Source organism: Nocardia sp. NPDC020380, from assembly GCF_044386975.1.
In the GTDB taxonomy this organism is placed as follows: Bacteria; Actinomycetota; Actinomycetes; order Mycobacteriales; family Mycobacteriaceae; genus Nocardia.
In genome coordinates this window covers 454,694-660,523 of sequence record NZ_JBIRVQ010000005.1, presented here as the reverse complement: position 1 = coordinate 660,523, position 205,830 = coordinate 454,694, and the positions used below count along the sequence as shown (strand labels likewise).

General features: G+C 67.1%; 151 protein-coding genes, 5 tRNA genes, 1 other RNA gene, 5 pseudogenes and 1 riboswitch (1 of these 163 running past the window's edge). Of the genes and pseudogenes, 94 read left to right on the top strand and 68 right to left on the bottom strand.

Translation table 11 applies throughout. The features are described 5' to 3' along the window. Positions 1 to 975 precede the first annotated feature (975 nt). The 13 genes from ACH438_RS16885 to ACH438_RS16825 all read left to right on the top strand — a co-directional run bounded on the left by ACH438_RS16885 (position 976) and on the right by ACH438_RS16825 (position 12,382). The gene (locus ACH438_RS16885; RefSeq protein ID WP_397005971.1) at positions 976 to 1,896 is read left to right on the top strand and encodes a hypothetical protein; all 921 of its coding nucleotides are present in this window, start codon (positions 976 to 978) and stop codon (positions 1,894 to 1,896) included. Next, positions 1,893 to 2,513, top strand: a complete 621-nt coding sequence (locus ACH438_RS16880; protein ID WP_397005969.1) for a hypothetical protein — start codon at positions 1,893 to 1,895, stop codon at positions 2,511 to 2,513. The genes ACH438_RS16885 and ACH438_RS16880 overlap by 4 nt, the downstream gene beginning before the upstream one ends. A gap of 26 nt (positions 2,514 to 2,539) precedes the next feature. Then, positions 2,540 to 2,899 (top strand): hypothetical protein, encoded by a 360-nt coding sequence (locus ACH438_RS16875; RefSeq protein WP_397005967.1) that lies wholly within the window; start codon positions 2,540 to 2,542, stop codon positions 2,897 to 2,899. A 158-nt stretch (positions 2,900 to 3,057) separates the two neighbouring features. Then, entirely contained in the window at positions 3,058 to 3,822 is a 765-nt protein-coding gene (locus ACH438_RS16870; RefSeq protein WP_397005965.1) for a phage tail protein, read from the top strand. After that, entirely contained in the window at positions 3,822 to 5,444 is a 1,623-nt protein-coding gene (locus ACH438_RS16865; RefSeq protein ID WP_397005963.1) for a phage tail protein, read from the top strand. The genes ACH438_RS16870 and ACH438_RS16865 overlap by 1 nt, the downstream gene beginning before the upstream one ends. A 24-nt stretch (positions 5,445 to 5,468) precedes the next feature. Next, on the top strand, positions 5,469 to 6,512 hold the full coding sequence (locus tag ACH438_RS16860; RefSeq protein WP_397005961.1) for a hypothetical protein: 1,044 nt from the start codon (positions 5,469 to 5,471) through the stop codon (positions 6,510 to 6,512). Positions 6,513 to 6,522: 10 nt separating this feature from the next. Next, positions 6,523 to 7,599, top strand: a complete 1,077-nt coding sequence (locus ACH438_RS16855) for a hypothetical protein (RefSeq protein ID WP_397005959.1) — start codon at positions 6,523 to 6,525, stop codon at positions 7,597 to 7,599. A gap of 31 nt (positions 7,600 to 7,630) precedes the next feature. Continuing rightward, on the top strand, positions 7,631 to 8,671 hold the full coding sequence (locus tag ACH438_RS16850) for a hypothetical protein (protein ID WP_397005957.1): 1,041 nt from the start codon (positions 7,631 to 7,633) through the stop codon (positions 8,669 to 8,671). 37 nt (positions 8,672 to 8,708) lie between these two features. Further along, on the top strand, positions 8,709 to 10,010 hold the full coding sequence (locus tag ACH438_RS16845; protein ID WP_397005955.1) for a hypothetical protein: 1,302 nt from the start codon (positions 8,709 to 8,711) through the stop codon (positions 10,008 to 10,010). Further along, positions 10,007 to 10,447, top strand: a complete 441-nt coding sequence (locus tag ACH438_RS16840; RefSeq protein ID WP_397005953.1) for a hypothetical protein — start codon at positions 10,007 to 10,009, stop codon at positions 10,445 to 10,447. The genes ACH438_RS16845 and ACH438_RS16840 overlap by 4 nt, the downstream gene beginning before the upstream one ends. A gap of 73 nt (positions 10,448 to 10,520) precedes the next feature. Then, the gene (locus ACH438_RS16835; RefSeq protein ID WP_397005951.1) at positions 10,521 to 10,979 is read left to right on the top strand and encodes a hypothetical protein; all 459 of its coding nucleotides are present in this window, start codon (positions 10,521 to 10,523) and stop codon (positions 10,977 to 10,979) included. A 51-nt stretch (positions 10,980 to 11,030) separates the two neighbouring features. Then, positions 11,031 to 11,804, top strand: coding sequence for an N-acetylmuramoyl-L-alanine amidase (locus tag ACH438_RS16830; RefSeq protein ID WP_397005949.1), 774 nt, complete (start codon positions 11,031 to 11,033; stop codon positions 11,802 to 11,804). 62 nt (positions 11,805 to 11,866) lie between these two features. Beyond that, positions 11,867 to 12,382, top strand: a complete 516-nt coding sequence (locus ACH438_RS16825) for a hypothetical protein (protein ID WP_397005947.1) — start codon at positions 11,867 to 11,869, stop codon at positions 12,380 to 12,382. Positions 12,383 to 13,141: 759 nt separating this feature from the next. On the opposite strand, the gene ACH438_RS16820 is transcribed toward ACH438_RS16825, so the two are convergent. Further along, positions 13,142 to 13,642 (bottom strand): MarR family winged helix-turn-helix transcriptional regulator, encoded by a 501-nt coding sequence (locus ACH438_RS16820; protein WP_397005945.1) that lies wholly within the window; start codon positions 13,640 to 13,642, stop codon positions 13,142 to 13,144. Between the two features lie 104 nt (positions 13,643 to 13,746). Here ACH438_RS16820 and ACH438_RS16815 point away from each other — a divergent pair, with 104 nt between their 5' ends. Continuing rightward, entirely contained in the window at positions 13,747 to 14,700 is a 954-nt protein-coding gene (locus ACH438_RS16815) for an EamA family transporter (RefSeq protein ID WP_397005943.1), read from the top strand. Positions 14,701 to 14,722: 22 nt separating this feature from the next. Then, a complete protein-coding gene (locus tag ACH438_RS16810) occupies positions 14,723 to 15,364 on the top strand; it encodes an NAD(P)-dependent oxidoreductase (RefSeq protein WP_397005941.1) in 642 nt (213 codons plus the stop codon). An 85-nt stretch (positions 15,365 to 15,449) separates the two neighbouring features. On the opposite strand, the gene ACH438_RS16805 is transcribed toward ACH438_RS16810, so the two are convergent. Continuing rightward, on the bottom strand, positions 15,450 to 16,184 hold the full coding sequence (locus ACH438_RS16805; RefSeq protein WP_397005939.1) for a S1 family peptidase: 735 nt from the start codon (positions 16,182 to 16,184) through the stop codon (positions 15,450 to 15,452). Positions 16,185 to 16,421: 237 nt separating this feature from the next. On the opposite strand from ACH438_RS16805, the gene ACH438_RS16800 reads away from it, so the two are divergent. Then, positions 16,422 to 17,177, top strand: a complete 756-nt coding sequence (locus ACH438_RS16800) for a MerR family transcriptional regulator (RefSeq protein ID WP_397005937.1) — start codon at positions 16,422 to 16,424, stop codon at positions 17,175 to 17,177. A 64-nt stretch (positions 17,178 to 17,241) separates the two neighbouring features. Next, positions 17,242 to 17,895: a hypothetical protein gene (locus ACH438_RS16795; RefSeq protein ID WP_397005935.1), complete on the top strand. Its 654-nt coding sequence runs from the start codon at positions 17,242 to 17,244 to the stop codon at positions 17,893 to 17,895. An 83-nt stretch (positions 17,896 to 17,978) separates the two neighbouring features. On the opposite strand, the gene ACH438_RS16790 is transcribed toward ACH438_RS16795, so the two are convergent. Both ACH438_RS16790 and ACH438_RS16785 read right to left on the bottom strand, forming a co-directional pair. Beyond that, complete coding sequence (locus ACH438_RS16790; RefSeq protein WP_397005933.1) at positions 17,979 to 18,545, bottom strand: Uma2 family endonuclease; 567 nt, start codon at positions 18,543 to 18,545, stop codon at positions 17,979 to 17,981. A 100-nt stretch (positions 18,546 to 18,645) separates the two neighbouring features. Next, positions 18,646 to 19,821, bottom strand: a complete 1,176-nt coding sequence (locus ACH438_RS16785) for a hypothetical protein (protein WP_397005931.1) — start codon at positions 19,819 to 19,821, stop codon at positions 18,646 to 18,648. 391 nt (positions 19,822 to 20,212) lie between these two features. Between ACH438_RS16785 and glf the strand changes: the two genes are divergently transcribed. The 8 genes from glf (at position 20,213) to ACH438_RS16745 (ending at position 31,069) form a co-directional block, all read left to right on the top strand. Continuing rightward, positions 20,213 to 21,409: a UDP-galactopyranose mutase gene (gene glf / locus ACH438_RS16780; protein ID WP_397005929.1), complete on the top strand. Its 1,197-nt coding sequence runs from the start codon at positions 20,213 to 20,215 to the stop codon at positions 21,407 to 21,409. Continuing rightward, complete coding sequence (locus ACH438_RS16775) at positions 21,409 to 23,352, top strand: glycosyltransferase (protein WP_397005926.1); 1,944 nt, start codon at positions 21,409 to 21,411, stop codon at positions 23,350 to 23,352. Before glf ends, ACH438_RS16775 begins: the two co-directional genes overlap by 1 nt. Then, positions 23,349 to 23,927, top strand: coding sequence for a phosphatase PAP2 family protein (locus ACH438_RS16770; protein WP_397005924.1), 579 nt, complete (start codon positions 23,349 to 23,351; stop codon positions 23,925 to 23,927). Before ACH438_RS16775 ends, ACH438_RS16770 begins: the two co-directional genes overlap by 4 nt. Positions 23,928 to 23,956: 29 nt before the next feature. Beyond that, positions 23,957 to 24,913, top strand: coding sequence for a decaprenyl-phosphate phosphoribosyltransferase (locus tag ACH438_RS16765; protein ID WP_397006053.1), 957 nt, complete (start codon positions 23,957 to 23,959; stop codon positions 24,911 to 24,913). Then, the gene (gene zomB, locus ACH438_RS16760) at positions 24,891 to 26,960 is read left to right on the top strand and encodes a flagellar motor control protein ZomB (protein ID WP_397005922.1); all 2,070 of its coding nucleotides are present in this window, start codon (positions 24,891 to 24,893) and stop codon (positions 26,958 to 26,960) included. The genes ACH438_RS16765 and zomB overlap by 23 nt, the downstream gene beginning before the upstream one ends. Before the next feature lie 314 nt (positions 26,961 to 27,274). Continuing rightward, a complete protein-coding gene (locus tag ACH438_RS16755; protein ID WP_397005920.1) occupies positions 27,275 to 28,363 on the top strand; it encodes an alpha/beta hydrolase in 1,089 nt (362 codons plus the stop codon). A 308-nt stretch (positions 28,364 to 28,671) separates the two neighbouring features. Then, the gene (locus ACH438_RS16750) at positions 28,672 to 29,745 is read left to right on the top strand and encodes an alpha/beta hydrolase (RefSeq protein WP_397005918.1); all 1,074 of its coding nucleotides are present in this window, start codon (positions 28,672 to 28,674) and stop codon (positions 29,743 to 29,745) included. Positions 29,746 to 30,022: 277 nt separating this feature from the next. Continuing rightward, positions 30,023 to 31,069: an alpha/beta hydrolase gene (locus ACH438_RS16745; protein WP_397005916.1), complete on the top strand. Its 1,047-nt coding sequence runs from the start codon at positions 30,023 to 30,025 to the stop codon at positions 31,067 to 31,069. Between the two features lie 83 nt (positions 31,070 to 31,152). On the opposite strand, the gene ACH438_RS16740 is transcribed toward ACH438_RS16745, so the two are convergent. The 5 genes from ACH438_RS16740 to ACH438_RS16720 form a co-directional block, all read right to left on the bottom strand. Continuing rightward, a complete protein-coding gene (locus ACH438_RS16740) occupies positions 31,153 to 32,301 on the bottom strand; it encodes a pyridoxal-phosphate dependent enzyme (RefSeq protein ID WP_397005914.1) in 1,149 nt (382 codons plus the stop codon). A gap of 68 nt (positions 32,302 to 32,369) precedes the next feature. Continuing rightward, entirely contained in the window at positions 32,370 to 42,671 is a 10,302-nt protein-coding gene (locus ACH438_RS16735) for an amino acid adenylation domain-containing protein (protein WP_397005912.1), read from the bottom strand. Beyond that, positions 42,671 to 52,144: an amino acid adenylation domain-containing protein gene (locus ACH438_RS16730; protein ID WP_397005910.1), complete on the bottom strand. Its 9,474-nt coding sequence runs from the start codon at positions 52,142 to 52,144 to the stop codon at positions 42,671 to 42,673. The genes ACH438_RS16735 and ACH438_RS16730 overlap by 1 nt, the downstream gene beginning before the upstream one ends. Positions 52,145 to 52,175: 31 nt before the next feature. Further along, positions 52,176 to 53,402, bottom strand: coding sequence for a cytochrome P450 (locus ACH438_RS16725; protein ID WP_397005908.1), 1,227 nt, complete (start codon positions 53,400 to 53,402; stop codon positions 52,176 to 52,178). A gap of 21 nt (positions 53,403 to 53,423) precedes the next feature. Beyond that, positions 53,424 to 61,214, bottom strand: coding sequence for an amino acid adenylation domain-containing protein (locus ACH438_RS16720; RefSeq protein WP_397005906.1), 7,791 nt, complete (start codon positions 61,212 to 61,214; stop codon positions 53,424 to 53,426). Between the two features lie 395 nt (positions 61,215 to 61,609). Here ACH438_RS16720 and ACH438_RS16715 point away from each other — a divergent pair, with 395 nt between their 5' ends. The 15 genes and pseudogenes from ACH438_RS16715 (at position 61,610) to ACH438_RS16645 (ending at position 86,310) form a co-directional block, all read left to right on the top strand. Next, positions 61,610 to 63,271, top strand: coding sequence for a fatty acyl-AMP ligase (locus ACH438_RS16715; protein WP_397005904.1), 1,662 nt, complete (start codon positions 61,610 to 61,612; stop codon positions 63,269 to 63,271). Continuing rightward, positions 63,268 to 64,680, top strand: coding sequence for a MupA/Atu3671 family FMN-dependent luciferase-like monooxygenase (locus ACH438_RS16710; RefSeq protein WP_397005902.1), 1,413 nt, complete (start codon positions 63,268 to 63,270; stop codon positions 64,678 to 64,680). Before ACH438_RS16715 ends, ACH438_RS16710 begins: the two co-directional genes overlap by 4 nt. Then, on the top strand, positions 64,677 to 65,999 hold the full coding sequence (locus ACH438_RS16705) for an aspartate aminotransferase family protein (protein WP_397005900.1): 1,323 nt from the start codon (positions 64,677 to 64,679) through the stop codon (positions 65,997 to 65,999). Before ACH438_RS16710 ends, ACH438_RS16705 begins: the two co-directional genes overlap by 4 nt. Next, entirely contained in the window at positions 65,996 to 67,435 is a 1,440-nt protein-coding gene (locus tag ACH438_RS16700; protein WP_397005898.1) for an aldehyde dehydrogenase family protein, read from the top strand. Before ACH438_RS16705 ends, ACH438_RS16700 begins: the two co-directional genes overlap by 4 nt. Before the next feature lie 190 nt (positions 67,436 to 67,625). Continuing rightward, positions 67,626 to 68,627: an alpha/beta hydrolase gene (locus tag ACH438_RS16695; RefSeq protein WP_397005896.1), complete on the top strand. Its 1,002-nt coding sequence runs from the start codon at positions 67,626 to 67,628 to the stop codon at positions 68,625 to 68,627. 353 nt (positions 68,628 to 68,980) lie between these two features. Next, positions 68,981 to 70,027 carry an alpha/beta hydrolase gene (locus ACH438_RS16690; RefSeq protein ID WP_397005894.1) on the top strand — a complete coding sequence of 349 codons (1,047 nt, stop codon included), beginning with the start codon at positions 68,981 to 68,983 and terminating at the stop codon, positions 70,025 to 70,027. 123 nt (positions 70,028 to 70,150) lie between these two features. Beyond that, positions 70,151 to 71,473, top strand: a pseudogene (locus ACH438_RS16685) (alpha/beta hydrolase-fold protein); the annotation flags it as partial. 144 nt (positions 71,474 to 71,617) lie between these two features. Further along, positions 71,618 to 72,646, top strand: a complete 1,029-nt coding sequence (locus tag ACH438_RS16680) for an alpha/beta hydrolase (RefSeq protein ID WP_397005892.1) — start codon at positions 71,618 to 71,620, stop codon at positions 72,644 to 72,646. Positions 72,647 to 72,784: 138 nt separating this feature from the next. Beyond that, positions 72,785 to 74,584, top strand: a pseudogene (locus ACH438_RS16675) (alpha/beta hydrolase-fold protein); the annotation flags it as partial. Between the two features lie 454 nt (positions 74,585 to 75,038). Further along, positions 75,039 to 75,587 carry a DUF732 domain-containing protein gene (locus ACH438_RS16670; RefSeq protein ID WP_397005890.1) on the top strand — a complete coding sequence of 183 codons (549 nt, stop codon included), beginning with the start codon at positions 75,039 to 75,041 and terminating at the stop codon, positions 75,585 to 75,587. Then, positions 75,584 to 76,564: a cutinase family protein gene (locus ACH438_RS16665; protein ID WP_397005888.1), complete on the top strand. Its 981-nt coding sequence runs from the start codon at positions 75,584 to 75,586 to the stop codon at positions 76,562 to 76,564. Before ACH438_RS16670 ends, ACH438_RS16665 begins: the two co-directional genes overlap by 4 nt. Positions 76,565 to 77,165: 601 nt before the next feature. Beyond that, positions 77,166 to 79,088: a long-chain-fatty-acid--AMP ligase FadD32 gene (gene fadD32, locus ACH438_RS16660; protein WP_397005886.1), complete on the top strand. Its 1,923-nt coding sequence runs from the start codon at positions 77,166 to 77,168 to the stop codon at positions 79,086 to 79,088. Positions 79,089 to 79,224: 136 nt separating this feature from the next. Beyond that, positions 79,225 to 84,429, top strand: coding sequence for a polyketide synthase Pks13 (gene pks13 / locus ACH438_RS16655; RefSeq protein WP_397005884.1), 5,205 nt, complete (start codon positions 79,225 to 79,227; stop codon positions 84,427 to 84,429). A gap of 52 nt (positions 84,430 to 84,481) precedes the next feature. Next, positions 84,482 to 86,026, top strand: a complete 1,545-nt coding sequence (locus ACH438_RS16650; RefSeq protein ID WP_397005882.1) for an acyl-CoA carboxylase subunit beta — start codon at positions 84,482 to 84,484, stop codon at positions 86,024 to 86,026. Between the two features lie 77 nt (positions 86,027 to 86,103). Next, positions 86,104 to 86,310 (top strand): DUF5988 family protein, encoded by a 207-nt coding sequence (locus tag ACH438_RS16645; protein ID WP_397005880.1) that lies wholly within the window; start codon positions 86,104 to 86,106, stop codon positions 86,308 to 86,310. 67 nt (positions 86,311 to 86,377) lie between these two features. On the opposite strand, the gene ACH438_RS16640 is transcribed toward ACH438_RS16645, so the two are convergent. Then, positions 86,378 to 89,689 carry an arabinosyltransferase domain-containing protein gene (locus ACH438_RS16640; RefSeq protein WP_397005878.1) on the bottom strand — a complete coding sequence of 1,104 codons (3,312 nt, stop codon included), beginning with the start codon at positions 89,687 to 89,689 and terminating at the stop codon, positions 86,378 to 86,380. Between the two features lie 124 nt (positions 89,690 to 89,813). Next, positions 89,814 to 93,065, bottom strand: a complete 3,252-nt coding sequence (locus tag ACH438_RS16635; protein WP_397005876.1) for an arabinosyltransferase domain-containing protein — start codon at positions 93,063 to 93,065, stop codon at positions 89,814 to 89,816. 255 nt (positions 93,066 to 93,320) lie between these two features. Between ACH438_RS16635 and ACH438_RS16630 the strand changes: the two genes are divergently transcribed. Next, complete coding sequence (locus tag ACH438_RS16630; protein WP_397005874.1) at positions 93,321 to 95,210, top strand: serine/threonine-protein kinase; 1,890 nt, start codon at positions 93,321 to 93,323, stop codon at positions 95,208 to 95,210. Between the two features lie 16 nt (positions 95,211 to 95,226). After that, positions 95,227 to 96,942, top strand: coding sequence for a serine/threonine-protein kinase (locus tag ACH438_RS16625; RefSeq protein ID WP_397005872.1), 1,716 nt, complete (start codon positions 95,227 to 95,229; stop codon positions 96,940 to 96,942). A 3-nt stretch (positions 96,943 to 96,945) separates the two neighbouring features. Here the strand turns inward: ACH438_RS16625 and ACH438_RS16620 are convergent, their stop codons facing one another. The 6 genes from ACH438_RS16620 to ACH438_RS16595 all read right to left on the bottom strand — a co-directional run bounded on the left by ACH438_RS16620 (position 96,946) and on the right by ACH438_RS16595 (position 104,497). Continuing rightward, positions 96,946 to 98,799, bottom strand: a complete 1,854-nt coding sequence (locus ACH438_RS16620; protein WP_397005870.1) for a glycosyl transferase — start codon at positions 98,797 to 98,799, stop codon at positions 96,946 to 96,948. 277 nt (positions 98,800 to 99,076) lie between these two features. Further along, positions 99,077 to 101,017 carry a galactan 5-O-arabinofuranosyltransferase gene (locus ACH438_RS16615; protein WP_397005868.1) on the bottom strand — a complete coding sequence of 647 codons (1,941 nt, stop codon included), beginning with the start codon at positions 101,015 to 101,017 and terminating at the stop codon, positions 99,077 to 99,079. Positions 101,018 to 101,297: 280 nt separating this feature from the next. Next, on the bottom strand, positions 101,298 to 101,624 hold the full coding sequence (locus ACH438_RS16610) for a hypothetical protein (protein WP_397005866.1): 327 nt from the start codon (positions 101,622 to 101,624) through the stop codon (positions 101,298 to 101,300). Then, complete coding sequence (locus tag ACH438_RS16605) at positions 101,621 to 101,821, bottom strand: hypothetical protein (protein ID WP_397005864.1); 201 nt, start codon at positions 101,819 to 101,821, stop codon at positions 101,621 to 101,623. Before ACH438_RS16605 ends, ACH438_RS16610 begins: the two co-directional genes overlap by 4 nt. Before the next feature lie 421 nt (positions 101,822 to 102,242). Further along, positions 102,243 to 103,004: a decaprenylphospho-beta-D-erythro-pentofuranosid-2-ulose 2-reductase gene (locus ACH438_RS16600; protein ID WP_397005862.1), complete on the bottom strand. Its 762-nt coding sequence runs from the start codon at positions 103,002 to 103,004 to the stop codon at positions 102,243 to 102,245. After that, a complete protein-coding gene (locus ACH438_RS16595) occupies positions 103,001 to 104,497 on the bottom strand; it encodes an FAD-binding protein (protein ID WP_397005860.1) in 1,497 nt (498 codons plus the stop codon). The genes ACH438_RS16600 and ACH438_RS16595 overlap by 4 nt, the downstream gene beginning before the upstream one ends. A gap of 99 nt (positions 104,498 to 104,596) precedes the next feature. Here ACH438_RS16595 and ACH438_RS16590 point away from each other — a divergent pair, with 99 nt between their 5' ends. Then, positions 104,597 to 105,052: a GtrA family protein gene (locus ACH438_RS16590; protein WP_397005858.1), complete on the top strand. Its 456-nt coding sequence runs from the start codon at positions 104,597 to 104,599 to the stop codon at positions 105,050 to 105,052. 37 nt (positions 105,053 to 105,089) lie between these two features. On the opposite strand, the gene ACH438_RS16585 is transcribed toward ACH438_RS16590, so the two are convergent. From ACH438_RS16585 to ACH438_RS16575, 3 genes are all read right to left on the bottom strand, one after another. Then, complete coding sequence (locus ACH438_RS16585; RefSeq protein ID WP_397005856.1) at positions 105,090 to 105,707, bottom strand: pyridoxamine 5'-phosphate oxidase family protein; 618 nt, start codon at positions 105,705 to 105,707, stop codon at positions 105,090 to 105,092. Between the two features lie 248 nt (positions 105,708 to 105,955). Continuing rightward, positions 105,956 to 108,139 carry a molybdopterin oxidoreductase family protein gene (locus ACH438_RS16580; protein WP_397005854.1) on the bottom strand — a complete coding sequence of 728 codons (2,184 nt, stop codon included), beginning with the start codon at positions 108,137 to 108,139 and terminating at the stop codon, positions 105,956 to 105,958. 230 nt (positions 108,140 to 108,369) lie between these two features. Then, positions 108,370 to 108,849 (bottom strand): hypothetical protein, encoded by a 480-nt coding sequence (locus tag ACH438_RS16575; RefSeq protein WP_397005852.1) that lies wholly within the window; start codon positions 108,847 to 108,849, stop codon positions 108,370 to 108,372. Between the two features lie 349 nt (positions 108,850 to 109,198). Here ACH438_RS16575 and ACH438_RS16570 point away from each other — a divergent pair, with 349 nt between their 5' ends. Together ACH438_RS16570 and ACH438_RS16565 are read left to right on the top strand one after the other, a co-directional pair. Then, positions 109,199 to 109,783, top strand: a complete 585-nt coding sequence (locus tag ACH438_RS16570; protein ID WP_397005850.1) for a DUF4282 domain-containing protein — start codon at positions 109,199 to 109,201, stop codon at positions 109,781 to 109,783. Positions 109,784 to 109,856: 73 nt separating this feature from the next. Then, positions 109,857 to 110,729, top strand: coding sequence for a helix-turn-helix domain-containing protein (locus tag ACH438_RS16565; protein ID WP_397005848.1), 873 nt, complete (start codon positions 109,857 to 109,859; stop codon positions 110,727 to 110,729). Positions 110,730 to 110,735: 6 nt separating this feature from the next. Here the strand turns inward: ACH438_RS16565 and ACH438_RS16560 are convergent, their stop codons facing one another. Next, positions 110,736 to 111,137 (bottom strand): MarR family transcriptional regulator, encoded by a 402-nt coding sequence (locus ACH438_RS16560; RefSeq protein WP_397005846.1) that lies wholly within the window; start codon positions 111,135 to 111,137, stop codon positions 110,736 to 110,738. Positions 111,138 to 111,299: 162 nt separating this feature from the next. Between ACH438_RS16560 and ACH438_RS16555 the strand changes: the two genes are divergently transcribed. Continuing rightward, positions 111,300 to 112,691, top strand: coding sequence for an MFS transporter (locus ACH438_RS16555; protein ID WP_397006051.1), 1,392 nt, complete (start codon positions 111,300 to 111,302; stop codon positions 112,689 to 112,691). 197 nt (positions 112,692 to 112,888) lie between these two features. Here ACH438_RS16555 and ACH438_RS16550 read toward each other — a convergent pair whose 3' ends face one another. Together ACH438_RS16550 and rfbA are read right to left on the bottom strand one after the other, a co-directional pair. Then, entirely contained in the window at positions 112,889 to 113,449 is a 561-nt protein-coding gene (locus tag ACH438_RS16550; RefSeq protein WP_397005844.1) for a dTDP-4-dehydrorhamnose 3,5-epimerase family protein, read from the bottom strand. Between the two features lie 5 nt (positions 113,450 to 113,454). Continuing rightward, positions 113,455 to 114,330 carry a glucose-1-phosphate thymidylyltransferase RfbA gene (gene rfbA / locus ACH438_RS16545; RefSeq protein ID WP_397005842.1) on the bottom strand — a complete coding sequence of 292 codons (876 nt, stop codon included), beginning with the start codon at positions 114,328 to 114,330 and terminating at the stop codon, positions 113,455 to 113,457. Positions 114,331 to 114,575: 245 nt separating this feature from the next. Here rfbA and ACH438_RS16540 point away from each other — a divergent pair, with 245 nt between their 5' ends. Beyond that, positions 114,576 to 115,583 (top strand): alpha/beta hydrolase, encoded by a 1,008-nt coding sequence (locus tag ACH438_RS16540; protein ID WP_397005840.1) that lies wholly within the window; start codon positions 114,576 to 114,578, stop codon positions 115,581 to 115,583. A 148-nt stretch (positions 115,584 to 115,731) separates the two neighbouring features. Here ACH438_RS16540 and ACH438_RS16535 read toward each other — a convergent pair whose 3' ends face one another. Beyond that, positions 115,732 to 116,424 (bottom strand): hypothetical protein, encoded by a 693-nt coding sequence (locus tag ACH438_RS16535; RefSeq protein WP_397005838.1) that lies wholly within the window; start codon positions 116,422 to 116,424, stop codon positions 115,732 to 115,734. A gap of 453 nt (positions 116,425 to 116,877) precedes the next feature. On the opposite strand from ACH438_RS16535, the gene rfbB reads away from it, so the two are divergent. Continuing rightward, a complete protein-coding gene (gene rfbB / locus ACH438_RS16530; protein WP_397005836.1) occupies positions 116,878 to 117,882 on the top strand; it encodes a dTDP-glucose 4,6-dehydratase in 1,005 nt (334 codons plus the stop codon). Between the two features lie 56 nt (positions 117,883 to 117,938). Here the strand turns inward: rfbB and ACH438_RS16525 are convergent, their stop codons facing one another. Further along, complete coding sequence (locus ACH438_RS16525) at positions 117,939 to 119,534, bottom strand: DUF2142 domain-containing protein (protein WP_397005834.1); 1,596 nt, start codon at positions 119,532 to 119,534, stop codon at positions 117,939 to 117,941. Between the two features lie 53 nt (positions 119,535 to 119,587). Then, positions 119,588 to 120,559 carry a glycosyltransferase gene (locus ACH438_RS16520; protein WP_397005832.1) on the bottom strand — a complete coding sequence of 324 codons (972 nt, stop codon included), beginning with the start codon at positions 120,557 to 120,559 and terminating at the stop codon, positions 119,588 to 119,590. Between the two features lie 98 nt (positions 120,560 to 120,657). Between ACH438_RS16520 and ACH438_RS16515 the strand changes: the two genes are divergently transcribed. Further along, entirely contained in the window at positions 120,658 to 121,173 is a 516-nt protein-coding gene (locus tag ACH438_RS16515; RefSeq protein WP_397005830.1) for a GtrA family protein, read from the top strand. A 131-nt stretch (positions 121,174 to 121,304) separates the two neighbouring features. Then, complete coding sequence (locus tag ACH438_RS16510; protein ID WP_397005828.1) at positions 121,305 to 123,191, top strand: glycosyltransferase; 1,887 nt, start codon at positions 121,305 to 121,307, stop codon at positions 123,189 to 123,191. 18 nt (positions 123,192 to 123,209) lie between these two features. On the opposite strand, the gene ACH438_RS16505 is transcribed toward ACH438_RS16510, so the two are convergent. The 3 genes from ACH438_RS16505 to ACH438_RS16495 all read right to left on the bottom strand — a co-directional run bounded on the left by ACH438_RS16505 (position 123,210) and on the right by ACH438_RS16495 (position 125,633). Continuing rightward, complete coding sequence (locus ACH438_RS16505) at positions 123,210 to 124,058, bottom strand: SDR family NAD(P)-dependent oxidoreductase (RefSeq protein ID WP_397005826.1); 849 nt, start codon at positions 124,056 to 124,058, stop codon at positions 123,210 to 123,212. Between the two features lie 84 nt (positions 124,059 to 124,142). Next, positions 124,143 to 124,736: a TetR/AcrR family transcriptional regulator gene (locus tag ACH438_RS16500; RefSeq protein WP_397005824.1), complete on the bottom strand. Its 594-nt coding sequence runs from the start codon at positions 124,734 to 124,736 to the stop codon at positions 124,143 to 124,145. 48 nt (positions 124,737 to 124,784) lie between these two features. Next, a complete protein-coding gene (locus tag ACH438_RS16495; RefSeq protein ID WP_397005822.1) occupies positions 124,785 to 125,633 on the bottom strand; it encodes an SDR family oxidoreductase in 849 nt (282 codons plus the stop codon). Positions 125,634 to 125,834: 201 nt separating this feature from the next. Between ACH438_RS16495 and ACH438_RS16490 the strand changes: the two genes are divergently transcribed. Then, positions 125,835 to 127,355 (top strand): alpha/beta hydrolase, encoded by a 1,521-nt coding sequence (locus ACH438_RS16490; RefSeq protein ID WP_397005820.1) that lies wholly within the window; start codon positions 125,835 to 125,837, stop codon positions 127,353 to 127,355. 118 nt (positions 127,356 to 127,473) lie between these two features. On the opposite strand, the gene ACH438_RS16485 is transcribed toward ACH438_RS16490, so the two are convergent. The 5 genes from ACH438_RS16485 to ACH438_RS16465 all read right to left on the bottom strand — a co-directional run bounded on the left by ACH438_RS16485 (position 127,474) and on the right by ACH438_RS16465 (position 131,284). After that, on the bottom strand, positions 127,474 to 127,707 hold the full coding sequence (locus ACH438_RS16485) for a hypothetical protein (RefSeq protein WP_397005819.1): 234 nt from the start codon (positions 127,705 to 127,707) through the stop codon (positions 127,474 to 127,476). Positions 127,708 to 127,982: 275 nt separating this feature from the next. Next, the gene (locus tag ACH438_RS16480) at positions 127,983 to 128,906 is read right to left on the bottom strand and encodes a glycosyltransferase (protein ID WP_397005817.1); all 924 of its coding nucleotides are present in this window, start codon (positions 128,904 to 128,906) and stop codon (positions 127,983 to 127,985) included. Continuing rightward, positions 128,903 to 129,724 (bottom strand): ABC transporter ATP-binding protein, encoded by an 822-nt coding sequence (locus ACH438_RS16475; protein ID WP_397005815.1) that lies wholly within the window; start codon positions 129,722 to 129,724, stop codon positions 128,903 to 128,905. The genes ACH438_RS16480 and ACH438_RS16475 overlap by 4 nt, the downstream gene beginning before the upstream one ends. 7 nt (positions 129,725 to 129,731) lie before the next feature. Continuing rightward, positions 129,732 to 130,559 carry an ABC transporter permease gene (locus ACH438_RS16470; RefSeq protein ID WP_397006049.1) on the bottom strand — a complete coding sequence of 276 codons (828 nt, stop codon included), beginning with the start codon at positions 130,557 to 130,559 and terminating at the stop codon, positions 129,732 to 129,734. Between the two features lie 134 nt (positions 130,560 to 130,693). Then, complete coding sequence (locus tag ACH438_RS16465) at positions 130,694 to 131,284, bottom strand: bacterial proteasome activator family protein (RefSeq protein WP_397005813.1); 591 nt, start codon at positions 131,282 to 131,284, stop codon at positions 130,694 to 130,696. 251 nt (positions 131,285 to 131,535) lie between these two features. Here ACH438_RS16465 and ACH438_RS16460 point away from each other — a divergent pair, with 251 nt between their 5' ends. Next, positions 131,536 to 132,741 carry a cysteine desulfurase-like protein gene (locus tag ACH438_RS16460; protein ID WP_397005811.1) on the top strand — a complete coding sequence of 402 codons (1,206 nt, stop codon included), beginning with the start codon at positions 131,536 to 131,538 and terminating at the stop codon, positions 132,739 to 132,741. Here ACH438_RS16460 and ACH438_RS16455 read toward each other — a convergent pair. Then, positions 132,738 to 133,730 (bottom strand): NAD(P)H-quinone oxidoreductase, encoded by a 993-nt coding sequence (locus tag ACH438_RS16455; RefSeq protein ID WP_397005809.1) that lies wholly within the window; start codon positions 133,728 to 133,730, stop codon positions 132,738 to 132,740. The genes ACH438_RS16460 and ACH438_RS16455 overlap by 4 nt on opposite strands. Before the next feature lie 393 nt (positions 133,731 to 134,123). Between ACH438_RS16455 and ACH438_RS16450 the strand changes: the two genes are divergently transcribed. From ACH438_RS16450 to ACH438_RS16435, 4 genes are all read left to right on the top strand, one after another. Further along, a complete protein-coding gene (locus ACH438_RS16450; RefSeq protein ID WP_397005807.1) occupies positions 134,124 to 135,299 on the top strand; it encodes an alpha-hydroxy-acid oxidizing protein in 1,176 nt (391 codons plus the stop codon). Between the two features lie 180 nt (positions 135,300 to 135,479). Then, entirely contained in the window at positions 135,480 to 135,914 is a 435-nt protein-coding gene (locus tag ACH438_RS16445) for a MarR family winged helix-turn-helix transcriptional regulator (RefSeq protein WP_397006047.1), read from the top strand. Positions 135,915 to 135,981: 67 nt separating this feature from the next. After that, positions 135,982 to 136,066: transfer RNA gene (locus tag ACH438_RS16440), tRNA-Ser, on the top strand. A gap of 159 nt (positions 136,067 to 136,225) precedes the next feature. Further along, entirely contained in the window at positions 136,226 to 136,597 is a 372-nt protein-coding gene (locus ACH438_RS16435) for a hypothetical protein (protein ID WP_397005805.1), read from the top strand. 78 nt (positions 136,598 to 136,675) lie between these two features. Here the strand turns inward: ACH438_RS16435 and ACH438_RS16430 are convergent, their stop codons facing one another. The 5 genes from ACH438_RS16430 to ACH438_RS16410 all read right to left on the bottom strand — a co-directional run bounded on the left by ACH438_RS16430 (position 136,676) and on the right by ACH438_RS16410 (position 141,046). Next, complete coding sequence (locus ACH438_RS16430) at positions 136,676 to 138,199, bottom strand: S10 family peptidase (protein ID WP_397005803.1); 1,524 nt, start codon at positions 138,197 to 138,199, stop codon at positions 136,676 to 136,678. Positions 138,200 to 138,230: 31 nt separating this feature from the next. Further along, positions 138,231 to 139,115: a GH25 family lysozyme gene (locus tag ACH438_RS16425; protein WP_397005801.1), complete on the bottom strand. Its 885-nt coding sequence runs from the start codon at positions 139,113 to 139,115 to the stop codon at positions 138,231 to 138,233. 142 nt (positions 139,116 to 139,257) lie between these two features. Beyond that, on the bottom strand, positions 139,258 to 140,031 hold the full coding sequence (locus tag ACH438_RS16420; protein WP_397005799.1) for a hypothetical protein: 774 nt from the start codon (positions 140,029 to 140,031) through the stop codon (positions 139,258 to 139,260). After that, positions 140,024 to 140,788, bottom strand: coding sequence for a hypothetical protein (locus tag ACH438_RS16415; protein WP_397005797.1), 765 nt, complete (start codon positions 140,786 to 140,788; stop codon positions 140,024 to 140,026). Before ACH438_RS16415 ends, ACH438_RS16420 begins: the two co-directional genes overlap by 8 nt. A 24-nt stretch (positions 140,789 to 140,812) precedes the next feature. After that, entirely contained in the window at positions 140,813 to 141,046 is a 234-nt protein-coding gene (locus tag ACH438_RS16410) for a hypothetical protein (RefSeq protein WP_397005795.1), read from the bottom strand. A gap of 92 nt (positions 141,047 to 141,138) precedes the next feature. Here ACH438_RS16410 and ACH438_RS16405 point away from each other — a divergent pair, with 92 nt between their 5' ends. Continuing rightward, complete coding sequence (locus tag ACH438_RS16405; RefSeq protein ID WP_397005793.1) at positions 141,139 to 141,483, top strand: helix-turn-helix domain-containing protein; 345 nt, start codon at positions 141,139 to 141,141, stop codon at positions 141,481 to 141,483. Here the strand turns inward: ACH438_RS16405 and ACH438_RS16400 are convergent. Beyond that, on the bottom strand, positions 141,441 to 141,842 hold the full coding sequence (locus ACH438_RS16400; RefSeq protein ID WP_397005791.1) for a hypothetical protein: 402 nt from the start codon (positions 141,840 to 141,842) through the stop codon (positions 141,441 to 141,443). The two genes, ACH438_RS16405 and ACH438_RS16400, sit on opposite strands and share 43 nt — an antisense overlap. 211 nt (positions 141,843 to 142,053) lie before the next feature. On the opposite strand from ACH438_RS16400, the gene ACH438_RS16395 reads away from it, so the two are divergent. Beyond that, complete coding sequence (locus ACH438_RS16395) at positions 142,054 to 142,821, top strand: helix-turn-helix domain-containing protein (RefSeq protein WP_397005789.1); 768 nt, start codon at positions 142,054 to 142,056, stop codon at positions 142,819 to 142,821. Here ACH438_RS16395 and ACH438_RS16390 read toward each other — a convergent pair. The 3 genes from ACH438_RS16390 to hisC all read right to left on the bottom strand — a co-directional run bounded on the left by ACH438_RS16390 (position 142,792) and on the right by hisC (position 145,581). Beyond that, complete coding sequence (locus tag ACH438_RS16390) at positions 142,792 to 143,412, bottom strand: alpha/beta fold hydrolase (protein WP_397005787.1); 621 nt, start codon at positions 143,410 to 143,412, stop codon at positions 142,792 to 142,794. The two genes, ACH438_RS16395 and ACH438_RS16390, sit on opposite strands and share 30 nt — an antisense overlap. Positions 143,413 to 143,529: 117 nt before the next feature. Beyond that, a complete protein-coding gene (locus ACH438_RS16385; RefSeq protein ID WP_397005785.1) occupies positions 143,530 to 144,342 on the bottom strand; it encodes an alpha/beta fold hydrolase in 813 nt (270 codons plus the stop codon). A gap of 126 nt (positions 144,343 to 144,468) precedes the next feature. Then, positions 144,469 to 145,581 (bottom strand): histidinol-phosphate transaminase, encoded by a 1,113-nt coding sequence (hisC, locus tag ACH438_RS16380; protein ID WP_397005783.1) that lies wholly within the window; start codon positions 145,579 to 145,581, stop codon positions 144,469 to 144,471. Positions 145,582 to 145,720: 139 nt separating this feature from the next. On the opposite strand from hisC, the gene ACH438_RS16375 reads away from it, so the two are divergent. From ACH438_RS16375 to ACH438_RS16360, 4 genes are all read left to right on the top strand, one after another. After that, positions 145,721 to 146,410 carry a dienelactone hydrolase family protein gene (locus tag ACH438_RS16375; protein WP_397005781.1) on the top strand — a complete coding sequence of 230 codons (690 nt, stop codon included), beginning with the start codon at positions 145,721 to 145,723 and terminating at the stop codon, positions 146,408 to 146,410. Between the two features lie 108 nt (positions 146,411 to 146,518). Continuing rightward, positions 146,519 to 146,608: transfer RNA gene (locus ACH438_RS16370), tRNA-Ser, on the top strand. 37 nt (positions 146,609 to 146,645) lie between these two features. Further along, positions 146,646 to 146,718: transfer RNA gene (locus ACH438_RS16365), tRNA-Arg, on the top strand. A gap of 275 nt (positions 146,719 to 146,993) precedes the next feature. Continuing rightward, entirely contained in the window at positions 146,994 to 147,722 is a 729-nt protein-coding gene (locus tag ACH438_RS16360) for a helix-turn-helix domain-containing protein (protein WP_397005779.1), read from the top strand. 28 nt (positions 147,723 to 147,750) lie between these two features. Here the strand turns inward: ACH438_RS16360 and ACH438_RS16355 are convergent, their stop codons facing one another. The 4 genes from ACH438_RS16355 to ACH438_RS16340 all read right to left on the bottom strand — a co-directional run bounded on the left by ACH438_RS16355 (position 147,751) and on the right by ACH438_RS16340 (position 150,982). Then, on the bottom strand, positions 147,751 to 148,470 hold the full coding sequence (locus tag ACH438_RS16355; protein ID WP_397005777.1) for a maleylpyruvate isomerase family mycothiol-dependent enzyme: 720 nt from the start codon (positions 148,468 to 148,470) through the stop codon (positions 147,751 to 147,753). 9 nt (positions 148,471 to 148,479) lie between these two features. Then, positions 148,480 to 149,214: a DUF998 domain-containing protein gene (locus ACH438_RS16350; RefSeq protein WP_397005775.1), complete on the bottom strand. Its 735-nt coding sequence runs from the start codon at positions 149,212 to 149,214 to the stop codon at positions 148,480 to 148,482. Between the two features lie 123 nt (positions 149,215 to 149,337). Continuing rightward, entirely contained in the window at positions 149,338 to 149,754 is a 417-nt protein-coding gene (locus ACH438_RS16345; RefSeq protein ID WP_397005773.1) for a very short patch repair endonuclease, read from the bottom strand. Positions 149,755 to 149,839: 85 nt separating this feature from the next. Next, positions 149,840 to 150,982 (bottom strand): DNA cytosine methyltransferase, encoded by a 1,143-nt coding sequence (locus ACH438_RS16340; RefSeq protein ID WP_397006045.1) that lies wholly within the window; start codon positions 150,980 to 150,982, stop codon positions 149,840 to 149,842. A gap of 327 nt (positions 150,983 to 151,309) precedes the next feature. On the opposite strand from ACH438_RS16340, the gene ACH438_RS16335 reads away from it, so the two are divergent. After that, a complete protein-coding gene (locus ACH438_RS16335; protein WP_397005772.1) occupies positions 151,310 to 151,912 on the top strand; it encodes a putative glycolipid-binding domain-containing protein in 603 nt (200 codons plus the stop codon). 7 nt (positions 151,913 to 151,919) lie between these two features. Here the strand turns inward: ACH438_RS16335 and ACH438_RS16330 are convergent, their stop codons facing one another. Next, complete coding sequence (locus ACH438_RS16330) at positions 151,920 to 152,867, bottom strand: prephenate dehydrogenase (RefSeq protein WP_397005771.1); 948 nt, start codon at positions 152,865 to 152,867, stop codon at positions 151,920 to 151,922. A 58-nt stretch (positions 152,868 to 152,925) separates the two neighbouring features. Here ACH438_RS16330 and ACH438_RS16325 point away from each other — a divergent pair, with 58 nt between their 5' ends. The 3 genes from ACH438_RS16325 (at position 152,926) to ACH438_RS16315 (ending at position 154,080) form a co-directional block, all read left to right on the top strand. Further along, a complete protein-coding gene (locus ACH438_RS16325; protein WP_397005770.1) occupies positions 152,926 to 153,465 on the top strand; it encodes a tRNA adenosine deaminase-associated protein in 540 nt (179 codons plus the stop codon). A gap of 2 nt (positions 153,466 to 153,467) precedes the next feature. Next, on the top strand, positions 153,468 to 153,938 hold the full coding sequence (locus ACH438_RS16320) for a nucleoside deaminase (RefSeq protein WP_397005768.1): 471 nt from the start codon (positions 153,468 to 153,470) through the stop codon (positions 153,936 to 153,938). A gap of 54 nt (positions 153,939 to 153,992) precedes the next feature. Next, positions 153,993 to 154,080: transfer RNA gene (locus ACH438_RS16315), tRNA-Ser, on the top strand. Positions 154,081 to 154,215: 135 nt separating this feature from the next. Here ACH438_RS16315 and ACH438_RS16310 read toward each other — a convergent pair. Then, positions 154,216 to 156,546, bottom strand: a complete 2,331-nt coding sequence (locus ACH438_RS16310; RefSeq protein ID WP_397005766.1) for an MMPL family transporter — start codon at positions 156,544 to 156,546, stop codon at positions 154,216 to 154,218. A 226-nt stretch (positions 156,547 to 156,772) separates the two neighbouring features. On the opposite strand from ACH438_RS16310, the gene ACH438_RS16305 reads away from it, so the two are divergent. From ACH438_RS16305 to tgt, 5 genes are all read left to right on the top strand, one after another. Beyond that, entirely contained in the window at positions 156,773 to 157,360 is a 588-nt protein-coding gene (locus tag ACH438_RS16305) for a TetR/AcrR family transcriptional regulator (RefSeq protein ID WP_397005764.1), read from the top strand. Between the two features lie 36 nt (positions 157,361 to 157,396). After that, the gene (locus ACH438_RS16300) at positions 157,397 to 157,954 is read left to right on the top strand and encodes an RrF2 family transcriptional regulator (protein ID WP_397005762.1); all 558 of its coding nucleotides are present in this window, start codon (positions 157,397 to 157,399) and stop codon (positions 157,952 to 157,954) included. 72 nt (positions 157,955 to 158,026) lie between these two features. Further along, complete coding sequence (locus ACH438_RS16295) at positions 158,027 to 159,760, top strand: ABC transporter ATP-binding protein (protein WP_397005760.1); 1,734 nt, start codon at positions 158,027 to 158,029, stop codon at positions 159,758 to 159,760. Then, on the top strand, positions 159,757 to 161,721 hold the full coding sequence (locus ACH438_RS16290) for an ABC transporter ATP-binding protein (protein ID WP_397005758.1): 1,965 nt from the start codon (positions 159,757 to 159,759) through the stop codon (positions 161,719 to 161,721). Before ACH438_RS16295 ends, ACH438_RS16290 begins: the two co-directional genes overlap by 4 nt. 77 nt (positions 161,722 to 161,798) lie before the next feature. Beyond that, on the top strand, positions 161,799 to 163,049 hold the full coding sequence (gene tgt / locus ACH438_RS16285; protein ID WP_397005756.1) for a tRNA guanosine(34) transglycosylase Tgt: 1,251 nt from the start codon (positions 161,799 to 161,801) through the stop codon (positions 163,047 to 163,049). A gap of 48 nt (positions 163,050 to 163,097) precedes the next feature. On the opposite strand, the gene ACH438_RS16280 is transcribed toward tgt, so the two are convergent. Beyond that, on the bottom strand, positions 163,098 to 163,868 hold the full coding sequence (locus ACH438_RS16280) for a queuosine precursor transporter (protein WP_397005754.1): 771 nt from the start codon (positions 163,866 to 163,868) through the stop codon (positions 163,098 to 163,100). Positions 163,869 to 163,931: 63 nt separating this feature from the next. Between ACH438_RS16280 and ACH438_RS16275 the strand changes: the two genes are divergently transcribed. Beyond that, complete coding sequence (locus ACH438_RS16275) at positions 163,932 to 164,510, top strand: DUF4190 domain-containing protein (RefSeq protein WP_397005752.1); 579 nt, start codon at positions 163,932 to 163,934, stop codon at positions 164,508 to 164,510. 147 nt (positions 164,511 to 164,657) lie between these two features. Here ACH438_RS16275 and ACH438_RS16270 read toward each other — a convergent pair whose 3' ends face one another. The 3 genes from ACH438_RS16270 to ACH438_RS16260 all read right to left on the bottom strand — a co-directional run bounded on the left by ACH438_RS16270 (position 164,658) and on the right by ACH438_RS16260 (position 167,025). Then, complete coding sequence (locus ACH438_RS16270; RefSeq protein ID WP_397005750.1) at positions 164,658 to 165,467, bottom strand: RDD family protein; 810 nt, start codon at positions 165,465 to 165,467, stop codon at positions 164,658 to 164,660. 51 nt (positions 165,468 to 165,518) lie between these two features. Then, positions 165,519 to 166,427: a tRNA glutamyl-Q(34) synthetase GluQRS gene (gene gluQRS / locus ACH438_RS16265; protein ID WP_397005748.1), complete on the bottom strand. Its 909-nt coding sequence runs from the start codon at positions 166,425 to 166,427 to the stop codon at positions 165,519 to 165,521. A gap of 100 nt (positions 166,428 to 166,527) precedes the next feature. After that, positions 166,528 to 167,025 carry a DUF309 domain-containing protein gene (locus ACH438_RS16260; RefSeq protein ID WP_397005746.1) on the bottom strand — a complete coding sequence of 166 codons (498 nt, stop codon included), beginning with the start codon at positions 167,023 to 167,025 and terminating at the stop codon, positions 166,528 to 166,530. A gap of 391 nt (positions 167,026 to 167,416) precedes the next feature. On the opposite strand from ACH438_RS16260, the gene ACH438_RS16255 reads away from it, so the two are divergent. Then, entirely contained in the window at positions 167,417 to 167,626 is a 210-nt protein-coding gene (locus ACH438_RS16255; RefSeq protein ID WP_397005744.1) for a DUF397 domain-containing protein, read from the top strand. Positions 167,627 to 167,824: 198 nt separating this feature from the next. On the opposite strand, the gene ACH438_RS16250 is transcribed toward ACH438_RS16255, so the two are convergent. Further along, positions 167,825 to 169,462 carry a cytochrome bc complex cytochrome b subunit gene (locus ACH438_RS16250; RefSeq protein WP_397005742.1) on the bottom strand — a complete coding sequence of 546 codons (1,638 nt, stop codon included), beginning with the start codon at positions 169,460 to 169,462 and terminating at the stop codon, positions 167,825 to 167,827. A 98-nt stretch (positions 169,463 to 169,560) separates the two neighbouring features. Here ACH438_RS16250 and ACH438_RS16245 point away from each other — a divergent pair, with 98 nt between their 5' ends. Next, positions 169,561 to 170,949, top strand: a complete 1,389-nt coding sequence (locus ACH438_RS16245) for a wax ester/triacylglycerol synthase domain-containing protein (protein WP_397005740.1) — start codon at positions 169,561 to 169,563, stop codon at positions 170,947 to 170,949. A gap of 277 nt (positions 170,950 to 171,226) precedes the next feature. Here ACH438_RS16245 and ACH438_RS16240 read toward each other — a convergent pair whose 3' ends face one another. The 4 genes from ACH438_RS16240 to ACH438_RS16225 are packed head-to-tail and all read right to left on the bottom strand — an operon-like array spanning position 171,227 to position 173,721. Next, positions 171,227 to 171,781 carry a hypothetical protein gene (locus ACH438_RS16240; RefSeq protein WP_397005738.1) on the bottom strand — a complete coding sequence of 185 codons (555 nt, stop codon included), beginning with the start codon at positions 171,779 to 171,781 and terminating at the stop codon, positions 171,227 to 171,229. After that, positions 171,781 to 173,085 carry a hypothetical protein gene (locus ACH438_RS16235; RefSeq protein WP_397005736.1) on the bottom strand — a complete coding sequence of 435 codons (1,305 nt, stop codon included), beginning with the start codon at positions 173,083 to 173,085 and terminating at the stop codon, positions 171,781 to 171,783. The genes ACH438_RS16240 and ACH438_RS16235 overlap by 1 nt, the downstream gene beginning before the upstream one ends. Position 173,086: 1 nt before the next feature. After that, positions 173,087 to 173,392 carry a DUF6317 family protein gene (locus ACH438_RS16230; RefSeq protein ID WP_397005734.1) on the bottom strand — a complete coding sequence of 102 codons (306 nt, stop codon included), beginning with the start codon at positions 173,390 to 173,392 and terminating at the stop codon, positions 173,087 to 173,089. After that, positions 173,389 to 173,721 (bottom strand): hypothetical protein, encoded by a 333-nt coding sequence (locus tag ACH438_RS16225; RefSeq protein WP_397005732.1) that lies wholly within the window; start codon positions 173,719 to 173,721, stop codon positions 173,389 to 173,391. Before ACH438_RS16225 ends, ACH438_RS16230 begins: the two co-directional genes overlap by 4 nt. Positions 173,722 to 174,427: 706 nt before the next feature. Here ACH438_RS16225 and ACH438_RS16220 point away from each other — a divergent pair. Next, positions 174,428 to 175,531, top strand: coding sequence for a beta family protein (locus tag ACH438_RS16220; protein WP_397005730.1), 1,104 nt, complete (start codon positions 174,428 to 174,430; stop codon positions 175,529 to 175,531). On the opposite strand, the gene ACH438_RS16215 is transcribed toward ACH438_RS16220, so the two are convergent. The 3 genes from ACH438_RS16215 to ACH438_RS16205 form a co-directional block, all read right to left on the bottom strand. After that, positions 175,497 to 176,066 (bottom strand): sce7726 family protein, encoded by a 570-nt coding sequence (locus ACH438_RS16215; RefSeq protein WP_397005728.1) that lies wholly within the window; start codon positions 176,064 to 176,066, stop codon positions 175,497 to 175,499. The two genes, ACH438_RS16220 and ACH438_RS16215, sit on opposite strands and share 35 nt — an antisense overlap. A 534-nt stretch (positions 176,067 to 176,600) precedes the next feature. After that, positions 176,601 to 176,685: transfer RNA gene (locus ACH438_RS16210), tRNA-Ser, on the bottom strand. Positions 176,686 to 176,739: 54 nt separating this feature from the next. Continuing rightward, positions 176,740 to 177,837 carry a hypothetical protein gene (locus ACH438_RS16205; RefSeq protein WP_397005726.1) on the bottom strand — a complete coding sequence of 366 codons (1,098 nt, stop codon included), beginning with the start codon at positions 177,835 to 177,837 and terminating at the stop codon, positions 176,740 to 176,742. Between the two features lie 98 nt (positions 177,838 to 177,935). On the opposite strand from ACH438_RS16205, the gene ffs reads away from it, so the two are divergent. Together ffs and ACH438_RS16195 are read left to right on the top strand one after the other, a co-directional pair. Beyond that, an RNA gene (gene ffs, locus ACH438_RS16200) (signal recognition particle sRNA small type) lies at positions 177,936 to 178,030 on the top strand. Positions 178,031 to 178,176: 146 nt separating this feature from the next. After that, on the top strand, positions 178,177 to 179,484 hold the full coding sequence (locus ACH438_RS16195; protein WP_397005724.1) for an aminotransferase class I/II-fold pyridoxal phosphate-dependent enzyme: 1,308 nt from the start codon (positions 178,177 to 178,179) through the stop codon (positions 179,482 to 179,484). Positions 179,485 to 179,655: 171 nt separating this feature from the next. Here the strand turns inward: ACH438_RS16195 and ACH438_RS16190 are convergent, their stop codons facing one another. Then, positions 179,656 to 180,498, bottom strand: a complete 843-nt coding sequence (locus ACH438_RS16190) for a methyltransferase domain-containing protein (protein WP_397006043.1) — start codon at positions 180,496 to 180,498, stop codon at positions 179,656 to 179,658. A gap of 73 nt (positions 180,499 to 180,571) precedes the next feature. Between ACH438_RS16190 and ACH438_RS16185 the strand changes: the two genes are divergently transcribed. From ACH438_RS16185 to ACH438_RS16130, 12 genes and pseudogenes are all read left to right on the top strand, one after another. After that, the gene (locus ACH438_RS16185; protein WP_397005722.1) at positions 180,572 to 181,150 is read left to right on the top strand and encodes an HhH-GPD-type base excision DNA repair protein; all 579 of its coding nucleotides are present in this window, start codon (positions 180,572 to 180,574) and stop codon (positions 181,148 to 181,150) included. Between the two features lie 107 nt (positions 181,151 to 181,257). Further along, positions 181,258 to 181,806: a flavin reductase family protein gene (locus tag ACH438_RS16180; protein WP_397005720.1), complete on the top strand. Its 549-nt coding sequence runs from the start codon at positions 181,258 to 181,260 to the stop codon at positions 181,804 to 181,806. Positions 181,807 to 181,880: 74 nt separating this feature from the next. Further along, positions 181,881 to 181,976: riboswitch (SAM riboswitch) on the top strand. A gap of 9 nt (positions 181,977 to 181,985) precedes the next feature. Then, a complete protein-coding gene (locus ACH438_RS16175; protein WP_397005718.1) occupies positions 181,986 to 182,861 on the top strand; it encodes an amino acid ABC transporter permease in 876 nt (291 codons plus the stop codon). After that, positions 182,858 to 183,622 carry an amino acid ABC transporter ATP-binding protein gene (locus tag ACH438_RS16170; protein ID WP_397005716.1) on the top strand — a complete coding sequence of 255 codons (765 nt, stop codon included), beginning with the start codon at positions 182,858 to 182,860 and terminating at the stop codon, positions 183,620 to 183,622. Before ACH438_RS16175 ends, ACH438_RS16170 begins: the two co-directional genes overlap by 4 nt. 48 nt (positions 183,623 to 183,670) lie before the next feature. Continuing rightward, on the top strand, positions 183,671 to 184,648 hold the full coding sequence (locus tag ACH438_RS16165) for an ABC transporter substrate-binding protein (protein ID WP_397005714.1): 978 nt from the start codon (positions 183,671 to 183,673) through the stop codon (positions 184,646 to 184,648). Beyond that, the gene (locus ACH438_RS16160; protein WP_397005712.1) at positions 184,645 to 185,166 is read left to right on the top strand and encodes a GNAT family N-acetyltransferase; all 522 of its coding nucleotides are present in this window, start codon (positions 184,645 to 184,647) and stop codon (positions 185,164 to 185,166) included. Before ACH438_RS16165 ends, ACH438_RS16160 begins: the two co-directional genes overlap by 4 nt. Then, positions 185,163 to 186,233 carry an LLM class flavin-dependent oxidoreductase gene (locus ACH438_RS16155; RefSeq protein ID WP_397005710.1) on the top strand — a complete coding sequence of 357 codons (1,071 nt, stop codon included), beginning with the start codon at positions 185,163 to 185,165 and terminating at the stop codon, positions 186,231 to 186,233. The genes ACH438_RS16160 and ACH438_RS16155 overlap by 4 nt, the downstream gene beginning before the upstream one ends. Then, positions 186,230 to 186,505, top strand: a complete 276-nt coding sequence (locus ACH438_RS16150) for a hypothetical protein (RefSeq protein WP_397005708.1) — start codon at positions 186,230 to 186,232, stop codon at positions 186,503 to 186,505. The genes ACH438_RS16155 and ACH438_RS16150 overlap by 4 nt, the downstream gene beginning before the upstream one ends. Next, positions 186,505 to 187,581 (top strand): LLM class flavin-dependent oxidoreductase, encoded by a 1,077-nt coding sequence (locus ACH438_RS16145; protein ID WP_397005706.1) that lies wholly within the window; start codon positions 186,505 to 186,507, stop codon positions 187,579 to 187,581. Before ACH438_RS16150 ends, ACH438_RS16145 begins: the two co-directional genes overlap by 1 nt. A gap of 8 nt (positions 187,582 to 187,589) precedes the next feature. Continuing rightward, a complete protein-coding gene (locus ACH438_RS16140) occupies positions 187,590 to 188,954 on the top strand; it encodes an NtaA/DmoA family FMN-dependent monooxygenase (RefSeq protein ID WP_397005704.1) in 1,365 nt (454 codons plus the stop codon). Further along, positions 188,951 to 189,753 (top strand): annotated as a pseudogene (locus ACH438_RS16135) (DUF1684 domain-containing protein). The gene ACH438_RS16140 and the pseudogene ACH438_RS16135 overlap by 4 nt, the downstream one beginning before the upstream one ends. Continuing rightward, positions 189,750 to 190,889, top strand: coding sequence for an LLM class flavin-dependent oxidoreductase (locus ACH438_RS16130; protein ID WP_397005702.1), 1,140 nt, complete (start codon positions 189,750 to 189,752; stop codon positions 190,887 to 190,889). Before ACH438_RS16135 ends, ACH438_RS16130 begins: the two are co-directional and overlap by 4 nt. A gap of 421 nt (positions 190,890 to 191,310) precedes the next feature. Here the strand turns inward: ACH438_RS16130 and ACH438_RS16125 are convergent, their stop codons facing one another. Further along, positions 191,311 to 192,585: an ROK family protein gene (locus ACH438_RS16125; RefSeq protein WP_397005699.1), complete on the bottom strand. Its 1,275-nt coding sequence runs from the start codon at positions 192,583 to 192,585 to the stop codon at positions 191,311 to 191,313. 683 nt (positions 192,586 to 193,268) lie between these two features. Between ACH438_RS16125 and ACH438_RS16120 the strand changes: the two are divergent. Continuing rightward, positions 193,269 to 193,592: pseudogene (locus tag ACH438_RS16120) on the top strand (GntR family transcriptional regulator); the annotation flags it as partial. Between the two features lie 117 nt (positions 193,593 to 193,709). Here the strand turns inward: ACH438_RS16120 and ACH438_RS16115 are convergent. Beyond that, the gene (locus ACH438_RS16115) at positions 193,710 to 194,243 is read right to left on the bottom strand and encodes a DUF4333 domain-containing protein (RefSeq protein ID WP_397005697.1); all 534 of its coding nucleotides are present in this window, start codon (positions 194,241 to 194,243) and stop codon (positions 193,710 to 193,712) included. Positions 194,244 to 194,307: 64 nt separating this feature from the next. Further along, positions 194,308 to 195,912, bottom strand: coding sequence for a DUF2207 family protein (locus ACH438_RS16110; RefSeq protein ID WP_397005695.1), 1,605 nt, complete (start codon positions 195,910 to 195,912; stop codon positions 194,308 to 194,310). Between the two features lie 604 nt (positions 195,913 to 196,516). On the opposite strand from ACH438_RS16110, the gene ACH438_RS16105 reads away from it, so the two are divergent. Continuing rightward, complete coding sequence (locus ACH438_RS16105; RefSeq protein WP_397005694.1) at positions 196,517 to 197,494, top strand: neutral zinc metallopeptidase; 978 nt, start codon at positions 196,517 to 196,519, stop codon at positions 197,492 to 197,494. Here ACH438_RS16105 and ACH438_RS16100 read toward each other — a convergent pair. Both ACH438_RS16100 and ACH438_RS16095 read right to left on the bottom strand, forming a co-directional pair. Continuing rightward, entirely contained in the window at positions 197,487 to 198,794 is a 1,308-nt protein-coding gene (locus tag ACH438_RS16100) for an ammonium transporter (protein ID WP_397005692.1), read from the bottom strand. The genes ACH438_RS16105 and ACH438_RS16100 overlap by 8 nt on opposite strands. A 228-nt stretch (positions 198,795 to 199,022) precedes the next feature. Beyond that, positions 199,023 to 199,859: a hypothetical protein gene (locus ACH438_RS16095; protein ID WP_397005690.1), complete on the bottom strand. Its 837-nt coding sequence runs from the start codon at positions 199,857 to 199,859 to the stop codon at positions 199,023 to 199,025. Between the two features lie 398 nt (positions 199,860 to 200,257). On the opposite strand from ACH438_RS16095, the pseudogene ACH438_RS16090 reads away from it, so the two are divergent. From ACH438_RS16090 to ACH438_RS16080, 3 genes and pseudogenes are all read left to right on the top strand, one after another. Then, a pseudogene (locus ACH438_RS16090) lies at positions 200,258 to 201,829 on the top strand (DNA polymerase III subunit gamma and tau); the annotation flags it as partial. A 2,103-nt stretch (positions 201,830 to 203,932) separates the two neighbouring features. Next, the gene (locus tag ACH438_RS16085; protein ID WP_397005688.1) at positions 203,933 to 205,144 is read left to right on the top strand and encodes an acetyl-CoA C-acetyltransferase; all 1,212 of its coding nucleotides are present in this window, start codon (positions 203,933 to 203,935) and stop codon (positions 205,142 to 205,144) included. A 62-nt stretch (positions 205,145 to 205,206) separates the two neighbouring features. Beyond that, a protein-coding gene (locus ACH438_RS16080) for a 3-hydroxyacyl-CoA dehydrogenase NAD-binding domain-containing protein (protein ID WP_397005686.1) crosses the window boundary here: on the top strand, positions 205,207 to 205,830 show its 5' end (the start). The gene runs 1,530 nt beyond the window's last position; 624 of the gene's 2,154 nt are visible here — the first part of the coding sequence; it begins with the start codon at positions 205,207 to 205,209; its stop codon lies off the right edge, out of view.

Sequence of the window (205,830 nt, the reverse complement as noted above, 5' to 3'; positions counted from 1 at the left end):
CGCTAGTCAGGTGGTCCCATCAGTGGCAAACGAGGTGGTCCCATCCTGCTGGCAAAAACAGCTCCGAAACGGTCCCTTCCCCCTGGCAGCCGACACCTGGCGGGGATGTTGCCAGGGTTTGCTTCCGGTGGACTGGTCGGTGGCGGTGAGTCGGTCGCGGATCCCCGTCGCTGGAGTGATCTGCTCGGGTCGGGCGTCGTCTCGGATGTGCTGGGCTCCATCGCCAATACGGCGGTGGACGCCGCTGGATTCGCCGGAGCGGCAGTGGGTTCGGCGATCGCGCCGGTGTTCGGCCCACGCGGACTGTTCGGGCAACCCGCCGGGAATTCGTCCGCTCAGAGAGGTGGGGGAACTGCTTCCCGCCGCGATGCCACGTCGAGTCCCACCAGCGCATCGATGCAGGTCACCCCGCGGGGTGCTGTCGCCGCATTGGGCGGTCTTCCTTCATCCGCAGGCGCGGGTGACCCAGCAAATGACGGTGTCGCGCAACTGGGTTCGCTGACCCAAGCATTGAGCAGCGGTCTGGTGACAGCTGCTACCGAGGCTGGTGGGCGTGTCGGTACGGCATTGGGAGCGGCGATCGCGCCGGCACTCGGCCCCGCCGGTCAGCTGGCGCCCGAGATCGGTGATCAGCTCGGCCGATTGATCGGATCGCGGTTCGGCGGTGAACTTACCGCCTCGATGAGCCTGAGCACCGCAGTCGGCGCACAGCCCGGGGCAGGCATGTCATCGTCGACGGGCAGCGCGATGTCCGTCGGAGGTGGCGGCGTACCCGGGGGAGCTGGTCCGGCTGCCGACACGGGTTCCGGTGCCGCACCGGAACCTTCGACCGGTTCGGGTGGCGGCGGGAACGTTGTCGGCGGCGCGGGACCTGCCGCTTCGACGGGTGGCCGGGGTGGAAAGAACTCGTCGGGCGGCAGGTGGGAATACCTGCCCGGTGACGCCGACGCCGGCCTTGCCTCGGGTTGGGCATATGTGACACCGAAGGACCAGGAATCGGGAGTCCGGGTAGCCCCGCCGGAGGGCACCAACGTACAGACCTTCGTCCAGGACGATGGCACTCCTCCGATCATGTTGCGATCCTCTGCCGGGTCGGGCTGGCTGGGCTCGCTGCTCGGCAATCCGGCTTCCTCGGATGCGAAACCGCTGGTGGACGAGTACCACCGGTATAACCCGAACGAGGGTAATCTCGGCGAGTTGATACAGGCCTCGGCTCAGAAGTTGGGCAGGGACGCGGGGACAGCGCTCGTCCCGATCCTGGGTGACCAGGCCCCGGAAGCAGTGGCGGGCATGGCTGAAGCCCTCTCCGGTCCGATCGGCCAGGCCTACGCCAACGCTGACCCCAACGGTGACTGGACAGGCACGGTCGGCCCGCTGATCAGCCAGTTGACCGGCATCCCCTGGCACCCGACCGGGCAATTGAAGCCCGCACCACAAATGGGCATAGACCAGCAAATCGGGCTCAACGCCGTGACTTCCGGCATCAGTGGGCTTCAGCAACATGGCCTGCTCGGCGGAGTCACCGGAGCCATCTCCGGTGCAGCATCCACCGCTGGCGGCATTGTCGGCGGTATGGCGGGCACTCTGGCAGCACCGTTCCTCGGGCCTCTGGGCGCGGCGGCTCCGGCGATCGGATCGTTCATCGGCTCGATGGTCGCCTCCTCCGCATCCGAAATGATCACGCGGCCGATCGAGTTGGCGGGCAAAGCAATCAAGGAGGACGTCGGTAGCGGCTTCGGCCTGCTGGATCTGGCCAACGGCCCCGGCGGCCACACCTCGCGGGGTGACATTTTCAATTTCAACGGGATGGACCCGAAGTCCGCGTCGATCGCGGTGGAACGGGTTCGTCGCCGCCAAGCGCTTGCACAGCAGCGTGGCGGCGGATTCGGGAGATGACCATGGCAGAGAAAGAAATCGTCGAATCCATCAATTTCGGCAACCACGTCGCACCGGAGTACATGAAAACCGAAAGCGGCCAGATGGTTACGCCAGAATTCCTGGCTTTCCTCCAGCACGCGCTTTCCGGAAAGTTCGCCGAATCGAAGGAGACTGCAGAGCTGGATCCGGAGGTCCGAGCGCTGGCTGAGGAACTATCGGTCATCCACCTGCCCGAGTGGCTCAGTCCGGTCGGGCGCAAGCTCGCCGAGCCGACGGTGACCAGTATCCGGCAGGCCAACCGCGTCGCCGAATACCTCGTAAAGCGCGGTGTGCGAATGCATCCCGAGCTGGAGGAGATCCGCTGGGCCGGCACCCCCGAAGGTCCGCCGGGCGCGTTCGACACCGGCATTCACATCACCAAGGACGAGCACGGCCAGTGGCCCGCACCGGATCCCGAGGACTTCTACGACCTCGACGACATCGAGGTGCGTCAAGCCGATGACGGTATCTGGCACGCCACTCATCCTCGCGGTCTCGCATTCGAGGCGACTACCAAGACCGAAGCCTATGCAGGGCTCGTGGAGCTCTTGCGGCAGCGGATCGCTCGAGCCCGTGAGGCAGAAGAACAGCCGTAACCGCTGACGGAAAGAGGAGTAACACCATGACGAGAATCGTCACGTCCATCATCACTCCCAAGGATGACTGGACGACGATCCAGATTCCGACCGGATCCGAGTTCGTTGCGGCGCACCGCTACAGCATCGGCATCGGGGGTCCGGGCTCGGAGCTGTACATCAAGCTCTACTGGAGCATCCGGAACAACATCACCGGTGAGGAAGCGCCCGTCACCACGAAGGAACCGTGGCTGGTTCGCACGGGATCGGATGACCACGGTCAGCCCGACCCGACCGCCGGCACCTCACGCCTGCCGGGTGCGTTCCCCTTCATCACCAAAGAACTCTTCCTCTGGCTGAAGAAGAAGACATTCGCCGATCCGGAGTTTCCGCCGAATCAGCCTTAGTAACTGCAGCTCGGAGGAGGGCTCGGAAGGTGACTCACCAACTACTGGAAGTCCACGACACCAAGGTTGTCGTGTGGGATATCAACGGCCGGGTGTGGCATCTGTCCGGCCCGAATTCGGGGCGGGAAGGGGTCCGGCTGTCGAAGCAGGCCGGGTTCATGTTCGCCCCCGTGCAGCTGCTCGTCACGGAAGGGGCGCGTCAGGATGGCGCGACCTTTCAGCGCTCCGTCAGGATGAAGAAGGAGTGGGACTTCATCGCCCTGGTCTCCGGTTCCGGGAAAAGCACTGCCGGAGAATCAGTCCGGGAGTTTCATGCCGTGCACGACGCATGGTTCCGCGGCTGGTCCACGGACAAGCCGGTCACGGTCGGCTACTACACCCGTCATCAGGGCTGGCGCTATCAGCAGGTGCATCTCGATGCCGCGCCGGAACCGATCGGCGATGTCGATCCGGCGCGCAATGCCTTTCAGGCGTACAAGATGTCGGCCACCGCGATGGATCCGCTGGAACGGCACTTCGAAGAAACTGCCGTGTGGACGAACACCGCCGGTTCAGGGGAGGGCATCGTGCGTGTGCGCAATGCCGCCGATCAACCGGCGTGGCCGCGATACACGATGAACGGCCCCGGTCGTTGGTCCATTCTGGACCCGACCGGTGGTGACGTGCTTCGGCTCGTACAGACGCCGATGCTGAAGAGCGGTGAGACGCTTCGCATCGATACGCATCCGCGCCATCGCACCGCGCGCTTGTATTCGAAGGAATGGACGGAGCCACGCAATGTGTGGGCGCAGCTGAACGGCCGCCGCTGGATCGCCTCGTTGCCGGCCTGGAGCTCCACCGATATCACTGTGAGGATCGAGGGTGGAAATACGCAGTCGAGTCTCATCGCCTCGACCACTCCGCGATCCTCGAGGCCGTTCTGATGAGCGCGCCGACCTGGGATCCATACGACGCAACGCGCCGGATGGACGAGATCGTCCGCGTCGAGCGCCAGGAGCAGAGCAATCCCGAAGTGCTGGTGCGCTATTGGGACAAGTTCATGCGAGAGGTGGGCGAGGAGCACAGCTACTTGTCCCTGGAGTTCAGCTACAAACGCAATGCCGCCGGTGGTCTGAAGATGATCTGTCCGCGCGACATGGTCCATTTCGACCACTTGTTCAACAATGCCGATGGTGAAGACGCCACGATCCCGATCACCGTGAACACCAAGGGGTTCCGGTGGGACGGTTACATCACCAAGGCCTCGATCGTTCGTGACGATAATGGCGTCGAGACGGTCGATATCGAGGCCATCCATGCCTGGAACCACGTCGCCACGATCTGTTGCTGGGCTTCACCCTTCTCGTCGATCCTGGCCCAGTTCCCCAGGCACATGATCGGTTTCGGTCCGGTGAGGACCTTGGTCACGACGTATCTGACGGCCAATCTTATGCGTCTGCAGGCGCCTGGCTGGCAGCCATCGGGTGAAGTCGGCAACCCGGATTGGAATGGGGCCGGTAATACACTGTTCCCCATCGCTGTGGTCCCGGTCGATCCGATGACGGACACCAGTCGATGGAGCGCCGCGTCGGCGCGATTCGACATGGCGGACAAGCTGTTCGCGCCGATGCTCGAGGACTCGGGAGTCATGCTTACCGCCCGGTTCTTCCTGCCCGGAGAGGATGAGCAGCCCGCACCACAGTGGTTCCAGCTCGAGAAGCCGACTGTGGTCCTCGAGACTGTCGACAAATCCGGCCTCACCGGCAAGACCGGAACACTGCTCGACGGACTGTGGACGTGGGTCGAAGAGTTCGCCGATGACGGTACGACTCCGATGCGCTACCCACAACGTGACACCGCGACAACGGAGTACGAGGCGGTGTACGGGCAAGAGAGCAAATTCGGCACCTTCAAAGCCTTCCCCTGGGTTTGGTACTTCGAGGGCGAATACACCGGTATCGGCAGCTCTGAGGTAGCGCTGCACAAACCGACCGCGACCGACGTCATCGTGGGTGGCCGTTCGCCGGGCTGGGTGAACGCCGGTGTCGAGATAGCTATCAAGGGTCTGCTGTCCTTGATCGGCCTCGGCTGGCTGTATCGGGGCCAGCTCAACGATGTCTTCCTAGCCTGGATGACCTATCGCGATATGGGGCGCGTGCGGCGCGCCGGCCCGTATGCCTTCCGCGAGCTGTACATCTCCGGCAGCGACAAGGCGTTCACCCTCGATGGGCTGGTAGCCGGACGTCAGGGATTGCACCTGACCCGCGGCTACACAAGCCACAAGGTCACCGTCGAAGATCATGCGCCCTACACCCTTGGCCGGGACTTCGGACTGGGCGACCAGATCGGTTTCGCTTTGAGCGGGCAGATTTTCACCGATTACGTGACCGAACTGACGTTCCACGACGATCGCCAGACCTCTGCGACATGGCAGATCACCGTCGGTGACGGCTCCGATGAGGAGGACTCCATCGTCAAGGCCTGGCAGCGGATGGGCCGATTCGCCAGTGCCATCAAGGATCTGTCCACCGATGTCGGCGCCGACCTCGACCTGCTCATCTTCTGACCTCGTTCACGGAGGAGAAATCCCATGGCGGACACCAGTTTTCCCGCCCGAATCACCATGACCCGGGAACCCGATGTCGACGGGTTGCCGATCCTGACCGCACAGGTCGAACTGGCCCACGACGTGGCGGGCTGGGATCTGCCGCCCGGCCCGGCGGGCCCGCAGGGACTGCGTGGCCGCCCCCGCACGACCTTCCGAAAGATTGGCGAGATTCCCAATGCCGGCGCACGCCCGGCGGGGCTCGGCGACGAGGATCGAGGCAAATGGTGGCACCGCCTCGACGACAACGGCATGGATGTATGGACCGGCACAGGATGGCAGCACTCGCCGCAGGCGGTCGGTCCGCAAGGACCCATGGCGAAGGCCAACACCATTACTGCTGTAACTCAGGACCACAAAGAGAATCTGACTGTCCCCGCAGTCGAATTCACCGGCAAGAGTGCGGATCAGCAGTTGAAAGTCACGGTACCCGCCGGATTGCCGGGGCCCAGGGGACCGGCCGGTGCGTCCGGCGAGCTGCTCAAGGCAGACGATTTCGATGCGACAACCGGACCGGTCGGCGGTGGAGTCTTCGCTTATAACCGGGCCGCCCGGAAGTTCCGTCCGACCCCGCCGCCCATGGGTTCGGGGCCGTGGTCGTGGTACTCCACGGATTTCGCTGACGATCAGGAATCCACGACAGCGGCCGAATTGATCGCCGGCACCTTCACTGTTCCGGCGCAGACGTTCACGTGGCGCCCGCGGGTGAACGGGCATATTTACACGTACGCCCAGGTCGCGAACAACAGCGGGGCGGACGCGGTGGTACGTCTGAACAGCTCCGAGGGCGAGGTACTGGCCGCCACTACGCCGGCAGTGGGCGGTTACCTGTATCTGCCACTGATCTCGACCTATCGCGACGATCAGGCAACCAAGGCGCTGTCCCCGTCGTCGACCTTCGCCACCATCCCGCCAGGCCAACCGGCCACGTTCGTGGTGAGCGTTCGGCGCCGCGGCAGCAATTCCAGCTCGAAGATCGGATTCAACCGCTCCAGGGCGTCGCTGGTCATCTATGCAGAGCCCTTCTGAGTGAGGTGAAATGTCCACAGTAGGTGAGTATTTCGAGTCCGCCCTGATCCGCGGCATCGACGAAGGCCTCGGCCGGCCGGGTCTCGTGCAGGCGATGCATGGGACTCCGCGCGATGGTTCGCTCGAATTGATGTCGGGCACGGCGGGTGGAGCCGGGCCGGCGGGGGATCCTTGCCCGCCGTTCCGCTGGGAAGGCGATATCAAGGATCAAGCGGCGCTGAATGCGCTGGCGGTCAAGCTCGGACCGGGTCAGGCGGGCAGAGCGTGGCGAGTGTCCGATGGCGACACCCTGATGTACTGGAATGGAAAGAGTTTCGACAGCTTCGTCGAGGCCTTCGGTGCGATGGGACCGGACGGACAACCGTGTGCGGTCAGCATAGGCACCGTGAACACCGGACCCGCAGGATCCGATCTGCAAGTCACGGTCACCGGTACGCCGCCGAACCTGGTGCTGAATCTGACTGTGCCACAGGGCATCAAAGGTCGTAAGGGTGAGCCCGGGGGCCCGGGACCGATTCGTAGCGCGGCAGACTACACCGACGGCGCACACAATGATAGAACGGTCCCGGCGTGGAGCTCCGCGACGTCTAAATGGGTACCGCGCCCGCATCCCGGGCTGCGTGGGCCGTGGTCGATTGTCGACGGCCAGGCGTGGGACGGCGGGCCCGGGTTCGTACCCTCGCAATCCAATATCTCGGCGGCAACGATCACCGTTGCGCAGCTGAAGGTTCCGGCTCAGGACGTCGATTGGCGCCCCCACATCTCCGGCGGCGTAATGGCTTCGACCACTGAAAGTATCGGCATCTGGGACACCCGGGTCGATGCTGAGGTGCACATCGGTGCGCCCGATGGCCAGATCGTGGCGATGTCTTCGGGATTTGTGTTCGGCCTGGACAGTGCCGGCAGTTTCCAGCCGCATTTCGCCACCTCGGCCATGACACCGGACAGCACCGTGGGAGTCGTTCCCGCCGGTCAGGCGGTGACGCTCTATGTCGTGCTGTCGCGGAACCGCGGCAACTCCAACTACAACTTCACGCGGACCGGCTCGCAGATCATCTGCTGGGCTCGCCCCGTCCCGCCACGGTGACGCGGCGGACGCTGTGAGTACGGAGAACGAAATGACCAACCAGCAGAACGTTGTATACCGCGAAGACGTACTGGTCACCATGCGCGGTGTATCCGATTCCGTCGGCCTGCCGTACACGGTGAATCCGATCGAACTCGTCGACCGCGAAGTGCTGATCGAACTGCGCGAGGGCCCGACCGGTTCGCAGGGTCGTGACGGTGATCCGGCCTGGCCATGGCTGTGGCAAGGCGACATCGCCGACCGTCCCGCGTTGCAAGCTCTGAGGCTGACCACGGCCGATGCTCGCAAGGCTTGGCGAGTTGTCGCAGAGAACGCGATCTACTTCTGGACCGGACTCGAATTTGTCCGCTTTACAGAAGCTTTCGCCCGAAAGGGACGACAGGGCGCGCCGAATATTCTGACTGGATCGGGTCTCGCGGGGCCCGCGGGCTCGTCGGCATCGGCGCAGATCACCGGTACCGCACCGGGACAGCAACTGACTATCACCTTTCCTCGGGGAGTTACCGGCGATATCGGAGACCCGGGAAAAGCGGGCCGGATCCAGGACGCCGCCGATGTGCTGATCGACGATGACCATCCGCTGGGCCAGGACTATGTGCTCGGCTGGAATGCAGCTCTGGGCAAGTTCACACCGATCCCGAGCCCACGTGTGGCCGGACCGTGGGCCATCGGCAAGGGCCAGCTCAATGGCGGAAACAACCTCAACGCCGACACCAAGGTCGTCGGGTCGATAACTATTCCCGGGCAACCGACGACATGGCGGCCGTACGTCAACGGTCTCCTCATCGTCGGAACGACCAATAACGGCACCCGATGCGACGTCCAAATCCGGATGGGTGCACCCGACGGCGACATCGTCGCGGCCGGCAATGGATACAACGTGGTCAATTGGGCCCAAGTGCAGATCTCGCCCCGGTTCCCATATCCGATGACCCCGCAATCTACCTACGGCGTCGTCCAGCCGAACCAGACCACCACCCTCTACGTCGTGGTCACCAGGGCTCAAGGCACCGGAACCTACTACGTCGACACCGAAGGCGCCCAGCTCGTTGTGAACGCTCAACCGGTGTAGACGTTTTCACTCTTCATTCCCTGAAAGGCACTGATCCATGGCCGATCTGCCCCCGCTGAAGTACGGAAAGGTCGTCGGGCGGTTCCTCGCCAATGTCATCGACGGCTCCGATATCGATGACCTGCCCGAGTTCCTCGGCCTGAGTGGAACTGTCACCTTCACCGCCGAAGCACCCAAGATTCTGGTGGCCGGCGCGCACCCGCCGGTGACCTACGTGCAGCTGCCCAAGTACTACGAATGCCAGCTGGACCAGTTCGGAAATCTGACCTGGCGCGGCAACCTCGGCGTACGACTGGTCGCGCCGACCAGTGCGACGAACCCGTCCAACTGGACATGGCGGGCATCGTTCGACCTGTACTACGAAGGCGAACGAGTTCCGATGGATTCGTTCAGTTTCCTTGTCCCGGAATATATTCCGGGACCCGATCCACTGAATCCGGATGCGAACTCGACCGGCCTGGTGGACCTCACCCTGGCCGCGCCGGTGCCCGCGTCGCCGGGCAATGCCGTGGTGACAGGCCCGCGAGGAGAAGGCATCAAGGTCGACGGCCAGGTCGCCACCTACGCCGACCTCCCCGCCAAGCCCGCCGAGGGCGCGCAGTTCGTGGTGAAAGCTGATGGGCTGCTGTACGTCTTCCACGCCGCTGGCGGCTGGCCGGCCAGCGGTCAGGGCGTCATCATCCGTGGTCCGGCTGGTGCCTCGGATTGGGCCGGTATCAGCGGCAAGCCCACGACCTTCCCACCGATTATCGGCACGACGTCGACGACGGCTGTCGCGGGCGACGATCCACGACTGACCGACGCTCGTATGCCCACCGCGCATACTCACACGTCGGGCCAGATCACCGATTCATCTGCGCTCGGCAGGCAGCTGCTGACCGTGGCCGACGCTGCCACCGCTCGCACCGCCCTCGGCACGATTGCTGACAGCGACTCGCGTCTCATCGATTCGCGCACGCCCACGGCAGCAGGCCAGATTTACGACATCGCCTTCAAGTCGCACAGCGGAAATCGAGCTCTCGGGGCGGGCAATGTAATGCCGGAGGGACTCCGGATCGAGCGGAAGATCGCGGTCTCGTCGCTGACCTACCGTGGTGAGACGGCCGGCACCGGCAATCTGGCCGTCGAACTGCGGGTGGCGAACGCGAGCGGGAACTCAGCGGTGGCGGGCTCGTCGGCAACTATCGCGGTCGCGAATCATGCTGCGGACACGACGATTACGCCGTCCGTTCCGTGGATCTTCAACCCGGGCGATCGGATCATCGTGAACGTCACCGCGGCCGACAATCCGGTGGGCAAGGGCCTGCAGGTGAGCATGAAGGGAACGACTGCGTCATGACCTTCATCGTCGCCGCAGGCGTGCTCGAATCCGCGGTGCCGATGGGCATGAACAAGTCCGGTTCGCAGCAGATCGCGGGCGGTGCCGTGGACGAAAGAGTGACGAACTGGGTCGTGCGCAGCGGCTTCGGAGACACGGTCATCAACGCCAAGCACGAGCTGGTCTCCAGCGGTCCGGGCGCCGTGACTGTCCGTTGCCGCCTGGAAGTGTCGGGGAACCTGTCGTTCAACGAGACGCGCAGCTTCACCGTGATGCAGAACGACACCCCCGCATACACGTTCACCAGTATCGCCAATTCGGTCGTCCTGCCGGACAAGGTGCTGACACTGGCGCGTGGCGATCGGGTGTGGGTTCGAATGACCGGCTCGGCCGTCAGTCTCTATCCCACCGCCATCGCGCCTGGTGAGAACACTTACCTCTACTTCGTCCCTGTCTGAATCGTCGAGAAAGCGGGAAAACCATGTTCTGGAACGACCATTCGCAGTCGCACGCGCGGGCGCGTGGTATCTGATGCCCTTGGTCGTTGTCGCGGGCGTGGACCCCACCGCGGGCTTCGCGCCTTCTGCCATGACGAAGACCGCGTCTCATCAGATGGCCACCGAGTTCGGTCAGGTCAACGGCTGGAGCGCGGATACGAAGAAATACCCGGGCTCCACCGTGGTCAACAATGCGCTCCGCGCGCAGAGCACCAAATCCCGCGCGACCGTGAGCGCAGTCCTGCCGTTCTCGGGCGGCGTGCCCGGCTTCATGGGCAAGCTCACGCAGCGGGCACGGTTGGTGGTCAACGGTCGCGAGGTCGAAACCAGCTCCGAAGTGGCCGGACCCGCAGGCACGTTGGAGATCACCGCCATCGTGGATATCAAGGCCGGTGATCTGGTGTCGGTACAGGCATTCAGCACCGGATTCACCTTCGGCGGCTCGTCATCCATCATTTCGCCGGGCGAAACCACCTATGTGCGAATCGCGTGACCGCGCCGCACCTCAGTACCGAATTCACCTCGCGCGGAAGGCGGCAAACCCATGTCTTGGACCGGTGACCCCGTGTGGCTGGCGGACGTTCTCCGTGCGGAGGGTCTTCGCGTTGTCGAATATCCAGGCTGGCGCGACCGCGGCCACGGCGACTTCGGCGAAGTCTGGGGCATCATCGCCCACCACACCGGCGGCACAAACACCCCACCCTCCGAAATCGCCTACGGCTTCCCCTCTTTGGCAGGCCCACTCTCGCAAATCCACCTGGCCCAGGACGGCACCGTAACCGTGATAGCGGCCGGCGTCGCCTGGCACGCCGGCGTGGGCTCCTGGCCGGGCCTTCCCGAGGACAACGCCAATTTCCACACCATCGGCATCGAGGCCGCCAACAACGGCACCGAAGGCTGGTCCCCGGCGCAATACGACGCCTATGTGGGCTGCTGTGCAGCAATCCTCCGCAAACTCGGCCACGGTCCCGACCGCGTAATCGGCCACAAGGAATGGGCCGGCCGCAAGCAAGGCAAGTGGGACCCCGGCGCAATGGACATGGCCAAGTTCCGCACCGATATCGCGATCAGACTGAAAGGCAACGCCCTGATGGCACTCTCGGACTCCGAACAACGCGAACTCCTCGACAAACTCCGCAAGGTCCACTCCGAACTCACGTACGGCTTCCAGTCCAGAGTCGCCGACTCCACATACCGCGACACCCTCGTCGGCTACATCCTCAACTCCGACGCCGCCGACTACCGCAACGAACAGCGCCTGCGCGCAGTGGAACTCAAGCTCGACCGCCTGCTTGCCACGGCAGAGGAGCGCCGATAATCCACTCGCCCGCCTCCAGAACGGACTGTACTGTCCGGTGATCGGACGCGGGAGGAAACGGAATGGAGTTCTTCGTACAGGCTGGTAGTCCCGAGATTCGGGCGTGTGGAGCTGTCGATGACTTCGCCGAGGCAGTATCCCAGATCTATTGGGATGCAGAAGAGTACGCGGTGCTGGTCTGGAACTGGGTGCCGATTCTGCTCTCGTACTCCGATGACATCTCGGTGATGCTTCATGATCTCGTTCCGCTGCTGGAGGAGGTGCAGCGACCGGGGTTTGTCGGATGCCGGGTCCAGTGGGGGTCCAATACTTTCCTCGCTCAGTGGGACTTTTCCCGGGATCGCGAACTGCTCGTGATAGATGCGAGCTGGCAGAGTACGAACGGGAGTTACGAGCACTTACTGTCGAATCGCCCCCGGGTATCGATGCCGATCCGAGTGTTCGTCGATGAGTGGAGCAAGATCCTGCGGCAGATCCTGGCCGACTTCGACAGCATGGCGGTCGTCATAGCGGACCACGATATTCTCCAGCGGACCAGGGGATTGCTGTTTTCTGTGCAGTACGAGGGCCTCAGTTAGTCGAGGATTCAAGGGGCGGTGCACCTTCGGGTGCGCCGCCCCTATTTGGGGATGGTATGGGAGATAGTCAGGTCCGTGCGATCCCGGATGCGATATCGGAGAGGGCACTCGATGTTTGTCGACAATGTTGTGATCGACGTCGCTCGGAATGCGACTTGACTCCTATGCGAATGCTGCTGTGGCTCTTGTGCTTCCGGAGTCCTTCGCGGCCTATCCGGTGGAAGATGCGGCGCCTGATCCGGCGAGTACCGACGTCTTCTGGCTCTATCAGGGCCGTTATCGCACCCTGCGGACGGATGCGCACGGCGTACTTGGGATACCTTCTGAGCTGGAGAGGCTCTTGTTGGATCTGCCGCCTATGGATTGATCCCGGCTGCTCATGCCGTGTCCGTTGTGACCAAATACCAACCTTTATGGGCGCTCAGGAAGGCGTGAACCGTTGTGGTGGAGGCGGTTTGGAAGGTGGGGTCTTCGGGGTGGGGGGTTAGGGCGGTGTGGAGGGGGGTGTCGAGGTGGGGGAGGCGGTAGGTCGGGGTTGTGCCTTGGAGGAAGAGTAGGGCTGCTACTCGGGCGGCGGGGCCGCCCTTGTGGGGGTGGTTTTGGAGGAGGACGTCGGTTTGGCCTAGCCATAGGTGGGGGGAGTGGGTGATGACGTCGTCGAAGGGGGATTCCTTTGAGTTCCACCAGAGGCGGGCTGCCGGCTCGGGGGCTGGGGCGCGGAGAGCTATGAGGGTTATGTCGATGAGGAGCATGGCGGGGTCAGGTCAGGGAGGTGTCGCCGAGGGATTCGGAGAGGGTGCGGAGTAGGGGGATGAGGGATTCTCGGTCGGTGGGGGTGAGGGCGGCTAGTAGGCGCTGCTCGTTGGCCATGTGGAGGGGGAGGAGGTCGTCTACCAAACCGCGGCCCTTCGCGGTCAGGTGGACTCGGATGGCTCGGCGGTCCTTGGTGTCGGGGATGCGTTCTACCAGGCCCTTGGCTGTCAGGCGGTCTATGCGGTTGGTGATGGCGCCGGAGGTGACCATGGCTGCTTTGTTGAGTTCGCCTGCGGTGAGGCCGGATTCGGGGGTGGAGCGGCGGAGGGTGGCCAGGACGTCGAACTCCCAGCGTTCGAGGTTGTGGGTGTGGAAGAAGTCGGTGAGGGCGCGGTCGAGGAGGCGGTGGAGTCGGGTTATGCGGCCGACTATTTCCATGGGGGAGGTGTCTACGTCGGGGCGGTGGGTGCGCCAGGCGGCGGTGATCTGGTCTACGGCGTCGGGCATGGGGCCTCCTTGGGGGCGGGAATAATTTCAACGTTGAGATACTTAGTGTTGAGGTATCTAATGGTTGTTATCTCAACATTGAGATTATCAATGAGGAGCTGGTCATGATCGGCGTGCGGGCTGGGGGTGTGGGGACGTTGGCGCTGACCGCGCTGGCGCCACTGGTGTGGGGGTCTACCTATGCGGTGACCACGGAGTTTCTGCCGGCTGAGCGGCCTATGTTCACGGCGTTTGTCAGGGCGTTGCCGGCTGGGTTGTTGTTGCTGGCCATCACTCGGAAGCTGCCGCATGGGCGGTGGGTGTGGCGGGCCGGCGTTCTCGGGTTGCTCAATATCGGGATCTTTCTGGCGGTGTTGTTCCTGGCGGCTTACCGGCTGCCGGGCGGGGTGGCGTCGGTGCTCAGTGCCAGTTCGCCGCTCTTCGCGGTGGGATTCGCGGCGGTCGCGTTGAATCAGCGGCCTACCGTGCGGAAAGTGCTGGCGGCCTTGATCGGGTTGGGCGGGGTGGCGCTGGTCGTGCTGCGGGCTACCGCCACTTTGGACACTGTCGGCGTGATTGCCGGTCTGGTGGCGGCGGTTTCGATGGCCGCCGGGACTGTGATGACCAAGCGGTGGGGGCTGCCCGAAGGCGTGGGGCCGTTGACCATGGCGGGGTGGCAGCTCACCGCGGGTGGGCTGATGCTGCTGCCGGTCGCGTTGATCACCGAGGGGGCTCCGCCGGCATTGGATGCGAAGGCCATCGGGGGTTACCTCTACCTGGGGCTGATCGGGGCGGCGGTGGCTTACGCGCTGTGGTTCCGGGGGATCGCGAGGGCGAATGTCACGTCGGTGGCGTTCCTTTCGCTGCTCAGCCCGGTGTCGGCGACCGTCATCGGATGGGCTGCTCTCGGGCAGTCGCTGGCGCCGCTGCAGATTCTCGGGATGGTGGTCGCCCTGGGCGGCACGCTGCTCGGGCAGACCGGGGCCGCGCCACGACCCGCGCCTGTCATCGAAGACGAGGACGAGACCTCCCCTCCCGGCGCGCTGACCACGCCCGCCATTTCTACCTCAGCTGCTTAATTCTCGAAGGAGTCGAAAAATCATGCGTATCACTGTGTTCGGAGCATCGGGCGATGTCGGTAGCCGAGTGGTTGATGAGGCGTTGCGGCGCGGTCACCGGGTCGTGGCGGTCGCCCGGAATGCGGAACGGCTGAACACGCTCCCGTCCGAAGTCGAAGTGCACCTGGGCAATGCGGCCCGGCCCGAGGATGTGGCAGCGGCCAGCGCGGGAAGCGACCTCGTCATCAGCGCGACCCGCCCCGTCCCGGGACGCGAGCACGAGCTACCCGAAGTCGCGCAATCACTGCTGGAAGGTCTGGCGCACAGCGGGACTCGGCTGCTGGTGGTCGGCGGAGCGGGCAGCCTCACCCCGCCCGGCGCGGAGCTGACCCTGACCCAGCAGCCGGACTTCCCGGCGGAACTGCTGCCGATCGCCGAAGCCTGCGACAAGCAGCTCGCCGTCTTCCGAGCGGCGGAATCGGGCCCGGTGGCATGGACCTACCTCAGCCCCTCCGCACTGCTCGAGCCCGGCGAACGGACCGGCGTCTTCCGTATCGGCAAGGATGAACTCCTGACCGATGACGAAGGGAACTCCTCGATCTCGATGGAGGACCTGGCGGTCGCCTTGCTCGACGAGGCCGAGACGCCGCGCCACCACCGCACCAGATTCACCGCCGGATACTGACTCACCGAAATATCTAGGCACGCAAAGAAATACGGCCCGCGGGAGGGAATCCCGCGGGCCGTATTCGTCGTTCAGATCAGAGCCGTCAGAACGGGCGGAATCCCGCGCCCGCGCCACCCTGCGCATTGATGTCGTCCAGCACGGTCGTGATGTTGGAGGCCAGCTCCGGCTCGTGGATCAGATCCCCCGCGCCGGTGCACAGCGGCAGTTCGACGTCGATCGGCCCGGCCTTGAAGTCGGTCCCGGCCACCACCATGCCGACCAGTCGGTCGCCCAGCAGCACCGGTGCGCCGGAGTCGCCGTGGTTGGCGCAGACCTGGCTGCGGAAGTAGTAGCTCTTGGTCTCCCACACGGGCCCGCAGGTGTAGCCGGTGGTGCGGCCGTTCTTGCAGACCATATTGCCGATCGCGGGCGGGTTGCCGATGCCGTTGATGGTGGTCTGCGCGACCTGGCGGGTCGGGATGACGCGCGCCGGGTCGAAAACGATGACGGCCCAGTCCATATCGGCGTCGTTCGCGGCGACCACGCCGATGCCGCCGCTGCGGGTGTACTCGGAGGCGACGCGCGCGCCGACCTCGCCGCAGTGGCCGGCGGTCAGGCCGACCAGCTTGTTGTCGCGGTCGTAGCCGATCGCGGTGAGGGTGCAGTTGTTCACGCTGTCGGAGTCGGTGAGGTCCTCGATATAGACGCCGGAGCCGCCGCCCAGGGTCACCACCGGCGCCGCGTCTGCGGCCGTCCCAGTGAGCAGAGCAGTGGAACCGACCGCCACGACGGCCGCGGCCGCCCAGCGCAGAACCCGGGCGCGACCCGCAGTCAACATGTGTTTCCTCATCCCCCAACGCATCAAAAAAGGAGCTGCGCGCCGAAATCCGCTGTCGGGCAACGCGCTGCAGAATCCTTTCACAACGCCGCGAAGCCGGGCAAGCGGGGTATCCCGGACAACCGATCCGGTGACCGATTCCGGGACCGGCGCATACTGGTAATGGCTTGACCTTGACGCTACGTCAACTTGCATCCTGAATTCGTCGAGGAGAACGAGTGCGGAAAGGACGGAGTAATGGATACCGAATGGTCCATCCAGGAATTGGCCAAGGCCGCCGGCACCACCAGCCGCACCCTGCGGCATTACGGTGAGATCGGCCTGCTGCCGCCGGTCCGGATCGGATCCAACGGATACCGCTACTACGGCCAGGAATCACTCGTTCGCCTGCAGCGCATCCTTTTGCTGCGGGAACTGGGACTCGGCCTGCCGGCCATCGCCCAGGTCCTCGACGGACAACGAGACGCCGCGGCCGCGTTGCGCACGCATCTGGAATTGCTGAAACAGGAGCAGGGCCGGATCGCGCGCCAAATCGCCTCGGTGCGAACCACATTGCGCAAAACGGAAGCAGGTGAGCCACTTATGGCTGACGAAGTGTTCGACGGATTCGACCACACTCAATACAAGGACGAGGTCATCGAGAAGTGGGGCAAGGACGCCTACGAGAAGAGTGACCGCTGGTGGCGTTCGCAGAGCAAGGCCGAACAACAGGCCTTCATGCAGACCCACCGCGACATCGCCGCCGACTACGGCCGGGCGCACGCCGCCGGGCTCCCCGTCGACGGCGACGAGGTCCAGGCCATCGTGCAACGCCACTTCGACTGGATCGGCGCCTCGCCCACGGGCGGCCCCGTGACCGCCCAGTACTTCACCGGACTCGGTGAAATGTACGTGGCCGACCCACGATTCGGGCAGAACTACGACAAGCACGGCGAAGGCACCGCGGAGTACGTCCGCGACGCCATGAAGGCCTACGCCGACGCCCGGCTGTAAACCGGATCGCCCCCGTCACCGCCACGCGGTAGAGTCCGCGCGAACGTGAGAGGGGGAGGTCCTGATGAGTTATCCATACGGTCAACAACAGCCCGGCTACCAGAATCCCGAATATCCCGGTGGCGCCGGATATCCCGGACAGCAGTATCCGCCCGCCGGATATCCGCAGCCCGGTTACCAAGCGCCACCGGGATATCCGCAGCAGGGATATCCGGCGCCGGGATATCCGGCCGGTTACCCGCAGCAGCCCGCGACCGGCGGCACCGCCATCACCGCGGGCGTGCTGGGGATAATCATCGGAATTCTCGCCATGATCGGCGGCGTCGCCGCCATGATCGCGGCATCCACCTTGAAGAACGAGGACGACTACAGCTCCCCGTACAGCACGCACACCCACACCTCGGATACCGCCACGACGGTGGCGACCGTGGTGGGCGTGGTCATCATCGTGGTGGGGCTGCTGTGGATCGTGGCCTCGGGACTGCTGCTGGCCCGCAAGACCTTCGGCCGAGTGATGCTGATCATCCTGTCCGGCATCGGCGTGGCCGGCGGTCTCGTCGACGCCGCGCGGACTCCGGGCGCGGGTCTCCTCGGACTCCTGGTGGCGGCGGCCATCCTGATCCTCGCCGCGGTACCGGCCACCGGCCGCTGGATCGCCGCCGGCAAGAACCGGCAGCCGACCTACGCGCAGCCCGCCTACTCACCGTACGGCTACTGACGCACCGTCGAAACGGCAAGAGCCGCCCGGTCTTTCGATACCCGGCGGCTCTTGTGCTGAGCTCCCTTGGGTTCCAAGAGGTTTCAGCTACCCAGGCCCATCAGTTCGATATCCATCTCGAACGGCGCGTCCGTCCGCAGCGATTTCCGATGCACATCGATCGGTGAGTACTGGCCCGTGGTCTCGTCCAGTCGATAGGTGTAGACGACCGGCTCGAAGTCTTCGGCCTCGATCCGCCAGAAGAACGGAATCCCGGCCCGCGCGTAGTCCATCGGGCGAATCATCCGATCCTTCCGCCGGGTGCCGGGGGATACGATCTCGACGGCCAGATGGACTGCCGACTTCGGGAAGACATTGGCCTCCGGTCGTGCGGCAGCGATATCGATAACCAGAATGTCGGGCACCGGAGCGAAGTCGTCGGAAATCTCGATGGCCTGCTCCATCTCGACCGACATATCCGGCGGGCAGACCGCCTCCATCGCGACGGCGAGATGCCGCAGGACGCGATTGTGCCAGCGGGTGGCCGAAGCCATCATCACGGCCACACCGTCCTCGAGTTCGAACCGGAATCCCGGGTCATAGCCCGCCCGTAGATCTGCCACGGTCAGCCCGCCAGGCGCGGTCTCGATGCGATGCGGCTCGGCTGTCACGACACCTCCTAGGTTCTACCCCAGCCTAGACCTGCACGATGGCGCATTTCGCGTCATCGTGCAGGTCGCGCGGCATGTCATGGCCGTTGCGCGGTTGTGTCTAAGCGGCGCACATGGATTGGAGGACGCCCTTGAGAATCGGGAGGCCGTAGGTGGTTGGCGCGAAGGCGAGGGTCTGCGCGATCGACAGTGGGGTCAGGATCGTGTTGGCCACGCCCGTCCAGCCGGCCACGTAGTTGGCGCCCGTCATCAGGAGGCTGGCGGTGTCGAGGGCCACCGTGATCAGCATGAAGACGTTCTCCACCTTCACGTCCGAGAGCGGCACGGTGTTGAGGCCGCGGCCCTCGTAGATGTCGAAGCCGAGGTTGGCCAGGAAGGTGAGCGGGCCGTAGTCGAGGGCGTCGACGATGGGGCCGAGCTCCTCGGTGCGGCGGATCATCATGACGTCGGCGACGCGGGTGTCGCGCAGGAAGCCTTGCAGGGCAGTCGCACTCGCGTTCACCGCGTTCGGGTCCACCGGCAGGCCGGGAGTCGAGGCGAGGTAGTTGCGGGTGCGCTCGACCAGGTCCGAGGTCTGCAGCTGACCCAGCGGGGTGCAGCTGCCATTGGCCAGGGTCAGCTGATTGGCGAGATCCATGAGCGGCTGCGGGATCTGGACATGCTCTTCGGGCAGGTCCAGCTGCAGCTTCTGGTACATCCCCGCGGCCCGGGTCTGGCAGCCCACCGTCGACAACTGCCCCTGCACCGCACGCGCCAGCGACTTCACGCCGTTGAAGAGCGCGCCCACGATCGGCTTCAGCAGGAACCCGACGGTCGGCACCAGGCTGAAGGCCAGCTGGGTCGGGATCTTCACGATGCGCGTGGCGAGGATGAACACCTCGATCACATCGTTGACGTTCAGCGAGGACGCCGACACGGTCTTGTCGATGCGCCCGGTCTTGATGGCGTCCAGCGCGTTCACGATATTGCTGACGATGGGATCGTCCAGGAACTGCGTGCGGTCATTGGGACCGGCCACCGGCAGCATGTCGCGGTGCACGCGCACCGAGGCGATCTGCGCCCGGAAGTCGTTCACCTGCTGGTCGTAGGCGGACTGTTCGGCGGCGGGGACGACCGTGCGGATGGCCGTGGCCGCCGCATTGACGATGTCGTCGAAGGTCGGCGCGGTATTGCCGCAGACCGGGCCCGCATCGGCGACGGCAGTCGCGGCGAGAGTGTCCCCCTCGTCCGCGTACGCCGGGGCGGCGGCCGGGACGAGGGCGGCAGTGCTCAGCACGGCCGAAATCGTTAGCGCACCCATGAGGGGTGCGAAGCGGGCGAATCGCAATGTAGGGGTCGTCTTCCGGGTAGGGCGCGGCAGCCCGCGCACCAGCACAAACAATCCGAACTGGTCGTACGGTCAGTTCGGGTGCCTATGTAATACAGCCCGTATGTCCGCCCTGTCCCCGTTTCGGTAAACACGGAGCAAAATTTTCGCCAAAGTCAACCCCCGCACGGGGGATACGCGGACACCGCGCGGGGGATGCCGGACACCGGTCACGCCCGCATCGTTCGCACCCGGCGGTACCGGCGATTCGCACCCGGCGACCCCGCCGATTCGCATGCGGCGAACCCCACGAATGAGAGCCAGCGCACCGCAACACCCGATGCCGGTACGCTGGGCCACCGTGACCGTCGCATCCCCCTTCGATCTCATCGTCGTCGGCTCCGGCTTCTTCGGGCTGACCATCGCCGAACGCACCGCCAACCTGCTGGGCAAGCGGGTATTGGTGGTCGAACGCCGCTACCACCTGGGCGGCAACGCGTACTCGGAGGCGGAGCCCGAAACAGGCATCGAGATCCACAAGTACGGCGCCCACCTCTTCCATACCTCCAACAAGCGGGTGTGGGACTACTGCAATCAGTTCACCGAATTCACGAACTACCAGCACCGCGTCTTCGGCCTGCACAAGGGCCAGGCCTACCCGCTGCCCATGGGGCTGGCCATGATCTCCCAGTTCTTCGGCCGCTACTACACCCCGGACGAGGCCCGCGCGCTCATCGCCGAGCAGTCCGCGGAGATCGACAGCACGGCTGTCACCAACCTCGAGGAGAAGGGCATCTCGCTGATCGGGCGCCCGCTCTACGAGGCGTTCATCCGCGACTACACGGCCAAGCAGTGGCAGACCGATCCCAAGGAACTGCCGTCGAGCATCATCACCCGGCTGCCGGTCCGCTACACCTTCGACAGCCGCTACTTCAACGACACCTATGAGGGCCTGCCCAAGGACGGGTACTCCGCATGGCTGTCGAAGATGGCCGACAACGACCTCATCGAGGTCCGCCTCGACACCGACTGGTTCGACGTGCGCGACGAGATCCGCGCCCAGAACCCGGACGCCCCCGTCGTCTACACCGGCCCGCTGGACCACTACTTCGACTACAGCGAGGGCGAACTCGGCTGGCGCACCATCGATTTCGAGACCGAGGTGCTGGAAACCGGTGACTTCCAGGGCATTCCGGTCATGAACTACAACGACGCCGACGCCCCCTGGACCCGCATCATCGAACCGCGCCACTTCCACCCCGAGCGCGACTACTACCCCAGCGACAAGACGGTCATCATGCGCGAGTTCTCACGCTTCGCCCAGACCGGCGACGAACCGTACTACCCCATCAACACCCCCGAGGACCGCGCCAAGGTGCTCGCCTACCGCGAGCGCGCCAAGGCCGAAACCGCCTCCGCCAAGGTGCTTTTCGGCGGCCGCCTGGGCACCTACCAGTACCTCGACATGCACATGGCCATCGGCGCCGCGCTCAGCATGTTCGACAATGTGCTGCGCCCGCACCTGGAGACCGGCGCCACCCTCGTGGACGAGGCCTGATGACCGCCCAACTCACTCGGGAAGACATGAGCACCGAGACCCGCGCCGTATCCCTGCTCCAGCGCATCATCCTGCCGCGGCCGGGTGAACCCCTGGACGTGCGCAAGCTGTACCTCGAGGAATCCGACACCAATGCCCGCCGCGCGCACGCCATCACGCGCACCGCGCTGGCCATCGGCGCGGAATCCGAGGTGTCGTTCTGCACCTACTTCAACGCGGTCCCGGCCAGCTACTGGCGGCGCTGGTCCGTGCTGAAGTCCGTGGTGCTGAAGCTGGAGATGTCCGGCCACGGCCGCGTCGACGTCTACCGCTCCAAGGCCGACGGCTCCCGCATCCACGTGCAGGGCGACGAGTTCAGCACGCCCGGCGACGGCGCGGCCGCCGCCGACTACGTCGAATTCGAAGTGGACCTGGGCCCGTTCGAGGACGGCGGCTGGATCTGGTTCGACATCACCACCGACTCGCACGTCGAAATGCGCAGCGGCGGTTGGTACGCGCCCGTCGAGGCGCCCGGCGAGGGCAGCATCGCGGTCGGCATGCCGACCTTCAACCGCCCCGCCGACGCCGTGAAAACCATTGCGGCGCTGGGCTCCGACCCGCTGGTGCTGGAGAAGATCAAGGCCGTCATCATCCCCGACCAGGGCACCAAGAAGGTCGTGGACCAGCCCGGGTTCGCCGAAGCCGCACGCGCGCTGGGTGATCGGCTGGCATTCCACGATCAGCCGAATCTCGGCGGCTCCGGTGGGTACAGCCGAGTCATGTACGAAGCGCTGAAGACCACCGATGCCGAATACATCGTCTACATGGACGACGACATCGAGATCGAGCCCGACTGCATCCTGCGCGCGCTCGCCTTCTCGCGTTTCGCCAAGTCGCCCATCCTGACCGGCGGCCAGATGCTGAACCTGCAGGAGCGCTCGCACCTGCACAGCATGGGCGAGGTCGTGGACCGCGGCATCTTCATGTGGACCTCGGCGCCGAACGTCGAATACGACCACGATTTCTCGAAGTACCCGCTGCGCGACCGCGACAACTCCAAGCTGCTGCACCGCCGCATCGACGTCGACTTCAACGGCTGGTGGACCTGCGTCATCCCGCGTCAGGTGGCCGAGGAGATCGGGCAGCCGCTGCCGCTGTTCCTCAAGTGGGACGACGTCGAATACGGTTTGCGCGCACGGGAACACGGCTACCCGACCGTCACCCTGCCGGGTGCCGCCGTCTGGCACATGGCCTGGTCCGACAAGGACGACGCCATCGACTGGCAGGCCTACTTCCACCTGCGCAACCGCCTCGTGGTGGCCTCCCTGCACCTGCCCAACGACGGGCGGCCGATGGTGGTCAACACCATCAAGGCGACGCTGAAACACCTGCTCTGCCTGGAGTATTCGACCGTCGCCATCCAGAACGAGGCGATCCGCGACTACCTCGCCGGCCCCGAGAAACTGTTCGGCCTGCTGCCCACCGCACTGGGCAAGGTGCACGCCATGCGCAAGGAATTCCCGGACGCGGTCATCGTGCCGTCCTCCACCGAACTGCCGCTGGCCTCCCACGCCGGCGTCGGCGCGGTCGGCGAACCGGGCAATCCGCTGGCGAAGGTGGTCCGGCTCGGCAAGGGTGTGCTGCACAACTTCCGCAAGGCCGACACCAAGCATCACGAGACCCCGCAGCTGAACGTCCCCACCCTGGACGCACGCTGGTTCCTGCTCTCCCAGGTGGACGGCGTCACCGTCACCACCGCCGACGGACGCGGCGTCGTCTACCGCAAACGAGATCCGCGGCAGGCCCTCGAACTGTTCAAGGAAGCCCTGCGGCTGCGCAAGGAGCTGGCCGAGCGATTCCCCGAAGTACGCGAGCAGTATCGTCGCGCGCACGCTCATCTCACGAGCAAAGCGGCTTGGGAGAACGTCTTCGGCATCGACACAGAAGGAAAGACGACGGAATGACCGCTGCACAGCCTGCTTCCGGCACCGACCGGAACCTGCATGTGGTCCCGGACGCCCCGGCCGCGCCCGCACCCGCCGAGGTGAAGATCCTCAACGCTGTCCAGGGCACTATCGGCCGCAATCCCGCGGTCCTCGAGGCCGCGCGCGGCATGTCCCACTTCGGTGAGCATTCGCTGGGCTGGCTGGGCATTTCCGCGGTCGGCGCGCTCGTCGACAAGCCGCGCCGGCGGGAGTGGATCGGCGTCGGCGTGGGCGCGTTCGGTGCGCACGCGGCCTCGGTCGTCATCAAGCGGATCGTCCGACGGCCCCGGCCGAACGACCCGTCCGTGCAGGTCAACGTGTCGACGCCGAGCAAACTGAGCTTCCCGTCCTCACACGCGACATCCACCACGGCGGCGGCTGTGTTGCTCGGGAGGCTCACCGGGCTACCCTTGCCAGCGGTGCTCGTCCCGCCGATGTTGCTCTCCCGAGTCGTTCTCGGAGTGCACTATCCCTCCGACGTGCTCGCCGGTTCCGCGCTGGGCGCCGCATCAGCTGCCATAGTGCTCAGTGCCGAAAAGAGACTCGCGAAGTGACCACAGCCAAGGAAAGAGCCGTTGGGGATATGAGCGAAGAGCCGACCAGTACCGACCTAGCCGAGGCGGTCATCAAGGGCCCGCCGAAGTCGCTGGGCGCCGGCCTCGTCAAGGCGATCCGCCCGCGTCAGTGGGTCAAGAACGTCCTGGTGCTGGCCGCACCGGCGGTCGCGGGCAAGACCGCCGCCGGCCATATCGTGCTCTCCGATCCGAAGGTGCTCGGCCACGTCGGCATCGCGTTCGTGGTGTTCTGCCTCGCGGCCTCCGGCATCTACCTGATCAACGACGCCCTCGACGTCGAGGCCGACCGGGCCCACCCGACCAAGCGCTTCCGGCCCATCGCGGCCGGCGTGGTGCCGGTCAATCTGGCCTTCGCGCTGTCGGTCGTGTTCCTGGCCGCCTCGATTCTCGGCTCGTTCCTGGCCAATTGGCATCTCGCCGTGGTCATGGCCGTCTACATCGGCATCCAGCTCGGCTACTGCTTCGGCCTGAAGCATCAAGCGGTACTGGACATCTGCATCGTCTCGTCCGGCTTCCTGCTCCGCGCCATCGCGGGTGGCGCGGCGGCCGACATCAAGCTCTCCAAGTGGTTCCTGCTGCTCATGGCGTTCGGCTCGCTGTTCATGGCGGCGGGAAAGCGCTACGCCGAGTTGAAGATCGCGCTCGACACCGGTGCCAAGATCCGCAAGTCGCTGGAGTACTACACCCCCACCTACCTGCGGTTCGTCTGGACACTGTCGGCCACCACCGTGGTGGTCTGCTACGGCCTGTGGGCGTTCGACAACGACCCCTCGGTCCGGCACGCCGACAATGTCTGGTTCGCCATCTCGATGATCCCGTTCACCATCGCGATCCTGCGCTACGCGGTGGACGTCGACGGCGGCGAAGCCGGTGAACCCGAAGAGATCGCCCTGGGGGACCGGATCCTCCAGTTCCTCGCAATCGCCTGGATCGGAGCGGTAGGTGTCGCTGTCTATCTCACCTGACGTGGTAGAGGGAGAAGAGCGAGGGGAGGGCGAACCGACCGCACAATTGGCGGTCGGTCGCGCCCGACGGCGCGCGGACGGTGCCGCGCGCCGCTTCACGCGACTATCCCGAGCCACGTTCATCGGTGGGATCGTGCTGACCGCGACCCTTTTCGCCACCGGCGCCTGGCAGCGCCGATGGATCGCCGATGACGGCCTGATCGTGCTGCGTACGGTGCGCAACCTGCTCGCGGGCAACGGACCCGTGTTCAACGCGGGCGAGCGCGTCGAAACCAATACCAGTGCGGCCTGGACCTACGTCGTCTGGTTCTTCAGCTGGCTGACCCAGGCGCGACTCGAATACGTGGTGCTCACCATCGCCCTCACCATGTCGGTGGCGGCCATCGTGTTCGCCATGGTCGGCGCGGGAAGGCTGTGGGGCGGAACGTCTTCCGCACTGCTGGTGCCCGCGGGCGCCATCGTCTACATCGCGCTGCCGCCGGCCCGCGACTACGCCACCTCCGGACTGGAGAACTGCCTGGTCATCTTCTGGCTGGGCGTGCTCTGGTGGTGGATGTTGCGCTGGGCGCAGGCCGATCGGGTGCGACTGGCGAGCTACTTCGGGCTGGTGTTCTGGGCCGGACTGGCGCCGGTGATCCGGCCGGAGATGACGGTCATCGGCGGGCTGGCGCTGCTCATGGTGTTCTGCGCGCCGGTGCCCCCGACGCGGTTGCGGCCGTGGATGTTCCGGGCGCTGGTCGTGGTGGTCGCCGGGCTGCTGCCGCTCGGGTATCAGATCTGGCGGATGGGCTACTACGGTCTGCCCTATCCGAATACGGCCGTCGCCAAGGAAGCGGGCGGGGCCAAATGGCATCAGGGCTTCATCTATCTGTGGAACATGGTCGGGCCGTACTGGCTGTGGGTGCCGCTGCTGGTGCTGGCTGTCGCGGCCGCCGTGGTGGTGCGGGCCCGGCGGGTGGCCGAAGGTAAGCCGACCGGTCGCCACGCATTCCGGGTGGGCGATGACGCGGACTCCGCGCCCGCCGGCCGGAAAGCCCAGCTGCTGGACCGCATTCACCGCTTCAGCGTGTGGCTGCACAGCCCCGCCGCCGTCGTGACCCTGTTCCTGGCCGGCGGTCTGCTGCTGGTCGTGTTCGAACTGCGCGTCGGCGGCGACTTCATGCACGGGCGCATGCTGCTGCCGCAGCTGTTCTGCCTGCTGCTGCCCGTCGCGGTGCTGCCGCTGCCCAAGAGCCTCTTCCACGGCGGCGAGAACCGGCGACTGGACTGGGTTTTCGTCATCGTGCTCGCGGCGTTCGTCGGCTCGGCCGCCTGGGCGGCCGTCGCGGCCAACACCACCGCCGTCAAGCTGCGCGGCACCATCGCCGCCAACGGCATCGTGGACGAACGCATCTACTACGTGCTCAACAGCGGGCACGCGCACCCGATCCGGGCCGAGGACTACCTCGACTATCCGCGCATGCGCGCCATGGTCCGCGATATCGCCAACTCACCCGACGGCGCGCTGCTGCTCAACTCGCCGTCGTTCATGAACTGGTATCTGGATCCGCAGCCGGCCGCCGAACCGGGCAGCGACAGCAAGCCGGAACACACCGTGTTCTTCCTCAACCTGGGTATGACCAGCATGAACGTGCCGCTGGACGTACGCGTCATCGACCAGGAGGGGCTGGCGTATCCGCTTGCCGCGCACACCGATCGGCTCGAAGGCGGGCGCATCGGGCACGACAAGAGCATCTACCCGGACTGGGTGGTCGTCGACGCGGGCATGGTGGACCGGCATCCGTGGATGCCCTGGTACCTGGACGAGAAGTGGGTGGACCAGGCGCGCGTCGCCCTGACCTGCCCGCGCACCCAGGACCTGCTGGCCTCCTCCCGCTCCCCGCTGACCTTCAACCGCTGGCGGCACAACCTGGTGCAGTCGCTCGGCTTCGCCAAGTACCGCATCGACCGCGTACCCAAGTACGAGATCGAACGCTGCGGCCTGGTGGACCCGCACCCCTCGGCCCCGGCCATGCCGGTGCCCCCGCCCCCGGCGCCACCGAAGTAGCAGAACAACTGAAGTAGTAGAACAACTCTCGTAACTCGCGGCTCCACCTCTCTGCGCCGGGGCAAGCCCCTGAAACCCCGAGGGACAGCGAGACACAAGACCCCGCATCCTGAAAACAGGGTGTGGGGTTTCTTGTTCTTGGGCGATAACGGGTTTGGGGAGGTTTGTAACGTTTATGCTGTGGGATTCCTGTCGGGATCTCGGTTCGGTAACACGTAGGCGACGGTTACGCGATACGCTCCACGAGGACGCCACTGCGACCCACATGCTATGTGCCGCAACGGTTGTCGCAATACGATCGGGAGGCCGGACGAATGCGGGGCGAGGCTGTGAATGGTGGGGCGCAGACTGGACATGCGCAGGGCAAAAATCCCAGGTCACGGAGTTGGCTGCGGAAGTCGGTGCTGAGTCTGGCACTGGCCGCCACTGTCCCGCTGGGGATCTCGGCGACCGTCTGCGCGGCCCCCGCGCACGCGGCCTTCGACAATACGGGGCTGGACTTCTACGTCGACTCGTCGATGGGTCCCATCAAGTCCCGCGTTTTCCGTGCGGCAGACGGCAATACGAACCGCGTGGTCTACGCACTGGACGGGGAACGCGCCCGCGAGGACGACAGCGGCTGGGAACTCGAGACCTCGGTCTCGCGCGCCCTGACCGCCGCGAACATCAATGTGGTCATGCCCGTCGGCGGGCAATCCAGCTGGTATGCCGACTGGGCCTCGCCGAGCACCTTCCTCGGCCTGCCCGCCGGCACCGCCAGCGGCACCGACACCACCGGTTCCGGCGCCACCCAGGTGCTCGCCGGCGGCCCCGGCAAGTCCTACACCTATAAATGGGAGACCTTCCTCAGCCAGGACCTGCCCGCCGCCCTGCACGACCGGCTCGGCTTCAGCTCCACCCGCAACGGCGTGTTCGGCCTGTCCATGAGCGGTGGTTCCGCCCTCATGCTGGCCGCCTTCCATCCGAACCAATTCGCTTATGCCGGTTCGTTCTCCGGCGCGCTGGATCTGTCCCTGCCCGGAATGAAGGACGCCGTCCGACTGGCCATGATCAGCGCGGGCGGTTACAACATCAATGCGCTCGCGCCCGCGAAGGGCCTCGCGTGGCAGCACCTGGATCCCTTCGAGTTCGCCCCCAAGCTGAAGGCCAACGGCACGCGCCTCTACATCTCGGCGGGCAGCGGGTTACCGGCGTCGACCGACGCCATCAATGCCTCCACCATCCAGGCGATGGGCATCGAGGCCGTCGCGCTCGTCGGGACCAAGGCCTTCCAATCGAGGTACGCGGCGCTCGGCGGCGGCAATGTGACGTATGACTACCCGGCCGTCGGCGTCCACAACTGGAGCAACTGGGAGTCGGAGTTGAACCACATGCTGCCGGATCTCTCGGCGCATATCGGATGAGTTGATCTTGATATCCCAAGCGCGCCTTCGGCATTCACCCGGAGTGATGGTGGATGCTGAAGGGGCGCAATATAGTTCGAGGTAATGGGGTGATAGCTGATGTGCATGAGTCTGCGGGGGCAGAATTCGACTCTCGAGTCATATTCAGGCACTGTGCTGCGCCACATTCCGGGCCGTCAGTGGCCCTCGTCACTTTTGTCACAAACCGATAACGCCCCGTTAGCCCAAACACGATATGGTCGCCGAGACCTCAGCCGTGGTCACGAGCACGCGGTGAGACAGAACGACAGGAAAGGCCGGACAAAATAATGCGAGGCGAGAGACGTCAGAAGTCCCGCGGTTGGCTCCACAGATCCGTGATCGGACTTGCACTGGCGCTACTGCTGCCGTTCGGGGTGTCGGCGGCAATCGCCGCACCGGCCGCCCACGCGGCGCTGGATCCCGACGGGTTCGACTTCTGGGTCGACTCGGCCTCCATGGGCCCGGTCAAGTCGCGCGTCTTCCGCGCGGCCGACGGCAATACGGATCGCGTCGTCTATGCCCTCGACGGCATGCGCGCTCAGCAGGATCTGAGCGGCTGGGAGATCAACACCGACATCGCCCACGCGCTGACCGCCGCGAACATCAACGTGGTCATGCCGATCGGCGGCCAGTCCAGCTTCTACGCCGACTGGAACGCGCCGAGCCAGATCCTCGACCTGCCCGCGGGTTCCGCTGCCGGGTCATCCGGTTCGTCCTCGGGCTCTGCCTCGGGTTCGGGTGCCCTGCAACTGTTCTCCGGTGGCCCGGGTAAGAGCTACCGCTACACCTGGGAAACCTTCATCTCCCAGGATCTGCGCAATGCGCTGCAGCAGCGGCTGGGCTTCAACCCGAACCGCAATGGCATCTTCGGTCTGTCCATGGGTGGTTCGGGAGCGATCACGCTGGCGGCCTACCATCCGGACCAGTTCTCCTACGCCGGTTCGTTCTCCGGCTACCTGAACATCTCCGCGCCCGGCATGCGTGAGGCGATTCGCGCGGCCATGATCGAAGCCGGCGGCTACAACGTGGACTCCATGGCTCCGCCGTGGGGCGCGCAGTGGCTGCACATGGACCCGTTCGTCTTCGCGCCGCGCTTGAAGGCCAATAACACTCGTCTGTGGATCGCGGCCGCGAGTGCTCTTCCCGGCCCGGGTGACGTCACCGATGCGATGTCGATCATCCAGGGCATGCCGCTCGAGGCGCTCGCACTGGTGAACACCCGTGCGTTCCAGGCTCGAATGATGTCCCTCGGCGCCGGGAACGTGACCTACGACTTCCCCGCGACCGGCGTCCACAACTGGAACAACTGGAACGCCGAGGTCTACCGCATGCTCCCGGACCTCTCGAACAACATCGGTTAGCCCGAACTCTCCGGAGCTCGCGACTCCACCTCCCTGCGCCGGGGCAAGCCCCTGAAGCCCCACATCCGGGGCCTCGCCCCGACCCGGCTGAACCTCAGGCCCCCCGCCCTTTCCAGGGCGGGGGGCCTGCTTTATTGACCGTTGAGGTCAAAAATCGGGACTCGCCAGGCGGAACCTGCTCAACACGCGGAGTCGGACGTCCGATACTCGGTGTCTATCGAAGAAGATCAGTTCTGCGAGATCAGCGTTCTACTCATTGACGAGAAGGGCTAGGTCGATGCGGGGTCGAGGCTTCACACGCACATTGTTGAGCGTCGCTACGACGCTGCTGTTGCCGCTGAGTATCGCGGGAATCCAGGCTCCGCCCGCCGCGGCGGCATTCAATCCCACCGCCCAGGACTTCTGGGTCGTCTCACCCAGCATGGGCCCGATCAAGACCCGGGTGTTCCGCGCCGCGGACGGCAATACCAGCCGGGTGGTCTACGTGCTCGACGGCGAGCGCGCCCAGCAGGATCTGAACGGCTGGGAGATCAACACCAATGTCGCCGAGGTGCTGCAGAGCTGGAACATCAATGTCGTGATGCCGGTGGGCGGCGAATCCAGCTTCTACGCGGACTGGGATCAGCCGAGCTCGTGGTTCGGGATTCCGCCGGGCGCCGGACCTTCGGCGGCGAACACGGGTTCGGGCGCGACCGAGGCGCTCGGCGGCGGACCGGGCAAGAGCTACCGGTACACCTGGGAGACCTTCCTGACCAATGACCTGCGCTGGGCCATGCGAGACCAGTTGGGCTTCAACCCGTATCGCAACGGCGTCTTCGGCCTGTCCATGGGCGGCTCGGCGGCACTCACCCTGGCCGCCTACCATCCGGACCAGTTCTCCTACGCCGGTTCGTTCTCCGGCTATCTGAACATCTCCGCACCCGGCATGCGAGAAGCCATCCGCACGGCCATGATCGACGCCGGTGGCTACAACGTGGACTGCATGGCCCCGCCGTGGGGCCCGAACTGGCTGCGGATGGATCCCTTCGTCTTCGCACCGACGTTGATCGCCAACGGAACCCGGGTCTGGGTCTCGGCAGGCAGTGGCGCTCCCATGCCGGACGATCTGAACATCCCGATCGGCGCCGCCGCGGACCGGCTCATCAGGGGTGCGCCGCTGGAAGCGCTGGCCCTGGCCAACAGCCGCGCCTTCCAGGTCCGCATGCTCACCCTGGGTGCGCAGAACGTGGTCTGGGACTTCCCGGCCGACGGGTTGCACGCCTGGACGAACTGGCAGGCCGACGCCTACCGCATGATCCCGGACCTCTCGGCGAACATCGGCTGACACGGCGCGACACCACGGCCGCCGCCCGACTCGGGCGGCGGCCCGGGTAGCCCGACTCTCCGTATTCCGCTTCGACGCAGAGATCAGGTCGTGTGGCCGCTCACGATCGAATGGCGCACCCGTCCCACGTGGTCCGGTCCCTTCATCCGGTGTTTGCGGCCGCCGCCCGTGATGTTCAACAGGATCAGTGCGTCGGGCTCGACGGCCTTCCGGTCGACCGCATTCTTGAGCCCGGCCAACGCGATGGCGGCCGGCGGCTCGATGTCGATGCCATAGGTCTGCTCGAAAACCGCTGCGGCGACGAATCTTTCCGATTCGGAGGCGACTTCCACACTGCCGCGTGACCGACGCAGAACCTCCGCGATGCCGCCGGCTTGGCTGTATGGCGGCGTGATGGTGGTCAATTCCGGTGTGGAGATGTTCGGCGGACACAGCGTGTCGGTCCACGTGTCGGTCCAATGACGGTGCACCGGTGCGAAATCGGCGTGCTGGCACAAAACCAGGCGCGGCGCCGGCTCGCCGGGCAAGCGCAGCGCCGCCTCGTACGCGGCCAGTGCGCCGGAGGCGCTACCCACCGCCTGGACGTAATAGTCCGGCAGCCGGCCGAGCGCCTCGAACGCCGAATAGACGACCGTGGCCATGCCATCGCGGCGGGCGACGTTGCGCACCCCGCCCTCGGCCGGTACGCCATAGCGGGTACGCAACGTCTCGGCATGGACCAGGGCGTCCGAATACCGGGGCGAGTCCAAGCCGATGATCTCCACGCTGGGTCCGAAGGGCGTCGCCAAGGCGAGCCGTTCCAGCTGACGGGCCGGTACGACGAGGATGCACGGCACCGACATGTTGGTGCACCACAAGGCAAGTGCCGAGGCGGTGTTGCCGGCCGATCCGACGATCAGGGGGGTATCGCCGGCCGGTCTGCGCCCGAGGACGGTGATCGCTTCCAGCTCCTTGAAAGAGAAGCTTTCGGCGTAGCAGTCGCGCTCGGGCCAGTACCCGGTGAAGGCGATCCACAAGTTCGACAGTCCCAGCGCCCGCCCGAGTTCGTGACCGGGGAACACCGTGGTGACATTCGGTGAGGGAACCGAACGAATGATCGGCAGCCAGTTACGGTATCGCGTCGGTCCGGCACCCGGCAGCGGGCGGAATTCCCCGAGGTCGTATCGAGATCGCAGGAGCGAATTCTCTGTGCAATTCCCGCATTCGAGCACGACGCCGTCATCGGCGAACAAGGCACCACAGCCGGCGCACTCGAGTCGATACGACCGAACTGGTTCGGTTGCCCGCGCGCTGCTCTCGCTCATGCGCTCATCCCGTCATCGTGCGTGCGCGGTGCGAGCCGCATGGTCAACGCCCGCGCCACCGTCTCGACGTGTGGACTGTCGACGACTTCCTTGTGCCGGCAGTCGACCTCGACCACGTCGATGGCGCCCGCGACATGCCGCTGCCATGCGGCCGGCACCTGATATCGGCGGGTCTCCGCCGGTTTGCCGACGGCTTCGAACAGCACCATGTCGCCGTGGAATACTCCGGGTTCATGCCGGGCGTAGTTGTCGATGTTGGTGACATAGACGTCCCGGAGGGCACCCAGCAGCGGCTCGTCGATGTCGCGGTACGGGCCGTCGGAACTGCGCACGGCGACAAGAACATCCGTCCACTCGGATCCCGGATCGCCCGGGACACCGAGAATTTCGAGCAGACTGGCGTGATATTGCGCCACCGTCCGCGGTAGTGAGACGAAGGACCGCTCGCTTGCCGGCGGGAAGGTGTCCAACAGGGCCAGCATCTCGATCGCGCGGCCCCGCGTCTGCAGTTCCACCGCGACGGCATGCGCCACGAGTCCACCGAACGACCATGCGACGATGCTGATCGGCCCGTCCGGATGGAACCGCGTGATCGCATCGCAATAGTCCGCGGCCATGGCCTCGACGCTCTCGAAGCGTGCTCGGGGATCGGTCAGACGCCGTGCCTGGACTCCGATTACCGTGCGGTCCGTCATCAGCCCTGCCAGGGTGAAGTACGGCCACGCCGTCCCGCCCATCGGGTGGATCAGGAACACCGGTTCCCGGCCCGCCGGCGACATTCTGTACAACACCCCGAACGGATCGCTCAGCTCATCGGGCTGCGACTCCGCGAAGTAATCCGAGTCGGCCAACCCGGCCACGGTCGGGTTGCGGAACAGCTCGGCCACATCGGTGGCGGTACCGAAATGAGCGGCGATGCGGGATGCCAGTTTGACCGCGAGCAGCGAATTGCCGCCGAGATCGAAGAACGAGTCGTCGATGCCGACCCGGGAGACGGACAGCACGTCGGCGAACATGGCGCACAACAACTCTTCCCGGCGGTCGCGAGGCTCGCGGAACGTCACCGCCAGGCCGGTCAGGTCGGGCCGCGGAAGTGCACTGCGGTCCAGCTTGCCATTGGATGTGATCGGCAAGGCATCCAGGAAGACGAAGGCCGAGGGCACCATGTATTCGGGCAGCCGCTCGGCTGCGTGTCTGCGCAGACCGGCCGAGGACAGTTCCGAATCTTCGGCGGGCACCACGTATCCCACCAATCGCTTGTCGCCCGCCGTGTCCTCGCGAACGACGATGGCCGATGATGCGACTCCGGGGATCTCGCCGATAACGGACTGGATCTCGCCGATTTCGATCCGGAAGCCGCGGATCTTCACCTGATCGTCGACGCGCCCGAGGAACTCCAGTCGTCCCGGGGAATTCCAGCGAACCAGATCACCGGTCCGGTACATGCGGTCGCCCGCGCCCGCGAACGGGCAGGCCACGAATCTCGCAGCGGTGAGTCCCGGTCGGCGGAGGTATCCCCGCGCCAGCTGAGTGCCCGATACATACAGTTCGCCGACGACACCCGGCACCACCGGCCGGAGCGCCGAATCCAGTACCCACAGTGCGGTTCCCGCGAGCGGCCCGCCGATCGGCACGACGGCTGTACCGGGCGTCAAAGGGCCGGACATCGATGCGGCCACGGTGGTCTCGGTCGGGCCGTATTCGTTGACCAGTGTGTGCGCACCGGCGTACCGGCCCACCAGCGCGTCCGGGCACGCCTCGCCCGCGACCAGGATCGTCGTCGGGTGGTCGAGGACCGGCGACAGGGTGTCCAGGGCGGACGGTGTGATGACGATGTGGGAAACCGCATGGCGTGCGATCAGTTTCGACAACCGCTCGCTGGAGAGGACCTCGGCTTCGGTGGGAATCACAGCGGCCGCACCGGTCAGCAGCGCCAGCCACATGTTCTCGACCGACGCGTCGAAATGCAGGGGCGCGAACTGGAGCACCCTGCTGCGGACCGTGATTGCCAAGGAATCGATGTGCCCTGCAACGAGATTGGCGATCCCCGTGTGCGCAACGGTGACACCTTTGGGCACGCCGGTCGTACCGGACGTGTAGATCACGTAGGCGGCGGCGCTGGGGGGATGACACGGCCACGCACCCGTGGCCGCGGACTCGTGATCGTCGGGAAGCTGGTCGATCAGCACCAGGTCGCGGTCGCGCAGCCGGTCGGCGAGGCGACCGGTGGTGATGCAGAGCACCGGGTCCGCCTCGTCCAGGATGAACGCCAGTCTGCCGTCTGGCTGAGCCGGGTCCAGCGGGACATAGGCGGCGCCGGTCTTGACGACAGCCAATACCGCTACGAAGGCGTCCATCGATCGCGGCAGCAACAGGCCGATCCGATCCTCCGGACCGACACCCTGTCGTGCGAGCCGGCGCGCCAGGCGATTCGACGCCGAGTCGAGTTCCCGGTAGGTGAGTTCCCGGTCGCCGTGCAGCAGAGCGACGGCATCGGGGGTGGTGGCGGCCTGAGCCGCGAAGAGCTCGGGAATCGTTTTCGGCGCCACGCCCGCCGGGCCGATTGCCCACGCGCGGAGCTGCTCGCGTTCGGCGGCGGTGGTGACGTCCACGGCGTGCAGTGGCGTCGCGGGATCGGCCGAAACCTGCTCGAGCAGCGCGACATATCGTTCGACCAGCGCTCGGGCGGTCGATGCGTCGAACAGGTCGATAGCGAACGCGAGGGCGCCGGCCAGGCCGGCGACGGCGCCGTCCGGGCCGAAATTCTCGGCCAGGTCGAAGGTCAGGTCGAATTTCGTCGGGGTGAAATCGACCGGAAGGGCTTCGATTCCGATGTCCGCCAGGGCCAGGTCGGCGGACGCGTTGTTCTGCAACGAGAGTGAGACCTGGAAGAGCGGGTGCCGCGCGAGCGAACGCTGCGGGTTCAAGGACTCCACGAGGAGCTCGAAGGGCAATTCCTGGTGGTCGAAGGCCGCGACGATGGCCGTCCGGGCACGGTTCAGGATATCGGCGAAGGTGGGATCGCCCGCGAGATCGGTACGAATCACCAAGGTATTGACGAAGAACCCGATCAGGTCGTCGAGCGCTTCGTCGGTGCGACCCGCGATCGGGGTACCGACCATGATGTCGGTGCCGGCGCCCAGGCGGGACAGCAAGGCCGCGAGCGCGGCCTGCAGCACCATGTACACGCTCGCCCCGGCGCGCCGCGCCAACTCGGCTATGCGCGAATGAGTTTCGGCGGGGATCTCGAAGGCCACGGTGCCGCCCCGGTATGACGGGCGGGTCGGCCGTGCACGGTCGACCGGCAGGGCGAGCTCGGCGGGAAGGCCGGCCAGCGCTTCGCGCCAGTAGGCCAGCTGCCGGGAGAGCTCGCTGCCCGGATCGTCGAGGGATCCGAGGGAATCGCGTTGCCACAGGGTGAAATCCCGATACTGCACCGGCAGCGGTTCCCACCGCGGTGCGCGGCCCGCCGACCGTGCCGCGAACGCGATGGCCAGGTCGCGTGCCAACGGCGCCAGCGACCAGCCGTCGGCGGCGATGTGATGGACGACGGCGACGAGGATCGTTTCACCGCTGTCGGCCGGAAATACCTTGACCCGCAAGGGAAGCTGAGCAGCGAGGTCGAAATCCGCGCCGAGGTACTCCGCGACGCGGCCGGCGAGGACGGCCGAGCCGACGGCCTCCACGTCGAAGTCGAACCGGTGGTCCAGGTCGTCCACCGGAATCACGTGCTGGGTCGGCGTGCCGTTCGTATCCGGGAAAACGGTGCGGAGCGTCTCGTGACGTGTGAGAACGTCGAGGAGCGCGGCCCGGAGGGTGCCGGGGTCGACGACACCGGTGAGCCGCAATGCGAGCGGCATGTTGTAGCTGGCCGCCCCGTCGTTGAAGCGGTTGAGGAACCAGAGCCGTGATTGCCCGTAGGACAGCGGCATGAGGTCGGGGTGGTTCGCGGCGCGGGTGAGGGCGGCGCGGTCGGCGGTGGCGGCCAGCCGGGGCGCGAGCCGGGCGATCGTCGGGGCGTCGAAGAGGGTTTTGAAGGACAGGCGGGTACCGAGGGTGGAGCGGACCCGGTTGGCGAGCTTGACCGCCAGCAAGGAGTTGCCGCCGAGGTCGAAGAAGGAGACGTCGATACCGATGTGGTCGATGCCGAGGATCTCGGTGAAGAGGGCGCAGAGAACTTCTTCCCGGGGATTGCGTGGCGCGCGGTATTCGGTGTGACCGGCGAAGTCCGGGACAGGCAGCGCCGCACGGTCGACCTTGCCGTTGGTGTTCAACGGCAGCGCATCGAGCAGAACGACGTGCGCGGGCACCATGTAGCCCGGTACCCGTTCGGCCATCTCGGCGAGGATGGTCTCCTGCGACAGCGTGGCGCCGCCACCGGCGACCGCATAAGCCACCAGTTGCTTCTCGCCGGACGGGTCCTTGCGCACGACGACGACGGATTCACCGACGCCGGGCACGCCCGCGAGGGCCGCGTTGACCTCACCCGGTTCGATGCGGAAACCGCGAACCTTGACCTGATCGTCGGCGCGGCCGACGAACTCCAGTGCGCCGGCCGTCGCGTGCGGCGAATCGGATACCGTGTTCCAGCGCACCAGGTCACCCGTGCGGTACATGCGCCGGCCCGCATCGGTGAACGGGCAGGCCAGGAACCGTGCCGCGGTCAGATCCGGTCGGTCGTGGTAACCCCTGGCCAGTTGCACTCCGGAGAGATAGAGCTCGCCGATCTCACCCGGACCCACCAGCTGCAGTCTGGAATCCAGCACCCACAGCGAGACTCCCGCCAGGGGACTGCCTATCGGCACCCCCGCGGTCGGCGATCGATGCTGCGGCACAAGATAGTTGGTCGCGAACGTCGTCGCCTCGGTGGGACCGTAGCCATTCGACACCCGCAGCGCCGGACAGGCTTGTGCAACGCGTGCGATGTCCTTGCCCATGACCACATCGCCGCCCGCGATCACTTCCGTTATCCCGGAAAGGCATTCGGGATCGTCGGCGAGGGCGGCGAACAGCGCCGCGGTCACGAAGGCGATGTCCACCGATCCGGCCAGCTTGCGCATCGTGTCGGCGTCGGTGGCGTCCGGTCCGGTGATCACCATGCGACCGCCCGTCAGCAACGGGAACCACACCTCGAAGGTGACGGCGTCGAACGCCTGCGCGGAATGCAGCAGCACCCGCGCGGATTCACCGGCGCGCCGCCACCTGTGCTGCAGCGCGAGGTTCGCCACGGCGCGTTGAGAGACCGCGACACCCTTGGGTTTTCCCGTCGAACCCGAGGTGTACATGACGTATGCCAGTTGGTCCGGCGACACCGGCTCGGACAGCGGTCCGTCCGGCCAGGTTTCGTCCACGGCCTCGATATCGAGCAGGTCCACGCCCTGCGGTCGGGAGCCACCCGAGGACCGGTCGGAGATCAGGATGCGCACCCCGGCATCGGCCAGTACGCCCGCTCGTCGGGAAGCCGGATCGGCCGGGTTGACCGGGACATAGGCCGCGCCCGCCTTCAGCACCGCGAGGAACGCCGCGACGAGATACTCCGACCTCCCGAGGCACACGCCTACCAGGGACTCTCGGCCCACGCCACGCGTGATGAGCTGGTGGGCCAGCTGGTTCGACATCACGTCGAGTTCCGCGTAGGTCAGGCAGCGATCCGCACACTCCACCGCCACCTGATCGTGAGCGACCCGCACCTGCGCCGCGAACAATGCCGGGAGGGACGCGCCCGGATCCGGGGCCGCGGCGCCACGGCCCCACCGGCGAACGAGTGCGGCATCGGAATCCGATTCGCGCTTCGTGCCCAGCGATCCGACGGGCGCCGCAGGAGCGGCGACGAAGTCGGAGAGCGTATCCACGAATGCGCGCAGAATCGTATCGACGCCGTCCGCGTCGAAGAGGTCCGTCGCGTAGGTCAGGGAGGCGGGCATCGCCTCGTCCGTCGTGCCGGGATCCGCGATGATGAACTGCAGGTCGAAACGAGCGGTGTGCGTTGGTGATTCCAGCGCGGTGACGGTCAGCCCGTCGAGCATCAGCTCGGTCTGCTCCTGATTCTGCAGCGTGAGCGATACCTGGAACAGCGGGTGCCACGCTTGGGAGCGGACGGGGTTCACCGCGTCGACCACCATCTCGAAGGGGGCGTCGGCGTTGGCGAAGGCGGCGATGTCGCGTGTTCGTATGTCGGCCAGTAGATCCGCGCCGCTCGTGGCTGGATCGATCGCGGTGCGCAACGCCACGGTGTTGACGAACATGCCGACGAGGTCGTCGAGCGCCGCCTGCCCGCGCCCGGCGACCGGGGTGCCGATGACGATGTCCGAGCTGCCGGACAGTCGTGACAAGACCACGGCGAGCGCGGCATGCAGCACCATGAACGGCGTGACCCGGTGCGCGGCCGCGACGGCGTTCAGGCCCGCGTGGAGCTCCGCGTCCAGGGTGAAGGTCCGCACCCGTCCGCGATGTGATTGCACGGCGTCGCGTACTCGACTCTGCGGCAATGTGAGTACGGCCGGCACTCCGGCCAGCGTTGTACGCCAATAATCGAGCTGCCGCGTTATCGGCGACGCGGGATCGTCTGTCGCGCCGAGGATCTCCCGCTGCCACAGGGTGTAGTCGGCGTAATGGACGTCGATCCGACGCCAGGCGGGGGTCAGGCCTCGTGATCGCGCGGCATTGGCCGTCATCAGGTCTCGAATCAGCGGCGCGATGGAGTAGCCGTCGGCCGCGATGTGATGGACGATCAGCGCCAGCACGAATTCGCGTTCCGCTGTCCGGAAGACCCGGATGCGCAGCGGCACCTCGGACGTGAGATCGAACCGCACGGTCATCAGCTCGGTGATGTGCTGTGCGAGAACCGATTCGTCGATGCGTTCCACCGTCGGCAGCGCTGTCGACTCCGCCGCGGGCAGGATCTGCTGATAGCCGACGCCGTCGATATCCGGATAGCGGGTGTGCAGCGGGTCGTGGCGTTCGATCAGGTCGGCGATCGCGGTCCGGAACGCGTCGACGTCGAGTTCGCCGGTCAGACGGACGGCAGCCGAGATGTAGTTCGCCCGATCGGCATCGGGGTCGAAACGGTTGAGGAACCACATCCGCTGCTGAGCGAACGCCAGCGGAATGCGTTCGCCCCGGATGCGTGGAGTCAGCGGCACCCGGGTATCCGGCTCCGCGGCGAGCAGATCCACCCGGCGGGCCAGTGCGACCACGGTCGGTGCCTCGAAGAGCTCGCGGGCGGCGACGGTCGTGTCGGCGCGGGCGCCGATGCGGGCCGCGGCGCGCGTCGCGATCAGCGAGTTGCCGCCCAATCGGAAGAAGTCGTCATCCAGGCCGACCGAGGTCGTGCCGAGCAGTTCGGCGAACACCTCCGCCACCATGGTCTCGGTCCGGCTGCGCGGAGCGCGATACACGGTTCCCGCGAACACGGGCTCGGGCAGGGAACGTCGATCGATCTTCCCCGAAGGCAGCAGCGGGAATTCGTCGAGCAGCACGATCGCATCCGGCAGGAGGTGGCGCGGAAGCCGGCCCGCCAGCGCATCGATCAGCTCGTCGGCGGTTGCCGAATGTCCTTCGCGCAGTCGCACATACGACACCGGAACGATGCCGCCCGACGGTGCCTTCCGGCCCACGGTCAGCGCGAAGTCCACCGCCGGGTGCTCGCCCAGTGCGGCGTCGATCTCGCCCAGCTCGACTCGGAACCCGCGCACCTTGACCTGATGGTCGGTGCGGCCCAGATGATCCAGCGCCATCGTGCCGTCCGGCCGCGCGCGCCAGCGCACGATATCGCCGGTGCGATACATCCGCTGTCCCGGCGCGGCGAACGGGTCGGCTACGAAACGCTCTGCGGTGAGCCCGGTTTGGCGTTGGTATCCGCGGGCCAGGCCCGGTCCGGAGAGGTACAGCTCGCCCGCCACGCCCACCGGCACCGGATTCAGGTGGTCGTCCAGGACGTAGGTGCTGAAGCCGACGACCGGTGTACCGAGCGCGAGCGGGGTCGAAGCGTCGAACGGACCCTCGCAGTGGGTGACGATCGTCGCCTCGGTCGGCCCGTAGCAATGGAAGAGCTCGACCTGGCGCGACCACCGCCGCGCCAATTCGGGCGGACACGCTTCCCCGCCCGTGAGGACGGTCCGCAGGCCGGTCACCGTGCCCGGGTCGAGGGTATCCAGCGCGGCCGGAGTGATGAATGCGTGAGTCACCCGGTGCCGGTCGATGATCTCGGCCAGTTCCGCGCCGCCGTATATCCCCGCCGGGGCCACCACCAGCGCGCAGCCGAATCCGTGCGCCAGTAGTAGTTCGAGCAGCGATGCGTCGAAACCGGGCGAGGCGAAATGCACCACTCGGTCGGCCGCGGTCGGAGCCGGCCGGAATCGCCACTCCGCGAGGAGGTTCGCGATACCCGCGTGCGATACCGCCACTCCCTTGGGCCGGCCCGTCGACCCCGAGGTGAAGATCAGGTACGCCGCGTTGTCGTGGCGCAGCGGTACGGGCCGATCGCCCTGCCGCACCGGATCATCCGAGTAATCGAGCGCGCCCGCCGGATCCGCGATATTCCATCGGACGCCACCGGGCACGGCGTCGAGCAGTTCCTGCGTGGTCACACCGATGACGGCGCCGGAGGCCGCGACCATGTCCCGAATCCGTTCCGCGGGGTAGGCCGGATCCACCGGGACGAACGTCGCCCCCGTCTTGGACACCGCCCAGATCGCCAGCACCGATTCCAGCGAGCGACCCAGGACGACAACGACGCAGCGTTCCGGGCCCGCTCCCTGCGCGATCAGCATGCGGGCCAGCCGATTCGACGCGGAATCGAGTTCCCGATAGCGCAGCATCCGGTCGCCGTCGATCACCGCGATCGAGTCCGGGTGCGCCGCGGCCGTCGCGGCGAACAGCTCCGGCAGCAGATTCGGCGACACGGCGGGGCGGCCGGTGTTCACCGAACGCAGCAGCGCCGCTTCGTGTTCGAAGACCACCGGCACCTGCGCGAGCCGAAGCGACGGATCCGCGCTCACTCGATCGACTATCGTGACCAGCCGCTCCGCCATCGCGCGGACGGTCGCCTCGTCGAACACATCCGCCGCGAACTGAATCGCGCCCCGGAGGCCCTGTGCGGCCCCGTCCGCATCGAAGCGTTCGACCAGGGTGAACGAAAGATCGAACTTGGTGGCATCCAATTCGACCGGCTCGATGTCGACCCCGACGCCGGCGAGTTCGAACCGGTCCACGCCGGTGTTGTTCTGCAGCGCCACCATGACCTGGAACAACGGATGACGGGCCGGTGAGCGCTCGGGGCTCAGTTCGTCGACCAGCAGCTCGAACGGCACGTCCTGATGGTCCAGCGCGTTCAGCGACGCGGATCGCACTCGCGAAAGTACTTCTGCGAACGGAGGATTGCCGGTCAGGTCGGTTCGCAGTACCACCGTGTTGACGAAGAAGCCGACCAGATCGTCGAGGTCGGCGTCGGTGCGTCCGGCGATCGGGGATCCGACCACGATGTCGGTACCCGCGCCCAACCGCGACAGCAGTACCGAGACGGCGGCCTGCGCGACCATGAAGACACTGGCGCCGGCGGACCGGGCCAATGCCGCCACTCGCCGGTGCACCTCGGCCGGTATCTCGAGCGGCACGGTCGCACCGAGGTAGGAAGGCCGGGCGGGACGCGGGCGATCGGTCGGCAGGTTCATCTCCACCGGTAGGCCGGCCAGCGTCGACCGCCAGTAACCGAGTTGCCGGGACAGTTCGCTGTCCGGGTCGTCGGCCGAACCGAGCAGTTCCCGCTGCCACAGCGTGAAGTCGCGATATTGGACGGGCAACGGCTCCCATTCCGGTTCGCGATCGCGGGATCGCGCTTCGAAGGCGATCATCAGGTCGCGCGTCAATGGAGCCATCGACCATCCGTCGGCCGCGATATGGTGCAGCACGACCACCACCACGCCCCCCGGCCGCCCCGGCGATTCCCATATCCGGACCCGGATCGGCAGCTCCTCCGCGATATCGAAACCGCGCGCGGCGAACTCCAGCGTGGCGGCCGAAACATCCTCCGGGAGAATGGCTTCTACGGCGAAGTCGAGCCGTTGCTCGGCATCGGACATGCGCAGCACCTGCTGCATCGGAGTTCCGTCGATCTCCGGGAACACCGTGCGCAGCACCTGATGGCGGCGCAGCACGTCCACCAGCGCGGTACGCACCACCGTCCACTCGACATCGCCGGAGAGGCGCAACACCAGCGGTATGGTGTAGCCCGCCGCACCGTCCGACAGTTTGTTGACGAACCAGAGCCGGGATTGGCCGTACGACAGCGGCACCAACATCAGTCGATCTCCTCAGTGACGCGGCGCAGCGCCGGACGTGTGGTTTTCCTGGCCTGGCCGAGGCGCTGCGCCAGGTCCGCGGGTGTCGGCGCCTCGAAAAACGCCAGCAGGCTGATCTCCAGGCCGAACGCGGCTCGAATGCGCGCGTTGAGCTTCACCGCCGAGAGCGAATTGCCGCCCAACTCGAAGAACGAATCGTCGATTCCGATCTGCGGCAACCCCAAAACCTCGGCGAACATCGCACACAGCGCGGTCTCGCGTGCATCGCGCGGCGCGCGGTAGGAGGACATCCGATCGGACAGGTCCGGGGCGGGCAGAGCTCGCCGGTCCAGCTTGCCGTTCGAGGTCAGCGGCAACGCGTCGAGCAGCACGACCGTGGAGGGCACCATGTACTCGGGCACCCGCGCCCGGGCAGCCGCGCGTACCGACTCCGCCGACGCCGGGGATCCCGCCGCGGCGACGACATAACCCACCAGCCGCTTGTCGCCCGGAAGGTCCTCGCGCACCAGAGCGATCGCCTGCGCCACCCCGGCCACCGCGGCCATCGCGGCCTCGACCTCGGCGAGTTCGATCCGGAAGCCGCGGATCTTCACCTGATCATCGGTGCGGCCGAGGAACTCCAACTGCCCCAGCGCATTCCACCGGACCAGGTCGCCGGTCCGGTACATCCGCGCGCCGTTTGCGAAGGGACAGGCCACGAACCGCTGCGCGGTGAGCGCCGCCCGGCCGTGATAGCCCCGCACCACCTGGGCGCCGGACACATACAACTCCCCGCTCACGCCGACCGGCGCCGGGCGCAGACCCGCATCCAATACCCACGTCTGTACGCCGGGGAAGGGGCGTCCGATCGGGACGGACTCCGCCGCACTGTCGCCGGGAACCCGGAAGTCCGTGCAGCCCACGGTGAGTTCGGTGGGACCGTAGTGGTGCACGACCTCGACCCCCGGGTGCCGGGCCCGCCAGGCGCGCAGGGCCGAACCGGCCAGCAGTTCACCGCCGACCATGAGCTGGTGCGCCGGCGCGAGCGGATCCGCCGCGCTCTCCAGCATGCCCAGATGAGTGGGAGTCACCTTCAGGAAGTCCACCGCCATACCGGCGGGCAGGCCGTACCCGGTCTCCATGAGGTTGCCCAGCACGACGCGGCCACCCATCGTCAACGCGCCGAAGAGCGTGGTCACACTCGAGTCGAAGGTCAACGGCGCATGCAGGAGGGTGGTCTGCCCCAGCGAGGGATAGGCGGCACGGCAGTGCGCGAGGTAGTTGGCCACCGCATCGTGATGCACCACAACACCTTTGGGCCGGCCCGTCGTCCCGGAGGTGTAGATCAGGTAGGCCGGGTGCGAACCCCGCAATGGCCGGCGCCTGTCCGCGTCCCCGAGGGCGGCGTCGGAACAGGCCGCTACCTCGGCCGTCACGGCCGGATCGGTCAACACCAACTGCCCGATCTCCGCCGGTACCGTGGCGGTTGGCAGGACAGACTCCGTGAGCAGCAGCGACGTTCCCGAATCGGCGAGGACGAAGCTGGTGCGCGCCTGCGGATGACCGGGATCGAGAGGCAGATACGCCGCACCGGATTTCAGCACGGCCAGTACCGCGACCACCATCGCCTCCGACCGCGCACAGACACCGACGATCGTTTCCGGCCCGGCGCCCCGAGCGATGAGCGCCCGAGCCAGCCGGTTCGATTCCGCATCCACCTCGCGATAGGTCATGCTCCGGGTCCCGTAGACCACGGCCGCCGCATCCGGAGTCCGGACAACCTGCGCGGCAAGCAATTCCGGGAGCGCCGCGGGTGCGGCCGGGAGGCCGCCGGCACCCCAGGAACGCAGCCTCTCCTGCTCCGCCGCGCCGATCACGGTCACCTCGCTCACCCGCATCAAGGGCTCGGCGACGACCTGACCCAGCACCGACACGAGCCGGTCGGCCAATGCCCGCACCGTCGCTTCGTCGAAGAGATCCAGCGCATACAGCAGTGAACCGGCGATGCCGCTCGCTCCACCCTCTGCGTCGATCCGCTCCGCGAGGTCGAAGGAGAGGTCGAATTTGGTTGCGACGACCTCGATTCCCAGCGCGTCCAGCGAGACGCCCGATGCGGCCAGCTCGGCCTGTTCGGTGTGCTGCAACGCGACCATCACCTGGAACAGCGGATGACGGGTCAGCGACCGCTCCGGCTTCAGCTCGTCCACCAGGATTTCGAACGGAACATCCTGGTGGTCGAGCGCGCCGAGCGCGCCGGTTCGGACCCGCGCCACCGTCTCGGCGAAGGTGGGGTCGCCGGACAGATCGGTTCGCAACACCACGGTATTGACGAAGAAGCCGACCAGATCGGTCAGCGTGCCGTGATTGCGGCCGGCCACCGGCGAACCCACCACCACATCGGTTCCCGCGCCCAGCCGCGACAGCAGCACCGCGATCCCCGCCTGCAACACCATGTACACGCTCGCACCCGACCTGCGGGCCAATTCGCGCAGCTGGGCGTGCACCTGGGCGGGAACGAGGATCGGCACCGATCCACCGCGATAGGACGAGCTCGCCGGACGAGGTCGATCCGCCGGAACCGACATCTCGGTCGGCAGTCCATCCAACGCGGTCCGCCAATAACCCAGCTGACGGGACAGTTCGCTGCCGGGATCGGTGGCAGCGCCCAGCGCCGCCCGCTGCCACACCGCGTAGTCGCGGTACCGCACCGGCAGTGGCGGCCACTCGGGCGCGCGGCCCGCGGCCCGGGCGTCGAACGCGGTCGCGACGTCCCGCGCGAACGGCGCCATCGACGCACCGTCCGCGGCGATGTGATGAACCACCGCGACCAGGACCGTTTCCGAGCCGGCCCGCAGCAACCGCACCCGTAGTGGCAGTTGTGCCGTCAGATCGAAGACCGCCGACGCCAGCGTGTGGACGCGCGTCGTCAACTCTTGTGGCGCAACGGTTTCCACCGCGAAGTCCAGCCACTCGCCCAGGTCGGCGACCTCGATCACGCGCTGGACCGGTTCGCCGTGCTGCTCGGGGAAGACGGTGCGCAGCGCCTCGTGCCGGGCCATCACATCCAGGAGGGCCGAACGCACCGGTGCCGGCGCGACGTCATCGGACAGCCGCACCGCGAGCGGCATGTTGTAGGCGGCGGCCCCGCCGCCCAGCTGGTTGAGCAACCAGAGTCGCGCCTGACCGAAGGACAGCGGTGTGGCGGGCCCGTGCGTCGTGGCCGTCAGTTCGGGAACGTGGCGCGCGGCCGCCGTCACGAGGCGCGCGGCCAGCAGTGCGGGCGTGGGCGCGTCGAAGATATCGCTCACCGCGAGCTGCGCCGACAGCGCGGAGCGGACCTGTGCCACCAAAGCGACTGCGCGCAGGGAGTTTCCGCCGAGTTCGAAGAAGGAGTCGTCGATTCCGGCGCGGGCAATTCCCAGCGCGTCGGCGAACAGCGAGCACAGCACGGCCTCGCGGGCGTCACGCGGCAGGCGCGCCGAGAGCGACCCGGCCGGATCCGGCGCGGGCAGCGCCCGCCGGTCCAGTTTTCCGCTCGGCGTCAACGGCAGGGTCTCCACCGTCACGAAGGCCGACGGCACCAGGTATTCCGGCACCCGCTCGGTCATTGCCGCCCGCAGTCGATCGCCCGACAACACCGCGCCTGCCCGCGCGACGACGTAACCCACCAGTCGCCGATCACCCGGCGTGTCTTCGCGCACGACCGCCGCGGCGTGCGCGACGCCCGCCACGCTTGCCAACGCCGACTCCACCTCGCCGAGCTCGATCCGGAATCCCCGGATCTTCACCTGGTCGTCGCCGCGCCCGAGGAACTCCAACTGCCCCAGCGCATTCCATCGGACCAGGTCCCCGGTCCGATACATCCGGGTGCCGGCCACGAACGGGCAGGCCACGAACCGCTCGGCAGTCGGTGACGGCTGTCCCTGATATCCGCGCGCCACCTGCACGCCGGACACGTACAGCTCGCCGATCACGCCCGAAGGGACGATCCCGAGCCCGCTGTCGAGCACCCATACCGAGACGCCCGGCAGTGGGCCGCCGATCGGGGTGGCCGATCCGTGGATCTCCGACCAGGTCGCCCAGATCGTCGTCTCCGTCGGTCCGTACAGGTTCACCACCGAACCCGTGCGGTCCACGAGCGTCTGTGCCACGCGACCCGGCAACGGTTCGCCGCCCACCAGGGCACGCCGTGAACTCCAGTCACCGGCGTCCAGCGGCATCGCGTCCCACACCGACGGAGTCAGCTGCAGCAGACCGGCATGCACCGCGCCGGCGCGCGCCGCCAGCAATTCGGGGTCCCGGCTGTCGGTATCGTCGGCCACTACGACGTGCGCCCCGGATACCAGCGGATACAGCAACTCCAGCAGCGAGATGTCGAAGGTCACCGTGGTCGCCGCCAGCCACACCTCGCCCGCCGCCAATGGCACGGCGGCGCCGATCGCGGTCAGGAAGCTCGCCAGCGAACGATGCTCCACCACAACGCCCTTCGGGCGCCCGGTCGATCCGGAGGTGTAGAGCAGGTAGGCCGCCTGCTCCGGATGGCATCGCTGCTGCGGAATGCTCGCGGGCGCAACGTCATTCGATTGCGCCATCGGTGCCCGCGCCTCGTCGAGGGTCAGGATCCGGCTCGGGATGTCGCCGAGTACCGCGGCCGTCGCGCTCGCCGCCACCACCAGTTCCGCGCCCGAGTGTGACACCACATAGCCGATTCGCTCGACCGGATGGCGTGGATCGATCGGGAGGTACACACCGCCCGCCTCGAACACCGCCAAAAGCGCCACGGTCACGTCAACCGAACGGGAAACGCACACCCCCACAACAGATTCCGAACTCACTCCGGAGGCGACCAGTGCTCGCGCCAGCCGGTCGACAGCGGCCCCCAGCTCGGCGTAGGTCAGCACCACGTCGCCGCAGGACACGGCGGGCGCCGCCGGCGCGGCCGACACCCACGCCCGGAATCGCTCCACTACGGACCGTGGCTCCCCGAGCGCCGCACCGGTGCTCCAGGAATTCAGCACGGCCTGCTCGTCGGCGTCGAGCACCCGCACCTGCGCCAGCCGCGTCGACGGATCGGCGAGGACCTGCGACAGCACCTCGCCGAGTCGGCGTACCAGGGTCCGCGCCGTCGCGTGGTCGAACAGGTCGGTCGAGTAGTCGAGCCTGCCGACGATGCCCTCGGCACTACGGTCCCGGCCGTAGTTCTCGGCCACATCGAAAGCCAGATCGAACTTGGTGTGCGTCAGGACCGCCTGCTCGACATCCAGGCCGACGCCCGGCAGCGCCGGCGTCGCGCGGGCGTTGTTCTGCAGCGTGAGCGATACCTGGAACAGTGGATGGCGAGCCGGTGAGCGCTGTGGATTCAGCTGGTCGACCAGTGCCTCGAACGGCAGGTCCTGATGGTCGAACGCGGCCAGCGTGGTCGCGCGGACCCGGTTCAGCGTTTCACCGAACGTCGGGTCGCCGGACAGGTCCGTGCGCAGTACCACCATGTTGAGGAAGAACCCGACGAGATCGTCGAGCGCCTCGTCGGCGCGACCGGCGACCGGCGACCCGATGACCAGATCCTCGCCCGCGCCGAGCCGCGACAGCAGGACCGCCACCGCGGCCTGCAGCACCATGAAAACGCTCGTCCCGCTCGCCCGTGACACCTCGACGATCCGCGCGTGCAGCTCCGCCGGAATCTCGATCGGCACACTGTCGCCCGCATGTGTGGGGCGTGCCGGGCGCGAACGGTCCACCGGCAGCGGCAATTCCACCGGCAGTTCCGCCAATTGCCCACGCCAGTACGCCGATTGCGACCCGAGCACACTCTCCGGATCGTCGGCGGAGCCCAGCACTGCCCGCTGCCACAGCGTGAAATCGCGATATTGAACCGGCAGCGGTGCCCAGTCCGGCGCGGCACCGCCGGAGCGGGCCGCGAACGCGCTCGCCACATCCAGGGCCAGCGGCCGCAGCGACCATCCGTCGGCGGCGATGTGATGCACCACCGCCACCATCACCGCGCCACCCGCCGCGGAGGTGAAAACCCGTACCCGGAGCGGGAGCTGACAGGTGAGATCGAATCCGGCGCCGGCGAAGTGTCTCGCCGCCGCCGTCATTTCCTCCGCCGCAACGGTTTCCACACCGAAGTCGAGCAGCTCCCGAGCCGCGGAGCCGGACAGCACCTGCTGCGTCGGCGCCCCACCGACCTCGGGGAAAACGGTCCGCAGTACCTCGTGCCGGCCGATCACATCCAGAATCGCCGCGTGCAGCACCGTCCAATCGACGGTGTCGGTGAGCCGCAGCACCAGGGGCATGTTGTACGTCGCGCCGTCCGCTTCGAAGCGGTTCAGGAACCACAGGCGTGACTGTCCGAAGGACAGCGGCATCGGCTCGGGATATGCCGCTGAGGCGGTGACGGCCGCGCGCGCTGCGCCACCGGAGATCCGGTGCGCCAGCTCGGCAGGCGTCGGAGCGTCGAACAAGGCCTTGAAGGCAGGGCGGACACCGAGCACCGTGCGGATCCGGCTCGCCAATTTGACTGCGAGCAAAGAGTTTCCGCCGAGTTCGAAGAAGGAGTCGTCGATTCCGACCCGCTCGACTCCCAATACCTCGGCGAACACCGAACAGAGCACATCTTCGCGAGGATCGCGGGGCGCCCGCCATCCGGCGTCGAGCGTCACGGCCGGATCGGGCAGCGCGCGCCGGTCGAGTTTTCCGTTCGTGGTCAGCGGCAACTCGTCGAGCATCATGACCACCGTGGGCACCAGGTACTCCGGCAGGTGGGATCGCAGCCGTGCACGCAGCTCGTCCGCCGAGACCGTCGCTCCCGCTTCAGGGACGACGTACCCGGCCAGCATGGCGTCGCCCGCCGCGTCCGCGCGCACCACGACCGCCGCCCGGGCGACACCGGGGAGTGCGGCGAGTGCGGCCTGTGCCTCACCCGGTTCGACCCGGAATCCGCGGATCTTCGCTTGATCGTCACGCCGGCCGACGAACTCGAGCTCGCCGTCCGGACTCCAGCGCACCAGGTCACCGGTGCGGTACATGCGCTGCCCGGTCGCGCCGAACGGCCACGCGACGAATCGTGCGGCGGTCGCGCTCGCCTGCCCGTGGTACCCGCGGGCCAGCTGCACGCCGGCTACATAGAGTTCACCCACCACGCCCGGACCGACCGGGTCGAGCCCGCCGTCGAGCACCCAGGTGGACAGCCCGGCCAATGGCCGTCCGATAGGTACGAGATCCGTATCGGACTCGGCCACCAGGTGATTGGTGGCGAACGTCGTCACCTCGGTCGGCCCGTAGCCGTTGGACAGCCGCAGGCCGGGGCAGGCTGCGCGCACCCGGGCCACATCGCGGGCGGACACCACATCGCCGCCCACGATGACCTCCGAGAAACCGGACAGACACTCGGGGTCCTCGGCGATGACGGCGAACAGCGCCGCGGTCAGCCACAGCACCTGTACCGAGGCGCCGAGTTCCCGAATCATCGTGGCGTCCACCGGATTCGAGCCGGCGACCACCACCCGGCCCCCGGTCAGCAGCGGCAGCCAGATTTCGAAGGTCACGGCGTCGAAGGCCTGCGCCGAGTGCAGCAGCATCGCCGGCGCGGCGGGGAAACGACCCCACCGCGGCTGATGGACCAGATTGACCACGCCGCGATGGGTGATCGTCACGCCTTTGGGCGTGCCGGTGGAACCCGAGGTCGACATGACGTACGCCGCCCGATCCGCGGTGATCCGGTCCAGCACCGGATCCGAGACCGGCGCGGACGGCCGATCCGCCGCCGCAGCGTCTCCGGCGGGAATCATCGTCCCGGGGAACTCGCCCTCCCACGATCGGTCCGCGACCAGCACCTCGGCCCCGGCGGCGGCAAGGGCCGCGGACCTCCGCGATACCGGATCGCCGGGATTGACCGGCAGATAGGCCGCTCCCGCTTTCAGCACTCCCAGCAGCGTCACCACGAACCACAGCGACCGCTCGACACACACGCCGACCACCGACTCCGCGCCCACGCCGTGTGAGCGGAGGACCTCGGCGAGGCGATCCGAGATGGCATCCAGCTCGCCATAGGTCACGGCCTGCTCGCCGTGTTCCACGGCGATCGCGTCACGATCACCCGCGACGCGGTCGCGGAACACATCGGGGATCGACCGGTCGCCCATCCGTGCTGCACCACCGTTGCTCCATCGGTGCACCGCCTCGGAGAGCGCCCTGTCAGGCACGCCCGCGCGGCGCAATGGGAGGTCCGCGTCGCGGGCGAAGTCGTCGAGCAGCCGGGCGAGGTCGTCCAGCATCTGCTCCACGGTCGGGGCGTCGTACAGATCGCGCCGATAGCCCAGCCGCAGCACGGTACGGTCGCCCGGCAGCACCGTCAGATGCAGCGGATAGTGATTGCTGTCGCGCCCGGTGACGCCGTCGACCCGGATCCCGGTTCCCGGGATCTCACCGAGCCCGGCCAGGTCCACCGGATAGTTCTCGAAGGCGACCTGCGTGTCGAACAGGTCTCCGAGACCCGTCACCCGCTGGATATCGGAGAGCGAAATGTGCTGGTGGACAATCATTTCCGTCTGTTGCCGCTGAACCTGCCCGACGAGCTCGCGCAGGGTCTCGCCGGGCCGGCATCGCACGCGGACGGGAATGGTGTTGATGACCAGGCCGATGATCGACTCGATCCGCGGCACTTCGGCCTGCCGCCCGGAGACGGTCAGCCCGAACAGCACATCGTCGCGTCCGGTGCGCCGCGCTTGCAGCAGCGCCCACATGGCCTGTACCACCGCGCTCACCGTGAGGCCGGCGGTCTGTGCGGCGCCACGCAACATCGCGGTGCGCGGCGCGTCCAGTTCCAGTTCACGGCTGCCGGGCAGCTCCTCGCCCGTTTCGGGGGCGGATGGCATCGGCATCGGCCGGGCATCGGCCAGCAACCGCCGCCACGAGTCGAGACCCGCCTGCCGATCCTGCCGGCTCAGCCATCGCAGATAGTCGGCGTAAGAACCGGCCGGACCGGCAGGCGCCGCGCCGCCACGTCGATAGATCTCGAAGAACTCGGCCATCAGCAGCGGCATCGACCAGCCGTCCAACAGGATGTGATGGAAGGTGACCACCAGCCGGAAGCGGCCGGAACCGAGATCGGCCAGCAGGTAGCGCATCAGCGGCCCCTGCTGCAGATCGAACCGTTTACGGCGTTCTGCCGCGGCGACGGCGTCGAATGCTTCCTCCGGGCAGTCGTCGCCGGACAGATCGAGCACGGAGAAGGGCGGTTCGCCGCCGCGCACCACTACCTGGACGGTGTCGCCGTTGGCGCGTTGCCGGAACACCGCGCGCAGATTCGGGTGCCGTTCCAGCAGGCGCGCGACGCAGGTGCGAGCCAGCTCCGCGTCGACCGCGCCCGACAGCGACACGATCGACTGCACCGTATAGGCGTCGGCGCCGTCCGAGTCGAGCATCGCGTGGAAGAGCAGTCCTTCCTGCAGCGGCGACAAGGGCAGCACCGACTCGACACGAGAACGCGACATCCCGATCAATCCTGTTCTGTGGGTGTGAGATTCACGCGCTCAGCGCGACCGGAAGCGACGCGTAGCCGCTGAGGAAGTTGGAGTAGATCCGCTGCGGTCGCCCGCAGGCCCGCAGTTCTCGCACCTGCTCGCGCATGGCGACCAGCAACGCCTTGATCTCGGCGCGTGCGAGGAAGGCCCCGAGGCAGTAGTGCGGGCCGTAGGCGAAGGTGAGGTGCTTGTTGTCGGCGCGCGCCAGGTCGACCGCGGCGGGATTGCCGAAGGCCCTCGGATCGAAATTCGCCGACGCCGTCCACAGGGTGACCACGTCACCCTCCGCGATCCGGCGGCCGTGCAGCTCGACCGATTCGGCCGCATATCGTCCGGCGTGCAGTGTCGGGGTGGTGACGCGCAGGATCTCCTCGACGGCCAGGTCGAGATCGATCTCGCCATCGCGGAACGAAGCCCACAGGCCGGGCTCGGCCAGGAACATCTGCACCGCGCCCGCCATCGCCAATCGGGTGGTCTCGTCGCCGGCCAGCATCAAGCTGTAGCAGTTCAGCACCACGTCGAACTCGTCGAGCGGTTCGCCATCGATCTCGGCGGCGACCAGACCACTGACAATGTCGCCGCGATCCGGGTCGCGGCGTTCCTCCAGCAGGTCGTAGAAGTACATCAGGATGTCGTTCTTGGCCGCGAACGCGTCCGAACGCTCGGCTGTCGCACCCGTCCCGGCGAGCGACGTGCTGGTCAGTCCGACCAGATAGGCGCGGTCGGCCTGCGGGATGTCGAGCAGATCGCACACCGTGTCGAGCGGGATCTTCTCCGCGACGGCCGCGACGAAATCGACCTCGCCCTGTTGCAGGGCCTCGCCCACGTACTGTCGGGCGGCCAGCTCGACACCCTCGACAAGGGTCGACACGAAACGCGGGGTGAACGACTGCATGACGATCTTGCGCAGCGCCGCGTGGCGCCGGCCATCAGTGACCGCCAGCATGCGCCCACCCGCCGGATCGCCGCCGGCCAGCAGGGTATCGAGGCCGTTACCGCGCTCGGACGGGAATCGGCGTACGTCGCGCAGCAGCGCCTGCACGTCCTCGTGCCGGCTGATCACCCAGAACCCGGTACCGTCCCGGTCCGGGTCGTGCCGGTACACGGGGTGCTCGTCACGCAACGTCGCCCAGTATTCGCTCAGGTCGTATTCCGCGTGCACTGCGGGCAGGCGGAGATCGACGCTGTCGATGTCCCCCGGCGCGCATTCCGACGTCGAGGTCGTCATCCGATGCTGTTTCCTTCCACGCTATTCGAAGGCGAGATCGGTGAATTCCGTCTCCCACTCGTCCAATTCGTCCTGGGACACGCTCACCAGGTCATGATCCGAGGGTGTCGTCCCGGCGACCCGATCCGTCGCCGCGTACCGGATGAACCCTTGCAGTGCGTCGGTCCACAGCCGCAACAGCCGCGCGGCCACCTGGTCGGAGATCGCCTGTGCCGCATAACCGAGTCCGAACCGGAGCACCGTGCCCGCGCCGCCGACCTGTGCGCCGCCCACCGCCTCCAGTAGATGGTCGAGCGGGAATCCGTCCTGCGCGCCACTGTCGAAAGGCCTTGTCGCATCGGCGAATTCCCAGCCCGCGAGGTCGGCGGAAGCACCGAGCCGGCCCAGGTAGTTGAACCCGATCTCGACCGGATCGGCGGCGGCCAGGATCGCCGCCGTGTCCGGGTTCACGAACCGCAGCAGGCCGTACGCCAGGTCGGTGCGACGTTGCGTCCGAACTTGCTCCTTGACCTGCCTGATGAGATCGGCGACGGCATCGCCGCCGGCGACGACGCCGTCCCAGGCCACGGCGGACGCATCCAGCCGGACCGGCACTACCGCGGTGAACCATCCGAGGGTGCGCGACAGATCGGCGCCGGGAACCAGCTCCTCGTCCCGGCCGTGCCGCTCGGTCTCGGTCACAAGTGGGCCGACCGGCCGGCCGTGTTCACGCTGCAGCCGGGTGACCGCCGCGCCCAGCGCCGTGAGCAGCACATCGTCGACGGCCACATTGAACCTCGCGGGCAGGGTCGTGAGCAGCGCCTCCGCGTCCTCGTTCGAGAGTTCTTCCCCGAGGAAGCGAGCGGTGCGCTGGGTATCCACATCGATGTCGAATGCCCGGTCGGCCACCGTCATTCGTGTTCCGCCGACCACCGCGCGCCAATGCTCGAGTTCCGCCGACACGGTCTCGGTCCGGGCCAGTGCGGCCAATTCGGCCGCCCATACCCGTAGCGGTGTGCCGACCGGCTCGAGCACGGCCGCCGACCCGGCAGCGAGGCTGGTGTAAGCGCTGACCAGGTCCGGTAGCAGGATCCGCCACGACACCCCGTCGATGACCAGGTGGTGGGCGAGCAACAGCAACCGGCCGGGCCGGTTCGGACCCGCGTCCAGCCATACGGCGTGCAGGGTGGCGCCTGCGGTGGCGTCGAGCAGATCCATGGTGTCCCGGACCATTTCGGCCAGCTCAGCGGCAGTCGGGTCACCATCGATCGCAACCCGCCGTACCGAACCCTGCGCGGGGGCAGCGTGATCGGCGATCTCGAGGCTGCCACCGTTCACGGCGCGAACCCAGTTGGCCCGGAGTACATCATGGTGCTCGACGATCGCCGCCACGGCCGCGATCAGGGCCGAGAAGTTCAGTGCCGCAGGCACTTTCAGTAGCAGTGACTGATGGAAACCGTCGCGGGGGCAGGATCGGGCGCGCTCGGCATAGCGGGCGACGATCGGAGTGATCGGCACCGGGCCGGTCGGGACGCCGTCCAGCACGGGTGTCGCACGGTCCGCCTCGACTACCGCGACCGCGGCAAGCGCGGCGGGGGTCCGGTGGTCGAACACCTCGGCCGGGCTGAACCGCAGGTGTTCTCGCCGCGCGCGGTTCACCAGCTGGATCGCCGCGATACTGTCGCCGCCGCGATCGAAGAAGGATTCCTCCACCCCGATCTCGGCGACGCCGAGCACCTCGGCGAACAGCCGGCACAACACCTGCTCGGGTCCGTCCTGCGCGGGGCGCGAGGGCTGCGATCCGGCGGTGTCGGGGGCCGGCAGCTGTGCGCGGGCCAATTTGCCGGAGCTGGTGAGCGGCAACGCATCCAGCACGACGAGACTTTGCGGCACCAGCTGCGCGGGCAGGCGCTGCGCGAGATGTGCGCGCACCGCGGCGAGATCCGGTTCGGCGCCCGGAGCCGGCACCAGATAGCCGACCAGGCGCTGACGTCCGTGCGCGTCGGGCATGCCGGCCACCGCGGACCGTTGCACGGCCGGGATGTCGGTCAGCACGGCCTCGATCTCGCCCGGCTCCACCCGGATTCCGCGGATCTTGATCTGGAAATCGGTGCGGCCCAGGTATTCCAGCGCACCTGCGGTGGTGCACCGCACCAGATCGCCGGTGCGATACAGCCGTTCGCCGGCGGCGAAGGGGTCGGCGACGAAGCGGTCCGCGGTGAGGTCCGCGCGACCCACGTATCCCCGTGCCAGCTGGACGCCGGCCAGATACAGCTCACCCGGCACCCCGGCCGCCACCGGTCGCAGCCAGCTGTCCAGCACATAGGTACCGGTGTTGTGGACAGGAGCGCCGATCGGGACCGACGTCAGATCGGCGTCGACGACCTCGTGGAAGGTCACATCCACGGCTGCTTCGGTGGGGCCGTACAGGTTGTGCACCCGGGCGCCGACCGCGGCGCGCGCTCGTCGGGCGAGCCCGGCGGGCAGCGCTTCGCCGGAGGTGATGACGTCGCGCAGCGAACCGCGGGCGGACGTTCCCGCGGCGTCGACGGTGTCGAGGAACGCGGCCAGCATCGACGGCACGAAATGGGCGACGGTGACACTGTCGTCGCGGATGCGCTGCGCGATCCGCAGCGGATCCCGGTGGGCTCCCGGCTCCAGGATGCTCACGGCGGCGCCGGTGTGCAACGGCCAGAACAATTCCCACACCGACACGTCGAACGTCACCGGCGTCTTGTGCAACACCACATCGCCCGTGCCGATGCGGTAGGCCGACTGCATCCATGCCAGCCGGTTCATGATCGCGCGGTGGGTGACGCCCACGCCCTTGGGAGCCCCGGTCGAGCCCGAGGTGAACAGGATGTAGGCGAGGTTGTCGGGGCGCAGCGGTGCGCGGCGCTCCTGCGCGCCGATCGGCACGTCGGCGTACCCCGCTGCGTCGAATTCGTCGATGCGCAGCACCGGAACGGTCAGGCTCCCGGCGAATTTCGCGCTGGTCACCACGCATACCGCGTTCGCGGCGCGGACCATCTGCTCGATTCTGGGCTGTGGGTACTCGGGATCCAACGGCACGTACGCCGCACCCGCAGCGTGCACCGCGTGCACCGCGACCAGCAGGTCCGTGGATCGTTCGAGCAGAATGCCCACCGCGACATCGGGCCCGGCGCCGCGCTCGATCAACGCGCGTGCCGTCCGGTTGACGCGTGCGGCGAATTCGCGATACGACAGCGTCTGCCCCGAGTCGAGGACTGCCGGCAGATCGGGGAAATCCTCGACGCCGGCCGCGAAGGCCGAGGCCAGGGTGGCATCCGAAGCCGCCGGCCACGGTGTGCCGGTGAGCGCCGAACTCGCCGGACCCGACCCGGCGCCGATCGCGCGCACCGGCGCTGCCGGGTTCGCGAGCATCGCATCGAGTATGGTGCCGAGCTCGTCCGCCCGCGCACGAATATCGTTCTCGCCGAACCGATTCGGCAGATAGGACCAGTCGACGCCGATATCGGCGCCGGGATGGACAACCACGGTGAGCGGATAGTGCGTGGCGTCGCGAGCCGACATCTCGAGCACCGACATGCCGTCGACGTCCCCGGCCTCCCGCAGCAGCGCCGTGGTGTCGAGCGGGAACGATTCGAAGACCAGCAGCGTGTCGAACAATGCGCCGGCGCCCGCCGCGGCCTGGATGTGCGCCAGGCCGTCCCACTGATGTTCGCGCAGGTCGGTTTGTTCGCGGTGCACGCGGGCCAGGAACGCGCCGATCGGCTCGTCCGCGCGTGGTGCGATCCATACCGGCGTCGTCGTGAGGAACAGACCCACCATCGACTCGACCCCGGCCAGGTCCGCGGGCCGCCCGGCGGAGGTACTGCCGAGGACGGCGTCCACCCGCCCGGTCGCCCGGGCCAGCAGCAGGCCCAGCGCGACCTGCAACACGGTGTTCGGCGTGGTCCCGCACGCGGCGGCCGCGGCGTTGATCGCCGCGGTGCGGTCGGCGCCGAACGTGGTGGTGAACCGGTGTGGAACGGTGTCTGCCCGGCCGTCGTGGGCGGGACCCGCCAGCAGTGTCGGTTCTGCTCCGGCGAGTGCGGTGGTCCACACCGCGGCGGACGCGATCGGGTCCGAGCGGCGCAGCCACCTCAGGTAGTCGCGGTAGGACGGGCCGCCGGTGAGCACGCCGGCCGACTCCGGTGCGGCATAGTTCGCCAGCAGCTCGCGCAGCAGGATCGGCAGTGACCAGCCGTCGATCAGGATGTGGTGCAGGGTGGCGATGAACGTCCACTGCCCGTTCTCGACCGGCACCAGGGTGAATCGCAGCAGCGGCGGTGTCGACAGATCGAACGGCGCGAGCCGGTCGCGCTCCGCGATCCCGGCGGCGGCGTCGTGGGTCAGCGTCTCCGGATGCTCGGTCCACGGCACGCTCACCGGGTCGACCACGAGCTGAACCGGCTGCCCGAGTTCATCGGTGGTGAAGGCGACGCGCAGATTGTCGTGCCGCGCGACGACCGCCTCGGCCGATCGCCGCAGCCTGGCGGTGTCGACCGAACCGGCGAGCGTGAGGACGAACTGCACGGTGTAGACGTCGACAGCGTCGTGCTGGGCGTGGAACCACATTCCGGCCTGCATGCCGGTCAGCGGCCAGACGTCGGTCACCTGTCGATATCGCCGCTGCCAGCGTTCCAGGTCCGCGGCGGCCGGCGAGGCCAGTGGGTGATGGTCGAGGGCTGCCGAATCAGGCTGGGCCGCAACATCCATCGCGGCCGCGGCCAGTTCCTCCACCGTGTGCTGTCCGAGGATCTGACGAGCGGTCAGCGCGAGTCCCCGTGTCTTGGCCCGTGATACCAGGATGATCGCCAGGATGCTGTCCCCGCCCAGGGACAGGAACGCATCGTCGAGTCCGACCCGTTCGAGCCCGAGTACCTCGGCGAAGACCTCCGCGACGGCGATTTCGATCGCGGTGCGCGGGGCGCGGTAGGCGACCTCGGGCAGCTCCGGTGCGGGGAGCGCGGCGCGATCCAGCTTCCCGGTCGAAGTCAGTGGAACACTGGTCAATTCGACGAACAGCGCCGGAACCATATGCGCGGGTAGCCGTTCGGCGACGTAGCCGGTCAGTTCGGCGTGATCGAGCCGGCCCGGCTGGGCGACGGCGATGTAGCAGATCAGCGAGGTGGTGCCCGCCGCCGTCGTGTGCGTGACGGTCGCCGCGTGCGTCACCGCGTCGAATGCGGTGACCACCGAGTCGATTTCGGCCAGTTCGATGCGGAACCCGCGCACCTTCACCTGTGAATCGGCGCGCGAGACGTATTCCAGGTCGCCGCCGGCCGCCCAGCGCACGATGTCGCCGGTGCGGTACATCCGTTCGCCGTCGCCGTACCGGCACGCGACGAACCGTTCCGCGCTCCGGCCGGGCTGTCCGAGGTATCCGCGCCCGAGATGAACGCCCGCGATGTACAGCTCACCTGCCACGCCCACCGGGACCGGCCGCAGGCGTGCGTCGAGCACCCACGCTCGGGTGCCGCGCATGGGCGGGCCCACATTCAGCGAACCCCCCGGCACGAGTGGCGCGCTCATCGTCGTGAACACCGTGGCTTCGGTGGGACCGTAGCTGTTGACGAAGTCCAGCCCGGGAATCGCGTCGGTCCAGCGGCGTACCACCTCGCCGGAGAACGACTCACCGCCGACGATGACGACGCGGACCGTGCTCACCGTTCCGGGATCGAGGGTGGCCAGCACCGACGGCGTCACCAGCATGTGGGTGACAGCGTTGCCGTCGATCACCTCGGCCAGCTCCCGGCCGCCGTAGACCTCGGCCGGGCACACCACCAGGGCCGAACTCGAGCCGATCGCCATCAAGAGTTCGGCGACGGTGATGTCGAAGGACAGCGAACCCGCGTACAGAATCCGGGAATCGACGGTCGTGCGATATCGCCGCTGCTGTTCGGCGCAGAACCCCGCCAGGCCCACCTGGCTCACGACGACGCCCTTCGGCCGCCCCGTCGAGCCGGAAGTGTAGGTGACATAGGCCGGATGCTCGAGTCGCAGCGGCCGCACGCGGTCGGCGTCGGTGATGTGGTCCGCCGAAGCCGGCCGGGCGATCAGCTCCTCGAGCAGCAGCCATGTCACGCTCTCGGGCAGGTCCGCCGGCCCCGCTTGCACGCGAATGCCGTGCCGGGCACCGGAATCCGCTACCAGCTGACGAACCCGCTCCTCCGGATACCCGGAGTCGATCGGCACGGCGGCCGCGCCGGTCTTCGCGATCGCCCAGGTCGCGATCAACGACGACATGGATCGCGGAATCGCCAGGGCCACCATGTCTTCCGGTCCGATGCCCGCCGCGATCAGCGATCGGCCGACCCGGTTGGAGAGTTCGTCGAGTTCCCGGTAGGTCAGTACGGCCGAGCCGTCGATCACGGCGGGTGACTCGGGGGCCGCCGCGACCGCCGCGGCCATCAGATCCGCGAGGACGGCCGGATGCGCCGCGGTGCTCGCGCGCCCGTATTCGGCGATCAGGTCCCGATCCTGCTCGTCGAGGATGTCGATATCACCCAGCGGCGCCGCGGGATTCCGCGCCAGCCGCTCCAGCACGAGTGCGATACGGCGCACGTGCGCCGCCACATCGGCGTGGCGATGCACGGCCGGGTTCGCCTCGAGGGCCAGCCGCAGCTCGCCGCCGGCGACGCGGTGCAGTGTCAACGCCATGTCGTCGATGGGTCCGGTGCTCAGGAAATGCATGGTCCCGAGGGCGTCGCCGACGACGAATTCCCCGGTGTACATCATGATGTTGAGCATCGGCCCGAAGTACCGCGACGCCGATCGGTCGGCGCCGGACAGCGCCAGGATCTCCGCGGCGGGGAATCGCTGGTGCCGCATGATCTCCCGGGACTGTGCCGAGAACTGCTCGACGACATCCGCTGCGGTGCGGTGGTCCGCGAGATCGAATTCGACTGGAACCAGGTTGGATTGGCAACCGGCCGAGCGCAGCGTGCCGGGTGTCGTCCGCGCCGTCACCGGCAGGGTCACGGTCAACCGCTGGGTGCGGCTGATCCGGGATGCCCACAGCGCGTACGCGACCGCGGTGAGGTCCGAGACCTTCATGCCCGCGCGGCTGATCATGTCGGTCACCGCGTTGTCGAGCGGAACCTCGCAGTAGAGATTCGTCGCACCGGCCACGGCGGCCCTGGCGCCGAGCGCCACCGGGGCCGGCATGCGGGTCATCCGGTCGGCCCAGTGTTCGCGGTCGGCGACGTAGCGCGCGCCGGCCCGGTAGTCCGCTTCGGCGGTCTCGAGGTTGATCAGTCCGCGGCGATCGTCCCGGGTCACCGCGTCGCCTGCGTGCAGGCGCGAATACAGGTCGGCGATCCGCTGCATCGCCGAGAAGGCGGCGAACCCGTCGATCACGATGTGGTGAGCCACCACGAAGAGGAAGTGCCGGTCGGCGGCGATCCGTAGCAGCGAATACCGCAATAGTGTTGTGTCGTATGAGAATTCGCAGTGCTGCGCACGCATCCACGCCAGCGCTTCGGCCTCGGGCCGATCGGCTTCGCCGAAGTCGCGGACGGGGAGCGTCAACTCCACACGGCTGTCGAGGTACTGGACCGGCAGGGTGCCCGCGGTCGGTTCGGCGAACTTGACCTGCAGCGATTCCGTCTCGTCCGCGCAGTGGGCCATCGCGCGTTCGAGTAGATCGTAGGAAACCGGACCGTCGAGTCTGATGTAAGCGGACACCGTCATCGGTGCGCCCGGATTGACCAGATGTGTTATCCAGATGAATTCCTGCGTTTTCGACATTTGCAGTCGACGAAGTCCGGCATCGGCATTGTTCAACGACACATCGATCAGAGACACGACCCCACCCGTAGAGCAAACTGACAGAATTATCAGAGAGATGTGGGCCGCGATCGCCGGGCATGTCGCTTCATGCCGCTACGATGCCCACACGGATTTTCTTCGAATCCCCACTCCCAATCTTCCCCAGATAACTCCCAGCGCCACGTTAGCACCGGACGAGGGGACCGACAAGCCGGTCATCAGCGCGGTGAGCTGCGTCACATGCGAGAGATGCCCCGGTCGGCGGTGCTATAGTTCGGATTCTGTGTGGCGTTTGCCCGAAAAGTGAGGGTTCTTCCGCTGGCGCGGGATTGAATTGGGGAGATTTTTTGTCGTCGAGCTACGCAAATACAGGAATGCTTGATTCCGGGGAAATTCCTAGCAACACAGAATCATCGCTTGTCGATCTCCTATTGCAACGTAGCAAAATCGGTCCGGCAACCGTGGTGTACGAATTCCTCGGCCGCGATGGAAGTATCGCCGACCAATTCACTTATCGGGATCTCGAATCCGAGTCGGCCCGCATTGCGTCCGAACTGGTCGCCGTCACCGATCCGCACGAACCCGTAATTCTGCTGTTCTCCGACAACAAGAGTTTCATCTGCCCATTCCTGGCCTGCCTGCGCACCGGGCGGATCGGTGTGCCGGTCCATATGCCGTCGCGCCGTCGCATCGACGGCTTGGCCGGCATCGTCGCGGACTCCGGGGCGCGGATCGTCGTCTCGACCGCAGCGGTCCAGGCCGGTATGGCCGAGGAATTCGCCAAGTCCGAGGTCTTGCGCGACCTGCGGTGGCTGCTCGCCGAGCAGGCCGTTCGAACCGCTGGGGAGCTGCCCGATCGGGTGTCGCCCGACGATATCGCCTTCCTGCAGTACACCTCCGGTTCCACCGGTTCGCCGAAGGGCGTCGAGGTGAGGCACCGCAATCTCCTGCACAACATCGAGCAGATTCGGCGCGCCGCCGACCATCATTCCGGTCGGCGCGGTGTGACCTGGCTGCCGTACTTCCACGACATGGGCCTGATCGCGGGGCTGCTGCAACCGCTGTATGTCGGCTTTCCGGTCACGGTCATGGAACCACTCGCCTTCGTCCGTGATCCCTTGCTCTGGCTCCGGGCCATCGCCGCCGCCGGCGCCGCGGGCGCTGTCAGTTCCGGCGCGCCCAACTTCGCCTTCGATCTGTGCGTTCAGCGGGTGAGCCGGCAGGACGCGGCGACGCTCGACCTCGGCAACTGGAGAGTCGCGTTCGTCGGAGCCGAGCCGATCAATCCGCAGGTGCTCGCGAGATTCGCCGAGCACTTCGCGGTCAGCGGCTTCCGGCCCGAAACCTTCTTCCCTTGTTACGGTCTCGCCGAGGCGACCTTGTTCGTTGCCGGGGGGCCGGTCGGTGCGGGAATTCGCTCGCGACCGACGCCGGCTCCCGGCCGGCCGGCCGCGGCCGGCGACGCGCTGCACGAAGTGATCAACTGCGGGCCGTGGATCGACACCGACGTTCTGGTGGTAGACCCGCTCACCGGGACTCGCTGCGCCGACGGCGAGGTCGGCGAGATCTGGCTCGCCGGACCGAGCATTCCGGCAGGCTACTGGCGGCGGCCGCAGGACACCGAGGACTGCTTCCGCGCACGACTCGCGTCAAGCTCCGCAACGGACCGAAAGTACCTGCGCACCGGCGATCTCGGGTTTGTGGCGGACAGCGAGCTCTACATCACCGGTCGCCTCAAGGACCTCATCATCGTCAATGGGCGCAATGTCTATCCGCAGGATATCGAGCGCACCGTGGAGGACGGTCTTCCAGCGGTCCGCAGCAACGGCTGCGCGGCCTTTGCCGTGCCCTCCGGTTCCGAGGAGCGCATTGTCGTGATGGCGGAACTCGATCCGCGCGGCGGCCGGGCCGAACCCGGCGCCGTGGAGGATGCCGTCAAGGTGCTCGTCGCGCGAGAACATCAGGTCACGGTGTCGCAGGTGGTGTGCCTGCGCCCCGGGAAGCTTCCTCGGACAACCAGCGGGAAGCTCCAACGGCGCCAGGCCCGCGCCGATTTCCTCGCCCAGTTCGATACCCCGGGAGACCAGTCGTGACCGCAACCGCAACCTCCGATGAGCGAACTGCGTTCGTTGTCAACGAGATTCGGAGTTGGGCGGCGGAACAGTTCCGGATTCCCCTGTCCGACATCGATACCGATCGGCCGATGGCCTTGCTCGGCCTCGATTCTCTCAAGGCCGTCGCCTTGATCCGGTTCGTGGACGAGCAGTACGGCATGGAACTCGAGATCGAGTGGTTGTTCGACGGAATCAGCCTCGCCGAACTGGCCGCCAAGATCGCGACCAGCTCCGAGCCGGCGCCCAGTGCCGTGCCGGAGAGCCGGGATCCGTTACGGGCGGCCGTCCACTCTGCCCCCGCGGCCACTGCGCCCCTGCCGGTCTCGATCCCCGCGGATCCCTCGGCGCTGCAGTTCAGTCTGTTCTTCTTCGCCAGCGATGCGGACCAGGGCCACGGGGACCCGTACCGATTGCTGCTCGACAGCAGCCGTTTCGCCGACGAACACGGATTCACCGGCGTCTGGATTCCGGAGCGGCACTTCCACAAGTTCGGCGGCCCGTTCCCCAATCCGTCGGTGCTGGGTGCGGCGCTGGCGGTGGCCACGCGCCGGCTGCGCATCCGGGCCGGGAGCGTGGTCCTGCCGCTGCACGACCCGATCCGGGTCGCCGAGGAATGGGCGGTCGTCGACGGCCTCTCCGGCGGCCGCGTGGATGTCGCGTTCGCAACCGGTTGGAACGCAGACGATTTCGTCTTCGCACCCGAGAATTACGAAGACCGCCAGGCGGTGACGTTCGAGTCCGTCGAGACGGTACGGCAGCTGTGGCGCGGATCGCCGATCGAACGGCGAAACGGTAAGGGGGACACCGTCGAACTCCGCATCGCGGCGCGCCCGATCCAGCCCGAACTGCCGGTGTGGATCACCTGCAGCGGTGGTGTGGAACGATTCCGGCAGGCCGGCGCGGCCGGGGCGAATGTCATCACCGCGTTGCTCTTCCAGGACATCACCGAGTTGTCCGGCAAGATCGAGGCGTACCGCAGCGCACGCGCCGAGAGCGGCTTCGATCCCGGCACCGGTCACGTCACGCTGATGCTGCACACCTTCCTCGGATCCGACGAGACCACGGTGCGCCGGACGGTCGAGGGACCGTTCAAACGGTATCTGGCGGACTCGGTCGATCTGTGGCGACGAGAAGCGGTCGCTCTGGACCAGCTGGACGAGCAGTCCCGGGAGACTGTGCTGGCGTACGCGTTCGAGCGTTACTACCGCACCGCTGCCCTCTTCGGCACGCCGGACAGTGTGCAGAGCCAGGTCGATGTCCTGCACGAGGCCGGCGTGAACGAAATCGCCTGCCTCATCGACTTCGGCGTCGACGACGACTCCGTCCTGGCGAGCATGCGGAGCCTGGATGCGCTCCGCGGCCGATACGAGCGGAACGTAGCGCGGTGACGCACACGGACCTCGACCTCGACACGCGTGCCCGTCAGCTGGACGGGGAGCATGTCTTCCACTCGTGGTCGGCCCAGACCGCGCTCGAGCTGCCCGTCCTGGCGGGCGGCAGCGGCTGCCGGGTCTGGGATCACGCCGGACGCAGTTGGCTCGATTTCTCCAGCCAGATGATCAATGTCAATGTCGGGCACCAGCATCCGGCCGTCGTGCAAGCGATCGCCGATCAGGCCCGGCAGCTTTCCTTCTGCAGCCCGGCGGTGGCATCGCTGCCGCGTGGCGAGGCCGCACGACGCATCACCGAGCGGGCGCCGGCCGGGTTCCGGAAGGTGTTCTTCACCAACGGTGGCGCCGACGCCGTCGAGAACGCGATCCGGATGGCACGACTGCACACCGGCCGGGACAAGGTGCTCTCGGCGTACCGCTCGTATCACGGCAATACGGGCGCCGCCGTGGCCGCGACCGGCGACTGGCGACGGCTGCCGAACGAATACTCCCGCGGCCATGTGCATTTCTTCGGTCCGTATCTCTACCGCAGCGAGTTCTACTCCACTTCGGCGGAGCAGGAGAGCGAACGCGCGCTGCGGCATCTCGAGCGCATCGTGCAGTGTGAAGGACCCGATACGGTCGCCGCGATCCTGCTCGAGAGCGTGCCGGGCACCGCGGGCGTCCTCGTGCCGCCGCCCGGATATCTGGCGGGTGTGCGTGAGATCGCCGACCGCTACGGCATCGTGCTCGTTCTCGACGAGGTGATGGCCGGATTCGGCCGTACCGGACGATGGTTCGCGTTCACCGGGCACGGTGGCGAACCCGATCTGATCGTGTTCGCCAAGGGTGTCAACTCCGGTTATGTTCCGGTCGGCGGAGTGATCATCGCCGACCACATCGCGGCAACCTTCGAGGATCGGGTGTTTCCCGGTGGACTCACCTACAGCGGCCACCCGCTGGCCGCGGCATCCATCGTCGCCACACTGGACACGATGGCCGCCGAAGGCATTGTCGCGAACGCGGACCGGATCGGCCGCGAAGTGCTCGGTCCCGCGCTCGCCGACCTGGCCGATCGGTTCCCGATGATCGGCGAGGTGCGGGGCGAGGGCGTGTTCTGGGTGGCGGAACTCGTCGCGAATCGCGATACCCGCGAGCCGATTTCCGCGGCCGTCATGGCGCGCTGCAAACGAGAACTCGCCGCGCGCGGCGTGCTGTCGCTGACCGCCGAGAACCGCATCCACGTGGCTCCGCCCTGTGTCGTCACCGACGCCGAGGTCTCCGAGGCGGTCGCCGTGCTGCACGAGGTCCTCGCACTGGCGAAAGGCTGGGTATGACAAGCGGATCGGTCGAGAACGCTGTCCGGGCGGCCATGCAGCGCGCCCGGGCGGCCCAGGCGCAGGCCGCCCGGTGGGACCAGGCCACCGTCGACGACGTCGTCGCCGCGGTCGGCTGGGTGTGCTATCGAACCGACACCGCGCGGCGGATCGCCGATCGGAGTCACGCCGAAACCGGCCTCGGCGATGCGCAGCATCTCTACGAGCTACAACGCGCACGAGTTCTCGGGCTGCTACACGACCTGCACGGTGCGGTCACCGTCGGTGTCGTCGAGGACGATCCGCGATCGGGCATCCGGAAGATCGCCAGACCCATCGGCGTGGTCGCGGTCGCGAGCCCGGCCACCGCGCCCGGGTCCGGCGTGATGTGCAATGCGCTGACGATGTTGAAGACCCGCAATGCGGTCATCTTCACCCCGAACCCCCGCGCGCACGGCGTCGCGATGGAATCGGTGAATCTCATGCGCGACGCCCTGCTGCGGCTGGGTGCTCCACCGGATCTGATCCAATGCCTGGACGTCACCGGCCGAGAAGCCGCCGAGGCGCTCATGGCCGCGGCCGATCTCGTCGTCGCGGTCGGCGGCAGTGGTGCGGTGCGCCGCGCCTACTCCAGCGGTACGCCCGCTTTCGGTGCGGGCGTGGGGAATCCGACCGTCGTCGTCGACGAGTCGGCCGACCTGGCGTATGCCGCCGAACGGATTCTGTTCGGCGCTTCGTACAACAACGGAACGTCCTGCTCCTCCGAGAGCAACGTGCTCGTGGATCGGACGGTCATCCACGAGTTCGCTGCCCAACTCGAGCGTGCCGGCGGCCATCTCTGCACCGCATCCGAGGGCGACCGGCTGGCGACCGCGCTCTGGCCGGACGGTCGGAACCTGAACCGGCAGCTCATCGGACGCCCGGTCCGGCAGCTGGCCGAGGCGGCGGGCATCGCCGTGGACCCGGCCCGCGAAGTCACCACATTGGTTGTCGCACACCCGAGTCCGCACGTCGACAGCGCCATCATGCACGAGAAGCTCGCGCCGGTGCTGACCATGTCGGCATACGATTCGTTCGATCAGGCGGCGCAGCTCGTGCGGCGCATCCTCGACAACTACGGTCGCGGACACAGTTGCGGGCTCTACAGCTCGAGCGCCGTACGAGCCGAACAATTGGCGAACACGGCCGACACGTGCCGCGTGGTCTGGAATCAGTCGACCATGACCAACTCGGGAAGTCTCGGCAGCGGCGTTCCCTACACCCAGGTGATTTCCAGCGGAAGCTGGGGAGGCTGCAGCGTTTCCGGGAACGTCACCTGGCGCGACTTCCTGAACTACACGGTCGTGTCGCGGCCGATCCCCGAGCGCGTTCCCGATCGCGAGCTGCTCTTCGGTCGCCATTTTCGTACCGACGTGGTGCTGCCCAGGCCGGTGAGCGACTCCGCGATGACGGCCTGACCGGCCCATCGGGTGGCTGCCGGACGGGCGTGACGCCGGCGGCAGCCAGCACCGTTCCGATCACGTTTCGGTCGCGGCAGGTGTTTCGGCAGCGGTTCGCTCCGGATACGGGCCTATAGAAGTTCCAGCGGCAACAGCTTCTGCATTTCGGCGGTGGTCGATGCTGACCACACTCGTGAAAGGCGAGTCGATGCGGTCTGTTCGAGTATGCGAGTGGTTGTCGGGCCGGAGCGGGTTGTTGCGGCGCGCGATGGTGAGTCTGGCATTGGCGGCGAGCCTGCCATTCCTGGCCGCCATCGGTGACGCCATGCCCGCGCGGGCGTCTTTCGATCCGTCCGGATACGACTTCTGGGTGGATTCCGCTATGGGCCCGATCAAGTCGCGCATCTTCCGCGCACAGGACGGCAACACCCGGCGGGTGGTGTACGCGCTGGACGGCTTGCGGGCGCGCAACGACCTTTCCGGCTGGGAGATCGACACCGATATCGAGCGCGTGCTGACCGCGTGGAACATCAATGTGGTGATGCCGGTCGGCGGCGAGTCCAGCTTCTATTCCGACTGGGTGGCGCCGAGCAACACCAATGGGCAGGTCACCCCGTATAGCTGGGAAACCTTCCTGACCAGGGATCTGCGTAATGCGCTGAGTGCTCGGCTGGGTTTCGACCCGCACGGCAACGGCGTGTTCGGCCTCTCCATGGGCGGTAGCGCGGCGATGGTGCTGGCAGCGTATCACCCGGATCAGTTCCGTTATGCCGCATCGTATTCCGGCTATCTCAATATTTCCGCGCCGGGCATGCGGGAGGGACTGCGGGCGGCGCTGCTGGATGCCGGCGGCTACAACATCGACTCCATGTGGGGTCCGCCGTGGAGCGAATTGTGGCTCCGCAACGATCCTTTCGTATTCGCGCCACGGTTGCGGGACAACGGTACCCGGCTCTGGATCTCCAGCGGTAATGGCCTTCCCGGTCCGCAGGACGTGGTCCACACCCCGATGGATGCCTTCAATGTCACGAATGCGATGGGGCTGGAGACGATAGCGCTCGCGAATACCCGCGCGTTCGAGGCCCGCATGGACTCGATCGGTGCGCGCAATGCGGTGTTCATCTACACGCCGGACGGTATCCACTCCTGGCGCTACTGGGCGGATGAGGTGTACCGGATGCTTCCGGACCTCAGCGCCAACCTTGGTTGAGCCGTAAGGGATTTCCCGGCGTTGCCGCGACATCACGTGCGATTCGCGATAAGGTCACCGCGACATTACGGTCTACCGTCATGGTGGAAATCGGCCAGCCATTAGCGTGACCTTGCCAACGCCTCGGAAGGTCGAATACTCTCCAGCGAGCGCAAGTGTGACCACACCGTGGAAGCGCTTCGCTCGCATCGAAGTGTCGGGATTCCTTGCGGGTGCTGATCGGGTATGCCGCAGCGGTTTTGCTGTTGCACCGGTGACTCTGTCGCCGGTGACGGCGGCTTCGCCGCGCCTGCCCGTTCGACAACTTAAAACACTGCAGTGGACAGGGCTGCGGTAGAGAAGGAGCAGTTTCCATGCGTTTCGGCAGGTCCGCCGTGCCGGCCGGGGTCTCGTCACGCCCGCGCCGCGCGAACCGCGGTTGGCGTACACGACTACTGATCGCCACGGCCGCCGCACTGGCTGTCCCGACCGCCGCACTGGCCACGCCCTCGATCGCCTCGGCCGCGCCGGCGTTCGGAATCGTGAAGCGGATGAACCCGGGTGGGTTCGACGAGCTGATGGTGCCGTCCAGCATGGGTCCGATCAAGGTGCAGGTGCGCTGGGCCGCCCACGGTGGCAGCGCCGCCATCTACATGCTCGACGGTATGCGCGCACGCGACGACCACAGTGCGTGGAACAACCCGGATGAGGGCAATGCGCCCGGCGTTTTCGCCAATGACGATGTCACCGTGGTGATGCCGGTCGGCGGTCAGTCCAGCTTCTATGCAGACTGGGCCGCGGCGTCGAACACCAACGGGCAGAAGTTCACCTACAAGTGGGAGACCTTCCTGACGAAGGAACTCCCCGCCTTCCTTGCCCAGTACGGTGTCGATCCGCACAACAACGCGATCGCCGGTCTGTCCATGGGCGGTTCGGCCGCGCTGATGATGGCCGCGTTCCACCGCGACCAGTTCAAGCAGGCCACCTCGATGTCCGGCTACCTGAACCTGTCCGCACCCGGTATGCGCGAGGCGATTCGCGCCGCGATGCTGAGCGCGGGCGCGTTCAATGTCGACGCGATGGCCGCGCCGTGGAGCCCGGCTTGGCTGCGCATGGACCCGTTCGTGTTCGCGCCGCAGCTCAAGGGCCTGCCGATGTTCATCTCGTCGGGCAACGGCATTCCGGGGCCCTTCGATCACCCGAACTCCGTCGGCTCCGTGATCGACACCGGCGACGCCATGGCCCTGGAGGCGCTGGCGATGGTCAACACTCGGGCGTTCCAGGCTCGCCTGGGGCAGCTCAAGATCCCGGCCACCTTCGACTTCGAGGGCGCCGGCACCCATTCGTGGCCGTACTGGCACGACGAGCTGACGAAGGCTCGCCCGGGCATCCTGCAGGCTCTCGGTGTGGCGGGCGCCTGACCTGGTATCCGACCGTCCCCGGGTCGTAATTTCATAGCTCCAGAACATGAGCCGGCCATCCATGAGGGTGGCCGGTTCTGTTATGCCTCCCCATGATTCGCGCCGACGGGGTAGAAAAATACTGTGACGCGAGTGGCGAGAGTTGGATGGGGGAGAGGCGGGCGCGGCGCTTGGCTGGCGGTGCTCGCGACGGCCACCACGGTAGTCCTTCTCACAGGGGGAACGGCCGTTGCGGATCCGGGAGCGGCGCAACCGCTGATGACACCCGCGATCCGGAATACGGTGTGGCTCAGCAACAGACGTGTGGCCCTGTGGGTGGACTCCCCCGCAATGGGCACCCGGATCCAGGTGCAGCTGCTGCTCCCCCGGGAATGGAACAGTAAGCCCGCCAGCAGATTTCCCGCGCTGTACATGCTCGACGGGCTGCGCGCCACCGATGATCAGAGCGGCTGGACCAAGGATGCGGGGGCGGAGAGTTTCTACGCCGACAAGAACGTCACAGTGGTGCTGCCGATCGGCGGTGCGGCGAGCTTCTACACCGACTGGAAGCAGCCCGACAATAACAAGTACTACAAATGGGAGACCTTCCTCACCAAGGAATTACCGCCACTGCTGGATCGTGATTGGCGCACCACGAATATGCGCGGGCTAGCCGGAGTATCCATGGGCGGTACCGCCGCCATGACGCTGGCGGCCCGCAACCCCGGCTTCGCCCATTACGCCGCCTCCTTCTCCGGTCTGCTCACGCTGACGACTCTGGGTATGCCCCAGGCGGTTCAGTACGCCATGCGAAGTGCGGGAGGCTACAACTCCGACCATATGTGGGGCACCGTGGACGACGCTGAATGGCGTGCCCACGATCCCTACGAGCTGGCCGAGAAGCTCCAAGGCACAAGCCTGTACGTATCGAGCGGCAGCGGCCTGGCCGGCGTCTATGACATTCCGTCCGGGATTCCCGGGGTGAGCACCAACTGGGCGGGCATGGCGCTGGAGGTGCTGTCCCGGTTCACCTCGCTGCAGTTCGTGGCGAAGCTGAACAAGCTGAGCATCCCGGTGACGGTGAATTACCGTCCCTCCGGCACGCATTCGTGGCCGTACTGGGATTTCGAGATGCGGCAGTCGTGGCCGCAGGCGGCGGCCGCGCTCGGGGTGGAGGCGGCCAAGCCGGAGTGTGCGTCCGCGGGCGCGATTCTGCCTGTGGCGCTGGCGAAGTCGTGGCTGGGCGACTGCCTGACGCCGGAGTATCCGCTGACCGGTGGTGCGGCACAGGATTTCGCGGGCGGCCGGGTGCTGTGGTCGCAGGGCTCGGGCGCGCATCCGGTGGGCGGCATGATCGGTGGCGCCTATGAGGGGGCGGCGGGACCCGGTGGCGCACTGGGCTTTCCGACATCGGACGAAACGCCCATATCTGGCGGGGTGCAGCAGACCTTCCAGCACGGCACCATCGTCTTCCACGACGGCAAGGCCGAGATACACGCCAACGGATAGGGTTACCCGCCGGTTATCTCCGCCCGCCGGTAGAGTGCTCCGAGTCCCGTGACGCCCGTCACGTTCGGTGTGGATTTCCCTGCGGTTCAGGAGCTTGATCTCATGGCAGCACAGGGCTCGTCGTCATGCCCACGGTTCGGTTCGATCGGCAACACCCCCGTCCGGCGGTGGCCGCGCGGTTGGCGGCGTTGGCTCACGGTGGCCGCCGCCGTCCTTGCTCTGCCCGCCCTCGCGGGCCCCGCTCTGGCGATGCCGGTGCACCCGCTGCACCGCGCACCCGCCGGGGGATTCGAGGAGTTGTTCGTCCCGTCCAGTATGGGACCCGTCAAGGTGCAAGTGCAGTGGGCCGGGCGCGGCGGCAGCGCGGCGCTGTATCTGCTCGATGGATTGCGCGCCCGCGACGATTTCAATGCCTGGACGTTCGAGACCGATGCCCTCAAACAGTTCGCCGATGACAACATCACGCTGGTGATGCCCGTCGGCGGCCAGTCCAGCTTCTACACCGACTGGCGGGCGCCCTCCAGCACCAACGGCCAGAAGTACACCTACAAATGGGAGACGTTCCTGACCCAGGAACTTCCGGCCTTTCTGGAGGGATACGGCGTCTCTCGCACCAACAACGCGGTCGCCGGACTGTCCATGGGCGGGTCGGCCGCACTGGCGCTCGCCGCGTATCACCGGGATCAGTTCAAGCACGCGTCCTCGTTCTCGGGCTATCTGAACATTTCGGCGCCGGGCATGCGGGAGGCGATTCGCATCGCCATGCTGTCGGCGGGCCGCTTCAACGTGGATTCGATGGCGTGGCCGTGGAGCCCGCAGTGGTTGCGCATGGACCCATTCGTCTTCGCGCCCCAATTGCGGAATCTGCCGCTGTTCATCTCGGCGTCCTGGGGCGTGCTCGGGCCCCACGATCACCCGGATTCGCCGATCGGCATCTTCGATACCGGCAATGCCGTTGCGCTGGAGGCGCTGTCGATGGTGAACACGCTGTCGTTCATGGGGCGGATGAATCAGCTCGGCATCGGCGCGCACTACAGCCTGCCGGTGCACGGCACCCACTCGTGGGGGTACTGGCAGGACGAGCTCGCCACCGCGCGGCCGGACATCCTGGCCGCCTTGGGGGTTGCCTGAGGCTCACTCGAAGATTGCCCGAAGTGTGCTGAATAGCCGCGATTCCCGCGCGTCGCACCCCTCGATCACCTGATCGAGGGGTACAAAGCTTGTGTGGTCAGAGTTGTTCGTGGGACGAAGAGGGCGCGCCTGCGCTGGATGGCATGCGCCGCCGCGGTCGTGTTCCCCCTGTCCGCGGGCACTTTCGCGGGAACGGTCCCGGCGCAGGCCGCACCGGACGCGCCGGCGAGCGCACCCGCCACCATCCAGAAACTGGTATGGCTCACCGACCGCCGGGTGGCGATGTGGGTGAATTCGCCCGCCGCCGGCGCACCCGTGCAGGTGCAGCTGCTGCTGCCACGCGACTGGGGATCCAAGCCGGACGCCAAGTTTCCTGTGCTGTTCCTACTCGACGGCCTGCGCGCCACCGACGAGGAGAGCGGCTGGACCAAGGACGCCGGCGCGGCTGGCTTCTACGCCGACAAGAACGCCCTGGTGGTACTGCCCATCGGCGGCCAGTCCAGCTTCTACACCGACTGGCTGAAAACCGACAACGGCCGCAACTACCAGTGGGAGACCTTCCTTACCAAGGAACTCCCGCCGCTCCTCGAGAGCCAATGGCGCGCCACCACCACTCGCGCCGTGGCCGGCCTGTCGATGGGCGGCACCGCCGCCATGATGCTGGCGTCCCGCAATCCGGGCTGGGTGAAGAGCGCGGCCTCCTACTCCGGCTTCCTCACCCTGACCACCCTCGGCATGCCTCAGATGGTCAATTTCGCCATGCACAACGCGGGCGGGTACGACTCCAATGACATGTTCGGCCCGCCCAGCAACCCGCTGTGGAAGGAACACGACCCGTACGAGCTGGCCGACAAGCTCAAGGGCATCGCCCTGTACGTCTCCAGCGGCAGCGGAGCCGCGGGCCCGAGCGACGCTCCGACGGACATCCCCGGCGTCACCACCAATTACGCGGGCATGGGCCTGGAGATCTTGTCCCGCTTGAGCACCCAGAACTTCGTGAACAAGCTGAACAAGCTGAACATCCCGGTGTCGGTGCACTTCCGCCCCTCGGGCACGCATTCGTGGCCGTACTGGGATTTCGAGATGAGGCAGGCGTGGGCGCAGACCGCCGCCGCGATAGGCGTGGACGGCACGCCACTGGACTGCACGGTTGGCGGCGCGATAGCCGCTGTCGCACAGGGCAACAACTGGCTCGGCGACTGCCTCAGCGGTGAGTACCAGGTGCCGAACGGCGTCGTGCAGGACTTCCGCGGCGGGCAGGTGTACTTCTCGCCCGCGTCCGGGGCACAGCCGGTGGCCGGCGCGATCGGCGGCACGTACGCCGGACTCGCTGGTGCGGCAAGTGGTTTGGGCTTCCCGACCGGTGACGAACGACCGCTGCCGGACGGTCGCGGCCGCTTCCAGGTCTTCCAGAACGGCTCGATCTACTGGACGCCGCAGACCGGCGCGCAACCGGTGCGCGGCGCCATCCTCGACGCGTGGGGCAAACAGGGCTTCGAGCGCGGGCCCGCCGGTTATCCGAACGGCGCGGAGGCGCGCACCCCCAATAAAGACGGTGTGGTGCAGGGTTTCGAGAACGGCCCCATGTACTTCAGCGCCAAGACCGGCGCGCACATGGTGCAGGGCCTGATCCTCGGCAAGTACGCCCAGCTCGGATTCGAGAACAGCCCTTACGGTTTCCCGACCGCCGACGAGGCGCCGCTCAAGGATCTGGGCCGCTATACCCGCTTCGAGGGCGGCAATATCTATTGGAGCCCGCTCTCCGGCAGCTGGGGCGTCCGTAACGGCCCCATCATGGACGCCTGGGGTGCAACGGGATTCGAGAACGGGCCGCTCGGCTACCCCGTGGCCGACGAGGGCCAGAATCCCAATGGCGACATCCAGCAGAACTTCCAGACCGGCACCGTGGTCGTCCACGACGGCAAGGCCCAGGCCTACGGTCTCGACGGCCGCCCCATCACCCCGGCCGCCCCGGTCGCCCAGCCCGTAGCGCCCGCCACCCCGCCCGCCGCGGGAGCCCGCCCGGAAACCCCGCAGCCCGCGCCCCAGCCCGCCGCGCAATGGCCGCTGGCCCCGCAACCCACTGCACCGCAACCTGTTCCGTCGCCGCCCGTGGCACAGCCCGCACTACAGCAGCCGCTCGCCCCGCCGCCCCCGGCGCCGGCCCCCGCGGTCCCGGCCGCGCCCGTGGCCCCGCCGGAGGCCCCGCCCGCCGATCCTGGCCCGGCGCCGATTCCCGCCCTCGGCCCGGAAGTGCGTCCCAACTGACTCGATTCGCATTCCACAGCATGAGAACTGCATGAGGTTCCGAATTCGGGGGCGGACGCGCGGGCCGGTTGCCAGTAGCCTGGGGGCGACCTTGTGCCCGTAGACAGATATAGGAAGCGAATAAATGCAACGGATGCGTGGAAGGGTTTTCGGCGTGGTGGCCGCCGTCGCGGCCGCCGGACTGCTCGCGGCCTGCGGTAACAACGACTCGACCGCGACCAGCACGCCGACGCTGACCAAGACCACGTCCACGACTTCTGTGGCACCCACCACTACCGCGAGCGGCGATACCGGATCCGGCCAGCCCGCGCCGCAGAGCACCCAGGACGCCGCGCCTTCGGACACCTCGACCTCGACTCCCGAGCGTCCCGCGCCGGTGCCGAGCCAGTTCATCACCCCGCCGAGCGGTTCTCCGGCCCTGTCGGACAAGGAGAAGAGCTACATCGACGCGTTGAAGCAAGCCGGTCTCAACCCGGGCTCCACCGATATCGCCATCACCGCGGGCAATCTGGTGTGCCAGGGCAAGGCCGAGAACGCGCCCCAGGATCAGATCATCACCTACGTCACCGCGATCGCCGGGTCCGATCCGTCCTTCGATCCGTCGAAGATGTCGGTCGATCAGGCCGGCAAGATCTACTACGACGTCGCCTCGAAGAGCTACTGCAACAAGTGACCACCCGACGCCGCTCCCGACGCCGGTCGAAACCGGCGGGTTGCCTGCTGCTGATCGCCGCCATCGTGATCGTCGTGATCGTGGCGCTGCTGCTGTGGTACCTGCTGGCCGGCCGGCTGCGGTTGCCGGGTCCCAAGCCGCCGACGCCGACGCGTCCTACCTCGCAGCCCGCGTCCTGCCCGGATGTGCTGTTCCTGTCGATTCCGGGTACCTGGGAGTCGAATTCGAACGATGACCCGCACAACCCGACGGCGAATCCGAACTCGCTGATGCTGAACATCAGCAACCCGATTCGGGAGAAGTTCCCTAACGAGCGGCTCGAGGTCTACACCGTCCCGTACGTGGCGCAGTTCTCCAATCCGGTCGCGATTCCGCCGGACGGGCAGTCGTCCTACAACAACAGCCGTTCGGAGGGCACCTCGCGGGCGATCGGCGAACTGGCCGACACCTATCGCAAGTGTCCGCTCACCTCCTATGTGGTGGTGGGCTTCTCGCAGGGCGCGGTGATCGCGGGCGATGTGGCCGCGCAGATCGGCGCGGGCAAGGGGCCGGTGCCGCAGGATCTGGTGCTGGGCGTGATGACCATCGCCGACGGCCGCCGCGACGAGAACAGCGCGAATCCGCCCACGGAGATCGGTGTTTCGCCGCCAGGCGTCGGCGCGGAAGTGGCGTTGAAGGGACTGAACGTGCCGGGCATCACCATGACCGGTCCGCGTGACGGGGGTTTCGGTGCGCTCGCCAATCGTTCATTCACTATTTGCGCGCCGGGCGATCTGATCTGTGACGCGCCGCGGCAGGCGCTCAGTCCCCTGAACATCATGGGGAGTCTGAATACTCTGGTCCGGGCCGCCGGCAACCCCGTGCACAGCCTCTACAACGGCGACAAGGTCGAGTCGGACGGAACCACCGCCACCGAGTGGACGGTCAACTGGGCCGCGGGCCTCATCCAGAACGCTCCACACCCCGCCCACAGCTGAGCAAGCGCTTACGTGCGCAGACAGAGCCCCCAGTTTCTGGGTCACGTTGTAAGGTACTGCGCACCGGCTCAGCCGGTGCCGCAGCGCAATCCGGACAGCTGGAAGGGTGTTCATGACCGCAATCGCCGCGTCGGCGATGTACGTACACCCGGAAGGTTCGCGGCCCGTCTCGTTCTGGACTGAGCGGAGCGGGGGAGCGAAGCGGAGGAGCGGAGGGAGGGAAGAACGAGACCTCCAGGGCCGCGAACCCGCCCGTAGCGAAGCGGAGGGCCAAAGGCCCTGCGTGCGGCAACTCACATCCGTGTCGGGCGCCGGGGGTATTCCCCACCCACATGGACACTTGACCACCGGTGATCCCGGTGCGGCAGACCGAGTGAGCTGGGATATGTTCGGCTGCTCCGGCGCATGGCCGGGCGGCTCCTCTGTAACATGTCTCTGGTTTGAGAACATCTAGCCAATAGACGGTCACCGCGCAGACCGCAACAAAATTCTGCAGGTTGGCTCTCGCACGGAGCTTCCGCGGGCGAAGAGAGTCGGGGCCTCACAGGTAACAGCGGCGTCAGCCGTCTCTTGCCGCGTGTGCCTCGGAGGAGAAGAAGGAATGGACGAGACTTTCGACGATTACCTCGACGAAACGGGGAACATCACGATTCCCGAGGGGCGCACCCTCGTCGACTACGTCGAGAAGCACACCCACGGCAACGACGCCAATGATTTGGCGTACCGCTACATCGACTACTCACGTGAGCGCGACGGTGAGTACCAGGACCTGACGTGGAGTCAGTTCGGCACACGGCTGCGCGCGGTGGCCGCCCGACTGCAGCAGGTGACCAAGCGTGGCGATCGGGTCGCGGTGCTGGCACCGCAGGGGCTGGATTACGTCATCTCCTTCTTCGCCGCCATCTACGCGGGCACCATCTCCGTGCCGTTGTTCGATCCGGACGAGCCGGGTCACACCGACCGGCTGCACGCCGTGCTCGGCGACTGCACCCCCTCGGCGATCCTGACGGCCAGCTCCTCCGCCGCCGGCGTCCGCCAGTTCTTCCGCTCGCTGCCCGCCGCCCAGCGCCCGCGCATCATCGCCGTGGACGCCATTCCCGACAGCGTCGGGGAGTCCTGGGTGCGCCCGGACATCGTGGTGGACGACATCGCCTACCTGCAGTACACCTCGGGCTCGACCCGGACCCCGGCCGGTGTGGAGATCACCCACCGCGGCGTCGGCACCAACCTGCTGCAGATGGTGAACGCGCTCGACCTGAACTGGAATTCGCGCGGCGTCACCTGGCTGCCGCTGTACCACGACATGGGCCTGCTGACGGTGATCCTGCCCGCGGTGGGCGGCAAGTACATCACCATCATGTCGCCGTCCTCGTTCGTGCGGCGCCCGGCGCGCTGGATCAACGAGCTGGCCGCGGTCTCGGACGGCGCCGGAACCTTCGCCGCCGCACCGAACTTCGCCTTCGAGCACGCCGCGGTCCGTGGCCTGCCGAAGAACGGTGAGGCGCTTGATCTTTCGAACGTGCTGGGCCTGATCAACGGCTCCGAGCCGGTGACCGTCTCCTCGATGAAGAAGTTCAACGAGGCGTTCGCGCCGTACGGCCTGCCCAAGACCGCCATCAAGCCCTGCTACGGCATGGCCGAGGCCACCCTGTTCGTGTCGGCCACCCGGCACGAGGACGAGGCCAAGGTCATCCACGTGGACCGGTACGAGCTGAACGCCGGCCGCGTGGTCAAGGTCGAGCCGGGCTCGGAGAACGCCATCGCGCAGGTGTCCTGCGGTTACGTCGCGCTCTCGCAGTGGGCGGCCATCGTGGACGACCAGTCCATCGACTCCCCGGACGGCGCCGTCGAGCTGCCCGAGGGCCGGGTCGGCGAGATCTGGCTGCACGGCAACAACATCGGCATCGGCTACTGGGCGCGGGCCGAGGAGACCCAGAAGACGTTCCGCAACAAGCTGGTCAACCGGCAGGAGTCCGGTTCGCACGCCACCGACGTACCGCTGGACGGCAACTGGCTGCGCACCGGCGACTACGGCGTGTACGTCGACGGCGAGCTGTACATCACCGGCCGGGTCAAGGACCTGGTCATCGTGGACGGCCGCAACCACTACCCGCAGGATCTCGAGTTCTCCGCCGAGCAGGCCTCGAAGGCATTGCGCCCCGGCTTCATCGCCGCGTTCGCGGTGCCGGCCAACCAGTTGCCGCCCGAGGTCTTCGAGCAGGGCAGCCACTCCGGTCTGCAGTTCGACGCCGACGATGCCTCCGAGCAGCTGGTGATCGTGGCCGAGCGTGGCCTCGGCGCCGGCAAGGCCGATCCGGGTCCCATCGCGGACGCGGTACGGGCCGCGATCTCCTCCCGCCACGGCGTCACCGCCCGCGACATCCTGCTGGTGCCCGCCGGCTCGATTCCGCGGACCTCGAGCGGCAAGATCGCGCGTCGCGCCTGCAAGGCCGAGTACATCGGAGGCACACTGCGTGGTGGTTACACGCAGCAGGCTTTCCCCGATGCACCAGACGAGGAGTGAGGAAAACCCTCACGGTGAATGGCGCGAGTCCCTCCGGCTCGCGCCATTCATGGTTATCGCAGTTCCGCGCTGGGCGGGACCGCGAGAATCTCAATACTGCCGCGCACCATACGCAGACAGGTAACTTGAGGAACTGATGGCTGAGAACGAGGGCACGCCCCCCACCCAGAAGACCGAGAACGCTGCGAGCACCGACATGTCGGTGGCGGAATTGCGCGAGTGGCTGCGTAAATGGGTCTCCGACGCGACCGGGCAGCCGATCGAGAACATCACCGCGGACCGGCCGATGGACGAATTCGGGCTGGCTTCGCGGGATGCGCTGGCGCTGGGTGGCGACATCGAGGAACTGACCGGTGTGGTGCTCAATCCCACCATCGTGTTTCAGCACCCGACCATCGAGTTGCTCGCCGAGCGAATCATCAACGGGGAACCGGACGTTCCGGACGAAGCGGCGGATGAGGCGTTCTACACAGCCGGTTTCACGCCGGGCGAGGCGCACGATATCGCCATCGTCGGGTTGTCCACGCGTTTGCCGGGTGCCGGGGACACCCCGGAGAGCACCTGGGATTTCTTGATCGGCCGCGGTGACGGCATCAGCGATCTGCCCGACGGCCGCTGGGACGAGTTCAAGGGCGACGCCGGCATCGCCGAGCAGATCGCGAACGCCCAGACCAAGGGCGGTTACCTGCCGCAGGACGTGGTCAAGGGCTTCGATGCGGAGTTCTTCGCCATGTCCCCGATCGAGGTCGAGCGGGTCGATCCGCAGCAGCGGCTCATGATGGAGCTGACCTGGGAAGCCTTGGAGCACGCCCGGATTCCGGCGAACGAGCTCAAGGGTGAGCCGGTCGGTGTGTTCGTCGGTTCCTCCACCAACGATTTCGCGTTCATCATGGCGCAGTCGCTGGGCGCTCCCCGCGACCCCAATGTGCCGCTGTCGGCCGAGGCCTACGCCCTGATGGGCGCGTCGAACGGCATCATCGCCAATCGCGTCTCCTACTTCTACGACTTCCGTGGCCCGTCGGTCACCGTCGATACCGCCTGCTCGGCGACCCTGGTCGCGGTGCACGAGGCCGTGCGCGCGCTGCGCACCGGCGACGCCGATCTCGCGCTCGCGGGTGGCGTGAACATGATCCTGGCCCCGGTGGCCTCGCTGGGCTTCGACATCAATGGCGCGGTCGCCAAGAACGGCCACATCAAGGCCTTCTCGGCCGATGCCGACGGCATGGTCCGTTCCGAGGGCGCGGGCCTGGTCGTCCTCAAGCGGCTCACCGACGCCGAGCGGGACGGCGACAAGATCTACGCGGTGATCAAGGGTTCCGCCGTCACCAACGACGGCCGTTCCGCCGGCTTGTTCGCGCCCAGCGTGGACGGCCAGGCCGAGGCCCTGCGGCGGGCGTACCGGGACGCCGGAATCGTGCCCACCCAGGTCGACTACATCGAGGCGCACGGCACCGGCACCCCGATCGGCGACCCGATCGAGGCCGAGGCCCTGGCCCGCGTGGTCGGCCGCGGCCGCGACGCCGACAAGCCCGCGCTGCTGGGTTCGGCCAAGACCAACTTCGGTCACCTGGAATCGGGTGCGGGCGTGCCCGCCCTCGCCAAGGTGATCATGGCGTTGCAGCACAACGTCATTCCGCCGAACATCAACTACGCCGGGCCGAGCCCGTTCATCCCGTGGGATCAGGCGCATCTGAAGGTCGTCGACGAGCCGACCGAATTCCCGCGCTACAGCGGCGTCGCGACCATCGGTGTCTCCGGTTTCGGTTTCGGTGGCACCAATGCCCACGTCGTGATCCAGGAGTACGTGGCGCCCGCGCCGCCCGCGCCCGCCGCCGCGTCCGTCGAGGACGCGCGCGAGGACCTGAGCCTCGAGGAGCAGCTGGACGACGAGGCCACCGATGTGGTCTCCGAGGCCGAGCGCATCGTGGAATCCGCTGCGCCGGAGGCGGAGTGGACCCGCGAGGAGCCGCTGCCGGTCATCATCCCGGTCTCCGCGTACCTGCCGTCGCGCCGCAAGCGCGCCGCCAAGGATCTGGCCGATTGGCTGGAATCCGAAGCGGGACAGGCGACTCCGCTCGCCGATGTGGGCCGTTCGCTGGCCAAGCGCAACCACAACCGTTCGCGCGGTGTGGTTATCGCCAAGACGCACGAGGAAGCCGTCGCGGGCCTGCGCGCCATCCAGGAGGGCAAGCCGGGCAACGGCGTCTACACCGCCGACGCCCCCGCCGCCAAGGGTGCGCTGTGGGTGATGGCCGGATTCGGTTCGCAGCACCGGAAGATGGGCAAGCAGCTCTACACCGAGAACTCGATCTTCCGGAAGGCCGTCGACCAGGTCGACGAGCTGGTCGTCGACGAGGCCGGATACTCGGTCAAGGAGATGATCCTCGACGACACCATGGACTGGGATATCGGCACCGGTCAGGTCGGCACCTTCACCATCCAGGTGGGTCTGGCCTCGGTGTTGCGGGCGCACGGCGCCGAACCCGAAGGCGTGGTGGGTCATTCGCAGGGTGAGGTCGCGGGCGCGTACATCTCGGGCGGTCTGCCGCTCGAGGACGCGGTCCGGGTCATCTGCGCGCGCTCCCGGCTGATGGCCGAGGGCGAGGCCATGCTGACCGATGATCAGGTCCGCAATATGGCCCTGCTGGAATACAGCGCCGCGGACATCGAGAACCTGAAGTCCGAATTCCCGGACATCGAGGTCGCGATCTACGCCGCGCCGACCAATACGGTGATCGGTGGCGTCCCGGATCAGGTGCAGGCCATCGTGGCTCGCGCCGAGGCCGAGGGCAAGTTCGCCCGCGTGCTGCCGACCCGCGGCGCCGGCCACACCTCGCAGATGGATCCGCTGCTGGGCGAGCTGGCCGCCGAGCTGGCCGGCATCGAGCCGACCAAGCTGAAGCGCGATCTGTACTCGACCTCGCACCAGGACGCCGTCTACCGGGCGGGCCACGCCCCGGTGCACGATGTCGACTACTGGACCGGGAACATGCGCGGCTCGGTGTATTTCACCAACGCCATCCGGCAGGCCGTGGACGCGGGCATCACCACCTACCTGGAGCTCGCACCGCATTCCGTCACCCTCATGCAGGTGCTGGGCACCACCTTCGCGGCCGGTGTCCACAATGCGGCGCTCATCCCGACCCTGAAGCGCAAGGAAGACGAGGGCGCCGCCGTCGTCTCCGCGCTGGCGCAGCTGTACGTGCAGGGCCACAAGGTGGATCTGTCCTCGCTGCTGCCCGCCGGCGACTACGCCGATGTGCCGCGCACGGCCATGATCCGCAAGGAGTACTGGCCCAAGACCGGTGCCGGCCTGTCCAACTCGGGCAGCTCCCGGGTCCCGGGCGCGCATGTCGCGCTGCCGGACGGCCGCCACGTGTGGGAGGTGCAGGCCTCCGCCGTCACCGATCTCGCCGCGCTGGTGCAGGCCGCTGCCGCACAGGTGCTTTCGGATGTCACGCTCGGAGCGACGGTGGCGCACACCGCGATTCCGGCCGCCGGCACCCTCACCACCACGCTGACCCCGCACCTGGGTGGCGCGTCGGTGTCCGTGCACGCCAAGGAGGGCAATGCCTTCCGCGCGCTGTTCGACGCCGTCGTCAGCTCGGGCGCGCCGCTGCCGGAATCGGCGGTGGCACAGCCGGTCGCGGCCGCTCCGGCCGCGGTGACCGCCGCCGTCGAGGCCGTCGAGGCCCCGGGTGAGCGCTGGAACCCGAACGGCTCGCAGACCGTGGAGCAGCGGCTGGCGCTGATCGTCGCCGAATCCATGGGCTATGCGGTCGAGGACCTGCCGATGGAGATCCCGCTCATGGAGCTGGGTCTCGATTCGCTGATGGCCATGCGCATCAAGAACCGCGTCGAATACGAATTCGACATCCCGCAGCTGCAGCTGCAGGCGGTCCGCGACGCCAGCCTGCTCGAGGTCGGCAAGGTGCTCCGCTACGCCATCGAGCACCGGGATCAGCTGCAGGAGCTGGCCGATCGCCAGGCCGCCGGCGAGGACATCTCGGTCGACGCCGACATGATCTCGGCGGCCCGCGCGGCTGTCGCGGCGGGCACCGACCCGCTGGCCGCCCTGCCGATCCCCGAGCAGTCGACCGGCACCACCGCGCAGACCAAGGCGGACGAGCTGGACGCGGTCACCGACGATGTGGTGGCAGCGGCCACCGAGATCACCGAAGCGGCCGCGGGCGACCAGGATTCGGCCACCACCGATGCCGACTTCGAGCCGGCCCCGCCCGTCGCCGGAACCGACAAGGACAATGTCCCGCCGCGTAATGCCCCGGAGCGGTTGGTCTTCGCCACCTGGGCGCTGGTGACCGGAAAGTCTGCCGGCGGCATCTTCAACCCGCTGCCGAAGCTCGATGACGAGACGTTCGGGAAGCTCCTCAATCGGTTGTCGGAGCGCGCGAAGGCGGAGATCGACGCCGAGCGGATCCGTTCCGCTGCGACCATCGAGAAGATGGCCGACGTAGTGGCCGAGTACCAGGAGCACGGCGATGACGTCGAAGGCTTCGTCCGCACACTGCGTGCGAAGGAAGCCGGTTCGGATGCGCTGCCGGTCTTCGTGTTCCACCCCTCGGGCGGTAACACGCTGGTCTATGAGCCGCTGCTGAAGCGTATTCCGGCCGGTACTCCGATGTACGGTTTCGAGCGGGTCGAGGGCTCGATCGAAGAGCGCGTGCGTCAATACATTCCGGAGATTCGCAAGCGTCAGCCGGAGGGGCCGTACGTTTTCTACGGTTGGTCGCTGGGTGCGGTGTTCGCGCTGACCGCCGCACAGATCATGCGTGCCGAAGGTTCGGATGTGCGGCTGGTCGGCCTCATCGATCTCGCGATTCCGACCGAGCCCGAGCACAATACGCCCGAGGAACGAATCGGGCGGATCCGGCGGTTCCAGGAGTTCGCCAAGAAGACCTACGGCTTCGATGGCGAACTCGATGATGAACAGATCGAGGAACTGGCTGCCGCCAGCGACGAGGAGCAGTACCAGATCATCATCGAGCTGGTGAAGTTCGCGGGTGTCGACATCCCGGGCGGTGTGCTCGAGCACCAGAAGTACTCGTGGGTCGAGGGTCGTGAACTGCAGAAGGTGACCCCGTCGAGTTACGACGGCAAGGTGGTGCTCTACCTCGCCGATCGCTACCACGACGGCATCATCGAGCTGGAGCCGCGTTACGCGGACCGCCTGCCCAACGGCGGCTGGGACGAGCACCTTTCGGATCTGGAGATCATCCACATCCCGGGTGATCACCTGCAGATCATCGATGAGCCGCGCATTGCGACCATCGGCGCCGATCTGACGAAGAAGCTCGCCGAGATCGACACGGACGGGAAATAGCTCCACAGCGAATCAGGTTCTGCGAAAGTAGGTTTTGCCGAAAGGAGAACTCTTGAGCACCACCGCCGAGAAACTCGCCGACCTGCGACAGAAGCTGGACATCGCGAGGGAACCGGCGGGGGATGCGGGAGTCGCGAAGCGGGCCAGGAAGGGTATTCCTTCGGCCCGCGACCGGATCCATATGTTGCTGGATCCGGGGACGTTCGTGGAAATCGGTGCGCTGGTGCGCAATCCGGGCGATAAGCAGGCCCTGTACGGCGATGGTGTGGTGACGGGTCACGGGCTGGTCGAGGGCCGGCCCGTGGCGGTTTTCTCGCACGATCAGACGGTGTACGGCGGTTCGGTCGGGGAGATGTTCGGCCGGAAGGTCGCGGGCATCATGGAGTTCGCGGCCAAGGTGGGGTGCCCGGTGGTGGGTATCAATGATTCCGGTGGCGCGCGGGTGCAGGAGGCGGTGACCTCGCTGGCCTGGTATGCGGAGCTGGGTCGCCGGCAGGAGCCGCTTTCCGGTCTGGTGCCGCAGATTTCGATGATCCTGGGTAGTTGTGCGGGTGGTGCGGTGTATGCCCCGATCAATACCGATGTGGTGGTGGCGACCGAAGAGGCGTACATGTTCGTCACCGGTCCCAAGGTGATTCGTGAGGTCACCGGTGAGGACGTGAGCCTGGAGGAGCTGGGTGGCGCTCGCAGTCAGGCGGAGTACGGCAATATCCATCATGTCGCGAAGGATGAACGCGCGGCGTTCGATTGGGTGCGCGAGTATCTGAGTTATCTGCCGTCGAGTTGCCAGGAGTTGCCGCCGATCGTGAATCCCGGTCTGGAGCCGGAGATTACGGAGTCGGATGTGGAGCTGCGCGGTGTGGTGCCGGATGCGGACAATGCCGGTTACGACATGCACGAGATTCTGATCCGCATCTTCGATGACGGTGCGTTCCACGAATTCGGTGAATCCGCGGGGAAGAACGTGATCTGTGGTTTCGCGCGGGTGGACGGCCGGACGGTGGGTGTGGTCGCGAATCAGCCGCTGGTTTATGCGGGTGCGCTGGATGCGCGTGCTTCGGACAAGGCCGCGCATTTCGTGCGGTTGTGCGACGCTTTCGAAATCCCGCTGGTGTTCGTGGTGGACACTCCGGGTTTCCTACCCGGGGTGGAACAGGAGAAGATCGGCGTGATCAAGCGCGGCGGTCGTTTCATCTTCTCGTTCGTGGAGGCCACGGTGCCGAAAGTGACCGTGGTGATTCGTAAGTCGTACGGCGGCGGTTATGCGGTGATGGGTTCCAAGCAGCTGGGCGCGGATGTGAATCTGGCCTGGCCGACGGCCCGTATCGCGGTGATGGGTGCGGAGAGCGCGGTCTCGTTGATCGGCGCGAAATCGCTGGATGCGGCGCCCGAGGAGCAGCGGGCCGCGATGCGTCAGCAGATGATCGATTTCTACAACGCGACCATCGCGACGCCCTGGGTGGCGGCGGAACGCGGTTATATCGACGCCGTGATCGACCCGTCCTCGACCCGGTTGGAGATCCGTCGCGCCCTGCACTTGCTGCGCGGTAAGAAACTGGCCCGCAACCCCCGCAAACATCACCTGCTGCCCTTGTGACCAGGGCGCGACCGGTGCGGCTCGCCGATTGTGGCGAATCGACCGGTCACCTGCCCCGGATATGAGAGCCTTCAGCTATGAGTACCTCACCGAAGGCATTGCTCGAAGGTGGGCCGGATGGCCTGGAAACACGCATTGTGCCCATTACGCCACCTGGGGTGGAGTTGCGGGTGGCCTTCGGGGGCGGCTACGAGCGATTCAAAGTGACCTCGCGCTGGCAGGACACGATAGAGGGCAGTCTGCCCGTCTACGAGTGGGTCGCGCACGTAGACCATAAGCACTGACAAATAAAAGCAGTGGCCGCCCGCATTGCGGGCGGCCACTTGGATCATCTCGCGGGGTGCGTCCCCGCTACGACACGCGCAGTTTGCCGGGGGACCAGAGGCCGGAGCGGGTCACCGTATGGGTGTCCAGCTGGGCGGCCTTGGCGTCGTAGTACTGGTCGTAGCGTTCCAGGGAGCCCCAGTCGCGGTCCCAGTTGTCCTTCAGATAGGTCGGCACCGTGGTGGATTTGGCGAGCATTTCGGTCCAGCCGAGCGGGCCGCCGTTCTCCTCGGACTGCCAGGTGTCGGTGGAGCTGACGGCCAGCGGGCGGTCGGGGAGGATGCGGTAGTTCGGTACCTCGGCGACGCCGTCGAGGTGGTTGAACGGCCGCTGGCACGGGAACTGCAGGCCGACGGCCCAGTCCAGCAGGATGGGCTGGTCCTTGCCGAGGAAGCTGTTGAGCGACACCAGCTTCGGGACGCGCGGCGGGGTGAAGGCGAGCCACTGGTCGCCGATGAGCACGCGGCGTTCGGCGTGGATGCGGACGGTGTCGGCGTCGCCGGGCAGTGCGGAGCGCGGGATGCGCAGGTTGCGCCACGAGGGGGCGGGCCCGATATCGCGGGGCAGGTATTCGCCGAGTTGGGTGACGCTGCCGTCGGCATTGCGGTGGCCGTACTGGAGCACCAGTTTCTGGCCGTAGGTCATGTTCCCGGTGTCGTCGAAGGACAGGATGCGCCCGGCGGCCGACAGCACGATGAGCGGGGAATCCGGTGTGGCCGCGGGCAATCCGTACCAGCTGGAGGTGAGTTCGGCGGGCTGTTGCACGCCGTTCTGGTAGCTGCCCTGGACGGGGGTGGTGGCCGGGTCGAGGCCGAAGGGCAGGGCGACGGTGGAGCCGTTGACGCCTTCGGCGCCCTTGCCGCCGCCGGTGCCGGCGTTCTGGCCCTTGGCGAAGGCGGGGCCGATGGTCTGGCCGTCGGTGTTGCCGGTGCCCGGTTTCACCTCGACGCTGTCGGCGTCGATCTTGTCGGGAACGCCGTTGGGGGAGAAGCCGGTCGGGTTCTCGCCGGCGAGCGGGTCGCCGTTGGCGGGCGGGTGCGCCTCGTCGACGATCGGGGTGAGGCGGCCGCCGTTCGGATCGTTCTCGACCAGTACGTCATTGGCGATGCCGCAGGTCTTGCCTTCCAGCGCATCGAGGTTGGAGCGCCCGATGGAGTAGGCCGGGTACTGCGTGGCCGCGCCCTTGACCATCGACAGCACCTCGAAGAGCACCATGAACGCGGCGACCAGGGTGAGCGGCATGGCCGCGAAGCGGCGAATGCGCCGTCCGCGTGCGTTTTTCACGCCTTCCTCGGGTTTCGCGTAGCCCTCGCGCAGCGACTGCCACAGCACCACCGCCAGCGCCAGCCCGAACAGCACCAGCAGCAGCGTGTTCGACTGGTGTCCGTGCAGGGAGACGGTCTTGTCGAACCACGGCACGCCGTAGCTGGACACGTACCAGTAGCCGTTGATGCCGGAGAAGGCGACGGCCAGCATGAACAGCAGTCCGGCCAGGAAGATGGACCGGTTCTTGCGCGACCGCAGCGCGGTGGCGGAGACCGCGACCGCGGTGACCGCGGCCAGCGAGCCGGCGATGCCCGCGTACGCGCCGAAGTGGTGGGTCCACTTGGTCGGGTTGAACATCATGAAGAAGAGGGTGCCGAAGACCACGCCCATGAGCCGCCAGGTGGGCCCGGACGCGATGCCCGGCACCTGCCGCCGCCGCAGCAGCACCAGCATGGTGGTGATGAGGCAGAGGATCATGACGAGGAACGCGAAGCGCCGCGACAGCGAGCCGTCCACGGTGGCCACGAACAGGTAGTAGTAGCGCAGGTAGTCCTCGTACCAGGCCAGGTTGGGCCCGATGATCTGCCGGACCCGGTCGGCCTCCATGATCCCGGCGAAGGTCTGGTCCGCGAAAACGACCACCAGCACCACGAATCCGGCCGCCGCGATGGGTGCGAGCAGGGCGACGGTGCTGCCGCGCCCGTACGCCTTGTGCCGGCGCACCACGATCTTCACGAACGGCCGCAGTCCGGCGAGCAGTGCGGCCACACACATGAGGCCCGTCGGCGCCGCGGCGAGTGTGAAGGCCGCGAACAGCACCGCCAGGGCGGCGGGCAGCAGCCGCGAGGTCGCGATGGCGCGTTCGATGGACACCCAGGTCAGCAGCGCGCCCAGGGCCACGATGGGCTCCGACCGCAGGCCGTTGTCGTAGGGCAGCCAGAAGGCGAGGAACACCAGGCCGCCGGTCCACAGCGCGACCTTGGAGGTGGCGACGCCGCGGCCGAGTCGCGGCACCACCTCGCGGCTGATCACCATCCAGGACAGAATTCCGCAGAGCAGCGCGGGAATTCGCACCCACGGGCTGGCGGTGGAGATGTCCGCGAAGACCTGGATGACGTAGTAGTACCAGCCGAACGGCGCCTCGGGGACGCCGAACCAGCGGAAGTAGTTGGCCAGGTAGCCGGCGTGCGGCGCGACCCGGACCATGGTGAGGATGTAGCCGTCGTCGGAGGTGTTGGCGCCCACGAAGTGCCACACCAGCAGCGTGCCGATGATGCCGCCGTCCGCCCAGGTCGGCTTCAGCCAGTGCGAGGGGAAGAAGCGCCGGTGCCCGCGCCCGTCACTGGTGTCGAGGACGCCGAGCGCGCCCATGGCCAGCAGGGTCAGCAGTACCGCGGCGACGGTGGCGGCGATCTTGAGGATGCCGGGCACGGAGGAGAAGCGCGAGTCCACCGTCATGTGGAACGAAAGCCCCTCGGGGACCGCGCCTTTCATATCGGTGAAGACGCCGACCACCTGCGGCCGCAGGTCACCGTTCAGCGTCCCGTCGAGCGGGGCGACGGTGCCGTCGGGCAGCGTGCGGGTGAGGCCCTCGAAGTGCGCGTAGGTCTTGGTGATGTCCGAGGTGATGACGATCCGCGAGCAACCGGCCATTTCGGACCGGGGCGCCGACGCCACGGGCGCATTGCGGTCCAGCACGTCCACGCTGTCCCCGGAGACGCGGACGAACAGGGCCTGCAGGTCCGCGCCCGTGCCCTGCGGGGGCGCGGTGGCCAGCAGCATGCCGCCGCGCGGATCGACCTGATCGATTGCGCTGCACGGAATACTGACATTCAGGTCGATCGGGACCTGGGACATGAGCGGCGCCTGGACATTGCCCAGGGTGCCGCTCTGCGGCCAGTTCAACTCCGCGGCAGTCTGTTTCACCGGGAGGAACGGCGTGGCGAGCGCGAAGAGCGCGCCCAGCAGACCGGCGACTATCGCGATGAGCTTTGCGATCCGAAAGTCGCGCGGTGTAGCTGGTGCGGTCGCCGGGTTTTCCGGCTTGGTCAACACTGCAGAGGCGTCGGGCACGGTTGCTGATCGTAGTGCCCCGGAGTGTGAGTGTTGCGGTTCACTCCGGCAGGTCCGATCGCATGGTTCGCAACACGAAAGAGGCCCGCCCGGAATCGTGTTCCGAGCGGGCCTTTCCTCGCGATTACCGAGCGCGGATCGGTGCGTCCTTAGCGAGTCCCGAGCGCGTCTGCACGGTCACGTCCAGCTTGGCCGGCGCCGCGTTCTGGACATATGGGGTGTACTTCTCCAGCGAACCCCAGTCGCGACCGTAGTCGTGGTTCAGATACGTCGGAATCGTCTGCGATTTCAGCAGCAGCATGGTCCAGCCGAGCGGCCCGCCGCCGATATCGTCCTGCCAGGCATTGGAGGCGTCCGCACCGACCCGGTCGGGCAGGATGCGCCACTCCGGCACCTCGGCGACGCCGTCGCGGTGGTTGAACGGCCGCTGGCACGGGAAGGCCAGGCCGACATGCCAATCCTCCAGCACGGGTGCGGTGCGACCGACCAGCTTGTCGAGGGTCTCCAGCTTGGGCAGGCGCGGCGGGGTGACCGCCAGCCACTGCTTGGGCGTGATGTCGGGGGCCGCGGCGACCAGGCGAACGGCATTGGTGCCCTTGGGCAGCTGGTCGAGCGGCACCCGCAGATTGCGCCAGGACGGGTTGGGCCCGATGTCGATGGGCCGGATCCGCCCGGTGTTCGTGACGGTCCCGTCGGCGGCGCGGTTGCCGTATTCGACCCACAGGTCCTGGCCGTAGGTTTCGACGCCGTCCTTGTTGTAGGACTTGATGCGCCCGGCCGCGGTCACGATGAGCACCTTGTACGCGGGATTGTCGCGGACGCCGTCGATATCGGCCCGGTACCACTGGGTGGTGAGGTTGGCGACCTGCTTCTCGCCGGTGGTGTAGCTGCCCATGACCGGTGTGGTGGCCGGGTCGAGGCCGAAGGGCAGGGCGACGGTGCTGCCGTTGATGCCGGTCTCGGCGCTGGTGCCGCCTCCGGTGCCCGCGCCGGTGGTGTTGCTGGTCTTGTTGCCGGATTTGTTGTCGTTCACCGAGTTGGCGCTGCCGGTGACGGTTTCCTCGGCGTCGGCGGTGAGGTCGGCGGCCACGCCGTTGGGGGTGAATCCGGTGTTCTGCGCGGCCAATCCGTCGGCGTCGGAGCCGGTCCACGGGTGCAGCAGCGAGTCCTTGGTGTCGGTCTCGGCCAGCACCTCGTTGGCGAGGGCGCACGAATCGCCCTTCAGGGCACGCAGGTTCGATTCGGCGATGGAGTAGGCCGGGTACTGCGAGACGGCGGCCTTGGCCAGCGACAGCACCTCGAACAGCACCAGTACGGCGGCCGCGATGGTGAGCGGCATGCTGGCGAACTTGTCGAAGCCGCGCACCGGTTTGGGCCGCGCGTACGGCTCCCGGAAGTGCTGGAACGCCGCGATCAGCAGGCACAGCACGGCCAGGCCCAGGAACAGGGTGGAGAAGCCCTTGCCCGCGATGAGCGGCGCCTTGTCGTAGAACGGCACCCCGTAGCTGGACACGTACCACCAGCCGTTGGAGCCGGTGAAAGTGATTGCGAGCAGGAACAATACGGCCGCCGCGAACAGTGTCCGGTTCCGCGGCGTGCGAATCCCCTTGACGCCCACCGCGACCGCGGCCAGCGCCGCCACCGAGCCCGCCAGGCCCGCGTACACGCCGAAGTGGTGCGTCCACTTGGTGGGCGTGAACATCATGAGGAACAGCGACATGAAGATGATGCCGAGGATCCGCATGGACGGCCCGCGCGAGGTGCCCGGAATGCGGCCGTTCTTGCGCAGCGCCACCATGACGCATACGAACAGGCACAGCAGCATGGCGAGAATGCCGAAGCGGCGGGCCAGCGAGCCGTCCGGGGAGAGCATGAGCAGCGAATCCCAGCGGGTGCGCTCGTCGAACCAGGCCACGTTGGGACCGATGAGCTTCCGGACCCGGGTGGCCTCCATGACCGAGGCGAGCGTCTGGGCCGCGAAAACCACCACCAGCACCAGGGTTCCGGCGGCCACGCCGGGCGCCAGCAGCGCGCCGTAGCGCAGCAGCCAGGAGCCTTCGCCCTTCGCGCGTTTGATGATGATCTGCAGCACCGGCCGCGCGCCCGCGATGAGCGCGGCGATGCAGATGAGCCCGGTCGGCCCGGCCGCCAGCGAGAAAGCCGCGACCAGCACCGCCACCCCGGCGGGCAGCAAACGTCCTGTGGCAATGGCCCTTTCGATGGAGGCCCAGGTCAGCAGTGCGCCGGCCGCGATGAGCGGTTCGGGGCGCAGGCCGTTGTCGTAGGGCATCCAGGCGGCCAGGAACACCAGCGCCGCGGTCCAGACGGCCACATTGTCGCGGCGTACCCGCGCGCCCAGGCGCGGCAGTACCTCGCGGCTGATGACCAGCCAGCAGACGATCCCGGCCAGCAGGGAGGGCAGTCGCATCCACGGGCTGGAGTCGCTCACCCGGGTCATCCAGGCCAGTACCTCGTACGGCCAGCCGAAGGGGGCCTCGGCGACGCCGAACCAGCGGTAGTAGTTGGCCATGTAGCCCGAAACCCGGGAGGCGCGGGCCATATTCAGGATGTAGCCGTCATCGGAGGTATTGGCGCCGATGACGTGCCACACCACCAGCGTGCCCAGTACGGCGACGTCGGGGAGTCGCACCCGCCACCAGTGCGCGGGCAGCAGGCGGCGGTGCTTGCGGCCGTCGGTGTTGTCCAGCAGGTGCAGCGCGACCAGCGCGATGAGCGTGAACAGCACGGCGCCGACGGTGGCGAGGATCTTGAGCCAGCTGGGGCTGGAGGTGAAGCGGGCGTCGATGTGCACTTCCGCGTGCGCGCCCGCGAGCTGATCGCGGTTCAGATCGGTGAACAGCCCCACCACCTGCGGCCGGTTGTCACCGTTCACGCCGCCCTGAAAAGGCGTGCCGTCCTTGCGATTCACGCCGGTGAAGTCGACCTTGGTGGCGGTGTTGTCCGAGTGCACGGTCAGCGCGCCACAGTTCGCGATCTCCGAGACCGGCGCCGAGAGCAGCGGGATATTGCGCACCAGCGCGGACACCGTGGGCCCGTTGGTGGCATCGTCCTCGACCTTCACGACCAGCCCCCGGTCGGTGGCCTTCCCCGACCCGACCGGCACGGTCGAGAACAGATCGGTCCCGGCCGCCGCGTCGCGGATCACCGTGCACGGCAGGCTCACCGACAGGTTCAACGGCACATACGACACCAGCGGCGCCTCGACGCTGGCCGTATCCCCCTGCGGCCACGTCAAAGTCGGCGTGTCCTGCCGCACGGGCAGGATCGGCGTGATCACCGCCAGCAGAAAGCCCAGCAGTCCGGAGACCAGGGCGATGAGGCGGATGCGTGTGAACCTTCGGGTGTCTGCGCGCACGAGCAACGATGCTAGCTGTGCCGGATTTGCCCTCCGCTCCACTCCGGGCGTGTTCGCGGCCCCTAAGTCTCAATTCTTCCCTCCCTCCGCTCCTCCGCTGCGCTCCCCCGCGTCGAGGCGGAGGTTTATCAAGCCGCAGTCCAGAATCGAGCCGGGCCGCGAACCTGCGTGTGGCCGAATTCGCATTCGTGCGTCAGGATGGTTGGTATCCGAACTGGGCGAGGGGCCGGGCCGGGAAGAACTGAACGAGGAACCATGACCGAGCTGCGACCCGGTGCGGTGATTGCCGGGTATGTGATCGCGCGGCGGATCGGTGCCGGGGGGTCGGGAGTCGTCTTCGCGGCGCGTCATCCGCGGTTGCCGAGGCTCACGGCCCTGAAGATCTTGAAGCGTGACGATCCCGGCAATGACGACGAGGTCTGGAAGCGGTTCGAACGCGAGGCGGACATCACCGCCGAGTTCGATCACCCGAATATCGTGCAGGTCTTCGATCGCGGCGTCGCGGACGACCTGTTCTGGATCTCCATGCAGTTCGTGGACGGCCCGGATGCGGCACAGCTGCACGATGTTTCGCCGGAGCGGGCGCTGCGCATCGCCGGTGAGATCGCCGCCGCGCTGGACTACGCGCACGGCAAGGGCGTGCTGCACCGGGATGTGAAGCCGTCCAATATCCTTGTCGCCGATCAGGACAGCGGCCGTCCGGAACGCGCGCTGCTGACCGATTTCGGTATCGCCCGGCTGCGGGACGAGACCACGCGACTCACGCATACCGGAAATATCTCCGCCACTTTCGCTTTCGCGTCGCCGGAGCAGGTATCAGGCAAACCGGTCGGTCCGCAATCCGATCAATACTCCTTGGCCTGCACGCTTTTCGTCCTCCTCACCGATCAGCGCCCCTTCCGCGCCGACAATCCGCTCGGCTGGGTCTACGCGCACACCCAGGAGAGCCCGCAACACGTCAGCGAGGCCCGCTCCGACCTGCCCACCGACATGGACGCCGTCTTCGAGCGCGCCATGGCCAAGGACCCGCAGGACCGCTACGACACCTGCACCGATTTCGTGGCGGCAGCCACCGCCGCCTACTACTCGGATCCGGCCAAGGCCGTCACCGCCCCCGCCCGCCTCCTGCCGTACCCACCGCCCCCGCCGCCGCCCCGCCGGATAGCCGGGACGGCCCGGAAAAGCCGCCGCCAGTGGCTGTTCCGCAAACGGATCCTGGTGCCCGCCGCGGTGATACTGCTGGCCGCCGCCGGCACCGGCGTGGCCTTCTCGCTCGGCAGCTCGCCGCCCGCGCCGGCCCCGGCCGGAGCGGTCCCCGAGAAGTTCCTCGGCACCTGGCTCGATACCGAAGGCCAGACCAACTACCGGCTCGAGGTGCAGCAGGGCCTGGTCGGCGATTCGGTGCTCACCAATATCGTGGACGGCGTGCTGCCCGACGGCGCACCCTTCCACTGCTCGTTCTCGGCGCCGCTCACCCAGGTCCCCGGCGACGACCGCCTGCTGATCGGCACCTCCGTGATCGTGGAGAAGGATCCGGTCAATGCCTGCCGCGCCAACGGACCCACCACCCTCACCCTGCTGCCGGACGGCCGGGTGAGCCGGAAAACCGATGTGAGCGGCCTGATCACCTACACCCGCCGCCGCCAGCTGGCCGAATCCTGGGGTGATCACCGGGCCATCGGCCAGGCCTTCCCTAGCCTGGTCGGCGAGCTGGCCGTGAACGGCCGCGCGGTGGGCTGGCAGGGCGCGGTCTGCCAGCGGCAGGACCCGGGCCCGCACGCCGCCACCGCGCTGCAGGGTGCGCGCGCCATCGTCTGCAATGCCGAGGACACCACCGGCCAGATGCGTTTCGACGTCTACGATTTCGGTACCCGCCCGAGCCAGTCGGCGGGTGCGCTGTTCTTCGACGGCCGCGCCCGGGTCACCCAGTTCGCGCAACAGGATGTGGCCGGCGCCCTGACCGTCACCACGGGCGAGACCATCGATCTCGCGAGCACGCGGGACAGCGACAACAGCAAGGTGCCCGCCGCCATCACCTTCCCGGACGGCGATCCGCGGTCGCGCTTCGTCATGGTGCTGCGGTGGCCGGGCCACACGACCGACAATGTGTTGAACGACTGGCTGTCGCGAGCGCCTTTGAAGTAGTAGGGGGCGGATGCCCATGACCGATCTGCGACCCGGTGAAGTGGTTGCCGGATACGTCATCGAGCAACGGATCGGGGCCGGAGGATCCGGAACCGTCTACGCGGCAAGGCATCCGCGACTACCCCGGCTGGCCGCCCTCAAGGTCTTCAGCAGGGACGATGTCGACACGGACGCGGAGCAGTTCCATCGCTTCCAGCGGGAGGCCGATATCACCGCCCGCTTCGACCACCCCAATATCGTCTCGGTCTACGACCGCGGGGTGGACGGCGGCCGGCTGTGGATCGCCATGCAGTACGTGCCCGGCACGGACGCCGAAACCGAATGGGGCACAACCCCGGAGCGCGCCTTCCGGATCGCCGCGGACATTGCCGGGGCCCTGGACTATGCGCACGGCAAGGGCGTACTGCACCGGGATGTGAAGCCGTCCAACATCCTGCTGTCGCCCGCGGAGGACGGCCGGGTGGAGCGCGCGCTGCTCACCGATTTCGGCATCGCCCGGCTGCGCGACGAGTCGACCCACCTCACCCGCACCGGAAATGTCGCGGCCACCTTCGCCTTCGCCTCGCCGGAACAGCTGGCCGGGCAGCCCCTGGATCCGCGCACCGACCAATACTCGCTGGCCTGCACGCTTTTCGTGCTGCTCACCGGTGTCCGCCCGTTCCGCGCCACCGACATGGTGAGCTGGATGTACGCGCACACCCAGCTGGCGCCGCTGCACGTGTCGGAGGTCCGTCCGGACCTGCCCGCGGCCCTGGATCCGGTCTTCGATCAGGCCTTGGCCAAGGATCCGAATCAACGCTTCGGCGGCTGCGCGGATTTCGTGGACGCGGCCTGGTCCGCCTGGGCGACCTTCGGCGTCCCGACGGTCACCGATCCGCAGCGCCGGCCGCCCGGGCCGGCCGCTACCACGAACCGCTACCGCGCCGATCCGAGTGCACCGCAGGGCGGTTCGCCGGTCAGCGGCCCGCACCGGAGCCCGACGTGGGGTGCGGACCCGCCCGCCGGTGTCCGGGATCGTTCGCCGAGCAATCCGCAGGGTCGCTGGCCGTGGGGTGTGGAGGCGGCGGCCGCGAGCGGTGCGGCCGACCGGTCTCCTTCCGGCGGTTCGAGTTACCCGCGCGACTGGGAGACCATGCTCGCGCCCGAGCGCGGCATGCACCGGACCGCCGGGGGCGACGGAAACGCTCGCGGCGGGGGCGGCGGCAGCGGTATCGGCGGGCGGGTCCTGGTGGGCGCCATCGCCGGATTGGCGGCGGCGCTGGTCGTCGGCGTCGCGCTGTGGGGGGTGGTGACGCTGGAGAGCAGCAGTCGCAGCCACGACACCCCGCTGTCCGCCACGGTGCCCACCGCCGGGCTGGCTCCCACGGTGGCCCCGGTCACCACCACGACGGTCGCGCCCGTGGCGGCCGGTCAGGTGCCGGCGGCGCTGATCGGGAACTGGGCGGGCACCAGCAATATCAATACCGACGGCTATCAGCTCACCATCCGGCAGGGCGGGGTGAACCAGGTCGTCATGACCTCGATCGTGACGTACAACGGCAGCGTCCTGTGCGCCTTCGACTATCAGCTGCTGAACTCCGACAGCGACTCCATCACCGTCGGCAACGGCGTGGTCACCACCGGGGGTTCGGACTGCACACCGCAGAATCCGGAGACCGTCACGCTCAGCGGTGTCCAGTTGATCCGGAACCTGTCGGTCAGCGGGCGGGTGGTCTACAACCGCGGGAGCTGAGTGCTACTGGGCCTGCACCAGATTGCGGACATCCCAGACCCAGACGTCGTCGACCTGCTGGCCGGGGAAGCCGAGCAGCTGGTCCATCGACTGCCGCAGCACGTCCTCGTTGTCGGTGGGCGGGAGCACCACCACATCGGCATGCCAGTAGCGCAGATCGACCAGGGCCTGGGCGCGTTCGGCATCGCCGATCGCCGGAACCTTGTTGGACTGCTGGGCTTTCAGCAGCAGGCTGGCGGTCGGGCGATCGTCGGGACCGTAGCGGCCCTTCTTGCTGGTGCCGGTCGGGCCGACGAAATAGCCACCGGCAATGGGGAATTCGAACCCGGAGTCGGCCTGCCAGCGCAGCGCGCGGGCGTCCACCGGGGTGGGCGGCGGCGCCATCACCACGGAGCCGTTCGAAATATACTGGCGCACAGTGCCGTCCGCGAAGAACTCGGGTGTGGGCGACCGCTGCACCACCGGCAGGATCGTCGGGGTGAGCGGCACCAGCGCCAGCGCGATGGCCGCGAACCAGGCCAGCGGCCGCCAATCGGTCGCCGAGATGCGCCAATAGTCCAGGGCGCGTTGGGTTCCCATGGCCAGCACCACCGCGATGGCCGGAATGGCCGCCATGGTGAACCGGGACTCCAGCACCGAATTCAGCAGCGGCACATTCTCCAGATGCTTCCACGGCAGGCTGATACCGGTGTTGTGCCGCCCGATCATGAGCTGCGCGCCCAGCGACAGCACGGTGCCCGTGACGATCACCGTGGCGGCCGCGCGCACGATGCGCTCCCGGAACATGAACACGACGGTCAGGCCGAGCAGAATCCACAGCGGCCAGCCGAAATACGCGTTCTCCTCGGTGGCGTTGATGGCCACGTTCTGCCCGGGCAGGAACATGCCGCCCAGCGATTCCGACGGGAACTGGTACAGCGACTTGAGGTCGTTGTTCATCGGACCGTGGTCGATGGACCGGTAGGACTGCGGGCCGAAGAACTGCCACCACAGCGGAATCTCGGTGAACGCGATGGTGATCAGCGCGGCCAGCAGCAGGGTCGGCGTCATGCCGCGCAGCACGCGCAGTCCGGTGCGCGGGGCGTGCAGGTAGTAGACGACCGCGTACAGGCCGAAGGCCAGCGCGAAGATGAGCAGCGGTTCCTCACCGAGCGCGATCTGCAGCGAGATCAGCAAGCCCAGGATGAACGCGTCCCGCAGGCTGTACCTTTTGCCCTGCGCTTCGCTCCGGGCGGGTTCGCGGCCCTGAAGTCTCGATTCTTCCCTCCCTCCGCTCCTCCGCTTCGCTCCCCCGCTCCACTCAGTCCAGAATCGAGCCGGCCGCGAACCATGAGCGTGCTGGCGGCGGCGGGCCATACGGATCAGGTGCAGGGCGATCAGCGGCAGCAGGGCCAGCAGCACGAAGTTCGGGTGCGCGTTCGCGTGCGAGATCATGGCGGGCGCGAAACCGCAGAACAGGCCGCCGACGGCCGCCGCGACCCGGGAGGTCACCAGTTCCCGGGAGAACAGCCAGTACCAGGCGAACGCGGTGCCGGCCAGGCCCATGGTGAGCACCAGCACGAAGGTGACGGTCGGGCCGAACAGCAGAGTGACCGGGGTGAGCGGCACGCCGACGCCGAACATGGCGGTATTGGCCATCATGTTCACGCCGTCGGGATAGTTCTGCAGGTTGGTGCCCAGCGGGTTGTGCAGATGCGCGACCTGATGCGCGGTGACGGCGAAGAACCATTCCCACATGGTCTGGTCCTGGCCGCTCTTGACGAGATAGCCGCTGCCCGTATTCCGCCACTGTCCCGACAGCACCAGCACCGCCAGCGACAGGTAGCCGGCCGCCACGAAGAGATCGGCCCGCGCCATCCGGATCCGCCGCGCGACACGCTGCGGCGGAGAAAGTCTGGGGGAGGCCGTATCCGGTACGGTCCGTTCGAGAACTGCTACCGCAGAGCCGTCTTCGGTTGTGCGGTCGGTTGCCCACCCCTGTGCCACGCGTTGACTCCTCTTGCCTTACACAATCAGCGGCCCACGCTACCGGGTTCGACTGAGATTGCACTGGCAAGTCGGGGAGTTATCCACAGAACCCACCCTCCATCCCCAGGAATAGACCTATTTCTGGGGATAAGTGATGCTTGTCTCGTTACGGAGTCGAGACTCGGACCACGAGTGTGAACGGGCCCACATCCGTCACCTTGAACCGCGGATCGTCGAAGAGGGTCTTCGGGAACCCGACCGTGTACCGCTTCACATTCGGATCGTTCGGGTACACATCCGCCGACAGCCGCAACGTGTACTGATCACCCGAGTTCCGGAACAGGAACGCGTCCGGCGCCCGCCACGGCGAGTGATTCAGGGCGTCGATCAACTCCGCGGGCGACTTCAGCGTCGTCCATCGCTTGATTTCCGTTGCGCGCCCGTCGAAGTCGGCCAGCGGGTTCGCGTAATGCGAAGTGAGCTGCTGGAATCCGTAGTATGGGTAGATCGCCAGGAAGCTGGTGTCGGCGGTCAGCACCACACTCTTGTCGCGCGGCCGCCCGGTCTGCGCCAGCAGATCCGCGTCGATCTCCCTGTAATGCGAGACGGCCGACGGCGGCCGCTTGTCCGCGCGCTCCCCGTTCCCGTCGGTATCGGTATACGCGGTGGTGATCTCCGCCCGCAGCACATGCGGAATGTCCTGCGTGAACGCCACCGCGCCGATGATCGCCAGCGCCGCGGCGACAGTCCGGAAGCGATTCGGCTCGTTCAGCATCTGATAAACGGCCCGCGCACCCTCCGCGAACCCGAACACACCCGCCGCCGCCAGCAGCGTCAGCAGAATCGGCTCCAACCGGAACGACAGCAGCGTGGTCCCCGCCGCCGTGGCCGCCATGGACAGCAGGCACCACAGATAGATGGCCACCACACTGATCCCCAGCGCCTGCGCGCGCCGCGAACTCGCGGCCCGCACCACCAGCCAGATGGTGCCGACCAGGCAGAAGGCGCCCAGCAGATCGAAATGCGCCATGGGCAGCGGCAATTCCGAACCGGGCTCGGGCAGATAGTGGAATGCCGTGCCGCCCTTGGGCATCTTCGTGCCGCTCAGCAGCTTCGAGAAGAAGGGCAGCCATACGGTCAGCGCCAGCACGCCGGCGATGACGCCCATAGTGATGAGCCGCAGCAGAATCGGCCACACCACCCGCCACGCGCGCTCGGCACGCAGTTGGAAGCCCGCCGACACCAAGGCCATCAGGCAGACGGTGAAGACGGCCACCACGAAGAACAAGCTGTAGAACGTCGCCGACAGTCCCAGGAAGAGCCCGGTCCCGATGACCGCACCCCAACCCCCGGCGGTTCCCGTGCTGCCCGCTCCGCGCTCGGCAGGGCGGTAGAGCGCCCCCCATGCCAGCACCATGGCCGGTGCGAACAACAGCACCAGTACGGCGCTGTAGGCCTCCGGTGACCCGTACGCCAGCGTCATCACGGTGACCGCCGCCGCGACGGCGATCGCCCAGTCGGCCCGGATCAGCTTGGACCACAACACAAGCGCGATGACCGCCGCCACCGACAGCCCGAGAATGGCGAACGGCTTGAACGCCTCCCACCCGGCCATCCCGGTGAGCGAGGCGAACCGCCCGCCGAACCAGAACCACCCGGCCGGATAGAACGGCGGCAGATCGACGTAGTTCATATCGTGCAGCGCCGCACTGTCGGTCAGCCGCGTCAGATACTGCGTGCGGAATTCCTGATCCACGGAGATCCCGAGCAGGTACAGCTTGGTGGCCGCCAGCGGCATCCCCAGCGTCACCGTCACCAGCGACGAAATACCGACCCAGGACAGCAGTTTCGCGACCCGGGGCCACTTGCGCAGCCGCAGCAGCAGAATCGCCACCACCAGCAGCGCCAGCGCCACCACCTGACCCACGGTCGTGATGGCCTTGGTGACATTCGACGAATTGAATGCCGGCCAGTGCACGACCGAGAACGCGACCAGCCCGACCCCCGCCACCACCGCCGCAACCACGGCCGCCAGCACGGCCTCCCCAGCCGCACCCCCCGCCTGCCGCGCCAACAGCGCCCCCCGGCCGCCCGCCTGCTCGCTCATTCGCCTCCGCCTCCGGATTCATGACCATGGACCGCCCAGCAGCCTAGCCAGTGCTGCAGAGCGGAACATGTCACCATGGCTGCCGTGCCCGGACGGCACTCTCGAACTCCGGTGTCAGGGCCCTCGCCGGTAGGATTCACCTCTGTGACGACCGGTCCGACACCTGATCAGATCAGCGAGATGTGGGCGCAGTCCAAAGAACTCGACGCGATCCTCGGCATCACCGAGGAATGGATGTATTAGCAGATTCGACTGCGCGAGGAAATACGGCAGGCGGCGCTCAAAGATCGAACCGCGCACTGAGCGCGGACTTCACCAGCGCCATCTCGTCCAGGCTGAGCTGCCCCTTCGACTCCGTGAACCACGCTCTGTCGAATGCGGCAATGTCATAGACCGCTACGGTGAGCCCTGCCCCCCGGATCGGGACCGCAAGCAACTTCATGGCTTCGGGCACCTCACGGTCAGGGCGGACGCGCGCGGTCAGGACACGCTGGCGGTCGAGCATAGCCGGGGTCGCGTCCAGGATCACGACTGTCGCTTCCTGCCGAGTCAACGGGCTTATGGCGTTCCAGACCTGCCCCTGGGTGATTGCCACCGGGCCGGTCACTCGTCGAACCCCTGCGGAAACTCTTCGGCGAGGCTCGGCTGCGGGTTGCGGCGCTCGAACTCGGCGAGTTTACGCAGGTCATCTTCCAGTAGTCGCTGACGCACAGCGCGGGCTATGTAGTCCGATACATTGCCTGCCGCAGATTCGCGCACTGCTGAGGCGAGTTCGTCCGGCAGGGTGATCGTCAGCTTGGTCATACAGCGAATGATACAGCGTGAGGCTGTATCAACGGCTGGCATTGAGCTGTATTCCCTATGCTCGGCAGTTTGCGGAAACGATCACTCCGCATCGCCGAGTTCATACCGGAGCACATCCTGGGACGCGGCAGCGAAATCTGGTGCGGCCTCGACCATTCCGACGTAGGAGGGACGCCGCCAACCTGTTTCAGACGGGGCTTTCGCGACCCGGTGGTCGGCCTCTGCCCGTTCGAGATCCCACCCCTGAGCGAGCTGAAAGTAGTGTTCCCAGGCTGCCGCTCGTACCGATCGCTTTTCGCCGGGTGGCTCGGACATATGAAGAGCGTAGGGCGGTTGAGTGGTGAAGGCCGGGAATCCCGAATACGAATGCCGCGCCCCGAAAGCGGGGCGCGGCATTCGGGATAGGTCCTGAGCCGGTCGTCTAGACGGGGAGCTTGCGGAAGATCGGGCGGGGGACGTGGCGGAGGATCATCATGACGTAGCGGAAAGTGCCCGGGGCCCAGACGATTTCCTTGCCCTTTTCGGCGGCCGCGACCGCGAGGAGGGCGACGTCTTCCTTGTCGACGGTGAGGCCGTTCTCCTTGGCATGCGCGGAGAGCTTGGTGCGCACCATGCCGGGGCGGATGACCGTGACACGGGGGCCGAACTTGGCGAGTGCTTCGCCGAGGCCGAGGTAGAAGCCGTCGAGGCCGGCCTTGGTGGAGCCGTACACGAAGTTGAAGCGCCGCACGCGCTCACCCGCGACCGAGGACATGGCCAGGATCCGGCCGAACCCCTGCGCCTTCATCTTCTCGCCGAGCAGCACACCCACGGAAACCGCCGCGGTGTAGTTGATCTCGGCCATCATGACGGCCTTGCGCTGGTCCTGCCAGAAGATCTCGCCGTCCCCGTCGATCCCGAACGCCACGATCGCGATATCCACGTCCCCGCCGGCCCAGGCCGCGTCGATGACGGCCGGGTGGGTATCCGGCTCGAGCGCGTCGAAGTCGATGACCTGCACCTCGGTGGCCCCGGCGGACTTCATCAGCGCCACCGAGTCCTCGCGCAGCGGATCACCCGGCAGCGCGGCCAGGATGATGCGCGCGGGACCCTTCTTCAGGTACTCGGCGCAGATCGCCAAGCCGATCTCCGAAGTGCCGCCCAGCAGCAGAATGGATTGCGGGTTTCCTACCGCATTGATCACTGAAGCTCCAGCCTTCTCGCCATATCGGACATGAAAACGCCTGTGGGGTCGACGGTTCGACGAATCTTGATCCACTCGTCGATCCGCGGGTACATCTTGTGGAAGGTCTCCGCCGTGGTGCGGGAGTCCTTCGCGGTGTACAACCGGCCACCGAATTCCATCACGCGGCGATCGAGATCGGTGACGAGCTCGTTGAGACCGGGCCGGATCGGGAAGTCGCAGCAGATGTTCCAGCCCGGCATCGGGAAGCTCAGCGGCGCCGGGTTACCCGGGCCGAACAGCTTGAACACGTTCAGGGCCGAGATGTGCCCGGACGCCTGGATATCGATGATGATCTTCTTGAATTCCTCGACCGCTTCGGTCGGCACCACGAACTGGTACTGCAGGAATCCGGCCGGACCGTACGCCCGATTCCACTCCGCGATCATGTCCAGCGGGTGGTAGAACTGCGTCAGGTTCTGGACCTTGCCGGTGTAGGTGCCGCCCATGGCGTAGTACGCCTCGCCGACCGCGCCCAGGGTGAGCCGGTTGGCGGTGATGCTCGGGAAGATGTTCGGCACCGTGAGCAGCTGTGGCGCATCGAATTTCAGCGGATTGCGCTGCTTCTTCTTCGGCAGCTCGTCCACCTTGGCCAGCCGGCCGCGAGTGATGGTGGCGCGCCCCAGCTTCGGCTGCGGGTTCATCACGTCGAACCACGCGCTCGAATACGTGTAGTTCTCTTCGCTGCCGTCGCTGTGCGCGGCGATGGTCTCGTCCAGCGTGGTGGTCTTCACGCCGTCGTTGATGAAGTACGCGGTCTCCGTCGGGATCATCTCGATGGTGGCGCGCAGGACGATGCCGGTGAGCCCGTTGCCGCCGACGGTCGCCCAGAACAGCTTGGCGTTCTTCTTCGGCGAGATGGTCTGCACCTTGCCGTCGGCGGTCAGCAGGTCGATGGACCGGACGTGATTGCCGAAGGAGCCTTCGCTGTGGTGGTTCTTGCCGTGGATATCGGAGGCGATGGCGCCGCCGATCGTCACCTGCCGCGTGCCGGGTAGCACCGGAACCCAGAGGCCGAACGGCAGCGCGGCCTTCATGAGCTGGTCGAGGCTGACGCCGCCGTCCACGTCGACCAGGCGGGAGTCGCGGTCGATGCGGTGGATGCGGTTCAGCGCCGGCATGTCGATGACCAGGCCGCCGGAGTTCTGCGCGTGGTCGCCGTAGGAGCGGCCGAGACCGCGCGCGATGACGCCGCGGCGCAGGTGCGGGGGCTTGGAGTCGTTGTCCTCGGCGACCATGGCGACCGCATTCGCGATCAGCTCCGGGTCACTGGTCGAGAGCACTTCGGAGGTGGTGGGTGCGGTACGACCCCAGCCGGTCAGGGTGCGCGTCCGCGTCGGCAGGCTGTAGTCGCCGCTCGACACGGTGTTCGCGGACGCCTTTGACACGGTGTTCGCGGACGCCTTCGACGCAGTATCCGCACCGTCGCTGGTGGTCTGAGCTTTCGTGGACATCGGCATAGAGGCTACAGGCATAACCGGATCGAGGCTTGTGTCCGCTGTCCCCGGGACGAGGTCCCTCGAATACCGTCCCTGGGATTACTCTTCTGCGATGTGACCGCGGAACCGCATCTGCCCCTCCCACCCGAGCTGCCTCTCGTCGACGAGCCGGGCGGTACGGACGTCGATCTGAAGACCCAGATCATCCGCTTCGCGGCGACGGGCATCCTGTCCGCGATCGTGGACTTCGGCCTGTACACGCTGCTGTTCAAGGTGGCGGGCCTGCCGCTGCCGGTGGCGAAGTCGATCAGCTTCATCGCCGGCACCACCACGGCGTATCTGATCAACCGCCGCTGGACCTTCAAGGCCGAGCCGAGCCGCAAGCGTTTCATCGCGGTGATCGTGCTCTACGCCCTGACCTTCGCCTTGCAGGTCGGCATCAACCAGATCTGCTACTACGCGCTGCCCGACGAGTGGTGGCGCATCTTCCTGGCCTACTGCGTCGCCCAGGGCACGGCCACCGTGATCAACTTCATCGTGCAGCGCGCCGTGATCTTCAAGATCAACTGAAAGGGGGGTTCGGGGGGAAGACCCCCGGACCCCCACTTCAGTGCTCGACAAGAGCGCGCGACTCTTCCTTCGCGTGGAAGTAGTCCCCGCCCTTGGCCCGGGTGCTGTCGGTGCCCCACTCACGTTCGCGGGGCGCCGGGATCAGGTGCGGGATGTGCTTGCGGCAGTGGATGTACGCCTCTTCGACGTCCACCACCACCCAGCGTTCCGGGCTGCGCCCCCGTGTCTCGGCGAGCGGCAGGTCGGAGACGCAGCGCCGCATAAGAGTGTCGTCCACGATGCGCGCGGTACCGTTGACGTGCAGTCCGATCAGATCCTGCACGAAGTCGACCATGAGAATCCCGACATGCGGGTTCTCCAGGATGTTTCCGAGGCTCGCCATCACCCCGTTGCCGCGGTATTCGGGATACGCGACGGTCCGATCGTCGATGACGTGCAGGAAGCCGGGCTGCCCGGCACGGAAGCTGGTGTCGCATTCACCGTGTTTGTCGGCGGTGGCGATGAAGGCCATGTCCATCCGGCGGATGAAGTCGATCATGTGCTCGTTGAGGTGATCTCGCACTTGGCCGTTGTAGAAGCGCTCTGCCCGATCTTGGGTTCCGTACCGCTCCTGGAGTTCCCGTTCGCCGTCGCTGCCGTTCCTGATGCCGGGCATCGTGCGACCCCTTGTGGTAGCTGAAAACCGGATGGAGAAGCATCGGCCCGCAGAACTCGGCCGCTCGAAATACTATCCGGTTTAACGAGTTTCATCTGGCGAATGGGTGAACCGGCTATCGGCCCTGGTGGGACCGGTCGACTGTCGCCGCGCAAACCCTTCCGGAGAGAGCATCTCTCCGAATGCAATATTGCACTAGGGACCTAAGTCCCTTAACTGGCAAATAGCCGACAGGTCACTTGACGCCGTCAGGCGGGCGAGAGCGTCACCGGGACACCGTTGAACACGGCGTTCCCGGACGGTGCGTCCACGAGTGAATCATCGGTCAGCGCATTGGCGTTCACCCCGGCGTGCACCCGCGCGACCTGCTGTCCGCTGTCGCCGTGACCCCAGCCGTGCGGCAGGCTCACCACGCCCGGCATGATGTCGGCCGTCGGTTCCAGATCCACGGTGACGGTGCCCGCCGCCGACTTCACCACGGCATGCCCGCCCAGTCCGAGCCGCGCCACATCATCGGGATGAATGTGCAGCGTGCACCGGTTCGATCCGCCCACCAGCGGCGGAACATTGTGCAGCCAGCTGTTGTTGGAGCGCAGTTGCCGCCGCCCGACCAGCACCATCTCCGGTGCGTCGGCATCCAGCCGCGCCCGCAGCCGGGTCACGTCGTCGAGCAGCGGTTGCGGTGCGAGCTCCACCTTCTTGGACGCGGTGCGCAGCACGCCCGGCAGTCGCGGCTGCAGCGGGCCCAGATCCAGGCCGTGCGGGTTGTCCAGCAGTACTTGCAGATTCAGGGTGCCGCCGTTCCATTCGCCGAACGGGCCCAGCCGCAGCATGAGGTCGATGCGCTGTTCGGTGGTGTCCCGGCCGAGTAGTTCGTTCCTCCGGTCGGCCATGCCTGCCTTGTGCAGCGTTCCGGCGAGCACGATGTCGTCCACGACCGTGAGTGGGTCCAGGCCGGGCCGGGGTTCCTGACCGCTGAGCGCGAGGGCCAGGCGGGCCAGCACCTCGGGTTCGGTCATGCGCTCGCCCGGCGCGACCACGGGCCGGGAGTACCGCGCGTAGTTGTGCACGGCGAAGTTGAGCAGCGCGAAGTCGTAGTGCGAGGACTGCAGGATGCGCGCGGGCGGCAGGATGACATCAGCGTGCCGGGTGGTCTCGTTCAGGTAGCGGTCCACGCTGACCATGAACTCCAGTCCGGCGAAGGCGGTATCGAGCCGCGAGCCGCTGGGCGCGGACAGCACCGGATTCCCGGCCACCGTCACCAGCGCCCGGATCTGTCCCTCGCCGGGGGTGAGGATCTCGTCGGCGAGCGTGGCGACCGGTAGTTCACCCATGGCCTCGGGCAGTCCGCGGACCCGGCTGGCCCAGCGACCCAGACGGAAGGGCCGGGTGCGCACGATGCCGAGCGCCGCGCCGGTGGCGAACATGGCGCCGCCGGGTGTGTCGAGATTGCCGGTGAGCACATTGATCACGTCCACCAGCCACTGCGTGAGCGTCCCGAATTCGGCTGTGCAGGTGCCGATCCGGGCGTAGACGGCGGCGGTCGGCGCGGCGGCCAGTTCCCGGGCCAGCCGGAGCACCGTCGCGGCCGGCACCCCGGTGCGTTCGGCCACCACGTCGGGGGTGAAAGGCGCTGCGGCGGCGCGGACTTCGTCGAGTCCGGTGACCTCGACGCGGACCGTGGTGAGCTGTTCCGCGAACAGCGTGTGCACGATGCCGAACAGCAGGTAGGCGTCACTGCCGGGCCGGACGAACAGATGCTCGTCGGCGAGTTTCGCGGTGCGGGTGCGGCGCGGATCGACCACCACCAGCCGACCCCCGCGCTTCTTCAGCGCCCGCAGGCGGCCCGGGAAATCCGGTGCGGTGCACAGCGATCCGTTCGACTCCAGCGGATTGGCCCCGAGCATGAGCAGATAGTCGGTGCGATCCAGGTCGGGCACCGCCACGGTGAGCGGATCCCCGAACATGAGCCCGCTCGACACCTGCTTGGGCATCTGGTCGGCGGTGCTGGCGGAGAACAGATTCCGGGTGCCCAGCGCCCGGATCAGCAGCGGCACGTACAGCGCCCCCGCCACGGTGTGCGCGTTCGGATTCCCCAGGTACAACGCCGCCGCCTGATTCCCGTGCTCGGCGGTGAGCCGCGGCAACCGCTCCCGGATGACGCCGAACGCCTCGTCCCAGCTCGCCGTGCGCCAGGTATCGGTGGCGCGATCCCGGATCATCGGCTCCGTGAGCTGATCCGGGTCCTCGTCGAGGTGTCCGAGCGTCGCCCCCTTGGGGCAGATGAAGCCCTTACTGAACGGATCGGCCTGATCCCCCCGCACCGAGACCACATGGTCCTCGGCATCGAGGGTGAGTTCGAGTCCGCAGACCGCCTCACAGAGCGGGCAGGTGCGAAGAAGCGTGCGATGGCCATCCGTGACTTGGGTCATACCCCATGATCGCGCGGCGCACCGAAAGTGGAAACAACAACGGCCATCCGGGAGTCGGGGGTTCGGGGGGCGAAGCCCCCGGCGCGGGGAGGCGGAGCCGCGAGGCCCGAGAGTTGGTTTACTCCGTATTGATGTTGATCATCGATCATTTTGCAACGTTTCACTCCGGAGACGACGAAACCCGCGAATGCCGGGGAGCATTCGCGGGTTTCGTTCGATTGTCGGAGCTGTCAGGAAGCGATACGCGAAACCTTGGGCATGGCCCCTTTGGCGGCGGCACGCACCGCGGCGGCGATGGCGACCACCGGCGGCACCCAGCGGGCTTCGTGCGGCGCCACGCCCCAGTTGGCCTCGCCGGCCGAGAGCTGGGTGGGCGGCAACGGAATTCCGGCCCCATCGGTGTGTACGACCACGCCGGCCGAGCGCAGCGCCTCGATCGCCATGGCGGCCTTGCGGACGCCGGTGACCAGGTGGATCTCGCGGCGCTCGGCGCCCGGGATCTCGATGACCGGTCCGGTCAGGTCGTTGGCCCGCAGGTAGCGACGGACGAATGCGGCGGTGTCGCCGGTGACCTCGATGCCCGCGATCTCCGAATCGGTGATCAGGCAGATGCCATTGGCGGTTTCGGCGACCGTCCAGCCGCGCTGGATGTAGTCCTGCACAGATTCGGCGACGGCTGACGAAAACGTCGTACGCACTGGATTCTCCATTCCCCGGTAGATCTATGTCCTGCTCTGTGCGGGGTATCGGAGGGAGGGGTTGGGGGTGTTACAGGGAGTTTTCCACTCGGAGACCGTTGTGCTCGACGTCGAGCCGTCTTACGGTCCGATTTGACTCTATTGTGCCTGTGACATGGCTGGGACATTACGGCGTGGCAACGCTGCTGCCTGGGACAACGCCGTTCGCTTCCTGTGAGCCCGGTGCCGAACTCCTGTGGGATACGGCCGATTACACACAGGAACGTGTTCTACGCCACATCGTCTGGGACTGCCGCGCGCTCCCGTGAGCGATGAGACTTCGGGTGGGCCGAAATGGTCTGCGGGAGAGGAGAACGTCGGCATGACCGACCAATCGGGCGGCACGGCAGCGGAACTCGAGGAAGAACTGGCGGAAATCGAGGCGGAGGGACGCTGGGCCGCCTTCAAGGAGTCGGCGGCACGCCGCATATCCCGGCGCGCCGCAGAGGAAGAGGAGACGGCGGCGGCGCCCGTCGAACCCTTCGCCAGTCCAAGCGCTTTCGGCTCCTGGAGCCTGGACGCCGTCCGCGGCCTGCTGGACGTGCAATTCCATCGCACCGCCACCGCCACCCTGCTGCCGCTGGCCTATCTGCTGGGCCTGGCAGGCGCTTTCGCCATCCCGATCGTGGGAACCATAGGGCTGTGGCGGGTTTCGGCCTGGCTGGGCATCGTCTTCGCGGTGGTGTTCGCGGTGCCGCTGGGCCTCACCATCGCCGCGGTGGTGCGCCTGCTGCTGGAATTCGTCCTCAATGCCTCGCGGCTGGCAAGCCGGGTTGAACACATCTCGGTGCTCGCGGACGATCTTTTCCAGGCCCTCTCGGATGTGGCGGAACCTGTCAATCAGCTCTCGGAAGACATGCGCGCAGTGCAGTTCTGGCGTTACCGTAGGCGCTCCCCTCGCAAGTGAACGCCAAGTCGGCCCATGGATAGCCGAGTTCTCCTGTGCAACAATGCGATCGCACACTGGTATAGGGGGACGGATGGCTCTACCGCAGGGGATAACGGGTTCGACCATGCCGCGCCGGCAACTCGGCCGTCAGCTGCGTGACCTGCGCAATCGCGCGCGGATGACCACGCGCGTGGCGGCTCAGCGGCTGGAATGGTCGGAGGCGAAGATCTGGCGTATCGAGACCGGGCAGACCTCACTGCGCAGTCTCGACGTCGAGGCCATGTGCCGGATCTACGGTGCGCCCGAGGACGCGATCGAGCCGCTCAGCGCCCTGGCCCGGGAAACCAAGGCGCGCGGCTGGTGGACCGAGTTCAGCGATGTGATCGACGAGGGGTACGAGGTCTACATCGGCCTGGAGGAGGCCGCCGCGCGGCTCACCACCTATGAAAACGAGCTGGTCCCCGGCCTTTTGCAGACCGAAGGCTATATGCGCGCGGTGCTGGCCGGCGCCTATCCGGGCATCTCGCCCGAGCAGATGGATCGCCGGGTGCGGGTGCGTCTTGCCCGTCAGGGCCTCTTGACCCGCCCGGATTCGCCGCTGCAACTGGATGTGGTGATCTCCGAGGCCGTGCTCTGGCATCGCATCGGCGGCGAGGACGTGACCCGCGGTCAACTGGAGCGGCTCCGGAAGATCGCGGAACTGCCGAACGTCCGGCTGCGCCTGATCCCCGCCGAGGGCGGCTATCACCACTGCATGGACGCGGGCCGGTTCGTGCTGCTCGAATTCCCCGCCGCGGCAGGTGAACCCACCGAACCGCCGGTGGTCTACGTCGAGTCCCTCACGGGTTCTTCGTATCTGGACAAGGATCATGATGTGGAGCGGTACCGCGAGGCGTTCGCGGCGGCCAACTCCCTTGCCTCGGACGCGATTCCGGCGATCGAGGCCACGCTGGCCTCGATCTAGCCGGGCTCAGGAGAGCTCGCGCTCCAGCACTTCGCGATGCGTGGGTGCGGCCTGTTCGTACAGGTCGCGCCCCTTCTCGGTGAGGCAGACGAAGATCGCGCGGCGATCGTCGGTACACAGTGATCGATTGACGAGGCCGTCCCGCTCCAGCCGGGCGACGGCCCGCGAGAGCGCGCTCTGACTGAGGTAGATGTCCTGCGCGAGATCGCTCATGCGATAGCTCTCGCACTGCGCGTCCACGAGACGATCGAGGGTTTCGAATTCACTGAGCCCGATGTGGTGGCGGCCTTGCAGTTCCTTCTCCAGGGCGCAAGAGGTCGTCGCGTGCCGGGCGAGCAGATCGCGCCATTCACTCACCAGTCCCGTGGTAACGGGCCGGGCGGCGACAGGCGCTGTCGACTTCGGCATGCGGCCCATCCTAGTCATTCGGGTCAACCCATGCAACCGCATTAAATGCTTGTGCATTTGATGCGTGCGCATGTACTGTCCTCTCTCGTGACTTCCACCGAGATCCGCCCCGCAGTGAGCAATGCGGCCGACGCCACCAAGTGGACCGGCCGGCTCTGGGGCATGCTCATCACTCTGTGCATCGTGCTCTTCCTGGACGGCCTCGACGTGTCGATGATCGGCGTCGCGCTGCCTTCCATCGGCACCGAACTCCACATCCAGACTTCGACCCTGCAGTGGCTGGTCAGCGGTTATGTACTCGGCTACGGCGGCCTGCTGCTGCTCGGCGGCCGCACCGCGGATCTGCTCGGGCGCCGCAAGGTCTTCCTGATCGCGCTCGCCGTCTTCGCCGTGGCCTCGCTGGCCGGCGGCCTGGTGAGCTCGCCCGCCCTGCTCATCCTGACCCGTTTCATCAAGGGCCTGGCCGCCGCGTTCACCGCGCCCACCGGCCTGTCCATCATCACCACGAATTTCCAAGAGGGACCGGCCCGTAACAAGGCCCTGTCCATCTACACCGTGTTCGGTGCGGGCGGCTACTCCATGGGCCTGCTCTTCGGCGGCCTGATGACCGGTCTCGGCTGGCGCTGGACCTTCCTGCTGCCCGTCCCGATCGCGCTGGCGGCCTTGGTTTCCGCGTACTTCCTGGTCCCGAAGGACAAGCCGGCCGAGGAGGGCGGGCACGACCTGCTGGGCGCGCTGCTCTCCACCGCCACCATGCTGCTGCTGGTCTACACCGTCGTCTCCGCGCCGCAGGCCGGCTGGGGTTCGGCCCGCACCATCGGCTCGTTCGTCGCGGTCGTGGTGCTCGGCGCCGCCTTCGTCTACGTCGAGAGCAAGGTGAAGTACCCGCTGCTGCGCCTGGGCATCCTGCGCAAGGGCACCCTGGTCCGGGCCAGCCTGGCCATCATCGCGGTGGGCGGCTCGTACTTCAGCTGGCAGTTCATCACCACCCTGTACCTGCAGGACACCCTGGGCTGGTCCCCGCTGAAGCTGGCTCTGGCGCTGCTGCCGGTGGGTCTGCTGGTGGTCGCCTCGGCCTTCGTCTCCGACAAGCTGGTCGATCGCTTCGGCACCGGGCCGATCATCGCGGTCACCATGGTGGTCATGGGCATCGGCTACCTGATGTACCTGCGCCTGGACACCGCTCCCGCCTACCTGACGGTGCTGCTGCCCGCCGTGCTGCTGGTCGGTGTCGGCTGGATCGGCTTCCCCGCCATCAATATCCAGGCCACCAGCGGTATCGAGGACGACGAGCAGGGCCTGGCGGCCGGCGTGCTGCAGACCGCCATGCAGGTCGGCGCGGCCATCGTGCTCGCGGTGACCACCGCCATCGTCACCTCCGACGTGCCGAAGAACCCGACCCCGCAGGCCATGCTCGACACCTACCGTCCGGGCCTGGAATTCGCCGCCGGCGTCGCCATCGTCGGTGCCCTGGTCGCCCTTTCGGCCTTCCTCCCCAAGTTCCGGGCCAAGCGCCAGGAACAGCGTGAGGTGGAGGTCGAGCTGGTCGGCTAGCCCGCCTCCCCGAGCCTTTGGCGCACGGCTGAGAGCCGTCGCCGGCCGTGCATGCGGGCCGGCGGTTGGGTGCCGAACCGATTCTGGTCGTACCCGATGAGTTACCCGGAGCCTCGCGAAATCAGTAGTCACGTCCCGAAAATCCCGGGCCCCACCGCATTACGCGGTGGGGCCCGGAATTTATTGGGGACGCTCGTTCAGGGTCGCAGGTCCGCGAGCCGGGGTGCGGCGGCGTCCTTGTCGGAGCGGATGAATTCGAGGGGTTCGCCATTGCGGTCGACGGTCGGCCATTCGATGCCGAGGTCCGGGTCGAAAGCGTCCAGATCCCGGTCGAATTCGGGGGAGTACTCCAGCGAGCAGAGGTAGCTGACGATGGAGTCGTCCTCCAGCGACAGCAGCGCATGGCCCAGGCCCTCGGCCAGGAACACCGACTTGCGCTCCACATCGTCGATGACCACCGCGTCCCACTTGCCGAAAGTGGGTGAGCCGGCCCGCAGGTCGACCACCACGTCGAGGAAGGCCCCGCGCACGCAGGTCACGTATTTGGCCTGGCCGGGCGGGTTCTCGGTGTAGTGGATGCCGCGCAACACGCCGGCCGCCGAGGTGGAGATGTTCACCTGCAGCAGGTCGAACGGGCGGCCCACCGCCTTCTCGAACTCCGAGGCCTTGAACGACTCGAGGAAGACTCCGCGGTCGTCGCCCAGTAGCCGCGGCGTGAATTCCCACGCGCCCGGCACCGACAGTTCCCGAATCCGCATTTCCTCTACTCCCAGGCTCGCCCGTGCTCGAGCAGATCGAGCAGATACCTACCGTATCCCGAGCGCACCAGGGGTTGAGCCAGGTCGTGCAGCTGCTCGTCGTCGATGAAGCCGAGCCGCCAGGCCACCTCTTCCGGCACGCCGATCTTGAGGCCCTGCCGCTGTTCCACCGTGCGCACGTAATTGGCCGCGTCCAGCAGCGAATCGAAGGTGCCGGTGTCGAGCCAGGCGGTGCCGCGGCGCAGCACCTGCACCTGCAGCCGGCCCTGTTCCAGGTAGGTGCGGTTGATGTCGGTGATCTCGTATTCGCCGCGGTCGGAAGGTTTCAGGTGGCGGGCGACGTCGACGACGTCGTTGTCATAGAAGTAGAGGCCCGGGATGGCGTAGTTGGAGCGCGGCTGCTTGGGCTTCTCCTCGATGGAAATGGCCTTGCCGCCGGCGAATTCCACCACGCCGTAGGCGCTCGGATCGGACACCCGGTAGGCGAACACCGAGCCGCCGTCGAGATCGCGGTAGCGCTGCAGCTGGGTGCCGAGGCCGGGACCGTGGAAGATATTGTCGCCCAGCACCAGTGCGGCCGAGTCGTTGCCGATGTGGTCCGCGCCGAGCACGAAGGCGCGGGCGAGCCCGTCCGGTTCCGGCTGCACCACATAGGAGATCGACACGCCGAACTGGCTGCCGTCGCCGAGCAGCCGGGTGAAGGCCGCACTGTCCTCGGGCGTGGTGATGACCAGGATGTCCCGGATGCCCGCCAGCATGAGGGTGGAGAGCGGGTAGTACACCATGGGTTTGTCGTAGACCGGGACCAGCTGTTTGCTCACCCCGCGCGTGATCGGGTGCAACCGCGATCCGGTGCCCCCGGCCAGGATGATTCCGCGCATGTCACGACAGTCTGCCAGTTCCGCCGCCGCGTGCGACGGTCAGGTTCCGAGTGGACCTCGAATCGATCACGGCGGTTTGCCGGTATGCGATCCGGTCCATAAGTGTTGCGTAGGTCACGTTCTCATGGTGTTCTGAAATAACGCTATGTGAGATGTCAGCGCCGACTCTCAACGCGCCTGGGTACCGAGCTGTTTCGGTCCTCCGGACGATGGCTCGGCGCGCACAACAACGAGGTAGGTGCGCCATGGCTCAGGCCCACGAGGCTGGAACGGCCCACGACAGTGACCACTCGGTCGAAAACCCGCACGGAATCAGCGCATACGCCCGCGCCCTGACCGTGGCCTGCCGCACCATGATTCGGCCCGCGGGCGAATTGGTCCCGGTGAACGCCCTGTCCATGCCGATCGCGCAGACCGTCATCAACAGCCTCGCCAAACTCCGCCCGGCCCCGCGCGGCGTGGAACGGGAGCAGGTACGGCTCAACGGTTTCCGCATGGAGATCGTGCGCCCGGCCGGCGCCCGCAAATCGCTGCGGGACGGCGCCATCATGTACATGCACGGCGGCGGCTTCTTCCTGTGCGGCCTCGACACCCACCGTCCCGTGGTGGCCTCGATCGCGCGGCGCACCGGATTACCGGTGGTGAGCATCGAATACCGGCAGATCCCCGAGACCGATATCGCCGGTTCGGTCGACGACTGCCTGACCGCGTACCGCTGGCTGCTCGCACACGGCGTGCCCGCCGCCCGCATCGTCTTCGCGGGCGATTCCGCCGGTGGCTACATGACTTTCGCGACCGCGCTGCGCGCCCGTGACGCCGGGCTGCCGGTGCCCGCCGGGCTGGTCGGGCTGTGCCCGGCGCTGGACCTGGACTGCACCGAGAAGCGCGCGCACCCCAACTACCGCCGCGATTCGCTGATCCCGTTGTCCGCCTTGGAATCCGTGGTCAAGATCGGCGCCGAGGTCGGCGGCCGGCTCGATCCGACCCTGTCCCCGGTCAACAATGTGCTGGTCGGGCTGCCGCCCGCGCTGCTCATCGTGGCCGAGGACGAGGTGCTGCGGCGGGACAGCGAGATCATGGCGCAGCGGCTGGCCGCCTCCGGAGTGCCTGCCACCCTGGAGATCTGGCGTGGTCAGGTGCACGCTTTCATGGCGATCTTCCCCAATATGCCCGAAAGCCGCGCGGCCCTCGCCCATGTGGCGCGGTTCGTCCGTGCCCGCGTCGAGAGCGAGAGTGTCGCTCGCACAGCCTGATCAGACCTGTTTCCAGAATGGGGATCCGGGGTCGGCGAGCCCCGGATCCCCATTCGCTCCGGATCCGTGTCGAGCGGGATCCGGAGCGGACAAAGCGAAAACCCCCACCCGGCCGGCCGGGCGGGGGTTTTTTCTACCGCTTACCGAATCACTTGCCGATGTGCGGCTCGTTGACGGTCTGCATGTACTGGATGATGGCAGCGATCGCGACCGGGACGGCGATGAAGACGGTGCCCGCGATGCCGATGGCGCTCGCGCCCGCCGCAGCGCCCAGGAGGCAGCCGATGACCGGGCCGGCGCCGCCGCCCAGGACGACCGGAAGCGTCACAGCAGCGCCGAACACGGCACCGAGGCCACAGCCGACGACGCCGCCGATGACACCGGAGATCAGGCTGGCGGCGGTGGTGGCCAGGCCGATGGTGTCCTTCATGCGGTTCCAGGCGGCCTGCTCACGGTCGTAGTCGCTCTTCCAGGGCGCCTGGTCCTCGTAGGGCAGCGCGACCGGCTTGTAGGTGGCGTGGTCGACATCGATCTGCGGTGCCAGGGTGGCGGTGTCGCCCTGAACGTTCGCGGCGATCGGGAAGACGAAGTCGTCGACGCGTGCGCTCAGGGGGGTGCCGCCCATCACGACGCCGTCGGCGTTCTTGATCTCCAGCTTGCCGTCCTCGATGGCGAGTGATCCGCCGTTGCCGACGGTCAGGGCGATGCTCTTGCCCTGATCGTCGACCTTGTAGGAGACATTGATGCCCGCGGGGGCCGGGGCCGGGTCGGCGTTGGCGGTACCGGCAGCGACGCCGAGAGCGGCGATCAGCATGACGGACGTCGCGGCGAATTTCCTCATCAGCATTTTGTGAAACCTCATCGAAGAGCTCGGGGGGACATCACGAATCGAAATGGAGGACAGCTAACGAGCGGTGAACCCCCTGTGACCATTCGTTCAATTTGTGTTCATTATTGTGACTGCGCAGTTTGTGAGATCGCGCAAACTCCCTGTATAAGGGCGGTTTCCGTACCATCTGCAGGTCTATCGGTTCGTTACCTGGAGAACCCTATGTGACGAAGGTCACATAGGATCTTCTCAGGTTCGGAACGTTCCTATGGGAAAAGTGCGGGCGATGGACCGAAATTGCAGCATTTTGGATTCGGGACAAGGTTTTCGCTCCCTGAATTTGTTTCCGACTCGTGTCCGAATCCGCGCATGTCGATGATGCGCGCGGTGTATAGGCCACGCATCATCGACGTGATCCAGGAGGGTGTGCGGGCCACATCGCGACGGCGACGTAATGTTTCCGGTGTGCGATTGCTCGTAACCGGCGGCGCCGGCTTCATCGGCGCGAACTTCATTCATCAGACCGTGGCCCGGCGACCCGGTGTACACGTCACCGTGCTGGACAAACTCACCTATGCGGGAAACCTCGCCTCACTGGCGCCGATCGCCGATCGCATCGAGTTCGTCCAGGGCGACATCGCCGACACCGCACTGGTGGACCGGCTGGTCGCAGGGGCCGACGCGGTGGTGCATTTCGCGGCGGAATCCCACAATGACAATTCGCTGGCGGACCCCTGGCCGTTTGTCCAGACGAATATCGTCGGCACATATTCGCTGCTGCAGGCGGTGCGCAAGCATGAGGTGCGCTACCACCACATCTCCACCGACGAGGTGTACGGAGATCTGGAACTCGACGATCCGGGCGCCTTCAGCGAGAATTCCCCGTACAGCCCGTCCAGTCCCTATTCGGCGACCAAGGCCTCCAGCGACCTGCTGGTCCGGGCCTGGGTGCGCTCCTTCGGCGTGCGGGCCACGATCTCCAACTGCTCCAACAACTTCGGGCCCTACCAGCATGTCGAGAAGTTCATCCCGCGCCAGATCACCAATCTCATCGACGGCGTGCGCCCCCGCCTCTACGGCGCCGGCCATCAGGTGCGCGACTGGATTCACGTGGACGACCACAACAGCGCGGTCTGGGAGATCCTGCAGCGCGGGCGGATCGGGCAGACCTACCTGATCGGCGCCGACGGCGAACGCGACAACAAGTCGGTGGTCCAGCTGATCCTGGAGGCCTTCGGCCGCGCACCCGACGATTTCGACCACGTCACCGACCGGCCCGGCCACGATCAGCGCTACGCCATCGACGCCACCCTGCTGCGCACCGAACTCGGCTGGGAGCCGGAATACCGCGACTTCCGCAAGGGCCTCGACGCCACCATCGAGTGGTACCGGGAGAACGAATCCTGGTGGCGGCCACAGAAGGCCGCCACCGAGAACGCCTACGCCGCGGCGGGCGAAACAACCATCTGATTTGAAAGCCCGTGACCACGGCGTGTGGTCCACGAGCCGGCATTGACCGCTGGGGGTCAGCCCCAGACGATGGTCGTGTACTTGACGACCGCCGCGATCATCGCGACGGTCGTCGCAATGGTCACCGTGATCGCCGCACCGCGCACCGGAATGCGGCCGTCGATACCGGTGAGCCGCAATGGCATCCAGCGCAGCAGCACGCACAGCGTGAGCAGGGCCAGCGGCACGAAGTAGCGGCCCTGCACCCCGTCGATGATGAAATAGCCGACCGGCGTGAAGGACATGTACAGCGTCACGTAGATCATGGCCACGCTCGCCAGCATGGTGAGCAGCACCAGCCAGGTCCGCAGCCGATCCGCCGCCGCGCCGGTGAACCGCTCGGCCGTGCCGATGCTCATCGCGAACGCCAGCAGCGAGGCCAGGATGGTCAGCGCCGGCACATCCACGTACGAGAAGCCCAGCTCACCGAAGAACTGCGTGAACCAGTGCTGATCGCGGCGCGCGATGCTGTCGCCGAAGACACGCAGGAAGTGGATCGGATCGCTCAGGATGCCGTGCAGCTGATCGCCGGGCCGCACCGTGCCCCACTGCTTCTGCGGCCGCATGAGGCTCATGCCGTCGCCGGTCGGCGCGGCGATCTTCATCCACGCCGCGAACGCGATGGCGCCCACCGCCGCGCAGGCCCACGGAATCACACGCTGCCACCCGGCGACCGGTTCGCTACCGTCCGCCAGCAGCCGGTGCCGGCCGAAACCGAAGCGCCGCACCGGGATCAGCACGGTCAGCATGGCCAGCAGCACATAGGTCGGCTTGCACACCGGCAGCAGCACGGTGGCGGCCAGCGCGGCCACCGTTTCCGGCCGGGTCAGCCGCTGCCCCAGGAACAGGCCCTTCACGATGAGCGCCGAAACCAGGATGGCCAGCGCGTTGGTGACCGTATCGGCGGTCACCGTGCCCGCCTGGAACACCGCGATGGGCAGCACCGAGACGGTCAGCGCCAGCCACTGCACGCGGTGGCCGCGCAGCGAGCGCAGGGCGCAGAAGACGATCAGCAGGTAGGCCAGCAGACCCGCGAGCCGGGTCATCTCCACGGTGTCGCCGACATCGGCGCCGGTGGCCTCCGCGATCCGGATGCCCACGGCCGCGGGCACATACGGGATGGGGGAATACGCGGCGGTATTGGTGAACCAGACCTGCTTGGTCTGGTCGGAGACGGCGGCCCCGCCCAGCCGGTCGTAGGCGGCCGGGTCCTTGACCATGGGATCCGGCTCGTCCGGCGTGTCCTGGTAGTCGTTGAAGGCGTAGTTCATCAGCGCGTCGATGCTGACCGGGACATTGCCGCCCCACGCCGGACCACGGTCGTCATGGATCTTCTGCGGCAGGTAGCCGCCGTGCGCCACCTGGTACGCACGCCCGAACTGGGTGATCTCGTCGTGTCCCCAGAACGCGGGCGTCACCACCGACCACACCACGCCGAACACGCCCGCCAGCAACAGGAACACCAGTGCGGCCGCGCCGCAGGACCGTTCGATACGGGAGATCAGTCCGCGCAGGCCGGAGCGGGGCGCCTGGGTGACAGGCTCTATCCGCTGCGGCGGCGCGATCCTGCCTTCGCTCTCGGCGCCACCGTTTTCGTTCACTGGAGTAGCCACGATGTCCGATTCTGCTGTGCCATCACCGGTTTGCTCGGTAAGCGGCGGCACTGTCATCGCCGTGAACCGCCCAGTCGCCCTGCGGTTTCCGTTTCGCCCACGGCGGAGTAGTGCAGGTACACCAGCCGGGCCGCCTCGTGCCGGGACCGGCGGATACCGTCCAGGATCAGGCCCGCGGTCCACGCCAGACTGCCGAGCAGCAGCAGCGTGAAGCCGAGGAAGAGCGTGGGGAACCGTGGTACCTGGTGAATCTGATAGAACTCGACCACTATCGGCACGATCAGGATCACCGACACGATCCAGGCCGCCGTGCCGAACAGGCCGTAGAAGGCGACCGGCCGCTCGTGCCGGGCCAGGCCGACGATCAACCGCAGGATCTTGAAGCCGTCGGTGTAGGTGCGCAGCTTGGATTCGCTGCCCTCCGGCCGATCCTTGAAACCGACCGGTACTGCGGTCTGCGGCACCCGCAGATGCAGCGAATGCACGGTCAGCTCGGTCTCGATCTCGAACTCCCGCGAGACGGCGGGGAAGCTCTTCACGAACCGGCGGGAGAACACCCGGTAGCCGCTCAGCATGTCCTCGACGTTTTCGCCGAAGACCTGGCCGACCACGCCGTTGAGGATCTTGTTGCCGGTCTCGTGGCCGGCCCGGTACGCGGATTCGCCGTCCAGTTCGCGGCGCACGCCCAGCACATGGTCGTACGGGCCGGACAGCAGCGCCTCGATCATCTTCGGCGCCGCGAAGGCGTCATAGGTGTCGTCACCGTCGATCATGAGGTAGACATCGGCCTCGATATCGGCGAACGCGCGGCGGACCACATTGCCCTTGCCCTTGCGTTCCTCCCGTCGCACGATCGCGCCGGCCTCGCGCGCCCGCTCGGCGGTCGCATCGGTACTCCGGTTGTCGTAGACGTAAACGACGATTTCCGGGACGGCGGCTTTCAGATCGCTCACGACCTTGGCGACAGCGGCCTCTTCGTTGTGGCACGGCACGATCGCGGCAATACGCAACTCGGTGGAGTCCACCCGGTCAATCCTCTGATCGGAAGGCGAATATGAACACGGGGGAGGGTACCCGACCTTCACAGGTATAGGGGCGGGCCGGGCTGGGGTACCGTCGCCGGGTGTCAGCGAGTGAGCCCACGACGGTGAACGAAACACCCTCGGACGGGTCTTTGATCGGGAAAGTGCGCGGCTTGTTGCAGCGCGGCGGCGCGTTCCTGGTGGTCGGTGCGATCGGGTTCGTGGTCGACGCCGGGGTCTACAACCTGCTGGTTTTCGCCGGCGGCGAGGGCCCGCTCTTCCATCAGCCACTCATCGCCAAGATCATCTCGATTGCGGTGGCCACCGTGGTCACCTATTTCGGCAACAAGTGGTGGACCTACTCGGACCATGCGGGCGATACGGGGATCCGGCACATCCTCACCTATGCGGTGCTCAATGTGCTCGCCATCGGACTGCAATTGGGATGCCTCGGCTTCTCCCGATATGTCCTCGGACTCGACAGTCCGTTGGCGGACAACGTTTCCGGCACCCTCATCGGCCAGGCCGTCGCCATGGGATTCCGATTCTGGGCCTACGGAAAATTTGTCTTCAAAACAAAGCCCGAAAGTTCGCGGCCCGGCTCGGTTCTGGACTGAGTGGAGCGGGGGAGCGAAGCGGAGGAGCGGAGGGAGGGAAGAACCGAGACTTCGGGGGCCGCGAACCGCCCGGAGCGAAGCGGAGGGCAAAATAACACAGCTGTCAAAATTCGAGGGATGTCGAGGGATTCATGGATGCGTCGGCTGGGCAGGCCGTGACCGAGATCAATGATCCGCAGGCCGCTCCGGCGGCACTGCGCGCCGACCACGCCGCACCCGAGCGGCTGGTGCTGGCGCGCGGCGTCTTCAGCGGGCCCGCACCGCAGATCAATGACGACCTGTATGCCGTCGTCAAGGGCAAGGTGACCCGCGAGCGGTTCGCGCTACGCCTGGAGAAGGGCGCGAGCGTCTCCACCAACACCTACTTCGGCCGCTTCGCGGCCGCCTACTGGCAGCGCTGGACCCGCGTCACCGCGGTCGAGGTCGGCATGACCCTCGAGGTCACCGGCAAGACCCGGATCCGTTTGGCCGCCTCCGATATCGCAGGGCATCGCCGGGTCGTCGACACGGCGGTGGTGCGCGAGGCGGGCCGCGTCACGCTGCACGCGCCGCTCGACATGTACATCGACGGCGGCGCCATCTGGCTCGAAATCGACGCGCTCGGTGGCGAAGCCGTCATCACCGACCTGGAATGGACCGCGCCCGCGCCCGATCACGTGCGCCCGGTCGCCATCGCCATCTGCACCTTCAACCGGGCCCAGGACTGCGCGAATACCGTTGCGGCACTGGCCTCCGACACCACCGTGCTGAACGCCATCGACGCCGTCTACGTCGTCGACCAGGGCACCGACCTGGTGCAGGACCGGCCCCTGTTCACCGAGACGCAGCCGAAGCTGGGCGACAAGCTGCGCTACATCCGGCAGCCGAATCTCGGTGGCGCGGGCGGTTTCACGCGCGGCCTGTACGAGGTCTCCGCGGCCAACGAGCACGCCGACGTCATCCTCATGGACGACGACATCCTGTGCGAGCCGGAAACCGTCCTGCGGCTCAACGCCTTCGCCAATCTGACCGTGGAACCCACCCTGGTGGGCGCGCAGATGCTGTTCCTGTTCAACCCCGACTACCTGAACGTCGGTGCGGAGGAAACCGATCTGGCCAAGCTCAAGCACGGCCAGAAGGTCGCCAAGGCGCTGCGCAACACCAGCATGCTCAAGAAGCATCAGGAGCGCCGCGTGGACGCCGGCTACCAGGCCTGGTGGACCTGCCTGATCCCCGCCGAGGTGGTCAAGCAGATCGGGCTGCCGGTGCCGGTCTTCTTCCAGTGGGACGACGTGGAATACGGCCTGCGGGCGCGCAAGCACGGCTTCGTCACCGTCACGCTGCCCAATGCCGCGGTCTGGCACGCCGACTTCTACTGGAAGGACTTCGACGACTGGGCGCGCTACTTCTCCTCGCGCAACTCGCTCATCGTCTCCTCCCTGCACCACGACCTGGATCCGAAAGCCATTACCCGCCAGCTGCTCCGGGAGATCGGCGAGTACCTGGTCGGCATGCAGTACGGCCTCGCGCACACCACCCTGCAGGGCATCGAGGACTACCTGAAGGGCCCGGAGATCCTGCGCGACGGCGGTATCGAGGCGCTGGCCAAGGCCCGCGGCTCGCGCGGCGACTACCCGGAGACCATCAAGCATCCGGCCGCCACCTCACCGATCCCCAACGCGCACTTCGGTTTGCGCCGGGCCGGCGGTGAACCCAGCCGCCCGCTGCCGGTGCTGTTCAAGCGCGCGTTCAAGCAGTGGACCGGCCGCACCATCCCGGGCGTCGTCGGCGTCACCCGCGAGGACGCGCACTGGTGGCACGTCGGCCTGTTCGAGCAGGTCGTGGTGACGGACGCGTCGCAGTCCGGCGTCCGGATCCGCAAGCGGGACAAGGAAACCGCCCGCCGTCTGCTGCTGCGCGCCATCCGCGTGCTGCGGCAGCTCCGCAAGGAACTGCCGGACCTGCAGAACCGCTGGCGCGCCGCGGTTCCGGAGCTCACCAGCCGCGAGAACTGGGAACGCCTCTACGGCATCCGCTGACCACCGGACGCCGGGAGATCAGCGGCGTTTCGCTTGTACCGGCCCGGCGTCGGAATCGGCTTCCCAGCCGATGACGACGCCGTGCTGCACCAACTGCCCGATGAAGGCCGGATTCACCGGGTCGACAAGGATTTTCACGATGTCGACCGCGGCCTCGCCGGGCGACTGGGCTTGCGCCATATCGGTGAACCAGGGACGGGACGCCTCGGTATCGACCAGTCCCGGGCATACCGCGCCGATGAACAGATTCCGCGCCGCGGCATCGGTGCGGGCGAAAACCCGTGCGGCCGCGACCTGCCCGATCTTGGACGGGTAGTTGATGGAGTCCGGCCAGCCGGCGGTCTTGTCCTTGCCCGCCTCCACCAGCTCGGCGTACGCCAGCATTTCCCGGTCCACATCGGCGAGTGTCATGGTCCCGGTGTCGAAGTGGTCGTGCAGGCTCGGATCCAGGTACCGCAGGCTGCCGAAAGCGCTCGCCACGATGACGAATCGGCCACCGGACCGGAGCAGTGGCCCGAACGCGCGGATCATCCGGGTGGCCCCGAGATTATTGGTGTTCACGAACTCGCGGACGGTGTCGGCATCACTGCGGTCGGCGGACCGCCGCGCCGCCGCATTCGACACCACGAGGTCGATCCCGCCGTGCCGCTCCCGCACCTGCGCCGCGGCCGCCGCCACGCTCTCGCCCGATCCGACATCCAGCACCAGCGGGACCGCGCCCGGAATCGCGGCGGCGGCCTCGCGTACTCGATCGGCATTCCGGCCGCTGACGTAGACGGTCGAATCCGGGCCCAGGCGCTCGGCCAGTTGCGCGGCGATCGCCCGCCCGAGACCCTGATTCGCGCCGGTGACAAGAGCAATAGTCATATTCCGAACGTAATGCCGGGGACCCGGCCGCGCTTCCGGAATCGCGTCGCAGCGTGCCGGGATCGTGCGGTATCGCGTTGTGTGTCAGGCCAGTTCGGCGGTGAGCAGCAACCGGGCCGCGGTGGTGAGATCGCGTTCCAGCCATTCGGGCAGTTCCGGGCCGTGCGCGTGGCGGCGCAGCGCGGCATACGGCAGGTCGACGACGGCGCGGGTGACGGTGTCGATCTCGCGGGGGCCCGCGGTGCCGTAGATGCCGCGGGTGACGCGCCGCAACTGCTCGAGCAGCGGTGCGTTCATGCCCGCCAGCCGTTCCTGGAAGGCGTCGTCCGGCTCGCCGTCCAGCAGATCGCTCGGACGCAGGTTCAGCAGCAGCTTGGCGTCATCCAGGGAGGCGCGCCCGAATGTGATTGCGGCGCAGCACATTCCGAGCGCCGCCTCCAGTGGATCGTCGGACTCCGCCCCGGCCATCGCATGGGCCTGGAAGCGTTCCAGGGCGCGGATCCAGGCGGCGGTGAGCACGCCGTTGCGATTGCCGAAGCGGTGGTACAGCGTGCCGACCGGCGCGCCGCTCGCCTCGGCGATGGCGGCGACGCTCGCGGCACGCGGCCCGTCCCGGAGTACCAGGGTGCGGGCCGCGTCCAGGATGACGTCGGTGTCGTGCTTGCGTGGAGGCGCCACGGTCCTACGTTAGTACGTTCCTTCCAGATGGACCGTGGGCCCGCGCGGTCAGAGGAAGAGGTCGGTGGTCAGCGGGCCGTCGCCCGGGATCACGCGGTACTTCTCCAGATCCGTGATGCCGTGTGCGGCAAGGACATCGTCGTCGAGGAAGAAATTGCCGGTGGTGTCCTTGGCCGGTGAGGTGAGGACCAGGTAGGCCGCGTCGGCGTAGATGTCGGGGGTGCGGGAGGTGGAGATCATGTCGTCGCCGCCGAGCAGATTGCGCACCGCCGCGGTGGCGATGGTGGTGCGCGGCCACAGCGAGTTCACGCCGATGCCGTACTTGCGCAGCTCCTCGGCCAAACCCAGAGTGGTGAGCGACATTCCGTACTTGGCGATGGTGTAGCCCAGCGCCTGACCCGCCCACTTGGGGTCCAGGTTCAGCGGCGGGGACAGGGTCAGGATGTGCGGATTGCGGCCGGCCTGCGCGGACTCCTTGAGGGCCGGGATGCTCAGCTTGGACAGCAGGAAACTGCCGCGGCAGTTGATGTCCTGCATGAGGTCGTACTTCTTCATCGGCAGCAGCTCGGTGGGCGACAGGTCGATGGCGGAGGCATTGTTCACCACCAGGTCGATGCCGCCGAAACGCTGAATCGTCTGCTGTACGGCATCGGTCACCGCCTCGTCGTCGCGCACATCGCCGAGGTACTTCAGCACCGTGCCGCCGGCCTCCTCCAATTCCGCCGCCGCCGTGTGGATGGTGCCCGGCAGTTTGGGATGCGGCGTATCGGTCTTGGCGATGAGGGTGATGTTCGCCCCGTCGGCCGCCGCCCGCTTGGCGATCTCCAGGCCGATGCCGCGGCTACCGCCCGACATGATCATGGTCCGGCCCGCCAGCGGCTTCAGTGCTTCCGTCATGTCAGCTCCTGTTCTCCTGCTTCCGCCCCGGTTCCGATCATCCGCGAGGTTGCGGACGGACGGGGCGAAAAGCCCTCCGATTCGGACATTAGGCGAGAAAAGTCCTCTATGCAACCAGTTGCATAGGTAGGGTTGCCCCTACCTCGACTCGGGTGCTCGCGTCATGGGCGCCACCTGCGCCGATCCCTAGCGTTGCCGACCATGAACAAACGGAACACGGTGCTCGCCGGACTGGCCGCCACGGCCGCCGTCGCCGTGGGTGCGGCCTTCGCCCTCCACGCGACCGAGACGAGGTCGAGTGCGCCGTCCGAGGCTCTCGACCGGTACTACGGCCAGACCCTCACCTGGCAGCCCTGCCACGAGCCGGACCTGGACCAGGCGGGCGCACAGTGCACCGACGTGACCGTGCCGCTCGACTACGGGAAGCCGCAGGGGCAGACCATCACCGTCGCCATCTCGCGCATTCCGGCCACCGATCCGAAGCTGCGGCACGGGGTCATCCTGTCCAATCCGGGCGGACCCGGCGGCTCCGGGCTGGACTACATGATCGGCGTCGGCAAGGCCATGACACCCGATGTGCGCGCCCGCTACGACCTGATCGGCATGGACCCGCGCGGCGTCGGCCGCTCCGCGGCGGTGAACTGCCAGTGGCCCACCGGTTTCGGACTGCAATCCGCCGGCATCGACGCCGCGAAGTACGCCGAATCCGTGGCCACCCAATCCGATCTCGCCCGGCGCTGCGCCGCGGCCGAAGGAGATCGCCTGCCGTACTTCACGACTCGTAATACCGCCCGCGATATGGATGTCATCCGCGGCGCGCTGGGCGAACAACGCATCAGCTACATGGGCACCTCCTACGGCACCTACCTGGGCGCCGTCTTCACCCAGATGTTCCCGGAACGCAGCGATCGCATCGTGCTGGACAGTGCGGTCGACCCCATCCGGTACGGCGCGGTCGGCATGGTGCAGGACATGGGCGCGGCCAATGAGGCGGCACTCGACACATGGGCCGACTGGACGGCGTTGCGGGACAGCGAATACCACTTCGGCAGCACCCGCGAACAGGTGCGCGGCGCCGTCGTGAACCTCATCCACCGGGCGGCCGCACAGCCGATCCGCGTCGGCGACAACACCGTCGACGACCATCTGCTGCCCATGCTGCTGTTCATGCGGCTCGACGATCAGCGCCGGTTCGACACCGTCGCCGCCCTCGTCCGCACCCTGACCGACGCCGCCGACGGCCGGGCTGTCGAGCCCGATCCGAATCTGCAGAGCGCCCTCGATGTGCTCGTGCGCTCCCAGCCGCGCGACAAATCCGAGCAGATGGCCATCATGTGCGGCGATGTCGGCGTACCCCGCGACCCGGCCTGGTACCGGGCCAATATCGAGGCGTCCCGCCCGACCGAGCCGGTGTTCGGGGCCTTCGCGAACAACATCACCCCGTGCGCGTTCTGGGCGCCGCCCGCCGAATCGCCGACGGTGGTGCACAATTCGGTGCCCGCGCTGATCATCCAGTCCACCGGCGACACCCGCACCACCTACGCCAATGCGGAGGGCATGCACCGGGCGCTGACCGCCTCCCGGCTGGTCACCCTCGACAATGTCGCCATCCACTCGATCTTCGACCGCTGGCCGAACAGCTGCGTGGATGCCGCCGTGAACACCTACTTCCGCGACGGCACCCTGCCCGCAAGCGATCTCACCTGCCGTGACGACGGCTAGCGCTTACCGCGTTCCTGGTACATGCGGCGCTGATTCTTGTTGATGTCCTTCCACACCTTCTTGCGCTCCGCGCGCAGGCGCGAATCGGTGCGGGCGGCCATCCACTCGTTCTCGCGAGTCAGCTTGCGGAAGCTGTCGAGGCGGCGCTGCGGCAGCGCGCCCGGATCACGGCGGCCTGCAGGCGGCTGGCGTAATCGGCGGTGGGCAGGGGTGCGGCGACATCGCATTCGCTGCGATCCATGCGGATCAGGCGGGCCGGAATCAGCGAATCACCGAGCAGCGGAAGATAATCGGCGGCCAGCGCCGGGGTCCAGCCGTAGGGTGCGAGCAGGTCGAAGTCGACCAGAGACATGATCGGAGAGTCCTTTGTCGGGCCGAGCCCGTTCGTGGACTCAGCGCGGGAGGTTCGAGGGGGATACGCGCGGCGCGAATGTTCGCGCGGGCACGACAATCCGTTCTGTCGTAATCACGGTCTCCACCTCCTTCTCTCCTTCGATCCGAACAAGACGGCACAACCTTGTCAGGCGGGCCGATTCAACGCAATCTATTTTCCAACCCCGACAATCCGGGGTTTCAGGGGTTTACCCACGGCGCAGGGTGGTGGAGCCGCGAGCTACGAGAGTTGTCTCAACTCTGCGGTTTGTGGAACTGCTCGCGCCGGCCGAGCCGCTGTAGCCGTAACCACTCCATGAGGCCGGCGGGGTCCTTCTGCTGCACCAGGAAGAACCAGCCGAAGCGGGCGACCTCCTGCGGCAACAGCTTTCGCATACCGGGCTGCGCCATGAGGTAGCCGCGGTTGCGATACGTGAAGTACCGCTTCACCGGGTCGTCCGGGTACTGGGTGTGCATGCGGCCACCCAGGATCGGCTTGAACTCCGCCGAGCCGTTGGGGTGCAAGTAAGCGGTCTGCAAACAGGTACCGAAGGGCAGGCCCGAACGCACCAGGCGCCGATGCACTTCCACCTCGTCGCCGCGCACGAACAGCCGCAAATCCGGCACGCCGATCTTGTCCACGGCTTCGGCGGAAATCAGCGCGCCATTGAACAGCGAGGCGATGCCGGGCAGGAAGTCCTCGTCGCCGAGCTCGGACCGCAGCCGCCGCCACACGACGCCGCGTCGCAGCGGGAAGGCCAGCCGGTCCGGATCGTCGATATCCGCCACCACCGGCGATACCTCGACCAGCCGATGCCGCTGCGCGCAATCGAACAGCGTGGCAAGCACTTCGGGCCCCTCGGGCCGGCCGTCGTCGTCGGCCAGCCACACCCAGTCCGCGCCCATGGTGAGCGCGTGCAGCATGCCGAGCGCGAAACCGCCCGCGCCACCGAGATTGTGTTCCGAACCGAGATAGGTGGTTTCGATCGGCTGCTGCTTGACCAGCTCCCCGACCTCCGGCTCATTGCCGTTGTCCACCACGATCAGATGGTCCAGCGGCCGGGTCTGGCTGCCCAGCACCTTCAAGGATTCGGCCAGCTGGTCCCGGCGTTTATGAGTGACGACGATCGCGACGATGCGGGCATCATCGCTGTAGAGGGGGCCGGCCTGCTGGGTCATGCGGGATTCCGTTCCGGTTCTTTTTCACGTTCCAGATCCCGCAGCACCTGCGCCACGTGATCGCCCGCCTCCGGGCCTTCGTAGGCGCGCACCACTTCCTCGATGCCGCCGTGCATACGAATGTTTCCATGGTCGATCCACAGCGCCGAATCGCACAGCTGCGCCAGGAACTCGTTGGAATGGCTGGCGAATACGAGAATGCCGGAGCGCGAGACCAATTCCTGCAACCGGATGCGCGCCTTCTTCATGAATTCCGCGTCCACCGCGCCGATGCCCTCGTCCAGCAGCAGGATCTCCGGATCGATGGAGGTCACCACGCCCATGGCGAGCCGCACCCGCATACCGGTCGAGTAGGTGCGCAGCGGCATTTCGAGATAGTCGCCCAGTTCGGTGAATTCGGCGATCTCGTCGACCTTGGCGAGCATCTGCTTACGCGTCTGCCCGAGGAACAGGCCGCGAATGATGATGTTGTCGTAGCCGGAGATCTCCGGGTCCATGCCGACGCCGAGATCGAAGACCGGCGCCACCCGCCCGCGGATCCGGGCGCTGCCGCGGGTGGGTTCGTAGATGCCCGCGAGCATGCGCAGCAGTGTCGATTTGCCCGCACCATTGTGGCCGACCAGGCCGATCCGGTCGCCTTCCTTCAGCGACAGATTGATATCCCGCATGGCCTCCACGACCACCACATCGGACGAGTTGCGCCCGATGGCGCCGCCCGCCTTGCCCATGAACGCCTTCTTCAGCGAACGGGACTTGGCGTCGAAGATCGGGAACTCCACCCACGCGTTCTGGGTCTCGATACTCACATGGTCGGTCATTGAGCCTTCACACCCAGTAGGGAACGCGGGAACGGAACTGCTTCATCGCCAGGATCGCGACCGCCCAGCCGACGACGGTGATCGCCAGCACGATGAGCCAGGAGCGCAACTCCAGCGGCTGGCCCAGCAGTGGCGCACGCACGATCTCCAGGTAATGGTAGGTCGGAATCAGCTCGACCAGCTTCGCGCGATCGCTCACCGCGCCGCCTTGTTCGTGCAGCGAGGTGGTCTTCCACATGACCGGCGTCAGCACGAACAGCATCAGCGTCATGCTGCCCAGGATCGGCGCGATATCGCGGTAGCGGGTGCTGAAGATGCCGAACGCGATGGTCACCCACATGGCGTTCAGGAACAGCAGCAGGATGCCGGGTATCGCCAGTAGTGCGTTCCAGTGCAGATCCCGCCACACGCCGAAGCCCACCAGCATGACGACATAGATCACCACGTTGTGCGCGAAGAAGAGGAACTGCCGCCACACCAGCCGATAGACGTGCACGCTCAATGCCGATGGCAATTGTTTGATCAGGCCCTCGTTGGCGATGAAGACATCGGAGCCCTCGAGAATGCTGGCATTGATCACATTCCAGGTGATCAGGCCGACCGTCACATACGGCAGGTAGTCGTGCAGCGGCTGATGGAACAGCGTGGCATACAGCAGGCCCATGGCCGCCGCCTGCACCGCGGTGGAGATGGTGATCCAGAAGGGACCCAGCACCGAGCGGCGGTAGCGCTGCTTGATGTCCTGCCAGCCCAGCGACAGCCACAGCTCACGCTGGGAGAAGCCGTCGCGGAAGTCCTTGTATGCGCGGCGGAGAGTTTGCGAATCCGACACGATCGGCACCCGAGCATTGTCCGGGGTCACTTCGGCCGTGGCCGAGTCGGGGGGAGCAGCAGCAGGCACAGCACCCGACCTTAGCGAATGGCCAGGAGTTTGCGTCGCGAACCTGCCGCCGACCCCGTCATCTATGTCTAGAGATACTGGCCACTACCGCCGGAAGAGCCCTGGCCGCCGCGCGGGTCGGCGTGCGAGGCGCCGGGCGGGAGGGCCTGGCGCATTTGTTCCAGCTGGGCGCGGGCGGCCATCTGCTGAGCGAAGAGGGCGGTCTGGATGCCGTGGAAGAGGCCCTCGAGCCAGCCGACGAGCTGCGCCTGCGCGATGCGGAGTTCCGCGTCGGACGGAATGGTGTCCTCGGTGAAGGGGAGCGCGAGGCGTTCGAGTTCCTCGCGGAGTTCGGGGGCGAGACCGGTCTCCAGTTCCCGGATGGACGTGCGGTGGATCTCACGCAAGCGGGTGCGGGAGGCATCGTCCAGCGGTGCGTGGCGAACCTCCTCGAGCAGCTGTTTGATCATGGTGCCGATGCGCATGACCTTCGCCGGCTGCTCGACCATGTCCGCGAGCGATTCGTCCTTGTCGCCCAGATCATCCGAATGCACTTCACCGACAACCTGTCCGGTGATCTCGATCGGTTCGCCGCCGATCTGCGCCGCCGCGGGGATGAAAAGCTTGCCCTCGGGCCCGACTACAACAATGTTTTCGGGAAGCCCCTCCGATTGCGTCATATACCCATCCTGCCGAATCCAGGCCGAACCTGCTAAGCGCCACCCGATTTGTAACTATCCGAAGAGTCATCACGATGGGGGTTCGCGGCGCGTCTCGTTCTGGACTGAGTGGAGCGGGGGAGCGAAGCGGAGGAGCGGAGGGAGGGAAGAACGAGACTCTCAGCGCCGCGAACCGCGCCGGAGCGAAGCGGAGGCAATCAAACACTGCCTACCGTTACCTTCGCGTGCCATCGCCCTTTAGAGTGGCCACCATGACTTACGACGTCGCACGGGTGCGGGGCCTCATACCGTCCCTGGGCGACGGCTGGATCCACCTCGATCCGCAGGCGGGGATGCTGGTCCCGGACTCGGTATCACGGGCCGTATCAACGGGTTTCCGGACCTCCGCCTTCTCGCACACCAACCGGCACGGCGCCGCGAAACGCAGCGCGGCCATCCTGGAGGCCGCCCGCGAGGCGGTCGCGGACCTGGTGGGCGGGGACCCGGCGGGCGTGGTGCTGGGACCCGATCGGGCGATACTGCTGGCCTGGCTGGCCGAGTCGCTGAGTTCCCGGCTCGGACTGGGCACCGGGATCGTGCTGTCGCGTCTGGATGACGAGGCGAACGTCGCGCCGTGGTTGCGCATCGCGAATCGCTATGGCGCCCATGTGCGCTGGGCGGAAGTGGAGATCGAGACCTGCGAGATGCCGGCCTGGCAGTTCGAGGAACTCATCGGACCGACCGCCCGCTTGGTCGCACTCACCGCCGCCTCCCCGATCGTCGGCTCCGCACCCGCCGTGCGCGTCGCCGCCGACCGCGTGCACGAGGTCGGCGGTTTACTGGTCGCGGACTGCTTCGGGGCCGCGCCCTACGCGCTCATCGATATCGACGAACTCAATGCCGACGTGATCGCGCTCAGCGCACCCGCCTGGGGCGGGCCGCAGATCGGCGCGCTGGTCTTCCGGGATCCCGCGTTCCTGGACCGCATTCCGTCCATGTCGCTGAATCCCTATGCGAAGGGCGCGGAACGGCTCGAGGTCGGCGGGCACCAGTACGCGCTGCTGGCCGGGCTCACGACTTCCATCGACTACCTCGCCGCACTCGACGAGCGCGCCAAGGGCACTCGCCGGGAACGGCTCGAGGTCTCCATCACCTCGCTACAGGACTATCACGATCAGCTCTTCGAACACCTGATGGCGGTGCTCGACACCATCCCGAATCTGACGGTCATCGGCCGCGCGTCGACCCGCATTCCGACGGTGAGCTTCACCATTTCGGGCATGCAGGCCGAAAAGGTCTCGGCCAAACTGGCGGACGCCCGCATCGGCACCCTCAGCGGTTCGCACGGTGGCAGCCGCCTGCTGGACGCGCTCGGCGTGAACGACGAGGGTGGGGCCGTCACCATCGGATTGGCCCCGTACACAACCAGATTCGAGATCGAACAACTGGGTCGCGCCCTCGCCGCTCTCGACACCTAGGACTCGCGAACAGCCAAAACCACCTTGCCGACGGATTCGTCCGAATCGAGCAGGCGGTGCGCCGCTGCGACATCGGTGACCGGAAGCTCCGCGGAGACCACCGGTACCACCGTGCCGTCGGAGATCAACGGCCACAGGTGACGCCGGAGTTCGCTGATGATCTCCGCCTTGGAGCCGTGCCCGTGTTCGGGGCGGCGGCGCAGATTCGTGGCGTGAATGGAACCCCGTTTGCCAACCAGCACACCGAGATTCACTTCGGCTTTGACGCCGCCCTGCATACCGATGATCACCAGATGCCCGTCTTCGGCGAGCGCCTCCACATTGCGTTCCAAATACGACGCGCCCATCACATCGAGAATGATGTCCGCGCCGGGATATTCGGACCGCAGTACGGTGACGAAATCCTGCTCCCGGTAATTGATCAACGTGGTCGCGCCCAATTCCCGGCAGCGATCCAGTTTGAACTGCGATCCGGCGGTGACGGCGACCCGCGCGCCCAGCGCCCGCGCCACCTGGATGGCGTGCGTGCCGATCCCGCTGCCGCCGCCGTGGATGAGCAGCAGCTGCCCGCCGTGCATCCCCGCCCGCATCACCAGGTTCGACCAGACCGTGGCCGCGACCTCGGGCAGCGCGGCCGCCGCGGACACGTCCAGGCCTTCCGGGACCGGCAATATCTGGGACGCGGGAGCGTTCACCCGTTCCGCGTAGCCGCCGCCGGACAGCAGCGCGCACACCACATCGCCCGGCCGCCAATCCCGTACGCCCGCACCGACTTCCGCGACCACACCGGAGACCTCCAGGCCGAGGGTCTCGCTCGCGCCGGGCGGCGGCGGATACAGGCCCTGCCGTTGCAGCAGATCCGCGCGGTTCACCCCCGCGGCCACCACGTCGATCGCCACCTCACCCGGGCCGGGTGCGGGCAGATCCTCGACCTCTGCCCACTTCATGACCTCAGGCCCACCGAAACCATCGAGCGTCACTGCATACATGGCTTCGAGCGTACGGTGCGCGATCGCCCGCACCCGTGAACCCGAATGATGCCGGTTCGTCCACCACCCGTCTTGGTTACGGGCTTTCACCCGTGCCGAATGATGCCGGCTCGTCGACCACCCGTCTTGGTTACGGGCTTTCACCCGTATCGAATGTCAGAGGCTCCACGGCGGGATCACAGCTGGGACTCAGGTTCAGCGGTCACTGTGTAATCACGACATCCGTTAAGGAGAGTTCCATGATCGCCACCGTGTTTCTGATCGCTGCTTTTGCCCTTTTCGCCGCAATGGCGATTTCCGGTTTCGTCGCCGAGGAAGCCCCGCAGGCACTGGTCCGTATTCGCCGCCGCTAATACCCGCGCGGCACGGCACGCAGGTACTAGCGTTCCGGGCATGAGCAGTTTCGTCGATTTCCAGAACGAGATCTACCTCTCCGGCCTCGCGGGCATCGTCCCCTCGCTACCCATGACCGCGGCGGGCCTGGAAGAGCGGGCTCGGGAAGTCCTCGACCCGGCGGCCTTCGCCTACGTGGCCGGCAGCGCCTCCGCCGAACGCACCGCGCACGCCAATCTCACCGCCTTCGACAAATACCGGCTGCTCCCGCGCATGCTGCGCGGTTCGAGCGCCCCCGGCGCCCGCGATCTGTCCATCGAAATCCTCGGAACCCGGCTCGCCGCACCGATTCTCACCGCCCCGATCGGGGTCCTCGGCCTGCTGCACGAGCACGGTGAGGCCGTCATCGCCGAGGTGACCCGCGAACTCGGCATCGGCATGGTGCTGTCCACCGCCGCCTCCACCACCATCGAGGAGGTGGGTGCGCGCGCCGGCGCCTGGTGGCATCAGTTGTATTGGCCCAATGACAAGGAATTGGCGCGTTCCTTCGTCGAGCGTGCCGAAAAGTCCGGTGCGAGCGCCATTGTGGTCACCGTCGATACGCCGGCCATGGGCTGGCGGCCCCGCGATCTGGCCCTGGGACATCTGCCGTTCCTGCAGGGCAAGGGAATTGCCAACTATCTGTCCGATCCGGTGTTCCGCGCCAAGCTGGCCGCCGATCCGGAGGAGAGCCCGGAGGCCATGCAGGCCGCCGTTCTCACCTGGATCGGATTGTTCGGGAATCACGGTCTGCGCCCGGCCGATATCGCCCGCCTGCGGGACTGGACCGAACTGCCGATCGCGGTGAAGGGCGTGCTGCATCCCGATGACGCCCGGCAGGTGGTGGACGCGGGCGCGGACGCGGTCATCGTCAGTAATCACGGCGGCCGGCAGGTGGACGGCGCGGTCGCGGCCCTGGACGCGCTGCCGACAATCGTCGCCACCGTCGGTGATCGCGCGGAGGTGTTGTTCGACTCCGGTATTCGCGCCGGGTCGGATGTCATGATCGCGCTCGCGCTGGGCGCCAAGGCGGTGCTGTACGGCCGGCCCTGGGCCTACGGCCTCGGTCTGGCGGGTGCGGACGGCGCCCGGCACGCCCTGCGCGCCCTGCTCGCGGATTTCGATGCGGCCATGGGTCTTTCGGGCTGTATGGCGTTGCATGATCTGTCCCGCACCATGCTCTCCTCGCATCGTTGACCAATATGTCTGTATTGCTGACGCATTCGAGTCATATCGCTGACGCATATGTACAGCTGCACCGGGTACTCCAACGTCACTGTGGATAGAATCGAGCCCGTGGCTGTCGAATCCGGGGGGCGCGTGGCGGCCGAACCGAGGTGGCTCACTCCTGAGCAGCAACGAGCCTGGCGCGCGTACATGAACGGCAGCCAGCGGCTCATGGCCGACCTCAATCGGCAACTCCAGCGCGACAGCGATCTCTCCTTCGCCGACTACCGCATCCTGGTGAAACTCTCCGAGGCCCCCGGCCGGGCCCTCCGCATGAGCGACCTCGCCGACGGCGTCCTCTCCTCCCGCAGCCGCCTCACCCACCAGATCCGCCGCATGGAAGCCCAGCGCATGGTCCGCCGCATGGCCGCCGAGGATGACGGCCGCGGCGTCCTCGCCCAGCTCACCGACGAGGGCATGCGCCGCCTCCGCGCCGCCGCCCCCGGCCACGTGGCCGCCGTCCGCCGCTTCTTCGTGGACCTCCTCACCCCCCAGCAACTGGCCGCCGTGGCCACCGCCCTGGATCTGGTGGACCAGGCCGCCGACCACCGAGCCGCGGTCCCGCCACCCCCCGCCCAGGACTGACCACCCCCGCCCGCACCCGGCATCTCCGAAGCGAGCACCCACCCCGATCGGTTACCATCAAGCGCCTGGAAGCGTGGCAGAGCGGCCGAATGCACTCGCCTTGAAAGCGAGCGTTGCGAGAGCAACCGGGGGTTCAAATCCCTCCGCTTCCGCTTTTATGTGCTGATCAGTGCCGGTTTCCGGCCGGCACTGATCCGGCCCCGTAAGGATCTCGGGCACCACTGCGTCCGGTATGTCCGACCTGCCCCGTATGGTGGCTTCGCGGTGAATTACTCTGCCGCAGAAGTTATCCGGGGAGGATTTCTCAAACGATGAGGATCATTTCGATCGCCGCGGCGCCCGCCGCTGCCCTCATGCTCACTGTCGCCGTGGCGGGCACCGCCCACGCGGGCGATTCGTCCGGCAATACCGACCATCCGGGCTCGTGCCTGGTGGTCCAGAACCACACCGGCAAGAACGTCCATCTGACGCTCAACTACCCCACCGAATCCGGGTACTGGGACTACGCGCCGGACGAGGACGCCACCGTGCTGTCCGACGAATCCAACAACGCGATCACCTCGCCCAGCGGCAACTGGGATGTGCAGACCAAGCCGGACGTGTCCGATGCCTGGGTCTACGACGCCTCGGACTCCACCGACCGCGGCTGCGCCGGTTCCTGGATCCTCACGATGAACCCGTAGCTCTCGCCGAGAGCACGGAAAATGCGCCACGCCGGGAAGTGTTCCCGGCGTGGCGCATTCGTATTCGGGGGCGTGCCCCTATCGGGCGGTGGTGGCGGCGTCGTACATTTCCGCGAGGTCGTGCTTCAGGGCGGTCCGGGAGTCACCGTCCAGGTAGATCATGTGACCCGAGGGGTAGAAGCGGATCGAAATATTCTGGCGGACGGTCGGATCCACCAGGGGCATGGCCTGGAGGTCCAGGACCGTCTGGTGGAACGGGGTGACGTAGTCGAAGTAGCCGTTGGCGGACAACACCTTCAGGTCCACATTGGCCGCCATGACGGCGGCCAGGTCGCCGGCGGTGTACAGGGAGGCGGGGCCCTGCTTGGTGCCGGTCGGGTCGGTGTGGGTGAAGTCCCAGTTGAGGAAGGCCTGGTTGTTCAGGTCGGTGAACGCCGAGGTCGAGGTGTACTTCAGCTGTTCGTTGAGGTACCAGTTCCACATGGTGGTGTAGACGCCGGAGACCGCGGCCATCGTCGGATCGTTGCCGCCGGAGTTGGAGCTGACGGTCGCCGAGATGCCGGTGTCGATGGCGGTCACGCGGCCGTCGTAGGCGCCGAGCGCCAGGCCCTGCTCGACCAGCAGCGTCGTCAGGAACGGCTGCCCGATGGCGAGACTCCAGGACCGCAGCACGGCCTTGTCGATGCCGGTGTAGGCGGCGAGCTCGTCGACCACCGCCGGATCGGCCTCCGGGAACGCCTTCAGCGCGACCCCGTAGTCGCCGTCCGCGAACTGCTCGACCTCCTTCGCGAACGAGGGCAGATCGGCCGGCGGCGGGGTGATCCCGAGCCGGTTGTGGTACCAGGCGTCGGCGGCCGCGGTCGGCAGCAGCCCGGCCGCATTGCCGGAGGTCCGGTAGTCCAGGATCGACGACTGCAGCGTGATGCCGTTCAGGTCGATGCCGTCCTCGTGCAGCGCGTAGGCGAGCACGCAACTGCGTGCGGTGCCATACGATTCGCCGAACAGGAACTTCGGCGAGTTCCAGCGGCCGTACTTGGTCAGGTACCGCTTGATGAAGTCCTTGACCGATTCGGCGTCCTGATCGGTGCCCCAGAACTCGCGGTTCTTGTGCGGCGCGATGGCGGCCGAGTAGCCCGTGCCGACCGGATTGACGAAGACCAGATCGGTCTTGTCGATCAGGCTGTCCGGGTTGTCCTCCATGGAATACGGTGCGGGCGGCGTGAAGTCGGGCATCTTGGTCTTGATCCGGCGCGGCGCGAACGAACCCAGCAGGGTGAACACCGCGGAGGAACCGGGACCGCCGTTGTAGACGAAGGTGACCGGGCGATCGGTCTGCTGGCCGTCCTGGGTGAACGCGACGTAGAACATCTTCGCGTTCGGCTGCGAACTGCTCGGGTCGACGGTGACCAGATGTCCCGCGGTCGCCGTGTAGGCGATCTCGCTGCCGTTGACGGTGATGGTGTGATGCGTGACGGCCGCGTTTTCCGTTGCGTCCGTGACATTGTCGTCGGGACCCATGCCGTACGCGACGGTATCGTCGAACGGCTGATCGGCGCCGCCGTCGGCGGGGGCCTGCGGGCCGGCGATCGAATCGATGGTCATGCTGTCTCTTCTTTCTTTCGGGGGAGAGTGCCTACTCGGGCTGTGCCGGATCGAATCCGGCGAGGCCGAGCTTCTGGCCGATCGCGGCGAGTGCCGTGACGACGTCATGGCCGGCCAGGCACGGGTGGCCGGTGTTCTTCTGGTTCGGCGGCAGGTTCTGCCGGGACCCGATGCCGCCCAGGCCGTCCACGACCAGATCGGCGTGGTAGGAGATCCACTTGAAGGCATCCGCGACGGTGAGCGGATTGCCGTAGGCATCGGTGAGGGTGTCGGAGAGTTGCATATCGGTCCTTCCGGTCAGGAGATCGGTGAGCTGCCCGGCGGTGCCGCGGAAGGCGTCGGCATCCACGGATTCGCCTGCGACGGCAGCGCTGTTGGTGAACTGCCAGATCTGCGGCGCGCCATTGCCGTACGCCGCCCAGCCGGGACCGGCGTCACCGCCGGCGCTGCCGTAGAGGTCACTGGCATAGCCGCTGCCGCTGACCGGATAGTCGGAGGCGACGAGGCCGGGGACCTGAGACAGGTCCGGCCGGCCGATCTGCTGCCAGTACCAGTTCGGCAGATAGGTGAGGGCGACGCCGACGCCCGCCGAGTTGAAGGCGTCGACGAGATTCCAGTAGTCCGTGATGGTTCCGGAATTCGCCTCGAAGTCGATCATCACCTGGGCGCCGCCGCCGTTCCCGACGAAGGTCTGCACCTGCGACGCCGGGGTGCAGGAGGAAATGGCGTAGTGGTAGCCGATGATCGGCAGGCCGGCGGCCTGCGCGGCGCTCAGGTAGCCGGGCCAGGTGGTGTCCTGGAAGTAGTTGCCCTCCGAGACCTTCGCCTCGACCCAGGAAAACCCTTCCTGGGCAACCTGATTCAGATTCAGGGCCGGGCTGTTGTTGTTGGAGATATCGATTCCGTACAGCGTCATACGTCCTCCCTTGCGAGAAGGTCGTGGGATGTGCGATTTCGCCCGGCGCTTCGCCTCGAGGGGGTGCGGGCATGAAAAAACCCGATCCGCGAAAGGGGACCGGGTTGAGTTGCGATTCGATGAATCACGTTGTGGCGCAAGCCTATCCGACATTCTTTCGGTGCGCCACCCCCATTTTCCCGTGCCGCTTTCTCAGGTCGTGCAGGACGTCACCGGCGTTGTAGAGGTTCTGCCGATCGCGGGTCCGGCCCCGGACCGGGATCGGATCCGTCTTCCGGTAGGCCATGTCGTGGATGGTCTTCGGTTTCACGGTGAGGCCGAGCCGATCCCGGACGATATGGGCGAGCTGCCCGGCGGTGTAGTCGCGGGTCTCGAGCTCGGCCTGGATGCGAGCGTCATTGTCGGCCTTGACCGTCACGGTCCCGCAGCCGCGACAGGTGATCCGGAGATCCTCGCGCGCGGCGCGCAGATCGCCGCCGCAGCGCGGGCACGGACCCTGATAGGCGAGCGCGCGTGGGCGGTCGACCGCCCGGAACGCCCGTCCGTGCGCGTCCCGGATCTCGTCGACGGCCTCGTCCGCGTCCGGACAGCAGGCGAGGTCGGCGAGATGCCGTTCGAGCCAGCGGGCGTAACCGTCCGCGCGCAGCTCGCCGGGCCACGGCACGTCCCGCTGCGTGCAGACGTGGACGGTCCAGGCGCGCAGCGTGCCGTGCAGATCGGTGGCGATATCGCCGGCCGTCGGGTCGTAGGGGAGCGGGGTGGCGGCCGGGCCGCGTCGCCGGCTCGAACCCCTGGCGCCGTAACGGGTCCGGCGGGTGAGGACATTGTCGAGCTCGGCGACGAGCCAGCCGTGGATATCGCGCAGCTCGACGACCAGGCTCCCGACCGGAACCGGTCCGCCGCTGATCTCAGACATGAAGGTGCTCCTCGGTACGGAAGTCGGGTCCGGTCGCGCCCGGGCGCCGGACCATGGCGGCACGCACCGCGGCGATCCCGCGGCGCGCCCGTTCGGCGGTGCCGGCATCGTGGTCGCAGACCTGCGTGCCCTGATAGCCGTGCTCGTCGCAGAGGCCGCAGCGCGAGATCGCGTGCGCCCGATGGGCATCGAACCCGCGGCGAGCGGTGCCGGGTATCGGGTGCCGGGTGTCAGGGGATGCGAACCGATCCGGATCACCGATCCGATCGGTCATCCCGTCGGTGATCGGGACCGGAACGGGCAGCAGCTGTGCGAGTTTGGCCGCGGACATGGGGTGCGTCCACGACGAGTACTCGGGGAATTCCCGGTGCAGCAGCTCGATCTCGGCGAGGACGGCCGCGCGCAGCTGCCGGGACGCCACGGCGTGGTAGGCATGCACCAGCGCGACAGCCATTTTCGGATTGCGCAGCAGTTCGTCCCAGCGAATGTGCTTGCACAGCAGGGCTTCTTCGGTCTCGGCGTCGAACAGGCCGAAGCCGGCGGCCGCGTATTCGGCGGCGGCCGCTTCGACCGCGTCCAGGGTCCAGCCGCGGGCGCGTGGCAGCAGCCGCGCCGGCCGCCAGTCCACGCGCCCGCAATACGAGACGCCGGGGCCGTGCCGCAGCACGTAGTCGAGATGCTGTGCGGCGGGGGTGAGTTCGGTGTATGCCGCGTCATCCCAGATCCAGAGGGGGTTGCGGGCGTATTCACGCGCCATGTGGCACTGCTTTCGGGTCGGTGGTCATCGGCTCGTCTCCTTGGGTTCGAAGAAGCGGGCGGGTGAGATCTCGAGGGTGGCGGCGATGCGTTCCAGCTCGCCGAGCGTGAAGGGGGTGTGTCCGTCGAGCCGGCCGCTCATGGTGGCGTCGGTGATTCCGGCGTCGCTGCCGACTCGTTCCTCGGTGTGCCCGGAGGCGGCGATGAGGGATCGGACGCGGGTGGCTACCTGGTGGGGCCAGGACCGCAATATCTCCATATGGAGACGATAACTCCAAACGGAGACACTCACAACCCGGCTGGGGCGGGTAATGTCTTGGCGAGTCTCCATATGGAAACTAGAGTGGACGCATGGCCACAGGCGCACGGACAACGGGATGGCTCACCGAGGCGGTCGCGGCCGAGATCCGCGCACTGATGGGACGACGCGACATCAACCAGGCCGGACTGAGCCGGGCGACCGGCATCCCGAAGGCCACGGTGTCGTCCCTGCTCGGACTCCGCAAGGCGATGGATCTGGAGCAGTTCCACGCCATTTCGGTCGCGCTCGGCGCCGAACCCGACGAGCTCATGCGGCTGGCGATCGAGCACGCGCGCAGCCTGGAACGCAACCACCCGGAACAGATGCCCGAACCGGTCGACTACGTGAAGATCTACCGCACCGCGGGCCCCGACTGGCCCGCCGACGGCGCATAACCCTGCCGCCGGCCCGGGCAGGCAATGCCGGGCGGCGTCGCGGGCCGCCACAACCAGCACGACCAGCGGTCCTCGGCGAACATCCAGCAGCCCTCCTCGTCGGACGGCGGATTCCACACCGCGTGCACCGCCGCACCGGCGAGGATCTTGATGTCCTCGGCGGTGGCGTTCCAGCACGGCATCGCCTCGACCACGCCCTCGAGCAACACATCGATCCGGCCGAACTTGGCCATCCAGCCCTCACGCGTCAGCACGTACTCGATCGGCCCCAGGATTCCGCGGAGCAGTGAAATTCCCAGCCCGGCAAGCTCTTCCAGCGTCACCCGCAACGCCGGCACCTCGAGCGGTGCGTTCCACATTATCGAATACCCCTGTCCCGCAATCGATTGATCGAGGGCGGAGCGGCCTCGCGCCCCCAGTGCACGAGCTGGTCATAACCAGGACTTTCATCCTGTCAATGCATCTCGGGCACAGGCAAGATCTGGAAGTCGCCCAAAATAGGGGGTAGCGGCGCGCAGGGTACCCCCGGTAAGGGGTAGTTAAACCGCAGCATGCGCAAAGGAGCCGACAATGCAGGAAGTGGAAGGGATGGCACTCGAATTGCCCACCCTGGCCGCGTTCGTGAGGCGACTACGCATCCGCCGGGGGTGGACCCAACGGCAGCTCGCCATCGAAGCGCACCTGGGCCTCGGCACCATTCGCAAGATCGAGCAGGACGCACCGGTCAGCATCGGCGACCGCGCCCTCACCGCACTCGCACAGGCCTTGTGCGACAACACCCATGAGCGTGTGCACCTGCGCGCCCTCGCCGGCAAATCCGACGCGCCCACCGGTCTCGGCGTCACCGCCGCCGGACTCGTCGGCCGCGTGCTGGCCGCCTTCGAACCGTCCCCGGCGGCCTGGCTGTACAACTGGCGCGTCGACCAGGCCAACGACACCTACCGCCGGCTGTTCCCCGGACTGGCCGAGGCGGAGAACCTGCCGCTCTGGGTGTTCCGCGATCCGCGCGCCCGGCTGGTACTGCGCGACTGGCATCGCGAAGCCGACGCCGTCGCCGGCATGCTGCGGCACACCGCGACCGACCCGCACGTCCGCACCGCCACCGCCGGCGTCATCAAATCCGTGGAGACGGTGCACGAATTCCGGCGCGCCTGGGAATCGGAGGTGGTCTACATCCACCGCCCCTGCGCCCGGCGCCGCATCTGGGTGCCGCGCAGCGAGCAGCTGATCCACCTCGAGGAGACGCTCATCCCGGTCACCGCCGGTGGTCTGCTCACCCTCGGCGTCGTGCGTGAGCAGGCCGCGAGATCAGGACGGGGCTACCAGGAAATCGCGTAGCAGCCGGGCCGGGCCGCCCAGCCCGTCGGCCAGCTCCTGCACGGTGGTGAGCGAGAACGACTGCTCGCCATTGCCGTAGATGACGATGGCGGGCTGGGCGATCTGGTCGAGCAGCGGCGTGAGGTCCTCGTGATCGAGCAGGGCCCAGGTGGCGAGTTCCAGCCGATCCCGGTCGTGCGCATGCCATTTCCGGATCCACGCCTCCCGCTGCTCGACGGTGAACGGCGTCGCCGCACTCGACATCAGCGCCAGCCGCGTCACCCGCGACGGGTACTGCAGCGCCATCCGCATCGCGATGAACCCGCCCTGCGACAGCCCGCCCGACACCACCCGATCGATGCCGAGCTCGTCGAGCACCGCCCAGGCGTCCCACGCCAGATCCCAATAGGTGTACGGGTTTCCGGCATCGGTGGTCAGCCCGTGCCCGCGGGCGTCCATCGCGATCACACGATAATCCGGGGCCAACTGCGCCGCGATGTCGTCGAACATGTGGCCATCCATGAAGAAACCGTGGTGCAGCATCACGGCGGGACCGTCACCACCCGTATCGAGGTAGTGAATGGTGGCATCCTCGGTGGTCACATACGGCATGTACACATCCCTCCGCTGTCGTCGAGATCGCTGCCCCGACAGGCTAACCGGAGTGGGTGCCCGCCGTATCGATCTTGATGGGCGCGCGTCCAAGAGGGTGCGGAATGCGGGCGCCGGCTACGAGTTCGGCAGCCCCGCAAGGAAATCGCGGATCAGCGGATCGGTGAGTTCGGGATGCGTCCACGTCACCGAGTGCGCGGCGGCGAACGCGTCGATCGTCTCCACCCGGGCCGGCCCGCCCATCAGCCCGGCCATCGCCTCGGTCTTCTCGCGGGTCTGCACCGGATCGCCGATGCCGTGCATCAGCAGCGCGGGCGCGGCGATCTCGCCGAGCCGGTCCTCGATGCCCTCCCGATCGATGAGCGCACGCCCGGCCAGCAGCGGCCGCCGGCGATCCCCGGCCAGCCACTTGTCCACCCAGAACTGTTGATGCCGTTCGACATCGCCGCCGATCTGCTGCACCGCGATGAGCTTGGCGAGGGGTTCGAGCGGCTCGTCGCCGAGAATCCAGCTGTCCATGACGACCCGCTCGAACACCGGGCGTTCGAAGCCGTCGTAGGCATCGGCGCGGGAACCGACCAGGATCAGGCCGCGCACCCGGTCCGGCTGCTGCAGGGCCATGCGCAGTCCGGTCCAGCCGCCCTGCAACAGGCCCCCGGTGACGATGCGGTCGAGGCCGAGGCGGTCCGCGACCTGCCAGGCATCCTGCGCCAGCCGCCAGTAGTCGTACGGCACGCCCGGATCCTCGGTCAGGCCATGCCCGCGCGAGTCGACGGCGATCACGCGATAGTCCGGCGCGAGCGATCGCTGCTGCGGCGCCCACATGTCGGCGTCCATGAAGATCCCGTGCATGAGCAGCACGGCGGGGCCGTCGCCGCCGGTGTCGAGATAGTGGATCTTCGCACCGTCATCGGTGGTCACAAACGGCATGGCAGCGGCCCCTCGCGCAGGTTTCCGGTCGTGCCTGCGGGTTTCCGCGGCGCACCCGACGATAACAGGAACGTGTTCCAGTCAGCATCGGGCGTGGGAAACCGGACAGCGCACCGGAATTCGCGACTACCCCAGGAAGCGCGCGACCGTCGCCGGATCGGTGGCGAAGGCCAGGAAGCGATCGTTCTCGTGCGGATCGCCGGCGGTGATGCGGACACCGTCCGTGCCGTAGGGCCGGATCACCACGCCCGCCGCCTCGCTCGCCGCACCGTATTCGGCGCTGCGCTCGCCGAGCGGCAACCACAGGAAGTTGGCGTGACTGTCGGGGATCCGGTAGCCGGCCTCGACCAGTGCGTCTCGCATCCGATTGCGTTCGGCCACAGTCGCATCCGTGCGCTCCAGCAGCTCGTGCCGGGCCTCCAGCGAGGCGATGGCCGCCGCCTGCGCCACCCGGTTCACGCTGAACGGGATGTGCACCTTCATGAGCGCCTCGATGACCTTCGGGTCGCCGACCGCGTAGCCGACGCGCAGGCCCGCCAGGCCGTACGCCTTCGAAAACGTGCGCAGCACCAGCACATTCGGGCGATTCCGGCCCAGCTCGACACCGTCGATCCGGTCCTCGGCGGGCAGACGCAGGTACTCGAAGTAGGCCTCGTCCAGCACCACCAGCACATTCGCGGGGATGGCGTCGAGGAAACGTTCGACGGCGGCGCGGCCGTGCGCGGTGCCCGTCGGATTGTTCGGGTTGCACACGAACACCACCCGGGTATTCGGCGTCACCGCGGCGGCCAGCGCGTCCAGGTCGTGCGCGTAATCCTCGTTCAGCGGCACCAATACCGCCTTGGCCCCGGCCACCCGCGTCACGATCGGGTACGCCTCGAACGAGCGCCACGCGAACACCACCTCGTCGGTGGGCAGGCCGCAGGTGATCTGCACCAGTTCCTGGCACAGCGCCACACTGCCGCAGCCGGCCGCCACGTTCTCCAGCGCGACACCGTGGAATTGCGCGATGGCGGTGCGTAATTCGGTCGCGCTGTTGTCCGGGTACCGGTTGGACAGCTCCACCGCCTCGGAGATGGCCTTCGCCACCGACGGTAGCGGCGGGAAGGTGGTCTCGTTGCTGGCTAGTTTCACGGCACCTGGGTTGGTGCGGCCGGCGACGTACGCGGGGATGGCATCGAGGTCCGGTCGAATGTGCGGGCTCACACCCTCCACCCTATGTCGCGGACCGCGCGTCATGTCCCGGTGGTGGGATGAATTTTGGCCGGAAAGCTGTCCGGCGGTTAGCTGGACCCGGAACCGTGTCGGAAAATATCCATCGTTTCGGGGTTCTGGAAAGATTTATCACGAATTTACCTAGCACAACTACGCTGGTTTCATGTCGGGCATTTTTCGAGAGTTGGCACCTGTGCACGACACGTCTGCGGTCCCGCTGATCGTCCTCGAACCCGAGGGGCACACTCGCGGCGGCATCGTGGTGTTGCACGAATCACGCGAATTCACCGAGCAATTGCTGGAACTCATGCACTCGCTCGCCGCCGACGGCTGGACCGTCCTCGCCCCCGACCTCTTCCACCGAGCCAACGGCACCGGCCCCGAACGCGTCTTCGGCGAGGACCTCTTCGCGGACTTCGACGCCTGCTCCGAATGGCTCATCCGGCACGGCGTCTTCCGCGACTGCATCGGCGTCCTCGGCTTCGACTCGGCCGGCACCGCCGCCGTCCTCGTGGCCACCAACCGCCGCCTCGGCGCCGTCGTCTCCGTCGCCGCCCCCGGCATCGACACCCCGCTGACCCCGCAAGCGCTCGCCCTGACCGCCGCCGTCCCCGCCCTGCAATCACCCTGGCTCGGCCTCTACGGCGCCGACGATCCGCTCACCCCGCCCGACCAGGTCGACCGCCTCCGCGACGCCGCGGCCGGCGCCGACGTGGCCACCCTCGTGGTCAGCTACCCCGGCCTGCACCATCGCCCCGACCACCCCGGCTTCGACCCCACCGCGCTCGACGACGCCTTCGTCCTGGACGCCCAGACCCGCATCTTCGAATGGTTCGACAGCCACCTCCGCTAGAGGTCACTTGCACCCCCGCTGACCAGCCGATTTGGCGTCTTGGTCAGCCGCTGTGTAATCTTTCGTCCCGGCGGTTCGAAAGGACCGGGCCCTCGGAAGAAGGCTCCAGGAGGCGTGCCAGAGCGGCCGAATGGGACTCACTGCTAATGAGTTGTCCCTTCACGGGGACCGGAGGTTCAAATCCTCTCGCCTCCGCCAAGCCCGGTACGCCGGGCCGAAACAACTGAACAAGCTTGCGCCCGTAGCTCAACGGATAGAGCATCTGACTACGGATCAGAAGGTTGGGAGTTCGAGTCTCTCCGGGCGCGCAACAAACGGTCCCGCACCACTAGGTGCGGGACCGTTTTGCATTGCCCGGCAAGCGATTCCGATCCGGTGATGGTGGGACGGTGGTTGGTGCGCTCCCCTCCGTCGCACCAACCACCCGGCGGGAGCGCCCCGCGGGTAGCCGGGCGTGCAGGTTCCAGCACTCGGTCAAGCCTCTTTTCGGGGCATGAGAAAGTCAATGCGGTTGGGTCGCACCAGGGGTGAGACTCCGGCCTCGGAGCGGTGTGGTGTGGACGACAAGGTGAGGTGGTAGTGGATGGGTAGGAGTCAGCTGGCGGTGTTCGTGCGGTCGCGGCGCGACACGCTCGGGATGACACAGGCGCAGCTGGCGGGGAAGACCGGATGGTCGAAATCCGCGATCGAGAAGGTGGAGGCGGGGACGCTGACGCCGGGGCTCGAATTCGCGGGGGCGCTGTTCGACGCGCTCATGGTGCCGTACATCTATCGGGAGCGAGTGGTGGCGGCGCTGTATCCCGGTGCGCTGGACCGGATCCTGGGACAGGTCTCGGGGCGGCCGGATGCCGATGCGCTCGCCGATCTCGAGGATCTGCCGTATCCGGCGGCCTACATCGCCTTACCCGAGGGGGAGGTGCTGGGCGCCAATGCCGCTTGGGGCGAAGCCTTTCCGGGGCCGAAGGGGACGTCGAACATGTTCGACTACCTGTTCACCGAACCGACCGCCGCGGACGTGCTCGTGGACTGGGAGTTGATCACGCACGGGTTCACCTACGGGCTGCGCATGATGGGGCCGATCTCGGTGCCGCAGCACATCATCGACGGAATCATCGAGCGCTGCCGGTCGCATCCCGACTTCGAGCGCATCTACAGAACGGACCCGCCCGCGGCCACGACCCTGCAGCCGGTGCTGCGGATCCGCACGCCGGGCACGGGGGAGATCCGGAATCTGCGCATCAAGATCGACAAACCGCATCTGCCGCACAGCCCCTGGGTCACCTACCGCCTCGTCCCGGTGCGCGAACTGTAGATTCGCCCGCGCTACAGGCGAATCGGCGCTACTTCCAGGCGGCGAGCTCGGGCAGGTCGCCGGTCAGATCGGTACCGGGGGAGCGGCCGATGAGCCAGGCGGTCAACGCGCAGGCCGGACCCGAGACGGTCGAGACCGGAGTGCCGAGCGTGCCCGTATAGCCGGTGTCGGTCGCGGTGATCGTGCGACCGGGTCCCGTGACCGTGGCGTCGAGCTCCGCCACCGACTGGGGGAGCAGCCGCGCCACGAAATCGGGCGACCACTGCGCCGGCGTGTAACCGATGTCCAGATCCACGTGGTGGATCTCCACCTCCAGCAACCGCATCCACAACACCCGCGTGGCCGGCATCTCCCCGCCCTTGCGATTGCGCACGATCGCCGACCACTGCTCCCCGGGCATGGCCCGCGCCAGCGCCAGCCAGCGCTCCGACGCCGCGGTGAGATCCTCCAGCTGCTCTCGCAGCGGCCGCGGCGCACCCGCCTCGATATCGGCCTCCCGCAGGAACTGGCTTGCGTACTGCGGGGTTTCGATGCCGGTGCGCGCCCACAGCAGCAGATTCACCAGACTGTCCGCATTGCGGGACAGATGGGCCAGCACATGGCCGCGGGTCCAGCCCGGCAGCAGCGAGGGCTCCACCAGATCGGCATCGGTCAGCTCGCCGACGGCGGCGAGCAGGCGGCCGGTCGCGGCGGCGATGGTGTCGAGCTGATCGGAGAGCGCGGTGAGTTCCGGTGCGTCGCTGGTCACAATCCGACCCTACCCAGGGTGCTGCCCGGAATCGCGTTCAGCGACAACGATTTGCACCGCCAGCACCACCAGCCACAGCGACATGGCGCCCACCTGGATGCGCTGGGCGATGCCGAGGCCGTAATTACCGGGCAGATTGTCCGCGATCAGCATCCACGCCGTCACCACCGAACCGACGATCAGAATCCACAGCCCGGTATGCCGCAGAATCGGCCAGCGCCGGTACTTGAACGCCGCCACACTGAACGCCACCATGGCGGCATAGATGGAGAACACCGCGAGACTGCTGGTCAGCGCGTGCAACTGATGCAACTGGGGAAAAAGACCGGTATCCACATACCGCTTCGGGGCGGTCGGATCCGCCGCCTGCAGTGGCGCCTGCGCATCCCAGATGGTGGCGCCGCCGAAGCAGACCAGCGCGATCCAGCCGATCGAGGAGTAGAGCCGCCGCGAGAACAACAGCAGTCCACCCAGACCCGCGACCACGAGCAGCGACCCCGAGACCGTGTCACCCGTGGTGAAAACCCATCGGAACGGCGCGCCCTTCTCCGCCAGCTGGCTCAGGAAGGTATTGGTCGGATCGCTCTTGATCGGGAGGATGAACTCCAGCACCCACGACGAATAGCCGAATCCGGCGAATGCGATGAGGATCGCGATGATCCACCGGAGGAATCGCCGCCATCGTGACTGCCGGACGCCGTGGTCCGTGGCCGGTTCCTGATGCTCCTGTTCGGTTGGGATCATCGACGTGCTCGCTTTCGGTGGCCTGCCCTCACTCGCTATCGACTGCCTTGCCCGCAGTACTTGCTCCGGACTGGTCGGTCCGGCTATCCCTGTTCATTGTCGCGCATCGCGTTTACCCGCCCGTCACACCGCTCCGGCCAGGGCGTGCAGAACCGAGTCCGCCGCCGTGGCCACACCCTCGTGCTCCCACACCCGCACCACCGTCCACCCGGCCTCGGTCAACCGCAGATCGGTATCCCGATCCCGCGCCACATTCCCGGCCAGCTTCGCCGCCCACCACTCGGCATTGTTCTTCGGGTGTGTCGCATGGTCCGGACAGCTGTGCCAGAAACACCCGTCCACATAGACCGCCACCTTCCGCCGCGGGAACACGATGTCGGCGCGCCTGCGCAAACCCGGCAGGGGCGCCCTATCGACGAAGAACCTCGCACCCCTGCGATGCAATTCCCGCCGCAGCTCCAGTTCCGGTTTCGTCCCCACCCGCCGCTGCTTCGCCATGCGCGCACTCGTCGCCGCATCGGTCCCCGGCCGTGCGCTCACCACCGCACCCCGCCCTGCCACCGCGTCGTCACGAGGCCATCATCGTCACCGCCGTGAGCACCGGCAAGGACGACCCGGCGCGATATCAGGCAGCCTCGCGGGGGGCGCCGCCCATGCGCTCGAGATGCGATTCGACATCGTCGAGGAACCCGGCCGGGAAACGCAGACTGCCCATCCGGGTGCGACGCAGGAACCCGGCCGTGGCGCGCGCCGACAGCAGCCGCGGATCATCCAGGAACCAGCGCAGATCCTCGTACGGGGCGTGAACGGGCCAGGTGGACACCGGCATTCGATACACCACCCCGTCCCGGCCCCAGGCCGCCGCGGGCCAGCTGCGCCGCGTATGCGGTTCGCCTTCGGGGAAGGGATCATCGGCGGGATCGGCCAGGCGTGAACCGATCCACTCGGCCATGCGGACACTCACCGCATTGCCCGCCAGCTTCCACCGATGGCCGTGGCGCACACCGGGAACCGTCAAGGCGGGAGCGGTCCAATCACGGTCGAAGCCCTGCAGGCGTTCACCGTCGGTGATGCCCGGGGTGACGAGCTCGCCGGACGGCAGCCGCACCGCGGGCGGACTCGCGATGCCCAGCGCCGAACCACCCTTCAGGGTGGGGATCGCGTTCACCGCCCAGCCCAGGCCGCGATTGCCTTCCGTCCAATAGAAGCCGCACGGATCGTGCGCGGGATCACCGACCTCGCGCGGGCCCGCATCCGCGCCGAACAGCACCGGGCGCGGATCCTCGGTGCGCGACGCCAGCATCAGCACCCGCTCGCGGCGTTGCGGCAGGCCGAATGCTCGCGCATCGACGACCCGGTAGGCCCACAGGTACCCGAGCTCCTCGAGCGCCGCGGTGATGTGCCGCATGGCCGCGCCGCCGCCCAGTTGCAGCATGAAGGGCACGTTTTCGATCAGCAGCCAGCGCGGTCCGCGTTTGCGGCGCACCAGCCGGAACACCTCGTCCACCAAACCCGAACGCGGCCCGGTGATTCCGGCCGTGCGCCCGGCCTGGGACAGGTCCTGGCACGGGAAACCGGCCGCTACCAATTCCGTGCCGGCGGGTAGCGACCGCAGTTTGGTCACATCGGAATGCAATGGCACATCCGGGAAATGCGCGCCCAGCACCGCCTGCGCCCCCGCGTCGATCTCGCACAGCAGGTCACTGCGCCAGCCGTGCGCCGAGAGCCCCAGCTCCAGCCCGCCGATGCCGGCGAACAGGCCGACCATCCGCGCGCCCGTCACAACAACAGTCCCTTTCACCGGAGTCCCCCTGCCGGAGAGCACGTTACTCGAGTTCGCTGAGACACACCGTGATCAACACCCGTAGCCGGGCGCGCCCGAGAGGCGGTGGCTATTACCGGGCAGCACCCCGGTACTCAGGACAAAGGCCGCGTCCCGAGACATATGTCAGCCGCGTCGGCTGCGAAGAGCGCCGTCGATCGGAGCGCAGTTGATCGCGGTGGAAAGCCCGTGACCAAGACAAGTGGTGCATGAGCCGGCATCCTCCGCCGCGCGTGCGCGGGTGCACGTACCCGTGCACGTACGGTTATAGGCGTGACGGATAGCGGGAGCGAGGAACCGAAGCCACCGACGCCCAAATGGCCGTCGATATTGACCTGGCGGGCGCACAACGGCTCGCGCATGGAGTCCGTCCGGGTGGTGCTCGGCGGCAATCGGATTCGCGCCGCGGGCCGCATCATCGCCGGCGAATGCGAGGACCACCCCGCCTTCAGCGCCTCCTACGACCTGGTCACCGACGAGAACGGGGTGACGCGGCGGCTATCCCTGCGCAGCACCCTCGCCAGCGGTGAACGGCACGCCTCCGTGGCCCGCGACGAAGAGAACTACTGGCTCATCGACGCCGGCAACACCCACGTCCGCTCCACCTTCGGCGGCGCACTCGACGTGGACGTGGTCCTCAGCCCGTTCTTCAACACCCTCCCCATCCGCCGCTACGGCCTGGCCCACGCCAGCGAGGACGTCCAGGTCCCCGTCGTCTACGTCCGCCTCCCCGACCTCCTCGTCCAGGAAGCCTCCCTCACCTACAGCAGCGGCCCCGACGGCATCCACGTCCTCTCCCCGGTCTCCTCCGCCACCGTCACCGTCGACGCCGACGGCTTCCTCCTCGACTACCCAGGCCTGGCCGAACGCATCTAGCTCGGTATCAAAGGGATTCGATGACGCCGCCCTGGCGGCCGGCTTCGGCGAGTCGGGTGTGCCAATCGTGGTCGCCGGGGCGGATATCGGTGATGGGCCGGCGCTGGTTGTCGTCGAAGTCGATGCGGGCGGAGTGGCCGGCTTCGGTGAGGTCGGTCAGGTCGGCGGAGGCGCGCAAGGTGTCGCGGGCCGCTTGCAGGACTCGGAGGGTGTCGTCGAGGACTTCGGCGAGGGCGGTGGCGTTGGGTTCGCAGAAGGCGCGCACCAATTCGGGGGCGGTGGCGGCGACCCGGGTGCCGTCGCGGAAGGAGCCGGCGGCCAGGCCGAGGGCGAGTGCGCCGCCGTTCGAGCCCTGCATGGCGAGGGCCTCGGCCAGCACGTGCGGCAGGTGCGAGATGCGGGCTACGGCGCGGTCGTGCTCTTCGGAGAGCACGGGCACCACGACTGCGCCGCAGTCGAGCGCCAGGCGGGCGACCCGTTCCCAGGTTTGGGCGTGCACACCGGGATCCACGCTCACTGCCCAGGCGGCGTCCTTGAACAGGCCGGGAGTGGATGCGGCCCAACCGGATTCGCTGGTGCCGGCCATGGGATGCCCGCCCACGAAGCGGGCGCCGAGCTCGTGCCGGTGCACGGCGGCGGCGACCGGGGCCTTCACGCTCACCACGTCGGTGAGCGCGCAGCCGGGGGCGAAGGTCTTCACATCCGAGAGCACGCCGGCGAGGGCGGGCACGGGCACGCCGATCACGATCAGGGCATCCCGCTCGGCGGCCCGGCCGAGTACCGCCGCTACGTCGCTGACCACGTCGAATCCGTCGGCGCGCGCGGCCTTCGCACCGGTTTCGGATCGGTTGTAACCCCACGCCTCATACCCGGCGTCGACCGCGGCGCGCAGCACGGAACCCCCGATCAATCCGGTACCGAGGACACAGACAGCAGGTTTCGGATCGCCCGTCATACCACCAGATTCGCATACGACTTCAACATTTACCCCGAAGCGGACTACCGTTGCGGCCATGGCAGCACAGCGCTCGAGCACGAACAGGGCGGCGTCGGACGACTACGACGACGTAGAAGGGTTCGCAGTGGCGGTTGTCCGCGAAGAAGCCAACTGGAAAGTGACGCCTCTGAGTGAGGCCGCACTGCACAGTCTCACCGCGGCCGAGCAGGAGCTCCGCGCCCTGCGAAGTTCCGGCGCGGTCTTCGGCCTGCTCGATGTCGACGACGAGTTCTTCATCATCCTGCGCCCGGCCCCGACCGGCAGCCGCATGCTGCTCTCGGATGCCACGGCCGCCATCGACTACGACATCGCGGCCGATGTGCTGGAGCAGCTGAACGTCGAGATCCCGGACATCGATCCGGACGAACTCGACGATGTCGAGCCCTGGGAGGAGGGTGACCTCGGTGTCCTGTCCGACCTGGGCCTCCCCGAACCGGTGCTCAGCGTCATCCTCGCCGAGACCGATCTCTACCCGGACGAGCAGCTCGGCATGATCGCCCAGCGCCTGGGCTTCGCCAACGAGTTCTCGGCCGTCCTGGACAAGCTCCCGCGCTGACCGTGCCGTCCGATTCGGTCTCCACCGATGAGGCGATGATCCGCGCGGCCATCGATGCGGCGGCCTCGGCGGATCCTCGCGACGTCCCGGTCGGCGCGGTCGTCTTCGACAGCTCCGGTCGCGAACTGGCCCGCGCCGCCAATGCCCGTGAGGCCCTCGGCGATCCGACCGCGCACGCCGAGGTCCTCGCCCTGCGCGCGGCCGCGCGGGTGCTCGGCGATGGCTGGCGGCTCGAGCACGCGACCCTCGCGGTGACTCTCGAACCCTGCACCATGTGCGCGGGCGCCCTGGTCCTGTCCCGTATCGGCAAATTGGTCTTCGGCGCCTGGGAGCCGAAAACCGGCGCCGTCGGCTCCCTCTGGGATGTGGTCCGTGACCGACGTCTCAATCACCGCCCGCAGGTCCGCGGCGGCGTCCTCGAATCGGAATGCGCCGCTTTGCTGGACGATTTCTTCAAATCCCAGCGCCCGTAGCGCTCTTTCCAGCCGATTTCGGTATCGGCGGGGTCGTCCGGTAAAGTCACCACCGGTGGCGTGTCCGAGCGGCCTAAGGAGCACGCCTCGAAAGCGTGTGAGGGGTAACCCCCCTCCGAGGGTTCAAATCCCTCCGCCACCGCTGCAAGCAGCCCCGCACCGATTCCGGTGCGGGGCTGCTTCGTTTTCCGGGCCGTTCAATGTGGTTGGGGCGGAAAAGGGTTCGGCCCCCGACCGGGAAACGGTCGGGGGCCGAACGGGTTTCAGGGTGCCGGGGTCAGCCGACGGGGACCGGTTCCTTGTCCTCCGCCGGTGGGGTGGCGGATTCCTTCAGGGCGGCCAGTTTCGCGCCCTCGACGTCGATGTCGGGGAGGATGCGGTCCAGCCACTTGGGCATCCACCACGCTGCCGGGCCGAGCAGGGCCAGCAGGGAGGGGATGAGGACCATGCGGACGATGAAGGCGTCGAAGAAGACGCCGGCCGCCATGGCGAAGCCCATGGACTTGGCCACCACGTTCGGTTCCAGCATGAAGGCGGAGAAGACCGAGATCATGATGACGGCCGCCGAGGTCACGACGCGGGCGCCGTGGTGGTAGCCGGAGATCATGGCCTCCTTGGCGGACTTGCCGTGCACGTATTCCTCGCGCATGCGCGTCACCAGGAACACCTGGTAGTCCATCGCCAGACCGAATACCAAGCCGATCAACATGATCGGCAGGAAGCTCACCAGCGGATGTGGTTCCACCAGGTTGAGGTGGCCCTCCTGGAAGATGAGCACCGTCGCGCCGAAGGTGGCCGCCATGGAGAGCAGGAAGCCCAGTGCGGCGGTCAGCGGGACCAGGATCGAGCGGAACACCAGGACCAGCAGCAGGAAGGCCGCGCCCGCCACGATCGCCAGGTAGGGCGCGATCTTATTGAGCAGCGCCGCGGACACGTCCGCGTAAATGGCCGTGGTGCCGGTGATTCCGTACTGCATGCCGTAGCGGTCCTGGAACTGTGATTCCGCGTCCCGGGCGTGCTTGACCAGATCCTTGGTCTGCTGCGCGTTCGGACCCTCCTTGGGGACGCCCATGAACAGGGCGGCTTCCTGGTCCTGGCTGCGCTGCGGGAAGGTCAGGTAGTCCATGCCGTCGTAGGTGCGCAGTTTGTCCTGCAACGCCTTGACGGCCTCGTCGCGCTGGTTCTCCGGCGTCTTGGACAGATCGACGGCGATCATGAGGGTGCCGTTGGCGCCCTCGCCGAAGCCGGCGGTCTGCAGGTCGTACGCCTTGCGGATGGTGGTGTCCTTCGGCATCGAGTCGCCGCCGGGCAGGCCCAGCTGCATGCTCAGCGCGGGTGCGGCCAGCAGGCCGAGCAGCACCACCGAGACGGCCAGCGTCAAAGCCGGTGCCTTGCCGATGAATCGGGCGAACCGCATGCCGTTGGTGACGGAATGCTCGTCCTCCGGATTGTGCTGGGCGACCAGCGGCAGCTTCGGCTTGAATAAGAAGCGGCCGAACGCGCCCATCAGCGCGGGCATCAGGGTGACCGCCACCAGCACCGCGAACGCGGCCGAGACGGCGCCGAAAACGCCCATGTAGGTGAGGAATCCGACGCCGACGAAGCTGAGGCCCGCCAGCGCGATGATCACGGTGAGACCGGCGAAGATGACCGCGGAGCCGGCGGTGCCGACCGCGGTGCCCGCGGCCTCCTCCGGGTTCTTGGACACGGCCAGCTCGTGTTTGTACCGGGACACGATGAACATGGCGTAGTCGATGGACAACGCCAAGCCGATCATGGACGCCAGAATCGGCGTGAAGGTCGGCACGGTCAGCCAGTGCGTGCCCCACATGATGATCGAGATGGCGGTACCGACACCGATGATGGCGGTGAGGATCGGCACGAAGGCGGCCACGATGGCACCGAACGCGATCACCATGACGACCAGTGCGACGGCGATACCGATCAATTCGGAGCTACCCGATGACCCGCCCGGATCCTGCGCGATGGACCCGGTGAGTTCCACCTGCAGTCCGGCCTGGCGGGCGTCGGCGCCCACGCCGTAGGCCTTGTCGCGGTCCGTCTTGGTGATGTCGGCGAACTTGGCGATGTCGTACTTGGCCTTGATGGTGGCGACCGAGTCGGGGTCGGTCTTGTTCAGCACATTGAGCGGCACGCTGCTGCACACGCTGGAGAAGTTGGGTGCGGAGCGGTCGGTGCCGAGGCAGTCGACTCCGGTCTTCTGGCTGATCTGCTTGGTGAGGTCGATCGGGTTCTGCGCCGGGATCGACTTGTCCAGAATGTCGAGGCCGTTCAGCTTGTCGACGAAGGCTTGCAGCGCAGCCGCGTTGGCGGGATCGGTGAGCTTCTGGCCCGTGGGTGCGGCGATCACATAGGTGCCGGTGACCGCGTTCGGGTCGAAGTCCTTGGAGCTGCCCGGGAAGTGCTTGTCCAGAATGTCGGTCGCCTTCTGGGAAGGCAGGCCGGGCATGGTGAAGCTGTCCTGGAACGGTTTGGCGAGGGAGCCGCCGACGCCGCCGATGACGATGAGCGCGGCGATCCACGCTCCGATGACGAGCCATTTTCGGCGGAAGGCGAACTTTCCCCACCGGTAGAGGTATACGGACACGAGGGGTTCTCCTGGCGATGGATTCTGCTGGTGTGCAAGCACTTTCGGGTGCTGAGAACTGCGGGCACGAAGGCAGCACTGCCGCGGGAGCCACTGCACGCTCCCCGCCTCCACGAATAATCTGCCTACCGTGCGGTAGGTAGACTACCGAGCGAATAAGCGGAGGAACAACCTCGACTCTAAGTGGTGTTCATCGCTTTCGGAGCGGTGGTGAGAGGATGAGTCAATGAGTGCCCGAGCCGGATCCGGAACCGTTGTCGCAGGTAGGAGCACCAAGGACGCGATTCGTGAGGCCGCGATCCAGTTATTTTCGAGCAAGGGATTCGAACAGACCAGCCTGCGCGAGGTCGCCGATGCGGTGGGAATCACAAAAGCCTCCCTCTACTATCACTACGCCTCGAAGGTCGATCTGCTGATCGCCATCATCGAGCCGATGTTCGAGGATCTGCGCGCCTTGGTCGAAAGCCTGGACACCAGGCCGCATTCCCCGCAGAGCGTGCGCGAAGTACTGACCGCACAGGTCGATTCCATGCTGCGCAACCGCCGCACCGGCGTGCTGTGCATGCGCGACACCGTCGCCATCGTGAACGCCCTCGGCAATCGCTACCCGGACCTGATAGAACTGCATCGCCGCATGTGCCGCTGGGTCGCCGGCCCCGACGCCGACGATGCCACGCTGCTGCGCGCGGCCTCCGCCATGGAGGTGCTGAGCACCGCGCTCATGTCCCAGGAGATAGTGCCGAACGCCTCGGAGCCGGAGATCCAGGACGTGCTCCTGACCGCCGCGCTCGGCGTGCTGAATGTGGCGCGATAACCTTTCTCTTCGCCACCGAGCAGATCAGGAGTCACCGTGCACATCACCGCGAAGGTCGATTACGCGGTGCGCACGCTCGTGGAAATAGCCAAGGCGCAACCGGATTCGGTGAAGGCCGACACCATCGTGGTGGCCCAGGACATTCCACCCAAGGTGCTGGAGTCGGTCGTCGCGGATCTGCGGCGTGGCGGATTGGTCACCAGCCGCCGCGGGCCCGACGGCGGCTACCGGCTGGCCCGCCCCGCCACCGAGATCAGCATCGCCGAAGTGATCCGCGCGGTCGAAGGCCCGCTCGCCTCGGTCCGCGGGCAACGCCCCGAGGATGTCAGCTACCCGGGCGCGGCCGAACCGCTGCAGCGCGTCTGGATCGGTTTGCGCGTCAATATCCGCGCGGTCCTGGAACGCGTCACCATCGCCGATATCGCCCACGATCTGCTGCCGCCCTTCCTTGACGAACTGCTGCACGACCCGCACGCCTGGAACCGCAAACCGCGCCCGACCGCGCCCGGCGGCATCGCCCTGCCCGCCGAGGAACGCGTCGTTCCGGCCGACAGCGACTCCGGCTGGCGGGATCTGGACACCCCGGATATCTGAAGCTTTGCGGACTCCGATCATCTGAAAATCCTCACGCCAGCCCTCCCCGCGAGGCGGTAGCCTGCGAACATCATGTTGATCAGACTTCTCCGCACCTACATGGCGCCCTACCGCAGGCAATTGGCGGGGGTCGTCGTGCTTCAGCTGATCTCGGTCATCGCCATGCTGTATCTGCCGACTTTGAACGCCGACATCATCGACAAGGGCGTGACGAAGGGCGATATCGGCTACATCTGGAGCACCGGCGGCTGGATGCTGCTGGTGACCGCCATCCAAATCTGCGCGCAATCCGCGTCGGTGTACCTGGGCGCGCAGGCGGCCATGGGCGCGGGCCGCGATATGCGCTCGGCGCTGCTGCATCGCGTCGGCACCTTCTCCGCCCGCGAGGTCGGCACCTTCGGCGCGCCCTCGCTGATCACCCGCAACACCAATGACGTGCAGCAGGTACAGCTGCTGGTGGTGATGAGCGCGACCATCCTGGTGATGGCGCCCATCATGTGCGTCGGCGGCATCATCATGGCGTTGAAGGAGAGCCTGTCGCTGTCCTGGCTGCTGCTCATCGCGGTGCCGGCGCTGGCGCTGTCGATGGCGTTCATCATCGCCCGCATGGTGCCCGGCTTCCGGCGCATGCAGGCCCGCATCGATGTGGTGAACCGCGTACTGCGCGAACAGATCACGGGCATCCGGGTGGTGCGCGCGTTCGTGCGGGAGCGGCAGGAGACCACCCGCTTCGGCGTCGCCAATACCGATCTGACCGCGCAGCAGCTGTTCGTCGGCAAGTACACGGCGCTCATGTTCCCGACCATCATGCTGATCTCGAATGTCACCACGGTGGGCGTGATCTGGTTCGGCGGCCATGCCATCGACCGCGGCGAGCTGCAGATCGGCCAGCTCACCGCCATGCTGACCTACATCGTGCAGATCCTGATGGCGGTCATGATGGCCTCCATCCTCGCCATGATCGCACCGCGTTCCGCGGTGTCGGCCGAGCGCATCGCCGATGTACTCGGCACCGAATCCTCGGTCGGCGAACCGCCGCTGCCGCAGGCGTTCAAGGGCGATCCCGGCACCGTCGAATTCGCGTTCGCGGAGTTCAAGTTCCCGGGCGCGGAGAAGCCGGTGCTGCGTTCCATCCAGTTCCGCGCGGATCCCGGCACCACGACCGCCATCGTCGGCGCGACCGGTTCCGGCAAGACGACGCTGGTGAATCTGATACCGCGGCTCATCGATGTCACCGACGGCGCGATCTATGTGGGCGGCACCGACGTTCGCCACATCGACCTGGAGACGCTGCGCGGCGGGATCGGCCTGGTGCCGCAGAAGGCGTACCTGTTCTCCGGCACCATCGCCTCCAACCTGCGCTACGGCAATCCGGACGCCACCGACGACGAGCTGTGGCATGCCCTGGAGATCGCGCAGGCCGCCGATTTCGTGCGCGATATGCCGCAGGAACTGGAAACGCCTGTCGCACAGGGCGGCACGACCGTCTCCGGTGGGCAGCGGCAACGCCTGGCCATCGCGCGGGCGCTGGTGCGCAAGCCGCGCATCTACCTCTTCGACGACTGCTTCTCGGCGCTGGACGTCGCGACCGATGTGCGGGTGCGGGAAGCCCTGAAACCGGAGACCCGCGACGCCGCGGTCATCATTGTGGCGCAACGGATCTCGACCATCCGCGAAGCGGATCAGATCGTGGTGCTGGAGGACGGCGCCATGGCCGGCATCGGCACGCACGCGGAACTGGTCCGCAGCTGCAACGAATACCGCGAGATCGTGGAGTCCCAGTTCAGTGCGGAGGAGGTGCGATGAGGCCCGGAGCCCCCAATCTCGGTTCCCCGGACGCGAAGGCGAAATCCTTCGGCCCGTCCATCAAGCGGCTGCTGCGCCGCCTCGCACCCGAAAAGCTGCTGCTGTCAGGGGTTTTCACGCTTGCTGTGGCCTCGGTGGTGCTGAACACCCTGGGCCCGCAGATCCTCGGCCGGGCCACCAACATCATCTTCGACGGTGTGGTCGGCAAGGAGCTGCCCGCCGGCGTCACCAAGGATCAGGCGGTCGACCAGCTGCGCGCCAGCGGCAACGGCACCTTCGCCGACATGCTCGCCAACATGAACGTGATCCCCGGCACCGGTGTGGATTTCACCGCCGTCGGGCACGTGCTGGCCTGGGTGCTGGCCCTGTACATCGGGTCGTCGCTGTTCGGCTGGCTGGAGGCGCGGCTGCTGATCGTGGTCATCAACCGCACCGTGAAGCGGCTGCGCGCCGATATCGAGGACAAGATCCACCGGCTGCCGCTGCGCTACTTCGACAGCATGCCGCGCGGTGACGTGCTCTCCCGTGTCACCAACGACGTCGACAATGTGGCGCAGACGCTGCAGCAGACGTTGAGCCAGTTGATCATTCAGGTGCTGTCGGTGATCGGCGTGCTGATCATGATGTTCTGGATCTCCTGGCTGCTGGCCCTGATCGCGCTGCTCACCGTGCCGCTGGCGATCATCGTGACCGCGCAGATCGCCAAGCGCTCCAAACCGCACTTCGTGGATCAGTGGAAGTACACCGGCGCGGTCAACTCGCAGGTGGAGGAGGCCTTCACCGGCCACGAGGTGGTGACCGCCTTCGGCCGCAGCCGCGAGGTCGGCGAACGCTTCGACGAGACCAACGACAAGCTCTACAACGCGTCGTTCAAATCGCAGTTCATCTCCGGCCTGATCATGCCCGCCATCATGTTCCTCGGGAACCTGAACTACGTGCTGATCGCCGTGGTCGGCGGCCTGCGGGTGGCATCGGGCAATCTGTCGCTGGGTGAGGTGCAGGCGTTCATCCAGTACTCGCGCTCGTTCACGCAGCCGCTCACCCAGATCGGCTCGATGATGAACCTGCTGCAGTCCGGCGTGGCCTCGGCGGAACGCATCTTCGAGATCCTGGACGCCGAGGAGCAGTCCCCGGATCCGGAGGTCGAGGACGAGCGGCCGGTGGACCGCGGGCGGGTCGCGTTCGAGAACGTGTCCTTCCGCTACGAGCCGGAGACCCCGATCATCGAGGACCTCTCGCTGGTCGCCGAACCCGGGCACGTGGTGGCCATCGTCGGACCGACCGGTGCGGGCAAGACCACGCTGGTCAACCTGCTCATGCGGTTCTACGAGGTGGATTCCGGCGCCATCACCATCGACGGCGTCGACATCACCCGCATCACCCGCGATCACCTGCGGGCGCGCATGGGCATGGTGCTGCAGGACACCTGGCTGTTCGGCGGCACCATCCGCGAGAACATCGCGTACGGCGATCCGAACGCCTCCGAGGACGAGATCCTCGCGGCGGCCCGCGCGGCGTACGTGGACCGGTTCGTGCACGCGCTGCCGCACGGCTACGAGACCGTCATCGACGAGGAGGGCTCGGGCGTCAGCGCCGGCGAGAAGCAGCTCATCACCATCGCCCGCGCGTTCCTGGCCAAGCCCTCGATCCTGATCCTGGACGAGGCCACCAGCTCGGTCGACACCCGCACCGAACTGCTGGTGCAGCACGCCATGGCGGCGCTGCGCCGGGACCGCACGAGTTTCGTGATCGCGCACCGGCTTTCGACGATCCGCGACGCCGACACCATCGTGGTGATGGATCACGGTCACATCGTCGAGCAGGGCACGCACGACACCCTGCTCGCGTCGAAGGGCTTCTACTACCGGCTCTACAACGCACAGTTCGCGGCGGCCATCACCGACGGTGAGGGCGAGGGCGTGGACCTGCCCGACGAAGACGCCGTCTCTGTGGGCAAGTAGTCATCCCACAGACCAGCCCGGCCCGCACCGTAAAGGTGCGGGCCGGGCCTTTTTCGCAGGGTGGGAGGATAGACGCCGTGTCTGCAGCTTCCGAGTTCTCGTTCAAGGTCGGTGCCCGCCTCGAAGGACGGCATGGACGGACGGGCGTGATCAGTACCCCGCACGGGGATATTGCCACGCCCGCCTTCATTCCCGTCGGTACCAAGGCGACCGTCAAGGCGGTGCTGCCGGAGACGATGAAGGAACTCGGATCGCAGGCTCTGCTCGCGAACGCGTACCACCTGTATCTACAGCCCGGGCCCGACATCGTCGACGAGGCGGGGGGACTGTCCGAGTTCATGAACTGGCACGGCCCGACCTTCACGGACTCGGGTGGGTTCCAGGTCATGTCCCTGGGCGTGGGCTTCAAGAAAGTCCTCGCCATGGAGGCCGTCGGCGTCCAGAACGACGATGTGATCGCCAAGGGCAAGGAACGCCTCGCGCATGTCGACGACGACGGCGTCACCTTCCGCTCACACCTGGACGGTTCGAAGCACCGCTTCACCCCCGAGGTGTCCATGGGCATCCAGCATCAGCTCGGCGCGGACGTCATGTTCGCCTTCGACGAGCTCACCACGCTCATGAATACCCGTGGCTACCAAGAGGAATCGCTGGAACGCACCCGCCGCTGGGCGCAGCGCTGCCTCGACGAACACGAAAAGCTCACCGCCGCACGATCGCATCGCCCCTACCAGGCGCTGTTCGGCGTCATTCAGGGCGCGCAGTACGAGGACCTGCGCCGCAAGGCCTGCCAGGATCTGGAGGCATTGCATGGCGAGGCCGGAACGGGTTTCGACGGTTACGGCATCGGCGGCGCGCTGGAGAAGCACAATCTCGGCACCATCGTCGGCTGGTGCTGTGACGAACTGCCGGAACAGAAGCCGCGTCACCTGCTCGGCATCAGCGAGCCCGAGGACATCTTCACCGCCGTGGAGAACGGCGCCGACACCTTCGACTGCGTGAATCCCTCACGCGTGGCCCGCAATGCGGCCATGTACACCGACGAGGGCCGCTACAACATCAACACCGCCCGCTTCAAACGCGACTTCACGCCGATCGACGAAACCTGCGACTGCTACACCTGCGCGAACTACACCCGCGCCTACATCCACCACCTGTTCAAGGCCAAGGAGATGCTGGCCTCCACCCTCTGCACCATCCACAACGAGCGCTTCACCGTGCGCTTGGTGGACCGCGTCCGCGAAAGCCTCGACGGCGGCTACTTCGACGACTACAAGACCGAATTCCTCGGCCAGTGGCGCGGCCGCATCAAAGCCCCTGGACTGTAAGGGAATTCGACACGACCGCGCGCGGGCTCATCGAGAGTCGGGCTTCCCCTATTCGAAGATCGCGGCCCGCGAGCGGGGCGCGTAGCTGGGTTCGCGCTTCTTGAGGAAGGCGATGCACCGGTAGGAGATGGGCAGCACCATCATCTCGACCAGGGTCTTCCAGATGAAGCCCACGATCGTGTAATTGATGTAGTCCGGCCAGGTATGGATGCCGATCGCGGTCGCCGCGATGGAGCAGAACACGAACGTATCGCCGAACTCACCGGCCACCGTCGAGCCCAGCAGGCGCGCCCACAGATGCTTCTCCTTGGTGCGTTCCTTGATGAGCACCAGGGTGATCGAGTTCAGGAACTGCCCCACGAAGTACCCGGCGATCCCGGCGAAGGCGAGCTGCGGGGTATTGCCGAGCACGCTCTGGAACGCGCCGGCATCCTCTTGCAGGTTGCCCGTGGGCAGTTTGATGACGAGCCAGAAGCAGGCGATCATCAGCAGCAGCGCACCGAACCCGTAGTACACGATGCGGCGGGTGGCCCGGAAGCCGTAGACCTCGCTGAGGATGTCGCCGATGACGTAGGCGAGCGGGAAGAGGAAGAACGCGCCGTCGGTATTGAGCGGCAGCAGTTGGAGCGGACCCCAGGACAGGTGATGCCCGGAGAAGAATTGCACGCCTTTGGTGACGCAGACGTTCGAAATGAGCAGGACTGCGGTGAAGGCGACCGCCACCTGCGTGAAATAGCCCCCCGCGGCCGAAGCGAATGCTGCGTGCTCGGGCGCGGGGTGTCCAGATCGGTCTGGATCGACCGTTTTCGTTTCACTCACGCGGGCAAGTATCCCTGCTCCGACCACTCGTTATGGTGTGGTGGGGTGGCATAGGCTGAGTCAATGACGAATCCCGGCGATTCCGACGAGTGGTGGAAGCAGTACGGCGGTGAGGGCGTCACGCCCGAGGCGCCGGCAGCGACTCCCCAGCCGCCGGTGACTCCGCCCCCGGGGCAGTACCAGACGCCGCAGCCGCAGTTCCCGAATTACCCGCCGCCGCAATCGGATCCGAGCGGGTATCCGCAGCAGTCGAATCCGCTGGGTTATCCCCAGGCCGGCTATCCCCAAGCGGGCGGCTATCCCCAACTCGGACCGTCCGTCCCGCCGCCGGGCTACACCTACCCGGCCGCCTATTCGCCGTACGGCTACGCGCAACCTGCTCGTTCCACGAACGGCCTGGCCATCGCCTCGCTGGTGGTCTCGATCGTCGGCGTCCCCGGCATGTTCTTCTGCCTCTTCCTCCCGGTGGGCCCGATCATCGGCTTGATCCTCGGCATCGTCAGCCTCAACCAGGTCAAGAAGTCCGGCCAGCAGGGCCGCGGCCTCGCCCTGGGCGGCATCTGGGTCGGCGCCATCGCCACCGTCATCGGCATAGTCCTGCTCTGCCTCCTGATAGTCGGCAACATCCACTCGACCACCTGACCGCTGCGGCGATGACCGCCCCCGATACGAAAGGGGCGGCGCATCCGTCAGGATGCGCCGCGCCCGTCACCCCTCCATACGAAACGGGCAGCGCATCCGTCAGGATGCGCTGCCCGCCTTCGCTTTTGCCCGTCAGGGCACCGTGAGCTACTGGGTCTTCACGACCTGCGTGCCGCCGGCGAACTTGTCGTGCCAGCCCTGCTTGTTCGGGTCCTGTTCGATGGTGACCGCGATGTAGATCTGCAGACCGATGCTGATCAGCGTGCCCAGGCACGGGATCAGGCCGACCACGACGAACAGGTTGCGCTTGGCCGAGGTGGCCGGGTCGATGGGCCCGCCGCCGGGGCCCAGCACCCGCATGCCCAGGATCTGCTTGCCGAGGGTCCGGCCCTGCGTGGTCTCCATGAGGATGAAGTAGCCGTACATGATGATCGGCAGCAGGACTTCCCACACCCAGCCGAGCGTGCTCGGCAGGAACATGTAGATGATCACGCCGGGGACGCCGATGATCAGGCCGTCGATCAGGCGGGCCGCGAAGCGCAGCCACAGGTCGCCCGGTCGCGCACCGCCGCCGAAGCCCGGTCCGCCGCCGAAGCCGGGACCGCCCGGGTACGGCTGGTAGGGCTGCTGGCCGAAGCCCGGCTGCTGCCCGCCGTAGGGCTGATCCTGCTGACCGTAGGACGGCTGCTGGCCGAAGCCCGGCTGCTGCTGGCCGAAACCCGGCTGCTGGTTGTAGGGATCCGACTGCTGACCGTAGGGCTGCTGACCGTAGGGCTGCTGCGGCTGCTGGTTATAGGGGTCGGACTGACCGTAGGGCTGCTGCGGCTGCCCGTAGGGGTCGGACTGTCCGTACGGCTGCTGGGGCTGCTGCCCGTAAGGCTGGCTCTGCGGGTACGGCTGCCCGTACGGCTGCCCGCCCTGGGGATACTGGTTGGGGTCGTACCCACCGCTTGTCATTGTTTGGCCGTCCTCGTCGGAATTCGTGCGGGATCTGGTCGAGTGGGTACGTTACGGTTGCGAGCTGGGTTGTAACAAGCCGTTCGGGTCCAGTGTCCACGGTTCTCGGGGCAGGTTTTCCGGCCGAAAGCCCTTCAGTAGCTCACGCGGCGTGTCGGCGCCGGGAAATCCGAGTGATTCCGCGAGCGATCCCAGCACCTGCGCAGGCGTTTCGCCGAGGGCCTGCCGGTCGCGCAGGGTGACGGCGCCGTCGCGTTTGGCGAGGCGCTGTCCTGCCGTGTTCAGGACGAGTGGCACATGTGCGTAATGCGGTACGGGCAGGCCGAGCAGGGTGGCGAGGTAGGCCTGCCGCGGGGTGGAGGGCAGCAGGTCGTCACCGCGGACGACCTGGTCGATCCGCTGGTCGGCGTCGTCGACCACGACCGCGAGGTTGTAGGCGGGGATGCCGTCGCCGCGGCGCAGCACCAGATCGTCGACGGCGCCGCGGTATTCGCCGTGCAGTTCGTCGGTGATGGCGAATTCGGTGAGTTCGGCGCGCAATCGCAGTGCGGCGGGCCGTCCTTCGTCGCGGCGGGCTTGCTGTTCCTTCTCGGTGAGGTTGCGGCAGGTGCCGGGGTAGGCGCCCATGGGACCGTGGGGCGCGGTGGCGGCCTGCTGGATTTCCCTTCGCGTGCAGAAACACTCGTAGGTGTGGCCGGCGGCGGTCAGCCGCGTGATGGCTTCCTCGTAGAGCGGTAATCGTTCGGACTGTGCGACGACGGGTGGGTCCCAGTCGAGTCCGATGGCGGCGAGGTCTTCGAGCTGGCGCTGTGCCGCTCCCTTTTTCACGCGGTCGAGGTCTTCGATGCGCAGGAGGAAGCCGCGTCCGGTGGAGCGTGCGAACAGCCAGGCGAGCAGTCCGGTCCGCAGATTGCCCAGATGCAGATCGCCCGATGGGCTGGGCGCGAAGCGTCCGTTCATGTGGAGCAATGCTACTTCGCATGCTTCGCAGTGCCGCTGGTCCTTCGCAGTCGTGCGCGCGCACGCCGGGGCCGGATGCGGTGGCAGCGCGGATGCGAGGTCAGCGTGCGCGGGTGAGGTGCGGTCGAAGATCGTTGTCGGAGAGCGGTTTTCCCTGTTCAACGGCGGTGAGCAGGGTATCGGCGCAGGTGATGAGGCCGGTGCTGTCGATGTCGTAGGGGGCGGGGCCGTAGGCGGCGAGTCGCTCCCGGGCGCGTTCGAGGAGCGTGCGCGCGCCCTTCGGATTGCCCCGTTGAATGTGGGTGAGGCCAACGGCGAACTGCGCGAGACCCTGCCACAGCGACTTTTCGGCGAACGGGCCGTTCTTCCAGGCGGCTTCGAGGACCTCGTGGGCGTTGAAGGGGAGTCCGTCGTCGATCAGCTGCTGGGCGTAGGTGAGGGTTTCGGCGGGCGGCAGGTCGAGATCATCGGGGATGCGCGCTACGCCGGCGCTGCCGAACGGGAGAGGTCGCCCAAACCGGTCACGGGGTCGGGCATTCCGGGCACGTCCATCGTCGTCTCGATCCCGTTCGGTCTCTTGCTGTCCGTCTTCGACCATGCCTCCATGATCCCCGATCTTCGGAGTGAGGCTTCGTGAGGAGTTTGCCAGGAGGTCAGCTATTGGTCCGGCAACAGAATTGCGAGTATCGAAATTCCTCTGTACCGGAATAACGGCTATCTCTAAGCAAATAATTTGCTGGCTAACCTTGCCTCAAATTTGCTGATTGAAAACGAAAGAATGCGATCTCCCTATGTCGAACCTGCTAGTCTTTAGCCCGGGAAGGGCCATCGGGGGTGCATTCCCATCGTGAAGTGCAGAGAAAGGGTTGTACGGAGCGGTTGCGTACAACCCGGGCGTACGAGGGGTCCGCCAATCTCGGCGGATCCCAGTGTCACCAAGATCGATGCCAGCAGTATCTCGTGCTTGACGCAGCAAAGGAGCTAGTACCGTGAAGGTGGATTACACAGGCGCTGTTTGGCGTAAGAGCAAACACAGCGGCCCCAACGGCAACTGCGTAGAGGTTGCATTTCTCCGGGACGGCAATGTAGCGGTCCGCGACACGAAGGATCACGGCTTCGGCCCGATCCTGGCTTTCACCCCCGGCGAGTGGGATGCGTTCGTCGCCGGCGTAAGTGACGGAGAGTTCAAGCGGGCCTGACCAGGCCGCGCGATTCCGGGAGAAAAACGAAGCCCCGAGTCCCGGAGACTCGGGGCTTCCGCGTCTTTTGGCCCCTCCGCTGCGCTCCGGGGCGGGTTCGCGGCCCTAAGTCTCGATTCTTCCCTCCCTCCGCTCCTCCGCTGCGCTCCCCCGCTCCACTCAGTCCAGAATCGAGCCGGCCGCGAACCTCGAAGGTCTTCAATCGGAGTGTTCTTGGACCTGCCTGAGCACCGCGAGTTGTTTGTGTTCGGCTTCTTTGTCGTTGGCGGCGTTGGTTTCTCGTTCCTCGGCGGGGTCGGCGCGGAAGAAGGTACCGGTGCCGGGGTGGCCGGCCAGGCCGAGTTGGTTCAGCTTTCGGGGGACGCGGGCGCCCTGGTATTCGAGGGGGATGGGGTGGCCGTGGTCGTCGACCGGGCCCAGAGGCTGGTGGATCTCGATGTATTCGCCTTGGGGGAGGCGGCGGATCACGCCGGTCTCGATGCCGTGCTCGAGGATGGCGCGGTCGCCGCGTTGCAGGCCCAGGCACAGGCGGTAGGCCACGAAGTAGGCGAACGGCGGGATCAGCAGCAGGGCGATGCGGAAGAACCAGGTGGTCGCATTGAGCGAGATGCTGAACTTCAAGGCGATGATGTCATTGACGCAGGCCAGCGTGAGAATCACGTAGAAGGCCAGCGACATGGCGCCGATCGCGGTGCGCACCGGCACATCTCGCGGCCGCTGCAGCAGATTGTGCCGCGCGCGATCACCGGTGAGACGCTTCTCGATCCACGGATACCCGATGAGCAGGCCGAAGATCAGCGGCATGACGATCGCGACGGAGAAGGCGGCGGGCACCGTATGGCCGAAGATGTACAGCTCCCACGGCGGGAACAGGCGCAGGAACCCGTCGGTCCACATCATGTAGAAGTCCGGCTGGGTGCCCGCGGAGACCTGGGATGGGTTGTACGGCCCCAGATTCCAGATCGGATTGATCTGCAACAGCCCGCCCATGATGGCCAGCACGGCCAGCGTGAACGCGAAGAACGCGCCCTGGTCCAGCGAGAACACCGGCACGATGCGGGTGCCGATGACGTTCTTCTCGGTGCGACCGGGCCCCGGGAACTGGGTGTGTTTCTGGTACCAGACCAGCGCGATGTGCGCGCCGACCAGCGCCAGCATGATGCCGGGCAGCAGCAGCACGTGCGCGATGTAGAGGCGCGGAATGATGATGTCGCCCGGGAATTCACCGCCGAACAGCAGCCATTCCAGCCAGGTGCCGATGACCGGCGTGCCGAGCGGGATGCCGGCGAAGGCGGCGCGCAGCCCGGTGCCGGAGAGCAGATCGTCGGGCAGCGAGTAGCCGAAGAAGCCCTCGAACATGGCCAGGATGAGGATGATGGCGCCGAGCACCCAGTTGGCCTCGCGCGGTTTGCGGAAGGCGCCGGTGAAGAAGACCCGGCACACGTGGATGATCATCGATGCGGTGAACAGCAGTGCGGCCCAATGGTGTACCTGCCGCACGAACAGTCCGCCGCGCACGTCGAAGGAGATCTGCAGCGCCGATTCGTAGGCGCGGGACATGGTGACCCCGCGCAGCGGCTGGTAGGTGCCGTTGTAGACGACGTCCGTCATGGACGGGTCGAAGAACAGCGTGAGGTAGATGCCGGAGATGATGAGGATGATGAAGCTGTAGAGCGCGATTTCGCCGAGCAGGAACGACCAGTGGGTCGGGAACACCTTGTTGATGGATCTTTTGACGAATGCGGCGCCCCGGTACCGTTCGTCCATCGCATCCGCTTGCTCGGCCGCGCGTTCGGCGAGCCGGTTTCTTCCTGCTGCCGTGGTTTCGGTTGCCATTGCTGTCACCCCGCCCCCGGGAGAGATGTGAAGGCTTCTACTACAAACGGTAGCACCCAGAGGGGTTGGCTCGTAGCGGCTTTCGTTATGGTCGTCGCGTGAATTCGCTGTCGCCGCGGGATGCCGCCGTCTACTGGTTGTCCCGGCGTTCGCGGACCGATCTGTTCCTGCTCTACTGCTTCGAGGAAACCAATCAGTCGACCGAGTTACTGCGGGCCGTAATCGCAAAGCGGGTCACCGGTATTCCGGATTTGCTGATGCACGTGCTGGACACTCCTGCAAACATTGCGTACCCGATTTGGGCGCCTTGCGAATTCATTGCGGAGCAGTTCGCCGACCACGGCCGCAGCGCCGCTACCTGGGCGGATCTCGAAGCCGCGGTGGGCGATCTGCTCGCCACAAGCCTGTGTGCAAATCATCGGGCGTGGCGGCTGCACGTATTCCGCGAGGTCAGCGAGGCCCCCGGATTCGCTGGAGATCGGCCGGCCCTCGTAGCTGTCCTCCAGCTATCGCATGCCCTGGCCGACGGCCGTCGCGCCGCCGACCTGGCCCGCGCCCTCTTCACCGAGGACCCGGACCGCACCGACGGCGCCGCAGAGGTCCGCCCAGCGCCGCTTGCCCGCGTGCCGGATACGGTCGCACGCTGGAGTGCCGCCGCGCTGGCGCTACCCGCGATACCGATCGGCATGGCGCGCACCGTGATTCGCGGCGTAGCGGCCTATCGAGCACAACGGGAGCTCGCGGAACTCACCGCGGCGGCTGCCATTCCGCCGCCCGCCCCGACCGTCGCGCCGAGTCTGCTGAACGGCGGGGGAGCCGCCCCGGGCGGACACGCGGTGCGCATGCTCGTCCGCGACAAGGAGCGGCTGCTCGCGCCGGACCACACCGTGACGGTGCTGGCGGCCACCGCGATCTCGCTGGCCCTGGAACGCTATTGCGCACAGCGCGGCGCGCCCGCCACGGAGTTGCGCGCCCAGATCCCACTCGCGCTCACCACGAACACGGTGGAACGCAACAGCTATCGCGACCTCTCCGTGGATCTGGCAGTGGGAGAACCGGATCCGCGGCGCCGCGCGGCCCGGATCGCCGCCGACCTGACCCTGCGCCGCGAGCGCGCCTCGCACCCACTGCAATCGGCGCAGGACGCCGCCACCGCGGCGGTCCCCGCCCCGCTGCTGCACCGTGACGCGATGCACGCCCCGATCGACGTCCTGCCGGAACGAGTTTCGGGTCACACCGTCGTCTCGAGTGTGAATCGTGGCGCAGCCGGCCTGAGCTTCGGCGGCCGGGCGTGTTTCACCGCCGGCTTCCCGGCCCTGGGCGCGGTCATGCATCTGACGCACGGCGTCCACGGCCTCGGTGACACCGTGACCGTCTCCGTGCACGCCGACCCGGTGGTGTTCCCGGAGGTGGATGCCTATGCGGCCCTGCTGGACGCGGCCCTGGACGAGGTGGCGACCGCCCTGCAAGCGCCGCCAGCCCTGTGAACGCGAAGGCCCCGGCCGGACACTGATGCCTTGTGCCGCAGGGCATTGGCCGCGCAGACCGATTGCACTGGGCACCGTTCGGCGCAGCGTTGCGGTGAGCTTCCCGCGAGTTCGAATGCGTCCGTGAACCGGCCTGCGGCGCGTCCACACCGGCATTGATTTCGGATCCAGATTCAGATCTCGGGTACCGGCTCCGGCTGCAAGGCAGGATATATTCCTAAAGCAACGGTGTGACCTCGTGCCCACCAGCCGGTGTCGTCAGCACTTCGGTCAGCGGTCACCGAGTGAAGTGCGACGTGTTGTTCGCGCGTTCCCATGCCTCGACCGCTTGTGCGGCCTGCCATTCCTCCTCATTGAGGTAGTGCTGAAACGACACCAATACGAACCCCAGGGCCTGGCCGACAAGGAAAAGCGACCCGAAGGCGAGCAGGCTGCCCGCGAGCCCGGAGCCGCCCGACGCTGCGGTTCCCAGCCCGATTCCTGTACCTCCGGCGCGAACTTTCTTCGCACGTGAGGTGTTTGGAAACCCGAACGGCTTCCCTTGCGCGCGGTCTTCAGGGGTGCGCTTCAGGGTGCGATACGCCGAAAAACAACTCCACGCAATCGCGAGTCCGACCAGGGTGAGAAGGATGATCCGGGTCGGCAACCAGTGCGAAACGGACACGATCGCGCAGACCGCCAACGTGGCGGCACCGAGTATCAGCGCCAGCAGGAAGATGGCGAATGCCGATACACCCGCGCGGTGGCGCCAATATCGGGAGCCGCGGTCGTACCAGGTGGTCCCGAAGCGAGGAAGCGAGGGAATCGGGGGGCCGGCGGTTGGCTTGTTCATCAGAACAGGCTCGTTATGCCGTGCCACACCGTGGAGCCTGTGCTCTTCACGTCGTCCCAGACCGCTTTACCTCCGTTGACAAGGCTGTGCCCCGCGCCGTCTGCTATACCCACTACTACTCCGTTGTTGTGAACGTCTTCGGACCAATGTTCATGGACCGCTGCCGATCCCAGGTCGCCGACAGTCCAGGCGACCAGACCTGCGCCGGCCGCCACAGCGGCGACGGGTGCTTCGACCGGCGCAGCGAGGACGACAGCGGCCGCGGCGGCCAAGCCGAGCGCCTGGCTACCGCCATCAAGGGTCACGGCGGTCTGGGGGGACCAGCCCTTTTGTGTATCGTCCACGGATTGGAAAGCAGTGACCAGGCTGGCGGCCGCGATATCGACGACCGGTACTTCCTTGAGGAACTTCAGCCCTTTCGGCAGACCATCGATTGCGGGGAACACCTTCGCGAGGTCACCGATATTGGTATTGAGGACCTCCATGAACGGCTTCTCACCCTTACCCGCCTCGGCATCGGCGAGCTGGCTCTCGACGTCCTTGAGGTCGTTGTAAGCCGCCGTATGGTTGATGCGTGCGGGATCATCCTTGGGAAGCGCGCGCCCCGCGTCCGCATAAGCAGCCTTGGCAGCCTTGAGGTCTTTGCGCGCATCCTTGAACTCGTTGCGCAGGTTGGTGATTTCATCAGGGAGCTTCGCGGCGAGATCCCTGTTCTTCGCGTTCGGGATCACGTAGAGGCCCTTGAGATAGTCGGCCATTGTGGTCGCCGAATCCCAGTGCGGCTCATTCCCGTCGTCGCTGGGTGCCAGGCTGGTGGCGATACCTTCCAGCGCGGTCGCCGCGGTTAGTCGTAGGCCATCGGCGGTATGCATTGCGTCGGCGTAGAACTGGTTGTAGTCCTGCTGGGCAGCCAAGGCGTCCTTGGCCTTCTGAGTGTTCGGGTCCCCGGTGATCACCAATTGCAGTGGTGCACCGGTTGTCTGGTCGATCTGCGCGCCTTTGCGGCCGTCCTGGTCGGCGGTATTGGATAGGTCGGCCTCGACCTTGGCGAGTTTGTCACCCAGATCCTGCACGGTCTGACCGAACTTGTCGCCGACACCCTTGATGAATCCGACACGCATCGACGCCAGTGTCCAGCCCTTGCGGAACTTCTCCGCACCCTGCCCGGACCAGTTCGCGTCATCGGCGAGCTTGTCCACCGTGTCGCCGAGTGTTTTGCGAATCTCCTCCAAGTCGCCGACCGCGCTCTGCAGACCGGCACCCATCGCCTGCATACCGGGGATGTCCCCGCCCACCCAGCTCATGTCAGTTCACACCTGTGTTCAGGTTGTCCCATAGGAAACGGTTCTTGTTGAAATCTTCGGTCCGGTCATAGATGGTGCGGGCATCGCGCAGCTTGTCGGCGTCGGCATCGATACTCGAGACCATCTGCTGGTTGAAGATGTCGAGCTCATCCATCAACGAGCGCATCACCTTGTTCAACGCGGCGCTACCGGAATCCGGGAGCGCTGGACTCAACTTCGGCAGCAGCTTCTGATACACGCCCGCCTCGTTCGTGTATGCCGTCGCCATCGTGGTCAAATCATCGGATACGACCTTGAAATCGGTCACCTGGAAACCTCCTGCAACGCTTGCAACCGCTCAGCGGTCCACACCACGTCGACCACCCCGTCGACAGGATCCAGCAACACCGGAAGTGCCCCGGGAAGCTGTGCGAGTGTTTGGCCGGGCAGCTCGATCCATGGTTGGAAACGGCCGCGCTGATTGATCAACTTCGCGACCGTCGTATAGGCGATGAGCGCAAGGCCTGCATCGAGTCGTGCCAACTCGATTTCGATGCGGGCATCCGCGCCCGCGACGCCCGGCCTCGGATGCGCCGGAACAACCACCCGCGGCGGCAGTGCCGAACCGATGGCTGTGGCCGGCGCGGTCGCGGCCACAGCGGCTCCGGTATGCCCGGCAATACTCGCTGCTGCGGCCGGTGCCTGCGGATGCGCACGGTGATACTCACGTTCGGCTTCCGCGACTGCCCGCCAATGAGCGCGAACCTCGACCGGAGGCGGAGTCAGACCACTGTTGCTCTCATACCAATCCGACTGCATCTCAGCCGCGGTCTGCCACCCCGGAGCCCACACGACCGGCCGGTTTTCTGAATTCACAGCAATCGCCCCCATACCGCACCGGTCCCAACATCGTATGCACCAGTGTCGGAGACGATCATAACCACGCGCAACACCACCGCGATCCGGCATACCGTCCGCTTGTTTCTTCAGCAGGTCAAGGACCATATCGCGGGCGAATCCGGTGCGTGAACCCCCCGATATGGCTTGGCGCTGCACAATCATCGGTCTTGCGTGCTCAACCGCGTAGGCATTGGTGAGGTCTGTGAGGACCGCGCGCCGCCAGATCGTCTGCGACAGTTCCGCCCGGTTACGCGGGGTGCGTGTGTAGCGGAATGTGTCGGAGGGGGGCCCTACACTAAAACCGGCCGAGGATCTACCTCGGCCTGGAACGCCGAGGCCCTGCCAGAGCGGGCTCCAGCAGGGCTCGGGATTTGTCCTGGAAGACTTCCTGATCCTAACTCCATCGATCCTGGCTGTCTCAGCAGGTAGGGGTTTTGGGGTGCCGCCAGTTGCATCGCCTCCGATGAGCCATGTAACGAACGAGGGACCACCCCCATTGAGAACGGTCGCTACGACTACCTACTTTCCGGCGCTCAAGGGCAAGCTCGGCGAAATGCAAGCGCTCAAGAACTTGACGCCTGTGCAGCGCGCAGCAACGATCCCGATCCTGGATCTGCCGATCGATGACTCCGCCGACAGCTCCGAGATCGCGGTAGCCATCGATAAGTTCGGCAGCAAACTCGGCCAGTATTACGACGCGACCAACTACGTGATCGTCGACGCGACCATGACCGACCGGTCAGGTACGGATGGAACCGAACGAGTGTCGCAACTTCACCGCTGCCTGGCCGACGACCTCGCCGCGGTTCCCGTCGTCACGCTGTCGTCGTCACCGGATTTCGTCGCGGCGGTCGCCGCCATCGCTGTCGGAGACGGCAATGGAGTGTGCATTCGCCTCAGCCGCGAGGACTACGCCAACATCGCGCAGTTGCCGACTGAACTGGCTGGTGTACTGAATGCGCTGAAGTTGCCGGCGAGCGCAGTCGATCTGGTGATCGATGTCGGTTACCTCGACGCCAACTCGATCGCGACGAACTCGGCGTTGATCCCCTTGATCATCCCGACTCTGCCGCATCTATCGCAGTGGCGCAATCTAGTCCTGCTATCTGGAGCCTTCCCGGTCGGTCTGTCCAACTTGATCGCCTATGTCCCCCAACGGTTCCTGCGCTACGACGCTGAACTGTGGAACCGTGTTGCAGCCACTGCCAGAACTTCCCGGGTGCCTCGGTTCGGTGACTACGCGACCTCGCACCCGTTGCCCGGCGCTCCGGTTGCTCGTCGCTCCGCGCCCAACCTGCGCTACACCACCGGGAACGAGTGGTATTGCCTGCGTTCGGATCTGGACAAGGTGCTCGCCAACCAGACCTATTACGAGATCTGCAAACAGCTGCGGGACGAGACGTCCCGGATCCTGCTACCGGAGTCGTTCAGCTGGGGCGACAGCCAGATTCGCCGGTGTGCGAGCTCGACCGGAGGTCCCGGAGGCGCGATGAACTGGAAGGCGTGGGCGACCTCGCACCACTTGACAGCGGTCATTGAGAATCTCGCCAGCACTGGCGCTCCTTGAGCCGCCGCCGAACTAGACAGCGCAGTTCCTCGCGATCGATCACCTCGGTGAGGCGAGTCCATACCGCCCACCGAGGTTTCGATCGGACCCCTCGATCCGCGTCGCGCACGGTCAGCTCCTCGAGCGCTTCCTCGCGCCACAGTAACTGGGCCAGCGCTATCGGCTCGACGTCCCGATTCAGCCGAGGTTCGCGATCAACCTGAAGCCGCACGGCATCACCATCCATGACGGCGATGGTCAACCCCCACCACGGCTTGATGATCTCCATGGCTTCGTGAAGGTGATTCTCGGCTACGACCAAAACCGCGAAATCCAAGACCTGCGAGTACACCTCGACCTGCCGCGGGAGGCGGCGCAGAGTGTCGCGAGCACTCTTCAGTTCGAACCCCGACAGCGAACCATTGACGACCGCTATGTCGACTCGCACTTCGCCGCAGAGGCCGAGTTCGTCAAGGATCAGAGTGTTGTCGATATGCGCGGCGTGCTCGGCCTTCAGCTGTTCCCGTACCGCTATCCGGACATCGACATCACGCATGGCAGGAACAGTACTGGGTGATCTTGGAGCAGAGAACGGATATCGATGCCGTGTTCATCGCACGGCTTGTACGGGCCGGCATGCCCGCGTTGATGCATAGAAGCCGAGTCCAGGGCCGGAGAAGAGACGGCGCCTATCGCGAGGCGTAACGGTGTCGCGTGCGTATGGGGGAGGGCCGATGGCAAGACCGACGAGCCGGCTCCTGCACTTGCAGCATCCGGGCCGGCGGATGCGGACTGTCCCTCGCTGCCAGCCCGATCGAAACCGAACACCGCGATCTCGCTGGCCCTGGAATGCTATTGCGCACAGCGCGGCGCGTCCGCCACGGAGCTGCGCGCCCAGATCCCGCTCGCACTCGCCACGAACACCATGGAGCGCAACAGCTATCGCGACCTCTCCGTGGATCTAGGTGGATGCCTGCGGCCCTGCTGGGACCGCGGCCCCGGACGAGGTGGCGACCGTGCTGCGCACACCGTCGGCCCGCTGAACGACGAAGGCTCCGGCCGGACTGAGTCCGGCCGGAGCCTTCGGGAGCGGAGGATAGGGGATTTGAACCCCTGAGGGCGTTAACCCAACCCGCGTTCCAGGCGAGCGCCATAGGCCACTAGGCGAATCCTCCGTCGAGCAATATACCGGCTGCTCCCCTGGAATACACAAATGGGGTGGTCGAGGGCTATTTCTTCATGCCGTCGAGGGCCTTCTGCACCTGCTGCTTGGCTACCGCGGCCACATCGTCCTTGCTGACGGATTCGCCGGAGCCGCGCTGCAGGCTGATCTCGACCTTCACCGAGACATTGCTGTCCTTGGTGGCGACGGTGTAGTCGAGGTCGTTGAAGGAGGAGTAGTCGCGGGTCTCGGCGTGCCAGTAGGCCTCGGTGCCGAGGCCGCTGACGTCGCCGGAGGTGCGGCCGGAGCCGGTGGTGCCGGTGTCGTACTGCTTCCAGGAGTCGTACTGCGGTCCGCCGTAGGCGCCGGTGTATTCGACGTCGAGCTGGATGCGGGCGGTGTTCTGCGTGTACTTGTCGGTGGTGGAGTTGCTGTAGTACTCGGCGGTGCAGCTCATCCGGCCGCCGGCGTAGTCGCTGGGCTGGGTCTCGGAGTGTTCCGGGTTGCCCTTCTGGGTGCTCGACCACTTGGTGAGCGCGCTGGGGTCGATGACGCTGCAGGCGTTGGTGATATTGGCCATGGAGTAGTTGCCGTTCATGGCTTTTTTCTTGTCATCGCTGAGCGGCGAGATCGGGCTGTCCTTGTGCGTGAAGGCCACGATGCCGATGACCACGCCGACGATGACGACCAGACCGATGACGCCCGCGATGATCAGCCCGGCCTTGCTGCCGCTGTTCCGCGGCGGCGTCGGGTAGCTGTTGTAGCCGGGTGTGGGGGCCTGGCCGGGGAAGGGCTGCTGGAATCCGGGCTGGGCCTGCTGCGGGAATCCGGGTGCGGATTGCTGCGCATAGCCGGGCGCGGACTGTTGTGCGTACGCGGGCGCGGACTGTTGTGGGTAGCCGGGCGCGGACTGCTGGGGATAGCCCGGGCTCGACTGCTGCCCGTAACCGGGCGCGGGCTGCTGCGGATACCCGGGCTGCGACTGCTGCGGGTTGGCGGGCGGGAACTGTTGTGCCGCCGCGGCATAGTTCAGCATGGTCGGGTCGGCGCCGGTGACCGGCTGACCCGCATCGGTTCCGGCGGGCGGGGTGGCCCACCACTGTGCCGTCTCCTGCGCTTTGGCGGGATCCTGTCCTCCGCCCGGTCCTGAATTCGAGCTGGTCATAAGTCTTTCCCCTCCGGTTCAGCGGGACTCCCCCGTCGTGTCGGAGAGATCGTAACGACCCGGCGCGGCGATGTCGCCGGTGAGCCGCTACACTGGCCGACGGATCCAGCGCGGCGCGCATCCTGTGAACTCCCCCAGGGCCGGAAGGCAGCAAGGGTCAACGGGCTCTGCCGGGTGCGCTGGGTCCCCTTATCTTTTCTGGGGGCCGCGACTTTTCCGGGGGACGGAGTCGCCGTATATCGCTCCCGATTCGCCGGGCTCTCCGAGTAACCTGGGCGCTTGGGTCGGCGTGCGCGCCGACCTGGAAAAACACTCAACCGCCCTTGGAAAGGCTGTCTGATGCCCCGGCAAACGCAACTCGGTTTGATGAGCCATGCGGAACTCGTAGCGGAAAACGAGACGCAGACCGCGAACTACGCGAAGCTCAAGACCGAGAAGCTGACGCTGGATATCACGAGGGGTAAGCCCTCGCCCGAGCAGCTGGATCTCTCGCTGGAGCTCCTGTCGCTGCCGGGCGTCGACGACTACAAAGACGCCAACGGCACGGATGTGCGCAATTACGGTGGCCTGCACGGCCTCCCGGAGCTGCGCGCCATCTTCGGCGAACTCCTCGGCATTCCGGTGTCGAACCTGCTGGCCGGCAACAATGCCAGCCTGGAGATCATGCACGACGCCATCGTGTTCGCGCTGCTGCACGGCACGGTGGATTCCCCGCGCCCGTGGTCGGCGGAGCCGGTGCGCAAGTTCCTGTGTCCCGCACCGGGTTACGACCGGCACTTCACCATCACCGAGTCCTTCGGCTTCGAGATGATCCCGATCCCGATCGGTCCCGAGGGCCCGGACGCGCACGCCATCGCCGAGATGGTGGCCGCGGATCCGAGCATCAAGGGCATGTGGGTGGTGCCGAACTACTCGAACCCGACCGGCGTCACCTATTCCGAAGCCGTGACCCGCGAACTGGTTTCGATGCCGGCGGCGGCCCCGGACTTCCGCCTGTTCTGGGACAACGCGTACGCCGTGCACCCGCTCACCGATACCGCCGTGCCGGTGCAGGATGTGCTGGGCCTGGCGGCCGCGGCCGGAAACCCGAACCGGCCCCTGGTGTTCGCGTCCACCTCGAAGATCACCTTCGCGGGTGCGGGCGTGAGCTTCTTCGGCGGTTCGACCGCGAACCTGGAGTGGTACCTGAAGTACGCGGGCAAGAAGAGCATCGGCCCGGACAAGGTGAACCAGCTGCGGCACGTGCGCTTCTTCAAGGACGCGGCGGGCGTGCGGGCGCACATGCAGAAGCATCGCGCGATCCTGGAGCCGAAGTTCAAGCTGGTGCTGCGGATTCTGGAGGACCGGCTGGGCGCCTCGAAGGTGGCGTCCTGGACGGAGCCGAAGGGCGGCTACTTCATCAGCCTGGATGTGCTGGAGGGCACGGCTTCCCGCGTGGTGGCGCTGGCGAAGGACGCGGGCATCGCGCTGACCCCGGCGGGCGCCTCGTACCCGTACGGCCGGGATCCGGAGGACAAGAACATCCGTATCGCGCCGAGCTTCCCCTCGCTGGGTGAGCTGGAGAAGGCGATGGACGGTCTGGCCACCTGCGTGCTGCTGGCCGCGAGTGAGAAGTTGTCGAGCATTTCCGCCTCTCCGCGCCTTTAGCGGGCGGCCTGGGTGCCGTGCGGGTTTGGTAACCCGTGCGGCGGTTGGGTCCGGATCGCGGTTCGGTCGTCCCCGACGAGTTACCCGCATCTCGCCAGATCAGTTGTCACGCAGCATAATTGCACCGAGCGCGCACCGGGATACCGGTGCGCGCTCGATTTCTTCCTTACCTCAGGCGGGCTTGTGCGCCAGCACCGCGAAGATGGTCACCGACAGGTGGATGTCACCGCTGGCCGCGCCGGCCTCCAGATCGGCGATGAGCCGGTCGCGCTGGGCCTGGCTGATGGCGCTGCGCGCCACCGCCATATCGGCGACCCGGGCGACCAGCGCGCCCGCGCCGACGCTGCCGTCCTGGATGAGGGCGTGCGAGCCGATATCGTCGACGACCAGCCCGGCCTGGGTGAGCTGGCCCGCGAGGCGGCGTCCGGCGTACGGGTTGGTGGTGCCGGCGATCATGGTCTCGATGACCTCGTGCACGACGTGCCGGTCGCCCGGATGCACGACGGCGGTACCCCAGTCGCTGTCCATGACGACCACCCGGCCGCCGGGCTTCAGGACGCGGGCGATCTCCCGGGCGGCGCGGGCCGGCCCGGTGAGGTGCTGGAAGACGCGCTCGCACAGGGCGACATCGAAGGTGTCGGAGCCGAAGGGCAGCCCGTAGGCGTCGCCGGAGACGAATTTGGCGGTGGAGCCGGATTGGCGGGCGCGGCGTTCGGCGGCGGCCAGCAGGTCCGGATCGGGTTCCACGCCGAGGGCGGTGCCGGTCGGTCCGACGCGGTCGGCGAAGGCCATGACCTCGGAGCCGGTGCCGGCGCCGATATCGACGGCGTTTTCGCCGGGGCGGGTGGCGAGCGCGTCGTGCGCCCAGGTCCGGAGCCTGCGGATGCCGGGTAGTGCGGCTTGCAGATCCTGGACGTCGACCAGCTGGTCCTGGCCGTCGCGGTCGAAACGGTCCGGTCGCAGTCCGGAGCCTCCGCCGTCGTGCGGCGTGTTTCCCACTGAAGAAATAGCCATGGTGTCGGGCATGCGCCGAAGCCTAGTCGTGACCCGCGTCACCGCAACGCAGGATGGATGGGATGATCGGAGCATGGTGAGCCGAAAGCTGGTTATTGCGCAGGATCCCGCCGCCGACGAACTGCTTTCCACGGATGATTTCGCCCTTTTGGTGGGTATGGCCCTCGATCAGCAGTTTCCGATGGAGCACGCATTCCGTGGTCCGCAGAAACTCGCCGACCGCATGGGCGGATTCGATATCCGGAAGATCGCGAACGCGGATCCGGAGGAATTCGAGGAGCTGGCCGCGACCCCGCCCGCCATTCACCGGTACGGCCGGTCCATGGGCCGCCGGGTGCAGGAGCTGGCCCGATACATTGTCGAGCACTACGACGGGCAGACCTCCGCGTTGTGGACCGAGGGTGATCCGGACGGCAAGGAAGTATTGAAGCGTTTGAAGGCGCTGCCCGGTTTCGGTGATCAGAAAGCGCGAATCTTCCTGGCCCTGTTGGGTAAACAGGAAGGCCTGCAAGCGAAGGGCTGGCGAGAGGCCGCCGGCGCGTACGGCGAAGCGGGTTCGCGGCGTTCCGTGGCGGATGTGACGGATGCCGAATCATTGACTCAGGTCAGGGAATTCAAGAAGCAGGCGAAAGCCGCGGCGAAGTCGAAGTGAGTAGGTGAGCGGACCCGCTCGGGCGGGTTCGCGGCGTTTCCGCACCCCTTGCGATCGGGCCGATCCCAACCCTGTCGGCGGCCGCGCGGGAGTGTTGCACTGGGGCGATGGGCGAGTTGACCTCGATCCGCGGCGGGACCGCCGCGTTGACCTCAGTCGACGGTACGGATCTCCGGCGGACGTTCGCGCACTTCCCCAGCGGGGTGGTGGCGGTATGCGCCCGCATCGGGGGTGTGGCGCACGGGCTGGTGGTGAGCACCTTCGTGCCGGTGTCGCTGGATCCGCCGTTGGTATCCATCTGCATGCAGTATTCGTCGCAGACCTGGCCGGAGCTGGAGAAGGCGAGCCGGCTCGGCCTGAGCCTGCTCGACGGCGAGCAGCGGGAAGCGGCGCTGAATCTGAGCTCGCGCACCGGGGATCGCTTCCGGAATGTGGACCTGCGCACCGGGAACGGGAACGCGGCGTTCATCGCGGGCGCCACGGCCTGGCTGGAGACCTCGGTGCACGCGCAGGTGCCCGCCGGTGATCACGCGGTGGTGTTGTTGCGGGTGCGTCGTCTGAGCGTGCGCCCGGAGTCGGAGCCACTGGTCTTCCATCGCAGCGGTTTCCGCGCGCTGCACGACGGGGCGGGGGCTATCAGCGAAGCCGCGAGCTAGTCCTGTTGCGGCGCAATTCGATTCACGGTGATCCGGAACGGCGACAGTCGCCGGTCCGGTTCGTATCGTCGTCATCACCATCCAGAGCGATCGAGAGACCTGGCTCGTAGACGTCGCAGCAACCCCCTTCACGTTCGGGTGCGGGTGCTTCCCGCCAGGACCGATGGAGGGACATTGTCATGAGCATCCTGGCCGCGCCGCCGGAACGGCGCGAGGAGGTCGACGACGGCGCGTTGCCGATCGCCCGCCGGCGGCATCCGTGGCGCTGGGTGGCGGCCGCCGTCGCATTGCTGCTGGTCGCGCAGTTCGTGCACGGGCTGGTCACCAATCCCGGCTGGGATTGGTCCACGTTCGCGCAGTACGTGACCGCGAGGTCGGTGCTGGCGGCCCTGAAGGTGACCCTCGAATTGACGTTCTGGGGCACCCTCATCGGTTTCCTGCTCGGGATCGTGCTGGCCATCGGCCGGTTGTCGAAGAACCCGGTGCTGCAGACGATCGCGTGGACGTACATCTGGGCGTTCCGCTCGATTCCGCTGATCGTGCAGTTGCTGTTCTGGTTCAACCTGGCGTACCTGTACAAGACGGTGTCGATCGGCATTCCGTTCGGACCGGAGTTCGCGCACTTCCAGACGAACCAGGCGCTGAGCGGTTTCACCGCCGCGGTGATCGGCCTGGCCCTGCATCAGGCGGCGTATTCGGCGGAAATCATTCGGGCCGGGATCATTTCGGTGGATCAGGGGCAGTGGGAGGCGGCCAGATCGCTCGGGCTGCCCTGGCGTCGCCAGTTCTTCACGATCGTGGCGCCGCAGGCCATGCGCGGCATTCTGCCGAACGCGGCCAATGAGGTGATCAGCCTCTTCAAGGGCACGTCGATCGTGTCGACGATGGCGATCGCCGAGTTGTTCTATCAGGTGCAGGTCATCTACGGCCGGAACGGCCGGGTGGTGCCGCTGCTGATGGTGGCGACGGTCTGGTACATCGTGCTGACCTCGGTGCTGAGCGTCATCCAGTTCTATATCGAACGGCATTTCGCGAAGGGCAGCGTGCGGAAATGAGCGAGTACGCGGTCGAATTGCGCGGCATCCGTAAGTCTTTCGGCACGAACGAGGTGCTGGGCGGGGTGGATCTGGCCGTGCGGCCGGGTGAGGTCGCGGTCATCCTGGGCCCGTCGGGTTCCGGGAAGTCCACGCTCTTGCGAACCATCAATCACCTGGAACAGGTGGACGCGGGCACGGTCCGGGTCGGCGGGGATCTGGTGGGTTACCGCCGTAAGGGCAACAAGCTGCACGAGCTGTCCGAGCGCGAGATCCTGCGGCAGCGGGCGCGCATCGGTTTCGTCTTCCAGAACTTCAATCTCTTTCCGCACCTGACGGTCCGGGAGAATGTGGCGCTGGCGCCGGTCGCCTCGCAGGGCCGTCCCAAGGCGGAGGCGAATGCCGAGGCGCTGGCGCTGCTGGCGCGAGTCGGCCTGGCGGACAAGGCCGATGAGTATCCGCGCCGCCTGTCCGGCGGGCAGCAGCAGCGGGTCGCCATCGCCCGCGCGCTGGCCCTGCGGCCGGAGGTGGTGCTGTTCGACGAGCCCACGTCCGCGCTCGATCCCGAGCTGGTGGGTGAGGTGCTGGATGTGATCCGGGACCTGGCCCGCGACGGTTCGACGCTGGTGATCGTCACGCACGAGGTCGGTTTCGCCCGCGAGGTGGCCGACACCGTGGTGCTGCTGGACGCCGGCCGCATCATCGAACAGGGTCCGCCGGGTGAGGTGCTGGACAATCCGGCCCACGAGCGCACCAAAGCCTTTCTCGCGCATGTCCTTTGACGATGCCGCCGCTGACGTTGCCGCCCCTCACGTAAGGAATCACATCTCATGTCTCTGGCGCGCCGCCGCAGGCGAACCGGCGCTCTCATCGCCCTCACCGTCCTGAGCCTGCTCACCGGGGCCTGTGGCAAGGGTGACGGTGGTGCGAGCGAGACCCGCGCGGTCAACGGGATCACCTACGACCTGAGCCCGGAGCAGTCGACCCGCATTCACGCCGACAAGGTGGATTCGATCGCGGCGCAGGTGCCGGCCGCCATCCGGCAGCGCGGCACGCTCGTCGTGTCGGGTTCGGTCGGCGCGACGCCGCCCCTGGGTTTCTACGCCACCGACGACCGCACCGTGATCGGTTCGGAGGTCGATATCGCCTGGCTGGTGGCCGACATCCTGGGCCTGAAGGTGGATCACCGCACGGCCGATTTCGCGCAGAACTTCGTCAAGGTCGATTCGGGTGGGGTGGATGCCATCGTCTCGAACATCACCGTCACCGAGGAGCGGAAGGAGAAGTACGACTTCGCCACCTACCGGCTGGACAATGTCTCGCTGGAGGTGCCCAAGGATTCGGACTGGACCTACACGGACCGGAAGTCGCTGGCGGGCAAGCGGATCGGCGTCACCTCGGGCACCAATCAGGAACAGCTGCTGGTGAAGTGGAACGACCAGAACGTCGCCGACGGCCTGCCCAAGCTGGATCTCGCCTACTACCAGCAGAACAACGACTACTACCTGGCGCTGGCCTCGCACCGCATCGACGGTTACGTGGGCCCGAACCCGAGCGCCCAGTATCACGTCGCGGCGGTCGGCCAGTCGAAGGTGATCGCGACCTGGTCGGGCGCGGGCGATGCGCTGCGGGCCGAGATCGCGGTGCTCACCAAGAAGGACAACGGCCTGATCGGCCCGGTCCAGCAGGCGCTGCAGTACGCCATCGATCACGGCACCTATCAGAAGGTGCTGGACCACTGGGGGCTCGGCGGCGAGGCCGTGAAGCAGTCCCGCATCGATCCGCCCGGCCTGCCGAAGAGGGGATGAGCGTGAGCCGCACCGTATTTCACGTCGGACAGCACGACCCGCTGGCCGCGCCGCTGCTGGCGGAACTGGCCATCGAATACAGCACTCGCTACGGCCGCACGGTCGGCGAGGTGCACGCCGGGCTGCTGGCCTATCCGGCGCAGGATTTCGCGCCGCCCTACGGCGATCTGCTGGTCGTGGTCGAGGACGGAGAGGTGGTGGCGGGCGGCGCCTTCCAGCGCTACGACGCCGAAACCGCCGAGCTGAAACGCATCTGGACCTCCGCCGAGCACCGTCGTAAAGGTCTGGCCCGATTCGTGCTGGAGCAGCTGGAAGCCGAAGTCGCCAAACGCGGTTACCGGCGCATCTTCCTCACCACCGGTCCGCGGCAGCCCGAGGCGGTCGCGCTGTACAAGGCCACCGGATACATCCCGCTGCCACCGGACGTGGAGAAGGCGCTCCACCTCCCTGCGCTTGTCGGCTTCGTGCACCCCTTCGAGAAGTTCATCGGTTCCGAGGCCGAGGCGGTGCCGGCGTGAAATTCCTGCTGCTGACACTGATCACGCACGTCCCCGATCCGATCACCGGCACCACCGAGAGCTCGCGGCAGCGGCTGCGCCGGGTGGTGGACAGCGCGAAGCTGGCCGAGGAACTCGGTTACGACGGTTTCGCGGTGGGGGAGCGGCACGAGGATCCGTTCATCTCCGCCGCGCCGCCGGTGGTGCTGAGCCACATCGCCGCGGTCACCTCGCGTATCGCACTGTTCACCGGCGTCACCACCCTGAGCCTGCTGGATCCGGTGCGCGCCTTCGAGGATTACTCCACACTCGATAATCTCTCCGGCGGCCGCCTCGAACTCATCATCGGCAAGGGCAATGGCGCGGCGCAGGCCAAGCTGTTCCACGTCACCACCGATGATCAGTGGGACCGCAATCGGGAAGGCTACGAACTCTTCCGGCAACTCTGGGAGCACGACAGCGTCACCTGGAGCGGCCGCTTCCGCCCGTCCTTGACGGAGGCCAAGGCCTTGCCGCGCCCGCTGCAGCCACGGCTGCGCATCTGGCACGGCAGCGCCACCAGCCGGGAATCCGCGGATTACGCGGCGCAGCACGGTGATCCGCTGTTCTCGGCGAATGTCACCTATGCGGTGGACCCGTACGCCGAACTGGTCGAGCACTACCGGGAACGCTGGGCCGCCTACGGGCACGACCCGGCCGAGGCCCTGGTGGGTGCGGGCACCGCCGGATTCCTGATCACCGAGAACTCGCAGGCGGCCATCGACGCCTACCGTCCGATCTTCCAGGCGCGGCAGGCGTCGGCCCGGAAGTTCGATGTGCCGGTCGTATTCGAGACCGTCGAGGATTTCGCCGAACGCTCCTCCGCGCTCATCGGCAGCCCGCAGCAGGTGCTGGACAAGCTGTCCCGCTATCACGAGCGACTGGGGCACGAAGTGGTTCACCTCAACGCCGATGGTGACGGCCGCACGGATAAGCAGCACCGCGAAAGTCTCGAACTGTTCCAGGCGGAGGTGGCGCCCGAACTGCGCCGCCGCATCCCGAGCCGTCCGCTCGGCGCCGATCGCTACCCCTCCGGAGATCCCCGATGAGCTTTACCCACGCCCGGACGCGACGACCGCTGGCCTTGGCCGGCGTGCTCGCCGTCACCACCCTGGGCCTCGCGGATTGCGGTGGCGGTTCGGACAGCCCGGGTGGTGCGCCCACGGGCCCGCCGCAAGCCGGAGGCACCCTGCGCTACGGCCTGTCGCAGGCACCGACCTGCTCGGATCCGGCGGTCGTGGGCGGCGCGGCGCCGGCCGCCGTGGGCGTAGTCCGGAATGCGCTCTCCACCAACTCTATTCCGCTCGAGAGGACAGCCTGATGGCGCATATCTCGCCCTTGCTGCTGGGCCTGGAACTGTCCGGCACCGGCGCGCACCCCGCGTCCTGGCGGCGGCCGGATTCCCGGGCCGAGGAGCTGTTCGGCGCGCACTACTGGGTGGACGCCCTGCGGGCCGCCGAGGACGCCGGTATCGATCTCGCCTTCCTGCCGGACTCCTTCGCACTGCAACCCGAGGGTGCGATCGGCCGCCTGGACGCGGTCGCGGTGGCCGCTCGCGCCGCCGCGCTCACCCGCCGCATCGGCCTGATCCCGCAGGCCACGGTCACTCACACCGAACCGTTCCATCTGTCCAAAGCCATTGCGAGCCTGGACTTCGCGACGCACGGCCGGGCGGGCTGGGAGGTCGCGGTATCCGCGGGTGACGCGAAACTGTTCGGCCGCAAGCCGGAACAGGACGATCGCTCCCGCTGGGCGGAGGCCGACGAGGCGGTGGAGGTGGTCACCCGGTTGTGGGACAGCTGGGAGGACGACGCCGAGATCCGCGACCAGGCCACCGGCCGCTTCATCGACCGCGAGAAGCTGCACTACATCGACTTCACCGGAACGCATTTCGCGGTGCAGGGCCCGTCCATCACGCCGCGTCCCCCGCAGGGGCAGCCGCTGGTGACGGTGCGGGCCGCCGATCCGCACAGCATCCGGCTGGCCGTGCACCGCGCCGATCTGATCCGCATCACCGCGCCCAGCCTCGAGGCCGCCGCCGCGACCCGCTCCGAACTCCGTGCCGCCGTGGCCGCGACCGGGCGCGATCCGCAGCGGGTGCGCGTGCTGCTGGATGTGGACATCCACCTGGCCGGCACCGCCGATGCGGCCGCGGCGGATGTCGCGCAGCTGGAGGACTGGATCGCCACCGGCGCACCGCGCACGGTCTTCCACATCGGCACCGCCGCGGAATTGCGCACGGTGCTGCGCGAGGTCGAAACCGCCTGCGCCGCGGACGGTGTGGTGCTGCGCCCGCTCGCGCTGGCCGCGACCCTGCCGTACCTGCCGGCGCTCATCCCGACCCTGCGGGATCGGCTGGGCCTGCCGCGTCCCGCCAACCGCTACGCGCACGCTTGAGGAGAGTCATGCCGGACCATCGGATACGCAAGCAGATTCACCTCGCCGCGCACTTCCCGGGCGTCAATCACCACACGGTGTGGACCGATCCGGAATCGGGCAGCCAGATCGATTTGGAATCCTTCGTGCATCTGGCGCGCACCGCGGAACGCGCCCTGTTCGACTTCTTCTTCCTCGCCGAGGGACTGCGGCTGCGCGAGCATCGGGAGCGCATCCACGACCTGGACGTGGTGGGCCGGCCGGACACCTTCACCGTGCTCAATGCGCTCGCGGGCGTCACCACGCGGCTCGGGCTGGCGGGCACCATCAACACCACCTACAACGAACCCTTCGAGCTGGCGAAGCAGTTCGGCTCGCTGGATCATCTGTCCGGCGGCCGGGCGGCCTGGAACGCGGTGACCTCCTCCGACGCGTTCACCGGGGAGAACTTCCGGCGCGGCGGCTATCTCGAACACGCCAAGCGGTATTCGCGCGCGGCCGAGGTGGTGGACGCGACGCGCGCGCTGTGGGACAGCTGGCCCGCGGACGCGCTCGTGGTGGATCGGGAGCGGGGCGTGTTCGCGCAGCCCGCGCCGACCGTGCACTTCAATAGCGACCAGTTTGATATCGACGGGCAGTTCGTGCTGCCGCGCAGCCCGCAGAGCTACCCGGTGCAGATCCAGGCCGGGGACTCCGACGAGGGCCGCGAATTCGCCGCCGCCAAGGCCGATGTCGTCTTCAGCGCGCACGGTGAACTCGTCGACGGGCAGCGCTTCTACACCGATGTGAAGGACCGGCTCGCCAAGTACGGCCGCGCCCGCGACGACCTGAAGATCCTGCCCGCCGCGAGCTTCGTGCTCGGCGATACGCCCGCGGAGGCGCAGGAGCGGGCCCGGCACCTGCGCCGGCAGCAGGTGACGCCGCAGACCGCCATCGCCTTCCTCGAACAGGTGTGGGGCCGCGACCTTTCCGCCTACGATCCGGACGGCCCGCTGCCCGCGATCGACCCGGTCGAGAACGTGAACATCACCCGCGGCCGGGTCCGGCACGCCAAGGATCCGCGCGCCATCGCCGACGCCTGGCGTGCCAAGGCGGAAGCCGAGGGGCTGTCCATTCGCGACCTCATCATCGCCACCACCGCCCGCCAGCAGTTCGTCGGCACACCCCGGCAGGTGGCGGCCGATGTCGACCACTACGTGCAGTCCGACGCGGCGGATGGGTTCGTGCTCGTCCCGTCCCTCACCCCGGCCGGTCTCGACGAATTCGCCGACCAGGTCGTCCCGGAACTGCAGGCGCTCGGCAGCTTCCGCACCGAGTACACCGGCGCGACCCTGCGTGACCACCTGGGCCTGCGCCACCCTCACCACGGCACCGAAGGAGTACGCGCATCATGACCGCTACCGACACCGCCACCGAATTCGAGCGGCAGTGGGACGTATTCCGAGCCGGACGCGACACCTGGGCACGGCAGCCACTGGGCTGGCTGAGCATCACCGGATTGCATTGGCTCGGCGACACCGACGAGACCGTCGAGGGACTGCCGGGGTTGTGGCGGACCGACGGTGAAAACGTCCATGTGACCGTCGAATCCGGTGCGGACCTGCGGCTCGATGGTCAGGCGCGGCCGTGCTGACGCCCGCCGAGGGGGCGCCCGGCCTGGAGGTTCACACCGGCGAGCGGATCATCGAAGTCATCCGGCGCACCGGGCAATTCGCGCTGCGCATCCACGATCCGGCCGCGACCACGCTGGCTGAGTACACCGGTATCCCGGTGTACGAGGCGGATCCGGCGTGGGCCGTCACCGGACTCTTCGAACCGTACGAATCGGCGCAGGTGGTCACTACCGGCGCCGTGGTGGCGGGCCTCGAACACCACCACTCCGCCGCGGGCACGGTGACCTTCGAACTCGGCGGCACCACGCAGCGGCTCATCGCCTTCGGCTCGGCCGAGGCCGGGTTGCACGCGCTGTTCACCGACGCCACCAGCGGGGTCACCACCTACGGCGGCGCGCGCCGCCTCGACCTGGGCCGGCCGGCCGCCGACGGCTCGCTGACGCTGGACTTCAACCGGGCGGTGAACCTGCCCTGCGCCTTCACCGATCACGCCACCTGCCCGGTGGCGCCGGCCGAGAACCGGCTGACGGTGAGTGTCGAAGCGGGCGAACAGGATCCGCGCAAGGAGCAGTCGCTATGACCATCCCACTCTCGGTGCTTGACCTGTCGCCCGTCAGCACGGGCTCGACGCCGCGACAGGCCCTCCGCAATACCATCGACCTGGCGCAGCAGGCGGAACGCCTGGGCTACCACCGCTTCTGGGTGGCCGAGCATCACTTCGCGCAGGTGGCCAGCGCCGCGCCGACCACGCTCATCGGATTGATCGCCGCCGCAACGGAATCCATCCGGGTCGGTTCGGCGGCCGTACAGCTGGGGCACCACACCTCCGCTTCCGTGGTGGAAGCCTTCGGCACCATCGACGCGCTGTACCCGGGCCGGCTGGACCTCGGCCTCGGCCGTTCCGGTCATCGCGGCGGCCAATTGCGTTCCGCCGCAGACCGGCCCGCCGCCGAGCCGGTGGCGGATCGGGCTACCGAGGTGCGGGGTGGGGTCGTCATTCCGCCGCCCTTCAATCCGGCGAAGCTGCTCGACTTCACCAAGTTCGCGGCGGGTCTCGAGGCGCTGCAACTGCCGGGCGCGCAGTCTTTGCCCTACACCGAGCAGGTGCAGCAGATCAGCGATCTGCTGGCGGGCACCTACACCTCCGCCGATGGGGTGCCCCTGCACGCCGTCCCGGGTGAGGGCGCGGATGTGCAGCTGTGGCTGTTCGGCAGCAGCGGCGGCGAAAGTGCGCAACTGGCAGGGCGATTGGGCCTGCCCTTCGCCGCGAACTACCACGTCTCGCCGGGCACGATCCTCGAAACCGTCGAGGCCTATCGCAAGGCATTCCGCCCCTCGCCCCGCTTCCCCCGCCCATACCTCGTGGTCTCCACGGATGTCGTGGTGGCCGAGGACGATGCGACCGCCCGCCACCTGGCCGCCAGCTACGGCCACTGGGTCTACAGCATCCGCAGCGGCGCCGGCGCGGCCGAATACCTCGACCCCGCCACTGCCCCGCCCCTCACCGACGCCCAGCGCGCACTGGTCGAAGACCGCCTGACCACCCAGTTCGCCGGTTCCCCGGCCACCGTCGCAGAACGCCTCACCGCCCTCCAACAGCTCACCGGCGCAGACGAACTCGTCATCACCAGCGTCACGTACGACCACCAGGACCGCCTCACCTCGCACCGCCTCCTGGCGCGCGAATGGGGCCTCTCCCACGTACGAGCCGCGTAAAGACTCTCCGGCCACTCACCTTGGGAAAGGGGACTCCCCACCGTGAGCGTCCGGAGACCGCACCCGCGTAAATGGGCCTCGCGCGCGTGCGGCAGATAGGGGCCGGGCTCGGACACGTGGACCTGTCCGAGCCCGGCCCGCCTTCCTCAGAAAAGAATTCCCCTGCCGGGCGGCCCCGGCGGGGGAATTCGCTTGTACCGGGGCCGTGCCGCGCGCCCGCGCATCGGGCTGTCACCGCGGCCGCAGTCGCCGCAGGGCCGAGATCGGCCCGCAGACCGGCTACGTCGGGAAGCGCAGTTCCGGCTGATACGCTCTCGGGTGGCCGGCCTGAAACTCGTTCCAGTCCAGGGATTTCCGACATGCAAATGCCGACCGGCGGCGATTTCTCGCCGCCGGTCGGTTGTCTCGTGTGGGGTGTGGGTCAGCGGGCGGCGCGGGTGGCGCGGCGCATGGCGGACAGGGGGTCGGCGTAGAAGACGCTGAGGCTGGTTACGGCGGCGGCGAATTCCTGGACGCGGCCGCCGAAGCGGCTGATGCGGAGGTCGGCGGTGGGGAGGGTGGTGCTGTCGTGGAAGGCCTTGGCGACCTTCTCCATGCCGGGGCGGTAGCCGGTGAAGGCCTGGCCACCGAGGATGACGCGGTCCGGGTTGAACATGTCGCGTACGAGGGCGGCGGTGCGGCCGAGGATTTCGGCGCGCTCGAAGAGGAGTTCCTGCGCCGCGGCATTGCCGTTGTCGGCGGCGCGGTAGAGGTCGGTGATCACCGGGCGCCGCGGGGCCTCCGGCTTGCGCAGGATGCCCTTGCGCACAGCGCGTTCCAGCAGGTAGCGCTCACCGACCGTGGCCTCCAAGCAGCCGCGCCGGCCGCAGGTGCAATCCACATCCGAACCGGTCGGCAGGTGCGCGACCGAGCCGGGGCCGTTGGCCGGAGTGTGCACGCGATCGTGCAATGTCACTGCGAGACCGGCGGTTTCGCGGGCGTAGATGTAGAGGCTGCTGCCGGGCCGTTCGGTCTCGGCCGGATCGCGACCGTTGAGCAGCAGCTCGGCCGCGGCCATGGCCTCCACGTGCGCCGACACCGATACCGGCAGGTCCAGCACGCTGCTGAACACGGCCGCCACCGGCGCCGCGGTCCAGCCGAGCCGCGGATGGTCGACCACCCCGCCCGCCGGATCGACCCGGCCCGCCAGCGCCACACCCGTCCACAGCGGCTTGCGCCGCGGCAGCCGGTCCAGGAAGGCCTTGGCGCTGCGCGCCACGATGGTCAGCGCCGCGTCCTGACCCGTTTGCGGCGTGGCGATTTCGAGTCCGCCGAGAATCCGGCCGGACAGATCCGCGGCCACGATGCGGGTCACGGTGGACCCGATGTGCACGCCGACGGTCACATACGAGTCGGTGTCGACCTCGAACGGCACCCGCGGGCGGCCGACCGCGCCGGAGGCGGTGAGGTCGGCGCGCTCGCGCAGCAGGCCGGCCGAAAGCAGCGCCGACACTTGACGATTCACGGTGGCGATGCTGGAGCCCGTGGACTGGGCCGCCACATCGCGGAAGATGGGGCCGCGGGTGGCGGCACGCAACACGGCGGCGGCCGGGTTGTCGGTGATGCGGAGTTCGGCCGGGACGGCCGGACGGGCCGGAGCCAGTCGGGCGGTCGCGACGGTGGTACTGAGCGGACGCTCGAGAATGGGGCTGGACATGGCTTCGAGTCCTTGCTGCGGTCCCGTCGGCTAACGAGACGAATGCCTACATGGAGCTATCAGCGGTGCAGCGAGAGGCCCGGATTCCAGGAATCAGGGGTCAGTACTCGGCTGCGCGACGGCAGGGACAACACAGTTCCCGTTGCCGCGGCAGCCGCACACCCAGCGCGACGGTCACATACGTGACCCGCGTTGCGGTGGGCTGACTGGAAGACATGGGATCAAATTAGCATTCCACTCAGCCGGAGCGGAAGGCACGGACGAGTGTCCCGGCCGCACAGTGCTTCCGGAGGGCATTCACACCAAACCCTTCGGAATCCCGGTTGCTCTACTGAATCTTTTGTGCCAGTTGACTTTTGCCGTCAGCTCCGGGCCGATGTCGAGCCGGTCCGGAAAGTGATGGACGACACGCCGTCCTCCCACATCTCGAGAAATGAACCCACCGTCAACCCCACTCCCGCGGCATGGGCGGCACACGCATTCCGATCACTGTGATTTCAAGTCCGCCGCTGGTGGGGAGGGTGGCGCAATAGCCGGATCGCCCGCTGTTTCGGCAGGCCGCGCGCGGGTGCGGGCGGCGCATTGCCGCACACCCGCAGGGGTGCCGGCGATGAGGTCGAGTCGCGCCGCGGAACTGGCCTTAGAGTCTGAAACCGCAGGTCAACGGCGGAAAGGAGAATCAGGTGTCAGCGGAACCAGTGCCATTGCGCCCCACCGTCCGCCGGGCCGACCGGGCCCGCCAGGTGGCGGATATCTTGCGGCAGCAGATTCATTCGGGCGGTATCGAGGGCTCGCTGCCCTCGGAACACGAGCTGTCCACCGAGTTCGCCGTCTCCCGCAATACGGTGCGTGACGCGCTCGCCCTGTTGAAGGACGAGGGCCTCATCGAACGCGCCCCGAAGGTCGGCACCCATGTGGCCCGCCGCAAATACGACCACGGACTGGACGCCCTGCTCGGACTCAAGGAAACCCTGCGCGGCCACGGCGAGGTCCGCAACGAGGTCCGCGCGGCACCAGTCCAAGACCATCAACACCGTCACCGCCGGAACCCTGTTGAAGGCCAAGGACGGCCGAATGGCGGTCGCCGATGATCATGACTGCACGGTATTCGCGTGGCTCGCGCGCTAGGGCATCGGGCTGTCGTCGAACTTCACGGTGTAGTTGATCTGGTCGCCTTCGATATTGGTGGTCGTCGCGGTGACGCCCCAGCGGGTGCCGTCGTCCTCGGTCGCAACGCAGCGCAGGGTGGTGCCGGTGGCGCCGGGCAGGAGGCCGGTGCAGCTGGTGGCTTTGGCGGTCTTGCCGGTCTGTTCGTTGTAGATGCGGGCGACCTCCTTGGCGACATCGTCGGGCTTGAGGTACTTGCTGTCGAAGGTCTCCTCGTAGTCGACGGTCTTGTCCTCGACCTTGGTCGCCTTCACCGTAACCGGCCAGGTCTGGCCGTTGCCCGCGGTGACCGTGCACTTCTGCTGCGCCCCGACCTCCGCCTTCAGGTCCCCCTCGCAGGTCGTGGACTTCGCGTCCTCGTGCGATTCGTCGTGGTAGAAACCGGCCACCTTGGTCTGGATATCACTCTTGTCGACCGAGCCCGGGCCGAAACAACCCGACGCCACCAACGGAACCGCCGCGATCAGGAATACTGCAGAGAACTTGCGCATGGCCCGGAGAGTAGGACCGCGCGGCGGCGGGCGTATCGGTCGGTGAATCGGTCGTTTCTCGAGCTCAGGTGCGGTCCGGGCCCGTCCGGAACAAGCCCTCGAGTTTGGTTGTGAAGTACGGGAATTGGGCGGCGAAACGATGCAGCGAGCGATCGGATTCGAAACCGCCGAACCAGTACAGGCCCGGATGGCCGTCGGCGGTGGGGTCCAGATCGCGGAAGGTGCGGACCCACTGATCCGTCCGGTGCGCGGCCACCTCGAAGGGCAGGGCGCGGGAGAAGGCCTGCTCCTGATCCGGCTGCGGAATACGCTGCGGAGTCAGGGTTTCCAGGCCCCGGCCCATGGCCTCCAGGCGGGCGGTGAGATCGCGGCCCGCCGTGGTGCGGGACGGCAGGTAACGGGGGAGCAACATGGCCGCCACACCCGCCAGCACGATCGCGATACCGACCAGTGCGTGCCGGGCCGGGCCCAGCGCCAGCCACAGGGTCGCCGCGACACCGGCCACGACCAGCACTGCGCCGAAACGGAATTCGAGACCGCGACGGGAACGATCCAGGTAGAAGCCGCCGGCAACGGCATCATCGATCAGCGCGGCGCGCACCGCGGAGAGCGGCACCCGGCCCGAACGCTCGGACAGCAGGGCCGACTCGACGCCGTCCGGCAGCAGGGCCGTGTACACCGCTCGCTCGTGTGCGGTGAGATGTTGATCCGGCGGATTCATGCGGCTGATACGCCAATCCGAATCGTTCACCGCGGCGATCCAGATATAGCTGCGCACAGCCAGATCCACGACGGCGGCCGCCATGGCCGCGGCCTCGGCGGTGCCATCCAGCAGCAGGCCCGCGATGCCCGGCAGCACGCCATCGGGGGAAGCGAACGCCACCCGATCGCCATTGCGCACCATCGGATCGATGATCTCGGAGCCGGCCGGGACGGACCGCCGCGACCACATGATGTAACCGCCCGCCGCCGCGAGCGCCAGCAGCAGGAGACCGAAGGCCGCCAGCACCGGACCCGTCACCGAGAACGCGGTCTGCGCATTGTCGTCCTGGATATCCGCGTTCGCCTTGACCGTGCCGGGCGGCAACTGCAGGGTCACATCCAGCACGTCGCCCTTGTGCAGACCGGTCTTCTCCAGATGCGCGAAACCGTCCGGCTCGACCTGAATATCCGTGCAGTCCTGCGGATTCGCGGGCGGGCCGATGGTGCATTTGGTCACACCCATGCGGAAACTGGGACTCGACACCGTGGCGCTGATCGACTGCACATCGGTGTTCAGCACACCGGTCCAATGGAAAACCTGCGCACCCGTCGCATCGCTGACCGTGTTGTGCACCGTGTACTTGAACGTCGCGGTACCGGGCCGCGCATCGATGGTGAACCGGTCGTCCCCGATCGTCGCGTCCCCGTCCCCGGTGGCCTGCACCTCGCTCACCTGAAAACTGCGCTGCACATTCGGGTCCACCTGCACCCGCAGCGGCAACACCTGCCGGAACTCCCCGCCCGCAGGCACTTCCACCGTCTCGGTGACCCGCAGCAGACCGCCATCGCCCAGATTCACGTCCGCGGTGATCTTCACCCCGTCCGCCTGCGCACGAGCAACCGGCGCGACCGCACCCGCGATCGCGAGGAGCATCGCGACCAGTGCGGCCCCCCGAAAAATCTGCATGGACAGCTACTTTAGACAGCTTGCTATCCTTCCTCAGCGGTCAACGCACAGGTCTACGGAGCCGGCCGGTTATCTCTGAAGGAACGAGGGGGTGCAGGGGATGACTCGCCCACCATCCGGCCACGGACCCATACCCCCAGGTGAGAACCCCCGCGCCCAGCCTCCACGGCCACCCGCCCCCGGTGTTCCACCCGCAGCGGGCAACCCGCAGCAACGGCCTGCGGAACCCCAGCACCCCGGCAATCCCGGGTACCCGCCGCAGCGTCCGGCCACCCCGCCCGGAAACCCTCAGTACCAGGGCAATCCGCCGCAGCGCCAAGGCAACTCGCCCGCCGCCGGAAGCCCACGGGACCAAGGACATCCGCCGCAGCCGCCAGCTGGCTCGCAGGGCCAGGGCCATCCACAGGGCCCGAGCAATCCGCAGCGACCGGTCGGTCCGCAGGGGTCCGGAATTCCACCGGCGCCTGGTTATCCACAGCGCCAAGGCTTTCAGCCCGCGCCGCCTCCGGGGTACGGGCGGGTCCTGCCGCCCGGCGGACAGCCCGGGTATCCACCGCCTGCCCCGGGCGTACGACCTGGTCAGGGGACGCCGGTCGGGCCCGGCATGCCCGTTTACGGGATGCCGCCGGGCTTCTCGCAACCCGCCTACCGCCCACCGCTGCCGCCGACCGGCGGCTTCCAGGTCATGGGCGCGCCGCCCCGGCCCGCGGCGCGGCGCGGGCGTGTCGTTCCGCTGCTGATCGTGCTCGTGGTCCTGGTGACCGCCGGGCTGCTGCGTACCGCCCTGGTCACCCGGCTGCATCACCTCAGCTCCGGCGACAATGTGCAGACCACATACGCCCCCGACACCGGCAGCGAGAACCGCGGCATTGCCGAGACCGCGAACAATCCGCTGCTCACCAATGACGACTACACCCTGATTCCGGCGAAATGCGATTACGCGCCGTGGGGCACCCAGGTCGATGTCGCGCGGAAATTCTTCGAAACCGCCGCCGACTGCCTGCACAATGCGTGGAAACCGTTGTTCGACAACATCAAACTGCCCTTCGATCCGCCGAAATTGAAGGTCACCGCCGACACCAACGGCATCACCACCCTGTGCACCGGCAGCAGCAACAACTTCGCCGCCTTCTACTGCGCGGCCGACCAGACCATCTACCTGCCCATCAGCCAGCTGCAGACCGACCTGTTCAAGAACAACTGGGTGGTCTACCTCTCCGTCTTCGCCCACGAATACGGGCACCACGTCCAAGCCGAGGCCGGCATCCTCGGCAAGGTGCACCAGCAGCGCCGCGACGCCGGCGCCCGCTCCGACACCGGCCTCGAATTGTCCCGCCGCACCGAACAACAGGCCCAATGCTTCGACGGCATGTACCTGTCGTCCTCGAAGGGCGGCGGCTCACTCACCCCCGCCCAGATCACCACGGCCCAGAACGACGCCTACCACCGCGGCGACGGCCCCGGCGACATGCGCGACCACGGCAGCGCCCAGCACATGGGCGACTGGTGGGTGGTCGGCTACAGCAAGGACCGTGCGGCGCAATGCAATACCTTCAGCGCCGCCACCGCCAACGTCAGCTGAACGGCCCATCGCTGAGGCGCTTCACCGAATGCCCGCCACTGTGCCCGTGCACACCCTCGGCGTAGGCCGTCTCCGCGTGCAGCGCGAAGTCCACGCCGCCGATCTCGTCCTCGCGGCTGACCCGGAACCCGATGGTCTTGTCCAGCAGCTTGCCCAGCGCGAACGTCACCCCGAAGGCGAACGCCGCCACCACGAGCACGCCCAGCGCCTGCTTGCCCAGCTGCCCCAGCCCGCCGCCATAGAACAGACCCTTCGGCCCGCCCGTCATGACCGCACTGGCCAGGAACCCGATCAGCAGCGTGCCCACGATGCCGCCCACGAAGTGCACACCCACCACATCGAGCGAATCGTCGTAATTGCCCTTGAACTTCCAGCCCACCGCGAACGAACACACCACGCCCGCAACCAGACCCACGACCACCGAACCCAGCGTGTTCACCTCACCGCACGACGGCGTGATGGCCACCAGACCCGCCACCGCACCCGAGGCCGCACCGAAGGTGGTCGGCTTCCCGTCCCGGCGTAACTCCACCACCAGCCAGCCCAGCATGCCCACACAGCCCGCCACCAGCGTGTTCAGGAAAACCGCCGCCGCAATCCCGTTGGCCTGCAATGCCGAACCGGCATTGAACCCGAACCAGCCGAACCACAGCAGACCCGCGCCCAGCAGCACGAACGGTAGATTGTGCGGCCGCATCGCATCCACCTTGAAACCGACTCGCGGACCCAGTACCAGCGCCATGGCCAGCGCCGAAGCGCCCGAAGCGATCTCGACCACCAGGCCGCCCGCGTAATCGAGCGTGCCCAGCCGCTGCAACCAGCCGTTCGGCGTCCACACCCAGTGCGCGATCGGCGCGTACACGATGAGCGCCCACACCGGCACGAAGATCACCCAGGCCGCGAACTTGGCCCGATCCGCGATCGCGCCGGAGATCAGCGCGACGGTCAGAATCGCGAAGGTCAGCTGGAAGGTGACGTACAGCAGCTCCGGAACCGCCGCGCCCGTACTCGAATTCACCACGTGCAGCGTCGCCGGATCGATGCCCGAGAGCCCGAGGTGCCCGAGATTGCCGATGATCCCGCCGCCCGCGTCATCCCCGAAGGCCAGCGTGTATCCGAACAGCAGCCACACGACGGCCACCAGCGGAATCGAAATGAAGCTCATCATCAGCATGTTCAGCACGCCCGTGGAGCGCACCATGCCGCCGTAGAAGATCGCCAGGCCCGGGGTCATCAGCAGCACCAGGGCGGTGGCCGCGAGCAGCCAGGCCGTGGCGGCCGGATCGAGGGTCGGATTCATCGTGGGCAACTCCTTCCACGCGTGATCGCGTTTCGTGGAAGTTACCGAATCCTCACGTTAAGGCGCTGTTACAAAAATATGTGTTCGGATACCTGGCCGTAACACTGTCCCGCCTCTCCGCGCCTTCTGCGCCCGGCTGAGAGCCGTCGGCGTTTCGCATGCGTGCCGGCGTTTTTGCGCGGCACCGATTCTGGACGTACCCCCGGAGTTACCCGGACCCTTGCGAAATCAGTTGTTCCGCTGGGCCCGCCCTTTACGGGACAGCGCCCGCAAACCGCGCGGACCGGGCATGGGTAAGCCGTCCTCGAGGGACATCCATTCGGCGATGGTCAGCCACTGCTGCTGCGCCCGCGCATCGGCTGTGTCGTTGAACACTCGCCGGCCGCGATCGTCGCGCAGTTCGTACGCCAGCACCGACCAGCGCGGCGGGCGGTCGTGCTCGGCGACCTGATCCCGCAGATAGGCCGCCACCAGCGTGCCGATGGTGTTCACCGGTCGCAGCGACACCCGGTTTCCGTACCGTGCGGCATGGAAACGCCTTCCGGCACACAGGGATCGGGGCGTGGCGTTGTAGGCGATCCAGCCGGCGCGCTGCGCCCGCTCGATGAGCCAGAGATGTTTGATCGCGGTCGGCGGGATATCCCCGACCCGATCGCGAATGAGGTCGATGACCGGTTCCGACAGCAGAATGTCGCGGCGCGTGGGACCGGTGCCGTGTAGCACCCAGTACTCGTCGGTGAGCTTGGCCAGCACCCGGCCGAAATCGTCGATGCTGCGCTGCGCCCGGCGGCCCAGCCGCTCGATGCGCTCGGCCTCGGCGCGCATGTCGTTCTGCACGATGAGGGTCTCGATGGCGGCGAGAGTGGGTACCTGGCCGCGCTGCAGTAGTTCGAGAATGGCGCCCGCGGTGGCCGGATCGGCGGCGGCCGACACCGGCAGGGATGCGCGCTTGATGTCGTATGTCGCCGGATTGATGGCTCTGGAGAGCAATCCGACCGCGGCATTGTCACCCGCGAATTCGGTGCTGGAGAGCCAGGCTGCGGCGATGTCGTCGTGCGACGGCACTTGGAAGATCCTCCGGAAGATTTGGTTGTGCCCCGGTCGGGATGAGGGACCGGCCGGGGCCACCAACCTGATGAAGGTTTGGCTACCGAAGTTGCCGAGGTCCACGTTAGCCAAACGATTGCGATCTTGCGCTATCGATTGATGGGATCGTTATGTCCGCAATGCGGAGTTGAAACCGAACGCGCGTCAGTAAATGGTGATCTTGGCTGGAGACGGCGTCCGGGTTGGGTATCCAGGAATCACGCTAAGAATTTGCTGAGACAATTCCCGGGCCTCGAGTTCGGTCCGGTCGGTATCGAACAGGCGTGAAGATTGCATGTGATCTACATCACATAGCCGACGGCTCCGGAGTCGTAGTGCGGCGCCGGACTGTCGGCAGCTCCCGGTACCCTTCTGCCGTGGCTCTGTACCGGAAATACCGACCGGCAACATTCGCTGAAGTGGTGGGGCAGGAGCACGTCACCGAACCCCTGAGTACAGCGCTGGATACCGGGCGGATCAGTCATGCGTACCTGTTCTCGGGTCCGCGCGGATGTGGCAAGACGTCCTCCGCGCGCATCCTCGCGCGCTCGCTGAACTGTGTGCAGGGCCCGACCTCGACGCCGTGCGGCGTCTGCTCGTCCTGTGTGGCGCTCGGCCCGGGCGGGTCCGGCAACCTCGACGTCATCGAGCTCGACGCCGCCAGCCACGGTGGCGTCGACGACACCCGCGAACTGCGCGACCGCGCCTTCTACGCGCCCGCCGAATCGCGCTACCGCGTCTTCATCGTCGACGAGGCGCACATGGTGACCACCGCGGGCTTCAACGCGCTGCTCAAGATCGTGGAAGAGCCGCCCGCTCACCTCATCTTCGTGTTCGCCACCACCGAACCGGACAAGGTCCTCCCGACCATCCGGTCCCGCACCCACCACTACCCTTTCCGCCTGCTGCCGCCCGCCACCATGCGCGGCCTGCTCGGCAAGATCTGCGACCAAGAAGGCGTCCAGGTCGAGGAATCGGTCTACCCCTTGGTGATTCGCGCCGGCGGCGGCTCCCCGCGCGACAGCCTCAGCGTCCTCGACCAGCTCCTCGCGGGCGCCGGCCCCGACGGCGTCACCTACCCCCGCGCCGTCTCCCTCCTCGGCGTCACCGACGTCGCCCTGATCGACAATGCGGTCGAGGCTCTCGCAAACGCCGACGGCGCAGCCCTTTTCGGCACCATCGACCGAGTGGTCGAGGCAGGCCACGACCCCCGCCGCTTCGCCACCGACCTCCTCGAACGCCTCCGCGACCTCATCCTCCTGCGCGCCGTCCCCGACGCCACCGACCGCAACCTGGTCACCGGCCCCGGCGACGTCATAGAACGCATGCGCGCCCAAGCCGCCTCCCTCGGCCCGGCCACCCTCGCCCGCCACGCCGAACTCCTCCACGAGGGCCTCGGCGACATGCGCGGCGCCACCAACCCCCGCCTCCTCCTCGAGGTAATCGCCGCCCGCATGCTCCTCCCCGCGGCCACCGACACCGAAACCGCCACCCTCCAACGCCTCGAAACCCTCGAACGCCGCCTCGCCGGCGGCGCCCTCCCCCCCGCCGCCGCGCCCCCCGCCCGCCCCGCCGACTCCACCGCGGTGCGCCCCGCAGATTCCCCGACCACCCAGGCCCCGAGCTCGCCGCCGCCCGCCGCAGCAGGCGGCGCCCCCCGCCGCCGAGGCGCCGAGGCCCTCGCAGCCCTGCGCGCCGAAAAAACAGTTCCCTCAACCACTCCCGCGCCGGCCTCGGCGCCTACCGCTCCGGTCCCGGCAGCAGCTGCCTCAGGGTCTGTTGCCCAGACGGCAGCTCCTGTGCCGCCGGCAACACCTTCCGTCCCGGCGTCGCAACCCGCTGCTCAGGCCTTGACGGCTCCCGCCGCCGCGCCAGCGAGTCAGGCGCGACCGGAGCCCGATCCGGCAGCAGCGCCCATTACGCAGACCTCGGCTGCTGCCACGGCGGCGGGTGTACCAGATTCGGCGCAAACGCCTTCCGCTCCGGTCACTACGCCGCCCCCTGTCGCCGCGCTGCCTGTTCAGGCTGCGGCACCCCAGTCCGCCGCGGTGGCGGAGGCTCCGCTGGCCGGTGCGGCGGAAAGTGCTGCACCACAGGATGATTCGCGGGTCGATGAGCTCTCCTCCGCAGAGGCGGAACCTGCCGAAGCGCAGGTCGACAGTGCGCCGGATGCGGCGGACGTCGCTCGCCCGGCGGCAGTGCGGCCGCCCGAAATGAATGCCGTGCGTGGTCCAGTGGCCGAACTGCCCATCGCCGAGCCCGAATCGGGCGCGCAAGGGGTGACAGCACCGGCGCAGCCGCAGGCTTCCGGGCCTCGACCCGCCGCTGAGTCGCCTGATCCTGCAGGGCAAATCGATACGGCCCGGCCTATTTCCGCGTCCGATGAACCTGCCATACCGGAGATTTCCGGCGCGGTCGAAGCGGCTGCGGCACCTGCTCATCCGGCCGAACGCGCTGCGGCCCAGCAAGGTTCCGGGGCGAGGCCCTCTGTCGAATCATCGGATCCGGCTGCGCAGGACGACATGGTCCTCCCGGTCTCCGTGTCCGATGAACCGGCCGCGGAGGAGATCTCCGGCGCGGCCGAATCCGTCGCCGCGCCCGCGCATCCTGCTGAACGTGCCGTGGCTCAGCGCGCTTCGGTCGAGAGCACGGATATGGCTCCGCCTGCGCGCTCGGGTGCGAGCGTGGAGGCCGCAGCGGATGACTCGTCCGCCGTGCCCGCAGCCTCTGCCGCGATGGCTTTCGACGCCTCGGGCGGGGTTGGTTCCGATGCTGCGGTAGCGGAATTCGAGCAGGCTGACGTGTCCGGTGCGGGCGAGGCGGCCGAATCCGGTGCTGCGGCTGTCTCTCCCGCGGGTGGGACCGAGGATGTTTTGCGGGAGATCGAGGCGGCTTGGGCTGATATTCGGGCCAAGGTGCGGGAGTTCGGGGCTGCGGTGCAGGCCTTGTTGTCGGGGGCCTCGGTGGTGCGGGTCGAGGGGGAGACGATTGTTTTTGCGCACCAGCATGCGCCGTTGGCGCAGCGGCTTTCGCAGCCGAAGAACTTGGAGGCTGTGCGGTCGGCCGTGAAGGCCGTGCTGGGGCGGGAACATGATGTGAAGTGGGAGGTCGGGGGTGCGCCGCAGGCTGTCGCCGCGCCGCCCGCGGGTGGGGGTGGGGCGGCTCCGGCGGGGGCGAAGACTGCGGAGAAGAAGGCTGCGCCCAAGTTCTCGCGGCCGAGTCAGACGAAGGCGGCGGGTGCGGAGGCGGCTGTCGCGACCCAGGCGGGGGCTGACGATTGGGGGACGCCTGCGGGCGGTGGTAACGGGGGTGGATGGGGAGCTTCGCCCGGTGGGCAGGCGGGTCAGGGTGCGAGTGGGCTAGCCGGCGGCGTGGCCGACGCCGCAGTGGTAGCACCGGCCGGTGGGGCCGGCACGGGCATCGGTGGGCAGGAGACCGCTGTCGTCAATGGTGGGGGAGCGGCGGCGGCACCCAAATACGTGCGGTCGAGCACGGCGAAGGGGAATGCCGCGCCGGGCGGTGCGGCGGAAGGCGGGACCGGTTCGGGAGGCGCCGATCCGTGGGCGGAGGACGATATTCCGCTGCCCGACGGGCCGGACCTTCCGGACGACCCGGGGCCTACTGACTACTCGCCAGTAGGTTATGACGGCGTCCCACCTGCGGCTACGCCGGAGGAGGAAGAGGAGATGCTGAAGGAATCGTCCCTTCCGGTGCCCCCCGGCGAACGCCGCGACCCCGATGAGGTGGCGTTGGATCTGCTGCGCTCGGAGTTGGGGGCCACACCTCTGGAGGGTTGACAGTTCCCCTGTGAGGCACATTAAGTTAACCGGAGTTCGCATCCGGCGGTACTATGATCGGGTGGCCGTGAGTATCGGTTTCGCGAGGTTCTAAGGTATGCCCAGGCATAAGGGCTACTGGAGCGTCAACAAGCCTGCTCGTGACGCTGTTTGTACAGCGTCAGGACGGCCGGTCCCCGGACTGGTCGACGAGGTTACGAGCGGCCGCTCCGCACAACGCGGTGTCGGCGCACCTTAAGAGAGGACAACTCGGATATGACCACTGAGGCCTACATTTACGAGGCCATCCGCACTCCGCGCGGCCGTAACCGGAAGGGCTCGCTGCACTCGGTCAAGCCGATCGACCTGACCACCGGTCTGGTCGCGGAGCTGCGTAACCGGTTCCCGAACCTGGACGAGGACCGCATCTCGGACATCATCCTCGGCGTCGTCTCGCCGGTTGGTGATCAGGGTGCCGACATCGCCCGTACCACCGTTCTCACCGCGGGTCTGCCCGACACCGTCGGTGGCGTTCAGATCAACCGCTTCTGCGCCTCCGGCCTGGAGGCCGTCAACCTGGCCGCCCAGAAGGTCCGCTCCGGCTTCGACGACCTCGTCCTCGCCGGTGGCGTCGAGTCCATGTCCCGCGTGCCGATGGGCTCCGACGGCGGCGCCATGTTCATGGACCCCTGGACCAGCTACAACGCTTACATTGTGCCGCAGGGCATTTCGGCCGACCTGATCGCCACCATCGAGGGCTTCACCCGCGATGACGTCGACGCCTACGCCGTGCGCTCGCAGGACCTGGCCGCCAAGTCCTGGGACAACGGCTACTTCTCCCGCTCGGTCGTCCCGGTCAAGGACATCAACGGCCTGACCGTCCTCGACAACGACGAGCACCTGCGCCGCGGCACCACCGCCGCCGACCTGGGCAAGCTGAACCCGGCCTTCGCCGGCATCGGCGACATGGGCGGGTTCGACGCCGTCGCCATGCAGCGCTACACCTACGTCGAGAAGATCGACCACGTCCACACCGGCGGTAACTCCTCCGGCATCGTCGACGGCGCCGCGCTGGTGCTGGTCGGCTCCGAAGAGGCCGGCGCCGCTTCGGGTCTGACCCCGCGCGCCCGCGTCGTGGCGACCGCTACCTCGGGTGCGGACGCCACCATCATGCTGACCGGCCCGACCCCGGCCGCGCACAAGGCTCTCGCCAAGGCGGGCCTGACCGTCGACGACATCGACCTGTTCGAGATCAACGAGGCCTTCGCCTCCGTCGTCCTGAAGTTCCAGAAGGATCTGCAGATCCCCGACGAGAAGCTGAACGTCAACGGCGGCGCCATCGCCCTGGGCCACCCGCTGGGCGCCACCGGCGCCATGATCACCGGCACCATGGTCGACGAGCTGCACCGCCGCAACGCGCGGTACGCGCTGGTCACCCTGTGCATCGGCGGCGGCATGGGTGTCGCCACCATCATCGAGCGCGTCTGACGCCCACCGCTGCGATCGCTGCAGTCCGACACAGACTTTCGTCATCAGGAGACTCAAAAACAATGACCGAGAACATGATCGGCTGGGACAAGGACGCCGACGGTATCGTCGTGCTGACCATGGATGACCCGAACCAGGGCGCCAACACCATGAACCAGCTCTACAAGGACTCCATGCGAGCCACTGTGGACCGCCTGGTAGCCGAGAAGGACGACATCACCGGTGTCGTCATCACCTCCGCGAAGAAGACCTTCTTCGCCGGCGGCGACCTCAAGAACATGATGCAGACCACCCCGGACGACGCGGCGGCCATCATGGAGGAGCTCACCTTCATCAAGAGCGACCTGCGTCGCCTGGAAACCCTTGGCAAGCCGGTGGTTTCGGCCATCAACGGCGCTGCCCTGGGCGGCGGCCTGGAAATCACCCTGGCCACCCATCACCGCATCGCGGCCGACATCAAGGCCGTGCAGCTGGGCCTGCCCGAGGTCTCCCTCGGCCTGCTCCCGGCCGGTGGCGGCGTCACCCGCATCACCCGCCTGCTGGGCATCGCGAACGGCCTGATGGGTGTCCTGCTGCAGGGCAACAAGTTCACCGCGCAGAAGGCGAAGGCCACCGGCCTGATCCACGAGGTCGTGTCCTCCGTCGAGGAGCTGGTCCCGGCCGCCAAGGCGTGGATCAAGGCCAAC

Excerpts from the sequence above, each read along its gene's own strand:
- ACH438_RS16880 (WP_397005969.1), top strand. The coding sequence starts at position 1,893 with ATGACCATGGCAGAGAAAGAAATCGTCGAATCCATCAATTTCGGCAAC.
- ACH438_RS16875 (WP_397005967.1), top strand. The coding sequence starts at position 2,540 with ATGACGAGAATCGTCACGTCCATCATCACTCCCAAGGATGACTGGACG.
- ACH438_RS16870 (WP_397005965.1), top strand. The coding sequence starts at position 3,058 with ATGTTCGCCCCCGTGCAGCTGCTCGTCACGGAAGGGGCGCGTCAGGAT.
- ACH438_RS16865 (WP_397005963.1), top strand. The coding sequence starts at position 3,822 with ATGAGCGCGCCGACCTGGGATCCATACGACGCAACGCGCCGGATGGAC.
- ACH438_RS16860 (WP_397005961.1), top strand. The coding sequence starts at position 5,469 with ATGGCGGACACCAGTTTTCCCGCCCGAATCACCATGACCCGGGAACCC.
- ACH438_RS16855 (WP_397005959.1), top strand. The coding sequence starts at position 6,523 with ATGTCCACAGTAGGTGAGTATTTCGAGTCCGCCCTGATCCGCGGCATC.
- ACH438_RS16850 (WP_397005957.1), top strand. The coding sequence starts at position 7,631 with ATGACCAACCAGCAGAACGTTGTATACCGCGAAGACGTACTGGTCACC.
- ACH438_RS16845 (WP_397005955.1), top strand. The coding sequence starts at position 8,709 with ATGGCCGATCTGCCCCCGCTGAAGTACGGAAAGGTCGTCGGGCGGTTC.
- ACH438_RS16840 (WP_397005953.1), top strand. The coding sequence starts at position 10,007 with ATGACCTTCATCGTCGCCGCAGGCGTGCTCGAATCCGCGGTGCCGATG.
- ACH438_RS16835 (WP_397005951.1), top strand. The coding sequence starts at position 10,521 with ATGCCCTTGGTCGTTGTCGCGGGCGTGGACCCCACCGCGGGCTTCGCG.
- ACH438_RS16830 (WP_397005949.1), top strand. The coding sequence starts at position 11,031 with ATGTCTTGGACCGGTGACCCCGTGTGGCTGGCGGACGTTCTCCGTGCG.
- ACH438_RS16825 (WP_397005947.1), top strand. The coding sequence starts at position 11,867 with ATGGAGTTCTTCGTACAGGCTGGTAGTCCCGAGATTCGGGCGTGTGGA.
- ACH438_RS16820 (WP_397005945.1), bottom strand. The coding sequence starts at position 13,642 with ATGCCCGACGCCGTAGACCAGATCACCGCCGCCTGGCGCACCCACCGC.
- ACH438_RS16815 (WP_397005943.1), top strand. The coding sequence starts at position 13,747 with ATGATCGGCGTGCGGGCTGGGGGTGTGGGGACGTTGGCGCTGACCGCG.
- ACH438_RS16810 (WP_397005941.1), top strand. The coding sequence starts at position 14,723 with ATGCGTATCACTGTGTTCGGAGCATCGGGCGATGTCGGTAGCCGAGTG.
- ACH438_RS16805 (WP_397005939.1), bottom strand. The coding sequence starts at position 16,184 with ATGTTGACTGCGGGTCGCGCCCGGGTTCTGCGCTGGGCGGCCGCGGCC.
- ACH438_RS16800 (WP_397005937.1), top strand. The coding sequence starts at position 16,422 with ATGGATACCGAATGGTCCATCCAGGAATTGGCCAAGGCCGCCGGCACC.
- ACH438_RS16795 (WP_397005935.1), top strand. The coding sequence starts at position 17,242 with ATGAGTTATCCATACGGTCAACAACAGCCCGGCTACCAGAATCCCGAA.
- ACH438_RS16775 (WP_397005926.1), top strand. The coding sequence starts at position 21,409 with ATGACCGCCCAACTCACTCGGGAAGACATGAGCACCGAGACCCGCGCC.
- ACH438_RS16770 (WP_397005924.1), top strand. The coding sequence starts at position 23,349 with ATGACCGCTGCACAGCCTGCTTCCGGCACCGACCGGAACCTGCATGTG.
- ACH438_RS16765 (WP_397006053.1), top strand. The coding sequence starts at position 23,957 with ATGAGCGAAGAGCCGACCAGTACCGACCTAGCCGAGGCGGTCATCAAG.
- ACH438_RS16755 (WP_397005920.1), top strand. The coding sequence starts at position 27,275 with ATGCGGGGCGAGGCTGTGAATGGTGGGGCGCAGACTGGACATGCGCAG.
- ACH438_RS16750 (WP_397005918.1), top strand. The coding sequence starts at position 28,672 with ATGCGAGGCGAGAGACGTCAGAAGTCCCGCGGTTGGCTCCACAGATCC.
- ACH438_RS16745 (WP_397005916.1), top strand. The coding sequence starts at position 30,023 with ATGCGGGGTCGAGGCTTCACACGCACATTGTTGAGCGTCGCTACGACG.
- ACH438_RS16735 (WP_397005912.1), bottom strand. The coding sequence starts at position 42,671 with ATGTTGGTGCCGCTGTCGTACGGCCAATCCCGGCTCTGGTTCGTCAAC.
- ACH438_RS16730 (WP_397005910.1), bottom strand. The coding sequence starts at position 52,144 with ATGTCGCGTTCTCGTGTCGAGTCGGTGCTGCCCTTGTCGCCGCTGCAG.
- ACH438_RS16725 (WP_397005908.1), bottom strand. The coding sequence starts at position 53,402 with ATGACGACCTCGACGTCGGAATGCGCGCCGGGGGACATCGACAGCGTC.
- ACH438_RS16700 (WP_397005898.1), top strand. The coding sequence starts at position 65,996 with ATGACAAGCGGATCGGTCGAGAACGCTGTCCGGGCGGCCATGCAGCGC.
- ACH438_RS16695 (WP_397005896.1), top strand. The coding sequence starts at position 67,626 with ATGCGGTCTGTTCGAGTATGCGAGTGGTTGTCGGGCCGGAGCGGGTTG.
- ACH438_RS16690 (WP_397005894.1), top strand. The coding sequence starts at position 68,981 with ATGCGTTTCGGCAGGTCCGCCGTGCCGGCCGGGGTCTCGTCACGCCCG.
- ACH438_RS16680 (WP_397005892.1), top strand. The coding sequence starts at position 71,618 with ATGGCAGCACAGGGCTCGTCGTCATGCCCACGGTTCGGTTCGATCGGC.
- ACH438_RS16670 (WP_397005890.1), top strand. The coding sequence starts at position 75,039 with ATGCAACGGATGCGTGGAAGGGTTTTCGGCGTGGTGGCCGCCGTCGCG.
- fadD32 (WP_397005886.1), top strand. The coding sequence starts at position 77,166 with ATGGACGAGACTTTCGACGATTACCTCGACGAAACGGGGAACATCACG.
- pks13 (WP_397005884.1), top strand. The coding sequence starts at position 79,225 with ATGGCTGAGAACGAGGGCACGCCCCCCACCCAGAAGACCGAGAACGCT.
- ACH438_RS16645 (WP_397005880.1), top strand. The coding sequence starts at position 86,104 with ATGAGTACCTCACCGAAGGCATTGCTCGAAGGTGGGCCGGATGGCCTG.
- ACH438_RS16630 (WP_397005874.1), top strand. The coding sequence starts at position 93,321 with ATGACCGAGCTGCGACCCGGTGCGGTGATTGCCGGGTATGTGATCGCG.
- ACH438_RS16625 (WP_397005872.1), top strand. The coding sequence starts at position 95,227 with ATGACCGATCTGCGACCCGGTGAAGTGGTTGCCGGATACGTCATCGAG.
- ACH438_RS16620 (WP_397005870.1), bottom strand. The coding sequence starts at position 98,799 with ATGGCGCGGGCCGATCTCTTCGTGGCGGCCGGCTACCTGTCGCTGGCG.
- ACH438_RS16615 (WP_397005868.1), bottom strand. The coding sequence starts at position 101,017 with ATGAGCGAGCAGGCGGGCGGCCGGGGGGCGCTGTTGGCGCGGCAGGCG.
- ACH438_RS16605 (WP_397005864.1), bottom strand. The coding sequence starts at position 101,821 with ATGACCAAGCTGACGATCACCCTGCCGGACGAACTCGCCTCAGCAGTG.
- ACH438_RS16595 (WP_397005860.1), bottom strand. The coding sequence starts at position 104,497 with ATGTCCACGAAAGCTCAGACCACCAGCGACGGTGCGGATACTGCGTCG.
- ACH438_RS16585 (WP_397005856.1), bottom strand. The coding sequence starts at position 105,707 with ATGCCCGGCATCAGGAACGGCAGCGACGGCGAACGGGAACTCCAGGAG.
- ACH438_RS16580 (WP_397005854.1), bottom strand. The coding sequence starts at position 108,139 with ATGACCCAAGTCACGGATGGCCATCGCACGCTTCTTCGCACCTGCCCG.
- ACH438_RS16575 (WP_397005852.1), bottom strand. The coding sequence starts at position 108,849 with ATGGAGAATCCAGTGCGTACGACGTTTTCGTCAGCCGTCGCCGAATCT.
- ACH438_RS16570 (WP_397005850.1), top strand. The coding sequence starts at position 109,199 with ATGACCGACCAATCGGGCGGCACGGCAGCGGAACTCGAGGAAGAACTG.
- ACH438_RS16565 (WP_397005848.1), top strand. The coding sequence starts at position 109,857 with ATGGCTCTACCGCAGGGGATAACGGGTTCGACCATGCCGCGCCGGCAA.
- ACH438_RS16560 (WP_397005846.1), bottom strand. The coding sequence starts at position 111,137 with ATGCCGAAGTCGACAGCGCCTGTCGCCGCCCGGCCCGTTACCACGGGA.
- ACH438_RS16555 (WP_397006051.1), top strand. The coding sequence starts at position 111,300 with ATGCTCATCACTCTGTGCATCGTGCTCTTCCTGGACGGCCTCGACGTG.
- ACH438_RS16550 (WP_397005844.1), bottom strand. The coding sequence starts at position 113,449 with ATGCGGATTCGGGAACTGTCGGTGCCGGGCGCGTGGGAATTCACGCCG.
- rfbA (WP_397005842.1), bottom strand. The coding sequence starts at position 114,330 with ATGCGCGGAATCATCCTGGCCGGGGGCACCGGATCGCGGTTGCACCCG.
- ACH438_RS16540 (WP_397005840.1), top strand. The coding sequence starts at position 114,576 with ATGGCTCAGGCCCACGAGGCTGGAACGGCCCACGACAGTGACCACTCG.
- ACH438_RS16535 (WP_397005838.1), bottom strand. The coding sequence starts at position 116,424 with ATGAGGAAATTCGCCGCGACGTCCGTCATGCTGATCGCCGCTCTCGGC.
- ACH438_RS16510 (WP_397005828.1), top strand. The coding sequence starts at position 121,305 with ATGGATGCGTCGGCTGGGCAGGCCGTGACCGAGATCAATGATCCGCAG.
- ACH438_RS16505 (WP_397005826.1), bottom strand. The coding sequence starts at position 124,058 with ATGACTATTGCTCTTGTCACCGGCGCGAATCAGGGTCTCGGGCGGGCG.
- ACH438_RS16495 (WP_397005822.1), bottom strand. The coding sequence starts at position 125,633 with ATGACGGAAGCACTGAAGCCGCTGGCGGGCCGGACCATGATCATGTCG.
- ACH438_RS16490 (WP_397005820.1), top strand. The coding sequence starts at position 125,835 with ATGAACAAACGGAACACGGTGCTCGCCGGACTGGCCGCCACGGCCGCC.
- ACH438_RS16485 (WP_397005819.1), bottom strand. The coding sequence starts at position 127,707 with ATGTCTCTGGTCGACTTCGACCTGCTCGCACCCTACGGCTGGACCCCG.
- ACH438_RS16480 (WP_397005817.1), bottom strand. The coding sequence starts at position 128,906 with ATGACCCAGCAGGCCGGCCCCCTCTACAGCGATGATGCCCGCATCGTC.
- ACH438_RS16475 (WP_397005815.1), bottom strand. The coding sequence starts at position 129,724 with ATGACCGACCATGTGAGTATCGAGACCCAGAACGCGTGGGTGGAGTTC.
- ACH438_RS16465 (WP_397005813.1), bottom strand. The coding sequence starts at position 131,284 with ATGACGCAATCGGAGGGGCTTCCCGAAAACATTGTTGTAGTCGGGCCC.
- ACH438_RS16460 (WP_397005811.1), top strand. The coding sequence starts at position 131,536 with ATGACTTACGACGTCGCACGGGTGCGGGGCCTCATACCGTCCCTGGGC.
- ACH438_RS16455 (WP_397005809.1), bottom strand. The coding sequence starts at position 133,730 with ATGTATGCAGTGACGCTCGATGGTTTCGGTGGGCCTGAGGTCATGAAG.
- ACH438_RS16450 (WP_397005807.1), top strand. The coding sequence starts at position 134,124 with ATGAGCAGTTTCGTCGATTTCCAGAACGAGATCTACCTCTCCGGCCTC.
- ACH438_RS16445 (WP_397006047.1), top strand. The coding sequence starts at position 135,480 with ATGAACGGCAGCCAGCGGCTCATGGCCGACCTCAATCGGCAACTCCAG.
- ACH438_RS16435 (WP_397005805.1), top strand. The coding sequence starts at position 136,226 with ATGAGGATCATTTCGATCGCCGCGGCGCCCGCCGCTGCCCTCATGCTC.
- ACH438_RS16430 (WP_397005803.1), bottom strand. The coding sequence starts at position 138,199 with ATGACCATCGATTCGATCGCCGGCCCGCAGGCCCCCGCCGACGGCGGC.
- ACH438_RS16425 (WP_397005801.1), bottom strand. The coding sequence starts at position 139,115 with ATGACGCTGTACGGAATCGATATCTCCAACAACAACAGCCCGGCCCTG.
- ACH438_RS16420 (WP_397005799.1), bottom strand. The coding sequence starts at position 140,031 with ATGTCTGAGATCAGCGGCGGACCGGTTCCGGTCGGGAGCCTGGTCGTC.
- ACH438_RS16415 (WP_397005797.1), bottom strand. The coding sequence starts at position 140,788 with ATGGCGCGTGAATACGCCCGCAACCCCCTCTGGATCTGGGATGACGCG.
- ACH438_RS16410 (WP_397005795.1), bottom strand. The coding sequence starts at position 141,046 with ATGGAGATATTGCGGTCCTGGCCCCACCAGGTAGCCACCCGCGTCCGA.
- ACH438_RS16405 (WP_397005793.1), top strand. The coding sequence starts at position 141,139 with ATGGCCACAGGCGCACGGACAACGGGATGGCTCACCGAGGCGGTCGCG.
- ACH438_RS16400 (WP_397005791.1), bottom strand. The coding sequence starts at position 141,842 with ATGTGGAACGCACCGCTCGAGGTGCCGGCGTTGCGGGTGACGCTGGAA.
- ACH438_RS16395 (WP_397005789.1), top strand. The coding sequence starts at position 142,054 with ATGCAGGAAGTGGAAGGGATGGCACTCGAATTGCCCACCCTGGCCGCG.
- ACH438_RS16390 (WP_397005787.1), bottom strand. The coding sequence starts at position 143,412 with ATGCCGTATGTGACCACCGAGGATGCCACCATTCACTACCTCGATACG.
- ACH438_RS16385 (WP_397005785.1), bottom strand. The coding sequence starts at position 144,342 with ATGCCGTTTGTGACCACCGATGACGGTGCGAAGATCCACTATCTCGAC.
- hisC (WP_397005783.1), bottom strand. The coding sequence starts at position 145,581 with ATGACGCGCGGTCCGCGACATAGGGTGGAGGGTGTGAGCCCGCACATT.
- ACH438_RS16375 (WP_397005781.1), top strand. The coding sequence starts at position 145,721 with ATGTCGGGCATTTTTCGAGAGTTGGCACCTGTGCACGACACGTCTGCG.
- ACH438_RS16360 (WP_397005779.1), top strand. The coding sequence starts at position 146,994 with ATGGGTAGGAGTCAGCTGGCGGTGTTCGTGCGGTCGCGGCGCGACACG.
- ACH438_RS16350 (WP_397005775.1), bottom strand. The coding sequence starts at position 149,214 with ATGATCCCAACCGAACAGGAGCATCAGGAACCGGCCACGGACCACGGC.
- ACH438_RS16340 (WP_397006045.1), bottom strand. The coding sequence starts at position 150,982 with ATGGTCGGCCTGTTCGCCGGCATCGGCGGGCTGGAGCTGGGGCTCTCG.
- ACH438_RS16330 (WP_397005771.1), bottom strand. The coding sequence starts at position 152,867 with ATGACGGGCGATCCGAAACCTGCTGTCTGTGTCCTCGGTACCGGATTG.
- ACH438_RS16325 (WP_397005770.1), top strand. The coding sequence starts at position 152,926 with ATGGCAGCACAGCGCTCGAGCACGAACAGGGCGGCGTCGGACGACTAC.
- ACH438_RS16305 (WP_397005764.1), top strand. The coding sequence starts at position 156,773 with ATGAGTGCCCGAGCCGGATCCGGAACCGTTGTCGCAGGTAGGAGCACC.
- ACH438_RS16295 (WP_397005760.1), top strand. The coding sequence starts at position 158,027 with ATGTTGATCAGACTTCTCCGCACCTACATGGCGCCCTACCGCAGGCAA.
- ACH438_RS16290 (WP_397005758.1), top strand. The coding sequence starts at position 159,757 with ATGAGGCCCGGAGCCCCCAATCTCGGTTCCCCGGACGCGAAGGCGAAA.
- ACH438_RS16275 (WP_397005752.1), top strand. The coding sequence starts at position 163,932 with ATGACGAATCCCGGCGATTCCGACGAGTGGTGGAAGCAGTACGGCGGT.
- ACH438_RS16270 (WP_397005750.1), bottom strand. The coding sequence starts at position 165,467 with ATGACAAGCGGTGGGTACGACCCCAACCAGTATCCCCAGGGCGGGCAG.
- gluQRS (WP_397005748.1), bottom strand. The coding sequence starts at position 166,427 with ATGAACGGACGCTTCGCGCCCAGCCCATCGGGCGATCTGCATCTGGGC.
- ACH438_RS16260 (WP_397005746.1), bottom strand. The coding sequence starts at position 167,025 with ATGGTCGAAGACGGACAGCAAGAGACCGAACGGGATCGAGACGACGAT.
- ACH438_RS16250 (WP_397005742.1), bottom strand. The coding sequence starts at position 169,462 with ATGGCAACCGAAACCACGGCAGCAGGAAGAAACCGGCTCGCCGAACGC.
- ACH438_RS16240 (WP_397005738.1), bottom strand. The coding sequence starts at position 171,781 with ATGAACAAGCCAACCGCCGGCCCCCCGATTCCCTCGCTTCCTCGCTTC.
- ACH438_RS16235 (WP_397005736.1), bottom strand. The coding sequence starts at position 173,085 with ATGAGCTGGGTGGGCGGGGACATCCCCGGTATGCAGGCGATGGGTGCC.
- ACH438_RS16220 (WP_397005730.1), top strand. The coding sequence starts at position 174,428 with ATGAGCCATGTAACGAACGAGGGACCACCCCCATTGAGAACGGTCGCT.
- ACH438_RS16215 (WP_397005728.1), bottom strand. The coding sequence starts at position 176,066 with ATGCGTGATGTCGATGTCCGGATAGCGGTACGGGAACAGCTGAAGGCC.
- ACH438_RS16205 (WP_397005726.1), bottom strand. The coding sequence starts at position 177,837 with ATGACCAGCTCGAATTCAGGACCGGGCGGAGGACAGGATCCCGCCAAA.
- ACH438_RS16195 (WP_397005724.1), top strand. The coding sequence starts at position 178,177 with ATGCCCCGGCAAACGCAACTCGGTTTGATGAGCCATGCGGAACTCGTA.
- ACH438_RS16190 (WP_397006043.1), bottom strand. The coding sequence starts at position 180,498 with ATGGCTATTTCTTCAGTGGGAAACACGCCGCACGACGGCGGAGGCTCC.
- ACH438_RS16185 (WP_397005722.1), top strand. The coding sequence starts at position 180,572 with ATGGTGAGCCGAAAGCTGGTTATTGCGCAGGATCCCGCCGCCGACGAA.
- ACH438_RS16180 (WP_397005720.1), top strand. The coding sequence starts at position 181,258 with ATGGGCGAGTTGACCTCGATCCGCGGCGGGACCGCCGCGTTGACCTCA.
- ACH438_RS16175 (WP_397005718.1), top strand. The coding sequence starts at position 181,986 with ATGAGCATCCTGGCCGCGCCGCCGGAACGGCGCGAGGAGGTCGACGAC.
- ACH438_RS16170 (WP_397005716.1), top strand. The coding sequence starts at position 182,858 with ATGAGCGAGTACGCGGTCGAATTGCGCGGCATCCGTAAGTCTTTCGGC.
- ACH438_RS16165 (WP_397005714.1), top strand. The coding sequence starts at position 183,671 with ATGTCTCTGGCGCGCCGCCGCAGGCGAACCGGCGCTCTCATCGCCCTC.
- ACH438_RS16160 (WP_397005712.1), top strand. The coding sequence starts at position 184,645 with ATGAGCGTGAGCCGCACCGTATTTCACGTCGGACAGCACGACCCGCTG.
- ACH438_RS16150 (WP_397005708.1), top strand. The coding sequence starts at position 186,230 with ATGAGCTTTACCCACGCCCGGACGCGACGACCGCTGGCCTTGGCCGGC.
- ACH438_RS16145 (WP_397005706.1), top strand. The coding sequence starts at position 186,505 with ATGGCGCATATCTCGCCCTTGCTGCTGGGCCTGGAACTGTCCGGCACC.
- ACH438_RS16140 (WP_397005704.1), top strand. The coding sequence starts at position 187,590 with ATGCCGGACCATCGGATACGCAAGCAGATTCACCTCGCCGCGCACTTC.
- ACH438_RS16130 (WP_397005702.1), top strand. The coding sequence starts at position 189,750 with ATGACCATCCCACTCTCGGTGCTTGACCTGTCGCCCGTCAGCACGGGC.
- ACH438_RS16125 (WP_397005699.1), bottom strand. The coding sequence starts at position 192,585 with ATGTCCAGCCCCATTCTCGAGCGTCCGCTCAGTACCACCGTCGCGACC.
- ACH438_RS16115 (WP_397005697.1), bottom strand. The coding sequence starts at position 194,243 with ATGCGCAAGTTCTCTGCAGTATTCCTGATCGCGGCGGTTCCGTTGGTG.
- ACH438_RS16110 (WP_397005695.1), bottom strand. The coding sequence starts at position 195,912 with ATGCAGATTTTTCGGGGGGCCGCACTGGTCGCGATGCTCCTCGCGATC.
- ACH438_RS16105 (WP_397005694.1), top strand. The coding sequence starts at position 196,517 with ATGCCCGTTTACGGGATGCCGCCGGGCTTCTCGCAACCCGCCTACCGC.
- ACH438_RS16100 (WP_397005692.1), bottom strand. The coding sequence starts at position 198,794 with ATGAATCCGACCCTCGATCCGGCCGCCACGGCCTGGCTGCTCGCGGCC.
- ACH438_RS16085 (WP_397005688.1), top strand. The coding sequence starts at position 203,933 with ATGACCACTGAGGCCTACATTTACGAGGCCATCCGCACTCCGCGCGGC.